Genomic DNA, 230686 nt, shown 5'->3' with positions numbered 1-230686 from the left:
GTGGCCGCGGTGTACCGCGCACCAGGAACGGCTCCGGCGGCGTCACCGCAATCTGCCGGCGGCGCAAGGCACGCACCAGGCTGTCCACTTCCCAGCGCTCGGGAATGTTCAGCCACGCCCCCAGGGCATGGGCGTGCTGACCACGCACATAATCCCCCAGGTACTCACGCAACAACGCCTGACGCTCGCCCAGCAAGGTGCGCTGCAGCGCCACCAGCTGCGCCGCGCGCCCGTCGTTGATCCAGCGCGATGCAATCTCCGCCACCAGGGGCGTGGCCATCCAGCTGTTGACCCGCAAGATGCTCTCGGTGCGCAGCGCCAGCCGCTTGGGCATGGCAAGATAGCCCACGCGCAGGCCGGTAAGCACCGACTTGGTCATGCTGGTGCAATAGAACGACAGTTCCGGCGCATAGGAACTGAGCGGCCTGGCATGGCTGCCACCCAGTAGCGGCCCATAAACGTCATCTTCGATGATATGCACGCCAAAGCGCCGGGCAATTTCGGCAATCTCCTGGCGCCGGCTGTCGGGCATCAGGCTGACGGTCGGGTTGTTGAGGTTGGGTGTGCACACCAACGCGGTCACCCGCTCGTTGCTGCAGATGTCCTCGAAATGTTCCGGGTTGATGCCCTCACGGTCCATCTCCAGGCCTTTGAGGGTGAAACCGAGCACCTGTGAATTGCCGATCACGCCATGGTCGGTCAACCCCTCGCACAGCACCACATCATCCGGCCCGGCCAGCGAGGCCAGGGCCAGGAAGATGGCGTGGGCGGCGCCGTTGGTTACCAGCACATCGTCACGCTCGACCTGCATGCCCAGGCCGGCAAGCCAGCGCACCGCGGCCTCGCGGTGGCTCTCGAAACCGGCGATGGGCCGGTAGGCATGGATCCACGGCTGGTCCTCTTCCACGGCCAGCTCGGCGCAAGTGTCGCGCCAGATGCGCTCATGCACCTGGGTGTGCAGGATGCGGGTGATGGAGAAGTCGACCAGGGTACGCTCGGGCAGGTCGATGATGTCATCCGACACACGGTCGCTCATGCGCCGGCTGACGAAACTGCCACGGCCGATCTCGCAACGTACCAGGCCTTGGCGCTCGAGTTCCTTGTAGGCATTGGTCACGGTCTGCACGCTGATGCCCAAGGCATCGGCTACCTGTCGCTGCGGTGGCAGGCGCTGGTCATGTACCAATACGCCGCGCTCGATCTCGCCGGTGACGGCCTGGACCAGGATCTTGTATTTGGACTCGCCGATGCGGGCCGCGTCCAGGGCTGCCTTCCAACTGTTCATCATGATGTTCGCTTCGCTTGCCGGGGCCAGGGTCACAGCATCCCCCGTACAAGTGCTTCGGGCAATTGTCCTAGTGCAATGCCATCGCCGTTTCAGCTTTTGTATGCTCGCCCCAAGGTCGAACTCCCGCTGCCTGGCAGCCTCGAACAAAAGACCGACCTGCTATCGCTGTTTTGCTCCACTGCCTCCTAACACAGAGCCGTCGACGACGGTTTTTATAACAAACAGGAGCTTCATTGATGAGCCAGCCTTTCAACGTTCCACGCCCCTTCCAGCGCCTGCTGATGGCCTGTGCCGCCGTCGGTGTGCTCGCCAGCGCCCAGGCCGCCAGCCTGGACGAGATCAAGGAAACCAGCCGCATCCGCATCGGCTACGCCAACGAAACCCCGTTCGCCTTCACCGAAACCGATGGCCGTGTAACCGGTGAGTCACCGGAAATCGCCAAGATCATCTTCGAGAAAATGGGCATCAAGCAGGTCGATGGCGTGCTCACCGAGTGGGGTTCGTTGATCCCGGGCTTGCGCGCCGGGCGCTTCGATGTGATTGCAGCAGGCATGTACATCACCCCCGCACGCTGCAAGCAGGTGATCTTCACCGACCCGCAGTACGCCCTGCCCGACACCCTGCTGGTGGCACAGGGCAATCCGAAGAACCTGCACAGCTACGCCGACATCGCCAGGAACCCGGACGTGAAGCTGGCGATCATGGCCGGCACGGTCAACCTCGCCTATGCCCGCGACTCCGGCATCACGGATGCGCAGATCCTTCAGGTGCCGGACACCACCGCCCAGTTGCAGGCCGTGCGCGCCGGCCGCGCCGATGCTGCCGTGGGCACCCAGCTGACCATGAAGGGCCTGGCGAAAAAGGGTGGCGACAAGGTCGAGGCGATCAGCGACTTCACGGACGACCCGGCCCACACCGGCTACGGTGCCCTGGCCTTCCGCCCCGAGGACAAAGCCCTGCGCGACGCGGTCAACGCCGAGATGAAGAAGTGGCTGGGCAGCGAGGAGCATCTGAAGACCGTCGCGCCGTTCGGCTTCGACCGCAGCAACGTGACTGACAAGACCGCCGCCGAGCTCTGTGCCCAGCAGTGAATCGAGGTGGCATGGCGCTTGCCGTGCCATTCCCTGTGTAATCCGATTATTCAGGTCGAACCATGGGTGAATTGATACCGTTGTTACTGCAAGGCGCCTGGATCACCATCCAGGTCACCTTCTTCGGCTCGCTGCTGGCCATCGTCGCCGCGATCCTCGCCGCCCTCGGCCGGCGTTCGTCATGGCGGCCATTGAGCTGGCTGTGCGTGGCCTACATCGAGCTGTTCCGTGGCACCTCGCTGCTGGTGCAGTTGTTCTGGCTGTTCTTCGTATTGCCGCTGCCACCGTTCAACGTCGAACTCAGCGCCTACACCGTGGCCATCGTCGGCCTCGGGCTGCACATCGGTGCCTACGGTGCCGAAGTGATGCGCGGGGCGATCAGCTCGGTGGCCAAGGGGCAGTACGAAGCCTGCACCGCGCTGAACATGCCCGCCACCACCCGCTTCCGGCGGATCATCCTGCCGCAGGCATTGCTGGCGGCCATCGCACCTGGCACCAACCTGCTGATCGAACTGCTGAAGAACACCTCGCTGGTGTCGCTGATCACCCTGTCGGACCTTAGCTTCCGCGCCCGTCAGCTGGACCAGGCGACCTTCCAGACCCTGGAAATCTTCAGCCTCACCCTGCTGCTCTACTTCGTCCTGGCACAGGTCATCAACTTCCTCATGCGTCGGGTCGAACGGCGCCTGAGCCGTGGTCGCCTGCGGGGGAGCCTGTCATGAATTTCTGGGACTGGAACTACGTCGCGCAAATCCTGCCCGACTTGCTGCAGGCGTCGCTGAAAACCCTGGGCATCACCTTGGTTGGCTTCCTGATCGCAGTGGTGCTGGGCCTGTTCCTGGCCATCGCCCGACGCAGCCGCCAGGCCTGGCTGTCGTGGCCGGTGGCATTGCTGATCGAGTTCATCCGCAGTACGCCGCTGCTGATCCAGGTGTATTTCCTCTACTACGTGCTGCCCAACTACGGGGTGAACATGACGGCCATGCAGGCCGGCATCATCGGTATCGGCGTGCACTACGCCTGTTACCTGGCCGAGGTTTACCGCGGCGGCCTCGACTCGGTGGCGCGCAGCCAGTGGGAAGCGGTGGTCGCCCTCAACTTCGCGCCGTGGACCGCCTACCGGGCGGTCATCCTGCCCCAGGCGATTCGCCCGATCCTGCCGCCGTTGGGCAACTACCTGATCGCCATGCTCAAGGACACCCCGGTGCTGTCGGCCATCACCGTGGTGGAAATCATGCAGCAGGCCAAGAACGTCGGCTCCGAAAGCTTCCGCTACCTCGAGCCGATCACTCTGGTCGGTCTGTTCTTCCTGGCCTTGAGCGTCGCTCTGGCCTACCTCGTTCGGCGCCTTGAAGTGCGCCTGGAGCTCCGCTGATGATCGCCCCTGTGACTCACTTCGCCACTGCCACCGTCACCCAGCCGCTGGACACCCACATGCCCACACCGGCCATTGCCCAACCGATCGTCAGCTTCAAGGACGTGACCAAACGCTACGGCAGCTTCACCGTGCTCGACGGCCTCAACCTCGATGTCGCCCCCGGCGAAAAGGTGGCGATCATCGGCCCCAGCGGTTCGGGCAAATCGACGTTGCTGCGGGTACTGATGACGCTTGAAGGCATCGACCAGGGCATGATCGAAGTCGATGGCGAATCGCTCACCCACATGCCCGGGCGCAACGGCCAGCAGCTCATCGCCAACGAGCGCCACGTACGCAAAGTGCGCGCGAAGATCGGCATGGTGTTCCAGAGTTTCAACCTGTTCCCGCACATGAGTGCCTTGCAGAACGTGATCGAGGCCCCGGTCCAGGTGTTGGGCGTGAAGCCGGCCGAGGCGCGCGAACGGGCTGCGGAGCTGCTGGAGATGGTTGGCCTGGGCAACAAGTTCGAGCATTACCCGTCGCAGTTGTCCGGTGGCCAGCAACAGCGCGTGGCGATTGCCCGGGCGCTGGCGATGCGGCCCAAGGTGATGCTGTTCGACGAAGTGACCTCGGCGCTGGACCCGGAACTGTGTGGCGAGGTGCTGAACGTGATCCGCCGGTTGGGCAGCGAGCACAACCTGACCATGCTGATGGTGACGCATCAGATGGGCTTTGCCAGGGAGTTCGCGGATCGGGTGTGCTTCTTCTACAAGGGGCAGATCCACGAACAGGGGACGCCGGCGCAGATCTTCGAAAACCCGCAACAGGAGCGGACCCGGGCGTTCCTGAGTGCAGTGCGAGAGGCGAACTGACCGGCGATCGTCGCGTCAGTACTCGCGCCGCTTGCGAAACGCCCAGCGCCCCACCAGCACGGTGAAGGTCGCCACCAGGGCCACCAGCACCCAGAAACCATGGGGGTTTTCCGCCAACGGCACACCCCCGACGTTCATGCCGAAGAAGCCGGCGATGATGTTGATGGGCAGCGCCAGCACGGTCACCACGGTCAGGGTGAACAGGGTGCGGTTGGTCTGTTCGTTGAGCTTGGCGGCGATTTCTTCCTGCAGCAGCTTGATCCGCTCACCGAGGGCGGTGAGGTCGCTGATCACCAGGGTGAATCTTCTGTGGCCGCGCGCAGCTGACGTATGTCCTGTTCCTGCAGCCAGTCGGGCGGCCGGTTGAGCAGGCGCAGCAGCGCCCCCGGCTCTAGCGCCAGCAGGCGCTGCAAGCGCACCAGCACCCGGCGCATGCTGCCCAGTTCGGCGCGGTTGTCGCTCAGGCGCTGGGACAGCAACTGGTCTTCGATGCGGTCGACGCTGGTGGTGGTTTCACGCACGATCTGGGTCAGCACATCGCCCTGGTCGCGCAACAGATGGACCAGCAACTCGATGGACGAATGAAAGCGCTCGCCATGCTTGACCGACGAGCGCAGCTTGTCCACCGAATGCAGCGGCTGCAACCGCGCGCTTACCAGCAACTGGCTGCTGGCGCAGGCCCACAGCGTGGAGATGTCCGAGGACACCAGGCCGAAGTTGAACACCACATCGTTGACCACCGCCAGCAGCGCCGAGTCGGCGTGTTCGATACGGGTCGAGCGCGAACCTTCGCGCAGGGTTTCGAAGAAGGCTTCGGGCAACTGCAGGTGGGTGCGCAACCAGCGTTCGCAGGCAGCGTGGGCCAGGTTCAGGTGCACCCAGAGAAACTCGCCAGGTTCGAGCGGCTGGCCGAGCGTGCGCAACAACTGCGCCGAATCGATTTCGCGCCCCGGCTGGCCAGGGCGGAAGGCGAAGGCGTAGAGCAGGCCGAACAGGTCGTGGTCCTGTGGCAGATGCAGCGCGGGATGGCCCATTCGAACTCGCAATGAGGCACGGGGAGATGGCAGAAAGGTTGCTGAATATTCGTTGCAGTCAGATGACAGCAGACTCCGCAAGCACTGTCAGCACAATCCCTGTGGAGCACAGTCCCTGTGGGAGCGGGCGTGCCCGCGAACACCGGCGAAGCCGGTGCCATGCACCGCGTTGCATGCTTCGCGGGCACGCCCGCTCCACAGGATGCGCGGCGCGAAACCTACCTTGCAACCCGCCGATACTGCTGTTTGGGGCTCCGTGGTGATTCGGGATCGGTCATTTCGATCAACCCGGCAGCGAGTGCCGGGTACAAGTAACTCTTGCGGAATGTGGCACGGTGCGAGAGGCCCAGCTGGTGCATCAATTCGCTGCTCTTCAAAGCAACGCCTGCAGGCAGCACATTCAACAGACTCGCTACTTGGTCGGTTACTTGGTCGGTTACTTGGTCGGTTACTTGGTCGGTTACTTGGCCACTGTCTTCTGCTTCGATAAGCGCCCGCAACAAGGCGTCGAGCATTTACCCGGCGCAGCCATCACTTCACAAATTCCTGAACTGATTATTTGCCCGCAGCGATTTTTCCCCTCGCCAACCGCCACCAGAATCGCTTCACCACAATCACAAGAACCGTGAGGCCACTCCCGTGGACCAGACACTCCAGGTACGGCAAGCCGCCGCCGACCTCGTTGCGGCGTTCGCCAGCAACGACACCGCTCGCTATTTCGCCTGCTTCAGCGAAGACGCCACCTTCCTTTTCCACACCCTGCCGCAACCGCTGCAGTCGCGCCATGCCTACGAGCAACTCTGGGCCCAATGGCAGGCCGACGGGTTTGCCGTGCTCGCCTGCGAATCGGGCAATGCCCAGGTGAGCCTGCAAGGTGACATGGCGATCTTCATGCATGATGTGGCCACGCACATCCGCATCGCCGGCGAAGAACACCAGTTGAGCGAGCGCGAAACCATTGTCTTCCGCCGCCACGGCGAACGGTGGCTGGCCTGCCACGAGCACCTGTCGGTCGTATCGCCGGCCTGATCCCCTTTACGCGGCCCTGCCGCCCTGCCATCGCACCCACAAGAAGGCCCGCGCACTGCGCCGGCCCACAACAACCGCGCTGGAGCATCACCATGAGCCACTCGACCGGTATCGAGACCAACGGCGTCGAACAGATCCCCGACGATCAACGCGACGCCTCCCCGCTGGACCTGTTCCGCCTGATCTTCGGCGGCGCCAATACCTTCGCCACGGCCGTGCTGGGCAGCTTCCCGGTGCTGTTCGGGCTGTCGTTCCAGGCCGGCGTGTGGGCGATCCTGCTCGGCGTCGGCGTAGGCGCGCTGATCCTCGCGCCCATGGGCCTGTTCGGCGCGCTCAACGGCACCAACAACGCTGTGTCGTCTGGGGCGCACTTTGGCGTGCACGGGCGCATCGTCGGTTCGTTCCTGTCGCTGCTCACCGCGGTGGCGTTCTTTTCGCTGTCGGTGTGGAGCTCGGGCGACGCCCTGGTCGGCGGCGCCAAGCGCCTGGCCGGCCTGCCGGAAACCGACCTGACCCTGGGCCTGGCCTACGGCCTGTTCGCGGTACTGGTGCTGGTGGTGTGTATCTTTGGCTTTCGCTTCATGCTGTGGGTCAACAAGATCGCCGTGTGGGCCTCGAGCCTGCTGTTCCTGCTGGGCATCGTTGCCTTTGCCGGGCCGTTCGACGCCGGTTATGCGGGTAGCGTAAACCTCGGCCAGGCGGGCTTCTGGGCGGCATTCGTCGGTGCGGCGATCCTGGCCATGAGCAACCCGGTGTCGTTCGGTGCGTTCCTCGGCGACTGGTCGCGCTACATCCCGCGTGAAACGCCCAAGGCGCGCATCATGCTGGCGGTGATCGCGGCCCAGGGCGCGACACTGATCCCGTTCCTGTTCGGCCTGTGCACCGCCACCCTGGTGGCCACCCAGGCGCCGGACTACATCGCCGCCAACAACTACGTCGGTGGCCTGCTGGCGGTGGCGCCAAGCTGGTTCTTCCTGCCGGTGTGCCTGATTGCGGTGATCGGCGGCATGTCCACCGGCACCACCGCGCTGTACGGTACTGGCCTGGACATGTCCAGTGTGTTCCCACGCCTGCTCAGCCGTGCCGGCGCCACCCTGCTGATTGGCGTGCTGGCGATCGGTTTCATCTTCATCGGCCGCTTCACCTTCAACCTGGTGCAGAGCGTGTCGACCTTCGCTGTGCTGATCATCACCTGCACCAGCCCGTGGATGGTGATCATGATCCTCGGCCTGATCACCCGCCGCGGCTTCTACCATGCCGACGACCTGCAGGTGTTCACCCGCGGCCAGCGTGGCGGCCACTACTGGTTCCTGCATGGCTGGAACTGGCGCGGCATGGGGGCGTGGATCCCCAGCGCGGCGGTGGGCCTGTGCTTCGTCAACCTGCCAGGGCAGTTCGTCGGCCCACTGGGCGACCTGGCCGGCGGCATCGACCTGAGCCTGCCGGTCACCCTGGGGCTGGCCGGTGTGCTGTACCTGCTGCTGCTCAACCTGTTCCCCGAACCTGCCGGCGTGTATGGCCCCCAGGGCCCGCGTTGGGTGCGTTGCAAAAGCACCGCGCACTCGCCGGTAACCACCGCCGAAACGGCCTGACTGGAAACCGACCATGACCACTTCCCACTACATCGCCGGCCGCTGGGTCGAAGGCCAGGGCAGCGACTGCATCAGCGTCAATGACCCGGCCCTTGGGCAACCGTTTGCCGAACTGATGGCCGCCAGCGTCGCCCAGGTAGACCAGGCAGTGACCGCTGCCCGCGGCGCCCTGCCCGCCTGGAAAAACACCAGCGCCAGCGAACGCGCCGCCTACCTGCGCGGCTTCGCCGAACAGCTCGGGCAGCGCCGTGAAGCGTTGATCACCTTGCAGATGCGCAACAACGGCAAGCCACGTCACGAGGCGGAAATCGACCTGGACGACGCCATCGCCACCTTCGGCTACTACGCCGAACTGGCCGAGCAACTGCCATCGAAGAACCGCGATGTGCCGTTGGCTGCGCCGGGCTTCAGCGCTCGCACCCGCCTGGAACCGGTGGGCGTGGTCGGCCTGATCGTGCCGTGGAATTTCCCGCTGGTGACCAGCGCCTGGAAGCTCGCCCCGGCCCTGGCCGCTGGTTGCACCGTGGTGCTCAAGCCATCGGAAGTCACCCCGCTGATCGAACAGGCCTACGGCCAGATCGCCGATGCCCTGGGGCTGCCGGCCGGGGTGTTGAACATCGTCAACGGCAAGGCCGAGACCGGCGCTGCACTGAGCAACCACAATGGCCTGGACAAGCTGTCGTTCACCGGCAGCAACAGTGTCGGCAGCCAGGTAATGCGCAGCGCTTCGGCGCAGTGCCGGCCGGTGACGCTGGAGCTGGGCGGCAAGTCGGCGATCGTGGTGTTCGATGATTGCGACGTGGGCCAGGCGGTGGAATGGATCGTCGCCGGCATTACCTGGAACGCCGGGCAGATGTGCTCGGCCACTTCGCGGCTGCTGGTGCAGGACGGCATTGCCGATGCATTGCTGCCGCGTTTGCAGGCCGCACTGGAGCAGCTACGGGTCGGTAATCCATTGACCGAAGAGGTCGACATGGGGCCGCTGACCAGCCAGGCGCAGTGGCTGAAGGTGGCCGGCTACTTTGCCACGGCGCGGGAAGAAGGCCTGCAGCGCCTGGCCGGTGGCAAGGCGCTGGACCGGGATGGCTGGTTCGTCAGCCCGACGCTGTATGCCGATGTGCCGAAAGACAGCCGCCTGTGGACGGAAGAAATCTTTGGCCCTGTGCTGTGCGCGCGTCGCTTTGCGACCGAGGAACAGGCGATTGCCGAGGCCAACGATAGCCGCTTCGGGCTGGTGGCTACGGTGTGCTCCGCCGACCCGGAACGCGCCGAGCGGGTGGCCGATGCGCTGGAGGTTGGCCATGTGTGGATCAACTCGGTGCAGGCGGTGTTCGTCGAGACCTCGTGGGGTGGCACCAAGGGTAGCGGGATCGGGCGTGAGCTGGGGCCTTGGGGGTTGTCGGCCTACCAGTCGGTCAAGCATGTGACGCGCTGTCTGGGTTGAGATTTCCGGGGCCGCTTTGCGGCCCTTTCGCCGGCAAGCCATGTGCCATCCCTGTGGGAGCGGGCTTGCCCGCGAAGAGGCCGGCACAGGCGACACAAAACTCTGCGTCCGCGTGACTTTGCCCGCCCACCGCAAAGTCCCACTTCCTGGTACCCCCACAATCACAACACCAGGCCGGACCACCCATGCACCCTCAACGCACCGCCTTGCACAACGAACTGCACGCCCGCCCGTCGCTGTATTTCGACGGCCCGGCGCATGTCTTCCACCTGGCCTTGCTTGGCGGCGATGCTGCCTGTGCGGCACTGCTGCAACGATGCTGCCCGGATGCCCTGGACACCGCAGCCGCCCAAGGCATCACCCGCCTGGATGGTCATCCGTTCAAGTGGGAACGGCACACCGAGTTCTTCACCCTGACCCTGGTGGTGCCCTGCACTCCCGCCGACACCGAGTGGCAAACGCTGCCGCCGGTGCTGGCCGAGGCTATCGCCCCGCAAGCGGCGCAAGTGATCAATGCGGTGCAGGTGCTGGTCCGTGACGAACACGAACTGGACCTGCCCCACTACGGTTTCAAGGACCCGTGCGGCTCCTGCGTCGGCGGTGGCGATGCGGTGGTGTGGAGCGATTTTCGCCTGACCGAGGACGGCACCAACCGCTTCCTGTTCATAAACCGTCGCCTCAATGCCTACCGACAGGGCCGCATGATCCGCCGTCTGCTGGAGATCGAGACCTACCGCATGATGGCCTCGCTGACCCTGACCACGGCCAAGGACCTGAGCCAGGAACTGGATGCCTTCGACAAGACCCTGGTCAGCCTCTCGGAGCGCAGTGCCGGTGTCGATGACCATGATTCCAAAGGGTTGCTGGAAGCCATTGCCCACCTGTCACGCCAGGTGGTCAGCCGTACGGTGAAAACCCGCCACCGCTTCGGCGCCACGCAAGCCTATGCGCAACTGGTGTTCGAACGCCTGGGCGAGCTGCGGGAAAGCCATGTGGGCGACTGCCAGCGCCTGGGGGTTTTCATCGAACGCCGGTTCAAGCCAACCGTGCGCTACTGCGCGGCCACCGAGCAGCGCCTGGAGCAGCTGGCAAAGAATGTGGCCAACCTGGGCGACCTGTTGCAGGCGCGGGTACAGGTGGAAATGGAAGAGCAGAACGCCGAGATCCTGCGCAGCCTCAATGCCCGGGCTGATGCCCAGGTGAAGATTCAACGGGCGGTGGAGGGGCTTTCGATCATTGCCATCACCTACTACCTGCTGAACTTGTTCAAGCTGCTGTATGGCGGGCTGAATGTGCTGGGGTTGGGGCTGACGGCGCGGGATGGGCTTTTGGCCATGGCGCCGCCTGTGCTGTTGGTGTTGTTGGTGATTTTGCTGAGGATCAGGCAGGCCAAGCAGCATTGAGGGTTGGGGGCGCCTTGCGCCCCTATCGCGACACTAGGCCGCTCCTACAGGGACTGCACATTTCCTGTAGGAGCGGCCTTGTGTCGCGATGGGCTGCAACGCAGCCCCCGATGCTCACACCGGCTCGTCAGCCGGCCGTGCATTCTCTTGCACCAACACCATGCTCTGCGGCGACGACAGGGCAATACCTTCATCACGCAGGCGCCCAAGGATGGTGAACAACAGGTCACTGCGCGTACCGGACACCTGCCGCGGCCCCGCCACGTAACCACTCACACCTATCACCATGCCGCTGCTGGTCAGGTCCTTGAAGGTGACCGAGGTAGCCGGCGCATCCAGAATCGCCTCGTGCTCCTGGTAAGCCGCCAGCAGCAGTTCACGCACGCGGTTGGCATCGGTCTCCAGCGGCATGGTCAGGGTAATGCCGACCACGCCCAGGGCGTTGCCCATGGTCACGTTGCGCACGTTCTGCGAGATGAACTGCGAGTTGGGCACGATAACCGTCGAGCGGTCGGACATCTGGATCTCGGTGGCGCGCACGTTGATACGGCGAATGTCGCCCTCGACACCCGCCAGGCTGACCCAGTCGCCCACCTTGACCGGGCGCTCGGTCAGCAGGATCAGGCCGGAAATGAAGTTCTGCACGATCTGCTGCAAGCCGAAACCGATACCCACCGACAGGGCACTGACCACCCAGGTCAGGCTGGTCAGGTTGATGCGCAGGGTCGACATCACCAGCATGGCCAGGAAGATGAAGCCCAGGTAACCCACCAGAGTCACCAGCGAGGCACGCATGCCGGCGTCCATGTCGGTTTCCGGCAGCAGGCGATCGCTCAGCCAGCGCTTGACCACGCGGATGGCGAACAGGCCGCCGAGGAACATCACCACTGCCAACAGAATGTCCTGGGGGACAATGTTCATGTTGCCCAGCAGCTTGCCGCCGGTCTCGTCCCAATCACCCAGGCTCAACAGCAGTTCGCTGGGGCTGGTGCCCGACGGCATCAGTGCCAGCAACAACGCCAGGAACAGCACCACGGTGCGGCCGATACCGGCCAGGATGGTGCTGGCCTGGGCCTGGTGACGTGGCGCCAGGCCCAGGGTCGAGGCCAGCGCCAGGCCGCCGGGCTGGCGGGGCGACAGCAGGGTTTCGCAGAGGTCGCCAAAGAACGTGGTCAGCAGGTAGGCACAGGTAATCACCAGGCTGACCCACAGCAGCTTGGCGGTGAGGAAGTAGGCGAGTGTCAGGTAACCGGCGAGCAAGGCCAGCAGGATCAACGTAAGCCAGATCACCATCACGAACGGGATCAGCCCGGCCAGGCCTGTGGGGCGCTCCAGGTCATGCTTGCGCAGGGTGCGGCGGTAACGCAGCAGCGCACCGGCGAAGGTGAACGCCACTACCAGCGCGGTCAGGCCGTTGACCGCCACGGTCAGCGCCAGGCTGGCACCGATCACGCTGTTGATGCGTTCCATGGTCATCATGACCATCAGCGCCAACGCCAGCACCTTGGGGAACCAGCCCAGGGCGCTGGCCACTTCATCGTGAATAGGCGGCAGGCGCCAGGACGGACGCTGCAGCATCAGCATGGCGCGGCCCAGGCCGGTGATGAAGGCACTGAACACCACCAGGGCAAGTACATGATTGGCCAGGCTGGCGATATCGGCGCCCAACTCGGCGCTGCTCTCCAGCCCCCAACGCAGCAGCGAGACCGAGCCGGCGATGGTGCCCAAGGTTGCCAGGCTGACACCCAGCGCCAGCGCACTGCGGCGCAGGCGGCCTTCGGGCAGCCAGCTGACCATGGCGCCGGCGAGAAGGCGCTCGAGCACGCGGCGCACCAAGGTCCAGACCAGGATTGCCGCTACCAGGCTGGTAATGAACAGCCAGCGATTTTCAGCGCTGAAGGCACTGCCGATGGCATCAGCCGTCTCACCACGCAGGTCACGCAGGCGTGCCACATCGTCCTGGGTGGGGCGAATGATGCTCTGCCAGAATGCCGGGGTCAGCGGTGAGGCCGCGCGGCTGGTGATCTGCGAGTTGAACTGGCTGCGGCGCAGGTTGACGATTTGCGTGGACAAGTCGCGCGCCGACTGGGTCAGCTTGGAGGCCTGGTCCTGCTGCGCCACCAAGGCCTTCTTCTCGGCCTCCAGCGCTTTACGCTGCTGGGTCAGGGTAGCCGCCTCGTCCGGCTGGACCGGGCCGATGACCTTGAGCTTGTCGTCGACTTTTTCAACATCAGTGGTGCGCAGGGCAGTCAACGCGTCGGCCTGACGCTGCACCTGCATTGCGCCCAGGCGCAACTGCGAAAGCAGATCGTCATTGGCGTCGCTGGTAACGCCCTGGCGTATCTGGTCCAGCCGCTCGCTCAACTGCTCAATGCTGGCGTTTTCATCCAGCACGTCCGCTTCGGCAACCGCCAGATTGGACAATGGCGTGGCCGGGGCCGACCAGGCCGGGCTGGCAAAGGCAAGCATCAGGGCCATGAAAACCATCAGGCCTGGACAATAACGGGCAAGGCTGACACGCCTCATCGAATATTCCTCTTTACAATTCGATTTGGCGGGGGATTCTACGCGGCTTCACGCGATCAGGAGAGTGCCGTTTCTCGTTTGAGCAACTGCTGTTTGCGCTCGATGCCCCAGCGGTAGCCACTGATGTCGCCGTCGCGGCGGACCACCCGATGACAGGGGATGGCCACGGCGATGTGGTTGGCCGCGCAGGCCATGGCCACCGCACGCACCGCCTTGGGCGCGCCGATGCGCTCGGCGATGTCGGTGTAGCTGACCCGGCTGCCGGCCGGCACCTCGCGCAGGGCTTGCCACACCCGCTCCTGGAACGCAGTGCCTTGCACATCCAGTGGCAGGGCCAGGCCCAGCGCGGGTGCTTCGACGAATCCCACCACCTCGGCGACCAACCGTTCGTAAGCACTGTCGCCGCCGACCAGGTGGGCCTTGGGGAACTGGTCCTGCAGATCGTGCAGCAGGGCCTCGGGATCGTCGCCCAGCAGGATCGCGCAAATGCCTTTCTCGCTCTGGGCCACCAGGATGGCACCCAAGGAGCATTGGCCAAGGGCGAAGTGGATGGTTGCCCCGGCGCCACCGGCGCGGTATTGCCGCGGACGCATGCCCAGGCGCTGGTCGGCGCTTTCGTAGAAGCGGCTGTTGGAGTTGTAGCCGGCGTCATAGATGGCATCGGTGACAGAGCGCTGGCCATCTTCCAGGTGAGCGCGCAGGCGCCGGGCACGGAAAGCGGTGGCATAGGCCTTGGGGGTCAGGCCGGTTTCGGCCTTGAACAGGCGATGCAGGTGAAAAGGGCTGACGGCCAGTTGGGCGCTGAGTTGGTCGAGGCTGGGTGCCGGGTCGGTGGCTTCGATCAGGCGGCAGGCGCGGGTGACCAGCTGGCTATGGCGGGTGGCGCTGGTGGTGGCGGTGCAACGTTTGCAGGCGCGGTAGCCGGCGGTTTCGGCGGCAGCTGGGGTGTCGTAGAACTCGACATTGGTTCGCTTGGCAAGACGCGATTTGCAGCCGGGGTGGCAGTAGATGCCGGTGGTGCGCACGGCGTAGACGAAGTGGCCGGTGGCGGCGGTTTCGCGGGATTCTACGGCTTGCCAGCGTTGGTCGGGGGTGGTGTAGGGGTTCATTGGTAATGTCCAGATAGGTTGTTGCCTGTGCCGGCCCTTTCGCGGGTAAACCCGCTCCCACAGGTACTGCATAGCCTTTCAAGGCTGTGGATATCCCTGTGGGAGCGGGTTTACCCGCGAAGAGGCCGGCACAGGCAGTGCAAAACCTCAAGCCCGCCACAGGTACCAGGCCGCCACGGTACGGTATGGGCGCCAGCCGCCACCCAGCGAACGCATTTGCGCTGGCGTCGGCGCCTTGTCCAGCCCCTTCAGCCGCCGATACCCCTCGCGTACGCCAAAATCGTCGACCGGTAGAACGTCCGAACGCGCCAGGCTGTAGATCAGCAACATCTCCACCGTCCACCGCCCTACCCCGCGCAATGCCACCAGCCGTTCGATCAACGCCTCGTCAGCCATGGCCAGCGCCTCTTCCCGGCTCGGCACCAGGCCATCCAGCCGGCCTTGGGCAATACCCTGGATCGTCGCCATCTTGCTCGCGGAAAAACCACAGGCGCGCATGGTTTCCGGTGTAACCGCCAACAACTGCTCCGGCCCTGGGAACGCAGCCTCCGGGAACAACGCCAGCAAGCGCCCAAGAATTGCCTCGGCAGCACGGGCATGCAGTTGCTGGTAGGCAATCGCTCGCACCAGCACTTCGTAAGGTTCACGCCCCGGCGTGGCCTGGTGCAGGCAAGGCCCGGTCGCCGCGATATGCCGCGACCAGTCCGGGTCGAGCGCCGCAAGGTATTCAGTGGCCTCACGGTAGGCTTCAGGCGATAGGTCGGACAGGATCATGGCACCTCCAACGGGTCGATTGCAGGCCCAGCTTAACGCAGCCGTTCATCGGACAAACGCCGATTCTTGCGCGGCTAATTCCTGGCAGGGTATTGCTCGGCACCATCGCCCCGCAACCGCACCGTGCGCCGGTACGACTGCCGGGCAAAGCACACGAACAACCCAGCCATCAGCGCCAGCGCGATGGGCAGACCATGCGGCGCCACATCCATTGCCGCACCGCTCACCAAGGGCCCGACCAGGCTACCCACACCCCACAGCAAACCCACGCTGGCATTGGCGGTAACCAGGTCCTGCCCCTTGAAGCGCTGCCCGATCAGTACCAGCGCCAGGGTATAGATGCCGCCTGCCACGGCGCCCAGCAGCACCAGCAGCGGCCATAGCAACCAGGTCAGGTTCAGCAGCCAGGGCAGGCCGATACCGATCGCCATCGCCAGCAGCCCGCATACCAGGTGCAGCCCGGTGCGCTCCACCCGGTCGGCCAACCAGCCAAGCGGCAACTGGAACAACATGTCACCGGCAAACACGACGGTCACCATCAGCGCCGCCACGCCCACGGCAAAGCCATGGCTGGTGGCATACACCGGCAGCAGCGACAGCACCACGGCATCGAAGAACGAGAAGAACAGTACCGCCACGCACAACGCCGGCGCCACACGGAAGAAACCGGCCAGGCCGAAGCTCTTTTCACCTTCTTCATGTTCCACATGGTCGTTGGGTACGGTCAGCACGATGCACAGCAGCGCCAGGCCATAGCAGGCGGTGACCACACCGGTGATCCACGGGCTGTCGGCGCCCAGCACCGCCAGCATTGCCGGGCCGAGCACCTGGAAGCCGGTGAAGCTGGTGGCGTAGAGGGCCATGATCTTGCCACGGTTGTGCTCCGGGCACAGTTCGTTGACCCACGACTCGCCGAGGATGATGGCGATACCCATGCCCAGCCCCAGGCCCAGGCGCAACAGCGCCAGCTGCCACAGCGAGCCGAACGCCGACTCGAGCAAGGCAATGCTGAGCGTGCACAGGCTGAAGCACAGCAGGTAGATGGTGCGCCGGGTCAGGTGGCGACAGCAGGCGTCGACCAGGAACGCCGAGAGCATCATGCCCGCAGCGGGGATGGCCGAGATGATGCCGATTTCCAGGGTGCTCGCACCGGCTTCATGCAGGCGCAACGACACCAGCGGCAGGCTGGCCCCCAAACTGAAACCCACGACCGAAACGGCGAACAACAGGCCCGCCAGCAAACGCATGTTCATGTACCACTCCTTGCAAACCGAAAAGACGTGCAGACACAGGCGCGCACGCCAGGGCGGCGAGCGACGCGAAAGCGCAGATCAGTTCAGGCGAGGTGTGGCGAGAAGGTGAAGGCAAACAGCACGCTGCGGCGACGCTTGAGCACCGTGTCGCTCGGCCACGCACGACGCAGGGCCTGGAAGGCAGGCTGGCGGGCGTTTGGCAGGAGCTGGGTACGGCACATTGCTTTGACTACTACGCAGGTGGTTGAAGAAAGGGCGGACTCTAGGCCAAGGGTGGTCACGTCGTCAAATTTCACGGAACAACCGCCTTGCATGGCCTCCAGACTTGCGCGGGCCCTTGTAGGAGCAGCCTTGTGCTGCGAAGAGGCCGGCAAGACAACCAATTATCTTCGGCAGTAATGGCCTCTTCGCAGCACAAGGCTGCTCCTACAGGTTCTATGCATGCTTTCAGCGCTTGCCGGTACTTGGCAAGAACACCGCCAGCAACCCGAACAAAGGCAGGAACGAACACACCTCGTACACGTACTCGATGCCACGCAGGTCCGCCACATACCCCAGCAAGGCCGCACCGATGCCACCAAAGCCGAACATCAGCCCGAAGAAGATCCCGGCAATCATGCCCACGCTGCCCGGTACCAGCTCCTGCGCATACACCACGATCGCGGAAAACGCCGAAGCCAGGATAAAGCCGATCACCACGCTCAACACGGTGGTCCAGAACAGATCGGCATACGGCAGCACCAGGGTGAACGGCGCCACGCCAAGGATCGAAAACCAGATCACGGCCTTGCGCCCGATGCGGTCACCGATCGGCCCGCCAAAGAAGGTACCCGCCGCCACCGCACCAAGGAACAGGAACAGGTGCAGCTGCGAGCTGGCCACCGACACATCGAACTTCTCGATCAGGTAGAAGGTGAAATAGCTGGTAAAGCTGGCCATGTAGAAGTACTTGGAGAACACCAGCAGGCCCAGCACGATCAGCGCCGCCACCACCCGCCCGCGGGAAATGCCGTGGGTCGCCTGCACAGCCTTGCGCGCCTTGGCCTGGTTGAGGTGCTCCTTGTACCAGCCACGCAGCATCAGGGTGACGCCGAGAAAGAACAGCGCAGCCAGGCCGAACCAGGCCACGTGGCTCTGGCCGAACGGAATGACAATGGCTGCCGCCAGCAGCGGCCCCAAAGCCGACCCGGTGTTGCCACCGACCTGGAAGGTCGACTGGGCCAGGCCGAAGCGCCCGCCCGATGCCAGGCGCGCAATACGCGAGGTTTCCGGGTGGAAGGTCGACGAGCCGATACCCACCAGGGCCGAGGCCAGCAGAATCATCGGGAAGCTGCCGACGAAGGCCAGCATCACGATACCCACCAGGGTACACAGGGTGCCCAGTGGCAGCAGGTTCGGTGCCGGTCGGCGATCGGTAAAGAAGCCGACCCAAGGCTGCAGCAGCGAGGCGGTGATCTGGAACGTCAGGGTGATCATGCCGATCTGGGCGAAACTCAGGTCGTAGTTGGCCTTGAGCATCGGGTAGATCGCCGGCAGCACAGACTGGATCAGGTCATTGATCAGGTGCGCCAGGGCGCAGAAACCGATTATGCGCATCACCAGCGGCGTGGCTTGGCTCGCCGCCGCACTGGTGGGCGCCGTGGAGGCGCTACTGATAGCCATGTGCCTGAATCTCCGTCCGTAGTTTGGGATCCGATTATCGGAAAACAAATAGATACATAGCTACCTTTTATTTCCTTTGTCCGCGACACACTTGAAAATGGTTCTCAATATAATTAGCATCCTCGGCCAAAACACCCGTCATCGTTGGGCGAAACGGCCCTAATCGCGAGCACACCAACCCCATGAGCCCAATGCCCGTTCGCGTCCGTCCACGGCAGATCAACGCGCACCGCAGCCATCTGGGCAAATGGCTGGCGCTATTGTTCCTCCTGGGGCTGGCCGCTACCGCCTACCTGTACTGGCCGCTGATACAGCGCCTGGGCAGCGAATTGCATACCGATGCAGGTGAACGCCGCAGCATCCGCCTGGCCGATGGCACCACCCTGCACCTGGGCAGCGCCAGTGCGATGAACGCCGACCTACGTGGCCGCACGCGCCAACTGCACCTGGTGCAGGGCCGGGTATACCTGGAAGTGATGCTCGACGGCAGGGCCATGGAGATAGCAGTGGGCGACGCGCGCATCCAGGTGTTCGGTACCCGCCTGCAGGTCGCCCGCCATGCAGGCCATGACGAACTGGTGGTGCTCAGTGGCAAGGCCATGGTTATCCAAGGCAGCGAACAGCGCATGGTATCGATGGGTGAGCGGGTAACCTTCGATGGCGCGCATATCGGCCCGGTACGGAAAGCCGACCTCAAGGCCGCCGATGGCTGGCGCAGCGGGCAGTTGAAAGCCGGCGACATGCCGTTGGGCAAGGCAGAACCCGGGCCTGGCCGCTAAGTTTTTGAAAGCGTGCAAATTTTTTTTGAAATGAGTGTTGACAGGGGGGGCCGTTCAAGAGAATAATGCGCGCCATCGGCTACATAGCTCAGTTGGTTAGAGCATAGCATTCATAATGCTGGGGTCCGGGGTTCAAGTCCCTGTGTAGCCACCAAACAAGACGAAGGGCTTACCGCAAGGTAAGCCCTTTTTCTTTGCCTGCGGAAAATTACCACAGGCCTGCACCCTTCCCGTACAGGGCATGCAATTGCCACCTCAACGCATTCCGGTCACCGCCACGGCCAGGCCCAACCCGATCAGCGCCAGGCCGATTACCCGGTCCACCAGCCTTTGCCGCTCGATCATCGCCTTGCGCAATGCCGTACTGGAGAAAAATACCGCCACCAGGCTGAACCACACCCAGTGAGCAATCGACATGAAAGCGCCGTAGGCAAAATCCAGCGCCAACGAGCTGCCCGGTTGCACTACCTGGGTGAAGGCACTGATCACGAACAGCATGGTCTTGGGGTTGAGGGCGTTGGTCAGAAAGCCCGTGCGCAGGGCCTGCGTTACGCTGGCGGCTGATGCGGCAACCCCGTCGAGGCTGATACGCCGGGTGTTGGTCAGCGACTGGAAACCCAGGTAGACCAGGTAACCCGCGCCCAGCACTTTCATGCCCAGGAACAGGGTCGGGCTCTGGCTGATGATCACCGCGATGCCCAGCACCGTGTACAGGACGTGCACCTGCACTCCCAGGGCAATGCCCACGGCGGCAGCCAGCCCGGCCTTGCGGCCCTGTGCATAACTGCTGCGGGTGACCATGGCGAAGTCGGCACCGGGGCTGATGACGGCAAGCAGGGTGAACAGGGCGACGGCAATGAGTTCGGTCATGCTGGTGGCTCTCGATAGACGATGGAAATGCACAGACCATGTAATTATCGAGAGCTTATAGCCCAGGAAAAATCGATTTATAGTGAGGCAAATCTGATAGCTTTCCTCACAGATATCTAGAGCCTGTGTCGGCCCCTTCGCGGGTAAACCCGCTCCTACAGGGGCGGCGCATCACCTGTGGGAGCGGGTTTACCCGCGAGAGGCCGGCACAGACAAACAGGAATGCCATGAAACTGCCGCCACTCAACGCCTTCCGCTACTTCGACATAGCCGCCCAGACCGAGAGCTTCGTGCGCGCCGCCGAGCACCTGCATGTCACCCATGGCGCAGTCAGCCGCCAGGTGCGTCTGCTTGAAGAAAGCCTTGGTGTGGAGTTGTTCGAGCGCCGCAACCGGGCCATTTTCCTCACCCCTGCCGGCCGTGCCTTGCAGGGCACTACCCAGGCGATCTTCGAGCAGCTCGAAGGCGCCGTGCAGCGTTTGCAACAACAGGCCCGCGACAACGTACTGGTGCTGTCGTGCGAGCCGACCATCGCCATGCGCTGGCTGATCCCGCGCCTGCCCCGCTTCCACGCCGCCCATCCCGACCTGCAGTTGCACCTGGTGGCCGCTGGCGGGCCATTGGACTTCGCACGTAGCGGTGTCGACCTGGCAATTCGCCGCGATGACTTCCACTGGGACAAACAGCTGTACAACCAGAAGATCTGCGACGAATGGATCGGCCCGGTCTGCCACCCCACCGCCCCCCTCCAACTCGAAGGCCAGCGCCTGCTGCACAGCGCCACCCGCCCCGGCGCCTGGCCCAACTGGCTGCGCCTGAGCGGCCAACAGGTCCGGCACACCGAGCGCAGCGACTACCAGCACTTCTACCTGTCGATTCAGGCCGCCAGCGCCGGCCTGGGCCTGGCCATGGCCTCAGCCCTCATGGTGCGCGACGAACTCGACAATGGGCAGTTGCAGGCACCGTTCGGCTTCGTGCGTGACGGCTCGGCCTACCACCTGCTCAGCCCCTTGCCGCTGGAAGACGACGGCAAGCGCCAGCGCTTCGCCACGTGGGTGATGGGCGAATGCAGGAGCTGCCTGGCTCATCTGGGCTTGATACAGAACGACGAACCCGCACGGCCGTCACCACCCCAGGTACGGTAACCCGCGGTATCCACATGAATACGCCCGGAGGGGTAGCGCCCCAGGCCCATGTTCCAGGCCTGGCCGTATTGCTGCCAGAACCGGCACAGCGGGTTGGGGTCCGCCCACTCGGGCAGCAGGATATCGACAGCGAACGCCCGGGTATGGGCGCTGTTGGCCGCCCCGCCGGCGCAGGCATTCAGGCGCGGGGCTCGATAGGCTGAAACCACCTCGAACTGACGCAGGATGCCCTGGTCGTGAAGCGTCTTTATCAGCGAGAGCGTCGAGCGCACTGCCGACCAGTTGCTGGCGGGCGGCACGGCGAAGGGGGACGCGTGGCACAGCTTCCAGTCCGAAGCCGAACGCAGCAGCTGATGGATCGGCACCACGCCATAAAGACGGGCATCCACAAGCATCTCGCGAAATGGCCGTGTTTGATGGTCCCCGGCCCATTGCGCGAACAACCAGATATCACGCTCATCGGCCTGCGCTCCTGCACCCAACATGCCCAGCACCAGCGGCAGCCATCCAGCCCTTTTCATCCCTGCTCCCCTTGCCACAGTATGTGCCACGCTGCCGAATACGGCTGCGCCCAACAAGGAGTTAAGCATGCACAAGATGGCATTACCGAGCCTTGCCGCCCTGGCCTTCAGCGGCCTTGCCGCCGCCGATGCGCGAATCGACCTGGGCGACGCCCAGCGCGTCACCCGCCTGTTCGCCTTCCCCAACAACTGTCACGTGATCTGTTATCGCGACTGGACCCTGGAGCAAACCGTAGAACACTATCTGACTCAGAGCGTACGCCGCGACGGCCATGCCGCGGCCCAGGTGCATGTAAGCCGCGACAACGATCGCCTGCACGCAACCATCAGTGGCGTACCCGCCAACTATGCAAAACCCCTGCGCAAGCTGCTCGACAGCGGTGAACTGGCCTATCAGGCGGCCACCCGGCTGAACGAGGACGGCAAATGGTCCTACGACTGGTATCTGTTCCTGCCGCTGGGCATGGCCCTGCAGAACCGCCGCAGCATCGAACTGCTGCACTTCCCGCCGGACTACTCGCTGACCCAGGCCCAGGACTACCTGCGCTCCAACACCACCGACCGCTGGGCCGAGCTGTTGACATTCAATGGCGTCGACGCCAGCCAGACCCCGGCCTACCAGACCATCATCGATATCGCCCCCATCGCCGCACCCGCCAGCGCGGGTGAAACGCTGAAGGAAACCTACAGCTACTTCAAGGACTACCAGGTGCGCATGGTCAGCGAGATGACTCTGCAAAACCCCGCCAGGCCTCTGCCGATGGTGGCATTCGGCGCGCCGGTACGCAGCTGGATCCAGCAGCAGTACGGGCTGCAGGTGAATGTGCTGGGCCTGGTCAGCATCAGCCCGCAGGCAGGTGCCAAGGTACCGGTACTGGGTGCCAACCACCCTAGTGCCATCTGGTATGCGGCAAACAAGGACAGCCACGGCGGCGACCAGGATGCAGCTGATGCTGCCGGCTTGAAAATGATGGGGCAGGACCTGACGGCAGCCTGCTGGCAGGCAGGGATGGGGCGCAATCAACGGGCCGATGCCAAGCTGACGCTGGATGCCTGCTCGACCAAGTGGCAGGTTACACAGAAGAAACAGACCTGCGAGCTGTTCTTCCGCACCATTCGCAAGTACACGCCGGAGCAGGCGGCGGCAAAATGCAATACCGGCAGCGTGACCAGAAGCCTCCGCGACCTGGCCAAGCCGATGGAGGCTCAGCCACAGGACCTGTGATTGAAGCCCGCCCTGCTCAATCTTCGAGCAGGGTGCAGGCCATCACCAAGGCGTCTTCCCGGCCGCCAGCAACCGGGTAATAGTCGCGGCGGCGGCCGATTTCGTTGAAACCATAGCGTTCGTACAAACGATAGGCCGACTGGTTGCTGGCACGCACTTCCAGGAAGCACTCGCGGCCATTGAGCTGGTAGGCCCGGACCATCAGGTGCTCGAGCAGGCGCAGGCCCAGGCCGCGGCCCTGGTTTTCCGGCTTGACGGTGATGTTGAGCAGGTGGGCCTCGTCGATGATCACGTTGATCACGCCATGGCCCACCTGCTGCTGGCCGTCGAACATCAGCCAGACTTCATACGATTTGAGCGCATCCTGAAAGATCCCTCGAGTCCAGGGATGACTGAACGCGGCATATTCGATCTTAAGTACGGCATCCAGATCCGCCTCGGTCATCCGGCGGAAGCTGATCGAGTCACTCATTCAACGCTCTTCCAGCGCGCCATCAGCTGGCGCATGGCTTTCCAGACGTCCGCCTTGCGCTGCGGCTCGTCCATCAACAGTTCAAGGCCCGGCAAGGCCCAGGCTTCGCCCAGGCCCTCGAGCTTCAGGGTTTGGTAATAGGCTTCGCCGTCAACATTGGCGGCAAAGCGCAGCGCCGGCAGGCCGACCAGCCACAGGCAGGTGCACGGGGCGTCCTCCAGGCGCGCCTGGACAAAGCCCTGGACAAAATCGCGCGCCGCCTCCGGGCCCTGGTCCATGTTGCCGCGCACCAGCAGCGGCCAGCGCACCGGCTCGCCGATGATCTGCGGTGCGTCGGGCAGGCCGGCGGCGCGCAGCATGTCCTTGAGCAGCAGGTACGACGGGTCGCGGCTCTGGAACGGCTGGCCGGTGGCCAACTCCACCAGCAGCAGGCAGCTGCCGGCTCGCAGCAGCTGCAGCGAGAAGCGCGGGGGTGGCACCATGGCCGGGCGCGGTGGCGTGGCTTGCTCCTCGGCCTCGACAGGCTTGGTGGCCGGCTTGGGCGCACTGCCCGGGCGCGGAATCTCGATTTTCGGCCGCTCGCCGGAGCGGGCCTGTGGGGTGACTGGCGCCTCGTTGGCAGCCGGTGGCGGCCTGACGTCGAAGTCGAGGTCCTCGACCGGTGCCACCGGCAGCAGCAGCTCGGGCCGCGACGGTGCGGCGAACGGCAGTTCGGCGCGCGGCAGCCAGTGCACCACTTGCATGGCGGAAAGGTAGGCGCGGCGACGGGGTTCGGTGAGCAAGGGACGGGGTTCCGAGGGGTGAAGACAAAGGGCCATTCTAACGCCGTTGGCATTCGAGTGCCGCAACTGGTCGGCGGATTTTTATTGCCCGTACCGGCCCTTTCGCGGGCCCGCCCGCTCCCACAGGGCCTTGCGCAGTACCTGTGGGAGCGGGCGGGCCCGCGAAAGGGCCAGTGAAACCCTCATCAAAGCAAGGGTGATCCCCCATTACAGACCAAGGGGTGAAAACCTCCCCCCCGGATGCAGTACAATCGCCCCCTTTTTCTTGGCAACGAGTCGAAGCCAATGATCGAACCCAAGCGCGTCCTGCGCGCCCTAGCCGAACACTGGGCCCTGATCGAGCCGCTGTGCGAGCGTTTCGACCAGGGCACCCTGAGCCTGGTCGAATTGCGTCAGCATGTGGCCCGCCAGCAGGTCGAGAGCACCCCGCAGGACATCACCCAGCTGCTCGACGTGTGGATCCGCCTGGATATCCTGGTCCCGGTGGCCAAGAGCCCGAACCGTTTCGAGCTCAACGCGCAGATCCACGACTTCCTCGCCTACCTGCGCCGCGAACACCGGCTGGGCCTGTGCCTGGAGATCGAAGCCTACCTGCGCCACCTGGAGCGCCTGGCCGGGCATATCCAGGACGCCTTCGACAACCGCGACAGCGACGACCTGGCGCGCCAGCTGCGCCTGCTCGACATGCGCGTGCGCGATGTACTGAAGAAGCTCGACAACGACGAACAGGCACTGGTGGCCGTGGCCGAGCGGGCCAAGACCAGCAACCGCCAGATCCCGCTGCGCCAGCGCTATGCCGAAGTACTGGCGACCTGGGACGAGTATGTCGAGCCGATGATCCAGCTGGTCAACGCCGACGGCGCCTTCGAACAGGGCGTGCGCAAGGTCGAGACCGTGCTGCTGAAGCTGCTGGGCGAACAGGCGCGCCTGGGCCACCTGGTCGACGACGACATGCTGCTGCGCACCCATGCGCGCATCCTGGAAATGCAGACCAGCGCCCAGCTGACCCTGCGCCACGCCCGCGAACTGCTGCTGCCGCTGCGTGAAGAAGCCCGCCGGCACAACGCGGTGACCCGTGGCGCCGCACTGGCCCTGTCGGTGATCCGGCGCAAGGGCATCGACGCCGTACCGCAAGCGGCCATGCCGATGTTCACCCGCCCGCAAAGCACTTTCCTCGGCAGCGCCAGCCAGGTCGAGGCCTATGTCTACGCCCTGGCCCGCTTCGAGCCCAAGCCGGCACGCTTCCCCAAGGCCCACAAGACCCAGTCCGGCGCCCTGCCCCGTGCACCGCGCACGGTCAAGGAAATGGCCGAACGCTGCGAACAGGCCCTGCCGCTGCCCGACCTGATGGTCTGGCTGCTGGAGCAGGAACCCGAAGGCGCCACCGACGAGCTGCTGTACTGGTTCTCGCGCCTGTCGCGGGAAAAGCGCTTCAAGCGCGAACGCCTCGACCGCCGCGAGTACATCACCCAGGAACACCTGGTCAGCCTGCGCTCGTTCGCCCTGACCTCCAGCCGCGAAGACGCCGCCAGCGCGCCTACCGAATCCAACGCGAGCCCAGCCCATGCATCTTGATCTTTCCGAACTGTCCCAGCTCGCGCCGATCTTCCGCGAGCTGTTCAAAGGCTTCCACGTCAGCCGCCGCGACCCCGAGCTGTACGCCCAGCTGTCAAACTTCCAGGACCAGTACCGCACCCTGTTCAAGGCCCTGGGCTTCGAACTGGTGTGCGACACCCGTGGCTTCTACTACTTCGTGCCGGACATGACCGCCGCGCAGGTCAACAAGACCGCGCAGCGCCTGTCGCTGTTCACCTTCATCCTGGTCGAACACCTGGCCGACCAGGGCCGCGACCCGATGGCCGTGCTCGATGGCGGCAGCATCGGCCGTGACGAACTGCCCTCGCTGCTGGACAAGTACCGCGACCTGTTCCTGCAGGCCGAAGTGCAGACCGTGGACGAGCTGGAAGAAAAAATCCTGCGCCGCATGACCCAGCTCGGCTTCGCTTTCGAGGAAGGCGGCATCTACCGCTTCCTGCCGCCGATGCATCGCTTCCTCGACGTGTGCCTGGCCGTGCAGCAGGACCGCGACCTGGCGGCCACCCTGCACAGCGACCTGCCGCTGCCGACCCCGGTACTGGTCGAGGAAGAAAGCCCCGAAGAACTCAACCGCACCGACGACCCGCTCGACCTCAGCCCCTTCGAGGGCGAGGAAAGCGAAGAGGAAGCCCTGGCCCGGGCCATCCGCGAAGAGCAACAGGAGATTGACGCATGAGCCAGGAACGCTACGGCATCCGCCGCTTCGCACTGCTCAACACCGCCGGCTACAGCCTTGGCCTGTTCCCGCTGGAGCACCCACTGTCGGTATACGGTGCCAACAACCTGGGTAAATCGGCGTCGATCAACGCCCTGCAGTTCCCGATCCTGGCGCGCATGTCGGACATGAGCTTCGGCAAGTACAGCCTCGAGCAGTCGCGCCGCTTCTACTTCGCCAGCGACACCTCGTACATTCTCTGCGAACTGAGCCTGCCCCACGGCCCGCACGTCATCGGCGTTGTCGGCCGCGGCCCGGGCGGCGGTTTCGGTCACCAGTTCTTTGCCTACAAGGGCGAACTGGACCTGGCTCACTACCAGAAGAACGACACCTGCCTGCGCCAGAAAGAGCTGTTCACCAACCTCGAGCGCCTGGGGATCAAGGCCTACGAGCTGAAGCCGGACGAACTGCGTCGTCTGCTGGTCGGTGGCCACACCTCGGTGCCGCTGGACCTGACCATGATCCCGCTGCGCTCGACCAGCGAGCAAAGCCTGAAAACCTTCCGCGCGCTGTTCATCAACCTGCTGCACATGCGCGAAATCACCGCCGCCAAGCTCAAGCAACTGTTCCTCGACGCCTTCGAGCACAGCCTGCGCTCTGGTAGCGTCGACTATATCGCCGCGTGCGAGGAAGCCTTCCGCGACGTGCGCCGCATGGAACAGGACTACAACGCCCTGGTCGCCGCCGGCCCGCTGGTAGAGGCCCTGGCCGGTGGCGTGGCCCAGCGCGACATCCTGCGCGGCAAGCTGCACCGCATTTCACCAGTGCTCGACACCCTGCTGGGCACCTGGCAGGAATACGCCATGGCGCGCAAGGAAGAGCTGGTGATCCAGGCCGAGCACTACCGTGGCGAGCAGGACCGCCTGCAGAACGACCAGCGCGGTGGCACTCAGGAGCTGATGCGCCTGGAGCGTGAAATCACCGGTATCCAGCGCTGGCTGGGCGAGCTGTCGGTGCTCAAGCACCGCTTCGCCCTGGTCGATGACGTCAAGGTGCTGGAGCAGCAACTGCTGGCGGCCAAGGACGCCCACGACGAACTGGCCGGCGCCCTGGCCCAGTCGCGGCAGTTCAGCGCCGAAGACCTGGACGAACGCGTCCGCGACCTGGAAAAGCGCCTGAAGCAGGTCAAGCAACAGCTCGACCACGCCGACAACAACAGCCACGCCCGCCTGCGCGAAGAGTTCTCGCAGCAGGACGTCGACCGCCTGATGCGCCTGTTCAATGGCGCGCTGTTCAGCCTGCCGCTGGGTGACCGCGGTATCGAACTGGACGACAGCGACCTGTGGGTAAAATCGCTGGAAGCGGTGCTCGACGGCTTCAAGGGCGAACGCTTCGAAGCCCCGGGCCTGTCCATCGACCTGTCGCACATCGACCCACCGGCACTGCAGGCCCTGGCCGACCGTGCCGCCCTGCGTGACCAGAAAGAGCGCCTGGAAAAAGAGCTGAAGCAGCTCAAGACCCAGCAAGCCGTGGCCGCCGACCGCTCCGCCTCCAAGGCGCAGACCGAGGCCCTGTACCAGGAGGTACTGGACGCGCAGAAAGCGCTGGAAGACTTCCGCCGCAGCGAAACCCTGGCCGCCGAAGAGCCCGAGAAGCTGGAGCAGCTGTCGCAGCTCGAAGCCGCCCAGGACGAACTCAAACGCTCCAGCGACGCCTTCACTGAACGTGTCCAGCAGCTGTCGGCCAAGCTGCAGCTGGTCGGCCGGCAGATCGGCGACCTCGAGGCCAAACAGCGCACCCTGGAAGACGCCCTGCGCCGTCGCCAGCTGCTGCCGGCCGACCTGCCCTACGGCACGCCGTACATGGAAGCCATCGACGACTCGATGGACAACCTGCTGCCACTGCTCAACGACTACCAGGACAGCTGGCAGAGCCTGCAGCGGGTGGACAACCAGATCGAGGCGCTGTACGCCCAGGTGCGCCTGAAAGGCGTGGCCAAGTTCGACAGCGAAGACGACATGGAGCGCCGCCTGCAGCTGCTGGTAAATGCCTACGCGCACCGCACCGACGAAGCCCTGACCTTGGCCAAGGCCCGCCGCGCCGCGGTCACCGACATCGCCCGAACCCTGCGCAACATCCGCAGCGACTACGACAGCCTCGAGCACCAGCTGGCCCTGTTCAACCGCGAGATCAACAAGCGCCAGGTATCCAACCTGGAGAGCTTCCGCGTGGTGCTGGCGCCGAACAAGGAAGCGCTCAAGCACATTGACCAGATCATCCACAGCGCTGGTCAGTACGAAGAAGGCGAAACCCTGTCGGTATTCGACCTGACCCAGAGCGCCGAGCAGGACAACAAGAACGAAGAGGCCAAGGAATACCTGGCACGGCTGGTGGCGGCCAACCACAACCAGCTGGGCCTGAAGGACCTGTTCGAGCTGGCGTTCGAGATCACCAAGGTCAACGGCCAGCCGGTGATCCATGCCGACATCGACGGCGCGGCATCCAACGGCACCACCATGACCATCAAGGCGCTGACCAACATGTACCTGTTGCTGCACCTGATGGACCGCGACCTGGCCGGGCGTATCCGCCTGCCGTACTACCTGGACGAAGCGGCGGACATCGACGAACGCAACCAGGCTGCACTGCTGGAGACCAGCCTGCAGCTGGGCTTCGTACCGATCCTGGCGAGCGTGAAGCCGCAGGTGTCTGCGCGCGTGGCGATCGACCTGGAAGGTGGCAGTGGGCCGAATGGCATCTACATCGACGAGGCGGACTGGAAGTTCATCAGCCGTCGGGATGAGGTGAAGGCGGTTGTGCGTGAGGATCATCAGGCCGAGGAATTGGCCTGATATCGGAGCAGTGGGGCCGCTTTGCGGCCCTTTCGCAGCACAAGGCTGCTCCTACAAGGTATGCATACGCCGATCAATGTAGGAGCAGCCTTGTGCTGCGAATGGAGGCCAAAGGCCTCCCAAAAAATCTACCAAGCTATCAATGAGCCCAAGGCAGAATCGGAATCGCGGTCACCGCATTCTGCGGGCTGCCTTCGATCATGCGGTCGCTGTACACCAGGTACACCAGCGTATTGCGCTTCTTGTCGAGGAAGCGCACCACCTGCATGGTCTTGAACACCAGCGAGGTGCGCTCCTTGAACACTTCCTCGCCATCCTTCAGCTCACCCTTGAAGTTGATCGGCCCGACCTGGCGACAGGCAATCGATGCCTCCGCCCGGTCCTCCGCCAGCCCCAGCCCACCCTTCACGCCGCCGGTCTTGGCCCGCGACAGGTAGCAGGTCACGCCCTCGACCTTGGGGTCGTCGAACGCCTCGACCACAATACGATCATTCGGCCCGAGGAACTTGAACACGGTGGACACCTGGCCGATTTCCTCGGCCCCGGCCAGCATTGGCAGCACCAATGCCGCCACGCCGATTACCCGCTTCAGCACGCTCATACCAGCACCAGGTTGTCGCGGTGCACCAACTCCGGCTCTGCGCTGTAGCCCAGCAGGCTTTCGATGGCATCGGATGGCTGGCCGATGATCTTCTGCGCCTCAAGGGCGCTGTAGTTGGCCAGCCCACGGGCTACTTCCAGGCCGTCCGGGCCGACGCACACCACCATCTCGCCACGACGGAAGCTGCCCTGCACGGTCTTCACGCCAACCGGCAGCAGGCTCTTGTTGGCCTGGCGCAGCGCCTGCACGGCACCGGCATCCAGCACCAGGGTGCCACGGGTCTGCAGGTGGCCGGCCAGCCACTGCTTGCGCGCGGCAAGCATGCCGCGCTCGGGCGACAGCAAGGTACCCAGGCGTTCGCCAGCCTTGAGGCGATCCAGCACGCGCTCGATGCGGCCACCGATGATGATGGTGTGGGCACCGGAACGGGCAGCCAGGCGCGCGGCGCGCAGCTTGGTCTGCATGCCGCCACGACCCAGCGCGCCACCGGTACCGCCGGCCACGGCATCCAGTGCCGGGTCGTCGGCGCGAGCCTCGTAGATCAGCTGGGCTTCGGGGTTGTTGCGCGGGTCGGCGTCGAACATGCCATCGCGGTCGGTGAGGATCACCAGCAGGTCAGCCTCGACCAGGTTGGCCACCAGCGCCGCCAGGGTGTCGTTGTCGCCGAAGCGGATCTCGTCGGTGACCACGGTATCGTTTTCGTTGATCACCGGCACCACGCCCAGGTCGACCAGCGTGCGCAGGGTGCTGCGGGCGTTCAGGTAGCGCTTGCGGTCGGACAGGTCGTCATGGGTCAGCAGGATTTGCGCGGTGTGCTTGCCGTGCTCTCCGAAGCTCGACTCCCAGGCCTGCACCAGGCGCATCTGACCGATCGAGGCAGCCGCCTGCAACTCGTTCATCGCACTCGGTCGCGACGTCCAGCCCAGCTGGCTCATGCCGGCAGCCACGGCCCCGGAGGAGACCAGTACCAACTCCACGCCTGCCTCACGCAGCGCGACCATCTGCTCGACCCAAACGGCCATGGCACCGCGATCGAGGCCTTTGCCATCGGCGGTCAGCAGAGCACTGCCAATCTTCACGACCCAGCGCTTGGCGCCCGTCACCTTGCTTCGCATCTTCTTCCAACCTATGTCGAATCTGTAGATACCGTGGATACAAAAACGCCGCTCCAAAGAGCGGCGTTTAGTGTACTGCAACCGGTCAGTCGCGCACGTAAATGATTTCCGGGCCGTCTTCGTCGTCCTCGAAATCATCGTCCCAACCGTCATCGTCGCCGATGTCGTGCACGCTCTTGACACCAGTACGGCGCAGGGTACGGGCGTCGTCCAGGGCCTGCAGCTGGGCACGGGCTTCGTCTTCGATGCGCTGGTCGAGGTCGGCCAGCTCTTCGGCGTAGGCCGGGTCGTTGGCCAGGCGGTCGGCGCGGTCTTCGAGGTAGCGCATCAGGTCGTGGCTGAGCTTTTCGGTGCCCTGCTTGGAGATGGCCGAAATCACGTAGACCGGGCCCTCCCACTGCAGGCGCTCGACCACTTCCTTGACCCGCTCGTCGCGCTCGTCATCCATGACCATGTCGGCCTTGTTCAGCACCAGCCAGCGCTCACGCTCGGCCAGCGACGGGCTGAAGCGGGTCAGCTCGTTGACGATGACTTCGGCGGCATCGGCTGGGCTGCTTCCGTCCAGCGGCGCCATGTCCACCAGGTGCAGCAGTACGCGGGTACGCGCCAGGTGCTTGAGGAAGCGGATACCCAGGCCGGCGCCCTCGGAAGCACCTTCGATCAGGCCAGGAATGTCGGCGATGACGAAGCTCTTCCAGCGGTCGACGCTGACCACACCCAGGTTCGGCACCAGGGTGGTGAACGGGTAGTCGGCCACTTTCGGCTTGGCGGCCGAAACCGAGCGAATGAAGGTGCTCTTGCCGGCATTCGGCAGGCCCAGCAGGCCGACGTCAGCCAGCACCTTCATTTCCATCTTCAGGTCACGCTGGTCACCTGGCTTGCCCGGGGTGGTCTGGCGCGGTGCACGGTTGGTGCTGGACTTGAAGCGGGTGTTGCCCAAACCGTGCCAGCCGCCCTGGGCGACCATCAGTTTCTGGCCCGGGGTGACCAGGTCACCGATCACTTCCTGGGTGGAGGCGTCGATCACGGTAGTGCCGACCGGCACGCGCAGGTACAGGTCGTCGCCTTTCTTGCCGGTGCAGTCGGTGCTGCCGCCGTTGGCGCCACGCTGGGCCTCGTGGTGACGGGTGTAGCGATAGTCGACCAGGGTGTTGAGGTTTTCGTCGGCGATCATGTACACCGAACCACCGTCGCCACCGTCACCACCGTTGGGGCCACCGTTCTCGATGAATTTCTCGCGACGGAAGCTCATGCAACCGTTGCCACCGTCACCGGCTTTGACCCGAATGGATACTTCGTCAACAAACTTCATTCAAAACCGCCTCTCGCCTACTGGCGAGTTGAATACCTGAAAAACCTGAGGCTCTTGCAAAAATGAGCGCGGCGGCCCCGTACGACCGTAGAAACCCACGCCGGCAGCCCATACAAACAGCTTTGCAAGAGGCTCACCACAAACGAAAAAGCCCCGTCGCATGACGGGGCTTCTGGAGCGACGTCGCGATTAAGCGGCGACGATGCTCACGTAACGGCGCATGAACTCGCCTTTTTTCTCGAACTTGATCACGCCTTCGATCTTGGCGAACAAGGTGTGATCCTTGCCCATGCCAACACCGTAGCCAGCGTGGAATTCGGTGCCGCGCTGACGGACGATGATGTTGCCTGGCTTGATAACCTGGCCGCCATACATCTTCACGCCAAGGCGTTTCGATTCTGAGTCGCGACCGTTACGAGTACTACCACCAGCCTTCTTGTGAGCCATGGTTCAATTCTCCAAATAAATTCAGGGGATCTAGGGGATTAAGCCTGGATACCGGTGATTTTGATCTCGGTGAACCACTGGCGGTGGCCCATACGCTTCATGTGGTGCTTACGACGACGGAACTTGATGATGCGAACCTTGTCGTGGCGGCCTTGCGAAACGACTTCGGCCACTACTTTAGCGCCAGCAACAACTGGAGCACCGATGGTGACTTCTTCACCGTTGGCGACCAGCAGGACGCGATCGAAGGTCACGGATTCGCCAGTGGCGACTTCCAGTTTTTCGATCTTGAGGAATTCACCTTCAGCGACTTTGTACTGCTTGCCGCCGGTAACGATTACTGCGTAAGACATGGTATTTCTCCGATAATCCTGCTCACCCAGCGCTTTATATGATGAGTATTGGCTGGCATGGCTGCACAGGGCTGGAACGGCCCGGCGCAATTGCGTAAGGCAGGTGCTGCCCAGGAAGTTAGGGTGCGCGATTGTACGCAACCGCGGTTTTGCTTGCAAGTGCCGCCCCCGGGGCGCTGGCACCGCGCCTTGACACACCGGGACCCGCGACCTAGCATGCCGCGCAACCTCACTGGAGCAGCCGATGCAACCCCAATCCTTCTACCGCGCGGTGGCTGATGATTTCAGCGCCGTCGACGAGATCATCAAGAAGCAGCTGACCTCGCGCGTGCCGCTGGTATCGAAGATCGGCGACTATATCACGTCCGCCGGTGGCAAGCGCCTGCGCCCCCTGCTGGTGCTGCTGTGTGGCAAGGCCCTGGGCCGCGAAGGCGACGACCTGCGCCTGCTGGCTGCCACCATCGAATTCTTGCACACCGCTACCCTGCTGCACGACGACGTGGTCGACATGTCCGGCATGCGCCGTGGCCGCTCCACCGCCAATGCCCTGTGGGGCAACGCGCCGAGCGTGCTGGTGGGCGACTTCCTCTATTCGCGCTCGTTCGAGATGATGGTCGAACTGGGCTCGATGCCGGTCATGCAGATCCTGTCCAAGGCCACCCGCGTGATTGCCGAGGGTGAAGTGCTGCAGCTGTCGCGGGTACGCGACGCCAGCACCACCGAGGAAGTCTACATGGAGGTCATCCGCGGCAAGACCGCGATGCTGTTCGAGGCTTCGACCCACAGCGCCGCCGCGCTGGCCGAAGCAACCGACGAACAGCGCGAGGCCCTGCGTACCTTCGGTGACCATCTGGGCGTGGCGTTCCAGCTGGTCGACGACCTGCTGGACTACAAGGGCGACTCGCAGACCCTGGGCAAGAACGTCGGTGACGACCTGGCCGAAGGCAAGCCTACCCTGCCGCTGATCTACACCATGCGCGAAGGCACCGCCGAACAGGCTGCGCTGGTGCGCCAGGCGATCCAGAAGGGTGGCCTGGAAGACCTGGAGCAGATTCGCGTGGCAGTCGAGGAGTCGGGTGCTCTGAAGTACACGGCGGAGCTTGCGCGTGACTATGTGAAGCGTGCCATCCAGTGCCTGGAAGTGCTGCCGGCCAGCGAATATCGTGATGCGCTGGTCGAGTTGAGCGAGTTTGCTGTCGCGCGTACTCACTGATAGACCGAGTCGTCTTCATTCGCGGGCAAGCCCGCTCCTACAGGATTGCGTCGCCTGTATGAGCTTGCTTGCCCGCTATGTTTTTGTCCGGACATAATCACTTCTGAAAAAATACCTTATACAATTCGGGTTTTTAACCGCCCGTCTGTTTGTTTGAGGAACCGAAGTGAGCACTCTGCCACCCTGCCCGAAATGCAACTCCGAATACACCTATGAGGATGGCACTCAGCTGATCTGCCCTGAATGCGCCCACGAGTGGTCGGCCAGCGGCGACGCCGAAGCGGCCAGCGACGAGGTGGTGAAGAAGGACTCGGTCGGCAACATCCTGCAGGATGGCGACACCGTCACCGTGATCAAGGACCTCAAGGTCAAGGGCTCGTCCCTGGTGGTCAAGGTCGGCACCAAGGTCAAGAACATCCGCCTGTGCGACGGCGACCACGACATCGACTGCAAGATCGACGGTATCGGCGCCATGAAGCTGAAGTCCGAGTTCGTACGCAAGGTCTGATTTTCCAAAAAACCGCCAATTGGCGCTTGCTATTCAGATAATAAGAATTATTCTCATTGGGACTGCTATCCAAGGAGAATAGCCATGACTTATCTGATCGACGCCTGGCTGGACCGCCCTCACCCCTACCTGCGCATTCTTCATCGGGAAACCGGCGAAGTGTGCGCGGTGCTTGAAGAAGAAGCGCTCGACGAGCTGCGCGACCAGGGCGACCTGGACATGAGCGGGCTGAACTCGAGTGAACCGGGGGTGCTCAAGGAGCTGGTGCGGAATCTGTTTCTGTTCTGCTATGCGCGGGCGTTGCGCCCCGGAGGGATAGACTGGCACTGACGGACCTGGCGAGGGCTTCGCCCACGATCACGACACAAGGCCGCTCCTACAGGTGTATGCGTTCCCCTGTAGGAGCGGCCTTGTGTCGCGAATGGGCCGCAAAGCGGCCCCGAGGGCATTACAGAACGTCGAGCAGCTCGACGTCGAACACCAGCACGCTGTGCGGCGGGATGCTGCCAACGCCTTGGGCGCCGTAGGCCAGCTCGCTCGGCACGTACAGGCGCCATTTGCTGCCAGCGTTCATCAGCTGCAGGGCTTCGGTCCAGCCAGCGATCACACCACCTACCGGGAATTCAGCCGGCTGACCACGGTCGTAGGAGCTGTCGAACACAGTGCCGTCGATCAGGGTGCCGTGGTAGTGGGTGCGCACATTGTCTTCGCGGGTCGGCTTGGCGCCTTCACCTGCGGTCAGTACTTCGAACTGCAGGCCCGAAGCCAGGGTGGTGATGCCGTCACGCTTGGCGTTCTCGACCAGGAATGCCTTGCCAGCGGCAGCAGCGGCTTCAGCCTTGGCAGCTGCTTCGGCTTGCATCACTTCGCGGATCACCTTGAAGCTGGCCGACAGGTCGGCTTCGCTGACGCGGCTGTCGGCGCCGTTGAAGGCATCGGTCAGGCCAGCCAGGATGGCTTCCAGGCTGACGCCCGGTGGCGGGTTGTCGCGCAGCTGGCCGCCCAGCTGACGGCCGATGCCGTAGCTGACGCGCGTTTCGTCGGTGGACAGGTTGAGTTCGGACATTGTCGTGCTCCACTGCAGGGCGCAGTGAAGCCGCGCCCTTGATGAAAAGGGCGAGCAGCCTAGCACACTGGGGCGCTGCGAGCAGCTACCAGGCCGAGCGCTGGGAAATCGGCACCTTCAAGTCTTCTTCCGGGTGCGTGCCCATGCCGCACATTTCGTCCTGCACCGACCAGTGCACCAGGTTCATCGAGACCATGGGGATGGTTTGCAGCAACTTGCGTGCATCCTCCACCGAATGCACGCGCAAGCGTTCACCACGTGTGTCGGAGAGAGGATGGGGGTGGCCTTTGATCCGCGCTTCGAGAAGGTAGTCACCGCCTTCGATGGCGATCAGGTTCAGTTCGTCGACATGGCCAGCCCTGGCCTCGGTGTTGAGCTGATGCAGGTTCATGAGAGCACCTCGCGATGGGAACCACGCATGAGAGCTCATTTTTTGTACAGAAAGGGCGAATGCACAAGGCATGACTGACGCCGCTCGTCAGTTGGACCGTGCCGGCCTCTTCGCGGGCTTGCCCGCTCCCACAGGGATTGCGAAGAGGCCTGAAAGGTTCAGTGCTTGGTCAGCTTGTCCAGGTAACCCATGCAGAATGCCGAGACCACGAAGGTCATGTGGATGATCACGTACCACATCAGGTAATCGGTGGAGATGTTCTGTGCGTCCATGAACACCCGCAGCAGGTGGATGGACGAAATGGCCACAATCGATGCGGCAACCTTCATCTTCAGCGACGAAGAGTCCATCTTGCCCAGCCAGTTGAGCTTTTCCTTGCTCTCGTCGATGTCCAGTTGCGAGACGAAGTTCTCGTAGCCGGAGATCATCACCATCACCAGCAGGCCGCCCACCAGCGACATGTCGATCAGCGACAGGATCACCAGGATCAGGTCGGCTTCGCTGAGGGCGAAGACGTTGGGCAGGACGTGGACCACTTCCTGGAAGAATTTCAGCGCCAGGGCCAGCAGGCCGAGGGACAGGCCGAAGTAGATGGGGGCGAGCAGCCAGCGCGAGGCATACATCGCATTTTCGAGGATACGTTCCATGGAGTGTCGGGACTCATCAGGTGACTAAAAAAGCGACGGCGAGTATAGCCAGCCACCTGTTACAGCAAAAGCCCGGGGCTGCCATGCAGCCCATTCGCTTGTAGGAGCAGCCTTGTGCTGCGAATGGGCCGCAAAGCGGCCCCCTGCATCAATCAGGTCTCAGGATGAAACTGGTAATCCCCAAGATTCCGACACCGCTCACCGTTGATCCGCCGCAACTGCGCCTGCAAATGCAAACACCAGATCTGCGGATCCTCGGCCACCTGGTACCCATGCAAGGTCAAGCTGTCGACAATGGCATTGAGCACAGATTCGGCCACCAGCGGCCCATGGAACGGCCCTTGGGCCTTGATCGCGGACGGTTGTTCACCGGCCATGCCGGCGGCGAACAGCAGCGTCCACATGCCGTTATCCCCGGCCAGCGGACGGATGCTGCATTCGATGCGGGTCACCAGGCCCAGGCACTGGCGTGTGAGGCTGAGATTGCGCATGGCCGCGCCCCCTCCAATAAGCCTTGTTCAGCCTGAACCTCAGGCTGTTTCCATCCTGAACGCTGTTACCGTCCTTAAGTTCCAGCATAGAAGAACGGTACAGAAAGATGGAAAACCGGCGCTGAACGGTAGCACATCGCCGCCAGCGCCGGTTTCTTGACTCAGGCCGGCTTGGCCTGGGCAATCACCTCTTCCAGGCGCTCTTTCTCCGCCTTCTCGATTTCTTCCTCGCTGATCATCTCGGCAATCTCACGCAGGCGCTCCACCACCCGCGCGTTGACGCTGCCTTCGGTGAACTGGCCCTTGTCATCCAGCACACCGGCCTCCTCGCCCACCAGCAGGCTCAACGCCTCGTCGGCCTGGCTGACCGCGTACACGTGGAACATGCCGTTCTCCACTGCCTGCAGCACACGCTCGTCGAGCATCAGCGTGGCGACGTTGGCACGCGGGATGATCACTCCCTGCTCGCCGGTCAGGCCACGCGCCTCGCACAGGCGGAAGAAGCCTTCGATCTTCTCGTTGACCCCACCCACCGCCTGAACTTCACCAAACTGGTTGATCGAGCCGGTAATAGCGAAGCACTGCTTGAGCGGCGTGCGCGACAAGGCCGAGATCAGCGTGCAGGCTTCGCCCAGCGAGGCGCTGTCACCGTCCACATAGCCGTAGGACTGTTCCAGGGCGATGCTCGCCGAGATCGCCAGCGGGAACTCCTGGGCATAGCGGCTGCCCAGGTAGCCGGTGAGGATCATCACACCCTTGGAGTGGATCGGCTGCCCGAGGTTGACCTCACGCTCGATGTCGACGATACCGCTGCCGCCCGGGTACACGGTGGCGGAGATACGCGCCGGCATACCGAACGCCGAATCACCCACTTCCAGCACGGTCAGGCCGTTGCACTTGCCGATGGCCGCGCCTTCGGTGTCGATCAGGATGATGCCGGCGAGCATGTCGTCCAGCACCCGCTGCGAAACACGCCCGGTGCGGGTGGCCTTGGCCTTGAGCGCACGCTCGATGTGCCCGGCGTCGGTCATTTCGTCACTGGCCAGCTGGCGGATGAAATCAGCTTCGCTGACCAGCTGGAACAGGTCGCCGATACGTGCCGACAGGCGCGACTGGTTTTCTGCCAGGCGGGCGCTGTAGGTGGCCAGACGCGCCACCGCGTCACTGGTCAGTGGCGCCATGCCCTCTTCGTTGGTGCGGGTGCGCAACAGCTGGGCGAACTGCTCCAGGTTCTCATCGACCATGGGCATGTCTTCGTCGAAGTCCACCAGCACCCGGAACATTTCCTGGAAGTCCGGGTCGTGGTCCTGCAGCGCGTAGTAAAGCTGGCGCGAACCGATGATGACCAGCTTGATGTTCAGCGGGATCATCTGCGGCGTCAGGCTGACGGTAGCCACCCGCCCCAGCTCGCCCAGTGGCGACTCCATCTTCAACTTGCGCGACTGCAGCGCACGCTTGAGCGCGTCCCAGACGAACGGCTCGCCCAACATCTTCTCGGCTTCCAGAATCAGGAAGCCGCCGTTGGCGCGGTGTAGCGCGCCTGGGCGCAGCTGACGGTAAGAGGTGTACAGCGCACCCTGGTCGGTGCTGTATTCGATACGGCCAAACAGGTTGTCGTAGGTCGGGTGCGGCTCGAACACCACCGGCGCACCGCCGTCGGCGTGGTGGCCGACCACCAGGCTTGGCGCGTACTGCTCTTCCAGCAGCTTGCGCGCAGCCGCGTCGGTCTTGCTGTCATCGACCAGTTGCTCGACCACGGTACGCAGCAGGTTCAGCTGCACCGACTGCAGGTAGGCGCAGACCGCAGCGTTCTCGGCGTACTTCTCCGACAGCGGCGCCAGCAACGGCTGCAGGGCCAGGGTGATGGTTTCCTCGTTGAGCTGGCGCAGCTGGTTGTTCGACTCGCGTTTCCATTGCGGCAGGCTGGCCAGCTCTTCGTTCAGGCGTTCCTCGAGCAGGGCGATATCCTCGTGGAACTGCTCGCGCACCTCTTCCGGCAACTGGGCGAATTCGGCTTCATCCAGCGCCTTGCCGTCGGCCATCGGGGTGAAGGCGACGTTGCTGGCGTCGCGGTACAGGGCCACGTCCTTTTCCAGCGAGGCGCGCTCGATCACATCCAGGGCGCGGTCGTAACGCTGGTTGAAGGCGCGGTCGATGGCGCCTTTCTTCTGCTGGTACGACGGGTGCTCGAATACCGCAGGGAAGGTCGACAACAGGTTGTCGATCAGCCCGTTCATGTCGGCGATGAACGCCCCGGCGGTGCCGGACGGCAATTCCAGTGCGCGGGGTTCGCGCGTGTCATCGAAGTGGTTGACGTAAACCCAGTCGGCCGGGGTCTGCTGACGCTTGCCCTCGGCCTTGAGGTAGCGCTTGACGAACGAGAAGCGGCCGGTGCCGGGCTCGCCCATCACGTACACGTTGTAACCAGGGCGCGGCATGGCCACGCCAAACTGCAGGGCCTCGACAGCACGCTCCTGGCCCAGGACTCCGCGAAACGGCTCCAGATCGTCGGTATTGGTAAAGGCAAACTGCTCGGGGGAGAAACGCCGGGTCAGGGCTTCAGGCGCGAGACGCAGGCGCGCAGCGACAGGATCGGGCATTGGGTTTCCTTACTTCGGCGGGGCAGATACGCAGCATTCTGGCGCTGCCCGCGCGCGCCTTGCAAGGCTCCGCGGGACTTTATGTCGCAGCCGGTGCGGGTCATGCAACAGCAAATTTTTCGCAATCAACAACGCAACTCTTAGATCGTGCCTAAACTCCAAGCTGCGCGGGTGGGTGAAAAGCTTTCCCGACCTGGCAACCGAGTTGCCAGAAACCCTGACCCTTGGTTAAGTCAAATAGAGAACAAATGCTATGAAACGGATTCTTCTGGGTACTCTGTTCACCGTGGTCTCGATCAATGCCATGGCCGAAGCGCCAGGCGGCCCGAACTGCGGCTGGGGCAACATGCTGTTCGAAGGCCAGCGCGGCACTCCGGCACACTTCCTGGCTTCCACCACCAACGGCACCTCCGGTAACGCCACCTTCGGCATGACCTCCGGCACCAACGGCTGCTCGACCAAAGCGTCGCTGACCTACGGCGGCAAGTCCTGGTTCGCCATGAACGGCATGATGAATGAGCTTTCCGAAGACATGGCCATGGGCCAAGGCGAAGCACTGACCACCTATGCCGTGGTTCTCGGCGTGGCGCCGGAAGACCGTGGCTACTTCGCATCGGTCACCCATCAGCACTTCAACCAGATCTTCAGCAGCGCCGACGTCACTGCCGAAACCGTCCATAGCAACACCCTGGCTGTTCTGAAGAACGACCCACGCCTGGCCAAATACGCAACCGAGGCCTGAGTGCAGCTCCTCCCGCCCCGGCCCCGGGGCGGGTTTCGCCTTTTTTCGGCATCGTTAAGAAGTAGTTGCCCGACATGCTCAAACGCTTCGTATCCCTGGCGCTGTGTGCCTGCGCCCCTGTTCATGCCGCGCCCGTGCTGGACCAAGGCCGTGTCCAGCAACTGGCCAACACCCCTTACTGGATTGCCCTGGGCCATTACGAAACCGCCAAGCTGGGTGGTTGGCGCAGCTACGTGGATGATGATGCGTTCTTCCTTGCCGAGGACGGCGCGCACCACCCCGACCAAGAGCTGCAAGCCACGATCGAAGCGCTGTACGCCCCGGCCAGCCTCGGTGACAAACATGCCCAGTGCGTATTCCCGGCGCGCACCCGCTGGCTGCGCGAACAGCTCGACCTGCAAGACTTGCCGCAACCTGACTGCCAGGAGTTCACCACCTGGTACCAGTCGATCGACCCACACAGTGCGGCGCTGATCTTCCCGGCGGCCTACCTGAACAGCCCGTCATCGATGTTCGGCCACACCTTGCTGCGCATCGACCAGTCCAACACCCGCAGCGACGACACCACGCTGCTGAGCTACGCAATCAACTTCGGCGCCTACATCGAAGGCAGCGACAACAGTATCCTGTATGCCTGGAAGGGCCTGATGGGTGGCTACCCGGGCCTGTTCGCGCTGATGCCCTACCAGGAGAAACTGTCCGAATACCGCAGCCTGGAAAACCGCGACCTGTGGGAGTACCAACTGGACCTGACCCCGGAAGAAACCGGGCGCATGGTCGAACATGTGTGGGAGCTGAAGCAGATCCAGTTCGACTACTTCTTCTTCGATGAGAACTGCTCGTACCGCCTGCTGGAGCTGCTGCAGGTGGCCCGGCCGGGCCTTGACCTGACCTCGCAGTTCCCGCTGACCGCCATCCCGACCGACACGGTGAAAGCCGTGAAGCAGTCCGGCATGGTCGCCAGCGAGACGTACCGCCCCTCTCGCGAACGTGAACTGCTGGCCCGGGCCGAGCCGCTCGATCACGACGAAAAGCGCCAGGTGCTGGCTGTAAGTGCCGACACCGGGCAACTGCAGAGCCCCGAATTCAAGGCCCTCCCCCGCCAGCGCCAGGCGCTGGTGCAGGACGCCGCGTACCGTCTGGAGCGTTACCGTGCCAATGGCCAGGAGCGTGACCCTGGGCAGGCGAAACGCAGCTTCGAACTGCTGCGGGCAATCAACAGCAACCCGCCCCCGCCCCTGCACATCGAGCGCCCAGGCCTGCCCGAGGACGGCCATGACTCGCGCACCTGGCAGCTGGGCGTAGGCACCCGCGAAGACCGCGCCTACGCCGAGTACGGCCTGCGCATGGCCTACCACGACCTGAATGACAACGCCTATGGCTTCCCGCTGGGGGCGCAGATCGAGATCCTGCAGCTGAAGCTGCGCCAGTACGAAGGCAATGACTGGCAGGTGCAGCGCCTGGACCTGGCCACCATCCGCTCGCTGACACCGCGCAACGAGCTGCTCAAGCCCTGGTCGTGGCAGGTGGCCGGCGGGCTGGAGCGCGTGCCGGGCAAGCATGATGACGAAGTGCTGGTAAGCCATGTGAACGGCGGGGCCGGCGGCACCTGGCAACTGGCCGACGGGTTGCTGGGCTTTGCCCTGGGCACGGTGCGGGTCGAGCACCACAATGATTTTGCCCAGTTCATCGCCCCGGCGGCGGGCTTCAATGGCGGGCTGCTGTGGCGCAACGGGCTGGGCAACATGACGCTGGAGGCCAAGGGCGATTATTTCACCAATGGCGAAGTACGGCGCAGTATGAGCCTGAACCAGCAATGGGAGATCAGCCAGAACCTGGGCCTGCGGTTGAGTGCTTCGCGAGAGTTCAGCCACCTGGCTACGGCGCAGAACGAGGTGATGCTGGAGTTGAAGTGGTATCACTACTGAGGCCGCTTTGCGGCCTTTCGCGGGCATGCCCGCTCCCACAGGTACTGCACTGGCCTCGAATCCTGGGGTGATCCTGTGGGAGCGGGCGTGCCCGCGAATGGGCCAGTGAGGTCAGCAGAGCAGTGTGAACCAACCGACTCTTTGACACTGTTTTAACGGCTCCCCGACAAATCGCCACCTAGACTTTCCAGTATCAACCGGAGGGTTTTGTGGTTATGTCGCGGTACTGGTTCGGCGTGTGCATGGCGTTGTTGCTGTCTGGTTGCGAAACCACCCACGAGCAGATGGTCCACCAGGGTTATCCCCCCGCCTATGCCGATGGCTTCCAGGACGGCTGCAGCAGCGGCCGACAGGCGGCAGGGCTGATGGTCGGCGCTTTTCGCAAGGACGTGCCGCGCTACCTGCACGAGCGCCAGTACGAAAGCGGCTGGGACGACGGCTTTCGCCAGTGCCACGCCATGCAGAACAGCGAAGAACAGCGCCAGTACCACGAGCGCTTCTGGGACCAGCGCGAGCGCGACTGGGAGCAGGAAAAGGACCGCGACGCCGCACGCGCCTATCGCCACAACTGAGTCGCAAACGGACATCCCTTGAAACCGGCGGCCTGCGATGATGGTCTCCTGCAAAAGGAGGCCACGCATGAGCCGAGCATTCGTCAACGAAGACCAGGCCGCCGCCCAGGCTGATCAGCCGGTCGAGCGACGGGTCAGCGAACAACCCAACTACGTGACCGCCAGTGGCCTGCGCCAGCTGCAGGAGCGCGTGACCGAGCTGAATGCCCTGCGCAGCGAACTGCAGGCACAAGGTGAACGTGGCGACAAGCAGCGGCTGGCGGATACCGAACGGGACCTGCGCTACTTCAGCGCGCGATTGCAAAGCGCCCAGGTTGTGCCGGCGGCGACGTCGCGCAGCAAGGTGCAGATTGGCAGCCGGGTGCGGTATGTCGATGCGCAGGACCAGGAACAAGTAGTAAGGCTGGTGGGCGAGGATGAGGCGGATGCCGGGCGGGGGTTGATAAACTGGGGTTCGCCGTTGGGGCGGGCTTTGCTCGGGGCGGGGCCAGGGGATGAAGTGGTCTGGCGGCGGCCGGTGGGGGAGCAGGTGATCGAAGTGGTTGAGGTTTTTGGTGAAGATTGAGGACCTGGGGGCTGCTTTGCAGCCCATCGCGACACAAGGCCGCTCCTACAAGGACCGCGTCATTTCTGAACATGCGCGATACCTGTAGGAGCGGCCTTGTGTCGCGAAAGGGCCGCAAAGCGGCCCCAACGGCCTCAGATCAAACCACGCCCTGCGCCAACATCGCATCAGCCACTTTCACGAAGCCCGCGATGTTCGCACCTTTGACGTAGTTGATGCTGCCATCCGCCTCTTCACCGTAATGCACGCAAGCATGGTGAATCGACTGCATGATGTTGTGCAGCTTGCTGTCCACCTCACCGGCAGTCCACAGCAGGCGCATGGCGTTCTGCGACATCTCCAGGCCCGACACGGCCACGCCGCCGGCGTTGGAGGCCTTGCCCGGGGCGTACAGGATGCCGGCCTCCAGGAAGATATCCACAGCCTCGAGGGTGGTCGGCATGTTGGCGCCTTCGGCCACGCAGATGCAGCCATTGCGCAGCAAGGTGCGGGCGTCTTCGGCGTCCAGTTCGTTCTGCGTGGCACACGGCAGGGCGATGTCGCACGGCAGGCTCCACGGGGTCTGGCCCTTGCGGAACTCCAGGCCGAACTGCGCGGCCAGTTCGCTGATGCGGCCACGCTTGACGTTCTTCAGCTCCATCACCGCATCCCACTGGGCATCGGTCAGGCCAGCTTCGGCGTACAGGGTGCCTTCGGAGTCGGACAGCGAAATCACCTTGCCGCCCAGGTCCATGACCTTGCGCGCAGCATACTGGGCCACGTTACCCGAACCGGAAATCGCCACGCGGCAGCCATCGATACGCTTGTCCTGACGCTTGAGCATTTCCTCGGCGAAGTACACGCAGCCGTAGCCGGTGGCTTCCGGGCGGATCAGGCTGCCGCCGTAGGTCATGCCCTTGCCGGTCAGCACCGAAGTGAACTGGTTGGCCAGGCGCTTGTACTGGCCGAACATGAAGCCGATTTCGCGGGCACCCACGCCGATGTCACCGGCCGGGACGTCCAGGTCAGCGCCAATGTGGCGGTACAGCTCGCTCATGAACGCCTGGCAGAAACGCATGACTTCGGCGTCGCTCTTGCCTTTGGGGTCGAAGTCCGAGCCGCCTTTGCCGCCGCCCATGGGCAGCGAGGTGAGAGAGTTCTTGAACACCTGCTCGAAGGCCAGGAACTTCAGCACGCCTAGGTTGACCGACGGGTGGAAGCGCAGGCCGCCCTTGTACGGGCCGATGGCGCTGCTCATCTGGATGCGGTAGCCGCGGTTGACCTGCACCTTGCCCTGGTCATCGACCCAGGACACACGGAACAGTACGGCGCGCTCGGGCTCGACCATGCGCTCCAGAATGCCGGCCTGCAGGTAATGCGGGTTGGCCTCGAGGAATGGCCAAAGGCTGCGCAGCACTTCTTCCACAGCCTGGTGGAATTCAGGTTGGGCCGGATCGCGTTGCTTCAGGCGCGCGAGGAAATTGTCGACAGATTCGATCATGGTAGACATCTCACCAAGAGGATTGGACTTATTGGTTTTTTTCAGGAATGTACCAAGAAGCAATCGCACCGGAATAGGGCGAGATGTCGTTTTTTTGAAATTATTTGGTGCGCTTTCTATAAGTGTATACAAATTCGCTATGAGCGTTGGCCTCTTCGCGGGTAAACCCGCTCCCACAGAGGAGCTGCGCAAGCCCGAGAGCTATGGGCATCCCTGTTGGAGCGGGTTTACCCGCGAAGAAGCCAGCACCACTTTCCAGCCAGGCACAAAAATGGGGCCACAAAGGGCCCCATTCTTGTGCATCAGAACACCGGCTTACTGGGCCAGCTTCTTGTGCCGTACACGGTGCGGCTGGGCAGCAGCATCGCCCAGGCGCTTCTTGCGGTCGGCTTCGTACTCGGTGTAGTTACCCTCGAAGAACACCACGTTCGAGTCGTCTTCGTACGCCAGGATGTGGGTAGCCACACGGTCCAGGAACCAACGGTCGTGGGAGATCACGATCGCCGCGCCCGGGAAGTCCAGCAGGGCTTCTTCCAGCGAACGCAGGGTTTCGACGTCGAGGTCGTTGGACGGTTCGTCGAGCAGCAGGACGTTACCGCCCTCCTTCAAGGTCAGGGCCAGGTGCAGGCGGCCACGCTCACCACCGGACAGGTCCTTGACGAACTTCTGCTGGTCGCCACCCTTGAAGTTGAAGCGGCCCACATAGGTACGCGACGGGATCTCGTAGTTGCCGATGCGGATCATGTCAGAGCCGTCGGAAACCTGCTGGAACACGGTCTTGCCGCCGTCCAGGTCTTCGCGGCTCTGGTCGACGCAGGCCAGCTGCACGGTTTCACCGATCTCGATGCTGCCCGAGTCCGGCTGTTCCTTGCCCATCAGCATGCGGAACAGGGTCGACTTACCGGCACCGTTACCACCGATCACACCGACGATGGCGCCTTTAGGCATGGAGAACGACAGGTTGTCGATCAGCACGCGGTCGCCGTAGCCCTTGGTGACGTTCTTGAACTCGATGACCTTGTCGCCCAGGCGCGGACCGGCCGGGATGTAGATCTCGTTGGTTTCGCTGCGCTTCTGGAATTCCTGCGACTGCATTTCTTCAAAGCGCTGCAGACGTGCCTTGGACTTGGACTGGCGGGCCTTGGCGCCTTTGCGCACCCATTCCAGTTCCTCTTTCATGGCCTTTTCGTGGGCGCTCTGCTGCTTGGATTCCTGCGCCAGACGCTCGGACTTGGCTTCCAGCCAGCCCGAGTAGTTGCCTTCGTACGGGATACCGGCGCCGCGGTCCAGTTCCAGGATCCAGCCAGCGACGTTGTCGAGGAAGTAACGGTCGTGGGTAATGGCTACCACGGTGCCCGGGAAGTCGTGCAGGAAGCGCTCCAGCCAGGCCACCGAGTCGGCGTCCAGGTGGTTGGTCGGTTCGTCGAGCAGCAGCATGTCGGGGGCCGACAGCAGCAGGCGGCACAGGGCCACGCGGCGCTTCTCACCACCGGACAGGTGCTCGATGCGTGCATCCCAGGCCGGCAGACGCAGGGCGTCGGCGGCAACGTCCAGCTGGCGCTCCAGGTTGTGGCCGTCAGCGGCCTGCAGGATGGCTTCCAGCTTGGCCTGCTCGGCGGCCAGCTTGTCGAAGTCGGCATCCGGCTCGGCGTAGGCAGCATAGACCTCGTCCAGGCGCGCCTGGGCGTCCTTGATCACGCTGACCGCTTCCTCGACCACTTCGCGCACCGACTTGTTCGGGTCCAGTTGCGGTTCCTGTGGCAGGTAGCCAACGTTGATGTCGGGCATCGGACGGGCTTCGCCGTCGAATTCCTTGTCGACGCCCGCCATGATCCGCAGCAGGGTCGATTTACCCGCGCCGTTCAGGCCGAGCACGCCGATCTTGGCGCCCGGGAAGAACGACAGGGAAATGTTCTTGAGAATTTCCCGCTTCGGCGGCACGACCTTGCTCAGCCGATGCATGGTGTAGACGTATTGAGCCAAAACCAAGCCCTCTAATCAGATAGGTAAAGACATCGACGATCGCCCCGGCGCGCTGGCCAGGGGGATGTATTTACGGGGTGTCATTGAACAAAGTCGCCCATTCTACGCCAACGCGCGGCGTTGCATAGGAGGGGCGGATGGTGGGGGGGGTAGGACCGGGGAGAATCTATTGCCTGTGCTGGCCTCTTCGCGGCTAAAGCCGCTCCCACAGGTACTGCACAGTTCTCGAAGGCAGTGATAATCCCTGTGGGAGCGGCTTTAGCCGCGAAAGGGCCGGTACAGCTGCAGATGACTCAGACGTGACGCTGCTTGGCCTTGCCCCGCGGCAAGCGGCAACGGTCGCCCTGCTCGGCCAGGCGCGCGGCCCAGGCGGACTTCACGCTGAAGCCACCGCTACGAGCCGGCTGCTGCTCGGCAGCTTTGGCCGGTTTGGCGGCCGCAGGCACGCTGACAACCTTGGCCGCCGGCTTGACCTCGGCCACGGTAACAGCCGGCTCAACTGCCGCCTTGGCGGTCTTGCGCAGTTCGGCCAGCGATGGGCTCTTGCTCTTGGCGACAGCTGCCGCCTCGGGTTTGCTCAGCGAACGCTGGCAAGACTTGCAGGATACGTCCTCGGTCACGGCAGTGCTGACAAGGGTCTGACTGCTGCGCCCGCAGGCGGAATCGAGGCCATTGGAGGAAAAGTGAGTAACCAAAACCGAACATCTCCGATGCGTTGTCATTTGAAGCGGGCGCTATTCTCGCACAGGTTGCAGGGGCTTGCCGAACCACCGGGCAGGCACCACCGGTCACATCGGCTGGCACTTTGCCATAATCCTAGGCATGCTAGCCCGTTTCGGGTGTCCGGCCTTATAGTGCGCCACCGCGGTCTGGCAACCAGACACCGGCACACACCGTGCATGATCCATCCCTGCCATCGCCAGCCCAATCGCAGGATCAACGCTTGACCAATCTTACTCATCCGTCGACATTGCGTTCCGCGCCACAGGCGCCCGTGGCCTCGCTGCGCGGGTCGATCAAGGGTGCGCTGGCGCTGCTGGCCCTGATCCTGCTGGGCCTGCTGCTATGGCAGCTGTTCGCCCAGTTCAACCATACCCAGGCTGACCTGCGCAAACAGAGCCTGGATGCCACCGCCGAACTGGCCGACCACCTGAGCCTGAACATGGCCCTCAAGGCGCAACAGGCCGTGAATGTGGTGCAGCCCTACGTCAAGGCGCCGACGCCCTCGGCCCTGCCCAGCCTGCTGGGCACCCTTCGCGAGCGCCTGCCGGCCCTGCAGAGCATGGCCTGGCTGGACGCTACCGGGCAGGTGCAGGCCGACAGCCTGGCCGGCAGCCCCGACCGCCATTTGCTTGACGAGCTGCTGAGGCTGAACCAGGGCAGCCCGTACTTCTTCACCAATTCGGGCGACAACCGCACCGTCTACCTGCTGCTTCGCCAGGCCACCGAACAAGGCCGCGGCTACTGGCTGCTGCGCCTGTCACCGGACTACTACCGCACCCTCACCCTCCACCTGGATGGTGCCGGCCACCCGCTGTGGCTGCTGGAAAACAGCCGCAACGGCGAGGTACTGCAAAGCCATGCGCCGGCCGTTACCAGCAACGAACCGCTGCAAAGCGTGATGCTGGCTTTTATCGACAACAGTACCTGGCAGTTGCGCGGCCTGTTCGACGCCAAGCTGGCCCAACAGAAGCTGCTGCCGGCGCTGCTCGGCAAATGCCTGCTGGTGCTGTTCTGCGCCCTGCTGCCGATGCTGGCCCTGGTCAACATGCGCCGCCGCCAACGGGCGCTGCAGGACGACCGCCGGCGCTATCAGGAAATCTTCGAAGGCACCGGCGTGGCCTTGTGTGTGCTCGACCTGTCCAGCCTGCCCGGCCAACTCGACCGTTACCACCTGCGCAACCGTGCCGCGCTCAAACACAGCCTGGCCCTGGACCCCAACCTGCGCCGCTCGCTGCTGCTGGAGCTGAAGATCACCGAGATCAACCAAGTGGCCCGCCAACTGTTGAACATCGACAGCCACGAAGGTGCCTGGCAGCGCCTGATCGATGGCACTGGCGATGGCCGCGACAGCATCGGCATGCAACTGATCGACGCGCTGATCGAGCAGCGCCCGCTGCTGGAGCTGGAGGTGCGCCTGCCGGCGCCGCTGGGTGGCGAGCTGCACCTGTGGCTGATGGCCCGCCTGCCGCAGCAGCGCCGCGACTACCAGGCGGTCATCCTCAGCATCAGCGACATCACCAGCCGCAAGCAGGTGGAGCTGTCGCTGCTGGAGCGCGAGAGCTTCTGGTCGGACGTGGTGCGCACCGTGCCCGACCAGTTGTATGTGCAGGACGTGCTCAGCCAGCGCATGATCTTCAGCAACCGCCACCTCGGCCAGACCCTGGGCTACGACCGTACCGAGCTGGCGCAGATGGGCGAGCGCTTCTGGGAGCTGCTGCTGCACCCCGAGGATGCCACGCACTACCAGGCGCTGCGCCAGCAACAGCGGGACAGCGGCCATGACCAGCCGCTGCACTGCCAGCTGCGTTTCCGCCACCGCGATGGCGGCTGGCGCTGCTACGACATCCGCGAACAAGTGCTGACCCGTGACGCCGACGGCCTGGTGACACGCATCATCGGCGTGGGTAAGGACGTGACGGTGCAGATCGAGGCCAGCCAGTCGCTGCGCGACAGCGAGCAGCGCTACCGCATGCTCGCCGAAAGCATCAGCGACGTGATCTTCTCCACCGACAACCTGCTCCAGCTCAACTACGTAAGCCCCTCGGTGCAAAGCGTGCTGGGCTACCAGGCCGACTGGATCTTCGCCAACGGCTGGCAGTCGATCATCGCCAACCCGTCCCAGCTCACCGGCATCTATAGCCTGATGGAGCGCGTCAGCAAGGCCATGGGCGACCCGGCCCAGCTGGCCCAGCTACGCAACCAACTGCCCACCCAGCTGTTCCTTTTCGACTGCCTGCGCGCCGATGGCCGCAAGATCCCCATCGAACTGCGCCTGGTGCTGGTGTGGGACGATGAAGAGCGCTTCGAAGGCGTGCTCGGGGTTGGCCGCGACATCAGCCAGCAACGCCGTGCCGAGAAAGACCTGCGCATGGCCGCGACGGTATTCGAGCACTCCACCTCGGCCATCCTCATCACCGACCCGGCGGGCTATATCGTCCAGGCCAACGAAGCGTTCAGCCGCGTCAGTGGCTACGCCGTCAGCGAGGTGCTCGACCAGTTGCCGGGCATGCTTACCGTCGACGAGCAGCAGGAAGGCCACCTGCGCTACGTGGTGAAGCAGCTTTATCAGCGCGGCAGCTGGGAGGGCGAAATGTGGCTCAAGCGCCGCGACGGCGACCACTACCCGGCCTGGGTCGGCATTACCGCAGTGCTTGACGACGAAGGCGACCTGGCCAGCTACGTGTGTTTCTTCACCGACATCAGCGAGCGCAAGGCCAGCGAACAGCGCATCCACCGCCTGGCCTACTACGACGCCCTCACCCACCTGCCCAACCGCACGTTGTTCCAGGACCGTCTGTACAACGCACTGCAGCAGGCCGAGCGGCAAAAGGCCTGGGTGGTGCTGATGTTCCTCGACCTGGACCGCTTCAAGCCGATCAACGACTCCCTCGGCCACGCTGCCGGCGACCGCATGCTCAAGGACATGGCCCAGCGCCTGCTGGCCTGTGTGGACAACGACGACACCGTGGCGCGCATGGGCGGCGACGAGTTCACCCTGCTGCTGCAACCGCGCGCGACCCGCGAGATGGCACTCAACCGCGCCATCCACGTGGCCGAGAACATCCTCGGCAGCCTGGTGCGGCCGTTCGTGCTGGAAAACCGCGAGTTCTTCGTTACCGCAAGTATCGGCATCGCCCTCAGCCCGCAGGACGGCAGCGAGCTGAGCCAGCTGATGAAAAACGCCGACACCGCCATGTACCACGCCAAGGAGCGCGGCAAGAACAACTTCCAGTTCTACCAGGCGGAGATGAACGCCAGCGCCCTGGAACGCCTGGAGCTGGAGAGCGACCTGCGCCATGCCATGGAGCAGAACGAATTCATCCTCTACTACCAGCCGCAGTTCAGTGGCGACGGCAAGCGCCTGACCGGCGCCGAAGCCCTGCTGCGCTGGCGCCACCCGACCCGCGGCCTGGTCCCGCCGGGCGACTTCATCCCGGTGATCGAAGAACTGGGGCTGGTGGTGGACGTGGGCGACTGGGTGCTGCGCGAGGCCAGCCGCCAGCTCAAGGCCTGGCACAAGGCCAAGGTGCGCGTGCCCAAGGTGTCGGTGAACATCTCGGCGCGGCAGTTCTCCGACGGCCAGCTGGGCACGCGCATCGCCACCATTCTGGAAGAAACCGGCCTGCCACCGGCGTGCCTGGAGCTGGAGCTGACCGAAAGCATCCTGATGCGCGAAGTGAACGAAGCCATGCAGATTCTCGCCAGCCTGAAAAACCTCGGCCTGAGCATCGCGGTGGACGACTTCGGCACCGGTTATTCGTCGCTGAACTACCTCAAGCAGTTCCCGATCGACGTGTTGAAGATCGACCGCACCTTCGTCGACGGCCTGCCCGAAGGCGAACAGGATGCGCAGATTGCCCGGGCGATCATCGCCATGGCCCACAGCCTCAACCTGGCGGTGATCGCCGAAGGGGTGGAGACCCACGAGCAGCTGGAGTTCCTGCGCGAGCATGGTTGCGACGAGGTGCAGGGCTACCTGTTCGGGCGGCCGATGCCGGCGCATCAGTTCGAGGCGCAGTTCGCCAACGAGAAGCTCTTCATGTTCCATTGAGCAGTTGCCTGCACTGGCCCTATCGCCGGCAAGCCAGCTCCCACCTCGACCGCACAGACCTCAAGCACTGTGCAGTACCTGTGGGAGATTACCCAGCCCTTTTGGGCTGCGCTGTCGCGCAGAGAACAAATATCGCTCGTCTGACGCGGCCTTTGTAGGAGCAGCCTTGTGCTGCGAAGAGGCCGGTACAAGCAACAGACAGGCTTTGTCAGTACCGGCCTCTTCGCAGCACAAGGCTGCTCCTACAGAACCTCGCCGAACCAATGAGTCATGTGTTGTTCTATGAGAGCTGGCTTGCCGGCGATGAGGCCCGTGCAGGCAGCACATGATCATGGCCCCCTGAATTTATTTTTACGCAGTCACGCTACCCCGCCCGTCTCGTTATAGCCAATGCAACTGATTCTCGTTTGAAAACGAGCACAGCCATCACCTATAACAGTCCGCGCGTCAGGGAGCGCTTCCGATGTCCACAGGTCCTACCCGCCCCTCCACCCTTCCTCGCCATGGAGGGCAACTGTCCCTCCTGAGCCTTTCCCTACTGAACCTCGCCCTGCTCGCCAGCGGCGCCATGAGCCTGCCGGCGCTGGCCGCCGAGACGGCACAGGCCAGCAGCCCGCGCATGGGCGACTACCGCTTCAGCATCGGCCAGCAGCCGCTGGTTTCGGCCATCAATGCTTTCAGCCAGGTCACCGGCTGGCAGGTCGGCTTCAGCGCAGAACTGGCCAACGGCGTGGCATCACCAGGGGTGCAGGGTTCGCTACCGCCGGAAGCCGCGCTCAAGCGCCTGCTGCACGGCACCGGCCTGGGCTTTCGCAAGATCAGCAACGGCAATGTGGTGCTCGAACGCCAGGCCAGCGCCAATGTGATTGCCCTGCAGCAGGTGACCGTCAGCGCCACCCGCAGCGCCCAGGACGTCAGCCAGGTGCCGAGCACCGTCAGCGTGCAGACCCGCGAGCAACTGGACCGGCAGAACGTGAACAACATCCAGGACCTTGTGCGCTACGAACCAGGAGTGTCGGTAGCCGGCACCGGCCAGCGCAGCGGCCTGAACGGCTACAACATCCGTGGTATCGATGGCGAGCGCATCCTCACCCAGGTGGACGGCGTGTCGATCCCCGACAGCTTCTTCTTCGGCCCCTACGCCCAGACCCAGCGCAACTACGTTGACCCGGAGATCGTCAAGCGTGTGGAAATCCTCCGCGGCCCGGCCTCGGTGCTGTATGGCAGCAACGCCATCGGCGGGGCGGTGAGCTACTTCACCCTCGACCCGGACGACATCATCAAGCCTGGCAAGGACGCCGGTGCCCGCCTGAAAACCGGCTACAGCTCGGCCGACGAAAGCTGGCTGACCTCGGCCACCGTCGCCGGCCGCCAGGGCGACTTCGACGGCCTGTTGCACCTGAGCCAGCGCAACGGTCACGAAACCGAGACCCACGGCGACCACAGCGGTGACGGCCTGGCGCGTACCGAAGCCAACCCGATGGACGTGCGCACCACAAACGTGCTGGCCAAGCTGGGCTGGAACTACGCCGACGAAGCGCGCCTGGGCTTCACCTACGAGCGCTACAAGGATGACCGCGACCAGAACATCCTCAGTGCGGTGGGCGGGCCTTTCATTCCTGGCTTTGGTGCCCCAGGTTACTACAAGGCGCGTAACGGCAACGACACCGTCACCCGCGAACGCCTTGGCATCAACCATGAGTTCGGCCTGGATTCGCTGGTCGCCGACCATGTGAAGTGGAGCCTGAACTACCAGATCGCCAAGACCGACCAGCACACCGAGGAAGTCTACGCACCGCCTGGCCGTCAGGTACTGCGTACCCGAGACACCCTGTACAAGGACCGCCAGTGGCTATTCGACGCCCAGCTGGACAAGGCCTTCAGCCTCGGCGCCACCGACCACCTGTTGACGTACGGCACCACCCTCAAGCACGAGAAGGTCACCGGTTCCCGCAGCGGCACCGGTACCTGCCTGGCCGTTGGTTCAGGCTGTTCTGCCGCTGGCGCCGAGCGTCCGGCAGACGGCCAGGCCCTGGTCAGCGACTTCCCGGACCCGACCGTGAACACCTACAGCCTGTTCGTGCAGGATGAAATCCGCTGGAACAACTGGACCTTCATGCCTGGTGCTCGTTACGACTACACGCGCATGGAGCCCAGGTTCACCGAGGAATTCCTGCGTGGCCTGGAGTCCAGCGGTACCGCACCAACCTCCCAGGACGACTCGGACAAGAAGTGGCACCGCGTCTCGCCCAAATTCGGCCTGACCTACGCCTTCAACGACAACTACACCTGGTATGGCCAGTACGCCGAAGGTTTCCGCACCCCGACTGCCAAATCCATGTACGGGAAGTTTCAGAACATCGAGCAAGGCTACCGCGTCGAAGGCAACCCGGGTCTCGAACCCGAAAAGAGCAAAAGCTATGAGACCGGCCTGCGTGGCAACTTCGACGCCGGTAATTTCGACGTGGCGGTGTTCTACAACAAGTACCGCGACTTCATCGACGAAGATGCCGTACAAAGCGCCAACCTGGAGCAGACCTTCAAGGCCAACAACATCAAGCACGCCACCATCAAGGGTACCGAGGTCAAGGGCCGCCTGAACCTCGACTACTTCGGTGCGCCGCAGGGCCTGTATACCCAGGGCTCGATCGCCTACACCTATGGCCGCAACGATGACACCGGCGAGCCACTGAACAGCGTCAACCCGCTCAAGGGCGTGTTCGGCCTGGGTTACGAACAACAACACTACGGCGGCCTGCTGAGCTGGACATTGGTCAAGCGCAAGACCCGCGTCGACGACAGCACCTTCTACTCGCCCGACGGTTCGAGCTCCAAGTTCCGCACCCCGGGCTACGGGGTGCTGGACCTGACCGGTTACTACAAGGTCACCGACGACGTGACCATCAACGCCGGCCTGTACAACCTCACCGACAAGAAGTACTGGCAGTGGGATTCGGTACGCAGCTACGACGGTCAGGGTGAAGCGGCCGTGACTCAGCCGGCCAACATCGACCGCCTGACCATGCCGGGGCGCAACTTCGGCATCAATGTGGTTTGGGATATCTGACCTGGATTATCGCTGACAGGTTTGTTTCGTCAGTGCCGGCCTCTTCGCGGGTAAACCCGCTCCCACAGGTATCGCGCAGACCTCGGGCCTGTGATGTCCCTGTGGGAGCGGGTTTACCCGCGAAGAGGCCAGCACTACCAGCACAAATACCCGCTTTTTTTACTGTCCCACCCCCGCTATTTCGTCTTGTCTCTAGACGCCCCTTTTCCAAGGACTGCCCCATGACCGAACGCCCAGCCCTGCGCTCCCAGCGCCTCAACCAGATCACCCACGCCCCCCACGCCGAACTTGATGCCCTGGTCAAAGCCCACGCGCCCTTCGACAGCCGCGAAAGCTTCGCCCGCTTCGTGGTCGCCCAGTACCTGTTCCAGGCCGAGCTGCAGGCCCTGTACAACGACCCGCAACTGATCGCCATCATCCCCGACCTGGCCGAGCGCTGCCGTGCCGAACAGGCCCGCCTGGACCTCGCCGACCTCGACACCGAAGTACCACCAGCCGTGCCGGGCACCCTGCGCAACCCGAGCCTGGGTGAGGCAATGGGCTGGATCTTCGTCTCCGAAGGCTCCAAACTGGGCGCTGCGTTTCTGATCAAGCGTGCCGTGGCCCTGGAACTGTCCGACAGCTTCGGTGCCCGACACCTGGGCGAACCGGCCGGTGGCCGTGCCGAAGGCTGGAAACAGTTCACCCGCATTCTTGATGGCCTGGCCCTGTCGGCCGAAGAGGAAGCCGCTGCCGAACGCGGCGCAGTTGCTGCCTTCGAGCGCTTCACCAAGCTGCTCAAGCATGCCTATGCTGCAGATGCCGCGCTGGTTTGACACGCCATACCCCGGCCACCCTACCGGTGGCCGAACCGCTTCCATGCAGTGAGACCATGACCCGACCCGCCCGTTCGAAACTCGCCCGCCTGCTGTATGCGACCTTGGCTTACGTGAGCCTGGGCGTGGGCCTGGTCGCGATCGTCATTCCCGGCCTGCCGACCACCGAATTCATCCTGCTGGCTGCCTGGGCGGCCACACGCAGTTCGCCGCGCCTGTCTGCCTGGCTGGAGAACCATCGGCTCTTCGGGCCGATATTGCACAACTGGCGCAATGGCAAGGTGATCCAGCGCCGGGCCAAGGTCAGCGCGACCCTCAGCATGCTGCTGTGCGCGGGCCTGATGCTGACGTTCCTGGAACACCGCTGGCCGGTGTTCCTGGCCATTGCCGGCATGACCCTGGGCAACCTGTGGATCTGGTCCCGCCCCGAGCACGCCCCCTGCCCTGCCCCGTCACAAGCTCAGCAGCCCTGAGTACAGGGCATAGGCCGCCAGCGCGGCACCTGCCAGCACAGCAGCGAAAATCAGCTTTTCCCAAGTGGTGAACAAGGTTTTACCCTGCTCATGCTTGGCCCTGGCGAACAGGATCACGCCCGGGGCGTACAGCAGCGCCGACAGCAGCAGGTACTTCAGCCCGCCGGCGTACAACAGCCACACGGCATATACCAGGGCAACCAGCGCCACCAGCAGGTCCTTGCGGCGCAGGGCCGGCTGCTCGTCGTAGGTTTCTGCACGTACCGCCAACAGCACGGCGTAGGCCGCCGACCACAGGTAGGGCACAAGAATCATCGACGAGGCCAGGTAGATCAGGCTGGTATAGGTACCGGCGGAAAACAGCGTGATCAGCAGGAAGCCCTGGATCATGCAGTTGGTCAGCCACAGGGCGTTGGCCGGTACATGGTTGGCGTTTTCCTTGGCCAGGAAACGCGGCATGGTCTTGTCCCGCGCCGTGGCGTAGAGGATCTCGGCACACAGCAACGCCCACGACAGCAGCGCGCCAAGCAGCGAAACCGCCAGGCCGATACTGATCAACAAGGCGCCCCATGGCCCGACGATATGCTCCAGCACCGAAGCCAGTGACGGGTTCTGCAGCCCGGCCAGTTGCGGCTGGGTCATCACCCCCAGCGACAGCACGTTGACCAGCACCAGCAGCGCCAGCACTCCCAGAAAACCGATCACCGTAGCCTTGCCCACATCCGAGCGGCGCTGGGCGCGCCCGGAATACACACTGGCGCCCTCGATGCCGATGAACACGAACACGGTGACCAGCATCATGTTGCGCACCTGCTCCAGCACGCTGCCGAACTGCGGGTTGCTCAGGCCCCAGATGTCACGTGTGAAGATATCGGCGCGGAAGGCGAACGCGGCGATCACCACGAAAACCAGCAACGGTACCACCTTGGCTACGGTGGTCACCTGGTTGATGAACGCCGCTTCCTTGATGCCGCGCAGCACCAGGAAATGCACCGCCCAGAGCAGCAGCGAGGCGCAGCCGATGGCAATTGGCGTGTTGCCCTCGCCGAACACCGGGAAGTAGAAGCCCAGGGTACTGAACAGCAGCACGAAGTAACCGACGTTGCCCAGCCAGGCACTGATCCAGTAGCCCCAGGCCGAGGAAAAACCCATGTATTCGCCAAAGCCGGCCTTGGCGTAGGCGTACACTCCCGAGTCCAGCTCCGGCTTGCGGTTGGCCAGGGTCTGGAATACGAAAGCCAGGGCCAACATGCCGACTGCGGTGATACCCCAACCGATCAGCACAGCCCCCACATCGGCACGCGCCGCCATGTTCTGCGGCAACGAGAAGATCCCGCCTCCAATCATCGAGCCGACCACCAACGCGATCAGCGCGCCCAGGCGCAGCTTCTGTCCCGGTTCGCTCATGAGCCTTCCTTTTTTTTGCGCACTGTCACGGGCTTGAAACAGCCATGCGGTCCATATAAGTGTTGCTACTTATAATGATCCTGACCAATGAAGCTATAGCACTAATAACTGCTTTGTCTATGCCAGCTTTTGCGTAAAAACTAGCAGCTCCGGAGCAACTAGAAAAGAATCCGATAAAACTCGAAATTCTTGTGAAAAATTTGCGAAAGCGGCAAAAACGGCTAGCGTCAAGCATCGCAGGCTGAACAGAGCGTTTGCTCTAGATGGACATGGAGGTGCCAGCATGCAAGGCCTGCGGCATAAGTTGTCGGCACTCTCCAGGAGCTTCGTGAAGGAATTTTCCTACTTCACGTCGCCATGAACTGACCCAAGTCAGCGAATGGCAGCGGCGTCGGATTTACTCTGTCGTCAACTTTCTCCTGGCAGGAGTTGTTAAATGTCTGATTCATCCGGAAAACTAAAGCTCGGCGCGTTAGTTGCACTTGTCGTCGGTTCGATGATTGGTGGCGGTATCTTCTCGCTGCCGCAAAACATGGCTGCCAGCGCAGGGGTTGGCGCTGTACTGATCGGCTGGGCGATCACCGCGGTCGGCATGCTGACCCTGGCGTTCGTGTTCCAGACCCTGGCCAACCGCAAGCCTGACCTGGATGGCGGGGTGTATGCCTACGCCAAGGCTGGCTTTGGCGACTACATGGGCTTCTCCTCGGCCTGGGGCTACTGGATCAGTGCCTGGCTGGGCAACGTCGGCTACTTCGTGCTGCTGTTCAGTACCCTGGGCTACTTCTTCCCGATCTTCGGCGAAGGCAACACCCCGGCCGCCATCATCGGCGCATCAGTGCTGCTGTGGGCCGTGCATTTCCTGGTGCTGCGCGGCATCAAGGAAGCAGCATTCATCAACCTGATCACCACCGTGGCCAAGGTGGTGCCGCTGCTGCTGTTCGCCCTGATCTGCCTGTTCGCCTTCAAGCTCGACATCTTCACCGCCGACATCTGGGCGGTAGGTACGCCAGAGCTGGGCAGCGTGATGAACCAGGTGCGCAACATGATGCTGGTCACCGTGTGGGTGTTCATCGGCATCGAGGGTGCGAGCATCTTCTCGTCGCGGGCGGAAAAACGCTCTGACGTGGGCAAGGCCACGGTCATCGGCTTCGTCACCGTGCTGCTGTTCCTGGTGCTGGTCAACGTGCTGTCGCTGGGCATCATGACCCAACCAGAACTGGCCAAGCTGCAGAACCCGTCGATGGCTGCCGTACTGGAGCATGTGGTCGGCCACTGGGGCGCGGTACTGATCAGCGTCGGCCTGATCATCTCGCTGCTCGGGGCCCTGCTGTCGTGGGTGCTGCTGTGCGCCGAGATCATGTTCGCCGCCGCCAAGGACCATACCATGCCGGAGTTCCTGCGCCGCGAGAACGCCAACCAGGTACCGGCCAACGCCCTGTGGCTGACCAACGCCATGGTGCAGATCTTCCTGGTGATCACGCTGTTTTCCAGCAGTACCTACCTGTCGCTGATCTACCTGGCCACCTCGATGATCCTGGTGCCCTACCTGTGGTCGGCCGCCTATGCCTTCCTGCTGGCTCTGCGTAGCGAAACCTACGAGCAGGCCCTGGCCGAACGGCAGAAGGACCTGGTGATCGGTGGTATCGCCCTGTTGTACGCCGTCTGGCTGCTGTACGCCGGTGGCGTGAAATACCTGCTGCTCTCGGCCCTGCTCTACGCACCTGGCGCAATCCTGTTCGCCAAGGCCAAGCGTGAGGTTGGCCAACCTGTCTTCACCAACGTGGAAAAACTGATCTTCGCAGCCGTGGTCATCGGTGCCCTGGTGGCAGCCTTTGGCCTGTACGACGGCTTCCTGACCCTTTGACCCACGTCTTCGTTCAACTGGAGGAATGAAATCATGTCCGCTGAAAAACAGAAGTACGGTGTCCACTCCGAAGCCGGCAAACTGCGCAAAGTGATGGTTTGCTCGCCGGGCCTGGCGCACAAGCGCCTGACGCCGAGCAACTGTGACGAGCTGCTGTTCGACGACGTGATCTGGGTCGACCAGGCCAAGCGTGACCATTTCGACTTTGTCACCAAGATGCGCGAGCGTGGCGTGGATGTGCTGGAGATGCACAACCTGCTGACCGACATCGTCCAGCAACCCGAAGCACTGAAGTGGATCCTCGATCGCAAGATCACCTCCGACACCGTCGGTGTCGGCCTGACCAATGAAGTGCGAAGCTGGCTCGAAGGCCTCGAGCCACGCCATCTGGCCGAGTTCCTGATCGGCGGCGTGGCAGGCCAGGACTTGCCGGAAAGCGAAGGCGCCAGCGTGGTCAAGATGTACAACGACTACCTGGGCCACTCCAGCTTCATCCTTCCACCGTTGCCCAACACCCAGTTCACCCGCGACACCACCTGCTGGATCTATGGCGGCGTCACGCTCAACCCGATGTACTGGCCGGCGCGCCGCCAGGAAACCCTGTTGACCACCGCCATCTACAAGTTCCACAAGGAGTTCACCGGCGCCGACTTCCAGGTGTGGTACGGCGACCCGGACAAGGACCACGGCAACGCCACCCTTGAGGGTGGTGACGTGATGCCGATCGGCAAAGGCATCGTGCTGATCGGCATGGGCGAGCGCACCTCGCGTCAGGCCATCGGCCAGTTGGCGCAAAACCTGTTCGCCAAGGGCGCGGTGGAAAAAGTCATCGTCGCCGGCCTGCCGAAATCCCGTGCTGCCATGCACCTGGACACCGTGTTCAGCTTCTGCGACCGCGACCTGGTCACGGTCTTCCCGGAAGTGGTGAAAGAGATCGTGCCGTTCATCATCCGCCCGGACGAAAGCAAGCCTTACGGCATGGACGTGCGCCGCGAGAACAAGTCGTTCATCGAGGTGGTGGGCGAGCAGCTTGGGGTCAAGCTGCGCGTGGTCGAAACCGGTGGCAACAGCTTTGCCGCCGAGCGCGAACAGTGGGATGACGGCAACAACGTGGTGGCCATGGAACCGGGCGTGGTCATTGGCTACGACCGCAACACCTACACCAATACCCTGCTACGCAAAGCCGGGATCGAGGTCATCACCATCAGTGCCGGCGAACTGGGCCGGGGCCGGGGCGGCGGCCACTGCATGACCTGCCCGATCGTGCGCGACCCGATCGACTACTAACGACCATTACCCCCGGCCGCCCTCATAAAGCGGCGGCTGGTGCGTTCACCAAACTCAAGGAGAAAAGTCATGGCGTTCAATATTCACAACCGCAACCTGCTCAGCCTGGAACACCACACCACCCGTGAGCTGCGCTACCTGCTGGACCTGTCCCGCGACCTCAAGCGCGCCAAGTACACCGGCACCGAGCAGCAGCACCTGAAAGGCAACAACATCGCGCTGATCTTCGAAAAAACCTCTACCCGTACCCGCTGCGCCTTCGAAGTGGCCGCCTATGACCAGGGCGCCAATGTCACCTACATCGACCCGACCTCGTCGCAGATCGGCCACAAGGAAAGCATGAAGGACACTGCCCGCGTGCTCGGGCGCATGTACGACGCCATCGAGTACCGGGGCTTCAAGCAGGAAATCGTCGAAGAGCTGGCCAAGTTCGCCGGCGTTCCGGTGTTCAACGGCCTGACCGACGAATACCACCCAACCCAGATGATCGCCGACGTGCTGACCATGCGCGAGCACAGCGACAAGCCGCTGCACGACATCAGCTACGCCTACCTGGGCGACGCCCGTAACAACATGGGCAACTCGCTGCTGCTGATCGGCGCCAAGCTTGGCATGGACGTACGCATCGCCGCGCCCAAGGCGCTGTGGCCGCATGACGACCTGGTCGAACGTTGCCACAAGTACGCCGAGGAAAGCGGCGCACGCATCACCCTCACCGAAGACCCGGTTGCCGCGGTCAAGGGTGTGGACTTCGTGCACACCGACGTGTGGGTATCGATGGGTGAGCCGATCGAAGCCTGGGGTGAGCGTATCAAGCTGCTCAAGCCGTATCAGGTGAATGCACAGCTGATGAAGTCCACCGGCAACCCGCGGACCAAGTTCATGCACTGCCTGCCGGCGTTCCACAACTCCGAAACCAAGGTAGGCAAACAGATCGCCGAACAGTACCCGGACCTGGCCAACGGTATCGAAGTGACCGACGACGTCTTCGAGTCGCCGGCCTGCATCGCCTTCGAGCAGGCGGAAAACCGCATGCACACGATCAAGGCGATCCTGGTGTCGACACTGGCTGACCTCTGACAACCACCTCGATCCTGTGGGAGCTGGCTTGCCGGCGATACAGGCAACTCGGTGCATGGCACCGGCTTCGCCGGTGATCGCCGGCAAGCCAGCTCCCACAATGGATCGAGGCGCTCACCCCATATCCGCAAAGGACATTCCCATGCGTATCGTTGTTGCATTGGGCGGCAACGCCCTGCTGCGTCGCGGCGAGCCCATGACCGCTGACAACCAGCGGGCCAATATCCGCACCGCCACCGAACAGATCGCCAAGATCCACCCAGGCAACGAACTGGTCATCGCCCACGGCAACGGCCCGCAAGTTGGCCTGCTATCGCTGCAGGGCCTGTCCTACAAGCCCGACGAGGCCTACCCGCTGGACGTGCTGGGGGCCGAGACCGAGGGCATGATCGGCTACATGATCGAACAGGAACTGGGCAACTTGCTGGCCTTCGAAGTGCCGTTCGCCACCCTGCTGACCCAGGTCGAAGTGGACGCCAACGACCCCGCCTTCAAGGACCCGACCAAGTTCATCGGCCCGGTCTATGGCAAGGAAGAGGCCGAGCGCCTGGCCAAGGAAAAGGGTTGGGTGGTCAAGGCCGACGGCGACAAGTACCGCCGAGTGGTGGCCAGCCCGAAACCCAAACGCATCTTCGAAATCCGCCCGATCAAGTGGCTGCTGGAAAAGAGCAGCATCGTGATTTGCGCCGGCGGCGGCGGCATCCCCACCATGTACGATGAGAACCGCAAGCTCAAGGGCATCGAGGCGGTGATCGACAAGGACCTGTGCTCGGCCCTGCTGGCAGAGCAGCTGGACGCCGACCTACTGATCATTGCCACCGACGTCGATGCGGCCTATGTTGACTGGGGCAAGCCCACACAAAAGGCCATTGCCCAGGCCCACCCCGACGAACTCGAACGCCTTGGCTTCGCCGCCGGCTCCATGGGGCCGAAGGTGCAGGCCGCCTGCGACTTTGCCCGCAACACCGGCAAAGTGGCAGTGATCAGTTCGCTGGAGAACATCGAAGACATCGTCAAAGGCACCGCCGGCACGCGCGTTTCCACCGCGAAGCCGGGGATCAGCTACCGTTGAATGCAGTAGGCGGGCGCCAGCGTCCGCCATTTTCGACCTTCCAAAGGAGCTTGCCATGGCCCAGTACCAACCCGGTCATGTACACATCGAGCGCACCGCGCTGAACCAGAATGACCACAGCTATGACCTGAACATCGAATACGAGGCAGTGTCGGACCCCAAGGAAGGTAGAGGCATCCAGTTCAAGATGCATGGCAGCATCGAAGGCAAGCCAGTGGAAGAAAAGTTCTTCCTGGCCAAGGACCAGGTATTGCCCAGCTTCCTCATGCAACTGAGCCGAAGGGCGCAGTCGTACCTGAAGCCACCGAAGAAATTCGAGAGCCTGAGCTCGCCGCACAAGCTTTATGACCATATGTTCGCGGACATTCGCGAAAAGCTGGATGTGAAATCGGGCGACCCGATCAAGCCTGAACATCTGGAGTGATTTCAAGAACCGGGGCCGCAAAGCGGCCCCGACAATGTTGAGGCATACTACCGCCCTCCCCCAGCCACAACCGCCCCCTCCCCATGCGCATCCACGTCAGCTTCATCGACCGCGTCGGCATCACCCAGGAAGTCCTCGCCCTGCTCGGTGCCCGCAACCTCAACCTGGACGCCGTGGAGATGGTCCCGCCGAACGTCTACATCGACGCCCCTACCCTCAGCCCCGCCGTGCTCGAAGAACTGCACGACGCGCTGTTCGAGGTACATGGCGTGCAATCGGTGGACGTGGTCGACATCCTCCCTGGCCAACGCCGGCACCTGCAGCTCGATGCCCTGCTGGCGGCGATGAGCGACCCGGTGCTGGCCGTGGACAGTGCCGGCAAGGTGCTGCTGGCCAACCCGGCGCTGATCGAACTGTGCGGCCGCGAATCGGCCGGGCGCTCGGTGGGTGAGCTGTTCGGCGACCCGGCGCTGCTGCAGGCCCTGCTGGACAACAACTTCCACCTGCCCATGCGCGAGATGCAGCTCAACGGCCAGAGCCTGTTGCTGGACGCCATGCCGATCACCAACGCCGGTGGCCTGCTGACACTGTATCCGCCTACGCGCATGGGCGAACGCCTGTCGGCCCTGCACCACGACCATGCCGAAGGCTTCGATGCCTTGCTCGGCGAGTCACCGGCCATCCGCACCCTCAAGGCCCGCGCCCTGCGCGTGGCGGCGCTCGATGCACCGCTGCTGGTGCATGGCGAAACCGGCACCGGCAAAGAACTGGTAGCCCGCGCCTGCCACGCCATCAGCAGCCGCCACGCGGCACCATTCCTGGCCCTGAACTGTGCTGCGCTGCCCGAGAGCCTGGCCGAGAGCGAACTGTTCGGCTACGCCCCCGGGGCCTTCACCGGCGCACAACGGGGCGGCAAGCCCGGGCTGATGGAGCTGGCCAACCAGGGCACGGTATTCCTCGATGAAATCGGCGAGATGTCGCCATACCTGCAGGCCAAGCTGCTGCGCTTTCTCAGCGATGGCAGCTTCCGCCGGGTGGGTGGCGACCGCGAAGTGAAGGTGGATGTACGCATCATCAGCGCCACCCACCGCGACCTGGAGCGCATGGTCGCCGAAGGCAGCTTCCGCGAAGACCTGTTCTACCGCCTGAACGTGCTCAATCTGCAAGTGCCACCGCTGCGCGACCGTGGCCAGGACATCCTGATGCTGGCGCATTTCTTCATGCAGCAGGCCTGCACGCAGATCCAGCGTCCACCCTGCAGGCTGACCCCGGCTACCCATTCGGCACTGCTGGCCAACCCTTGGCCGGGCAATGTGCGCCAGCTGCAGAACGTGATATTCCGCGCCGCAGCCATCTGCGAGGGCAACCTGGTGGATATTGGTGACCTGGACATCGCCGGCACCTCGGTGGCCCGTGGTCAGGACGGCGAAGTGGCCAGCCTGGAACAGGCCGTGAGTGATTTCGAGCGCGAACTGCTGCAACGCCTGTACGCCAGCTACCCGTCCACGCGGCAACTGGCCGGGCGCTTGCAAACTTCACATACCGCCATTGCGCAGCGCCTGCGCAAATATGGAATACCGGGCAAAGCCTGATACCTGTCAGATAGCGTCAACGGGGCTGCTACGCAGCCCGTCGCAGGCAAGCCAGCTCCCACAGGTATCGCGCACATCCTGAATTCTGCGCGATACCTGTGGGAGATTGCCCAGCCCTTTTGGGCTGCGCTGTCGCGCAGAGAACAAATATCGCTCGTCTGACGCGTCCTTTGTAGGAGCAGCCTTGTGCTGCGAAGAGGCCGGTACTGACAAAGCCTGTCTGTTGCTAGTACCGGCCTCTTCGCAGCACAAGGCTGCTCCTACAGAACCTCGCTGAACCAATGAGTCATGTGTTGTGCCATGTGAGAGCTGGCTTGCCTGCGATGGGCCGCAAAGCGGCCCCTGATAGTTATTGCAATAATCCGGTTGTTATTCAGGCTTTTCCTACGCCAGTGAAAGATACTCTCCCACGTATGCCTCGTAGAATGGTGACAGTGTATTCCCACCTGTCACCCCACTTCTCCGCCCCATAGCGGGAAGTGGTCCGCTACTGGATATAACGAGAGCACCTGATGTTTGAACTCGATTTTTACGGGACGCTTGTAGCCGCCTCTTTGGTACTGTTATTGGGGCGCGGCCTGGTCGCGCGTATTGGTTTCCTGCGCACTTACAATATTCCGGAACCTGTCGCTGGCGGCCTGGTAGTGGCCTTGGCGTTCCTGGCGTTGCGCAGTTTCGATATCCACGTGCAATTCGATACTTCACTGCAAACTCCTCTGATGCTGGCATTCTTCGCCACCATCGGTTTGAGTGCAGACTTCGCCAGCCTGAAAAAAGGTGGCCGCGTGGTTACCGTGTTCCTGCTGGTGGTAACCGGCTTGCTGCTGGTCCAGAACGCCATGGGTATCGGCCTGGCAACGGCACTTGGCCTCGACCCGCTGATGGGCCTGCTGGCCGGCTCTATTACCTTGTCCGGCGGTCACGGTACAGGCGCCGCGTGGGGGGCCACTTTCACCGAAAAGTTCGGTCTGGCGTCGGCCTCCGAACTGGCAATGGCATCAGCTACCTTCGGCCTGGTACTGGGTGGCCTTATTGGTGGCCCGGTCGCCCGGTTGCTGATCAGACGGGTAACGACACCTGGTATCGAAGAACCAGCACCACAACTGCCCAAGGGTTTCGAACAACCAGACAAAGAGCGCCTGATTACACCGTTTTCATTTATCGAAACACTGGCGCTGATCGCTGTCAGTTTGCTCGCTGGCTCGTTACTTAACGGTTTGCTGAAAGGCACTGCGTTTGAACTGCCAACGTTCGTTTGCGTGTTGTTTGTGGGCGTGGTGTTGCGAAACGGCCTTTCGGCGCTCGGCTTTTATCAAGTCTTCGAGCGGGAAATCTCGGTATTGGGCAATGTGAGTTTGTCGTTATTCCTGGCCATTGCCTTGATGTCGCTCAAGTTGTGGGACCTTTCAGCGCTGGCATTACCATTCTTTGCATTGCTCGCCGCACAGACATTGGTCATGGCACTGTTCGCGATATTCGTCACGTTCCGGGTCATGGGCCGCAACTATGATGCAGCGGTACTGGCTGCCGGGCACTGTGGTTTCGGCCTGGGTGCAACGCCAACGGCAATCGCCAACATGCAAGCGGTGACCCAGCGCTACGGAGCCTCGCGCATTGCCTTCCTGGTGGTGCCGATGGTGGGGGCGTTCTTCATCGACATCATCAATGTCATCGTCATCAAGCTGTATCTGGCGTTGCCCTGGATTGCCTAGATCGAGGTCAGGCCATGCTCCAGGGCGTATTTCACGAGTGCCGCAGGGGTATCGATATTGAGCTTGCGCCTGATGCTCAGCCGATAGGTTTCCACTGTACGGACACTGATATCCAGCTCTTGGGCCATTTTCTTGTTGTTGTGCCCCTTGGCGATCATTGACAGCACTTGCAACTCACGGGGCGTCAGCTCGTGCTCGTCCCGGTTGCTCACGGCGAGCTTGCGAGTGATTTCCGAGCTGTAGAAGCTTCCTCCCGCAGCGATGGCCTCGATGGCCGCGATGAGCTCTGCGGAAGGCGCATTCTTCAGCACATAACCTAGCGCTCCGGAACTGATGGAGGTGCGGACGTACTCCTGGTTGTCGTACATGCTCAGCATGAGGATCCTGATATCCGGGTAGCGTTCGCGCAGCTTGCGCGTGAGCTCCAACCCGTTCATGTCCTGAAGCCCTACGTCGACCAGGAGAATGTCCAGTTCAGTAGTCGCTACCAACTCGATTGCCTGGGCTCCTGACTCGGCCTGGCCGACAACCTCGAAGTGCGGGATCGCGCACAGCAGCGCCTTTACGCCGTCACGCACAAGGACGTGGTCGTCGACCAGGGCGATTCTGACCGGATGGGTTACGCTCATGGAGTCCTCGAGGGTTGGCGTGGCAAGGCTGCTCAGCTGATCGTAACCGGTATCTGCACCTGTAGCTCGGTACGGCCGTAAGAGGATGCGATGTTGACGCTACCCGAGTGGTGGTCCACTCGTTCGCGAATGTTCCTCAGGCCGATACCGTGGCACTCGTCTGCTGCGCGGGTGTCGAACCCTACCCCGTTGTCCTCCACACGCAATACGATCATGCCCTGCTGTTGCGTGACGGAAACGATCGCGGCAGTGGCTTTGGCATGACGCTCCACGTTCGCGAGGGCCTCTTGAATGATGCGGAACAGCGTCAACCTGAGGCTGGTATCGATGTCCGCCGCATCCATTCCACATTCGTACTGGGTGTGAATCGAGGTACGTTGCTCGAACTCACGGACATGTTGCTCGATGGCAGGCGACAACCCCAACGTGTCCAGAAGCGAGGGGCGCAGATCATGGGAAATGCGGCGTATCTCACCGATCGCCGCGCCAAGTCTGCAAGTACCTTTGCGCAGGTTTTCCAGGCCCTCGCTCCGGCCGTTGGCCAGTTCGATGGCGGCCAGCTCATACTGGAACTTGATCGACACTAGCTCCTGACTGATCCCGTCATGCAGTTCACGCGAAACCCGCGAGCGCTCCTCCTCCTGCAGGTTCACGATCCGCTGGTTGAGCGTGGAAAGCTTACGGTCCGCCAGGCGATGCTCACTGACGTTCAGCATCAGGCCACCGGTAAAAATCACCAGTACGGCAATCAACGAGAACGAGGCGATCGCCAGAACCGTGGTCAGTACCCCGGTAGCGACCTCTTGCCGGGACTTGCGGGTCGCCACCTCCACATCGTCGATGTATATGCCTGTGCCAAGCATCCAGCCCCAACGGTCCAGCATCACGACATATGACAGTTTCCCGGTAATCTGCCCGGAAGAAGGCTTCTGCCAGTCGTACAACTGGAATCCATCGCCCTCCCTGGCGCTCTTGAGTAGCGCCTGGATGACCGGTAGCCCGTTCTTGTCGGTCAGCGTAATGAGTTGCTTGCCAACCAGCTCGGACTGCCTCGGGTGCATCAGGTTCTTGCCCTGCTGGTCATACACGAAGAAGTAGCCGTCGAGGCCGAAGTTGGCTTGGGACAGGATCTCCAGTGCACGCTGCCGAGTTGCTTCATCATCGGTGCTGCCTTCATACAACGGCGCGATGAGGCTCATCGCCAGGCTTAGGTAGTTTTTCAACTCGGCCTTCTTTGCTGCCATGATGCTGCTTTCAACCAGGCGTGCCTGTTCCTCCTCCAGCTTGCGACTCTGGGCAAACACGAGGACACAGATGAACAGGACCGAAAGGACGAGTGGAAGCACACTGAGAGTGACGATCTTGTGCTTGAGTTGCATGGTCATTTCCAATGCAGGAGCGGGCCGGCAACAGCACTATGCCTGCTGCCGGCCTTCCAAAGCGAGAGCACCATGATGAACGTTGCGCCTGCCTGGGCTAGTCAGCGCTCAGCAACAACGAACTGGGCGTCCCTTCCCGCCACCGTAACGTGCCTCCTGGCGCTCCCGGAAAAACGCCTCGTAGGACATCAGCGGTTTTTCCGGGTGCTTGAGCTGCATGTGCTCCACATAGGCGTCGTAGTCTGGCATGCCGACCAGCATCCGGGCGGCTTGCCCCAGGTACTTACCCATCTTGCTCAGGTCATTGAACATTCCGGGCGCCCCCTCAGACGTCCGGCTGTGGCTGGAACGGTGATTCCTTGTCGGTGCGCTCGGGCATGACCCAGGCACGGCGCCCCACCTTCACGGCAAAGCAAAGAATGCTAAGGACCACCAACAGGAACAATGCTGTCAGCGTCGCGTTGGTATAGGCATTGAACACAACGTGCTGCATTTGCATCAGATCCTTCGCAGGCGCCAGCACCTGGCCTGCAGCGGCAGCATCACTGTACTTCTTGGCAAGCGCCAGGAAGCCCATCGAGGGGTCCTTGTCCAGCAGCTTGATAAGACCGGCCGTAGTGGTGCAGATCAGCAGCCAGACGGCTGGAATCAAGGTAACCCAGACGTATCGCTGACGCTTCATGCGGATAAGCACCACACAGCCGAGCATGAGCGCGATCCCGGCCAGCATCTGGTTGGAGATGCCGAACAGCGGCCACAGGGTGTTGATGCCACCCAGCGGGTCGATCACCCCTTGGTACAGCAGCCAGCCCCACATGGCCACGCAACCTGCGGTAGCGATCAGGTTCGCCGTCCAGGAGTCGGTCTTCTTCAGTGCAGGCACGAAATTGCCGAGCAGATCCTGCAGCATGAAGCGCCCTGCACGGGTGCCGGCATCGACGGCGGTGAGGATGAACAGTGCCTCGAAGAGAATTGCAAAGTGGTACCAGAACGCCATGGTGTTCTCGCCTGGCAGCGCCTGGTGGAGGATCTGGGCAATCCCCACGGCCAAGGTCGGCGCTCCGCCGGCGCGAGCCAGGATGGTGTGCTCGCCAATGTCGGCGGCAGTCTGTTGCAGGATTTCCGGTGTTATGGTGAAACCCCAGCTGCTCACGGTAGCCGCCACGGTCGCGACATCGCCACCCACCACAGCGGCCGGGCTGTTCATGGCGAAGTAGATCCCAGGTTCGATGACCGATGCCGCGACAATGGCCATGATCGCGACGAAGGACTCCATCAGCATCGCGCCGTAGCCGATGTAACGGGCATGACTTTCATTGGCCAACAGCTTGGGTGTGGTACCCGAACTGATCAACGCGTGGAAGCCAGACACCGCGCCGCATGCCACGGTGATGAACAGGAAGGGGAACAGGGCGCCCTTCCAGACCGGGCCCGTACCATCGATGAAGTGGGTAACGGCTGGCATTTTCAGGTCGGGGGCGATGACCAGGATGCCGATTGCCAGGGCGACGATAGTCCCGATCTTGAGGAAGGTCGAAAGGTAGTCCCGTGGCGCCAAGATCAGCCAGACGGGCAGTACCGCGGCAACGAAGCCATAGCCGATGAGCATCCAGGTAATCTGCAACCCGGTGAAGGTGAACGCAGGCCCCCAGACTGGGTCGGCGGCGACCAGTCCACCGCACCAGATGGACGCCAGCAGCAGGACCACGCCGATCACAGAGATCTCACCGATACGCCCTGGGCGCAGGTAGCGCATGTAGACGCCCATGAACACTGCAATCGGCAACGTGGCCATTACCGTGAACATGCCCCAGGGGCTCTCCGCCAGCGCCTTGACCACGATCAGAGACAACACCGCGAGGATGATGATCATGATCAGGAAGGCACCGAACAAGGCAATGGTACCGGGAATGGAACCCATTTCTTCGCGTACCAGTTCGCCCAGGGAGCGACCATTGCGACGGGTGGAGATGAACAGCACCATGAAGTCCTGGACAGCGCCCGCCAGGACCACACCGGCGATCAGCCAGAGTGTTCCGGGCAGGTAGCCCATTTGCGCGGCAAGCACCGGGCCAACCAGAGGGCCCGCGCCGGCAATGGCAGCAAAGTGGTGCCCGAAGAGAATGTGCTTGTTGGTCGGTACGTAGTCCAGGCCGTCGTTGTTGAGTACGGCGGGCGTGGCGCGTGTGGCGTCCAGTTGCATCACCTTGTTGGCGATGAACAGGCTGTAGTAACGGTAGGCAATGAGGTAGATGGCGACTGCTGCAGTCACGATCCAGAGGGCGTTGATGGCTTCGCCTCTGCGTAGTGCAAGGGTGCCCAGCGCGAACGCACCAAGCAAGGCAACGGCAAACCAGGCAATTCGGGTAGCCAGTGTGGTCATCGAATTTTCTCCTGTCGCGGGTGGTAAACCTGCGACGGCTTTTGTTGTTGTATGTGTCCGGATAAGGACGGCGACACTTTCGCCATGCCGGGTCCACAAGAAAATTCGCAGTAATACGGGCGCGATCTACGTAGAACTACGTAGAACGGGCATCGCAAGAAGGGCCGCCTGAAGAACTGACGGCTGAAACTCGCGCCCTGCAGGCAGGATTGTATTGATTTCAGTACATCGTATTGAAATCAATACACACCCATTCAGATACGGCAGTGCAAGGGTTTGATCCCCAAACCCTTTTTCATCCCCCTCCCGCTGTAGCGTTTTCATTCCACAAGTATGACAAACTGAATACGTAAAATAATTAACATATTGATTTATAACGTTTTTCAACGATTGGCCGCATTTTTGCTAAGGGAATCCCAACCCCAAGAGCGCGGAGCCACCGCGCCTAACGCCCTGCTTCCCGAGGATTCCCCATGAGCGAGTTGCGTTTCACTGAAGATCACGAATGGCTGCGCGTCGAAGCCGATGGCAGCGTTACCGTGGGCATCACCGCCTACGCCCAGAACGCCCTTGGCGATGTGGTCTACGTGCAACTGCCAGAGCTGCAGCAGTACGACAAAGGCGCCGAAGCCTCCACCGTGGAATCGGTGAAAGCCGCCAGCGGCGTGTACATGCCCCTGGCCGGTGAAGTGGTCGCCGTCAACGAAGCCCTCAACGACAGCCCCGAGCTGGTCAACGAAGACCCGCTGGGAGACGGCTGGTTCTTCCGCTTCAACCCGGCCGACATGAGCGAAGTCACCGCCCTGCTCGACCAAGACGCCTACGACCGCCTGATCAAAGCCAACGACGACGCCTGAGGAACCCCGCCATGACCATCAACCTCGGCACCGCCAACGAATTCATCGCCCGCCACATCGGCCCGCGCGCCGCTGACGAGCAGGCCATGCTGGCCGCCCTCGGCTTCGACTCGCTGGAAGCCATGACCGCAGCGGTCATCCCTGACAGCATCAAGGGCACCAGCGTGCTCGGCTCGCACGACGGCCAGAGCGAAGCCGACGCGCTTGCCGCGCTCAAGGCCATCGCCGGCAAGAACCAGCTGTTCAAGAGCTACATCGGCCAGGGCTACTACAACACCCACACCCCGGCGCCGATCCTGCGCAACCTGCTGGAAAACCCGGCCTGGTACACCGCCTATACCCCGTACCAGCCAGAAATTTCCCAGGGCCGCCTGGAGGCTCTGCTGAACTTCCAGACCCTGATCAGCGACCTGACCGGCCTGCCGATCGCCAACGCCTCCCTGCTCGACGAAGCCACCGCTGCGGCCGAGGCCATGACCTTCTGCAAGCGCCTGTCGAAGAACAAGGCCAGCCACGCCTTCTTCGCCTCCGTGCACTGCCACCCGCAAACCCTCGACGTGCTGCGCACCCGTGCCGAGCCGCTGGGTATCGAGATCGTGGTCGGCGACGAACGCGAGCTGGGCGATGTCAGCGCCTTCTTCGGCGCCCTGCTGCAGTACCCGGCCAGCAACGGTGAAGTCTTCGACTACCGCGAAGTGGTCGAGCGCTTCCACGCAGCCAATGCCCTGGTCGCCGTGGCCGCCGACCTGCTGGCCCTGACCCTGCTGACCCCGCCGGGCGAGTTCGGTGCCGACGTGGCCATCGGCAGCGCCCAGCGCTTCGGTGTGCCGCTGGGCTTTGGTGGCCCGCACGCGGCCTACTTCTCTACCCGTGACGCATTCAAGCGCGACATGCCAGGCCGCCTGGTCGGCGTGTCGATCGACCGCTTCGGCAAGACCGCCCTGCGCCTGGCCATGCAGACCCGCGAACAGCACATCCGCCGCGAAAAGGCCACCAGCAACATCTGCACCGCCCAGGTGCTGCTGGCCAACATCGCCAGCATGTTCGCCGTGTACCACGGCCCGGCCGGCCTCAAGCGCATCGCCGAACGTACCCATGCCCTGACCGCGATCCTGGCCGCCGGCCTGAAGACGCTGGGCGTGCAGGTAGTGGGCGCCAGCGCCTTCGACACCCTGACCCTGGCCACCGGCAGCGCCACTGCCAGCCTGCATGACAAGGCCCGCGCCCAGGGCATCAACCTGCGCCAGATCGACGCCGCCCACGTGGGCCTGTCGCTGGACGAAACCACTAGCCAGGCCGATGTCGAGACCCTGTGGCAACTGATCGGTGGCGACCAGGCCCAGCCGGACTTCAACGCGCTGGCCGCCAGCACCGGCTCGCTGCTGCCTGCCGCCCTGCTGCGCCAGTCGGCCATCCTCTCGCACCCGGTATTCAACCGCTACCACAGCGAAACCGAGCTGATGCGCTACCTGCGCCGCCTTGCCGACAAGGACCTGGCGCTGGATCGCAGCATGATCCCGCTGGGCTCGTGCACCATGAAGCTGAACGCCGCCAGCGAAATGATCCCGGTCACCTGGGCCGAGTTCGGCAACCTGCACCCGTTCGCCCCCGCAGAGCAGAGCCAGGGCTACCTGCAGATGACCACCGAGCTGGAAGCCATGCTCTGCGCCGCCACCGGCTACGACGCCGTGTCGCTGCAGCCCAATGCCGGTTCCCAGGGCGAGTATGCAGGCCTGCTGGCCATCCGCGCCTACCACCGCAGCCGTGGCGAAGGCCACCGCGACATCTGCCTGATCCCGTCGTCGGCCCACGGCACCAACCCGGCAACCGCGCACATGGCCGGCATGCGCGTGGTGGTCACCGCCTGTGATGCCCGCGGCAACGTCGATGTCGAGGACCTGCGCGCCAAGGCCATCGAACACCGCGAGCGCCTGGCCGCGATCATGATCACCTACCCGTCGACCCACGGCGTGTTCGAGGAAGCGATCGGCGAAATCTGCGCGATCATCCACGACAACGGTGGCCAGGTGTACATCGACGGCGCCAACATGAACGCCATGGTCGGCCTGTGCGCCCCGGGCAAGTTCGGCGGCGACGTATCCCACCTGAACCTGCACAAGACCTTCTGCATCCCGCACGGCGGTGGCGGCCCGGGCGTCGGCCCGATCGGTGTCAAGTCGCACCTGGCGCCGTTCCTGCCCGGCCACGCGCAGCTGGAAAACACCGAGGGCGCGGTTTGTGCCGCGCCGTTCGGCAGCGCCAGCATCCTGCCGATCACCTGGATGTACATCCGCATGATGGGTGGTGCCGGCCTCAAGCGTGCCTCGCAGATGGCAATCCTCAACGCCAACTACATCGCCCGTCGCCTGGAAGAGCACTATCCTGTTCTGTATACCGGCGGCAACGGCCTGGTGGCCCACGAGTGCATCCTCGACCTGCGCCCGCTGAAGGACACCAGCGGTATCAGCGTCGACGACGTGGCCAAGCGCCTGATCGACTTTGGCTTCCACGCCCCGACCATGTCCTTCCCGGTGGCGGGCACGCTGATGATCGAGCCGACCGAAAGCGAGTCCAAGGAAGAACTGGACCGCTTCTGCGACGCGATGATCCAGATCCGCGAAGAAATTCGCGCGGTCGAGAACGGTAGCCTGGACAAGGACGACAACCCGCTGAAGAACGCCCCGCACACTGCGGCCGAGCTGGTTGGCGAATGGGCCCATGGCTACAGCCGCGAACAGGCGGTGTACCCGCTGCCAAGCCTGGTGGAAGGCAAGTACTGGCCGCCGGTCGGCCGGGTCGACAACGTGTTCGGCGACCGCAACCTGGTGTGCGCCTGCCCGTCGATCGAGAGCTATCAGGACGCCTGATAGCCCTCGGGCCCGCCACCTGACTCAAGGTGTGGTCCGCTGTGGGAGCGGGCGTGCCCGCGAATGCGATGTTGGCTTCAACCACGCATTCGCGGGCACGCCCGCTCCCACAGAGTTCACCGTTTGCCCAATATCCTGGCTGGAGGTCCACCATGTCTTTGAGCGTCTTCGACCTGTTCAAGATCGGCATCGGCCCCTCCAGCTCGCACACGGTCGGCCCGATGCGCGCCGCCGCGCGCTTCGCCGAAGGGCTGCGTCGTGATGGCCTGCTTGCCGGCACGGTCAGCGTCAAGGCCGAGCTGTACGGCTCGCTCGGCGCCACCGGCAAGGGCCACGGCAGCGACAAGGCCGTGCTGCTGGGCCTTGAAGGCGAACACCCCGATGTCATCGACACCGACACCATCCCTGCCCGCCTGCAGGCCATCCGCGACAGCGGTCGGCTGAACCTGCTCGGCGAGCACAGCATCGCGTTCATCGAAAAGCAGCACCTGGCGATGATCCGCAAGCCGCTGGACTACCACCCCAACGGCATGATCTTCCGCGCCTTCGACGAGGCCGGCCTGCAAATCCGCAGCCGCGAGTACTACTCGGTGGGCGGCGGTTTCGTGGTCGACCAGGACGCTGCCGGCCACGACCGCATCGTCGAGGACAGCACACCGCTGACCTACCCGTTCAAGACCGCCAAGGAGCTGCTCGGTCATTGCACCGGGCAAAACCTGTCGATCAGCCAGGTAATGCTGGCCAACGAGGCGGCTTGGCGCCCCGAGGCGGAAACCCGTGCCGGGCTGTTGCGCATCTGGCAGGTGATGCAGGACTGTGTCGAAGCCGGTTGCCGGCATGAAGGCATCCTGCCGGGTGGGCTGAAGGTAAAGCGCCGAGCGCCGGCGTTGTACCGCCAACTGAGCCGCAATCCCGAGGCCAGCCTGCGCGATGCCCTGTCGGTGCTCGACTGGGTCAACCTCTATGCACTGGCAGTGAACGAGGAGAACGCCTACGGCGGGCGCGTGGTCACCGCGCCGACCAACGGCGCGGCGGGCATTGTCCCGGCGGTGCTGCATTACTACATGCGCTTCGTACCGGGAGCCAACGAGGACGGGGTGGTGCGGTTTCTGCTCACCGCCGCGGCCATCGGCATCCTGTACAAGGAAAACGCCTCCATCTCCGGTGCCGAAGTAGGCTGCCAGGGCGAGGTCGGCGTGGCCTGTTCGATGGCCGCCGGGGCGCTGTGCGAGGTGATGGGTGGCAGCGTGCAACAGGTGGAAAACGCTGCCGAAATCGGCATGGAACACAACCTGGGCCTGACCTGCGACCCGATTGGCGGGCTGGTCCAGGTGCCTTGCATCGAGCGCAACGCCATGGGCTCGGTGAAGGCGATCAACGCGGTGCGCATGGCCTTGCGCGGCGACGGGCAGCACTACGTGTCGCTCGACAAGGTCATCCGCACCATGCGCCAGACCGGCGCCGACATGAAAAGCAAATACAAAGAGACCGCCCGTGGCGGCCTGGCCGTCAACATCATCGAATGTTGACCCGACAACAACAGCAAGGAGTCACCGATGTCCGAAACACTGCTCAAGACCCCACTGCACGCCCTGCACCTGGAACTGGGTGCGCGCATGGTGCCGTTCGCCGGCTATGACATGCCGGTGCAGTACCCGTTGGGCGTGCTCAAGGAACACCTGCACACACGCGAGCAGGCCGGCCTGTTCGATGTCTCGCACATGGGCCAGATCACCCTGCGCGGCAGCGATGCCGCCAAGGCCCTGGAAAGCCTGGTGCCGGTGGATATCATCGACCTGCCGGTGGGCATGCAGCGCTATGCCATGTTCACCAATGAGCAAGGCGGCATCCTCGATGACTTGATGGTTGCCAACCTGGGCGACGACACGCTGTTCCTTGTGGTCAACGCCGCCTGCAAGGATCAGGACCTGGCCCACCTGCAAGCGCACATCGGCAGCCGTTGCGAGGTACAGCCACTGTTCGAGCAGCGCGCCCTGCTGGCCTTGCAAGGCCCGGCGGCAGTCAAGGTGCTGGAACGCCTGGCCCCGGAAGTGGCCGGCATGACCTTCATGCAGTTCCGCCCGGTGAAACTGCTGGGTGAAGACTGCTTTGTCAGCCGCTCAGGCTACACCGGCGAAGACGGCTACGAAATCTCGGTACCGGCACTTGCCGCCGAAGCCCTGGCCCGCCGCCTGCTGGCAGAGCCCGAAGTACAACCGATCGGCCTGGGTGCGCGTGACTCGCTGCGCCTGGAAGCCGGCCTGTGCCTGTATGGTCACGACATGAACACCGAGACCACGCCGGTGGAAGCCAGCCTGCTGTGGGCCATTTCCAAGGTTCGCCGTGCCGATGGCGCGCGTGCCGCCGGCTTCCCGGGTGCCGAAGCCATCTTCGCCCATCAGCGTGATGGTGTGGCGCGCAAACGTGTGGGCCTGTTGCCGCAGGAGCGTACCCCAGTACGTGAAGGCGCGGATATTGTCGATGCAAACGATGAACCTGTAGGCAAAGTGTGCAGCGGCGGCTTTGGCCCGACACTCGGTGCACCTGTAGCAATGGGTTATATCGATAGTGAACATACCGCTATCGACACCCCACTGTTTGCCGTGGTGCGTGGCAAGAAGGTTGCCTTGAAAGTCAGCAAAATGCCTTTTGTGGCACAACGTTACTACCGGGGCTGAAGCCGTTTTGTGAAGGTTGCGGGCAGGTTCGACATATTCGTTTTCGAACCTGTCCAATAACTTTTGAACATGGCGCCAGGCCAGGCGCCATGCCGTTTCCGACAAATCGGTCGGTTATCGGCAAACGGCCGATTTTCCATACGACCAAGGGCTTGTTTTTCGCTCGGGAGTTGGCGTAGAGTCACTGCACTGTGTTTGCATGGGTCGCAACAGTTCGTGACCTGGGCCAGTAGCCGCAATCTGCTACAACCCGTTCGACGTCTCTTACTTTCCTGCAACCCAGCCCAGTAATCTTTTGCTTCCTTTATTGCAAAAGAAACTGTCATCAAAATTCAAGCTTCATAGGAAATAAGACAATGGCTGAGCGTCAGAACGGTACCGTCAAGTGGTTCAATGACGAAAAAGGTTACGGCTTCATCACCCCAGAAAGCGGTCCGGATCTGTTCGTGCACTTCCGCGCTATCGAAGGTAACGGCTTCAAGAGCCTGAAAGAAGGCCAGAAGGTCACCTTCGAAGCAGTCCAGGGCCAGAAAGGCATGCAGGCTGACAAAGTTCAGGTCGCCGGCTAAGCCGAACCCGACTTCGAGAAAAGCCCCTGCCAAGTGCAGGGGCTTTTTTTTGCCCGTAGAATAGCGGCTTCGTCTTCTGGAGCCGTTTTGCATGTCCAAGCCTCTGCTCACACCCCAGGGTGATTTTCCTCCGGTCGGCCTGGGCCGACGCCTGGCGGCGATGTTCTACGACTTCCTGCTGTGCACGGCGTTGCTGATCGTGACCGCCGGCGCCTACAAGATGATCCAGATGGCGATCATCGGCGAAGCCCGCATGCGTGAATTGACCGAGGCTGGCGCACTGGACGGCGACCCTCTGCTGTCGACGGTGCTGCTGTTCGTCCTGTTCGGTTTCTTTGCCAAGTTCTGGACCCATGGCGGGCAGACCCTGGGCATGCAGGTGTGGGGCGTGCGGGTACAGAACGCCGATGGCACGGCCATCAGCCTGTGGCAGGCGCTGCTGCGCTTCGTGGTGTCGATTGCCTCGTGGCTGTGCCTGGGGCTGGGTTTTTTCTGGGCGTTGATCGACAAGCGCCAGAGGGGCTGGCATGACATCTATTCGGAAAGCCAGCTGGTGCGGGTGCCTAAGCAGAAGAGATAAGTACAAGCTTCAGGGCAACCAATGTACCTGTAGGAGCAGCCTTGTGCTGCGAAGAGGCCATCACTGGCAACGAGAGTGTTTTGCCAGACCGGCCCTTTCGCAGCACAAGGCTGCTCCTACAAGTTCGCCGCTAGTCTACAGCTATTGGTCAAGCAGCAAAAAGCCGACCCCGAGGTCGGCTTTTTTTGTACAGCTCAGGCCATCAACCTGCCCGGCGCAACAACCACACACCGGCCAGCGCACAGATGCCTGCCGGGATCACCACCGCCAGCAGCGGCGGGAAGCCGAACACCTGGCTCGAGGGCCCCAGCAGGTCCTGGGCGATGCGGAACACGAAGCCTACCAGTACACCGGTGAACACGCGCTGCCCAAGGGTTACCGAACGCAGCGGGCCGAAGATGAAGGAAATGGCCATCAGCACCAGCGCCGCGGTCACCATCGGCTGCAATACCTTGGTCCAGAACGCCAGCCAGTAACGGGCATTGTTCAGGCCCTGGTCGGACAGGTAGTGGATGTAGTCCCACAGCCCGGTGATGGACAGCGACTCCGGCGCGAGGATCACAGTATTGAGCAGTTGCGGCGTGAGCGAAACGTCCCAGCGCTCCTGCGGCGCGGTCACCACTTCGGTGTGGTCGCCACGGAAGAAGGTGGTGCGCACGTCGCTGAGCATCCAGTGGTCGTCCTGGTACTGTGCACGGCGGGCGAAGCTCGAGGTGACAATCTTGCGCTCGCTGTCGAAGCGGTAACGGGTCACACCCAGCAGCAGGCCGTTAGGCTGCACGGCGTTGATGTGCACGTACTCCTCGCCCTGGCGGTGCCACATGCCGCGCTTGGAGCTTTGCGCCTCACCCCCCCCCTGGGCCAGGGAACGGTCGGCCTGGGCCTTGTTCTCGGTCACCGGCGCCACGTACTCGCCGATCAGCAGACCGACCAGCATCAGTACCAGCATCGGCTTCATCACCGCCCAGACGATGCGCCCGATGGAAACCCCTGCAGCACGCATGATGGTCAGTTCGCTGCTGCTGGCCAGGCTACCCAGGCCGATCAGGCAGCCGATCAAGGCGGCCATCGGCAGCATTTCGTACAGCCGCCGCGGTGCGGTCAGCAGGACGAAGTTGCCCGCCTCCATCACCGTGTAGGTGTCACTCAGGTCGCTCATCTCGTCGATGAAGGCAAACAGCGAAGCCAGGCCGAGGATGATCCCCAGCACGGCGAGTATGGCCAGCAGCACGCTCTGGCCGATGTAGCGGTCGAGCTTACCCATGGGCCACCTCCGCACGACGGGCGGCGCGCTTGAGGCGCAGCGGCTCCCAGTACATCAGGCCCAGGCCGATCAGCAGGAACAGGCCGTGGACCCACCACATGCCCAGGGCGATCGGCAGTTTGCCCTTCTCGAGGGCGCCGCGTACGGAAATCAGCATTGTCAGGTAGGCCATGTACAGAAGAATTGCCGGCAGCAGCTTGAGGAAGCGGCCCTGGCGCGGGTTGACCCGGGACAGCGGCACCGCCAGCATGGTGACGATGAACACCAGGATCGGCAGCGACAGCCGCCATTGCAGCTCGGCGCGCTCACGCAGGCCCTTCTTGCCGATCAGCTCGGAAGTGGGGATGGCTTCGCGATCGGTCACTTCCTCGGCGACTTCCGGCTTGGGCAGCAGCACTCCGTAGGTGTCGTACTTGATTGCACGGTAATCGGCCTGGCCCGGGTTGCCGTCGTAACGGTAGCCGTTTTCCAGCACCAGGTAGCGGTTGCCGTCGGCCTGGATTTCCTGGTGGCCTTTTTCGGCAACCAGCACCGACGGGGCGCGGTCCTTGGTCTTGTCCTGGTTGAAGCGCTTCTCGGAAATGAACACCCCGGCCAGGTTGATGCGGTCGTCCGACAGCTCTTCGGTGTAAGTCACCCGCGAGCCGTCGCGCAGGGTCTGGAAGCGGCCCGGCACCAGGGTGTCGAACTCGGTCAGGGCATCCTGCTGGGCGATGATCTGCTGCACCTGGGCCACGCCCAGCGGTGCCAGGCTCAGGCTAAGCCAGGCCACCAGCAGGGCGACCAGGGCGGCCGGCGCCATGGTCAGGCCCAGCAGGCGCTGCTGGCTCATGCCGGTGGCCGACAGCACGGTCATCTCGCTTTCTAGGTACAGGCGTCCGTACGCCAGGAGAATGCCGAGGAACAGCCCCAAAGGCAGGATCAGCTGCAGGAAGCCCGGCAGACGGAAGCCCATGATCAGGAACAGCACGCTCGGGTCGAGCACACCCTGGGCAGCCTGGGCCAGGTACTTGATGAAGCGCCCGCTCATGATGATCACCAGCAGCACGGCGCTGACGGCGCTCAAGGTCACCAGGACCTCGCGGGACAGATAACGAAAGACGATCAAACCAGACACTCCTGGGTTGTCAGGGCGGACTGCCAATCAATGGCGCCAGACAATGACTTAGTACAGCCAAGACCAATGCCGGTTCGCCAAAGGCGAACCTCCATGTAAAGTGCGCGCATTATCCTGTGATTGACCGCCCCTGTCACTTCGCCGCGCATGAAGGCGCATAACGGGGTTGTCAGCACGCTTGCCGCAGGCTCAAACTGGCAGCTTTTCCGCTGGCGCGCGACGACGCGGCCAGGCCCGTCCAGAGCGCTGGAATACACAGCGCCGACTGTATCGATCATTCGGGGATCCTGACATGGAACTGGTTGTAAAAAGCGTAGCTGCTGCATCCGTAAAAACCGCCACCCTGGTCCTCCCGGTAGGTGAAAACCGCAAGCTCGGCGCCGTGGCCAAGGCCGTCGACCAGGCCAGCGAAGGCGCCATCAGTGCCGTGCTCAAACGTGGCGACCTGGCCGGCAAGCCGGGCCAGACCCTGCTCCTGCAGAACCTCGCGGGCCTGAAGGCCGAGCGCGTGCTGCTGGTGGGCAGCGGCAAGGACGAAGCCCTGGGCGACCGCGCCTGGCGCAAACTGGTCGCCAGCGTCGCCGGCGTGCTCAAGGGTCTGAACGGCGCTGACGCCGTGCTGGCCCTGGACGACATTGCGGTCAGCAACCGTGACGCGCACTACGGCAAGTACCGCCTGCTGGCCGAAACCCTGCTCGACGGCGAGTACGTGTTCGATCGCTTCAAGAGCCAGAAGGCAGAGCCGCGCGCCCTGAAGAAGGTCACCCTGCTGACCGACAAGGCCGGCCAGGCCGAGGTCGAACGTGCCGTCAAGCATGCCAGTGCCATCGCTACCGGCATGGCCTTCACGCGCGACCTGGGCAACCTGCCGCCCAACCTGTGCCACCCAAGCTTCCTGGCCGAACAGGCCAAGGACCTGGGCAAGGCGCACAAGGCGCTGAAAGTCGAAGTGCTGGACGAGAAGAAGATCAAGGACCTCGGCATGGGCGCGTTCTACGCCGTCGGCCAGGGCAGCGACCAGCCGCCACGCCTGATCGTGCTCAACTACCAGGGCGGCAAGAAGGCGGACAAGCCGTTCGTGCTGGTGGGCAAGGGCATTACCTTCGACACCGGCGGCATCAGCCTGAAGCCTGGCGCCGGCATGGACGAAATGAAGTACGACATGTGCGGTGCCGCCAGCGTGCTCGGCACCCTGCGTGCGGTGCTCGAGCTGCAGCTGCCGGTCAACCTGGTGTGCCTGCTGGCCTGCGCCGAGAACATGCCGAGCGGCGGCGCCACCCGTCCGGGTGACATCGTCACCACCATGAGCGGGCAGACCGTGGAAATCCTCAACACCGACGCCGAAGGCCGCCTGGTGCTGTGCGACACCCTGACCTACGCCGAGCGCTTCAAGCCGCAGGCAGTCATCGACATCGCTACCCTGACCGGTGCCTGCATCGTCGCCCTGGGCAGCCACACCACTGGCCTGATGGGCAACAACGACGACCTGGTCGGCCAGTTGCTCGACGCCGGCAAGCGCGCCGACGACCGTGCCTGGCAGCTGCCGCTGTTCGATGAGTACCAGGAGCAGCTGGACAGCCCGTTCGCCGACATGGGCAACATCGGCGGGCCGAAGGCCGGCACCATCACCGCCGGCTGCTTCCTGTCGCGCTTTGCCAAGGCCTACGACTGGGCGCACATGGACATCGCCGGCACTGCCTGGGTCAGCGGCGGCAAGGACAAGGGCGCCACTGGCCGCCCTGTACCCCTGCTGACCCAGTACCTGCTGGACCGCGCCGGCGCCTGACGCCATTGAGCCGGTGGCGCCGCGCGCGCCACCGGCCGGCGATACCACCATGAGCAAAGTCGATTTCTACATCCTGCCCACCGACTCGCTGTCGGCGCGGCTCGATTTCGCCTGCAAGCTATGCGAAAAGGCCTGGCGCCTCGGCCACCGGGTCTACCTGCATTGCCAGGACGCCGAGCAGCGCAACGAGCTGGACCAACGCCTGTGGCGCTTCAAGGGCGAGGCCTTCGTGCCCCACGACCTCGCGGAGGTGCATGCCGATGCCAGCGTGGCATTGGGCCTGGCCGCCGACAGTGCGGGCGACCACCACGACCTGTTGATCAACCTGGGCGCCGGCGTACCGGCCTTCGTCGGCCAGTTCGAGCGGGTGGCCGAAATCGTCGTTGAAGAGCCTGGCATCCGCCAATCGGCCCGTGAACGATTCCGTTTCTACCGTGAACAGGGCTATGCTCTGCAAGACCACCGCTTACAGCGACTTTGACGACGATGGACAAGCCCTCCCCCCTGCCCGATTCCGCCCATCTGCTCGATGACCTCGAGTCGATACGCCAGCTGCTTGGCGACGCCGACCTGCAACCACCGCTGCTGACCGAGACGGTGGAGCAGATCCCGTTGCTGCTGGAAGAAGCGCCCGGCAATCATGTGCCTGCGGCCGAACCGGTAGCTGCCGAACCCGAAGATGACCCGCAGACTCGTCGCCAGGACACCCTGCTGCACCTGGAAAGCGAACTGCGTGCGGCGGCGCAGATGATCATGCAGGACGTGATCAACGACTTTACCCCGCACATCGAGAACGAGATCAAGCGCCGGCTGGATGCGCGGATTGAGCGGTTGATCAAGCGTTCCGAGTAGAACCGAAATTCGGCGATGCCTTCTTCGCGGGTAAACCCGCTCCCACAGGACCGGCGCAAGTCTTAAAGCTTGCGCAGCTCCTGTGGGAGCGGGTTTACCCGCGAATAGGCCGTCCCTGCCTGCCAGATAGCAGCAGCTTGTCGCCTGCGGCCCCCAGCTTGGTTATACTTCCCGGCTTTCCCGAATAAATGCACAGGGTCCCGCCGCGCATGGATAAGACCTACCAGCCGCACGCCATCGAAACTTCCTGGTACAACACCTGGGAGTCCGAGAACTATTTCGCTCCACAAGGTGCAGGCGAGTCCTACACCATCATGATCCCGCCGCCGAACGTGACCGGCAGCCTGCACATGGGCCACGGGTTCAACAACGCGATCATGGACGCCCTGATCCGTTTCCGCCGCATGCAAGGCCGCGACACCCTGTGGCAGCCAGGCACCGACCACGCCGGTATCGCCACCCAGATGCTGGTCGAGCGCCAGCTAGAGGCCAAGGGCCAGAACCGTCATGACCTGGGCCGCGAAAAGTTCCTGGAAAAGGTCTGGGAATGGAAGGACCAGTCCGGCGGCAACATCAGCCGTCAGATCCGCCGTCTGGGCTCGTCGGTCGACTGGAGCCGCGAGCGTTTCACCATGGACGACGGCCTGTCCGAAGCGGTCAAGGAAGCCTTCGTGCGCCTGCATGAAGACGGCCTGATCTACCGCGGCAAGCGCCTGGTCAACTGGGACACCAAGCTGCACACGGCCATCTCCGACCTCGAAGTGGAGAACCACGACGAGAAGGGCCACCTGTGGAACCTGCGCTACCCACTGGCCGATGGCGCCAAGACCGCCGAAGGCAAGGACTACCTGGTCGTCGCCACCACCCGTCCGGAAACCCTGCTGGGTGACGCGGCCGTGGCAGTCAACCCGAACGACGAGCGCTACCAGGCACTGATCGGCAAGTTCGTCGAACTGCCGCTGGTCGGCCGCCGCATCCCGATCATCGCCGACGACTACTGCGACCCCGAGTTCGGTACCGGCTGCGTGAAGATCACCCCGGCCCACGACTTCAACGACTACGAAGTCGGCAAACGCCACAACCTGCCGCTGCTGAACATCTTCGACAAGAATGCCTTCGTGCTGGCCAGCGCGCAGGCCTTCAACCTCGACGGCAGCGTCAACGAGCAGGTGGACACCCGCCTGCCGGCCCAGTACGCCAACCTCGACCGCTTCGTCGCACGCAAGCAGATCGTCGCCGACCTGGATGCCCAGGGCCTGCTGGTCAGCATCGACGACCACGCGCTGAAGGTGCCGAAGGGCGACCGTTCGGGCACCGTCATCGAGCCGTGGCTGACCGACCAGTGGTACGTTTCCACCAAGCCGCTGGCAGAACCTGCCATCGCCGCAGTGGAAGATGGCCGCATCCAGTTCGTGCCCAAGCAGTACGAGAACATGTACTTCTCCTGGATGCGTGACATCCAGGACTGGTGCATCAGCCGCCAGCTGTGGTGGGGCCACCGCATCCCGGCATGGTACGACGAGGCCGGCCAAGTCTATGTCGGCCGCAACGAGGAAGAAGTGCGCGCCAAGCACAACCTGGGCGCCGACGTGGTCCTGCGCCAGGACGACGACGTACTCGACACCTGGTTCAGTTCGGGCCTGTGGACCTTCTCTACCCTGGGCTGGCCGGAACAGACCGAGTTCCTCAAGAAGTTCCACTCCACCGACGTGCTGGTAACCGGCTTCGACATCATCTTCTTCTGGGTTGCGCGCATGATCATGCTGACCATGCACCTGATCAAGAACGAGGATGGCACCCCGCAGGTACCGTTCAAGACCGTGTACGTGCACGGCCTGGTACGTGACGGCCAGGGCCAGAAGATGTCCAAGTCAAAGGGCAACGTGCTGGACCCGCTGGACATCGTCGACGGCATCACCCTCGACGCCCTGCTGGAAAAACGCACCAGCGGCATGATGCAGCCCAAGCTTGCCGAGAAAATCGCCAAGCAGACCAAGGCCGAGTTCCCCGAAGGTATCGCCAGCTACGGCACCGACGCCCTGCGCTTCACCTTCTGCTCGTTGGCCTCCACCGGCCGCGACATCAAGTTCGACATGGGCCGCGTCGAAGGCTACCGCAACTTCTGCAACAAGATCTGGAACGCCGCCCGCTACGTGCTGGACAAGGGCGAGGACTGCGGCCAGAACGGCGAGGCATACGAGCTGTCGCTGGCCGACCGCTGGATCATCTCGCAGCTGCAGCGTACCGAAGCCGAAGTGACCCGCCAGTTGGAGCAGTTCCGCTTCGACCTGGCCAGCCAGGCGCTGTACGAGTTCATCTGGAACCAGTATTGCGACTGGTACCTGGAGCTGTCCAAGCCGGTGCTGTGGGACGAGAACGCCCCGGTCGAGCGCGCCCGTGGCACCCGCCGCACCCTGGTGCGCGTGCTGGAAGTGGCGCTGCGCCTGGCGCACCCGTTCATGCCGTTCATCACCGAAGAAATCTGGCAGCGCATCGCGCCGCTGGCCGGCATCGAAGGCAAGACCATCATGCTGCAGCCATGGCCGGTGGCCAATGAAAGCCGCATCGATGCTGCCGCCGAAGGCGACATCGAGTGGCTCAAGGAGCTGATGGTCGGCCTGCGCAACATCCGCGCCGAAATGAACATCGGCCCGGGCAAGCCGCTGCCGCTGTTCCTTAAGAACGCCAACGCCGACGACCAGCGTCGCCTGCAGGAAAACGAAGCCCTGCTGAAGAAGCTGGCCAAGGTCGAATCGTTCACCGTACTGGGCGATGCCGACGAAGCGCCGCTGTCGGCCACCGCCCTGGTCGGTGACCTGCAAGTGCTGGTGCCAATGGCCGGCCTGATCGACAAGGATGCCGAGCTGGCGCGCCTGAACAAGGAAATCCAGCGCCTGCAGGGTGAAGTGGCACGCGTGGGTGGCAAGCTGTCCAACGCCGCCTTCGTCGACAAGGCACCACCTGCCGTGATCGAGAAGGAACGCGCCAAGCTGGCCGAGTCCGAACAGGCCCTGGCCAACTTCACCGAGCAGCATGCGCGGATTGCAGCGCTGTAACCAAAAGTGAAGCCATAGCGGGCTGCTTCGCAGCCCATCGCCGGCAAGCCGACTCCCACAGGAAAGCGCTGTACCTGTGGGAGCTGGCTTGCCGGCGATGCTTTTCAGGACCCCATCATGACCGAAAAACCCACCCTGCACCCGCGCAACCGCCACCAGGGCCGCTACGACTTCCCCAGCCTGATAAAGGCCCACCCTGACCTGGCGCGCTTCACCATCACCAACCCCCACGGCAAACCCAGCATCGACTTCGCCAACCCCGAGGCCGTAAGGGTGTTCAACCGTGCGCTGCTGAAGGCCCAGTACGGCATCCAGCACTGGGATATCCCCGCCGACTACCTGTGCCCGCCGATTCCCGGCCGCGCCGACTACATTCACGTCGCCGCCGACCTGCTGGCCGATGACAATGCCGGCGAGATCCCCAAGGGCGCCCAGGTGCGTGCGCTGGACATCGGCGTGGGGGCCAACTGCATCTACCCGCTGCTGGGCCACAGCGACTACCGCTGGCGCTTCCTTGGCTCGGACATCGACCCCGTGGCCCTGGCTTCGGCCAAGGCCATCGTCCAGGCCAACGGCCTGGGCAAGGCCATCACCCTGCGCCAACAGGCCAACCGTGCGCACATCCTCAGCGGCCTGCTGCAGGAGGGCGAACGCTTCGACCTGACCCTGTGCAACCCGCCCTTCCATGCCTCACGCGACGAAGCCACCCGTGGTAGCCAGCGCAAGTGGAAGAACCTCGGCAAGCAGGACCCCAAGCGCAAGCTGCCGGTGCTCAACTTCGGTGGCCAGAACAACGAACTGTGGTGCGAAGGCGGCGAGATCCGCTTTGTCAGCCAACTGGTCAGTGAAAGCGTGCAGTACGCCGAACGGGTACTGTGGTTCACCAGCCTGGTGTCCAAGGCCAGCAACTTGCCGGGGATCGAGGCTGCGCTCAGGAAAGCGGGCGCCAAGGCCGTGCGCATTAGTGAAATGGGCCAGGGGCAGAAGCAAAGCCGCATGGTCGCCTGGAGCTTCCACGACGACGAGGCGCGCCAGGCCTGGCACGCCGGGCGTAAAACCCAGGCATGAAAAAACCGCGTCCGGGCAAGCCGGGCGCGGTTTCGTCAAAGCTTCAACAATTACTTGTTGATGGCGTCGGTCAGCACTTTGGCCGGAACGAACTTGACGACTTTCTTGGCAGCGATTTCGATGGCAGCGCCAGTCGAAGGGTTGCGGCCGGTACGGGCAGGACGCTCAGCGACTTTCAGTTTGCCGATGCCTGGCAGAGTGATTTCAGCGCCGTTTTCCAGCTGGTCGGCAACGATCTGGCCCAGTTGCTCCAGAGCGTTCTTGGCGGTGGCTTTTGGCGCGGCGATCGATTCGGCGATGTCGGCAATCAGTTGGTCTTTGGTCAATGCCATGGTGGTGTTCCTTCCCTATCAAATTCGATGGTTATGCAGCGGACTACGACGTTATCGGGCCAGCCCCTGAAAGTGGAGGGCCGCGCCAATCGCGTATGTAGATACGCAAATCGACGTTTGGTTCGACACGACGACAGCACGCTGCCAGCAATGCGCCACACAAGGGGCGCAAGACCGCGCAAAGCTACCACAGGAGCAGATAAATATCCGCTGCACGCTTCGATTTAATGCAGGTTTTTCGGGGGTTTTAGCCCAAAACGCACAAAATTGAACAAAAAACGAACAACCGGCATTTCTGCCAACATCCGGCCACTGCATCACCTGGTGTCTAGGGTAAACTGGACGACTTTTGCAGCTCGCCGAGAATTCCATGCCAATCCGTCATTGCATCGTTCACCTGATCGACAAAAAGCCCGATGGCAGCCCCGCCGTGCTGCATGCCCGCGATTCCGAACTGGCTGCCTCCGACGCCATCGAAAACCTGCTGGCCGACCTCAATGACAGCTACAACGCCAAGCAAGGCAAGGCTTGGGGCTTTTTCCACGGCGAGTCCGGCGCCTACCCGCTGAGCGGCTGGCTGAAGCAGTACCTGGACGAAGAAAAGGACTTTACCTCCTTCAGCCGTGTGGCCGTGGAGCACCTGCAAAAGCTGATGGAAGAATCCAACCTGTCCACCGGCGGCCACATCCTGTTTGCCCACTACCAGCAAGGCATGACCGAATACCTGGCAATCGCCCTTCTGCACCACAGCGAAGGTGTGGCAGTGAACGCCGAGCTTGATGTGACGCCTTCGCGCCACCTCGACCTTGGCCAGTTGCACCTGGCGGCGCGCATCAACCTGTCGGAGTGGAAGAACAACCAGAACTCCAAACAGTACATTTCGTTCATCAAGGGCAAGAATGGCAAGAAGGTCTCGGACTACTTCCGTGACTTCATCGGCTGCCAGGAGGGCGTCGACGGCCCGGGCGAAACCCGCACCCTGCTCAAGGCCTTCAGTGACTTCGTCGAGAGTGAAGACCTGCCGGAAGAGTCTGCCCGCGAAAAAACCCAGACCCTGGTCGAGTACGCCACTACCCAGACCAAGCTCGGCGAGCCGGTCACGCTGGAAGAGCTGTCCAGCCTGATCGACGAGGACCGGCCCAAGGCGTTCTACGATCACATCCGCAACAAGGACTACGGCCTGTCGCCGGAAATCCCCGCAGACAAGCGCACCCTCAACCAGTTCCGCCGCTTCACCGGCCGTGCCGAGGGGTTGTCGATCAGCTTCGAAGCGCATCTGCTGGGGGACAAGGTCGAGTATGACGAAGCGGCAGGGACCTTGATCATCAAGGGCCTTCCGACCACCTTGGTGGATCAGTTGAAGCGGCGCAAGGACTGATGGCCCCGGGGCTGCTGCGCAGCCCATCGCCGGCAAGCCAGCTCCCACAGGTACTGCACAGGCCTGAGGTCTATGCAGCCGAAGTGGGAGCTGGCTTGCCGGCGATGGGGCACGAAGCGGCCCTAATTAGCAGCCACTACTGCGCCATAGGAGGCCACCAACGCCTCCTTCGCCGACTTGCGCAGCCGCTTCACCAGCCGCTCCTGGCGTAACGCCTCGCCCTTGTCCGGCCATTGCTCCACATACACCAGCGCCTGGGCCGGGCTGGTCTTGAAGTAGCGCGCGCCCTGCCCTTTCTGGTGCGCCAGAAAGCGCCGCTGCGGGTCATCGCTGATACCGCAATACAGCGATCCATTGGCAGCCCTTACCAAGTAGACATACCAGGGCTTTACTGCCTGATCCTGCACTTTTTCACTCATGACCCCTGCTCTTTCCATCATTAATTTGGTGAGCCCACTCCCCATAAGGGCTTCATCATGCTCACTTCAGTATCCCGCACCTTGCTTGCCGTCGCCCTATTGGCCGGCGTATCCACCGCCCAGGCCTCTATCGGCGCCCGGACCGCCGAGCAGTTGCAAAAAAACTATGACTCCACGCCCGCGCATTGTCCGGGCAACGCGGTACCTGCCCACGCCTGTTCGGGCGTCTTGCTAAGGTCGACCAAACCTTCACCGCGTTATCATTCCTGGCATCATAGCCAGAACAGCAAGGACAAAGGCGGCGTATCGTTTTCATATCTGCGCAGCGACATTCCCACCACGCAGCTGGCTGCCGACGGCCGTAGTGGCTTTACCCTGTACCCGCTGCTGCAACGCCCAAAAGATAGCTTGCGCTACGAAATGCTATGCGCCTTGCCCACTGACGGTGATACCTGGGAGCGTGACAACCGAGGTTGCGGCGACAATCGGCAGACGGCCGCAACCGAAGCGGCCTGCCATGAACAGGGGATAGTCACTGCCGAGCAATGGATGGAGCGATTCCGGCAAAGCGGCGACTACAAGGCCCAATGCGCATTCGATATCCGCCAGGCGCGGGTTCCTGAACGCGCTGAAGCCTTCAACCAGAGCGTACGTGCCAAACAGTTGTTTGCGCCCGAGCTACCTTTCCCGTGGAACGAAGTGGTGATCGGTGCCTGGGACGAAGAGCAGTCCAGCAGGCTGCCAATCCAGTCGTTCTTCCATATCGAAGGCGCTCACGGCGCATTGCAACAAGCTCAGGCCGATCAGCAGGATTGGCACAGGACCAACGGCACATTCATACCTGTCATTCGTATTCGTCTACCGAACGACCTCGATGAACGCGCCGCCTTCAGCTATCACGAGAGTGATCAGGCGGTAGCGCTGCCTTGAGCATGCTGGTATGCCCGCAGGCCTTTGAAAGCCTGCTGGCGTACCTTGTTCTGCACCAGCGGCGACCAGCCCAGCAGCATGCCAGGCACACCCAGCGCCTGCCGCGACCAGCGCCACAAGTCGAATTGGTCATCGTGCTGGCAGATCAGCCCGTCACGGATCACGAAACGCGCCTGGATATCGTTGACCACGATGCGGCCGGTCTGGCTGAACAGGTAGGTGGCCACCCAATGTGCGGCGCCAGTGTGTTCATCGGCGCGGACGTTGTCGAAGGTCAGGGTGAAGTCCTTGGCCCGGCTGGTGAGCATTCGCCACATGTCGCCTGCATCCTTGCCACGCAAGGTGCCGAAGACCGGGTCGCTGAAGACGATATCGTCGCTGTAGCAGGCGACCATGGCCTCGGCGTCCAGGCGCTGGAAGGCCTGGTAGAAGCGGGTGATCAGGTCGCGGTTGGCGTCGCTCATGGGGGCTGGTCCGTCCTGGGAGTCGAAAGCAGCACGATAATCTTCCCCGGTTGGTTATGCCAGTACCGGCCCTTTCGCGGGTAAACCGCTCCCACAGGTACAACATGACTTCAAGATGTGTGCAATCCCTGTGGGAGCGGGTTTACCCGCGAAGAGGCCGGCAATGCCACATGCCCCTTCAGACTTTCTCGCTGCTCACCTGCACATGCAAAGCCCGCCCGGCCCCCAGGCCGAACACGATGGCCCCCGCCCCCAGCACGGCAAAAATCCACCCCACTGCCACCCAGCCCCCAGTCAGGTCATGTACCAGCCCCACCGCAAACGGCCCCATCGACGCCAGGGTATAACCCACCCCCTGCGCCATGCTCGACAGGTTCGCCGCGACATGGGCATCCTTCGAGCGCAGCACGATCAAGGTCAGCGCCAGGGCAAAGGTACCGCCCTGCCCCAGGCCCAGCACAACCGCCCAGCCCCACAGCCCGGAAAGCGGCGCATACAGGCAACCGAACAGGCCGGCCAGGGTAATCAGCATGACCAGCACGATCGCCAGGCGCTGGTCCTTGCCGCGAGTGGCCAGCCAGGGCGCACTGAGCGAACTGACCAGCTGCACGATCACCGACCCCGACAGCACCAGCCCCGCCTCGGTCGGGCTCAGGCCGCGACCGATCAGGATCGATGGCAACCAGCCAAAGACGATGTAGGCCAGTGACGACTGCAGGCCCATGTACAGGGTCACCTGCCAGGCCAGCGGATCACGCCACAGCCCACGCACGCGATAGGCGACCTTGTGCAGGCCATGACCTTGGCGGGCCTGCGGCAGCCATACCAGCATGGCCAGCAGGGCCGGCAACATCCAGAAGCCAAGCCCCAGCGCCCAGCTGCCGTCGAAATGCTGGGCCAGGGGCACCGTGGCGCCAGCCGCCATGGCGGCGCCCAGGCACAACGCCATGGTGTACACGCCGGTCAGCGTGCCAGCGTGCTGCGGGAAATCGCGCTTGACGATGCCCGGCAACAGCACGCCAATGATGCCGATGCTGGCCCCCGCCATGAGGCTGCCAAGGAACACCCCGGCAGCCCCCAGGCTACTGCGCACGACAATGCCAAGCGCCAGGGTGGCGAGAATGCCGAGGATCACCCGCTCGCTGCCAAAGCGCCGCGCCAGCACCGGCGCCAAAGGGGCGAACAGGCCCAGGCACAGCACTGGCAAGGTGGTCAGCAAACCGGCCTGCGAGGCGTTCAGCCCCAGGCCTTCGGACACCTGGCCCAGCACTGGCGCCATGCTCGACAATGCCGGGCGCAGGTTCAAAGCCACCAGCACCAGGCCGAGCAACAACAGCCAAGGCCGCTGTACCTGTACCGGCTGCTGTTGGACCTGTTCGTCGTCAGCCTCGGCGTCGATCAGCAACTCTTCGAGGTCCCGCTCGCTCGGTGGGGTGTTACGGGTGATGGAATCAGCCATGGCCTTCTCGGAGTCAGGATTCGATAAGGGTACGGCTCAGGCGCTTGGCCTGCTCCGCATCGCGTTGCTCGATGGCGGCAAGGATCTGCCCATGCAGGTCGAACGTGGCCTGGCAGCGCGGCACGGTCGCCATGTTGTGCTGCAGCGCGGCAGCCACCACCCCGGAAAAGTAACGGTACAGCTCACTCAAGGCCGGGTTGTGGGCGGCATCGACCAGCCGCTGGTGAAACACCAGGTCGCAGGCCACATAAGCATCGATATCACCGTGAAAATGCCCGGCACTGTTGGCCAGGGCATCACGCAGCGCCTGCAGGTCGGCGTCGGTTCGGCGCAGTGCGGCCAGGCCGATGGCCTCGGCTTCGAGGATGTGCCGGGTTTCACGGGCCTGCTCGGGCGTGCAGCGTGACATCGCCTGCACCGCCTGCAGCGGGTCCTGGGCCGTGCGCAGGTAGCTGCCGTCGCCCTGGCGGATCTCCACCAGGCCACTGAATGCCAGCACACGCATGGCCTCGCGTACGGTGTTGCGGCTTATGCCCAACTGCAGGGCCAGTTCCGGCTCGGTCGGCAAACGCTGACCAACCTGCCAGTCGCCCAGCACGATGCGTTCGCGCATGCGCTCGACGGCCAGTTCGACCAGGGACCGCTTGGTCAATTCGGTACTCATGCTACTCAACCAATCATCCGATGAATCTGGTCAGCATAATGTATACCGGCAATACAGCAAACACTGATGGTTTCTGGCGATAGTGGAAATCCCTGTGGGAGCGGGCATGCCCGCGAAGAATCCAACGCGATGGATGGCACCGGCGTTGCCGGTGTTCGCGGGCACGCCCGCTCCCACAAGAGCCGCGTCACGGCAGCTTGCAATACCGTCAGTTCAACGCATCGAGCAGCGCCTGGTTCATCTCTGGCGTACCGATGGTGATGCGCAGGAACTGGGCAATGCGCGGCTGCTTGAAGTGGCGCACGATCACGCCCTGCTCGCGCAGGCGTGCAGCCAGCTCACCAGCATCTTGTTGCGGATGGCGGGCGAAGATGAAGTTGGCCGCCGACGGCAGCACTTCGAAGCCCTTGGCCTGCAGCTGCCCGACCAACACCTCGCGGCTGTCGATCACCTTGCGGCAGGTTTCCTCGAAGTACTCGCGGTCCTCGAACGCCACCGCTGCGCCGACGATCGCGGCACGGTCCAGCGGGTAGGAGTTGAAGCTGTTCTTGATCCGCTCCAGCGCCTCGATCAGGTCCGGGTGGCCCACCGCCAGGCCAACCCGCAGCCCGGCCAGCGAACGCGACTTCGACAGGGTCTGGGTGACCAGCAGGTTGTCGTAGCGGTCCACCAGGCTGATCGCCGTTTCGCCACCGAAGTCGATGTAGGCTTCATCGACCACCACCACCGAATCACGGTTGGCCTGCAGCAACTGCTCCACCGCCTGCAGCGGCATCAGGCAACCGGTCGGCGCGTTGGGATTGGGGAAGATGATGCCGGCATTGGGCTTGTTGTAGTCCTCGATGCGGATCTGGAACTGCTCGTCCAGCGCCACCTGCTCGAAGGCGATACCGTACAGGCCGCAGTAGACCGGGTAGAAGCTGTAGCTGATGTCAGGGAACAGCAGCGGTGCGTCGTGCTGGAACAGGCCGTGGAAGATGTGCGCCAGCACCTCGTCCGAGCCGTTGCCGACGAACACTTGTGCCGGCGTCACGCCGTAGTACTCGGCCACCGCCTGCTTCAGCCGGTCACCGTTCGGGTCCGGGTACAGGCGCAGGTTGTCGTTCAGCTCGCCGCGCATGGCCTCCAGCGCCTTGGGCGAAGGGCCGTAGGGGTTTTCGTTGGTGTTCAGCTTGACCAGGCGGGCCAGCTTGGGCTGCTCGCCCGGCACGTAAGGCACCAGGTCCTTGACGAAGGGGCTCCAGAATCGACTCATGCTCAGTTCCCCTTCTCTTGGGTCAGGATGCGGTATTCGGCGCTGCGGGCGTGGGCGGTCAGCGACTCGCCACGGGCCAGGACCGAGGCGGTGTGGCCCAGCTCGGACGCGCCCTGCTCGGAGCAGAAAATGATCGACGAACGCTTCTGGAAGTCATAAACCCCCAGCGGCGACGAGAAACGCGCGGTACCGGAGGTCGGCAGCACGTGGTTGGGCCCTGCGCAGTAGTCGCCCAGCGCTTCGCTGGTGTGGCGGCCCATGAAGATCGCGCCAGCGTGGCGGATGTGCGGCAGCCAGGCCTGCGGGTCGGCGACCGACAGTTCCAGGTGCTCCGGGGCAATGCGGTTGGCCACTTCCATGGCCTGCTGCATGTCACGCACCTGAATCAGCGCACCACGGCCATTGATCGACTTCTCGATGATCTCGGCACGTTCCATGGTCGGCAGCAGCTTGTCGATGCTGGCGGCAACGCGGTCGAGGAAGGCGGCGTCCGGGCTGACCAGGATGGCCTGGGCATCTTCGTCGTGCTCGGCCTGGGAGAACAGGTCCATGGCGATCCAGTCCGGGTCGGTCTGGCCGTCGCACACCACGAGGATTTCCGACGGGCCGGCGATCATGTCGATACCCACCTGGCCGAACACGTGGCGCTTGGCGGTGGCAACGTAGATGTTGCCCGGGCCGACGATCTTGTCCACCTGCGGCACGCTTTCGGTACCGTAGGCCAGGGCGGCGACAGCCTGGGCGCCACCGACGGTGAACACATGGTCGACACCGGCGATGCAGGCAGCCGCCAGCACCAGCTCGTTGACCTCGCCACGCGGGGTCGGCACCACCATCACCACTTCGGCCACACCGGCGACCTTGGCCGGGATGGCGTTCATCAGCACCGACGACGGGTACGACGCCTTGCCACCCGGCACATACAGGCCGGCGCGGTCCAGCGGGGTGACCTTCTGGCCAAGCACGGTGCCGTCGGCCTCGGTGTACTGCCAGGAGTCCTGCTTCTGCCGCTCGTGGTACATGCGCACACGGTTGGCAGCCTTTTCCAGGGCTTCGCGCTGGACCGGGGTGATGCGGGTCAGGGCCAGTTCCAGGCGCTCGCGACCGAGGATCAGGTCATCGATGGACTTGGCATCGACACCATCGAAACGCTGGGTGAATTCCACCAATGCCGCATCGCCACGCTCGCGCACGGCCTTGATGATGTCGAGCACGCGCTGGTTGACCGCGTCATCGGACACACTTTCCCAGCTCAGCAGATGATCCAGATGTCGGGCGAAATCCGGATCAGCAGCGTTGAGACGGGCAATTGCAGTGGACACGGTCATGGCGAGGGCCTCGATTATTGGCGAATGCTCAGGCGCCCTAGGCTACCAGTCCATCCGCGCGGGCACCCGAGAAAAATGGCTATGACGCGGATAGACGGGCGCGGCAGCGAAGGCCGCGCGCAGTCGGTAGAGAGTCAGCCGCGGTGTCGCGATTCGACCGCTCCGCGCAGCGTGTCGATCAGGCTCTGGATACGGGCGTGCTGCATTTTCATGGAGGCCTTGTTGACCACCAGGCGCGAGCTGATCGTGGCGATCAGTTCCTGGGGCTCCAGACCGTTGGCACGCAGGGTGTTGCCGGTGTCGACCACGTCGATGATCTTGTCGGCGAGGTTGATCAGCGGAGCCAGTTCCATCGAGCCGTACAGCTTGATGATGTCGACCTGGCGGCCCTGTTCGGCGTAGTAGCGCTTGGCTACGTTGACGAACTTGGTAGCCACGCGCAGACGGCCCTTGGGCTCGGGTGCGCCGACCACGCCAGCGGTCATCAGCTTGCAACGGGCAATCTGCAGGTCCAGGGGCTCGTAAAGGCCCTGGCCGCCGTACTCCATCAGCACATCCTTGCCGGCCACACCCAGGTCGGCGGCACCATGCTCGACATAGGTCGGCACGTCGGTGGCACGCACGATCAGCAGGCGCACATCGTCCTGCGTGGTGGGGATGATCAGTTTGCGGCTCTTGTCCGGGTTCTCGGTCGGCACGATACCGGCCTCGGCCAGCAACGGCAGGGTATCGTCGAGAATACGGCCTTTGGAAAGCGCGATGGTCAACATTGGAACGTCGGTCCTTAAGCGGCTACTGCCGGCCGGGCGTCGAGCCCGACCGCATTCAATTCGTTAGGCACATCCTGCGAAAGCGGGCAAATCCCACCCCCACAGGATGCACCAGGCAGACGACTAGCCCGGTACGCGACGGATCTTCGCGCCCAGCATCTGCAGTTTTTCTTCGATGCACTCGTAACCACGGTCGATGTGGTAGATGCGATCGATCAGGGTATCGCCTTCGGCTACCAGCGCCGACAGCACCAGGCTGGCGGAAGCACGCAGGTCGGTGGCCATTACCGGGGCACCCTTCAGCGCCTTGACGCCAGTGACGATGGCAGTGTTGCCTTCGACCTGGATCTGCGCGCCCATGCGGTGCATTTCGTAGACGTGCATGAAGCGGTTTTCGAAGATCGTCTCGATCACTGCACCGGTGCCTTCGGCAATGGCGTTGAGCGAAATGAACTGCGCCTGCATGTCGGTCGGGAACGCCGGGTACGGGGCGGTACGCAGGTTGACGGCTTTCGGCCGTTTGCCGTGCATGTCCAGCTCGATCCAGTCTTCGCCAGTGTTGATGTCGGCGCCGGCTTCCTTGAGTTTTTCCAGTACGGCTTCAAGGATGGTCGGATCGGTGTCCTTGACCTTGACGCGGCCGCCGGTCACGGCAGCGGCCACCAGGTAGGTACCGGTTTCGATACGGTCCGGCATCACGCGGTAGTTGGCCGAGTGCAGGCGCTCGACGCCATCGATGACGATGGTGTCGGTACCAGCGCCCTGGACCTTGCCGCCCATGGCGTTGATGAAGTTGGCCAGGTCGACCACTTCCGGCTCGCGCGCGGCGTTCTGCAGCACGCTGCGGCCCTTGGCCAGGGCAGCGGCCATCATGATGTTCTCGGTACCGGTCACGCTGACGGTGTCGAAGAAGAAGTGCGCACCGCGCAGGCCACCCTCAGGTGCCTTGGCCTTGATGTAGCCGCCTTCGACTTCGATCTTCGCGCCCATGGCCTCGAGGCCACGGATGTGCAGGTCGACCGGGCGCGAACCAATGGCGCAACCGCCAGGCAGGGCCACTTCGGCCTCGCCGAAACGGGCAACCATCGGGCCCAGCACCAGAATCGAGGCGCGCATGGTCTTGACCAGCTCGTAAGGTGCAACCAGTGTCTTGATGGTGCGAGGGTCGATCTCGACCGCCAGCTTTTCGTCGATCACCGGCTCGATGCCCATGCGGCCGAAGAGCTCGATCATGGTGGTGATGTCGTGCAGGTGCGGCAGGTTGCCCACGGTGACCGGGCCGTCGGCCAGCAGGGTCGCCGCCAGGATTGGCAAGGCTGCGTTCTTCGCGCCCGAAATGCGGATCTCGCCATCAAGGCAAGCGCCGCCAGTAATAATCAGTTTGTCCATTGGAATCTCGCCGCCACGTTGGCTCAGGTGCGCTCAGCCCAGGCTGCGCTGCTGAAAAATTTCATGGTTACCGCATGGATGCTGCCATTGGCGATCCACGGATTCAGGTGAGCATAGATCGCCTGCTGGCGTTTGACCGGGCTCAGGCCAGCCAACTCGTCGCTGATCACGTTCAACTGGAAGTTGCAGCCTTCGCCTTCAACTTCGACCCGGGAACCCGGCAATTTCTCTTCAAGGAAGCTTTTAACTTCTACGGCCTGCATGCTCAACCTCAATCGGCGCCCGATGCGCACGGGTCGGCCATCATACAAAAAAGCCCCTCGCCTGCGAAGCCCAACGAGGGCTTCGCTGACCGAGGGGCCATCATCCGTGCCGGGCCATCAGGTTGCCAGCACTTCATCGAGGTCATAGACCTCGGCAATTTCCCGCATGTCGTCTGGCATGCTGCGCACCTGGCAACCCTTGCCTGCGGCCTGGGCATCGCGCATGAAGGCCAGCAGCAACGACAGGCCGACACTGGTGGAACGCTGCACTGCCGAACAATCGAGCACCAGCTGCGCCTCGCGGCAGGCCGCAATCAGCGCCTTGCCCTGCTTGCGCAGGACCGGCCCGCTGCGGTAGTCCAGCACGCCGGCCAGGCGCAGCACGCCCGGCTCGGCCATGCTTACACCGGCCTCACTCATTTGACGGTCTTCTCCGGCGAGTTGTCGGCGGCCTGCTTGGCCTTGGCCACTTCGCCGGCCCAGCCGTCGATGGTCTTGTCCAGGTCGTTGCCATTGCGCTGCATGGCGTCGGCGAACTGGTCGCGGAACAGCTTGCCGATGTTGATGCCGTTGACGATCACGTTGCGCACCTTCCACTCGCCACCGATGTTTTCCAGGGTGTACTGCACCGGATACACGGCACCGTTGTTGCCGGTGACTTTCATACCAACGCTGGCGCGCTTGCCGTCATCAGCCTTGGCCGGGTCGACGGTGATGCCCTGATTGTTGTACTCGAGCAGGGCATTGCCATAGAACTGCATCAGGCTGCGCTTGAAGTTTTCCTGGAAGCGCTGCATCTGCTCGGGGGTAGCCTTGCGCGAGTACTTGACGGTCATGATGCTTTTGGAAATACCGTCAGCGTCCACCACCGGGCCGAGGATGCGGTTCAGCGCATCATAGAAGGCATTGGGGTTGGACTTGTACTGTTCCTTGTTGGCCTTGAGGTCGCCCAGCAGTTCAGTGGTGGTGCCCTGAACCACATCGTGTGGCGTCTGCGCAGCCACGGTCAGCAGGGGGAAGGCTGCCAGCAGGACCAGCAGGCCACGTCGCAGGATGGAAATCATGGAAACTCCTTAATTAGCCGGTTGCGCTTCTTTCGGTTCCTTGCCAACGGAGTTGAGCAGGAACTTGCCAATCAGATCTTCCAGCACCAGTGCCGACTGGGTGTCGTGGATGGTCCCGCCGTCCTTGAGCACCTGGTCCTCACCGCCCACGCTGATGCCGATGTACTTCTCGCCAAGCAACCCGGCGGTCAGGATCGAGGCAGTGGAGTCGGTCGGCAGGTTGTCCACCGACTTGTCCAGCTGCAGCGTCACCCGACCGGTGTACGAGTCACGGTCCAGATCGATGGCGGTAACCTTGCCGATGGTCACACCGGCCATGGTCACTTTAGCTCTGACCGTCAAACCGGCGATATTGTCGAAGTAAGCATAAACTTTATAGGTATCGCTGCTCGGGCTGGCCGACAGCCCGCTGACACGCAGGGCGAGCAGCAGCAGCGCCAGGATCCCGGCCAGGAGGAACAGGCCGACACCGATTTCCAGGGTGCGGTTTTGCATCAGAAATCTCCAAACATCAAGGCGGTCAGAATAAAGTCCAGACCCAGCACTGCCAACGAGGCATAGACCACGGTCTTGGTGGTGGCACGGCTGATCCCTTCTGAGGTGGGCTCACAGTCATACCCCTGGAATACGGCGATCCAGGTCGTGACGAAGGCAAATACCAGGCTCTTGATCAGCCCGTTGAGCACGTCGTCGGTGAACGAAACACTGTTCTGCATGTTGGCCCAGAACGAGCCCTCGTAGACGCCCAGCCAGTCCACCGCCACCCACGAGCCGCCCCAGATGCCGACCACGCTAAAAATCAGCGCCAGCAACGGCAGCGAGATGAAACCGGCCCACAGGCGTGGCGCGACGATGTACTTGAGCGGGTCGACGCCGATCATTTCAAGGCTCGACAACTGCTCGGTGGACTTCATGTTGCCGATTTCTGCGGTCAGCGCCGAACCGGCACGGCCGGCAAACAGCAATGCCGTCACCACCGGGCCGAGCTCACGCAGCAGGGTCAGGGCGACCATCTGTCCCACCGCCTGCTCCGAGCCGTACTTGGTCAGGATGCTGAAGCCCTGCAGCGCCAGCACCATGCCGATGAACACGCCGGACACGACGATGATCGCCAGCGACAGCACGCCCACCGAATACAGCTGCTTGACCAGCAGCTGGAAGCCGCCACCGATGCCGCCACGGCCGATCAGCGCATGGAACAGGAACAGGCAGGAGCGCCCCAGCACCGCCAGCACGTCGATGGCCGAGCGCCCCAGCAGGCGGACACGTTCGAGTAAGGATTTTCTGCGCATCAACGCGCTCCCAGCAGGTCGGCGCGGTAGTCAGGCGCAGGAAAATGGAAAGGCACCGGGCCGTCCGGGTCGCCCTTCATGAACTGGCGAATGCGCGGGTTGTCCGAGCCCATCAGCTCGTCAGGCGTCCCCTGGCCCAGCACCTGTCCGTCACCTACCACATAGATGTAGTCGGCGATGCTGGCGGTTTCCGCCAGGTCGTGGGAAACAACGATGCTGGTGATACCCAGGGCGTCGTTGAGCAGGCGGATCAGACGCACCAATACACCCATGGCGATCGGGTCCTGGCCGACGAACGGTTCGTCGTACATGAGGATCTGCGGGTCCAGGGCAATCGCCCGGGCCAACGCCACACGGCGTTTCATGCCACCGGACAGCTCGTCGGGCATCAGGTCGATGGCACCGCGCAGCCCCACGGCCTGCAGCTTCATCAGCACGATATCGCGGATCATCTCGTCCGACAGCTGGGTGTGCACGCGCAGCGGGAACGCGACGTTCTCGAACACATCGAGATCGGTGAACAGCGCGCCGCTCTGGAACAGCACCCCCATCTGCTTGCGGGCGTCGAACAGGTCGCTGCGCGACAGCGTCGGCAGGTTCTGCCCGGCAACCCAGACCTCACCGCTGGAGGGGCGCAACTGCGCGCCCATCAGGCGGAGCAACGTGGTCTTGCCGCAACCCGATGGCCCCATGATACCGGTGACCTTGCCGCGCGGGATGCGAATGTCGACGTTGCTGAAAATGCTGCGCGAACCGCGTTTGAAGGTAACCCCCTTCAACTCGACCGCGTAGGCGCTATCCACACTCATCTAGACTCCTTGCTAGTGCAGCCTCGTCCTAATGGACGTCGGCCTCCATCTGGAAGGCACAAGCGCCCCTGGCAGGCCGAATAGCGGCGAACTATAGCACCGCTGACAGCGCCGCCCCAAGGTCGGCTAACGAGTCGTTCAGCCCTGCGACAGGCTGGCGAGACATTCACCACGGCAATCGAAAGCGTGAGGGTTTCTTTCATTGCAGCTATAATCGCCGCCTTTTCATCAGGCATTGCTTTTTCGACATGAGCCAATCCAGCGAGCTGATCCAATCCGCCCAACGCACCCTGCGCCTGGAACTCGAGGCCGTAGAGGCCCTGCTGGCGCGCATCGACGACAATTTCGTCAAGGCCTGCGAACTGATCCTGGCCAGCAAGGGCCGGGTCGTCGTGGTCGGCATGGGCAAGTCCGGGCACATCGGCAACAAGATCGCCGCCACCCTGGCCAGCACCGGCACGCCAGCGTTTTTCGTGCACCCGGCCGAAGCCAGCCATGGCGACATGGGCATGATCACCCGCGATGATGTCATCCTTGCCCTGTCGAATTCCGGCAGCACCGCCGAAATCGTCACCCTGCTGCCGCTGATCAAGCGCCTGGGCATCAAGCTGATCAGTCTGACCGGCAACCCGGACTCGCCCCTGGCCCAGGCTGCCGAGGTCAACCTCGACGCCCGCGTCGAGCAAGAGGCCTGCCCGCTGAACCTGGCCCCCACCTCCTCCACCACCGCATCGCTGGTGCTGGGCGACGCGCTGGCCATTGCCCTGCTCGAAGCTCGCGGCTTCACCGCCGAGGACTTTGCCTTCTCGCACCCGGGTGGTGCACTGGGCCGCCGCCTGCTGCTCAAGGTGGAAAACGTGATGCACGCCGGCGACGAACTGCCCCAGGTGCCCCGCGGCACCCTGCTCAAGGACGCACTCCTTGAAATGTCCCGCAAAGGCCTGGGCATGACCGTGATCGTCGAAGCCGATGGCAAGCTGGCAGGGATCTTCACCGACGGCGACCTGCGCCGCAGCCTGGACCGCAACATCGACGTCCACACCACCCTGATCGACCAGGTAATGACCGTGCACGGCAAGACGGCCCGCGCCGAAATGCTTGCGGCCGAGGCCCTGAAGATCATGGAAGACCACAAGATCGGCGCCCTGGTGGTGGTGGACCGCGAGGACCGCCCCACCGGCGCCCTGAACATGCACGACCTGCTGCGCGCCGGCGTGATGTAAAGGAGCGATGGAATGAACCAGGACCTCATGCAACGCGGCAAGAACATCAAGCTGGCAGTGTTCGACGTGGACGGCGTGCTCACCGACGGGCGCCTGTACTTCCTCGAGGACGGCAGCGAGTTCAAGACCTTCAACACCCTCGACGGCCAGGGCATCAAGATGCTCATGGCCTCGGGCGTGACCACCGCGATCATCAGCGGGCGCAAGACCCCGGTGGTCGAGCGCCGGGCGAAGAACCTCGGCATCCCGCACCTGTACCAGGGCCGCGAGGACAAACTGGTGGTGCTGGACGGCCTGCTCGCCGAACTGGGCCTGAGCTATGCTCAAGTGGCCTACCTGGGCGACGACCTGCCCGACCTGCCGGTAATCCGCCGGGTCGCACTGGGCATGGCGGTGGCCAACGCCGCGCCGTTCGTTCGCCAGCACGCCCATGGCGTGACCCAGGCACGTGGCGGCGAAGGCGCGGCCCGTGAATTCTGCGAACTGATCATGCAGGCCCAGGGCACCCTGGACGCTGCCAACGCCAACTACCTGTAAGGCTGCCCATGTTCAGCAAGAAAGCCCGCAACATTGCGCTGCTCGCGGTGATCGCCGCCCTGCTGGTGGCGATCGGCTACTGGAATGTCAGCCCGGAAAGCTTCCTCGACAAGCCTGTGGCCCAGGTCGACGAAAGCGCCATCGACTACTACGCAGTCAACGCCCACAGCGTGCAGTTCCTGCCCGACGGCAAGCTGCAGTACGAAATGACCGCTGACAAGGTCGAACACCTGAAAGCCAGCGAAATCACCCTGCTGACCACGCCGGACCTGCACCTGTACCGCGGTACCGAATACCCGTGGCACGTACAGAGCACCCGCGCCGAGGTCAACCCGGACGGCAGCGAAGTCGAACTGATCGACAACGTACGGGTCGCCCGCACCGACGAAAAGCAGCGTGAAATGATCATTACCAGCTCACGCATGACCGTGTTCCCGCAGAAGCAATATGCGCAGACCGAGCAAGCCGTTAGAATCGACGGCGCCGGTGGCACAACTACGGGCAAAGGAATGAAAGCGTATTTGAAAGAAGGCAAGATGGACTTGCTCTCTAACGTAAGAGGACAGTATGAGGCTCGTTAAAACCCTCCCCCTTTTGCTCAGCCTGAGCGCAGCACTGGGAAGCGCGAGCGCCCTCGCCCTGCCGAATGACCGTGACCAGCCTATCCGCATCCAGGCCGATAACGCCCACCTGGACGACAAGCAGGGCGTGGCCACCTACACCGGCGACGTGATCATCACCCAGGGTTCGATGATGATCAAAGGCAACACCGTGACCATCACCCGTTCCGCCTCCGGCGACATCGACGTGGTGACCTCGGTGGGCAACCTGGCCTACTTCGAGCAGCAGCAGAGCGCAGCCAAGCCGGACAAGATGAAAGGCTGGGCGGTGACCATCCAGTACCAGTCGCAGAAGGACATGGTGATCCTCACCGACCGCGCCAAGGTCGAGAACGAAGGCAACACCACCGAAGGCGAGAAGATCGTCTACAACACCCAGACCCAGGTGGCGACCGCCGGTCGTGGTGGCAACGTGACCTCGCCGCGTCAGCGTATCGACATGGTGATCCAGCCCAAGAAGAAGGCCGAGTAAATGGCAACCCTCAAAGCCCAGCACCTGGCCAAGAGCTACAAGGGGCGGCAAGTCGTACGCGACGTCAGCCTGTCTATCGACAGCGGCCAGATTGTCGGCCTGCTCGGCCCCAACGGCGCCGGCAAGACCACCTGCTTCTACATGATCGTCGGCCTGGTCCAGGCCGATCAGGGGCGCGTGCTGATCGACAACCTCGATGTCAGCCACCAGCCCATGCACGGTCGCGCCCGCGCGGGCATCGGCTATCTGCCGCAGGAAGCCTCGATCTTCCGCAAGCTGTCGGTGGCCGACAACATCATGGCCATCCTCGAGACCCGCAAGGACCTCGACCGCGACGGCCGGCGCAAAGAGCTGGAAAGCCTGCTGCAGGAATTCCACATCAGCCACATTCGCGACAACCTCGGCATGAGCCTGTCCGGTGGTGAGCGCCGCCGCGTGGAAATTGCCCGCGCGCTGGCGACCGCACCCAAGTTCATCCTGCTGGACGAACCGTTTGCCGGTGTCGACCCGATTTCGGTCGGCGACATCAAGCAGATCATCCATCACCTCAAGGCCAAGGGCATCGGTGTACTGATCACCGACCACAACGTGCGTGAGACCCTGGATATCTGCGAAACCGCCTATATCGTCAATGATGGCCGGCTGATCGCCGAAGGCGACGCCGAAACCATCCTGGCCAACGACCTGGTCAAAGAAGTTTACCTGGGCCACGAGTTCCGGCTCTGAGCCCGGCACGCGCCTGGAGTACTGGCAAATAGCCCTGGAACCTGGGGTAAAGTGTTACGGTACTCTAGGCAAACGCTACAATTTAAGGCATAAAACTTGCTTGATCTGGCGCCCCGGCGCCCTCGTGTAGTGGATGGCGCATGCGCGCCGGCGAACAAGGTATTAAGCCCCAGCCATGAAACCATCGCTCGTCCTAAAAATGGGCCAGCAACTGACGATGACACCGCAGTTGCAACAGGCCATCCGCCTGCTCCAGCTCTCCACCCTGGACCTCCAACAGGAAATCCAGGAAGCGCTGGAGTCGAACCCGATGCTCGAACGTCAGGAAGACGGCGACGACTTCGACAACAGCGACCCGATGGCGGACAACGCCGAGAACAAGCCGGCCGCTGAAGTCCAGGACAACAGCTTCCAGGAAAGCACCACCAGTGCCGACACCCTGGAAGACGGTGAATGGAGCGAGCGCATCCCCAACGAACTGCCGGTCGACACCGCCTGGGAAGACATCTACCAGACCAGTGCCAGCAGCTTGCCGAGCAACGACGACGACGAGTGGGACTTCACCACCCGCACATCGGCCGGCGAAAGCCTGCAAAGCCACCTGCTGTGGCAACTGAACCTGGCTCCGATGTCCGACACCGACCGCCTGATCGCCGTCACCCTGATCGACAGCATCAACGGCCAGGGCTACCTGGAAGACACCCTCGAGGAGATCTGCGCCGGTTTCGATCCGGAGCTGGATATCGAGCTGGACGAGGTCGAAGCGGTACTGCACCGCATCCAGCAGTTCGAGCCAGCAGGCGTTGCCGCCCGCACCCTTGGCGAATGCCTATTGCTGCAATTGCGCCAGCTGCCCGCCAGCACCCCGTGGATGGCGGAAGCCAAGCGCCTGGTCACCGACTTCATCGACCTGCTCGGCAGCCGCGACTACAGCCAGCTGATGCGTCGCATGAAAATCAAGGAAGACGAGCTGCGCCAGGTCATCGAGCTGGTACAAAGCCTCAACCCGCGCCCCGGCTCGCAGATCGAGTCCAGCGAGCCTGAGTACGTGGTGCCCGACGTCATCGTACGCAAGGACAGCGACCGCTGGCTGGTGGAGCTGAACCAGGAGGCCATTCCGCGGCTGCGCGTAAACCCGCAGTACGCTGGCTTTGTGCGCCGAGCCGACACCAGTGCCGACAACACCTTCATGCGCAACCAGCTGCAGGAAGCGCGCTGGTTCATCAAGAGCCTGCAAAGCCGCAACGAAACCCTGATGAAGGTGGCCACGCAGATCGTCGAGCACCAGCGCGGCTTCCTCGACCACGGCGACGAAGCGATGAAGCCCTTGGTACTGCATGACATTGCCGAAGCGGTGGGCATGCACGAGTCGACCATTTCGCGGGTAACCACGCAGAAATACATGCACACCCCGCGTGGCATCTACGAACTGAAATACTTTTTCTCCAGCCACGTCAGCACCTCCGAAGGCGGAGAATGCTCGTCTACGGCGATCCGCGCGATCATCAAGAAACTGGTTGCGGCGGAAAATCAGAAAAAGCCATTGAGTGACAGCAAGATCGCTGGTTTACTGGAGGCACAAGGCATCCAGGTAGCCCGTCGCACCGTCGCCAAGTACCGCGAGTCTCTCGGCATCGCACCGTCGAGCGAGCGCAAGCGACTGATGTAGCCCCTGAGATGTGCCACAGCGTTTGTGGGGCAGGTGCAAGACCTGCCTCTTTATGCACGGGCAACAAAGGAGAAGCTGTATGCAAGTCAATATCAGTGGACAGCATGTAGAAGTCACCCAGCCACTGCGCGATTATGTGCTTGAAAAGCTCGCTCGCGTGGAAAGTCACTTCGACAAGATCACCAACGTGCAGGTCATCATGAAAGTCGAGAAGCTGCAGCAGAAGGTCGAGGCGACCTTGCAGATTCCCGGCGGCGAAGTGGTTGCCAACGCCGAACACGAAGACATGTATGCAGCGATCGACGCCTTGGCCGACAAGCTCGACCGCCAACTGAAAAAACACAAGGAAAAACAGCAAAGCCTGCTGCAAGGTGCAGCTGCCCGCTGATCCCCCTCATCCATGATCCGACTTGAAACCATCCTGACCCCCGGCCGTTCCCTCGTGAACGTGCCGGGCGGCAGCAAGAAGCGCGCCCTGGAAAAGGTCGCCACCGTCATCGCCGAACAAGTGCCCGAACTGGAGATGCAAGACGTCTTCGAAAAACTGGTCGCCCGGGAAAAACTCGGTTCGACCGGTTTCGGCAACGGCATCGCCATCCCGCACTGCCGGCTTGAAGGATGTTCCGCTCCGGTCAGCGCCCTGCTGCACCTGGAAGCGCCTATCGACTACGACGCCATCGATGGCGCGCCGGTGGACCTGCTGTTCGTCCTGCTGGTGCCAGAAGCCGCCACCGATGCCCATCTGGAATTGCTGCGCCAGATTGCCAGCATGCTCGATCGCAAGGAGGTCCGTGATCGCCTGCGTGCGGCCACCAGCAGCGAGGCCCTGTTCCAGGTTGTCCTGGACGTACAGAACGAGCACTGAACATGCGCCTGATCATCGTCAGCGGCCGGTCCGGCTCCGGCAAGAGCACCGCCCTCGATGTCCTGGAAGACAACGGTTTCTACTGCATTGACAACCTGCCCGCCGGGCTGCTGCCGCAACTGGCGGAAAATGCGCTGATCAACACCGAGTTGCAGCAACCCAAGGTCGCCGTGTCGATCGACGCGCGCAACTTGCCCAGCCACCTGACGCGTTTCCCCGAGTTGCTCGAAGAAGCCCGCGCCCGGCATATCCAGTGCGACGTGCTGTACCTGGATGCCGACGAAGACGTACTGCTCAAGCGTTTCTCGGAAACCCGCCGACGCCACCCGCTGACCAACGCCAACCGCTCGCTCGCGGAAGCGATCCGGGTAGAAAGCGAATTGCTGGGGCCGATTGCAGACCTGGCCGACCTGAAGATCGACACCACCAGCCTGAACCTGTATCAGCTGCGTGATTCGATCAAGCTGCGCCTGCTCAACCAGCCCGAGCCTGGCACCGCGTTCCTGGTCGAGTCGTTCGGTTTCAAGCGCGGAATGCCGGTCGATGCCGACCTGGTGTTCGATGTGCGCTGCCTGCCCAACCCTTACTGGAAGCCCGAGCTGCGTGAGCACTCCGGCCTCGACCAACCGGTGATCGACTACCTGGCCGCACAGCCGGATGTCGAAGAGATGTTCAACGACATTTCCAGCTACCTGCTCAAGTGGCTGCCCCGCTTCGCTGCCAGCAACCGTGCCTACGTCACCATTGCCATTGGCTGCACCGGCGGCCACCACCGCTCGGTGTACATCACCGAACGCCTTGGCCAGTTGTTGCAGCAATCCCTGAAAAACGTCCAGGTCCGCCACCGCGACCTCTAGCCCAAGGATCCGCCCCACGATGCCCGCCCGTGAAATCACCATCATCAACAAGCTGGGTCTGCATGCCCGGGCGGCAGCCAAGTTCGTCGGCGTTGCCGGCCGCTTCCCCTGCCAGGTCAGGGTTGGCCGTGCGCCGGACAAGCTGGTGGATGGCAAGAGCATCATGGCGGTGATGATGCTGGCGGCCGGCAAAGGCACCCAGGTGCACCTGCATACCGAAGGCGAGCAGGACGACGATGCCATGGCAGCGCTGGTCGAACTGATCAACAACTTCTTCGACGAAGGCGAATGAATGGCAAGCGGTACGCTTACCCTGTGGGAGCGGCTTTAGCCGCGAAGAATCCAACGCGGTGCATGGCACCGGCTGCGCCGGTGTTCGCGGCTAAAGCCGCTCCCACAGAGTCCCCGCTAATTCAATGAGTTATGTGCCGCTCCCACAGCGAAACCGGTGAACACCCCATCATCCGGCGCAAACCGATGCACAGCCCCAAGCGGGCCAGGCCAGGTCCAACCAGGCGAAGCCGCGTGCCAATAGCAGCGCAGTGCCTGCCAGCAACAGCAAAGTCCCAAGCGTCATGCGAAACAGGCGAAACAGGCGCACACGGCTGACGGACATCATTTGGGAGCGCATACCGGGGAGACTCACTTCAGGGTTTCGAGGTAGCGGCGCTCCACTTCCGCCCAGTCAATGACGTTGTAAAAGGCACCGATGTATTCCGGACGACGGTTCTGGTACTTCAGGTAATAGGCATGCTCCCACACGTCCAGGCCGAGGATTGGCGTGTTGCCGTGCATCAGCGGGCTGTCCTGGTTGCCGCTGCTTTCCACTACCAGCGTTTTCTGCGGGGTCACGCTGAGCCAGGCCCAGCCACTGCCGAAGCGGGTCAGCGCAGCCTTGGTGAAGGCCTCCTTGAAGGCATCGAAGCCGCCCAGTTGGGCGTCGATGGCCTGCGCCAGAGCACCCTGCGGCTCTCCCCCGCCCTGCGGCGACATCACGGTCCAGAACAGGCTGTGGTTGGCGTGCCCGCCGCCATGGTTGGTCACCGCACCACGCAGGTTTTCCGGCAGTTGCCCGACCGCGCCGAGCAGTTTTTCCACCGGCCCCTCAGCCCACTCGGTGCCTTCGATGGCGGCGTTGAGGCCATTGACGTAGGTCTGGTGGTGCTTGGTGTGGTGGATTTCCATGGTCTGCGCGTCGATGTGCGGTTCCAGCGCAGCGTAAGCGTAAGGCAGTGCAGGCAAGGTATGGGGCATATCAGTGAATTCCGTAGGCATGGGTTGGGCGATGACCAACGCGGCCACCGCTGGCGCTTGGGCCGTGACTCAGTGTCAGATACCACCGGCGGTGAGCTTCTCCGGGTCCAGCAGCGCTTCCAGCTGGTCACGCGACAGGTCGGTGTGCTCCAGCGCCACATCGATGATCGGACGGCCCTGCTTGTAGGCGGTCTTGGCGATTTCAGCGGCCTTGAGGTAGCCGATGATCGGGTTCAGCGCCGTGACCAGAATCGGGTTGCGTGCCAGGGCTTCCTTGAGCTTGCTTTCGTTGACCTTGAAGCTCGCGATGGCCTTGTCGGCCAGCAGGCGGCTAACGTTGGCCATCAGCTCGATGCTCTCCAGCAGGTTGCGGGCGATCACCGGCAGCATCACGTTCAGCTCGAAGTTGCCGGACTGGCCAGCGATGGCAATGGTGGCGTCATTGCCGATCACTTGGGCGGCGACCATGGCGGTGGCCTCTGGAATCACCGGGTTGACCTTGCCAGGCATGATAGAAGAGCCCGGCTGCAGGCCTTGCAGCTCGATTTCGCCCAGCCCGGCCAACGGGCCAGAGTTCATCCAGCGCAGGTCGTTGGCAATCTTCATCAACGCCACGGCGGCAGTCTTGAACTGGCCGGACAGGGCCACTGCGGTGTCCTGCGAGCCGATCAGGGCGAACAGGTTTCGCCCGGGGGTGAACTCGACCTGGGTCAGGCCGCTGAGCTGGCGGGCGAAACCAGCAGCGAATTGCGGGTGGGCGTTGATGCCGGTACCCACGGCCGTGCCACCCTGGGCCAGCGCCTGCAGGCTAGGCAGGGTCGCTTCGATGTGTGCCTTGGCGCCATTGATCTGTGCCGCCCAGCCATCCAGCACCTGGCTCATGCGCACCGGCATGGCGTCCATCAGGTGGGTGCGGCCGGTCTTCACGTACTGATGCACCTGTGCCGACTTGGCCTCGATCACCTGTACCAGGTGCGCCAGGGCGGGCAGTAGCTGCTCGTGCAAGGCCAGGGCGGCGCTGACGTGAATGGTGGTCGGGATGATGTCGTTGCTGCTCTGGCCGCAGTTGACGTGGTCGTTGGCGTTGACGGCTTCACCCAGCACGCGGCTGGCCAGTGTGGCGATCACCTCGTTGGCGTTCATGTTCGAGCTGGTGCCGGAGCCTGTCTGGAACACATCCACCGGGAAATGCTGGATGAAGTCACCCGCCAGGAGTTGCTCGACTGCCGTTACGATGGCCTGGCCTTGCGCGGTCGACAACTGTTCCAGTTCGACGTTGGCCTTGGCCGCGGCAGCCTTGGCCAGCAGTAGTGCACGAATGAACTGGGCCGGCATGCGCTGGCCGCTGATCGGGAAATTGTCGACCGCGCGTTGGGTCTGGGCACCGTACAGGGCCTGGGCCGGCACCTGCAGTTCGCCCATGCTGTCACGCTCGATACGGGTATCACTCATCATCAGATCCTTGCATCAGTTCATCGGGAGAAATCGACGGCAGCAGGCGGCAATTGGCCAACTGCAGGGCGTAGGGCTGCCAGCGCTGGTTCTGTGCCTCGCGGTCGAGGTTGCGCAGGTCCAGCAATGGGCGCCAGGCCTGGTCCAGGCACAGGCAGCGCCAATGCCAGGGCAGCATGCGGTCGCAGGCGGTATCCAGCAGCAGGCGGAAAGAGGTCAGCGCCACCGTCCATGGCGAGGTCTCGGTGCAGCACACCAGGTAACGGCCTTCAGCCAGGTAATGCTCGATCAGGCGCGGTTCGTCGGGCTCGAGTGCACAGCGGATGCGTCGGCTGAGCCAGCGCCAGTTTTCCAGGTAGGGCAGTTCGCGGAGGACGGGTTTCATGAACATCATCGCCGGGTTACTGGATAATGATATTAATTATTAAATGATAAATAGAATCACTTCAATAGGAAGCTGATGGAACAAAAAACCCGGCGCGGGGGCCGGGTCTTTGGTTTCATTGAAAATTCTGTAGTGCCTGCACCGGCCTCTTCGCGGGTAAAACCGCTCCCACAGGAATCGCATAAGGCTCAGTCTTGTGCAGTACCTGTAGGAGCGGGTTTACCCGCGAAGAGGGCGGTAAAGGCTGTGGATCAGCTACCCGCCACAGTCATCCGCTCGATCAGCACCGAACCGGTGTGAATGTTGCTGCGGGTCTCAAGATCGCTGCCGATCGCGACAATCTGCTGGAACATGTCTTTCATGTTCCCGGCAATGGTCACTTCCTGCACCGCGTGCTGAATCTCGCCATTCTCGACCCAGAAGCCCGCCGCGCCACGGGAATAATCACCCGTCACCATGTTCAGGCCATGCCCCATCAACTCGGTCACCAGCAGCCCTCGGCCCATGCGCCGGATCAGCGCCGCCTGGTCTTCGACCCCATGGCTGACGAACAGGTTGTGCACGCCGCCGGCATTGGCCGTGCTTGGCAAACCCAGCTTGCGCCCGGAATAGGTACCCAGCAGGTACGACACCAGCTCACCCTTGTCGACGAACGGCTTGGCATAGGTAGCCAGGCCATCGCCGTCGAATGCGGCACTGCCCAGTGCCCGCGGAATGTGCGGGCGCTCGTCGAGGGTCAGCCAGGTGGGGAACAGGCGCTGGCCGATGGTCCCCTCCAGGAACGACGACTTGCGGTACAGGTTGCCGCCGGAGATGGCCGACAGGAAGCTGCCGAACAAGCCACCTGCCAGCTCGGCCGAGAACAGCACCGGCACCTCGCAGGTCGGCACCGGACGCGCACCCAGGCGGCTGGCGGCACGCTGGGCAGCGCGCACGCCGATGCTACGCGGGTCGGCCAGCAGGTTGCCCTGGCGGTTCACGTCGTACCAGTAGTCACGCTGCATCTGACCGTCGCCTTCGGCGATCATCACGCAGCTCAGGCTGTGCCGGGTCGAGGCGTAGCCACCGATGAAACCATTGCTGTTGCCATACACGCGGCAACCCTGGTGGGTATTGAGGGTGGTGCCGTCGGCATTGAGGATGCGCGGGTCGGCGTCGAACGCCGCCGCTTCGCAGGCCAGGGCTATCTCGATGGCCTTCTCTGGCTCGAGGTTCCAGTCGTGGTACAGGTCCAGGTCCGGGATCTCGCGGGCCATCAACGCTACGTCGGCCAGGCCGGAACATTCGTCCTCGGAGGTATGCCTGGCAATCGCCAAGGCCGCGGCGACGGTTTCGCGGATCGCTTCCGGGCCACTGGCCGAGGTGCTCGCCGAGCCTTTGCGCTGGCCCACATAGAGGGTGATACCAAAGCCCTGGTCGCGATTGAATTCGACCGTCTCGACCTCTCGCTGACGTACCGTGGTGGACAGGCCCTGCTCCAGCGACACCGCCACTTCGCAGGCGCTGGCCCCCTGGCGGCGCGCCTCGGCGATGATCGCCTCGACCTGCTCCTGCAATGCTGGCAGGTCCTTCGGACCTACGCTCTGGACTGCACTCATGGTTCTCTCCACTCAAATTCTGCGTTCGGCGAGGGTCATTCTACGACCGGGCCGGACAAGCGGCCCCCGACTGGTTATCATGGCGGCGATTTCTAGCGGACTGCCACCATGGTTGATTCAAACGACGACGCCTTCGACGGCGAAAAAAGCAAAACCCAGATCAAGCGCGAGCTGCATGCGCTGGTCGAACTCGGCGAGCGCCTTACCACGCTCAAGGCCGATACCCTGGCTCGCCTGCCGTTGACCGACGAGCTGCGCAAGGCCCTGGCCGAAGCCAGCAAGCACACCGCTCACGGTGCCCGCAAACGCCACATGTCGTTTGTCGGCAAACTGATGCGCGTGCAGGATCTGGATGCCATCCACGCCCTGCTCGAACAGATGGACAGCTCGACCCGCCAGTACAACGAGCGCTTCCACAGCCTGGAGCGCTGGCGCGACCGGTTGATCGACGGTAATGACGAAGACCTCGAACGCTTCGTCAACGAATACCCCGACACCGACCGCCAGCAGCTGCGTTCGCTGGTACGCCATGCCCAGCACGAGAAGGCCCGGAACAAGCCGCCTGCCGCCGCGCGCAAGGTGTTCAAGTACATCCGCGATCTCGACGAGCTGCAGCGCGGATTGCGCTGATCGCCCTGGGGCCGCTTTGCGGCCCATTCGCAGCACAAGGCTGCTCCTACAGAAATACGCGATCCCTGTAGGAGCAGCCTTGTGCTGCGAATGGACCGCAAAGCGGTCCCTGAAGCCATCACGCCCCTGTACCGCCCACGGTAATCGCATCCAGCTTCAAGGTCGGCTGCCCGACCCCCACCGGCACCGACTGCCCGTCCTTGCCGCAAGTCCCTACCCCGCTGTCCAGCGCCAGGTCGTTACCGACCATCGACACCCGGCTCATCGCCTCCGGGCCGTTGCCGATCAGGGTCGCCCCCTTCACCGGCGCGGTAATCTTGCCGTCTTCGATCAGGTAGGCCTCACTGGTCGAGAACACGAACTTGCCGCTGGTAATGTCCACTTGGCCACCGCCGAGGTTGGCGCAGTAGATACCCTTCTTCACCGAAGCGATGATTTCCTGCGGGTCGCTTTCGCCCGCACGCATGTAGGTGTTGGTCATGCGCGGCATCGGCAGGTGCGCGTAGGATTCGCGGCGGCCGTTGCCGGTCACTGCCATGCCCATCAGGCGCGCGTTCAGCTTGTCCTGCATGTAGCCCTTGAGCACACCGTTCTCGATCAATGTGGTGCACTCGGTCGGGGTGCCTTCGTCATCCACGCTCAGCGAGCCACGGCGGCCTTCGAGGGTGCCGTCGTCGACAATGGTGCACAGGCTCGACGCCACTTTCTCGCCAATGCGGCCGCTGAACGCCGAACTGCCCTTGCGGTTGAAGTCACCTTCCAGGCCATGGCCGACAGCCTCGTGCAGCAGCACGCCCGACCAGCCCGAACCCAGCACCACCGGCAGGGTACCAGCCGGTGCCGGGATCGCCTCCAGGTTCACCAGGGCCTGGCGCAGCGCTTCGCGGGCATAGCCCATGACCCGCTCTTCGGTGAAGAAGCGGTAGTCGGTACGCCCGCCACCGCCCTGCCCGCCACGCTCGCGGCGGCCATTCTGCTCGACGATGACGCTGACGTTGAAGCGCACCAGCGGGCGCACGTCGGCGGCCAGGCTGCCATCGGCCGCAGCGATCAGGATGCGTTCCCATACCCCGGCCATGCTCACACTGACCTGCTGGATACGCGGGTCCAGCGCGCGGGTGGCGGCGTCGACACGCTTGAGCAGCTCGACCTTCTCGGCACGGCTGAGCACATCCAGCGGGTTGTCCGCCGGATAAAGGGCAGTCACGTCCTGGCTGCGGAAGGCCTGCACCTTGCCGTTCTGCCCGGCACGGGAGATCGAACGGGCGGCACGGGCGGCCGAGGTCAGCGCTTCGAGGTTGATTGCGTTGCTGTAGGCAAAGCCGGTCTTTTCACCGGACTGGGCACGCACGCCCACGCCCTGGTCGAGGTTGAAACTGCCCTCTTTGACGATGCCGTCTTCCAGCGCCCAGGTTTCCGAGATCTGGCCCTGGAAATACAGGTCGGCGGCATCGATGCCGGGGCCGGCCAACTCACCCAGCACGCTCTGCAGGCTGTCCAGGGTCAAGCCGCCTGGGGCCAGGAGCTGCTCGCTGACGGTGGATAACATCTGGCTCATAGTCACTCCGAGGTGTGCGCAGGCCGCAACGCGCCCTGCGAGAAAAAGCGCCGGTGCGATACCACCGGCATGCGCGCCCGGATGGACGCTTGTTCGTCAATGTCGCGTTCGGCGAGCAATACTGCTTCACCTTGCGCCTGTTCCGCGACGATGCGCCCCCAGGGGTCGACGATCGCCGCATGGCCATGGGTTTCCCGTGGCCCCGGGTGGGTGCCGCCCTGTGCCGCAGCCAGCAGGTAGCACTGGGTCTCGATGGCCCGGGCGCGCACAAGCACTTCCCAATGTGCCGCGCCCGTTACCGCAGTGAAGGCGGCTGGCGCAGTGATAAGTTCCGCGCCGGCGGCGCGCAGTGCGCTGTACAGTTCGGGGAAGCGCAGGTCGTAGCACACGCTCAGCCCCAGCCGCCCTACTGGCGTATCGGCCACCACTACCTGGGCGCCGTGGGCATAGTCGTCGGACTCGCGGTAACGGCCACGATTGTCGGCAACGTCCACATCGAACAGGTGCAGCTTGTCATAACGTGCCGCCACCTCACCGTGTTCGTCGATCAGCAGCGAGCAGGCATGGGCCTTGGCTTCAGGTTGGCCGACCGGTGGCAATGGCAAGGTACCGGCGACAATCCATAACTTGAGGTCGCGGGCGGTGCGTTTCAACCATGGCAGGATCGGCCCTTCGCCCAACGCTTCGGCGCGGCCGATGGCAGCGGCGTCCTTGCGGCCCATGGCAGCGAAGTTTTCCGGCAGCACCGCCAGCCGTGCGCCGCCAGAGGCGGCCTGCGCCAACAGGGCACCGGCGCGCTGCAGGTTGGCCAGCACATCGTCCTGGCTGACCATCTGGATTACCGCTGCCTTCATGGGCACTCCTAGCGGGATTTCTCGAAAGGTTTCACAAATGTGATTCTAGGCTCTTTCACCGGACCTTCGACACGGTAGTGCACGCTGGCGAAGCGTGACACCCGGTCACCGATCAGCCGGTCCACCAGGAACAGCGCCCCGCCCACGGCTGGCGCGCCGACAATCAGGGCTGCCAGCGGCAGGTTGTTGGTCACTGGCAGACTTACCTGCAGGTTGGCATCGACCCGGTCGCGCACCAGGTCCAGTGTGCCGTCCAGCTCGAAGTTGCTCGACGGGCCGGTCACAGCGATTGGCTCGCGGGTCACATAGACACCGTCACTGGCTACCAGCAAGCCTTTGACACGGTCGTAGGCCAGGCCCTTGTCGAACAGGTCGGAGAAGTCCAGGCGCAAGCGCCGGCCGATGGAGTTGAAGTTCAGCAGGCCGAACACCCGCAGCGCCTGGGCACTGCCCTCGACCTCAACGAACTGGCCGGTGCGCAGGGCTGCGTCCATGCTGCCGGAGAAGCGCTTGAGGCTCACCGAGGCCGGCGAACCCGGCCAGCGGCCATCCACATCCAGGCGGAAGTCGCGGCTGGTCACGGTCGGTGCAAAGCCCCAGGCCTTGAGCACATCCGCCAGGTTCTTGCCGTCCAGGCGCCCTTTGTACCAACTGCCGGTTTTTCCCGGTTCGCCTTCCCAGCCACCGCCACCATCGATACGCAGGCCTTTGAAGTCGAGGTCTATATCGCTGGCGGTCACGCCACGCGCGGTCGGCCGCAGCTTGAGCGACGCACTGCCGTACAGGTCGTCACCGCGATAGAGCTTGTCAATGCTCAGGTCCAGCGCCGGAACCTTGCGCGGGTCGAACGAAGCCAGCGGGTCCGGGCCCTCCTCGGCCTGTGCCTCTGCCTGCTTTTCCGCCGCGCTGGCGGCGGGCAGGCGCAAGGTCTGCATGCGCACCACCATTGGCGCACCCTTGGCATCCGGCACCCGGGCGTTGCCGATGACTTCCTTGCTATCGAGGCGCAAATCCCAGGCGGGGCCGCCACGGGCCAGGCGCACCACGGCCTGGTTCAGGTCCAGGCCAAAGGCTTTCAGCTGGCCGATGCTCAGGTCTACGCCTTGCAGGTTCTGCCTCGCGCTACCGCCCGGGTCATCGCCGGCCAGGCGCGCCGCCTGTTCCTGCCAGGGCCCCAGGTCCAGCGTCTCCAGGTGCCCGCGCACTCGCAGGCCCTGGCCGGCAGGTACCTGGGCGTCACCGGTGCCCAGCAGCAACTCGCCACGGCCCTGCCCCAGCTTCTCGGCCGGCGCGGCGTAGGCAAAGCGGGCAAGGTCGGTGTAGGCGACATCGAAGCGCCGCTCCGGCCCCTGCAGGGTCATGCTGAAACGGGTGTCACGGGTATCGGACGCTGCCTTGCCAAAGGGTGCTGGCAGGTCGATGGCCAGGCCCTTGAGGCTGGAATTGACGCTCAGGCGGTTGTCTCGGCTACCCAGGCTGACCTGCAACTGGTACGGCAGGTCGCCGGAAGCCGGCAAGGCCTGGTTGAACTGCAGCCAGTCGGTCAGTGCCTTGAGCGACACCTGGCCGCTGGCGTTGACGCGTGTCTGCATCTGCCCGGGCTGGCCTTCGGCGGTGATTTGCGCCGTCACCGGCTTGCCGAAGGCCTGCAGGCTGATGCCCTTGCCGCTCAGGCCCTTGTCCAAATCGAAACTGAAGTCACCCTTCAGGCGGCTCAACTCCAGGCTCGGCGGCGCCACCTTCAGCCGGGCATCGTCGGTGGCAAAGTCCACCTGCACTTTCGGCCGCTGCCCGCGGGCCAGCGGAATGTCGAGCTTGACCTTGCCCTTGAGCGGCCCCTCGCCCTCCCAGCCGGCAAATATCTCGCCAGTGCCGATTGGCGCCTCCTTGAGGATCTTCAGGCCATCGCCCAGGCTCCCGTCGAAGTCACCATCGAGGTACAGGTGGCTGTGCTGGCCCTCGTCGACATGCGGGATATCGACGCTCACATTACTGACCTTGGTGTCGAGGAGTACGCCACGCTGGGCCTTGATGCGCACACCACTGTCCTCGATGAACACATCGCCATCCACGTGCTGCACCTGCGGCCAGCCCGGCTGGAAGTCCAAGGCTGCATCACGCACCTTGAAGAACAGGCTGATGCTGCGGGCTTCCGGCGCGACACCATGGTTCAGCGAGCCTTGGTACTGGAAGTAGCCTTCGTCCACCGTGCCTTTGACGATCGCACTGCGCAGCCATTCGTCGAGTGCCGGGCTGAGCACCTCGGGCAGGTACTTGGCGGTGTAGCGGCCATCGCCTTCGGTCAGGCCGACGCGCAGGTCCATGTAGTCTTCACGGCCTTCTTCGAACAACAGGCGAATGAGGAAGTCACCGGCGATCTTGCCCTCCTCGCCCAGTACCTTGAGGTAAGGCGCGACCAGGGTGAAACCCTCCTTGTCCAGGGCCCAGGTCAGGCGCGCATTGGCCTTCTGGTAATGCCAGGGTTTGGCGAAGATCGGGTACAGGTGCAGCATGAACGCATCGGTATCAAGGCGCAGTTCGCCATGACCAAGGTCTCCGCTGATGCTGCCGCTGACGTTACCGGCTGCCGGGGCGTTGTGATAGGCATCGAAACCGACCTTCTCCAGGTTGGCTTCGAACTGCAGGCGCTGGTCACCCTCAGCCTTGGGCCGGGCTACCAGACGCACATTGCGCAACGCGCCGGTCACATTCAGGCCATCGACCACGGCCATGACCTTGTCCGGCAGTGGCGCCAGGGCATCGACGAGCGGTGTCAACGGCGTGAGGTCGAGGCGGTCGGCCTGCACGTTCCAGCTTTCCGCGGCAGCGTCCTCGCCTGGACGCTGCTGCATTTGCAGGTGCGACTCCCAACGTGTCTTGCCGACGTCCATGGCCAGGGAGTCGACTACCACATCGAAGCCTTGTTCCTGGCGCTGGAACCAGGCACCCAGGGCCAGGTTGTTCAGCCTGGCCGCCTTGCGCCCGGCATAGGCACCGTGCAGCTCCGGTGCATTGAGGCGTACAACGGCCTGCTGCAACTGCCCCTTGCTCCAGTCGACCCAGAACTCGCCGCCCGCCCGCAGGGCGTCGGCATGCCACTGGCCCAGCAGGCGTGGCGGCAGCCAACGCGCCCAGTCACTCTGTGGCAGGCTCAGGTAGGCTTCAACCTGGCCGTCGCGCCAGGCGCTGGGCGTGGCACGACTGCGCAGGTTCAGCGAAAGCGGTTGGCCATCGGGCAGGGTCGCGCGCAGGTCCAGGGCATGGCGCGAAGCTCCAGCCTGCAGGCCAACGCTCACATAAGTGAGGGTCAACGGGTCGCGCTGCCAGGGGTGCAGGGTGACCTGACTGTCGAACACATCGATCCGGCCCAACTGGCGCAGGCGCTGCAACAACTCGGCAGGGTCAAGCGGCGCATCGTCCTTCTTCGGCAGGCCTTCGAGGCTCCAGGCGCCCTGCTCGTTCTCGCGCAGGATCAGTTGCAGGCCGCCCAACTGAATGCGTGCCAGGCGTACCTCGCGGGCGGCGAGGCTGGCCCAGACATCGGGTACCACCTTGACGTCGTCCAGGCGCAGAGCCGTGGCCCCCTCGCCCAGTTGCAGGTCGCGCACCCGCAGCACCGGTGCCAGGCCGCTCCAGCGGCCTTCCAGGGCACCAACGTGCACGGGCAGGCCCAAAGCCTGCTCGGCCTTGCTTTCCACATCGGCGCGATACTCGGCCACCAACGGCACCAGTTCGCGGCCGAGGCTGACATACAGCGCCACCAGTACCGCCAGCAGGGCACAAACGCCCAGCGCCCAGCGGGTCAAGGCGACAAGAACGCGGGTCAGACGTCCCATGGCCATTGCCCTCCAGGTCGTTTATCCATGATGGCCCGTAGCCCCGGATTTTCCAGCCCGGGCCACCTGCGGCGCGTTTCAGAAGGCCTCAGAGCAGCACCACATCGTATTGTTCCTGCGAATACATCGACTCCACCTGGAAACGAATGGTTCGGCCGATAAAGGCCTCCAGCTCCGCGACGTTACCGGATTCTTCATCCAGCAACCGATCGACCACCTTCTGGTTGGCCAGCACGCGGTAGCCTTCGGCCTGATATGCACGGGCCTCGCGCAGGATCTCGCGGAAGATTTCGTAACAGATGGTCTCGGGGGTTTTCAGCTTGCCACGGCCCTGACAGGCCAGGCAGGGCTCGCACAGCACCTGTTCCAGGCTTTCGCGTGTGCGCTTGCGGGTCATCTGCACCAGGCCCAGCTCGGTGATGCCGATGATGTTGGTCTTGGCGTGATCGCGCTCCAGCTGCTTTTCCAGCGTGCGCAGCACCTGGCGCTGGTGCTCCTCGTCTTCCATGTCGATGAAGTCGATGATGATGATGCCGCCGATATTGCGCAGGCGCAGTTGCCGGGCGATGGCGGTGGCGGCCTCGAGGTTGGTCTTGAAGATGGTCTCTTCAAGGTTGCGATGGCCGACGAAGGCGCCGGTGTTCACATCGATCGTGGTCATCGCTTCAGCCGGGTCGACCACCAGGTAGCCACCGGACTTCAGCGGCACCTTGCGCTCCAGTGCACGCTGGATCTCGTCCTCGACGCCATACAGGTCGAAAATCGGCCGTTCGCCCGGGTAGTGTTCGAGGCGGTCGGCGATTTCCGGCATAAGTTCGCCAACGAACTGCGTGGTCTTCTGGAAGGTTTCCCGCGAGTCGATGCGGATCTTCTCGATCTTCGGGTTGACCAGGTCACGCAAGGTACGCAGGGCCAGGCCCAGGTCCTCGTAGATGACCGTGGGCGCACCGCAGGTCTTGATCTGGGTGCCGATCTGCTCCCACAGGCGGCGCAGGTAGCGAATGTCCTGCAGGATCTCTTCAGCGCGTGCGCCTTCGGCGGCGGTACGCAGGATGAAGCCACCGGCGTCCTTGATGTTCTCGCTTTCCATGCAGTCGCTGACTACCTGCTTGAGGCGCTCGCGCTCGGCTTCGTCTTCGATCTTCAGGGAAATGCCGACATGGCTGCTGCGCGGCATGTATACCAGGTAGCGCGACGGGATCGACAGCTGGGTGGTCAGGCGCGCGCCCTTGGTGCCGATCGGGTCCTTGGTCACCTGCACCACCAGGGCCTGTCCCTCGTGCACCAGAGCGGTGATGTTCTCTACCGCCGAGCCTTCGCGCTGGGATATTTCCGAGGCATGGATGAATGCCGCGCGCTCCAGGCCGATGTCGACGAAGGCCGCCTGCATGCCCGGCAGCACACGCACCACCTTGCCTTTGTAGATATTGCCGACGATGCCCCGGCGCTGGGTGCGCTCGACATGCACTTCCTGCAGCACCCCGTTTTCCACCACCGCCACGCGCGACTCCATCGGGGTGATGTTGATCAGGATCTCTTCACTCATGGCAGGCTCTCGTCAAAGGTCTTGGATAATGATGGATGGCGTATGCAGTGCTGGCTACCGCTGGTTTGTTACCTCTGGCGTATGCGCGGGCGATTGCCAGCAGGCAATGCCGAATTGGCCAAGCAGTTCGGCCGTTTCACTGAGGGGCAAGCCGACCACCGCCGAGTAGCTGCCGGAAAGGCCGGTGACGAACACCGCGCCCAAGCCCTGGATGGCATAGCCGCCGGCCTTGTCCGCGGGCTCACCGCTGGCCCAGTAGCGTTGCGCTTCCTCGGCGCTGATCGCACGGAAGCGCACCTTGCTGGTGACGCACAGGCTGTGCACGCGCTGGCCATCGCTCAGGGCGACCGCGGTCAATACCTGGTGCTCGCGGCCCGAAAGGTCGGCCAGCATGGCCAGGGCATCTTCGCGGTTTTCCGGTTTGCCGAGAATACGACCATCGAGCACCACGGCAGTGTCTGCGCCCAGCACCACAGCCGGACCTTCAAGGCAGGCCAGGCCGGCGGCAGCCTTGGCCCGGGCCAGGCGCTCGACGTAGGCCGGGGCGCTTTCATCGGGCAGTGGGGTTTCATCGATGGGGGCACTGACGACACTGAACGGCACACCGATCTGGGCCAGCAGTTCACGACGACGGGGCGAGCCGGAGGCCAGGTATAGCGGGTTCATGCAGACATCTCCCTGTCAGTCGCGGCGGCGCCGTCAGTTGATATGCAAGCGTCGGCGCAGGTCGCGCAGGGCGAAACTGATCCACGGCCAGAGCAAGGCACTGATTACCGCTGACCAGACCAGCGCCAGGGTGGGCAGCCGGTTGCCGGTCAGCGCGCTGAGCCACAGCTGGATCAGCTGGGCAATGCCGAAGATCACCAGAATCACCAGGCTCTGCTGCCACATGGGGAACATGCGCAGGCGCTGCTGCAAGGACAGCACCAGGAAGGTGATGAGGGTGAGGATCAGCGCGTTCTGCCCCAGCAAGGTGCCATACAGCACATCCTCGGCCAGGCCCAGCACGAACGCGGTGGTCATGCCGACCTTGTTCGGTACGGCGAGGGTCCAGAACGACACCAGCAAGGCCAGCCACATGGGCCGGAACACTTCCATGAACTGCGGCATGGGCGAGACGCTGAGCAGCAGGCCGATGGCGAAAGTCAGCCAGATGACCCAGCCGTTGTTGCGGCGTGATGCAGCCATCATTGCCTCCGGGTGTGAGCGGGTGCGGCAGGCGCTGCAGCCGGCGTGGCAGGTGCGGCCACCGGAGCTGCAGGCTGCGCAGCCGGGGCTGTCGGGGCCGCTGGTGTGGCCGGCGTGGCAGGGGCACTGCCAGCTGGTGCGCCCTGCTCGCCCGTCGTGGCCGGCTGGCCTGGGGCCGAGGTGCCCTTGCGGTCAGCCTCCTCCTGGGCAATGGCGGCATCGGTGGCGCGCTGTTCCGGGCTGCGCCGGTCGCTGAACACCAGCAGCATGTAGCGGCTGCGGTTGAGCGCGGCGGTTGGGATGGCACGAACGATGGCGAACGGCTGGCCGGAATCGTGGATCACTTCGTTGACCGTAGCCACCGGGTAACCGGCCGGGAACCGTTGCCCCATGCCGGAACTGACCAGCAGGTCGCCTTCCTTGATGTCGGCGGTATCGGCCACATGGCGCAGCTCCAGGCGCTCCGGGTTGCCGGTGCCGCTGGCGATGGCGCGCAGGCCGTTGCGGTTGACCTGCACCGGGATGCTGTGGGTGGTATCGGTCAGCAACAGTACCCGCGAGGTGTACGGCATCAGCTCGACCACCTGGCCCATGAGGCCACGGGCATCGAGCACCGGCTGGCCAAGGAACACGCCATCACGCTCGCCCTTGTTGATCAGGATGCGGTGAGTGAACGGGTTGGGGTCGACACCGATCAGCTCGGCCACTTCGACCTTTTCGTTGACCAGCGCCGAGGAGTTGAGCAGTTCGCGCAGGCGCACGTTCTGCTCGGTCAGGGCCGCCAGCTTCTGCAGGCGCCCCTGCAGCAGCAGGGCTTCGGTCTTGAGCTTTTCGTTCTCGGCGATCAGTTCCGTACGGCTGCCGAACTGGCCGGCCACACCTTGCCACGCACGCTGCGGCAGGTCGGTGATCCAGTACGACTCCATGAGTACCAGGCCCATCTGGCTGCGCACTGGTTTGAGCACGTCGAAGCGCGCGTCGACAACCATCAACGCGACCGACATCACCACCAGGACGAGCAGGCGAACGCCCAGCGAAGGGCCCTTGGAGAAAAGCGGTTTAATGGGCCGTTCCTCGTGGACGACTCAGGAGGTCATTGGACATGGGAAACGCACCAGCCTGGTTGCGGGTTGACGGATACGGCGCCCCGAACGGGCGCCAGCCCAGCACATACAGGTAGCACTGTGCGTACTACCTGTAAACCGGGCGCTCGTGAACAGCGAGCGGAATCACTCGCTGGAGAGCAGGTCCATCGCGTGCTTGTCCATCATCTCCAGGGCGCGACCGCCGCCACGGGCGACACAGGTCAGCGGGTCTTCGGCGACGATCACCGGCAGGCCGGTTTCCTGGGCCAGCAGCTTGTCCAGGTCACGCAGCAGTGCGCCACCACCGGTCAGCACCAGGCCACGCTCGGCGATGTCCGAAGCCAGCTCGGGCGGCGATTGCTCCAAGGCACTCTTGACTGCCTGGACGATGGTCGCCAGGGACTCCTGCAGCGCTTCGAGCACTTCGTTGGAGTTCAGGGTGAAGGCACGCGGTACGCCCTCGGCCAGGTTGCGGCCGCGCACGTCGACTTCACGTACTTCGCCGCCCGGGTAGGCAGTACCGATTTCCTGCTTGATGCGCTCGGCGGTGGACTCGCCGATCAGGCTGCCGTAGTTGCGGCGCACGTAGGTGACGATGGCTTCGTCGAAGCGGTCACCGCCAACGCGGACGGATTCGGCATAGACCACGCCGTTCAGGGAGATCAGCGCGATTTCAGTGGTACCACCACCGATATCGACGACCATCGAACCGCGGGCTTCTTCGACCGGCAGGCCGGCACCGATGGCCGCGGCCATCGGCTCTTCGATCAGGAACACTTCACGGGCACCGGCACCCAGCGCCGATTCGCGAATGGCGCGGCGCTCTACCTGGGTCGACTTGCACGGCACGCAGATCAGCACGCGCGGGCTCGGCTGCAGGAAGCTGTTTTCGTGAACCTTGTTGATAAAATATTGCAACATTTTTTCGCAGACGCTGAAGTCGGCGATGACGCCGTCCTTCATCGGACGAATGGCAGCAATGTTGCCAGGCGTACGGCCCAGCATGCGCTTGGCTTCGGTACCGACGGCGACGACGCTTTTCTGGTTGCCATGGGTACGGATGGCAACAACCGAGGGCTCATTCAGGACGATACCGCGCTCACGCACGTAAATAAGGGTGTTGGCAGTACCCAGGTCGATGGACAGATCGCTGGAAAACATGCCACGCAGTTTCTTGAACATGGGAAAGTGACCCTGGGGAAAGCGTGGGTAAAAAAGTGCGGCAAACTCTAACAATGGCAGGGATTTTGGGCAAGGAGCCAATATGTTAAATTGGCTGTTTTTCCGAGCACGCCAGCAGAATTTCGCGGCCGTTAGACCGCCAGAAAGCTGACATGTTCCTCACTGCGGACCCGAATTCCGGTCTTTGTTTCCCCTGGAGATCCCCATGGCGCTTGAACGCTGCGACGTGGAAAAGATCGCCCATCTGGCCCGTCTGGGCCTGAATGATGGCGAACTGCCACGCATTACTGACGCACTGAACAGCATTCTCGGGCTGGTCGACCAGATGCAAGCGGTCGACACTACTGGCATCGAGCCACTGGCCCACCCCCTGGAGGCCAGCCAGCGCCTGCGTCCCGACCAGGTCACCGAGAGCAACCAGCGCGACGCCTACCAGGCCATCGCGCCGTCGACCGAAAGCGGTCTGTACCTGGTTCCCAAAGTCATCGAGTAAGGGATAGTGCCTGCCATGCATCAATTGACCCTGGCCGAGATCGCCCGCGGACTCGCCGACAAGTCGTTTTCCTCCGAAGAGCTGACCGGCGCCCTGCTGGCGCGAATCAAGCAGCTCGACCCGCAGATCAACAGCTTCATCAGCGTCACCGAAGACCTGGCCCTGGGCCAGGCGCGTGCCGCCGACGCCCGTCGCGCCGCTGGCGAAACCGGCGCGCTGCTGGGTGCCCCGATCGCCCACAAGGACCTGTTCTGCACCAACGGCGTACGCACCAGCTGCGGCTCGAAGATGCTCGACAACTTCAAGGCGCCGTATGACGCCACCGTGGTTGCCAAGCTGGCCGAAGCCGGCATGGTCACCCTGGGCAAGACCAACATGGACGAATTCGCCATGGGTTCGGCCAACGAATCCAGCCACTACGGCGCGGTGAAGAACCCATGGAACCTTGAGCACGTCCCGGGCGGCTCGTCGGGCGGTTCGGCCGCGGCAGTGGCTGCACGCCTGCTGCCAGCCACCACCGGCACCGACACCGGCGGCTCCATCCGCCAACCGGCGGCACTGACCAACCTCACCGGCCTCAAGCCAACCTACGGCCGCGTGTCGCGCTGGGGCATGATCGCCTACGCCTCCAGCCTCGACCAGGGTGGCCCGCTGGCCCGTACCGCCGAAGACTGCGCCCTGTTGCTGCAAGGCATGGCCGGTTTCGACGCCAAGGACTCCACCAGCATCGAAGAGCCGGTGCCGGACTACAGCGCCAACCTGAATGCTTCGCTGCAAGGCCTGCGCATCGGCCTGCCGAAGGAGTACTTCGGTGCCGGCCTCGACCCACGCATCGCCGACCTGGTCCAGGCCAGCGTCAAGGAGCTGGAAAAGCTCGGCGCGGTGGTCAAGGAAATCAGCCTGCCGAACATGCAGCACGCCATCCCGGCCTACTACGTGATCGCCCCCGCTGAAGCCTCGTCCAACCTGTCGCGTTTCGATGGCGTGCGCTTCGGCTACCGCTGCGAGAACCCGAAAGACCTCACCGACCTGTACAAGCGTTCGCGTGGCGAAGGCTTCGGTGTCGAAGTGCAGCGCCGCATCATGGTCGGCACCTACGCCCTGTCGGCCGGCTACTACGACGCCTACTACGTGAAGGCGCAGCAGATCCGCCGCCTGATCAAGAACGACTTCATGGCCGCCTTCAACGACGTCGACCTGATCCTCGGCCCGACCACGCCAAACCCGGCCTGGAAGCTCGGCGCCAAGAGCAGCGACCCGGTCGCCGCCTACCTGGAAGACGTCTACACCATCACCGCCAACCTGGCGGGCCTGCCGGGCCTGTCGATGCCGGCCGGCTTCGTCGATGGCCTGCCGGTCGGCGTGCAGCTGCTGGCGCCATACTTCCAGGAAGGCCGCCTGCTCAACGTCGCGCACCGCTACCAGCAAGTGACCGACTGGCACACCCGCGCCCCCAACGGCTTCTGAGGAATTCACACATGCAATGGGAAGTTGTGATCGGGCTGGAAATCCACACTCAGCTCGCCACCCAGTCGAAGATCTTCTCCGGCAGCGCCACCACCTTCGGTTCCGAGCCGAACACCCAGGCCAGCCTGGTTGACCTGGGCATGCCTGGCGTACTGCCAGTACTGAACCAGGAAGCCGTGCGCATGGCGTGCATGTTCGGCCTGGCCATCGATGCCGAGATCGGCAAGCGCAACGTGTTCGCGCGCAAGAACTACTTCTACCCGGACCTGCCCAAGGGCTACCAGATCAGCCAGATGGACCTGCCGATCGTCGGCAAGGGCCACCTGGACATCGCCCTGGAAGACGGCACCATCAAGCGCATCGGGGTAACCCGCGCGCACCTGGAAGAAGATGCCGGCAAGAGCCTGCACGAAGACTTCAGCGGCTCCACCGGCATCGACCTGAACCGTGCCGGCACCCCGCTGCTGGAAATCGTCTCCGAGCCCGACATGCGCAGCGCCAAGGAAGCCGTGGCCTACGTCAAGGCAATCCACGCGCTGGTGCGTTACCTGGGCATCTGCGACGGCAACATGGCCGAAGGCTCGCTGCGTTGCGACTGCAACGTGTCGATCCGCCCGAAAGGCCAGGCCGAGTTCGGCACCCGCTGCGAGATCAAGAACGTCAACTCGTTCCGCTTCATCGAGCGCGCGATCAACAGCGAGATCCAGCGCCAGATCGACCTGATCGAGGACGGCGGCAAGGTGGTACAGGAAACCCGCCTGTATGACCCGAACAAGGACGAGACCCGCTCCATGCGCAGCAAGGAGGAAGCCAACGACTACCGTTACTTCCCCGACCCGGACCTGCTGCCGGTGGTGATCGAGGACAGCTTCCTCGAAACCGTCCGCGCCGGCTTGCCGGAACTGCCGACGCAGAAGGTCGAGCGCTTCCAGAACCAGTACGGCCTGTCGGCCTACGACGCCAACGTGCTGGCTTCCAGCCGCGAGCAGGCGGACTACTTCGAGGAAGTGGTGAAGATCGGTGGCGATGCCAAGCTGGCTGCCAACTGGGTCATGGTCGAACTGGGCAGCCTGCTGAACAAGCTGGGCATCGAGATCGACCAGGCGCCGGTCAGCGCCGCACAGCTGGGCGGCATGCTGCTGCGTATCCGTGACAACACCATCAGCGGCAAGATCGCCAAGACCGTGTTCGAGGCCATGGCCGCCGGTGAAGGCGATGCCGACAGCATCATCGAAAGCAAGGGCCTGAAGCAGGTCACCGATACCGGTGCGATCGACAAGATGCTCGACGAGGTGCTGGCGGCAAACGCCGAGCAGGTCGAACAGTACCGCGCGGCCGACGAGGCCAAGCGTGGCAAGATGTTCGGCTTCTTTGTCGGCCAGGCGATGAAAGCCTCCAAAGGCAAAGCCAACCCGGGGCAAGTGAACCAATTGCTCAAGGCCAAGCTCGAAGGGTGACTGTTTTTCCCCTGTAGTCCTGCGAGGGCTTCGCCCTCGTTCGCGGCTAAAGCCGCTCCCACAGGTACAGCGCCGCTCGCCAGTGCAGCGCCGTACCTGTGGGAGCGGCTTTAGCCGCGAATGGCCGCACCGGAGCATTCGAATTGCTAAAACGATCCCTGAGCACCCTCGCCCTCTTCTCCCTGCTGGCCGGCTGCGCCAGCCAGGACATCGACCCCGACGGTTACGACAAGACCGGCACCGCCTCCTATTACGGCTCTCGCCACCACGGCAAACGCACCGCCAGCGGCGAACCGTTCAACCAGCGCGGCCTCACCGCCGCCCACCGCAGCCTGCCCTTCGGCACCCGGGTACGGGTGACCAACCTGGCCAACCAGCGCAGCGTCGTGGTGCGCATCAACGACCGTGGCCCACACACCCGCGGCCGCCTGATCGATCTTTCACGTGCCGCCGCAGAAAAAATCGGCATGATCCGTAGCGGAACCGCGCGCGTGCGAGTACAAGGGCTTAGCGACTGACGCGACAGGAGTCCGACCATTTTCGACCTGGCTACCCTACCTACCTCCAGCCTCCTGCAACTGGGCATCGCCCTGCTGTTGCTGATCGGCGGTGCCGAACTGCTGGTTCGCGCAGCCCTGCGCCTGGCCCAGCGCCTGCACGTACGCCCGCTGATCATCGGCCTTAGCCTGGTGGCCTTCGGCAGCACTGCCCCGCAAATGACCGTGAGCCTGCAGGCCGCCTACCAGGGCGCGCCGGACGTGGCGGTGGGCAGCGTTATCGGCAGCAACATATTCAACGTATTGGTCATTCTCGGCCTGGCCGCACTGATCATCCCGCTGCGCGTGTCGCGGCAACTGGTGCGTCTGGACATTCCACTGATGATCGTCGCCAGCGGCCTGGTCTACGCGTTATCCGCCAACGGCCACCTGGGCCGGGCCGAAGGGGTGTTGCTGCTGACCGGACTGGTCGGCTACCTGGCAATGCTTTGGCACCAGTCGCGCCACTACGCCCGCACCTACCCCGCACCGACCACCATCACCAGCAGCGCCGGGCGCTTCTGGTCGGGCACGCTGTTGCAGGTGCTGGCCGGCCTGGGCCTGCTGAGCCTGGCGGGTCACTTGTTGCTGGAAGCCGCCGTGGAGGTGGCCACCGACCTGGGCCTGTCCGAGCGCATCATCGGCCTGACCGTCGTTGCCATTTGCACCTCCCTGCCGGAACTGGCCGCTGCGCTGATCGCCGCCCTGCGCGGTGAGCGGGAAATCGCCGTGGGCACAGTGATCGGCAGCAACCTGTTCAACCTGCTGGCCGTGCTGGGCCTGACCGCGCTGGTCACTCCCGAGCCGCTGTCGATCTCGCCCAACGCCTTGGCCTTCGATCTGCCGGTAATGCTGGGTGTTGCTGCGCTGAGCCTGCCGGTGTTCTATTCCGGCTACCGCATCACTCGCGCCGAAGGCCTGGTGTTCCTCTGCCTGTACCTGGCCTATGGGCTGCACGTGGCGGCATTTACCATGGGCATGCCACTGGCCGGCCGCCTGGAGCGGTTGATGCTGTTCTACGTACTGCCGGTGCTCGCCATGGTGTTGCTGTACACCACCGCACGAGCCTGGCGCCGCCAACACTAAGGAAAACAACATGGCTGATAGCAAGAAAACCGGCGAACAGATTCGGCGGCAGGTGATGGGCGATGCGTTCGTCGACCGCGCCCTGGGCAATGCCACCGACTTTACCCAGCCGCTGCAGGACTTCGTCAACGAACATGCCTGGGGCAGCGTGTGGGCCCGCGATGGGCTGCCGTTGAAAACCCGCAGCCTGATTACCCTGGCCACGCTGACCGCACTCAAGTGCCCGCAGGAGCTCAAGGGGCATGTGCGCGGGGCGCTGAACAATGGCTGTACGGTGGAGGAAGTTCGCGAAGCGCTGCTGCATTGCGCGGTGTATGCAGGGGTGCCGGCGGCGATTGATGCGTTCCGTGCGGCACAGGAAGTGATCGACAGCTATCAAGGCTGACCCAGCCTTTTTCAGGCCCGGCCTCTTCGCGGGTAAACCCGCTCCCACAGGTACTGCACAGGTCTTAGAGCCTGTGGAATCCCTGTGGGAGCGGGCGTGCCCGCGAAGAGGCCGGTACTGTGTTACCTACCTGGTCTGGCGAGCCTTCTTCATCTTGAAGGCCACCCACAGCACCAGGATCCACCCCGGAATCAGCATCACCGAGATGCGAATCGGCGGGGTCAGGTACATCACCACCAGGATCAGCACGATGAACGCCAGGCACAGGTAGTTGGTTATCGGGTGCCCCCAGCTCTTGTAGAACGGGGTAATCCCGGCCGCCAGCTTGGCCTTGCGGAACTTCAGGTGGGTGATGCTGATGCTCGCCCAGTTGATCACCAGCGCCGACACCGCCAGGGCCATCAGCAAACCAAAGGCTTCACCCGGCATCAGGTAGTTGATCAGTACGCATAGCCCGGTGGCAAAAGCCGACACACCCAGCGCGGTCAGCGGCACGCCGCTACGGCTTACCTTCAGCAACTGACGCGGTGCATCGCCCTGGCTGGCCAGGCCGAACAGCATGCGGCTGTTGGCGTACACGCAGCTGTTGTACACCGACAGCGCCGCCGTCAGCACCACGATATTGAGGATGGTCGCCACCAGGTCACTGTCCAGTTCATGGAAGATCATCACGAACGGGCTGCCACCCTGCACCACCTTCTGCCATGGGTACAGCGACAGCAGCACCGCCAGGGCACCGATATAGAAAATGAGGATACGGTACACCACCTGGTTGGTGGCCTTTGGGATGCTCTGACGCGGGTTGTCGGCCTCGGCGGCGGTGATGCCCACCAGCTCCAGGCCACCAAACGAGAACATGATCACTGCCAGTGCCATCACCAGGCCGGTGACGCCGTTGGGGAAGAAACCGCCGTACTGCCAGAGGTTGGCCACGCTGGCGTCCGGGCCGCCATGGCCGCTGGTCAGCAGCCAGGCGCCGAAGCCGATCATGCTGACGATGGCCACCACCTTGACCAGGGCGAACCAGAACTCCATCTCGCCGTAGACCTTAACCTGGGTGAGGTTGATCAGGTTGATCACCACGAAGAAGATCGCCGCCGTGGCCCAGGTCGGGAAGCCGGGCCACCAGTACTGCACGTAGATGCCCACCGCGGTAAGCTCGGCCATGCCGACCAGTACGTACACCACCCAGTAGTTCCAGCCCGAAACAAACCCGGCAAATTCGCTCCAGTACTGGTGGGCGAAGTGGCTGAAGCTTCCGGCCACGGGCTCTTCAACAACCATTTCACCGAGCTGGCGCATGATCAGGAAGGCCATCAGGCCGGCAATGGCGTAGCCCAGCAGGACGGAGGGGCCCGCCAACTGGATGGTCTGGGCAATGCCCAGGAACAACCCGGTACCGATGGCCCCGCCCAGCGCGATCAGCTGGATATGGCGATTCTTCAGCCCGCGCTGTAACCGCTCGGGCGTGCTCTGGTCTTGCATGAAGTGTCCTTTAGCTCAGTGAGGCTGTGTTTTTGTGTTGTTTGCAGTCAAGGATCTAGATCCATCCGCCCCACTGCAAGATGAAAATACCAATGTTGGTGGTGATCGCCGCCATTAGCGTGGTAATCACGATGATCGATGCAGCCAGCTCATGGTTGCCATTCGCCGCCCGCGCCATGACGTAGCTGGCAGCTGCAGTCGGGCTGCCGATGTACAGGAACAGGATGCCCAGCTCGGCGCCGCGGAAGCCGCATAGCCAGGCACCGAGGGTACCCAGCAGCGGTAGCCAGACCATCTTCACCAGGCTGGCGTCGATGGCCAGCCTGCCACTGTCGCGCAGTGCCGCCATCGACAGCGTGCCACCGATGCAGATCAGCGCCAGCGGCAGGGTCATCTGCGCCAGGTAATCGCCCGAGGTCAGCAGCCAGTTGGGCAGCGGCACCTGGCCGTAGGCCATGGGCGCGGCCACCAGCACACTGATGATCAGCGGGTTGCTGAAGATGCTCTTGCAGATGCTCCACGGGTCGGACTTCAGGTCCGGGCTGTAAACCGCCAGCACCACTGCCGACAACGAGTTGTACATGAGGATGACCAGGCCGGCGAGTACCGCCCCCAGGGAGATGCCGTAGTCGCCGTAGAGACTGGCGGCCAGGGCCAGGCCGATCACGCCGTTGTTCCCACGGAATGCGCCCTGGGTATAGATGCCCCGGTCGGCCAGCGGGCTGCGCCAGATGGCCATGCCCCAGGCAATGGCGAAGCCGGCCAGGGTGGCGACGATGAAATAGAGAAGGACGCCGGGTTTGACCGCCGTGGCCAGGTCGGCGTGGTAGATGCCGAGGAACAGCAACGCCGGCATGCACACGTTGAACACCAGTTGCGAGGCTACGCGGTTGAAATTGTCGTCGATCAGGCGGATACGTTTGAGCAGCACGCCCATGAACAGCATGGCGAAGACCGGGGCCGTGATGTTCAACGTCTGGATAAGAAGGGCGAGCATGCGCAAGCGATCCTGGAAGGGTTGCCGTTAGGGGGCTAATGATACGCCAACGGCCGGGACTTGCGGGGATCGCGGGGTGATAAAGAGAAGTTTCTGGCAGTTACGGCCCTTTCGCGGGTAAACCCGCTCCTACAGGTACTGCACAGGTCTGGAGGCCTGTGAACACCTGTAGGAGCGGGTTTACCCGCGAAGAGGCCGGCACTGCCAGTACTGAATCAGCGCCGAACCGGGCGCTTCTGCAGTTTGCGCTGCAAGGTCCGACGGTGCATGCCCAGCGCCCGCGCGGTGGCCGAGATATTGCCCTCGTGCTCGTTCAGCACGCGCTGGATATGCTCCCACTGCAGGCGGTCGACCGACATCGGGTTTTCCGGCACCAGGCTGTCCAGGTCGGTGTGCTCTGACAGCAACGCAGCCAGCACATCATCGGCATCGGCCGGCTTGCACAGGTAGTTGCAGGCACCGCGCTTGACCGCTTCCACCGCAGTGGCAATGCTCGAGTAACCGGTCAGGATCACCACGCGCATTTCCGGGTCCAGCTCCAGCAGCTTGGGCAGCAGCACCAGGCCGGAGTCGCCTTCCATCTTCAGGTCCAGCGTGGCGTAGTCCGGCAGGTCCTGCTGGGCCAGGATCAACCCTTCTTCGGCAGAGCTGGCGGTACTGACGCGGAAACCGCGGCGGCTCATGGCCCGGGCCATGACCCGGGTGAAGGTGGCATCGTCATCCACCAGCAGCAGGTGCGGCAGCTCTTCGCCTTCGACCTGGTTTTCTTCGCTCATCATTCATCTCCTCGCTTGCCATAGGGCAGGCGCAGTTCGGTCAGGGTGCCACCCTGTTCATGACTATAGAGTTTCACCGAACCGCCCGCACGGGTCACGCTGGCCTTGCTCAAGAACAGGCCCAGGCCGAAGCCTTTGCCCTTGGTGGTAATGAAGGGTTTGCCGATGGCCTCGGCGATCGCCGGCGGTACGCCAGGGCCGTGGTCACGGATGCTGATGACGATGTCATGGGTGTCCCAGTCCAGGCGCACTTCAAGGTCGTCGGGGCAGGCATCGGCGGCATTGTTCAACAGGTTCAACAACGCTTGGGTCAGGTCCGGCGGCGGGGTCAGGCGCGGCACCTGGCCGTCGCGCAAGCGCTGGAAGCGGTAGCTGGCTTCCGGGCGCATCAGGTGCCAACGGTTGAGCGCTTCGTCCAGCCAGGCCGTGACATCCTGCTCCACCACGGCCAGGCGGCGGTTGGCTTCGGCGGCGCGTACCAGCTGTTGCAGGGTTTCCTTGCACAGCTTCACCTGGTCCTGAAGGATCTGCAGGTCTTCCTGCAGCAAGGGGTCGGCGTGGTCCTGGCGCATTTCGTTCAGCAGCACGCTCATGGTCGCCAACGGTGTGCCCAGCTCATGGGCGGCACCGGCGGCCTGGGTGGCCACGGCCAGCAGCTGCTCGTCGCGCAGGCTTTCTTCACGCCGCTCGGAACGCAGTTGCTCCTGGCGGCGCAGCTCTTCGGCCATGCGTGCGGCAAAGAAGGTGATCACCGCCGCGGCCAGGGCAATACTCAGCCACATGCCATACACCTGCATCTTGTCCCGCGCCATCGGCAGGCCTTCGAGCGGGTAGAACTGCACCAGCAGCAGGCTGTAGGCGGTCAGGGCAATGCCGGACAGGATCAGCGAATACAGCCACGGCAAGGTAACTGCGGCAATCGCCAGCGGCACCAGGTAATACGAAACGAACGGGTTGGTCGAACCGCCGGAGTAGTACAGCAAGGCACTGTGGATCAGCAGGTCGCAGGCCAGTTGCAGGGCATATTCCAGCTCGGTGACTGGCAGCGACAGGCGCAGGCGCAGAGCCGTGAAGGCGCACAGCAGCGAAGACAAGGCCAAGGTGCCGGCCAGCGACAGCCAGGGCAAAGGCAGCAGTTCGGTCCAGTAGGCGACGCCCACGGAGCCGGCCTGGGCAGCCAGGACCAGGACCCGAATGACGGTCAGGCGCCAGAGGTTCTGGCGAGTAGCAGACAGCGGTTGTACGGCGGCGAGCATGAGCTCTCCTGATGAGTGCTCCAGAAAAATCGGCTGGAGTATACCGAAGCCAGGCGCCTCGCTGCAGCGATGCGGCAAAGCGCCACACTTTGTCACAGGTTCATGATGGCACTTTTGAACCCACTACACTGTTGCCGGTCTGATGGGCCATGCGTGGAATGGATGGCCACAACCCACGCCTTATATTGCCAAGGAGTACCACATGCAAATCCCACGTCGCGGCACCGCCCTGATCCTGTCCTGCGGCCTGCTCGCCAGCCTGCCGGCGCTGGCTGCCGATGAGCCGCGCTACAATCAGGTCTCGCTGCGTGCCGAGGTCAGCAAGGAAGTGGCGCGCGACCTGATGGTCGTTACCCTGTACAGCGAAGCGCAGAACACCGACCCGGGCAAGCTCGCCAAGCAGATCACCGAGACCATGAACAAGGCCGTACAGCAGTCGCGCCAGGTCAAGGACGTGAAGATCAGCCAGGGTAGCCGCAACAGCTACCCGGTATATGACAGCAAGGGCCAGAAGATCACCGGCTGGCGCGAGCGCGCCGAGTTGCGCCTGGAAAGCGCCAACTTCCCTGCCCTGTCGCAACTGACCGCCGACTTGCTGCAAGAGCTGAAGATGGGGGGCATGGACTTCTCCATCGCCCCGGCCACGCGCAAGGCCAGCGAGGATGCACTGCTCAAGGATGCGGTGGATGCCTTCAAGGCACGCGCGCAACTGGCTACCGAGGCACTGGGTGGCAAGGGCTACAAGGTGGTCAGCCTGAACCTCAACAGCAGCGGTTACCCGCGCCCTTACCTGCGCAGTGCGCCGATGGCGATGAAGGCCATGGGGGCTGATGAGTCGGCACCGGCGCCGGATATCGAGGCAGGGACCAGTGAAGTGAGCATGAATGCCGATGGCCTGATCGAAGTGCAGATGCCTTGAGTTCGCCGGGGGCGCATTGCGCCCCTATCGCCGGCAAGCCAGCTCCCACAGATACACCACAGGTTTCAGCCCTTGTGTTGTACCTGTGGGGCTGGCTTGCCGGCGATGAGGTCAGTCGAAAAAGCGCAGATTCAGACATTTCCTACGCACCAATAAGGTGCTTCCTACGCCAACCCCGCCTCGAAATATCCCGCAAAAAGCCATCATTTTGCCTACGCAAACGTTTAACTTCTTCGAAAGTTATATCAATGCGACATCCATGTACGCCCGTACCACTTTTCTGGCGCCAACTATCCCTCCGCATATTGCATTGGGAACACCCCCTGCATAAGTATCCGCAGGTCGGCTCACGAGGCCACCTCAATCGAAAAATGACAACAATGAGGCCACCATGCTCAAACACGCAGTCATTCCGTTCCTGCTAGGCGCAGGCTTGCTCTCCGGCGCACCGTCGGCCCTCGCAGCGTCCAACCTGGTGTTCTGCTCCGAAGGCAGCCCGGCCGGCTTCGACCCGGGCCAATACACCACAGGGACTGACTTTGACGCCTCGGCCGAGACCGTGTTCAACCGCTTGACCCAGTTCGAACGTGGCGGCACGGCAGTCATCCCGGGTCTGGCAACCAAGTGGGAAGTCTCCGACGACGGAAAGACCTACACCTTCCACCTGCGCGAAGGGGTCAAGTTCCACACCACCGACTACTTCAAGCCCACCCGCAACTTCAACGCCGATGACGTGCTGTTCACCTTCAACCGCATGCTCGACAAGGACCACCCGTTCCGCAAGGCCTACCCCACCGAGTTCCCATACTTCACCGACATGGGCATGGACAAGAACATCGCCAAGCTGGAAAAGCTCGACGAACATACCGTCAGGTTCACCCTCAACGAAGTCGACGCCGCATTCATTCAGAACCTGGCCATGAGCTTCGCCTCGATCCAGTCCGCCGAATACGCCGACCAGTTGCTCAAGGACGGCAAGGCCGCCGACATCAACCAGAAGCCGATCGGCACTGGCCCGTTCGTATTCAGCAAGTACCAGAAGGACGCGCAGATCCGCTTCAAGGGCAACAAGGACTACTGGCAACCTGATGACGTGAAGATCGACAACCTGATCTTCGCCATCACCACCGACGCCTCTGTGCGCATGCAGAAGCTGAAGAAGAACGAGTGCCAGGTCACCCTGTTCCCGCGCCCTGCCGACATCCAGCCGCTGAAACAGGACCCCAAGCTGCAGATGCCGCAGCAAGCCGGTTTCAACCTCGGCTACATCGCCTACAACGTGATGGACAAGGTCAAGGGCAGCAACGAGCCCAACCCGCTGGCCCAGCTGAAAGTCCGCGAGGCGCTGGACATGGGCGTGGACAAGAAAAAGATCATCGAGTCGGTCTACCAGGGCGCCGGCCAACTGGCGGTCAACGCCATGCCCCCGACCCAGTGGTCCTATGACGACAGCATCAAGGACGCGCCATTCGACCCTGAAAAAGCCAAGCAACTGCTCAAGGAAGCCGGCATCAAGGAAGGCACCGAAATCACCCTGTGGGCGATGCCCGTGCAACGCCCGTACAACCCCAATGCCAAGCTGATGGCCGAGATGCTGCAATCCGACTGGGCCAAGGTCGGCATCAAGGCCAAGATCGTCAGCTATGAATGGGGCGAGTACATCAAGCGCTCCAAAGGCGGCGAACAGGGCGCCATGCTGATCGGCTGGAGCGGTGACAACGGTGACCCGGACAACTGGCTGGGCACCCTGTACGGATGCGACGCCATGAACGGCAACAACTTCTCCAAATGGTGCTACAAGCCCTACGACGACCTGATCAAGCAGGCCAAGGCCACTTCCGACCAGGCCAAGCGCACCGAGTTGTATCAGCAGGCACAGCACATCCTCAAGGAGCAGGTGCCGATCACCCCGATCGCCCACTCCACCGTGTACCAGCCCATGAGCGCCAAGGTGAAGGACTTCAAGATCAGCCCGTTCGCGCTGAACTCCTTCTACGGCGTCAGCGTGGACAAATAGGCTAGCCAAGGCACCCGCCGAGCGGCGGGTGCCCCGCCAACCTCGTCCCCCTCCATGTCGTCCCGCCGCCATCCGCAGCGGGGTCGGCGACCTGTTGCCGCCATTCTTACCCCGAGGCGGCGCAAACAGACGTAAAAGGACTTGCCATGCGCCATACCACCCGAGTTTCCGCCCTGCTGGCCCTGGGCCTGATCAGCCAATCGCCGGCCCTGCTGGCCAACAATCTGGTGTTCTGCTCCGAAGGTAGCCCCGCCGGCTTCGACACCGCCCAGTACACCAGCGCCACCGACAATGACGCCGCCGAACCGATCTACAACCGCCTGGTCGAGTTCGAACGCGGCGGCACTGCCGTGCACCCTGCCCTGGCGACCCGCTGGGAGGTGTCCGAAGATGGCCTGCGCTACACCTTCCACCTGCGCGAAGGGGTGAAGTTCCACAGCAACAAGGCCTTTGCACCGAGCCGCGACTTCAACGCCGACGACGTGCTGTTCACCTTCAACCGCATGCTCGACAAGAACCACCCGTTCCGCCAGGCCTACCCGACCGAGTTCCCCTATTTCATCAGCATGGGCCTGGACAAGAACATCGCCCGTGTCGAAAAGACCGGTCCACTGACCGTGGTGTTCACCCTGAACAAGGTCGATGCCGCGTTCATCCAGAACCTGGCCATGAGCTTCGCCTCGATCCTCTCTGCCGAATACGCCGAACAGTTGATGACCAGCGGGCGCCCCAGCGACATCAACCAGCAACCGATCGGCACCGGCCCGTTCGTGTTCCAGCGTTATCAGAAGGATTCGCAGATCCGCTACAAGGGCAACAAGGCCTATTGGTCACCGCAGGACGTGAAGATCGACAACCTGGTGTTCTCGATCAACATCGACCCTTCGGTGCGCATCCAGAAGCTGCGCCGCAACGAATGCCAGGTCACCCTGAACCCGCGCCCCGCAGACCTCCCGGCGCTCAAGACCGACAGCAAACTGCAGGTGCTGCAACAGCCTGGCTTCAACCTCGGCTATATCGCCTACAACACTCAACACCCACCGTTCGACCGGTTGGAAGTGCGCCAGGCAATGGATATGGCAGTGAACAAGCAGGCGATCATCCAGGCTGTGTATCAGGATTCCGGCCAGCTGGCAGTCAACGCCATGCCGCCAACCCAGTGGTCCTATGACGACAGCATCAACGACGCCCCCTTCGATCCGGAAAAGGCCAAACAGCTACTGCAGCAGGCCGGAGTCAAGCCGGGCACCGAGATCACCCTGTGGGCCATGCCGGTGCAGCGCCCGTACAACCCAAACGCCAAGCTGATGGCGGAAATGCTCCAGGCCGACTGGAGCAAGCTCGGCTTCAAGGTGCGCATTGTCAGCTATGAATGGGGCGAGTACCTCAAGCGCATGAAAAGCGGCGAGCACGATATTGCCCTGATCGGCTGGACCGGGGACAACGGCGACCCGGACAACTGGCTGGGCACCCTCTACAACTGCGATGCCATCGGCAGCAACAACTACTCGCTGTGGTGCGATCCGCAGTACGACAGCCTGGTCAAGCAGGCCAAGCAGGTCACCGACCGCGCGCAGCGCACCGCCCTGTACCAGCAGGCCCAGCAGCGGCTCAAGCAACAGGTGCCGATTACCCCGGTGGCACATTCAACGGTCAACCAACCGCTGAGCATCAAGGTTTCCGAATTCAAGGTCAGCCCTTTCGGGCGCAACGATTTTTCCGGTGTGAGTGTTGATTGATCTTTAACCCTCAAGGGCCTCTTCGCGGGTAAACCCGCTCCCACAGGTACGGCGCACATGCCGAAACCTGTGGTGCCCCTGTGGGAGCGGGTTTACCCGCGAAAGGGCCGGCACAGCCAACACAACGCCCCGATTCTGCCCGGTGACCCCGGGCAACCCTGGCAACACCGCAGCAAGAAGCCCGGCCCACAAGGTCAGGCAATAACTAGAAGAACAGAAAGGGAGCTTTAACCTTGAGACTATTCACCTTGACCGCACTGGCGTTATCCATCAGTGCCTTATCCACCGTGACCCAGGCCGACCCGCAAAGCCAGGAATACGTGCCCATCACACTAAAAGGCAGCAGCGAGCAGGAGCAGGCCAGCGGCTTCGTCGACGGCCAGAGCCTGTCCGGCAGCACCCGCAACTGGTACGCCCGCGAGCGCGCCACACGCGCCCCGCTGTGGAAGTACTACAAGAGCGACGGCACCCGCCACGACACCCACAGCCGCGAGAACTGGGTGCAGGGCACCATCCTCAACTACAGTTCCGGTTTCACCCAGGGTACCGTCGGCTTCGCCGTCGAAGCCGCCGGTTACAATGCCATCGCCCTGCTGCAGAACCGCGAGGACGTCGCCGGCCCCAACAACCGCACCCTGACCCACAGCGACGGCGACCCGGTCGGCCAGTGGAGCAAGATGGGCCTGGCCAACGTCAAGGCGCGGGTGTCCAACACCACGCTCACCGTCGGCCGCCAATCGGTGGACACGCCGATGATCGCCTACATCGGCAACCGCGCTCTGCCCTCGAGCTTCCAGGGCGCGTTCCTGCACAGCGCCGAATTCGACAACCTGAGCTTCGACCTGGGCACCTTCGACCGCGTCTCGCCACGTACCGAACAGAGCCTCAGCAAGTTCCGCACCGAGTACAGCGCCACTGGCGTGGAGACCGACCGCGCCAGCACCGCCGGCATCAACTATCAGCCGTTCAAGAGCCTGAGCACCAGCCTGTACGCCACCAAGGTCGACGACTTCTGGAACCAGTACTACTTCGGCGCCAACCATGTGCTCGGTGATAGTGCGGTGCTAAGCCTGAGCACCGGCCTGAACTACTACAAGACCGTCGACGCAGGCAGCAAGAAGATGGGCGAGATCGACAACGACACCTACAGCCTGTCGTTCGGCCTGACCCACCAGGCCCACACCCTCAGCGCCTCCTGGCAGCAGGTCAACGGCAACGAGTACTTCGACTACCTGCACGAAACCAACGGCATCTACCTGGCCAACTCGCTGCTGTCGGACTTCAACGGCCCCAACGAGAAATCGCTGCAGATTTCCTACGTGCTGAACATGGCGCCGTACGGCGTGCCGGGCCTGAAGTTCAACCTGTACAACGCCCGCGGCTGGGGCATCGATGGTACCCATTACCGCGGTACCGCCTACGACGTGAACGGCCTGGATGGCGAAACCCACTACGAGTGGGGCTTCGGCACCAGCTACGCGGTACAGAGCGGGCCATTGAAAGACACCAGCATCCGTGCCACCTACACCGCGCACCGCGCCAGCAAGGCCCAGGGCGATGGCAGCCTGGATGAGTTCCGGGTGGTTACCACCATTCCATTCAACATTCTCTGACCGCCGGCGCCACGGCCTGCTTCGCTGCGGGCCGTGGCGGCTACGCTGGAATCAATGCAAGCAGGGAGTCCACCCATGCAGAGAGCTTTCATGAAATCGCTACCGCTACGCCTCGCCCTGGCAGCGCTGGTACTGGGCAGCGCCACGCAGCTGGCGGCCAAGCCGCTGGTAGTGTGCACCGAGGCCAGCCCGGAAGGGTTCGACGTTGTCCAGTACACTACGGGGGTCACCTTCGATGCCACCTCCGAAGCGCTGTTCAACCGCCTGGTCGACTTCAAGCCTGGCACCACCGACGTCCAGCCGGCCCTGGCCGAACGCTGGGACATCGCACCGGACGGCCTGACCTACACCTTCCACCTGCGCCAAGGGGTGAAGTTCCACAAGACCGACTACTTCACGCCCACTCGCGAATTCAATGCCGATGACGTGCTGTGGAGCCTGCGCCGTCAGCTCGACCCGGCGCACCCGTGGCACGACAAGACCAGCGTCGGCTACCCGTACTTCGAAAGCATGTCCTTCAAAAGCCTGCTCAAGTCGGTGGACAAGACCGATGACCACACCGTGGTGATCACCCTCACTCGCCCGGAAGCACCGTTCCTGCGGGACATGGCCATGGGCTTCACCTCGATCTACTCCGCCGAATACGGCGACCAGTTGCTCAAGGCCGGCAAGACCGCCGAGCTGAACAGCAAGCCGATCGGCACCGGCCCGTTCATCTTCCAGCGTTACAACAAGGACGCCCAGGTCCGCTTCAAACCCAACCCGGACTACTTCCGCGGCAAGCCCCCGGCCGACGCCCTGATATTCGCCATCGCCACCGACAGCAACGTGCGCCTGCAAAAGCTGCGCGCCAACGAATGCCAGGTGGCGCTATACCCCAAACCGGAGGACGTGCCGACGATCAAGGCCGACCCCAAGCTCAAGGTCGCCGAGACCGAAGCGCTGGTTACCGGCTATATCGCCATGAACACCCAGCACAAGTACCTCAGCGATGTGCGCGTGCGCAAAGCCATCAACATGGCCTTTGACCGCCAGACACACGTCGACCAGCTGTTTGGCAAGGACAACGCGCTGGTGGGCGTGAACCCATACCCGCCGACCATGCTCGGTTACAACACCACCAACCAGAACCCGCCTCGGGACCTGGCCAAGGCCCGCGCCCTGCTCAAGGAAGCTGGCGTACCGGAAGGTACCGTGATCACCCTGTTCACCCGCAACGGCGGCGGCATGACCAACCCCAACCCACGCCTGTCCGCCGAGATGCTGCAGGCCGACCTGAAACAGGTCGGCCTGCAGCTGGATATCCGCGTGATGGAGTGGGCCGAAATGCTGCGTCGTGCCAAGAACGGCGAAGCCGACCTGGTCTCCACCGGCTGGGCAGGCGACAACGGTGACCCGGACAACTTCCTCACCCCGCTGCTGAGCTGCGAGGCCGCCAAGAACGGCGAGAACTACGCCCGCTGGTGCAATCAGCAGTTCCAGGAACTCATCACGCGTGCACGGCAGATGACGGATGACAATGAGCGCCGATGGGTCTATGCCGAGGCTTTAAGGGTGTACGATGACGACCAACCCTGGATCAGCATGGCCCACCCCAAGGTGTTCGCCGCCATGCGTGACAACGTGGAGGGCTACGTGATCAGCCCTCTGGCCAACAACAACTTCGCCACCACCAAGGTGAAGTAGAACAACAACGACCGCCGGCAACCCACACGGGGACCGGCGGCACCCCGTAGCGTGCTGCTAGCCGCACGGCCTGATGAGGTAACCCAGACAATGTTGAGCTTTATTGCCCGGCGCCTTGGCCTGCTGATACCGACCTTTTTCGGTATCACCTTGCTGACCTTCGCGCTCATACGCCTGATCCCCGGCGACCCGGTGGAAGTGATGATGGGCGAGCGCAGGGTCGACCCTGAAATGCATGCCCAGGCCATGGAGCGCCTGGGCCTGAACAAGCCGCTGCCGGTCCAGTACCTGGACTACGTCGGCAAGCTGGCCCAGGGTGACCTCGGTGAATCGCTGCGCACCCGCGAGAGCGTGTGGAGCGAGTTCCTCACCCTGTTCCCGGCCACCCTGGAACTGGCCTTTGCCGCCCTGTTGTTCGCAGGCATCGTCGGCCTGCTGGCAGGGGTGATCGCTGCGCTCAAGCGCGGATCGCTGTTCGACCACGGGGTAATGGGCATTTCCCTGGCCGGTTACTCGATGCCGATCTTCTGGTGGGGCCTGATCCTGATCATGTTCTTCTCGGTAAGCCTGGGCTGGACCCCGGTGTCCGGGCGCATCGACCTGCTCTACGACATCGAGCCGAAGACCGGCTTCATGCTCATCGACACCCTGCTAAGCGACGAGGAAGGCGCGTTCAAGGACGCGGTGATGCACCTGATCCTGCCGGCCATCGTGCTCGGCACCATCCCGCTGGCGGTGATTGCCCGCATGACCCGCTCGTCGATGCTCGAAGTGCTGCGCGAGGACTACATCCGCACCGCCCGCGCCAAAGGCCTGTCGCCGGCCCGCGTGGTGTTCGTGCACGGCCTGCGCAACGCGCTGATCCCGGTACTGACCGTATTCGGCCTGCAGGTCGGCACATTGCTGGCCGGTGCGGTGCTGACCGAAACCATCTTTTCCTGGCCGGGCATCGGCAAGTGGCTGATCGAAGCCATCGGTGCCCGTGACTACCCCGTGGTCCAGAACGGCATCCTGTTGATCGCCTGCCTGGTGATCCTGGTCAACTTCGTCGTGGATATCCTCTACGGCCTGGCCAACCCACGCATCCGTCATCAGCGCTGAGGCCTTCGCCATGACTAGCCCGATTCCGAAATCCGTCACACCGGTCAGCCCGGTGGACCAGAGCCTGCTCTACCCCTCGCCATACAAAGAATTCTGGCAAGCCTTCGCTCGCAACAAAGGTGCGGTGATGGGCCTGGCCTTCATGTGCCTGGTGGTGTTCTGCGCGCTGTTCGCGCCATGGGTCGCCCCGCACGACCCGAGCGAGCAGTACCGCGAATTCCTGCTGACCCCACCGGTGTGGCTCGAAGGTGGCAGCTGGCAGTTCATCCTCGGCACCGACGAGCTGGGCCGCGACCTGCTTTCGCGGCTGATCCAGGGCGCGCGGCTTTCGCTGCTGATCGGCCTGTCGTCGGTGGTGATGTCGCTGATCCCTGGCATCCTGCTGGGCCTGCTGGCCGGTTTCTTCCCGCAACTGCTCGGCCCGTCGATCATGCGCCTGATGGACGTGATGCTCGCCCTGCCCTCGCTGCTGCTGGCGGTGGCCATCGTCGCCATCCTCGGCCCAGGCCTGATCAACACCGTGATCGCCATCGCCATCGTGTCGTTGCCATCCTACGTGCGCCTGACCCGCGCCGCCGTGATGGGCGAGCTGAACCGCGACTACGTCACCGCCGCACGCCTGGCTGGTGCCGGGCTGCCACGGCTGATGTTCGTCACCGTGCTGCCCAACTGCATGGCACCGCTGATCGTGCAGGCCACCCTCAGCTTCTCCTCGGCCATCCTCGACGCCGCCGCCCTGGGCTTCCTTGGCCTTGGCGTACAGCCGCCGACCCCGGAGTGGGGCACCATGCTGGCTTCGGCCCGTGACTACATCGAGCGCGCCTGGTGGGTGGTGAGCCTGCCCGGCCTGACCATTCTGCTCAGTGTGCTGGCAATCAACCTGATGGGCGACGGCCTGCGCGATGCGCTGGACCCGAAACTCAAGAACGCCGCCTGAGGAGAACGCCATGTCACTGTTGCAGATCAACAACCTGAACGTGCGCTTCGGCGACACCAATGCGGTACCGGTGGTCGATGGCCTGGACCTGACGGTGGAAGCCGGCGAGATCCTGGCCATCGTCGGCGAATCCGGCTCGGGCAAGTCCGTGACCATGATGGCCCTGATGGGCCTGATCGACGCGCCCGGGCGCATCACCGCCGACTCGCTCACCTTCGACGGCACCGACATGCTCAAGCTCAGCGGTCGCCAGCGACGCAAAGTGGTGGGCAAGGACATCGCCATGGTTTTCCAGGACCCGATGACCGCGCTCAACCCCAGCTACACCGTGGGCTACCAGATCGAGGAAGTGCTGCGCCAGCATCTGGGCCTGAAGGGCAAGGCCGCGCGCCAGCGTGCCCTGGAGCTGCTGAAGAAGGTCGAGATCCCGGCTGCGGAAAGCCGCCTGGACGCCTACCCGCACCAGCTGTCCGGCGGCATGAGCCAGCGCGTGGCGATTGCCATGGCGATTGCTGGCGAACCCAAGCTGCTGATTGCCGACGAACCCACCACTGCGCTGGACGTGACCATCCAGGCGCAGATCATGGAGCTGCTGGTCAACCTGCAGAAGGAGCGCAACATGGCGCTCATCCTGATCACCCACGACCTCGCCGTGGTCGCCGAAACGGCCAGGCGGGTGTGCGTGATGTACGCCGGCCAGGCCGTGGAAGTGGGCCAGGTGCCGGAGCTGTTCGACGTGCCCGCCCACCCCTACAGCGAAGCGTTGCTGGCGGCGATCCCCGAGCACAGCATTGGTGCCGAACGCCTGGCCACCCTGCCCGGCATCGTCCCCGGCCGCTACGACCGCCCCGTGGGTTGCCTGCTGTCACCGCGCTGCCCGTACGTGCAGGACAACTGCCGGCGCCAGCGCCCGCCCCTCGATCCCCAGGCCCATGGCCTGGTGCGTTGCTTCTACCCGCTGAACCAGGAGGTGGCGTGATGGCCGTCGTTCTATCCGCCCGGGAGCTGACCCGGCATTACGAAGTCTCCCGCGGGCTGTTCAAGGGCCACGCCCTGGTCCGCGCGCTGAATGGCGTGTCGTTCGAACTGGAGGCCGGCAAGACCCTGGCCGTGGTCGGCGAGTCCGGCTGCGGCAAGTCGACCCTGGCCCGCGCCCTGACTCTGATCGAAGAGCCGTCGTCCGGCTCGCTGCAAATTGCCGGCACCGAAGTGAAAGGCGCCAGCAAGAGCGAGCGCAAGCAACTGCGCCGCGACGTGCAGATGGTGTTCCAGAGCCCCTACGCCTCGCTCAACCCACGGCAGAAGATTGGTGACCAGCTGGCCGAGCCGCTGCTGATCAACACCTCGCTGAGCAAGGCCGAGCGGCGAGAAAAGGTGCAGAAGATGATGGAACAGGTCGGGCTGCGCCCCGAGCATTACCAGCGTTACCCGCACATGTTCTCCGGTGGCCAGCGCCAACGTATTGCCCTGGCACGGGCAATGATGCTGCAGCCCAAGGTGCTGGTGGCGGACGAGCCGACCTCGGCGCTGGACGTATCGATCCAGGCCCAGGTGCTGAACCTGTTCATGGATTTGCAGAAGGAGTTCAACACTGCCTACGTGTTCATCTCGCACAACCTGGCGGTGGTGCGGCATGTGGCCGATCAGGTGCTGGTGATGTACCTCGGCCGACCGGCGGAGATGGGGCCCAAAGAAGATATCTACGAAAGGCCGTTGCACCCGTATACCCAGGCGCTGCTGTCGGCGACGCCGGCGATTCACCCGGACCCTTTGAAGCCGAAGATCCGCATTGCCGGGGAGTTGCCCAACCCGCTGAACCCGCCGGATGGGTGTGCGTTTCACAAGCGCTGCCCGTATGCGACCGAGCGGTGTGCCAAGGAGGTGCCAGCGTTGCGGCAGGTGAGTACCCGGCAGGTGGCTTGTCACTATGCCGAGCAATTTCTCTAATCTTGTGAGGTGATACGCGAAGGGGACGAGAAAGCCGATGAGGCTGCCGGGGTGGTGTTGAACTGCTACGGGCTTCGGTCCCCTTCATCGAAACGCTGATAAGGAATGATGCGTTACTGAGCGGTGTGCAACTGCTCCAGCAGCTACGACTTTTCTGACAGACGCCTCTGAAGTTCAAGAAAATACAGACTTCGGGCATAAAGCCCCTCCCCGCCCTACAGCCCGGAACACTCCTGAGGCATGGCTTTATGACACTACGCCAAACCGGGCATAGCCCTTGTCGTACTTGGCTTTCGCATCGTTGACAGAGCGGCGCACGGGTCTATTTACTTGGCACCTTTCACGGAAGATTACACGGCAACTGGATTGAATATTTACCGTGCATTTCAGGGAGCTGCCCATGATCATGGATCCGCTCGGCCGGGTCGCACGTTGTCCCGTATTTGGCGAACAGGAGTAACCTCTCATGTTCGAAGCGGCCAGGTTCGGCGACGAAATATCACATACCGGCGCATTGGGCGGCTTCCTGCTGGGCGCTGCCCTGGGTATCGCACTGGTGGCCACGGTGGCCATCGCCACCTTCACCTGCGGGTTAGGCGTGGCTTTGCTGGCCGGCATCGCGGCAGGTCTCGGGGGCAGCTTGCTGACCGCTGCCGGCGAGGCACTGGGCAGTCTGTTCTCATCCCCCTCAGGGACGATAACGACTGCCTCACCCAACGTGTTCATCAACAGCCGCAAGGCCGCCCGCGTCGAAAAAAGCATCGGCGCCTGCGACAAGCACCCGGGCCCGGTGCAGATCGCCGAAGGCTCGACCAATGTCTTCATCAATGGCGTCGCGGCGGCGCGCAAGGGCGACAAGCTGACCTGCGGCGCGACCATTTCCGGGGGTTCGAACAACGTCTTCATCGGCGGTGGCACTTACCGCTACCTGCCCGTGGATGACGAAGTCCCGGAGTGGCTGCGCACCACCGTGGATGTGCTGATGGCGATTGCTGGCGCAGCCAGTGGCCTTGCGAATGTGCTCAAGATGGGTACCCAGGCCGGTATGAAGGCCGCCCTACCTTGTGCCCTGAAATTCACGGCCGGCTTCATTGCTGGCGAAGTGGCCGCCCGCTACATGGTCGAGCCTGTGGCACGCAGGGTGTTGGGTGGACTGGTTGGCAACCCGGTCGACCTCACCACCGGTCGCAAACTGATCCCCGATGAAATTGACTTCAGCCTCCCGGGCTTGATGCCGATCGAGTGGTCACGTTTCTACGCCAGCGACCTTACCGTCGACAGCGTGCTCGGGCGCGGCTGGGTGCTGCCCTGGGAGCAAAGCCTGCGTCGGCGGGGCTCATTCATTTACCTCACCGACAACCAAGGCCGCAAAGTTCCGTTCGTGACCCTGCAACCGGGCGAACGGATCTACAACCCGCACGAGCAGGTGTACCTGGTATGCACCGAGGGCGGCCACTACATCCTGCAAACGCGGGACAACCTGTTCTTCTACTTCGGCGAAGTGCCAGACACCAACACCGAAGTGCCGCTGCAGCGCATCGAGAACGTTCTCGGTCACTTCCTGCATTTCACCCGCACGCCTGACGGTACGCTGACCGACATCAGCGCCACCGGCGGTACCCGCGTGCACCTGCACTACGACCACCCGCTGGGCCGCCTGACCGACATCAAACGCGTGGTGAACGACCAGGCGGTCGAAACGCTCACCCAGTACCGCTACGATGAACACGGCCAGCTGAGCGCGGTGATCAACCGCAACGGCCACACCGTGCGCAGTTTCAGCTACGCCGAAGGCCTGATGGTGACCCACAGCAACGCGCTGGGCCTGGGCTGCCATTACCGCTGGGAAACCCTCGGCGGCCAGCCGCGGGTGGTCGAGCACTGGACCACCGATGGCGAACGCTTCCACTTCCGCTACGACCTCGATGCCCGCACCAGCTGGGCCACCGACGTGCTCGGCCGCGAGCTGGAAGTGCAGTACAACCCCGACCACCGGGTGATCGCCAGCCGCGACTACGGCGGCGAACGCTACGCCACCGAGCTGGACGACAATGGCAACATGGTCGACCTGACCTTGGCGGACGGTAACCGCCTGCAATTCAAGTACGACGAATTCTCCCGTCTGCTCGAAGAAACCGACCCGCAGGGCCGCAAGACCACCTACGAATATCACCACCTGACCACGCTGGTGACCCAGGTCAGTTACCCGGATGGCAGCACCTGGCGTGCGCGCTACGACGCCAAGGGCAACCTGCTCGCCGAATTCGATGCCCTGGGTCAAATGACCGAATACCTGAACAGCGACGACGGCCTGCCGCACACCATCATCGACGCGACCTACAAGTCCAAGTACCTGTGGTGGAACACCTTGGCCCAGGTCGAGCGTTACCAGGATTGTTCGGGCAAGAACACCTGGTACCGCTACGACGAACGCCAGCACCTCGTCGCGGTAACCGATGCGCTGAACCAGACCACCACGCTGGAGCGCAAGCCCGACGGTGAGGTGCTGCGCATCAGCCATCCCGACGGCACGGCGGAAACTTTCACCTACAACGACCTTGGTCAGGTGCTCGACCACACCGATGGCAAAGGCCAGATCACCCGCCTGCTACGCACTTCCCGTGGTTTGCCGAGTAACCGCCGGGACCCGAAAGGAGGTGTGGTTCGTTACGAGTACGACAAGGCTTGGCGCCTGACCGGGTTGGTGAACGAGAACAACGCCACGTACCGCTTTGCCTACGACGCCTCGGATCGGCTGATTGAAGAGGTGCGGATCGATAACCTGACCCGGCGTTTCAGCTACAACCTCGGCGGCCATCTGACCCGGCTGGATGAGATTGGCTATGGCGAAAATGCCGAGCGGCCGGAGCGTCATACGCTGTTCGAGCGTGACACCATGGCCGGTTGGTCGCCAAGATCAACCGTGATGCGCGCCAGACATTCGTGTACGACGACGGCGACCGGTTGCTGAGCATCGAGCGGCAACCGACCGGGATCGGCAAGCAGCTTGGGATCAGCGAAGAAAAGCTGGAGTACACCTACGATCTGCTGGGGCGGCTGACCAAAGAAATCACCCCCGACGGCACGCTCGGCTACGAGTACGATCCGCTCGGCAACCTGACCACGCTGACCCTGCCGGATGGTCGCAAGGTCAACCACCTGTACTACGGCAGCGGGCACCTGCACCAGCTGAACCTGGACGGTCAGGTGATCAGCGATATGGAGCGCGACGACCTGCACCGCGAGGTGTACCGGACCCAGGGCAAGCTCACCAGCTGCTTCGGTTATGACGCGATGGGGCGCAAGGCCTGGCAGTTTGCCTCGACTTTGCCGGCCGACAAGCTCTCGCAGGTGCACAACACCGGGATCAATACCTCGTTGCTGGTGGAGCATGCGTATAACCCGATCCACCGTCGCTATCAGTACGACCCGGCGGGTGAACTGGTGCGCACGCTGGACAAGCTGCGTGGCGAGATCAAGTACGAATACGAAGCTAACGGGCAGTTGCGCCGCCGTGATACCGGCTCGCTCGTGGGCAGCGAGGAGTTCCGCTACGACGCGGCGGCCAACCGGCTGGACTTCAATGCGCGGCAGTTCGACAAGGTCAAGGACAACCGGATCAAACAGTGGCGGGATCAGGAGTACCGCTACGATCCGTGGGGCAATCTGATCGAAAAATGCTCGGAATATGGCAACCGGTTGCAGCGCTTCGGTTATGACGGTGAAAACCGGCTGGTGCGGGCGGAGACATGGGTCAATGGCAAGCTGGAGAGTGCCGGGCACTACCGTTATGACAGCCTGGGGCGGCGGGTGGCCAAGCTGGCTGAGATCAATGGGCAGGTCGAGCAGAAGCGCTTCCTCTGGCAAGGGCTGAGAATGCTGCGGGAGGAGACGCCGGGGCAGAGCATCCTGTACCTGTATGAGCCGGGCAGCTATGCGCCGTTGGCGCGGGTCGATCAGGCGGAAGGGGAAGAGCAGAAGGTCTATTACTTCCATACTGACCAGATTGGTACGCCGCTTGAGGTCACGGACAGTGACGGTAAGATCGTCTGGCAGGCGACGTATCGCTCGTGGGGTGCAATAGAGAGTCTGCCCATCAATGAGATCGAGCAGAGTCTGCGTTTCCAAGGTCAGTACTTTGATAGCGAAACGGGACTGCACTACAACACGTTCCGCTACTATGATTCGGAGGTCGGTAAATATATATCGCATGACCCAATAGGCTTGTTAGGCGGAATAAACTTATATCAATATGCGCCGAACCCTGTTAGCTGGCTGGATCCTTTGGGATGGATTACTTATAACACGATGCCTGCGATAGATGGTTTCCAGAAGCATCATATTATCCCGCAGCAGCTATCTAATCATGCGGCCATGCAGGCGGGTGAGGTGAATATTCATAAGCTGCCCAATATTATTTATCTGCCTAAGTATGAGGAGAACCATCCGGTGCGAACGGTGCATCGTGGCTCTCACGCGCAATATAATTCGGCCGTAGAGAAGAAACTGGATATTATTCACGAATACGGCAAGAAAAATGGCTGGACCAAAGCGGACTACCAGAAGGCTATTCACGGAGTCATGCTTGATGAGAGAAAAGGTCTGCGTGCAGGTAAAACGATGCTGAATAAAAACTCTGTTCGGGGAGCGACTTGTGGCTAAAAATTTTATACTTTCTATTTCAGATGACTATCCTGAAAGTTATTGGCTGAAGACAAAGATGTTGTCTGGTGAGGATTCTGGGATTTTCAAAGAGTGCGTGGTTGTAAGCAAGGATATAAAAGTCTGTTTCGAGGGATCGAAAAGGGTCAGTACTTCCAAGCTCCTTAGCTATGATTTTTTTTTCAGTGACGGGCCCAATTTGATTTCGCCGCGACTCTACGAACTAATGAGGAAAGAAAGTATTTCTGGTGTTCAGTTTGTGGATGCGGATCTACTGATAGGTGAGGCTTCCTATACTGGTTACAAGATATTCAATATTATAGGTAAATCACCATCCTTTAACTTGAAAGAATCTGTTAGTGAGCCGTTACTTAGCTATATGCCATATGGTCCGAGGTGGTTCAGCAAGATAGTTTTGGATAATGAGGCGGTGCTTTCTAGTGATGTCGTTAGGGCTGAAGAGGACAGCCCTACGATTGTGGTGACTGCTCGCGTCAAGTCTGTTTTTGAGAATGGCTTGGTCCGCGGGGTGCAGTTTAAGGATTAGATGCCTGTGCCGTCGAGTTTTCCCGAGAGTTATTTTCTGCGTAAATTTTTTGTTGTACGACTTTGATGGCGTAATCTTTAACAGTTAAAATGGACTGGCTCTGCCAAAGTGCTGGCGGAGCCAAATATTTTTAGGGCAAATACGGCCAGCGCAACCCGCACGAGCAGGTGTATCTGGTGTGCACCGAGGGCGGCCACTACATCCTGCAAACGCGGGACAACCTGTTCTTCTACTTCGGCGAAGTGCCAGACACCAACACCGAAGTGCCGCTGCAACGCATCGAGAACGTTCTCGGTCACTTCCTGCATTTCACCCGCACGCCTGACGGTACGCTGACCGACATCAGCGCCACCGGCGGTACCCGCGTGCACCTGCACTACGACCACCCGCTGGGCCGCCTGACCGACATCAAGCGCGTGGTGAACGACCAAGGGACCGCAATCTTCTGTAGGAGCGGCCTGGTGTCGCGATGGGCCGCAAAGCGGCCCCACAATTTCAATGCATGAAGAACCAGATCAGGATAATCACCGGAATCGGCACCCCAATCATCCAGAGCAGTATCGAGCGCATGGCCTTTCTCCTTGTTCGATGTTGAACAGACCGGTGCACTCGCCATGCCATCCCTTTCAAAAAATCAGTCTCAACAAAATCAACGACTTACGCCCCAGACCGCTTGGCAGAACCGTGCAATATGCCGGATCCGCCCCCTTGCAGCTGGGTGTTCTGCAATGCACTATCAGGCTCATGACCGCCACCACCCTCCGCGACAGCCCCGAGCAGACCCCGCTCACCGCCGACACCGTGCTGCGCTACCACCTGTGCTGGAAGCACCGCGACCTCGACGGCATCATGGCGCTCTACCACCCCGACATTCAGTACCACGACTTCTTCCAGAACCGCGTGCTCGGCTACCAGGAACTGCGCGACTACGTGCGCGCCTGCCTGCCCCATGAAGCTGGCGAAGATATCGTGCACAGCGACCGCATCCGCGTCGATGGCTGTACCGCGTTCATCCAGTACCAGGTCACGGTGCAGGGCGGCGATGGCCTGGTGGCGTTCCAGTCCAGCGAGGCGATTACCGTCAAGGACGGCCTGATCTGGCAGGTCAACGAATATGCCACGCTGGTCCGCCGCAACGGCAGCGGCCACGCCAGCAGTGGCCCACGCCCGGCCACCAGCCGCCTGGGCCTGTCGCCGAGGCAGTTGTCGACCATGGCCCAGGACCTGGAACACTACTTCCAGCGCCAGCGCCCCTACCTGGACCCGGAACTGGACCTGCAGCAGGTGGCCGACGCCAGCGGCTACAGCCGCAACCAGATCTCCTACCTGCTCAACCAGGTGCTCGGGCAAAGCTTCTACCGCTACGTCAACCAGGCCCGCCTGCAGCACCTGATGGCCAGCCTCGACGACGACAGCATCGAGGCCACGATCGACGAACTGGCGTTCAATGCCGGTTTCAACTCGTTGTCGGCGTTCTACAAGTGTTTCCGCGAACACACCGGGCTTACGCCCAAGGCGTACCTGAAGCAAATTTCCCTGCGTGCACGCACGTAGGACAGCCGCCCGCCGACACCACTAGGATCGCCCACAGACCTTGACGGATGTGGAGCCGAACCCGATGCAACCCTTGCGCACGCTCAGCCTGTGGATGGACCAGCTCGACGAGCCGTTGTGCGCCCGCCCGGCCCTGCGCGAGGACCTGGACGCGGATGTATGCATCATCGGCGCAGGCTACACCGGCCTGTGGACCGCCTACTACCTCAAGCGCCAGGCGCCACAGTTGAACATCGCGGTAATCGACGCCAACATCGCTGGCTTCGGCGCCTCGGGGCGCAACGGCGGCTGGCTGATGGGCAACCTGCTCGGCGAAGACCGGCTGCTGGCCACCCTGTCACCGCAACAGCGCCGCGCCAGCATCGACCTGCTGCATGGCATTCCCGATGAAGTACACCGCGTACTGCATCGCGAGAGCATCGACTGCGACTACCGCAAAGGCGGCGTGCTGTACTGCGCCGCGCGCTACCCGGAACAGGAGCGCAGCCTGCGCGCCTACCTCGACGACCTTTATCGCCAAGGCATGACCGAGGACGACTACCGCTGGCTGCGCCCCGAACAGCTTGACGCCCAGTTGCGGGTCAGCAACGCCTATGGCGCCATCTACAGCCCGCACACCGCAACCATCCAGCCCGCCAAGCTGGCGCGTGGCCTGGCCCGGGCGGTAGAAGCGCTTGGCGTGACAATCTACGAAAACACACCCGCCCTCGACTGGCACCCCGGTGAGGTGAGTACCCCGTTGGCGCGCATCCGTTGCCAATGGACGGTACCCGCCGTGGAGGGCTACGCCGTCAGCCTGCCGCCGCTGGGCAGACATCAGTTGCCGGTACAGAGCCTGCTGGTGGCCACCGAACCACTACCGGAGGCCACCTGGGAACAGATCGGCCTGAACCAGGGCCAGGCCTTCAGCGAGAGCAGCCGGCAGGTCACTTACGGCCAGCGTACCGCCGACGACCGCCTGGTATTCGGCGCCCGTGGCGGCTACCGCTTCGGTGGCCGCCTGCGCGAAAACTTCAACCTCGACGAACAGGAAATCGAGCTGCGCCGCTACCTGTTCAGCGAGTTGTTCCCACAGTTGAAGCACGCACGCATCACCCATTCCTGGGGCGGCAACCTGGGCATGGCGCGGCGCTTCCGCCCGCACATGCTCTGCGACCGTCAACGCGGCATCGCCCTGGCGGGCGGCTACGGCGGCGAAGGCGTCGGCGCCACCAACCTGGGCGGGCGCACCCTGGCTGCGCTGATCCTCAACCAGCACAACGAACTGACCGCGCAACCCTGGGTGCTCGACAACCGCCCGCTTTCAAGCCTGGCCAGCTGGCCACCCGAGCCCTGCCGATGGCTGGGCTACAACGCGATCATCCAGAGCTTCGTCCACGAGGACCGGACCCTCGCCAACCCCGCCAGTGCGCCCTGGAGGCGGCGCCTTGCCAGCAATCTTGCGGACTTCATGGAAGGCTTCATGCGCTGATTTTTCCCCCTCACTGACACAGGATTTACCGGTCATGAGCATCACCCATTTCAAGAACACCGACAGCGCCGTGCTCGACAGCTCCAACCCGGTCGCGGTGCCGCTTGGCGACCCCGTTGCAGTGACTTCGGTCACCTGCGTGGAACGCAGCGACGGCGTCGAAACCGGCATCTGGGAGTGCACCCCCGGGCGCTGGCGGCGGCAGATCGTGCAGCAGGAGTTCTGCCATTTCATCAAGGGCCGCTGCACCTTCACTCCCGACGGTGGCGAGCCCCTGCTCATAGAAGCCGGAGACGCACTGATGCTACCGGCCAACAGCACGGGCACCTGGGACATCCAGGAGACCGTGCGCAAGACCTACGTTCTTGTCTTCTGATCCGCTGATCGCCTGCCTTCGATAACAACACACAAAGCAAGGTAACCCCGACATGCGCACGCTCCTTCTCGCCCCCCTGATGCTGGCCGCCAGCGTGGCCGGCGCCGCCGAAACGGTGAAGATCTACAACTGGTCCAGCTACGTTGCCCCCGACACACTGAAGAACTTCCAGCAAGCCAGCGGTATCGTGCCCACCTACGACGTTTACGACAGCAACGAAACCCTCGACGGCAAGCTGATGACCGGCAACTCCGGCTACGACGTGGTGTTTCCGTCCAACCATTTCATGGCCCGGCAAATCCAGGGCAAGGCCCTCAAGCGCCTGGACAAGTCGCAATTGCCCAACTGGCACAACCTCAACCCGGTGCTGCTCAAGGCGCTCGAAGTGAACGACCCGGGTAACCAGTACGGTTTCCCATACCTGTGGGGCAGCACCGGCATCGGCTACAACATCGACAAGGTCAAGGCAGTGCTGGGCGACAATGCCCCGGTGGACTCCTGGGACCTGATCTTCAAGCCCGAGTACATGAGCAAGCTGAAAAGCTGCGGCGTCGCGGTGTTGGACAACGGCCCTGAACTGTTACCGATCGCCCTGCACTACCTGGGCCTGCCGCACCACAGCCAGGACCCGGCGGACTATGACAAGGCCAAGGCGCTGCTGATGCAGGTGCGACCGTATATCAGCTACTTCCACTCCTCGAAGTACACCGGCGACCTGGCCAATGGCGACATCTGCGTGGTGGTGGGCTTCTCGGGGGATGTACTGCAAGCGAAGAACCGCGCCGAGGAGGCGAAGAACGGGGTGAAGGTGGGCTACTCGATCCCCAGGGAAGGCGCGCCGATGTGGTTCGACATGGTTGCCATACCGGCCGATGCACCGGATGAGAAGGCCGGGTATGCCTACATGAACTACCTGCTGCAGCCGGAGGTGATGGCCAACATCAGCAACCATGTGCAGTACGCCAACGGCAACCTCAAGGCGGACGGGCTGGTGGATCCGGCGATGAAGGGTAATACGATGATTTACCCGAGCGAGGAAGTAATGGGCAAGCTGTATGCGCTGGAGGCGATGCCGGCCAAGATCGACCGTATTCGAACGCGGATCTGGACCAGTATCAAGGCCGGGAATTGATTTCGGCCTTAACACGGTCCCTGTGGGAGCGGGTTCACCCGCGAATGCGATGTTGAGTTTACCGACGCATTCGCGGGTAAACCCGCTCCCACAAGGGTCAGGAGCAGGCCCTGAAAATCAGGAGCAAGCTCTCGAAATCAGTGATGCTCGCGGGTAGCGCGGAACTTGATGTCCGGCCACCGTTCTTCCATCAGCGACAGGTTGACCCGGGTCGGCGCCAGGTAGGTCAGGTGCCCGCCACCGTCGATGGCAAGGTTCTCCATGGCCTTGTTCTGGAATTCCTCGAGCTTCTTCTTGTCGTCACAGCCGATCCAGCGGGCCGACCACACGGTGATCGGCTCGTAGGCGCACTCAACCTTGTACTCTTCCTTCAGGCGGCTGGCGACCACGTCGAACTGCAGCACACCGACCGCACCGAGGATGATGTCGTTGCTGCGCTCGGGGAAGAACACCTGGGTAGCACCTTCTTCGGCCAGCTGTTGCAGGCCTTGGCGCAGCTGCTTGGATTTCAGCGGGTCCTTCAGGCGCACGCGGCGGAACAGCTCCGGGGCGAAGTGCGGGATACCGGTGAAGCCCAGTGCCTCGCCTTCGGTGAAGGTGTCGCCGATCTGGATGGTGCCGTGGTTGTGCAGGCCGATGATGTCGCCGGCATAGGCCTCTTCCAGCTGCTCACGCTCGGAGGAGAAGAAGGTCAGCGCATCGCCGATACGCAGGTCCTTGTTGATGCGCACGTGGCGCATCTTCATGCCCTTCTCGTACTTGCCCGAGCAGATACGCATGAAGGCGATGCGGTCGCGGTGTTTCGGGTCCATGTTCGCCTGGATCTTGAACACGAAACCGGTGAACTTCTCTTCCACAGGCTCCACGGTGCGCTCGTGGGCAACACGGCCCAGCGGGCGCGGCGCCCAGTCGACGACGGCGTCAAGCACATGGTCGACACCGAAGTTGCCCAGCGCGGTACCGAAGAACACCGGGGTCAGCTGGCCGTTGATGAACTCTTCCTGGTTGAACTCGTGGCAGGCGCCCTGCACCAGCTCCAGCTGTTCGACGAACGAATCGTACTGGTCGCCCAGGTGGGCACGGGCTTCGTCCGAGTCCAGCTTCTGGATGATCTTGGCTTCGGTGCGCTCGTGGCCGTGGCCCGGAGTGTAGACCACGATGTAGTCACCGGTCAGGTGGTACACGCCCTTGAAGTCGCGGTAGCAACCGATCGGCCAGGTGATCGGCGCGGCCTTGATCTTCAGCACGGCTTCGATCTCGTCCAGCAGCTCGATCGGGTCGCGGATGTCGCGGTCGAGTTTGTTGATGAAGCTGACGATCGGCGTGTCGCGCAGGCGGCACACGTCCATCAGGGCGATGGTACGTGGCTCTACACCTTTACCGCCGTCGAGCACCATCAGCGCCGAGTCCACCGCGGTCAGGGTGCGGTAGGTGTCTTCCGAGAAGTCTTCGTGGCCGGGGGTGTCGAGCAGGTTGATCATGTGCTCGCGGTACGGGAACTGCATCACCGAGGTGGTGATGGAGATGCCGCGCTGCTTCTCCATTTCCATCCAGTCGGAGGTGGCGTGGCGGTCGGACTTGCGCGACTTCACGGTACCGGCGACGGCAATGGCCTTGCCCATCAGCAGCAGCTTCTCGGTGATGGTGGTCTTACCGGCGTCGGGGTGGGAAATGATTGCGAAAGTGCGGCGCTTCGCGACTTCGGCGGCCTGGTTGGTCATGGGAAATCGCCTGACTGGGGGATTAAAAAGGGGCGATATCATACCTGAAGTTGGGCCGGGACCAAAATTTGCTGAACCGGCGGTGCCTGTTCCGGCCTCTTCGCGGGTAAACCCGCCCCCACAGGTATCACACCGCCTTTGAAACCTGTGCAGGACCTGTGGGAGCGGGTTTACCCGCGAAAGCGCCCGCCCAGAGGCCACAAATTCGCCAGGCAATCGCTTTATCACGACAAATGGCCCAAGAGCAGTTATTTCAACGCCTACAGAGCACTAACCCGCTGCTTTTTCTCGTCAATTTTCCAACCAACCAGTGATTAACGCTGGCCAAATGCCGCCCCAGATGGGAACCTTTACGCCCACGGAGACGTCCACTCCCCTGCAACCCGCTTCGGTTGGGGAGTTGTTTTCATCAGCATTTTCGGGCCCGACGGGGTTCGGCTCATGGCCTGATCGCAGCCTTCGGCGTGCGTCACGCTGCTACTCGCGAACACACCACCCGCCGCCAGGACTGGCCGGCAACCAAGAAGTGTGCTCGCCGACTACACAAGGAGTCCGCCTGTGGCTAAACGCTACGGAAAAGGGCTGTTGGGATGGGCCGCCGTGCTCGTCATCCTGGCCCTGCTGGTCCACTGGATCGGCATCGACACGATCGCGCGGTATCGCGACGATCTTGGGTTCTACCTGCAAGCGCACCTGGTACTGGTGCTGGCTTCGATGGCGGCGGCGCTGGCCGTGGGCATCCCCGCCGGCATTGCGTTAAGTCGACCGCACCGGGTCGACAAAGCCGAGCGCTTCATGCAGTTCTTCAACGTTGGTAACACCATCCCTCCCCTGGCCGTTCTGGCCATTGCCCTGAGTATCCTGGGCATCGGCGCCGGGCCCGCGATCTTCGCGCTGTTCCTCGCCTCTCTCCTGCCCATCGTGCGCAATACCTACGAGGGCCTGAAAAACGTCCCCGCCTCGCTCAAGGAAGCCGCCACCGGCATCGGCATGACTCCGCGCCAGCAACTCTGGCAGGTGGAGCTGCCCAACGCCGTGCCGATCATCGTTGGCGGTGTGCGCGTGGCCCTGGCGCTGAACGTCGGCACCGCACCGCTGGCGTTCCTGATTGGCGCCAACAGCCTCGGCAGCCTGATCTTCCCCGGCATCGCCCTGAACAACCAGCCACAACTGCTGCTGGGGGCTGCCTGCACCGCACTGCTGGCGCTGGCGCTGGATGCAGCGGTGAGTTTCTCCAGCAAGCGCTGGCTGGAACGTGGCCTGGCTGGATAACGAGAGGGAACATATGAACAAGAGAATCGCTTTATTGTTGGGCGCGGCCCTGCTGTTTGCAGGATTTGCCCAGGCAGCGGAAAAACCACTTGTCCGTATCGGCGCGCGGGTGTTCACCGAACAGACCGTACTCGCCGAAATCACCGCGCAATACCTGCGCGCCAACGGTTTTGATGTGCGCGTCACCAGCGGCCTTGGCAGCAACATCGCACGCCAGGCCCAGGAAACCGGCCAGCTCGACCTGATGTGGGAATACACCGGCGTGTCACTGGTGTCGTACAACCATATCGACGAGCGCATGCCCAGTGCCGAGGCCACCTACGCCAAGGTCAAGGCACTGGACGCGAAGAAGGACCTGATCTGGCTGACCCCGTCGAAGTTCAGCAACACCTATGCGCTGGGCCTGCCCAAGCAGGTCGCCGAGGCCTATCCGCAGATCAATTCGATCAGCGACCTCAACCAGGTACTGCGTGACGAAAGCCACCGCAACCACCTGGTGGCGCTGGACACCGAGTTCGCCAACCGCCCGGATGGCCTGGTAGGCCTGAAAACGATGTACGACCTGCAAGTGGGCCGCGCCAACATCCGCCAGATGGATGCCGGCCTGGTCTACACCGCCATGCACAACAACCAGGTGTTCGCCGGCCTTGTGTACACCACCGATGGTCGCCTGAACGCGTTCAACCTCAAGCTGCTGGAAGACGACAAACACTACTTCCCCGACTACACCGCCGCCCCGGTGGTGCGCAAACAGGTGCTCGACGCCAACCCGCAACTGGCCGGCCTGCTCAAGCCTCTGGCCGAGCAACTGGATGACGAAACCATGCGCCAGCTCAATGCCAAGGTCGACGTCGAACACCAGAACCCGACCACGGTGGCCGCCACCTTCCTGCGTGACCACCCAATGCCTGGCGAGGTACAACCATGAGCCTGCTCGACACGTTCGCCCACCTCGACTGGGCCCAGGTACTGCAGCTGACCTGGCAACACATCATGCTGGTCGGCGTCGCCGTGGGCCTGGCGATCATCGTCGGCGTACCGCTGGGCATCCTGATGACCCGCTTCCCGGCCGTCGCCGGCCCTTTGCAGGCCAGTGCCACAGTGTTGCTGACCATCCCCTCGATCGCCCTGTTCGGCCTGCTGCTGCCGTTCTACTCCAAGTTCGGCCAGGGCCTGGGGCCGCTGCCGGCGATCACTGCGGTGTTCCTCTACTCACTGCTGCCGATCATGCGCAACACCTACCTGGCTTTGACCAACGTCGAGCCCGGCATCCGTGAAGCCGCACGCGGCATCGGCATGACCTTCGGCCAGCGCCTGCGCATGGTCGAACTGCCCATCGCCGTGCCGGTGATCCTCGCCGGCGTGCGCACCGCCGTGGTGATGAACATCGGCGTGATGACCATCGCCGCCACCATCGGCGCCGGTGGCCTTGGCGTACTCATCCTCACCTCCATCAGCCGCAGCGACATGTCGATGCTGCTGGTCGGCGCCGTGCTGGTCAGCCTGCTGGCGATCATCGCCGACCTGCTCCTGCAAACCCTGCAACGTGCCCTGACTCCAGAAGGACTGCGCTCATGATCGAACTGAAGAACCTCAGCAAAACCTTCAACGTCAACGGCAAGGACGTCAAAGCCGTCGACTCGGTAAGCCTCACCGTCAACGAAGGGGAAATCTGCGTGTTCCTCGGCCCCTCGGGCTGCGGCAAGAGCACTACCCTGAAAATGATCAACCGCCTGATCACGCCCACTTCCGGCCAGGTGTTCATCAATGGCGAAGACACCACCGGGCTGGACGAGGTCACCCTGCGCCGGCACATCGGCTATGTCATCCAGCAGATCGGCCTGTTCCCCAACATGACCATCGAGGAGAACATCACCGTGGTGCCGCGCCTGCTCGGCTGGGGCAAACAGAAGTGCCATGAACGCGCCCGCGAGCTGATGCACATGATCAAGCTGGAGCCCAAGCAGTACCTGCAGCGCTACCCGCGCGAGCTGTCCGGCGGGCAGCAGCAGCGTATCGGCGTGATCCGTGCCTTGGCGGCGGAAGCGCCGGTGCTGCTGATGGACGAGCCGTTCGGCGCGGTCGACCCGATCAACCGCGAGATGATCCAGAACGAGTTCTTCGAGATGCAGCGGGCGTTGAACAAGACCGTGATCATGGTCAGCCACGACATCGACGAAGCGATCAAGCTGGGCGACAAGATCGCCATCTTCCGCGCCGGCAAGCTGTTGCAGCTGGACCACCCGGACACCCTGCTGGCGCACCCGGCGGATGATTTCGTCAGCAACTTCGTCGGCCAGGACAGCACCCTCAAGCGCCTGCTGCTGGTGCGTGCGGAGGATGCGGCAGACAACGCGCCATCGGTGAGCCCGCAGACGCCGGTGAGCGATGCGCTGGAGCTGCTGGACGAGCACGACCGCCGCTACGTGGTGGTGACCGATGCGCAGAACAAGGCGCTGGGCTACGTGCGCCGGCGTGACATGCATCGCCAGCAAGGGACTTGTGGCGACTTTCTGCGGCCGTTCAATGCCACGGCGTCGCATGATGAGCATTTGCGCATCCTGCTGTCGCGGATGTACGAGTTCAACCGGGCGTGGCTGCCGGTGCTGGATGCCGAACAGGTGTTCTTGGGCGAGGTGACGCAGGAGTCGATTGCGGCGTACCTGAGTTCGGGGCGCTCGCGGGGGGCCAAGACCAGCATTGTCTCGCCGGCCGAGGCGGTGGTTTCGTAATCGCCGGGGGCGCACTGCGTCCCCGGCAATCTCGGCTCAGAACCCAAGTAATGGATTGCCTGTGCCGGCCTCTTCGCGGGTAAACCCGCTCCCACAGGGTCGGTGCAAGGCTAAAGACCTGCGCGGTACCTGTGGGAGCGGGTTCACCCGCGAAGCAGGCGACGCGATGTCAGAACCCTACACTGGCCTGCACATAGAAGGTCCGCGGCTCACCCACATAGATGCCGGCATTGTTGTCGCTGGAGCGGGTGAAGTACTGCTTGTCGAACAGGTTCTTCACCCCCGCCGCCAGCTTCAGGTTGGACATCTGGGGCCCGAACTCATACCCGCCACGGGCATGCCAGGTCACATAACCCGGAATATCGCCAAACTGCCCGTCCGCACTCGGCTCGGTGATGTAGTCGCCGTTGAAGCTGCCATCGGCATTGATCCCGGTACCCGGCGCGCGCTGCTTGGATTGGGCGTAGGCATCCAGGTTCCAGGTCCAGTGATTGACCGCGTAACGCACGCCGGCAGTGGCCACCTGGCGTGAATAGAACGGCAGGTCACGGCCCTCGAAGCCAGGAATGTCCCCTTCATAAGTAGCGCGGGTATAGGTATAGCCACCGTTCACCGACAGCCCTTCCAGGCGCGGGTCCAGCCCGTCCAGGTCATAGCGCACCGAGGCCTCGATACCCTGGTGCTTGGTCGCACCGAGGTTGGTCCAGCCCACATCGTTGCTGATGTACTGCAGTTCGTCATCGAAGTCGATGTAGAAAGCCGTCAGCTCACCAGCAAAGCCGCCATTGTCATAGCGGGTACCGATTTCGTAGGTCTTGGCCTTTTCCGGCTCCAGGCCATTGGCCGTACTGTTGCCCGTACCACCCTGGCCCAGCTGGAAGTACTGCAGGCTGCCGAACGAGGTCTCGTAGTTGGCGAACACCTTCCACGCATCGGAGATGTGGTACATCACGCTCAGCGCCGGCAGCGGCTCGTTGCTGGTGATGCTGCGTTTCTTCTCCGGCACCGGCTGGCCGTTGGCACCGAGCACCGGGCGGTCGCGCCAGTCGGTGTTGATATGCTCGAAGCGGATACCTGGGGTGATGGTCCAGTTACCCACGTCGATCTTGTCGTCGATGTAGTAGGCACTGGCCTCGGTACCACCGCTGCGGTCCTGGAACACATGGCCGTCGGAGCCCGGGGCGGGCGTCGGCACGTTGTCGATCAGCGCCAGGCGGGTCGACTGCTCACGCATCGCTTCCTTCAGGTAGCGGTAGCCCACGCTGACTTCCTGGGTGGTCGGGCCGGCGAAGAAGATCCGCGACAGCCGTGGTTCGATGGCAAAGGTATGGTAGTTGCGCGGGTACGACGACAGGGTCTTCATGTCGCGCGAGGCAATGGAGCTGCCGCGGAAGCTGTCGGTGTAGTAGGTCAGCACTTCGAACTGGGTGGCGTCGTCGAGCTGCCGCTGCCACTTGAACGACACGTCCTTGCGCCGGCCGGCGAAGTAGTCGTAGTCGCGCAGCGACTGGTACGGGTTGCTGTCGTACTGCGCCTGGGTCAGGCCACCAGGCATGTCGGCACGGCCGTCGTAGTAGTGGAAGTTGAGCCAGAACTCGTCAACGTCGGTCGGTGCCCAGTGGGTCTTGAGGATGACGTCGTCGATGTCGTTGCCATTGTTGCTTTCACGGTAGCCGTTGCCATTCACCCCGGTGTACAGCAGCGCCACGCCCATGCCGTTGTCCGCCGTACCGCCGACGAAGGCCGACTCGGTGTGCTTCCAGCCGCCATGCTGGGAGGTTTCCAGGGTGGTGGACAGCTCGGCCGAGGGCTTCTCTGGGATTGCCCGGGTAACGAAGTTGATCACCCCACCGACGTTCTGCGGGCCATAACGCACGGAACCGGCGCCACGCACCACGTCGATGCTGTCGAGGTTGCCCGAGGAAATCGGCGCCATCGACAGCTGCGGCTGGCCATAGGGCGCGAAAGCGGCCGGAATGCCGTCGATCAGCACCGTGGAGCGTGGCGACAGGCGCGAAGTCAGGCCGCGAACACCCACGTTCAGCGACAGGTCGCTGCCGCCGGTACCGTTGGAGTCCTGCACCTGAACGCCGGGGATGCCGCGCAGCACGTCACGCACGTTCATTGCGCCCTTTTCCACCATCGCCTCGCGGCGCACCACGGTGCGCGCGCCGGGGTGGTTCTGCACCACGCTCTGCTGGGCATCGCCCAGCCAGTCACCCACCACCTTGACGTCGGTGGGTGCCAGCTCCAGGCTACCGGTGGTGAGGGTGCCATCGGCCTGGGCCGGCTTGACCACCACGGTGCCCTGGGACATCTCGTAGGTCAGGCCGCTGCCTTGCAACAACTGCTGCAGCGCCTGCTCGGGCGCCAGCTGGCCGGACACCGCCGGGGCCTGCTTGCCAGCCACCAGCTCGGGGCTGAAGAACAACTGCAGGTTGGTCTGCTGGCCCAGCTGGTTCAGCGCCGAAGCCAAGGGTTGGGCCTGGATCTGGATGGTGCTGCCGGACTCTGCGGCCTGGCTGTTGACCGCCACGGCACTGACCGCCAGGGCCAGCGCCAGGGCGCGGAAGCGTGGGAAGGGCTTGTTGTTGTTCACGTCGTCGAAACTTCCTGGAATACGGAATAAACGCCAACCGCATGCAAATGGAAATGCTTGGCAGTTGCAGCTGGCGGGGAAGACGAACGAGCGGAAAAAAACCTGAATCTATTTCGCGATTATTTCGCGCGAGCCATCTTCATGGGCCTTGATGGCCACCGGCAGGATGCTCGGCAAGGCACGCAGCAGCGCGTCGGTGTCGTCGGTGCTGAAGGTGCTGGACAGCCGCAGCTGGGCGACTTTACCGGGGGCGACCCGCAGCGGCTGGCTGCGGTAACGCGAGGCCTCGGCCACCACCTCGGCCAGGGTGGCGTTGTCGAACACCAGCCTGCCTTGGCGCCAGGCAGTCAGGGCGCCGGTATTCACCGCATAGGGCGCCGCCACCTGGCCTTGTGCATCTATATGCGAGCCCTGGCCCGCCGTGAGCTGCGCCAGCGAGGCGCCCTTGCCCTGCACACGCACCGAGCCCTGCTCCACCGCCACGCGGGTGCTGGCCGGGTCCAGGCGGACGTCGAAACGGGTACCGGTGACGGTCACGCTGCCCTGGGCGGTGTCGACCACGAACGGCCTGCCACTGTCGTGGGCGACGGTGAACATCACCTCACCCGCCATCAGCCGGACATGCCGCTGGCCGGCGCTGAAAGCGACCTGCACTTGCGTGCTGCCGTTGAGTTCAAGGTGCGAACCATCCGGCAGTTCGACCTGGCGGCGTTCGTTGAAGGCGGTCTGCAAGCTGCCCTGGTGATTCAGTTGCTGGTAGTGCCAGCCGCCCCAGCCCAGGCCCAACGCCAGTGCGGCCACGCTGGCGGCCAAGGCCTGGCGCACGAAGCGCCGACGTGGCAACTGGCGTACCGGTGCCGGCTGGCACAGCGCTTCCAGGCGCTGGCGCGGGATGAAGTCGGTGGCCTGCCACAGGCGGGCGAGCTGCTGGTACTCATCACGGTGCCGTGCATCGCCTTCCAGCCAGGCGTGCAGCTGCGCCTGCAGCCCGGCATCGCGAGGCGCATCCTGCACCCGGGCGAACCACGCGGCCGCCTGCTCGCGGACGGTATCGGTACCGTGCTGTTTCATCGAAAAGGTCTCCTGACTCATCATGCCGACACATCCAGGTGCTCGCGCAGATGCCGGAGCGTGCGGATCATATACTTTTCGACCATGTTCTTGCTCAACCCCATGCGCTCGGCGATCTCGGCCTGGGTCAGGCCTTCGAGCTTCTGCCAGATGAACACCTGTCGGCAATTGAGCGGCAGTTCGGCCAACGCCCGCTCGACACTGTCGGCCAGCTCCAGCGCATGCACGTAGGCCTCGGGGTCGCCACCGCCGCCCATGCTTTCGTCGAAGGCTTCCAGCTCCAGTGCCTGGCGGCGGTCCTCGCGACGGAAACCATCCACGGCAATATTGCGCGCGGTCTGGTGCAGGTAGGCGCGTGGCTGCTCGACCTGCTCGCGCGGGTTTTCCAGTACCCGGACAAAGGCATCGTGGGTGAGGTCCTCGGCCTGCTGTCGACTGCGCAACTTGCGCGTCCAGGTGCCGATCAGCTCATGGTAGTGGTCGAGGAAGCCTTTGGGTCCGGACACGGTCGGGGTCATCAGGGAGGCAGACAAGGGTGCGAATAGTAATGTTTCTCATCAAGGACGGCAATTCCGCCAGTCGGTAACAAAAAATTTATCGTCTTTTTCATGCACGGCAGTGCCAGGGAAATGTGGCCATAAATATGAACACCTGAGGCCCCTTCGCGGGCACGCCCGCTCCCACAGAAACCGCGAGATGCCTGTGGGAACGGGCGTACCCGCGAAGGAGCCAACGCGTTCCATTCCACTATTTTTTACGCTTGAAACACTCCGGGGAACATCAGCCGGTCACATGGGTCGGTTATTCAAATGGCAGGTCGTCGATCCGCGTCGATCACGCCCGGATTGCCTGTTGATTCTGCATTCTTCACGCCCTAAAGTGCGCGCCGAACGTCCATGCTGGAAACGATCCATCCGGCTCAAGTACTGAGTAGGCGAACCAAAGTGGGGATACGGAGGACGTTCAGTTTGCAGCCACTTAAATTTTCAGTTTGCCCATGGAGTCCCTGAGCATGTCGATCCAGGTCGAAGACTATTTCGCGCGTGACACCTTCCAGAAAATGAAGGCGTTTGCCGACAAGCAGGAAACCCCGTTCGTACTCATCGATACCCAGATGATCAGCCAGGCCTACGACGACCTGCGCGCTGGTTTCGAATTCGCCAAGGTGTACTACGCGGTCAAGGCCAACCCGGCCGTGGAAATCATCGACCTGCTCAAAGAGAAAGGCTCGAGCTTCGACATCGCCTCGATCTACGAGCTGGACAAGGTGCTGGGTCGCGGCGTCAGCGCCGACCGTATCAGCTACGGCAACACCATCAAGAAGTCCAAGGACATCCGCTACTTCTACGAGAAGGGCGTGCGCCTGTATGCCACCGACTCGGAAGCCGACCTGCGCAACATCGCCAAGGCCGCACCGGGTTCGAAGGTGTACGTGCGTATCCTCACCGAAGGCTCGACCACTGCCGACTGGCCGCTGTCGCGTAAATTCGGCTGCCAGACCGACATGGCCATGGACCTGCTGATTCTCGCCCGCGACCTGGGCCTGGTGCCTTATGGCATTTCCTTCCATGTCGGCTCGCAACAGCGCGACATCAGCGTGTGGGACGCCGCCATCGCCAAGGTCAAGGTGATCTTCGAGCGCCTGAAGGAAGAAGACGGCATCGAGCTGAAGCTGATCAACATGGGTGGCGGCTTCCCGGCCAACTACATCACCCGGACCAACAGCCTGGAAACCTACGCCGAAGAGATCATCCGCTTCCTGAAGGAAGACTTCGGTGACGACCTGCCGGAAATCATCCTCGAGCCGGGCCGTTCGCTGATTGCCAACGCCGGTATCCTGGTCAGCGAAGTGGTACTGGTTGCACGCAAGTCGCGTACTGCCGTCGAGCGCTGGATCTACACCGACGTGGGCAAGTTCTCCGGCCTGATCGAAACCATGGACGAGTCCATCAAGTTCCCGATCTGGACCGAGAAGAAAGGCGAGACCGAAGAAGTGGTCATCGCCGGCCCGACCTGCGACAGCGCCGACATCATGTACGAGCACTACAAGTACGGCTTGCCGCTGAACCTGGCCATCGGTGACCGCCTGTACTGGCTGTCGACCGGTGCCTACACCACCAGCTACAGCGCAGTGGAATTCAATGGCTTCCCGCCGCTGAAGGCTTACTACCTGTAACGCAAAACGGGGCCGAAAGGCCCCGTTTTCATTTGTGCTTTCCGCCCTCAGGCCTGTGCAACTACCTGTAGGAGCAGCCTTGTGCTGCGAAGAGGCCATAACTGCCAAAGGCCCTCTTTTGTCATGCCGGCCTCTTCGCAGCACAAGGCTGCTCCTACAGGCCTTGAGGGAGCCTCAAGCTTCGCGCCGTTCGATCTCCTCGGCATACCGCGCCGCAAAGGCCATCAACACCGGCCCCGCCCCCTGCAAGGTCACCAGCGCGCTGCGCAGGAAATTCATGTTCCCCTCGACCCGCGCCCGCTCCAGCCAGGGCCCGGCTTCCGCCACCTGCCCCCGCTCGACAAGCACCAGCGCCAGGCTGAACATGCCACGAAAGTCCCCCGCCTCGGCCGAGCGCCGATACCAGCGCACCGCCCGTGTCGGATTGGGCGCCGTGGCGATGCCTTGTTCCAGGTAACGCCCGTACAGGTTCATCGACTTGGCATGCCCCATGTGCGCGGCCTTCTCGTAGCACATCAGCGCCTGTGCCTGGTTGGCCGGTATGCCGCGCCCGGTGGCCAGCAAGTTGCCCAGGTTGTACAGCCCCCAGTCCAGCCCGGCATCGGCCGCACGCGCATAGTGAATGGCCGCCTGCGTCTGGCTTGGCTCACCGCCCCAGCCATGCTCCAGGCAACGGCCCAGCATGTTGTGCGCCATGGCACTGCCACCCTGCGCGGCGATGCCGAACCAGCGCCTGGCGACGGCGGCATCCGCCTGAATGCCGCGCCCGTCGAGCAGGATCTGCCCTAGCAGCAACTGTGCCTCGACCGCGCCCTGCCCTGCCGCCGCCAGGATCGCCTGGGCGGCCTTGCCAGGGCTTTCTTCCAGCATGGCCCGCAAACCGGCCACATCCACCACTTCCTCACGCCGCAACTGATAGGACACGGCTCAGACCTCGGCCCAGCGACGCAGCAGATTGTGGTAGGTGCCGGTCAACTGCAGCAGTGACGGATGGTCCGGCACATCGGCAGTCAGTTGCTGGATGGCATTGTCCATCTCGAAGAGCAACGCCCGCTGGCTGTCCTCGCGTACCAGGCTCTGGGTCCAGAAGAACGCGGCGTAACGCTGGCCACGGGTCACCGGGTTGACCTTGTGCAGGCTGGTGCCGGGGTACAGCACCAGGTCACCGGCAGCCAGCTTGACCTGCTGCTCGCCGTAGGTGTCCTGAATCACCAGCTCGCCGCCGTCGTAGCTGTCCGGATCGCTGAGGAACAGTGTGGAAGACAGGTCGGTACGCACCCGCTCCGGGCTGCCCTTGGGCTGGCGCAGGGCGTTGTCGATGTGGAAGCCGAAACTGCCGCCTTCGCGGTAGCAGTTGATCAGCGGCGGGAACACCTTGTGCGGCAAGGCTGCAGACATGAAGCGCGGGTTCTGCCACAGGCGGTCGATCAGCGCGCTGCCGATTTCCTTGGCCAGCGGGTGGCCTTCCGGCAGTTGCAGGTTGTGCTTGGCCTTGGCCGACTGGTAGCCGGCCGTGATCTTGCCGTCGGCCCAGTCGGCCTGCTCCAGCGCCTCGCGGATACGGGCCAGTTCATCGGCGTGAAACAGGCCGGGGATGTGAAGCAGCATGGCGACAGCACCGTCGGAAAATGTAAGGCGACAATGATATTGATTCCCTTTTGCGCTTCACAAGCCCCAATTGCCGCTTAAGACGTTTCAGCTTGATGAAACCGTAAAGGCAAATTGTAAAGATTGTAAATTCTTCACGAATGGTAACGACTCTCAATTGTGAGTCACAATTGCTTACATTAAGATCCGCGGCCTTACCACCTTGGGGAAGGTCCTTAGCAATGCGCCAGTACGTACCATCTGCAGTGAGTTCACCACGCCTGATCGTGTCTGCCATCGGCGTAGCCCTCAGCGCTTCGTCGGTCTACGCCGCCGACCCGGTCGCCAGTAGTGCTATCACCCTCGACGCCACCAGCGTCAACGGCAAGGCTGAACAGGCCAGCACCGATTACAAGGTCGACCAGGCATCCTCGCAGAAGTACACCGCGCCGCTGGTGGATACCCCGCGCTCGATAACCGTGATCCCGCAGCAAGTGATCAAGGACACCAACGCCCTGACCCTGCAGGATGCACTGCGCACTGTGCCGGGCATCACCTTTGGTGCCGGCGAAGGCGGCAACCCGCAAGGCGACCGCCCGTTCATCCGCGGCTTCGACGCCCAAGGTGACACCTACCTGGACGGCGTGCGTGACACTGGCGCTCAAACCCGCGAAATCTTTGCCATCGAATCGGTGGAAGTGGCCAAGGGCCCGAACTCGGCCATCGGCGGCCGTGGTGCCGCCGGCGGCACCATCAACCTGGTGAGCAAACGTGCACACATGGGCAACTCGCTCGACGGCGCCTGGACCTGGGGCAGCGACCAGACCCAGCGCTACACCTTCGATGGTAACTACCAGTTCAGCGATACCGCTGCCGGCCGCTTGAACCTGATGACCCACGAAAGCAACGTCGCCGGCCGCGACAAGGTCAACTACGACCGTTGGGGTATCGCCCCATCGCTGGCCTTCGGCCTGGGTACTCCGACCCGCGTGAACCTCGACTACTACCATCTGGAAAGCGACGACCTGCCGGATTCGGGCATTCCGTACACCATCCCGACCGGCGGCAACACCGCACGCACCTCGGCGCACCCGAGCAAGCCGACTGACGGCGGCGACAGCGACAACTTCTATGGCCTGACCGGCCGCGATTTCCGCAAGACCCGCGTTGACATCGCAACCATTGGCATCGAGCACGACCTCACGGACTCGCTGACCATCAAAAACACCCTGCGTCACGGCAACAGCATGCAGGACTATATCCTGACCCAGCCTGACGACAGTGTTGGCAACGTCAACAACAACGGGGTCTGGCGTCGCGCCAACACCCGTGTTGGCAACACCGCCACCACAACCAACCAGACCGACCTGTTCGGTGAGTTCTTCGTCGGCGGCTTCAAGAACAATTTCTCCACCGGTATCGAGTTCACCAAGGAAGAGTCCGACCGCCAGAGTTACACAGTCACGCCAAACAGCAAACTCAGCTGCACTGGGCCTGGCAACGGCGGTAGCTGCACCTCGCTGAGCGACCCGAACCCGGATGACGCTTGGGACGGCACGGTCTCGCGCAACTACGCCGGTACCAAAACCAGCGGCAAGACACGTGCGATCTATGCTTTCGATACACTGGAGCTCACGCCCCAGTGGCTGCTGAACATGGGCCTGCGTTACGACCATTTCGATACCAAGTTCCGTACCTACGACGCCAGCGGCGCAACCGTCGTGAACAAGAACGGCGTACCTACCAAAGGTCGCGACAAGAGTGAATTCTTCACAGGCCAGTTGGGTCTGGTCTGGAAGCCTGCCGAGAACGGCAGCATCTATGTTTCCTACGCCACGTCCGCGACCCCGCCAGGCGCCATGCTCGGTGAAGGTACCGAAACCAACACTCTGCCAGGCACCACTGACCGCAGCGGCAATATCTTGGGCAGTGACCTGGAGCCGGAAGAAACCACCAACTACGAAGTAGGTACCAAGTGGGACTTGCTGGACGAACGCCTGTCGCTGGCAGCAGCGATCTTCCGCACAGAGAAGGAAAACGCCCGCGTTCAGGTGGACACCACCACCTACGAGAACGTCGGCGAAACTCGTGTACAGGGCATCGAGCTGTCGGCCAGCGGCAAACTCACCGACAAGTGGCAGGTATTCGCTGGCTACACCTACCTCCAGGCGCGTCAGATCGACGGAGGCCCGCTGAACAAGGCTAACGACGGCAACCAGCTGCCAAACACGCCGAACAACAGCGCCAGCCTGTGGACCACCTACTCCATTACGCCGAAGCTGACCATCGGTGGCGGTGCGTTCTACGTCGATGACGTGTATGGCAACGTAGCCAATACCACAATGGTGGACAGCTACGTGCGCTACGACGCCATGGCCGCCTACAAGCTGACCAAGAACATCGACCTGCAACTGAACGTGCAGAACCTGACCAACGAGGTGTACTACGACAAGGCCTTCTCTACCCACTTCGCCAACCAGGCGGCGGGGCGGACGGCTCTGTTGACCACCAGCGTCCACTTCTGATGCCGGGATCGGGTTGATCTGTTGAATGGGCTGCGCCTGTGCCGGCCCTTTCGCGGGTGAACCCGCTCCCACAGAAATATCACTGGACCTGAGGTCAGTGCAGTACCTGTGGGAGCGGGTTCACCCGCGAAGAGGCCGGTACAGACAACACAAGCCTGACTGACTAGCCCACCCTGCCCCGTTCATTCCCGTGAGCGGGGCTTTTGCGTATCAAGGCATAATGCACGCCGCGCAGTGTGCGGCAGAAACACAAGGTGATCATGTGGTGAAGAAGACGCTGTTCCAATTGCACTGGTTCTTTGGCATCACCGCTGGCCTGGTGCTGGCCTTGATGGGTATCACCGGGGCCTTGTACTCGTTTCAGGAAGAACTGCTGCGCGCGCTGAACGCCGATGTCCTGAAGGTCGAGGTGCGCCCGGAGGGCGTGCTGCCCCCGGCCGAACTGGTCCAGCGGGTCGAGGCCCAGCAGCACGACAAGGTGGCAATGCTGTGGGTCGATGTACGCGAAGGCAACGCCGCACGCGTCTTCTTCACCCCACCACCAGGCGAGCGCCGCGGCCAGCTGCGCTATGCCGACCCGTACACCGGCGAACTCAAGGGAGAAGTGGCCGGGCAAGGCTTCTTCAACCTCATGCTCAACCTGCACCGTTTCCTGGCCACGGGCGACAGCGGCCGGCAGATCACCGGTGCCTGCACCCTGATGCTGGTGTTCTTCTGCCTCTCCGGCCTGTACCTGCGCTGGCCGCGCAAGGCGCTGGACTGGCGCACCTGGCTGACCTTCGACTGGGCCAAGAAAGGCCGCGCCTTCAACTGGGACCTGCACGCGGTGGCCGGCACCTGGTGCCTGCTGTTCTACCTGCTGTTCGCTCTGACCGGGCTGTTCTGGTCCTACGAGTGGTACCGCGAGGGCCTGAACAAGCTGCTGGCCGACGCGCCGATCGCCGGCCAGCAGCAAAAGCGCGGCGAAGGCCGTGGCCGCCACGGGCCGCAGAAAATCGACAAGAACGCCCCGCCGCTGGTGGTCGACTACGACGCAATCTGGGCCAACCTCAAGGACGCTGCAGGCCCGGGCCTGGCCATGTACAACCTGCGCCTGCCGCCGGTAGGCGGCCAGCCGGCCAACCTGTTCTACCTGCTGGATAACGCCGGCCACCCACGTGCCTTCAACACCCTGGTACTGGACCCGGCCAGCGGCCAGGTGAAAAGACATGACCGCTACACCGACAAGTCCTTCAAGGCCCAGCTGCTCCAGAGCGTCTACGCCCTGCACGTGGGCGAATACTTCGGCCTGCCGGGGCGCATCATCGTCACCATCGCCAGCCTGACCATGCCGCTGTTCTTCGTCACCGGCTGGCTGCTGTACCTCGACCGCCGTCGCAAGAAGCGCCAGGTACGTGCCGCCCGTGGCAACGTCACCAGCAACACTGCCAGCGGCGATAGCTGGCTGATCGGTTTTGCCAGCCAGAGCGGGCTTGCCGAACAACTGGCCTGGCAGAGCGCCGGGCAGCTTCAGGCCGCCGGCCTGCCAGTGCAGGTACGCGCCCTGGCAGAACTGGGTGAAAGCGACCTGCGCCAGGCCCGCCGTGCGCTGTTCGTGGTCAGCACCTTCGGCGACGGCGAAGCCCCCGACAGCGCTCGCGCCTTCGAGCGCAAGGTGCTAGGCCAGCCTTGGCCGCTCGACAACCTCAGCTACGCCCTGCTCGCCCTCGGTGACCGCCAGTATCCGCACTTTTGCGGCTTCGCCCGCCGCCTGCAGGCATGGCTGGGTGAGCGCGGGGCCAGCAGCGCATTCAGCCCGGTGGAAGTGGACAACGCCGACCAGGCCGCGCTGCAGCAGTGGCAGCAGGAACTGGCGCAACTGACCGGCGCCCAGCCAGTGGCCGCCTGGCAGCCGCCGAGTTTCGGCAACTGGTCGCTGGTGCGCCGCGAACTGCTCAACCCGGGCAGCCAGGGCCAGCCGGTGTACCTGCTGGGCCTGCGACCGGAGCAGCCCGCCAGCTGGGAAGCCGGCGACCTGGTGGAGATCCTGCCGCTCAACGGCCAGCCGAGGATCGACGCCTTCCTCGATGGCATGGCGCTGGACGCCGGGGCCAAGGTGCAAGTGAATGGCTTGGCCGAAACCCTCGCCCAGGCCCTGGCCGGCCGCCAGTTGCCGACCCGTCGCGATCACCTGGTCGGTTTGCAGCCGCAGGCGCTGGTCGACGCACTGGTGCCGATCGGCAGCCGCGAATACTCGATTGCCTCGATCGCCAGCGATGGCGTGCTGGAGCTGATCGTGCGCCAGGAACGCCATACCGATGGCAACCTGGGCCTGGGTTCCGGCTGGCTGACCGAATACCTGCCGCTTGACGGTACGCTAAGCCTGCGTTTGCGGCGCAACAGCAGCTTCCACCTGCCGGAAACGGCTGCACCGCTGGTGTTGATTGGCAACGGCACCGGCCTGGCCGGCCTGCGCAGCCTGCTCCGCGCGCGGGTGAATGCTGGCGAGCAGCGCAACTGGCTGCTGTTCGGCGAGCGTAACCGGGCGCATGACCTGCTGTGCGGCAACGAGCTGCAAGGCTGGCTGGACAACGGCGACCTGGCACGCCTGGACCTCGCATTTTCGCGGGACCAGGCCGAGAAGGTGTATGTGCAGGATGTGTTGCTGCAGCAGGCTGAAGAGTTCAAACGCTGGGTCGCGGATGGCGCCTGTGTGTATGTCTGCGGCAGCCTGCAAGGCATGGCTGCCGGTGTGGATGCGGCGCTCAACGGCATCCTCGGGGAAGCGGTTGTGCAACAGCTGATCGAGGATGGGCGGTATCGGCGGGATGTGTACTGATCGGAAACTGATGTAACCAGCACAGACTTCTTCGCGGGTAAACCCGCTCCTACAGGTACTGCACAGAATTCAAAAACTGTGGGGGGACCTGTGGGAGCGGGTTTACCCGCGAAGAGGCCGATACAAGCTGTCAGTGAAGCTCGAAGGTGTCGGCATCCAGGTTGGCCGGGAACTTGGTCCGGTAGGCCGCCAGCTCCGCCGCGCTCAACACCACGGTGAACACCCCGTCGGCCTCCCCGGCACTGAGCAGGCTCTCGCCCTGGAAGTCCAGCACCTGGCTGTCGCCAGAATAGGCAAAGCCCTTGCCGTCGGTGCCCACGCGGTTCACCGCCGCCACATAGCACAGGTTCTCGATACCCCGCGCCGGCAACAGGCGGTTCCAGTGCTGGCGGCGCGCAGCCGGCCAGTTGGCTGTGTACAGCAACAGGTCGGTGTCCTGGGCATCGCGGCTCCACACCGGGAAGCGCAGGTCGTAGCAGATCAGCGGGCGAATCCGCCAGCCCTTGAGCTCGAACTGCACCTGGCGCTCACCCGGGGTGTAATGCTTGTGCTCACCGGCCATGCGGAACAGGTGACGCTTGTCGTAGTGCAGGATCTCGCCATCAGGCCGAGCCCACAGCAGGCGGTTGCGGTGGCTGCCATCGGCGGCCTGGATGATCACGCTGCCGGTAATCACCGTGTTGTACTTCTTCGCCTGGGCCTTCAGCCATTTGTAGGTCGGGCCGTTTTCCGGCTCGCACAGGCTTTCCGATTGCATGGAAAAACCGGTAGTGAACATTTCCGGCAGGATCACCAGGTCCACTTCGCCTACCTGCTCCAGCAGCACTTCGAAGTGCGCATAGTTGGCCTCGCGGTCGTGCCAGGCCAGAGTGGTCTGCACCAGGGCGACTTTCAGATTCGGCAGTGTACTCAGATCGCGCATAGTTTTTCCGCTGCCTGACGCAGCGTCTCCTCTCGTTTGGCAAAGCACAGGCGGACCAGGCGTTGCTCGGGGATGGGTTGCTGGTAGAACACCGACACCGGGATGGTCGCCACGCCGTGCTCACGGGTCAGCCACAGCGACATGTCGACATCGTTCAGGTCCGGGCGGATCTGCGAATAGTCCACCAGCTGGAAATAGGTACCCGCCGTGCGGGTGAAACGGAACCGCGAGCCCTCCAGCAAGCCGCAGAACAGGTCTCGCTTGGCCTGGTAGAAGGCCGGCAGTTCATCGATATGCTCGGGGTGCTCGGCCATGAAATCGGCCAAGGCGCACTGCAGCGGGGTCACACCGCAGAAGTTGACGTACTGGTGCACCTTGCGCAGCTCGGCACTCAGCGCCGGCAGGGCGACCACGTAGCCGGTCTTCCAGCCGGTGACGTGATAAGTCTTGCCGAACGAGCTGACCACGAAGGCGCGCTGGTACAGTTGCTCGTGGGCCAACACGCTGGCATGGCGTACACCGTCATAGACCAGGTGCTCGTAGACCTCGTCGCTGACCAGGTAGATATCGCGGTCAGCGATAAGCCGGGCCAGTTGGTCCAGGTCTTCTTGGGTAATCAGCGCACCGCTGGGGTTGTGCGGCGAATTGAGAATGACCATGCGCGTGCGCGGGCTGAGGGCATCGCTGAACTTCTGCCAGTCGATGCGGAAATCGCCATCGCTCAGCTGTACATGCACGCAGCGCCCACCAGCCAGTTCCACGGACGGCTCGTAGCTGTCGTAGCAAGGGTCGAAGACGATTACCTCGTCACCGGCATGCACCACAGCCTGGATGGCGCAGAAGATCGCCTCGGTGGCGCCAGGGGTGATGGTCACTTCCTGGTCGGCATCCACCTGCGCGCCATACAGCCGCGCGACCTTGGCCGCCACCTGCTGGCGCAGGGCCGGCAGGCCGGTCATCGGCGAATACTGGTTATGCCCGGCGGCCACATGCCGGCCGACTGCATCGAGCAGCGCCTGCGGGCCATTGAAGTCGGGGAAGCCTTGCGACAGGTTGAGCGCGCCCGTCTGCACGGCGAGCTGGGACATGGTGGTGAAGATGGTCGTGCCGACATTCGGCAGTTTGCTGCGGATCATGGAGCCCTCTTTCCTGGGGTGTATCCGGCACGGGGTGGAGTCCGAGCATAGCGGATCGAGCGGTCAGGAAAAAGGTTGAAACAATAGGGGGATTTGCGCTGGATCAAAGGGCCTCTTCGCGGGTAAACCCGCTCCCACAGGTCCTGCACAGATTTCGAAAACTGTGGGTCCTGTAGGAGCGGGTTTACCCGCGAAGAAGTCGACGCGGAATCAGCGCTTGTCGCGGCGCTTCTTCTCGGCCTTCTTGTGGTGCGACATCAGGCGGCGCTTCTTGTTGACCTGGCGGTCGGTGAGGGTGTTCTTCTTGCCCTCGTACGGGTTCTCACCGCCCTTGTACTCGATGCGGATCGGCGTACCGACCAGCTTCAGCACACGCCGGTAGGTGTTCTCCAGGTAACGCGAGTACGACTTCGGAATCTTGTCGGTCTGGTTGCCGTGGATCACGATCAGCGGCGGGTTGGCACCACCAAGGTGGGCATAGCGCAGCTTGATGCGGCGGCCGTTGACCAGCGGCGGCTGGTGCTCGCTCACGGCATCTTCGAGGATCTGCGTCAGGCGGCTGGTCGGCCAACGGGTTACCGCCGACTTGAACGCGGCCTGCACCGACTTGTACAGGTGGCCCACGCCGGTGCCGTGCAGGGCGGAGATGAAGTGGATGTCGGCGAAATCGACGAAGAACAGCCGGCGCTCCAGCTCGGTCTTCACGTAGTCACGCTCGCCCGGCTCCATGCCATCCCACTTGTTCAGGGCGATGACGATGGCGCGGCCAGCTTCCAGGGCGAAGCCCAGCAGGTTCAGGTCGTGATCCACCACGCCTTCGCGGGCGTCCATGACGAAAATCACCACGTTGGCGTCCTTGATCGCCTGCAGCGTCTTCACCACCGAGAACTTCTCGACTTCCTCGTGGATCTTGCCGCGCTTGCGCACGCCGGCCGTGTCGATGAAGGTGTACTTCTCATCATCGCGCTCGAACGGGATGTAGATACTGTCGCGGGTGGTGCCCGGCTGGTCGTACACCACCACGCGCTCTTCGCCGAGCATGCGGTTGACCAGCGTCGACTTGCCGACGTTGGGGCGGCCGATGATGGCGATCTTGATGCCATCCTTTTCGCTCGGGCCCGGGATGCGCACCGCTTCCTCGCCTTCGGCGACTTCGGCGTCCAACGCTTCCTCGACCTGGTCGCGTGGCAGGTGGCCGAGCACGGCCTCCATCAGCGCATTGATGCCGCGGCCTTGGGAGCCGGCCACCGGGATGGCGTTGCCCATGCCCAGCGGCGAGAACTCGGCGCGAGCCACATCGGCGTCGATGTTGTCGATCTTGTTGGCAACCAGGATCGCTTCCTTGTTCCGCTTGCGCAGGTGCTCGGCGATCATCTGGTCGGCAGCGGTCATGCCGGCACGGGCATCGACCAGGAACAGCACATAGTCAGCTTCTTCGATGGCCATGAGCGACTGCTCGGCCATTTTCTCATCCATGCCCACTTCGTCACCGGTGATACCGCCGGTGTCGATCAGGATGAAGGAACGACCCTGCCAGGTGGCATCACCATACTGGCGGTCACGGGTCAGGCCCGACAGGTCACCGACGATGGCATCGCGGGTCTTGGTCAGGCGGTTGAACATGGTGGATTTGCCGACGTTCGGGCGGCCCACCAGGGCGATTACGGGAACCATTCGGCTCTCCACTCTTGAATTCTTGAAAATGCAAAGGCCGCTGCAAGGCAGCGGCCGGAGTTCGGGCGGCGTGTCCTACGCCGCGGCTTGAAGCCCGCCAAGGCTTCAAGCATAGCTTCAGCGGATGGTCAGTGCCTCGAGCTTGCCGCTGTTGCCGAAGACGTAGATGGTGTCGCCGACCACAAGTGGGCGGGCGCGCAGGCCATCACTGTCGATACGCTCACGGCCGACGAAGCGGCCATCGACCTGGCTCAGCAGGTGCAGGTAACCCTCGAAGTCGCCCACCGCCACGTAGCTGGAGAACACTTCAGGCGCGGTCAGCTGGCGGCGAGCCATGGTGTCGTTGGTCCACAGGGCGCTGGACGAGCGCTCGTCGACGCTTTCGACAGTACCGGAAGCTTCGCTGACATAGACGTTACCGTAGCCCTGGGCGACACCCACGTAGCTGGAGGCATCACGCTGCCACAGCACGCGGCCGCTTTCCAGGTCCAGGCCCGCGACGCGGCCCTGGTAGGTGCTGACGTACAGGGTACCACCCGACAGCAGCAAGCCGCCGTCGATATCGACCACGCGGTCCAGCTCGGAACGACCCTGCGGGATTGCCACACGGCTTTCCCACACCGGCACGCCGTTGTTGATGTCCACCGCCACCACCTTGCCGGTGGACAGGCCGGCGACGGCCAGGCGATTGGTGGCGATCGGTGCGCCGGTGCCACGCAGGGTCAGCACGGCCGGGGTGTTTTCGTAGATCCAGCGGCGGTCGCCAGTGGCGGCATCCAGGCCGATCAGGCGATCGTCCTGGGTCTGCACCACCACCACGTCACCGTTGTTGGCAGGTGGGGCCAGTACTTCGCTGGTCACGCGGGAGCGCCAGCGCTCCTCACCGGTGCTGGAGTCCAGGGCGATGACTTCACCCTTGAGGGTACCGATCATGACCAGGCCGTAGCCCACACCGACAGCGCCGGAAACCGGCAGCTCGAGGTCCTTCTTCCACACCACGTCGCCGGTGATGCGGTCGAGGGCGAAGACTTCGCCGTTGACGTCGGAGGCGTAGATACGGTCGTTCTCGATAGCAGGTACGAGGGTATTGTAGGTCTCGCCCTGGCCGTCACCGATCGAACGGCTCCACTGCTTTTTCAGCACCACTTCCTCGGTGAACTTGGTCAGCTCGGCCGGAGGCAGTTCCTTCTTGCTGTTGCTGCTGCAACCCGCGGCCAGTACGGCCAGGGTCAGCACTGCTGCATGTTTCCAACCGATCACTTACGCGTCCCCTTTGGCCAAGTCATCCAGCTTCAATTGCAGGCCACCGACCGCCGCCTCATCGGACAACGCAGCCTTGGCTTTCTCGTAAGCGCTGTGCGCGTCGTCGGCGCGACCCAGTTGCACCAGCAGGTCACCTTTCAACTCTTCGCGGCTGGCCAGGAAGGCTTTGTCGGCGTCGCCGTCGAGCAGCTTGAGGGCATCCTCGGCCTTGTTCTGGGCGGCCAGCACACGAGCCAGGCGCTGACGCGAAATCTCGCCCAGAGTGGCATCGGCCGGCTTGTCCAGCACGCTCTTCAACTCGGCAGCAGCGTCGTCGAGCTTGCCGCTCTCGACCGCGACCTTGGCAACGAACAGGCTGCCGTACTGGGCGTAGGCGGTACCGCCGAACTCGCTCTTGAGCTTGCCGGCCAGTTCCGCGACCTTGGTCGCGTCAGGCTGGCCAGTCGGCGTCAGGCTGGTCTCCAGCAAGGCCTGGTACAGCTGCGAGGCACCTTGCGACTGATTGTTCTGGTACTTGTGCCAGGTATTCCAGCCCAACACCACCACGCCAGCCAGCAGGGCACCGGTCAACAGCGGCTTGCCGTTGCGGTTCCACCAGTCCTTGACCCCTGCCAGTTCATCATCGGTACTCGACACCCCAATACTCCTTTTCGCCTATTCGCTTGTTGAACCGCGTTACGCCTGCGCGATCGCGGTTTCCAGGTGCTCAGCCAGAGCATCCCAGGCAATGTTCTGTTGTTCGCCCTGACCACGCAGGGGCTTGAAGCCGATCTCTTGCTTGGCCAGTTCGTCGTCACCGAGGATCAGGGCGAACAGCGCGCCGCTCTTGTCGGCTTTCTTGAACTGGCTCTTGAAGCTGCCACCGCCGGCGTTGACTGCCAGGCGCAGGCCCGGCAAGCGGTCGCGCAAGTTTTCGGACAGGCGCAGGCCGGCCAGCTCCGCCTGTTCGCCAAAGGCGCACAGGTAGACGTCGATCTGGCGGCTGATGGACTCGGGCACCTTGCCAAGGGTTTCCAGCAGCAGGATCAGGCGCTCGATGCCCATGGCGAAACCGACGCCCGGGGTCGGCTTGCCGCCCATCTGTTCGACCAGGCCGTCATAACGGCCGCCGGCGCAGACAGTGCCCTGGGCGCCGAGCTTGTCGGTGACCCACTCGAACACGGTCTTGCTGTAGTAGTCCAGGCCACGCACCAGCTTGGTGTTGATCACGAACGGGATGCCAGCAGCGTCCAGGCGAGCCTTGAGGCCCTCGAAGTGCATGCGCGACTCTTCGTCCAGGTAGTCTTCCAGCTTCGGCGCGCCGACCAGCACCGCCTGGGTGTTCTGGTCCTTGCTGTCGAGAATGCGCAGCGGGTTGCTCTTCAGGCGGCGCTGGCTGTCTTCGTCCAGTTGCTCCAGGCGCGCCGAGAGGAACTCGACCAGCGCATCACGGTAGCGTGCACGGGCTTCGCTGGTGCCCAGGCTGTTGAGCTCCAGCTTGACCGCGTCCTGGATGCCCAGCAGGCCCCACAAGCGCCAGGTCAGCATGATCAGCTCGGCGTCGATGTCCGGGCCATCCAGGTTGAACACTTCCACGCCAATCTGGTGGAACTGGCGGTAGCGGCCCTTCTGCGGGCGCTCGTGGCGGAACATCTGGCCGATGTACCACAGTTTCTGCACCTGGCCGTTGCCGGTGATGCCATGTTCGAGCACGGCACGCACGCAGGCCGCGGTGCCTTCGGGGCGCAGGGTCAGCGAATCGCCGTTGCGGTCCTCGAAGGTGTACATCTCTTTTTCGACGATGTCGGTCACTTCACCGATGGAGCGCTTGAAAAGCTCGGTGAACTCGACGATCGGCGTGCGGATCTGGCTGTACCCGTAGGTGTCCAGCAGGCCGGCCACGGTGCCTTCGAAGTAGCGCCACAGCGGCGACTGTTCTGGCAGGATGTCGTTCATGCCACGGATGGCTTGCAGCGATTTGCTCACGAAAAGTCCTTACGAATTCTGTGTGTCAGCCACGGACGATCAGCGCCGCGTCGGCTTCGGCCTTTTCGGCCGCTTTCTGGCGGATGAGCTTTTCCAGTTCATCGACCAGGTTGTCGTTGGTCAGCTTCTGCGCCGGCTTGCCGTCGATGTAGATCAGGTTCGGCGTGCCGCCGGTCAGCCCCACATGGGCCTCCTTGGCTTCGCCCGGGCCGTTGACCACGCAACCGATCACCGCCACGTCCAGCGGCACCAGCAGGTCTTCCAGGCGCCCTTCCAGCTCGTTCATGGTCTTGACCACATCGAAGTTCTGCCGCGAGCAGCTCGGGCAGGCGATGAAGTTGATGCCACGCGAGCGCAGGTGCAGCGACTTGAGGATGTCGTAGCCGACTTTCACTTCTTCGACCGGGTCGGCCGCCAGCGAGATACGGATGGTATCGCCAATGCCTTCGGCCAGCAGCATACCGAGGCCGACAGCGGATTTCACCGTCCCCGAACGCAGGCCACCGGCTTCGGTGATGCCCAGGTGCAGCGGCTGCACGATCTGCTTGGCCAGCAGGCGGTAGGCTTCGACGGCCATGAACACATCGGATGCCTTGACGCTGACCTTGAAGTCCTGGAAGTCCAGGCGGTCGAGGTGCTCGACATGGCGCAGGGCCGACTCGACCAGCGCCGCCGGGGTCGGTTCGCCATACTTCTTCTGCAGGTCCTTTTCCAGGGAGCCGGCGTTGACGCCGATACGGATCGGGATGCCCCGGTCGCGGGCGGCATCGACCACCGCGCGTACACGGTCTTCACGGCCGATGTTGCCCGGGTTGATGCGCAGGCAGTCGACGCCCAGTTCGGCCACGCGCAGGGCGATCTTGTAGTCGAAGTGGATGTCGGCAACCAGCGGCACGCTGACCTGCTGCTTGATACGGCCGAACGCCTCTGCAGCGTCCATGTCCGGCACCGAGACGCGCACGATGTCCACGCCGGCATCGACCAGGCGCTGGATTTGCGCCACGGTGGCGGCCACATCGTTGGTGTCGGTGTTGGTCATGCTCTGCACCGCGATGGGGGCATCACCACCCACCGGTACATTGCCGACCCAGATTTTGCGGGATTCGCGACGTTTGATCGGAGATTCGCCGTGCATGATTACTGTCCCAACTTCAGGCGAGCGGTCTCGCCACTGGTGAACGGGGCAACATCGACGGCCTGGCCGTTGTAGCTGACCTGGGCGCCACGGGCAAAGCCCAGGCGTACCGAGAACGGCGGCTTGCCGGTCAGCTCGAGGTTGTCCCCCTTGCGCTTGATGGCGCTGAACAGCACCTTGCCGTTGCCGTCGGTGACCTGGGTCCAGCAATCGGCGACGAACTGGATGGCGACCTTGGCGCTGCCAGCCGGCACTGCGGCGGCGGCAGGCTCGGCAGCGGCCACGGCCGCTACAGGTGTAGCAGGTGCAACAGCCGCCGGGGCCGGGGCAACCGGTGCTACCGGCGCAGGCGCGGCAGCAGGTGCGCTGGCGATCGCTGGCGCAGGCGCCTGCTGGGCCGGTGTCGGTACTACGGCAGCGGTATCGGCAGGTGCCGGGCTTGCCGGTGCCGGTACGGCGGCGGCAGGCTGCTCGGCTGCGCCCTGCTCAAGCGGCAGCGGCGCACTCTCCGGCTGCTGGTCAGCGGAAACAGCCTGGTCTTCAGGCTCATCGAGCGGGTGAATCTGGGTGGTGCCGTCGGCGCTTTCGACTTCGACGTGCTCCAGGGCAATCTTGGCCAGCTCCTTGCCACGCAGGCTGCCCTGGTCCTGCCACCAGACGAAGCCGCCGCCGACCACTGCCACCAGCAGCAGCAGGCTGACGCCACGCAGAATGTTGTGCGACAGGCGCACGGGCTCTTCGATACGGCCCAGCGAGTGCACATCGCTGCCTTTGGCGTGGGTGCCGGTGTAACGGTCGAAGGCGTCCACCAGGGCAGCCTGGTCCAGGTCCATCAGCTTGGCATAGGCGCGGATATAACCACGGGCGAAGGTATGCCCCGGCAGCTTGTCGAAGGCGCCGGTTTCCACGTGGTTCAACGAACTGACAGTGAGGTTGAGCTTGCGGGCCACCTCGGCTTGTGACCAGTCCCGGTTCTCACGGGCCTGACGCAAAAGCTCACCGGGGTTCTGGCCAGGCGCTACTGCTACTTCGGGATGCGCGGCTTTCATCGTTGCTCCGACAGGTATTGCTGATATTCCGGCGTACCGGGATAAAGTCGTTGTAATTGCTGGCCCAGCTCGGCCAGTGTGCCTTGCTCGTCGAATACCCTGGCAAGGCGGCTGCCCAGCAGCAGGCTACGGGCATCGTGGTCGCTCAACTGGCTGAAACGATCGTAGTAGTCCCGGGCCGGCACATAATGCCTGTTTTCGTAGGACAACTCAGCCATTTCCAGCAAGGCTTTCGGCTGCCGCTGGTTGAGTTGCAGAGCTTTCAGCAGATACGCATGCGCCTGGTCGCGGCGCTCGAGCTTCAGGGCGGTCAGGCCCAGGTTCTCGTAAACGCGTGAGCGCTCAGGATACAGGGTATCGGCGCTGGCAAGGCGAAACATCTGCTCGGCCTCGGCAAATCGGCCCTGAGCATAAAGGAAACTGCCGTAATTGTTGCGAATTCGCGTGTCGCCGGTGCGTGCCTTCAGCGCCTTGCGGAAGTGCGTTTCGGCCAGCGCGGGCTCGCCTTCGGCCTGAAAGACCAGCGCCAGGGCGGCGTGCGCATCGGCATCACCACCATCCAGGGCCAGGGCCTTGCCCAGCGGCGCCTTGGCCTGCTCGGTCAAACCCTGTTGCAAATAACCCAGCCCAAGCTGCACATAGGCCCGCCCCGCCTCTGCCCTGCCCTGACGGCTGGCCAGGGGGTCGCCCGCGCCGCCCGACACGCAGCCGGCCAGCAGCGAAAGCGCAAGGATCGACAGCGCGGCGCGCAGGCTCATGGGCAAGGTCCCGGTCAGTGGCTGGCGGGGCTGTCTTGCAGCTCGGCGTCCGCGGACAGCTGGCGCACAGCGATGTAGCGCTCGCTGCGGCGGGTGCGGTCGTTGACCTGGCCGACCAGCTGACCACAGGCAGCGTCGATGTCATCACCACGGGTGGTGCGGGTGGTGACGTTGAAGCCACCATGGTGCAACAGATCCTGGAAGCGGCGAATGGCGTTGTTGCTCGGCCGCTCGTAGCCCGAGTGCGGGAACGGGTTGAACGGGATCAGGTTGATCTTGCAGGGTACGTCGCGCAGCAGCTCGATCATTTGCGCAGCATGCTCAGGCTGGTCGTTGACGTCCTTGAGCAGGGTGTACTCGATGGTCAGCACGCGCTTGCCACCCAGGGTGGACATGTAGCCCATGCACGATTCCAGCAGCATCTTCAGCGGGTACTTCTTGTTGATCGGCACCAGCTTGTTGCGCAGTTCGTCGTTCGGTGCGTGCAGCGACAGGGCCAGCGACACGTCGATGTGCTTGGCCAGCTCGTCGATCATCGGCACCACGCCCGAGGTGGACAGGGTGACGCGACGCTTGGAAATGCCATAGCCCAGATCTTCCATCATGATCTTCATGGCGGCGATGACATTGTCGAAATTCAGCAGGGGTTCGCCCATGCCCATCATGACCACGTTGGTAATGGCGCGGTCGATCTTGGCCGGAACGGTCCCGAAGGATTTGTTGGCAAGCCACACCTGGCCGATCACTTCGGCGGCGGTGAGGTTGCTGTTGAAGCCTTGCTTGCCGGTGGAGCAGAAGCTGCAGTCCAGGGCACAGCCGGCTTGCGACGACACGCACAGGGTGCCGCGATCGTCGGTGGGGATGTAGACGGTCTCGACGCAGCTGCCGGAGGCAACGCGGACCACCCACTTGCGGGTACCATCGGCGGAAATGTCTTCACTGACCACTTCCGGGCCCCGAATCTCGGCAACGGCCTCGAGCTTTTCGCGCAAGGCCTTGCCGACATTGGTCATGGCGGCGAAATCGTCGACGCCATAGTGGTGAATCCATTTCATGACCTGACCGGCACGAAAACGCTTCTCTCCGATCGACTCGAAGAATTTTTCCATTTCCTGCAGGGTCAGGCCCAACAGGTTGATCTTGCCAGTCATGTCACTCATGGAATCACCCAAGACCTGCTTCGCTTAGCGAATGCGGTCGCACAGCTCGGTAGCGGAGAAGAAGTAAGCGATTTCGCGGGCAGCCGAAGCTTCCGAGTCGGAACCGTGAACAGCGTTTTCGTCGATGGAAACGGCGAAGTCAGCACGGATGGTGCCGGCAGCAGCTTCTTTCGGGTTGGTGGCGCCCATCAGCTCGCGGTTGGCCAGAACGGCGTTTTCGCCTTCCAGAACCTGAACGATGACCGGGCCGGAAGTCATGAAGGCAACCAGATCACCGAAGAAGCCGCGCTCTTTGTGTTCGGCGTAGAAGCCTTCGGCTTCGGCCTTGGACAGTTGCTTCATTTTCGAAGCGACGACGCGCAGGCCGGCTTTCTCGAAACGAGTGGTGATCTCGCCGATGACGTTCTTGGCAACGGCGTCAGGCTTGATAATGGAGAAAGTACGTTGAACAGCCATGGAAAACTCCAGAAAAATGAGTGTTGCGAAAAATTAAACCCGCGAATTATACGCGGGTTCCAGGGGATTGCCTAACCTGCAGGACGCGTTCAGTCGGCTTCTTCGATCCAGGCCGCCTGGATGGCCTCGAGCACTTTCTCACCGCCGCGTGACGGATCGTCGCTGAATTCTGGCAAGGCCAGCACCCAGCGGTGCAGATCGACGAAATTCACATAACGAGGATCGACTTCCGGCTTGCTTTCTGCAAGCTGGATGGCGATCTCAAGTACATCAATCCATTTCAGGCTCATGGGGTAAACCTCAGTGCGGCGCTTCGGCGGCGTGGTTGAGCGAATACTTGGGGATCTCGATGACCAGGTCCTGGTCAGCGACAACCACCTGGCAGCCGAGGCGCGATTGAGCCTCCAGGCCCCAGGCCTTGTCCAGCATGTCCTCTTCCAGTTCGTCGGCTTCTTCGAGCGAGTCGAAGCCCTTGCGCACGATGCAGTGGCAAGTGGTGCAGGCCTTGACGCCGCCGCAGGCGCTTTCCATCTCGATGTGATGGTCGTGGGCCAGCTCCAGGATGTTGGTCCCGGGCTCGACTTCCACGGTCAGCCCTTCGGGGCAGAACTTCTCGTGCGGCAGGAATGTCACCAGCGGCATCGGTTACTCCTCGATCTCATTCAGGTTGCGCCCGGCCAGTGCGGCTTTGACCGTCGAATCAAGGCGACGGGCGGCAAATGCGTCGGTCACCTGCGACAGACGCTTGGTCTGTTGCTCGATGGCTGCGCCATCGGTGCCGGCCAGCAAATCACGTAGTTCTTGCATCTGGAATTCGATGGCGTCGCGCTCGTCACTGCTGAGCAGGCGCTCGCCGTCGGCGTCCAGGGCGCCCTGTACCGCTTCGAGCAGGCGCTCGCCGTCAACCTGGTGCTCACGCAGCTGGCGGGCCTGCTTGTCGGAACCTGCGTGTTCGAAGGAGTCCTTGAGCATGCGGGCGATTTCGCCGTCGGTCAGGCCATAGGACGGCTTGACCTGGATGCTGGCTTCCACGCCCGAGCCCAGCTCGCGTGCGGCGACGCTGAGCAGGCCATCGGCGTCGACCTGGAAGGTGACGCGGATCTTTGCCGCACCGGCGACCATGGCCGGGATGCCACGCAACTCGAAGCGCGCCAGCGAGCGGCAATCGCTGATCAGCTCACGTTCGCCCTGCAGCACGTGGATCATCATGGCCGACTGGCCATCTTTATAGGTGGTGAACTCCTGGGCACGCGCCACCGGGATGGTGGTGTTGCGCGGGATCACCTTCTCCATCAGCCCGCCCATGGTCTCAAGGCCAAGCGACAGCGGGATGACATCCAACAGCAGCAGTTCGCCACCTTCGCGGCGGTTGCCGGCCAAGGTATCGGCCTGGATGGCGGCACCGATGGCCACCACCTGGTCGGGGTCGATCGAGGTCAGCGGGGTGCGACCGAACAGTGCTCCGACGGCTTCACGCACACGCGGTACGCGGGTCGAACCACCGACCATGACCACGGCGCTGACTTCTTCCAGCTCGATACCACTGTCACGCACGGCGCGACGGCAGGCCTTGAGGCTGCGGGCGACCATGGGCTCGATCATGGCTTCGAAGCCAGCGCGGCTCAGCTCGCCCTGCCAAGTGCCATGGCTGACGCTGACCACGTCGGCGTCGGTCAGGGCTTCCTTCGCGGCGCAGGCGGTCTGCAACAGTGCGCGCTGGGTGGCCGGGTCCAGGTCGGATGACAGCCCGGCCTGCTCGATGATCCAGCCAGCGATGGCGTGGTCGAAGTCGTCACCGCCCAAGGCGGTATCGCCACCGGTGGCCAGCACTTCGAATACGCCGGCAGTCAGGCGCAAAATGGAAATGTCGAAGGTACCGCCGCCCAGGTCATAGATGGCCACCACGCCTTCGGCGTTCTGGTCCAGGCCATAGGCCACGGCAGCGGCGGTCGGCTCGTTGAGCAGGCGCAGCACGTTCAGGCCGGCCAGGCGCGCAGCGTCCTTGGTGGCCTGGCGCTGGGCATCGTCGAAATAGGCCGGCACGGTGATAACCGCACCCACCAGCTCACCACCAAGGGTGGCTTCGGCACGCTCGCGCAGCACCTTGAGGATATCGGCGGACACTTCCACCGGGCTTTTCGGCCCCTGCACGGTGTCGATGAACGGCATGTGCGACTCACCGCCAACGAAGCGGTACGGCAGCTGCTCGCCCAGTTGCTTGACGTCGGCCAGGCCGCGCCCCATCAGGCGCTTGACCGACAGCACGGTGTTCAGCGGGTCGCTGGAAGCGGCATCGCGTGCAGCCTGCCCCACTTCGTTGCGCCCTTCGAGGTAGCGCACCGCGGACGGCAGAATGACATTGCCCTGCGCGTCGGGCAGGGGCTCGCTACGGCCGCTGCGCAGTGCGGCGACCAGGGAGTTGGTGGTACCCAGGTCGATCCCCACCGCCAGGCGGCGCTGATGCGGCTGAGGGCTTTGACCGGGTTCGGCAATCTGCAGTAGGGCCATGCTTATCTGAATACCTTAGGTGCTATCACGGGCAGCACCGGGTTAATCGTCGAGGCGCTCTTCCAGTTGGCGCACTTCTTGGGCGAGCTTGTCGAGGAACTGCATGCGGCGCATCAGGCGTTCGGCCTTGTCGCGCTCGCCTGGGGCGTCCCAGCAGGCGGCAAAGTCCTCGTTCAGCGTGTCCTGGGCGACCTTCAGGCGCTTCTTGAACACGGCCACGCCATCGAGGTCGGCTTCGTCCTGCAGTTCTTCGAGCTCTTCACGCCACTGCATCTGCTGCAACAGGAAGTCAGGGTCGTGGACCGTGACCTCCTGAGGCACTTCGTGGCCGCCGATGGCCAGCAGGTAGCGGGCGCGACGCGGCGCACTGCGCAGTGTCTGGTAGGCGTCGTTGAGGGCCGCGGACTTTTCCAGCGCCACGCGCTGCTCGCGCTCGGAGGCGTCGGCAAAGCGGTCGGGATGGACTTCGCGGGCCAGCTCGCGATAACGAGTGGCCAGCTTGTCGAGATCCAGGCGGAAGCTTGGCTGGAGGTCAAACAATGCGAAATGACAAGGAGTACCCACAGCCAGCCTCAAACGTTGAAGCTTTCGCCGCAGCCACACTCACCGCGCACGTTGGGGTTGTTGAACTTGAAGCCTTCGTTCAACCCTTCCTTGACGAAGTCCAGCTCGGTGCCATCGAGGTAGACCAGGCTCTTGGGATCGATGATCACCTTGACGCCATGGTTCTCGAACACCTGGTCCTCGTCCGCCAGCTCGTCGACGAACTCCAGCACGTAGGCCAGGCCCGAGCAACCGGTGGTGCGCACGCCCAGGCGAATGCCTTCGCCCTTGCCGCGCCCTTCCAGGGAACGCCGCACGTGGTTGGCGGCGGCTTCTGTCATGCTGATAGCCATCAGGACTCCTTACCTCGCAACAGGCGACTTAGATCAAGCCTTTCTTCTGCTTGTAATCGCGAACGGCTGCCTTGATGGCATCTTCGGCGAGTACCGAGCAGTGGATCTTGACCGGCGGCAACGCCAGTTCTTCGGCCAGCTGGGTGTTCTTGATGGTTTCGGCTTCGTCCAGGGTCTTGCCCTTCATCCACTCGGTGGCGAGGGAGCTGGAAGCGATGGCCGAACCGCAGCCATAGGTCTTGAACTTGGCGTCTTCGATCACGCCCTGCTCGTTGACCTTGATCTGCAGGCGCATCACGTCACCGCAGGCCGGGGCGCCGACCATGCCGGTACCGACGTCCGGGTCTTCGGCGTTCATCTTGCCGACGTTGCGCGGGTTTTCGTAGTGGTCGATGACCTTTTCACTGTATGCCATGGTGCAATTCCTTCCTCATCAGGGAGCCGCTCTTGCTGGCGACTGCTTAGTGGGCGGCCCACTCGATCTTGGAGATGTCAACGCCGTCTTTGTACATGTCCCACAGCGGCGACAGCTCACGCAGTTTGTTCACGGCCTCGCAGACTTTCTGCGCGGCGTAGTCGACTTCTTCTTCGGTGGTGAAGCGGCCGAAGGAGAAGCGGATCGAGCTGTGCGCCAGCTCGTCATTGCGGCCCAGGGCGCGCAATACGTAGGACGGCTCGAGCGACGCGGAGGTGCAGGCCGAACCGGACGATACGGCGATATCCTTCAGCGACATCAGCAGCGATTCGCCTTCGACGTAGTTGAAGCTCAGGTTCAGGTTGTGCGGTACGCGGGCAGTCTTGCTGCCGTTGACGTACAGCTCTTCGAGGTCCGAGACCTGCTTGAAGAAGCGGTCGCTCAGGGCCTTGATGCGTACGTTTTCCGCGGCCATTTCCTGTTTGGCGATGGCGAAGGCTTCGCCCATGCCGACGATCTGGTGGGTCGGCAGGGTGCCCGAACGCATGCCGCGCTCATGGCCACCGCCGTGAATGATGGCTTCCAGGCGTACACGAGGCTTGCGGCTGACGTACAGCGCGCCGATGCCTTTCGGGCCGTAGACCTTGTGCGCCGAGAACGACATCAGGTCGACCTTCAGCTTTTGCAGGTCGATTTCGACCTTGCCGGCCGATTGCGCGGCGTCAACGTGGAACAGCACGCCGCGCGAGCGGGTCAGTTCACCGATGGCGGCGATATCGTTGATCGAGCCAACTTCGTTGTTCACGTGCATCAGCGAAACCAGGATGGTGTCGTCGCGCAGCGCCGCCTCGACCATGGCCGGGGTGACGATGCCATCTTCGCCTGGCTCGAGGTAGGTGACTTCGAAACCTTCACGCTCCAGCTGGCGAGCGGTATCCAGGACCGCCTTGTGCTCGATCTTGGAGGTGATGATGTGCTTGCCCTTGGTCTGATAGAAGTGCGCGACGCCCTTGAGTGCGAGGTTGTCGGACTCGGTGGCACCGCTGGTCCAGACGATTTCGCGCGGATCGGCGTTGATCAGTTCGGCAACCTGGCGGCGACCGTTCTCGACCGCTTCCTCGGCTTTCCAGCCAAAGACGTGGGAGCGCGAAGCCGGGTTACCGAAGTTCCCGTCGACCAGCAGGCAGTCGGCCATCTTCTGGGCCACGCGTGGGTCGACCGGGGTGGTCGCGGAGTAATCGAGGTAGATCGGCAACTTCATTTGTCTCTCCTATCAGGCGGTGGCGTCGCTCGTCGTCCCGGAGGGATCAATCGACGGCGGACGTCTCAATCTTGTCCAGCTGGGCGGTTCGGCCTGCGACACGACGCAGGTCCTGGCGCTGGGCGACTTCCTGCACCTCACGGCGCATGACGAGGTCGGCCAGGCTTATACCGCTGAGGAATTCATGGATCTGCTGGCTGAGGTCGCACCACAGGTGGTGGGTCAGGCAGGTATCACCGGCATGGCAGTCCCCGAGGCCCTGACAACGGGTGGCATCGACCGATTCGTTGACCGCATCGATGACCTGGGCCACCTGGATGGTTTCCATGCCCCGCGACAGCTGGTAGCCACCGCCTGGACCACGCACGCTGGAGACCAGGCTGCTGCGGCGCAGCTTGGCGAACAGCTGTTCCAGATAAGAGAGGGAAATGCCCTGGCGCTCGGAAATGTCGGCCAAAGACACCGGCCCACGCTGCGCGTGCAACGCCAGGTCGAGCATGGCGGTCACGGCGTATCGGCCTTTGGTAGTCAGTCGCATGGCTATTGGGTACCACGGGAGTTACAGGATGTGAGCGAGTATGCGATTCCCGAGCATTTAAGTCAACTATTAGACCTAGTGCTTTAGTCGGGTTTGCATCGGGGAGGCGGGCGCGATTGTAGCAGACAGGGGGCGTGAGCACACGCCCCGTATGTCACCATGATTTCAGCGCGGCGCAATCAATGTGACTGAGTGTCGCGCTGAGCCACCTGGGCAACTTCCTTGAAGTCATCTTCCGGCAGGGCTGGCAGTTCCTTGGCGCAGTAATCACTGCCCATCTTGGTCAGAGCGCCGCACATGCCCTCCAGCCGTTCGTCGACTGCCTGCAGGTGGTCGAGCATCTGGCCGATGGCACGGGCCACCGGGTCGGGCATGTCGCCACTGACGCCATAGGCATCGAAGCCGATCTTCTCAGCCATGGCCTTACGCTTGGCCTCGACCTCGTTGTCTTCGCTCTTGACGATGATTCGCCCGGGGATACCAACCGCCGTAGCCCCTGCCGGCACGGCTTTGGTCACCACCGCATTGGAACCGATCTTGGCCCCGGCGCCGACGGTGAACGGGCCCAGCACCTTGGCCCCCGCCCCTACCACCACACCGTTTTCCAGGGTGGGGTGGCGCTTGCCCTTGTTCCAGCTGGTGCCGCCCAGGGTCACGCCCTGGTAAAGGGTGACATCGTCGCCGATCTCGGCGGTCTCGCCGATGACGATGCCCATGCCGTGGTCGATGAAGAAGCGCCGTCCGATGGTGGCGCCGGGGTGGATCTCGATGCCGGTCAGCCAGCGGCCGAAGTTCGACACCAGGCGGGCCAGCCACTTGAAATCACGCTTCCACAGGGCATTGCCCAGGCGGTGCAGCCAGATGGCGTGCATGCCTGGGTAGCAGGTCAGCACCTCAAAGGCGTTGCGTGCAGCCGGGTCACGGTGGAATACGCTTTGAATATCTTCACGCAGGCGTTCGAACATCTGTCAGTCCTTCCGTTTATGCGGCTCGCCCCGGACCACTTTCTGGGTCTCGGTGAGGATGCCGCGCAAAATGCTCATTTCCGAACGTTCGACCGCCACCCGCCCATACAGCCGGCGCAGGCGCGGCATCAGGTGCTTGGGCTTTTCGGGGTCGAGAAAGCCGATACCGACCAGGGTCTTTTCCAGGTGGTCGTAGAACAGCTCCATTTCGTCCATCGTCGCCAGCTCGCTGGCGTCAACCTTCTCGACTTTGCCCGGCGCTGCACCGGCGGCAAGCCAGGCCATGCGCACCTCGTAGGAGAGCACCTGGACAGCGGCGGCCAGGTTCAGCGAGCTGAAGTCGGGGTTGGAGGGAATGTGCACGTGGAAGTGACATCGCTGCAGTTCTTCGTTGGTCAGGCCGGCGTGTTCACGCCCGAACACCAGGGCGATTTCCTCGCCACCGTTGGCATGCTCCACCGCCTTGGCCCCGCACTCGCGCGGGCCGATCAGCGGCCAGGGGATGCTCCGCTCGCGGGCGCTGGTGCCCATCACCAGGTTGCAGCCGACCAACGCCTGCTCGAGGCTGTCGACCACTTGGGCGTTGTCCAGCACATCGTCGGCACCCGAGGCTCGGGCACTGGCATCCACGGCGGGGAACTCTTTCGGCTGCACCAGCACCAGACGCGACAAGCCCATGTTTTTCATGGCACGTGCAGCGCCGCCGATGTTGCCGGGGTGGCTGGTATTGACCAGAACAACACGAATATTTTGCAGCAAGGTGTTGTGCTCACAGATGCAGGAATCAGGGCCTTCGATCTTACAGAACCGACAGACGTAACGCCATGAAAGCAAATGTGACACTTCTGCCGCCAAAGTTTTCTGCTAGAATGATCGGCTTTCTTCTTTAACATCTCCAGGTGACCCGCCCATGCAGCCTATGCTGAATATCGCCCTGCGCGCCGCTCGCAGCGCCAGTGAACTGATTTTCCGCTCCATCGAACGCCTGGATAGCATCAAGGTCGATGAGAAAGAGGCCAAGGACTACGTCTCCGAAGTCGATCGCGCCGCCGAGCAGAGCATCGTCAACGCCCTGCGCAAGGCCTACCCGAACCACTCCATCCAGGGCGAGGAAACCGGCCTGCACGCGGGTAGCGGCGAAGAAGGCAAGGATTACCTGTGGATCATCGACCCGCTGGACGGCACCACCAACTTCCTGCGTGGCATCCCGCACTTCGCCGTCAGCATCGCCTGCAAATACCGTGGCCGCCTTGAGCACGCCGTGATCGTCGACCCGGTTCGCCAGGAAGAATTCACTGCCAGCCGCGGCCGTGGCGCCCAGCTCAATGGTCGCCGCCTGCGTGTCAGCTCGCGCACCAGCCTGGAAGGCGCCCTGCTGGGCACCGGCTTCCCGTTCCGTGACAGCCAGATGGCCGACCTGGACAACTACCTGGGCATGTTCCGCGCCCTGACTGGCCAGACCGCCGGCATTCGCCGCGCCGGCTCCGCCAGCCTGGACCTGGCCTACGTGGCCGCCGGCCGTTTCGACGCTTTCTGGGAGTCGGGCCTGTCCGAATGGGACATGGCGGCCGGCGTGCTGCTGATCCAGGAAGCGGGCGGCCTGGTGAGCGACTTCAACGGCGGCCATGACTTCCTCGAGAAGGGCCATATCGTTGCGGGCAACATCAAGTGCTTCAAGGCCGTGCTGACCGCTATCCAGCCGCACCTGCCAGAGAACATGAAGCGCTAAGCGCGGATTGCCGGCAAACAAAAAAGCACCCCTCGGGGTGCTTTTTTTATGCCTGTCGAAGCCATGCGGCCTTACTGGCCGGCTTCACTCAGGATCAGCTTGCCATTCTTGTCCAGTGGAATGGTCGAACCGGGCTCGTGATCCATCTTCACCTGCCCGACCTTGTCGCCGATGGTGTACTTCACGTTGTAGCCCACCACCTTCTCACTGATATCGTTGACCGTATTGCAGCGGGTTTGCGTGGTGGTGTAGGTGTCACGCTCCTGCATGCCCTCCTGCACCTTGTTACCGGCATAACCACCACCGACCGCACCGGCAACAGTGGCGATCTTCTTGCCGCTACCACCACCGATCTGGTTACCCAGCAGGCCACCGGCAATGGCGCCCACCACGGTACCGGCGATCTGGTGCTGGTCCTTGACCGGCGCCTGACGCGTCACGGCGACGTCCTTGCAGACCTCACGGGGGGTTTTTACCTGTTGTTTGATCGGTTGCACGTCGGTGACCTGTGCATATTCAGGCCCCTTGTTGACCAAGCTGTAGGTAGCGACAGCACCTCCGGCAGTCACACCGACAGCACCCAGTACCGCACCCACAAGCATTGATTTGTTCACATGAACCTCCTGATCATCACCCGCGGGTCCGACCCGCCTTCTCCCAGCCTTGGAGTAAAAAAAAAGGCGCGAGTTCAACACTCGCGCCTTTTTGGCCGCCAAACGGCGTGAAGCACACCTTATGGACGGTCGTCCACACCGTCGGTCTTGGCCGGCGGGATCAGGTCTTCACTGCTCAGGTTCAGCCAGATCAGTACCACGTTGGCGATATAGATCGACGAATAGGTACCGGCCATGACGCCGATGAACAGGGCCAGCGAGAAGCCGAACAGGTTGTCGCCACCGAAGAACAGCAGCGCGGCAATGGCCAGCAAGGTCGAAACCGAGGTGGCGATGGTCCGCAGCAGGGTCTGGGTGGTGGAAACGTTGATGTTCTCGATGAGAGAGGCCTTGCGCATGACGCGGAAGTTCTCGCGCACCCGGTCGAACACGACGATGGTGTCGTTCAGCGAGTAGCCGATGATCGCCAGTACCGCCGCCAGCACCGTCAGGTCGAAGGTGATCTGGAAGAACGACAGGATACCCAGGGTCACCACCACGTCGTGGATCAGCGAGACGATCGCGCCCACGGCGAACTTCCACTGGAAGCGGAAGGCCAGGTAGATAAGGATGCCGCCCAGTGCCAGGAGCATGCCCATGCCACCCTGGTCGCGCAGCTCCTCACCCACCTGCGGGCCTACGAACTCGACACGCTTGACCTTGGCCGGGTTGTCGCCACCGGCCTTCTGCAGGGCTTCAGCAACCTTGTTGCCCAGCTGTGGGTCATCACCCGGCATGCGCACCAGCAGGTCGGTGGTGGCGCCGAAGCTCTGCACCACCGCCTCGTGAAAGCCGGAATTGACCAGCTCGGCACGCACCGCCTTGAGGTCGGCCGGGCGCTCGTAGGTCAGCTCGATCAGCGTACCGCCGGTGAAGTCCAGGCCGAAGTTCAGGCCCTTCTGCCACCAGCTGAACAGCGCCAGCACGGTGAGGAGCACGGTAACGGCGAACGCGACATTGCGCACGCCCATGAAGTTGATGGTTTTCATCGCAGCTCCCTCAAACCCACAGCTTCTTGATGTCACGCCCGCCGCAGGTCAGGTTGACCATTGCACGGGTCACCATGACGGCGGTGAACATCGAGGTGAAAATCCCGAGGGACATGGTGACCGCAAAGCCCTTGACCGGGCCGGTACCCATGGCGAACAGGATGCCGCCGACCAGCAGGCTGGTCAGGTTGGCGTCGATGATCGCGGTGTAGGCGCGGTTGAAGCCTTCATGAATGGCGCGTTGCACCGACATGCCGGCGTTCAGCTCTTCGCGAATACGCGAGAAGATCAGCACGTTGGCGTCCACCGCCATACCCATGGTCAACACGATACCGGCAATACCCGGCAGGGTTAGGGTGGCGCCCAACAGCGACATCAGTGCCAGCAGCAGGACCATGTTGCCTGCCAGGGCGATGGTGGCGATCACACCGAAGGCGCGGTAGATGGCGATGATGAACAGCGAGACGAACAGCATGCCCCACAGCGACGCATCGATACCCTTGGTGATGTTGTCGGCACCCAGGCTTGGGCCGATGGTACGCTCTTCTGCAAAGTACATCGGCGCAGCCAGGCCACCGGCACGCAGCAGCAGGGCCAGTTCGGACGATTCGCCCTGGCCGTTCAGGCCGGTGATGCGGAACTGGCTGCCCAGCGGCGACTGGATGGTCGCCAGGCTGATGATCTTCTTCTCTTCCTGGAAGCTCTGTACGGCAACGTCCTTCTCGACGCCGTCGACGGTCTGCTTGACGTAGCGGGTGACCGGCTTCTGCTCGATGAAGATCACCGCCATGCTGCGGCCGACGTTGCTGCGGGTAGCGCGGGTCATCAGCTCGCCACCGTGGCCATCCAGGCGGATGTTCACCTGCGGGCGACCTTGTTCGTCGAAGCTGGCCTGGGCGTCGGTTACCTGGTCACCAGTGATGATCAGGCCGCGCTCGACCGCGGCGGAACGGCCGCCTTCACGGAACTCGAACACCTCGGTGGTGGCCTTGGATGCGCCTGGCTCGGCACCGAAGCGGAACTCCAGGTTGGCGGTTTTACCCAGGATACGCTTGGCTTCGGCAGTGTCCTGCACGCCTGGCAGCTCGACCACGATGCGGTTGGCGCCCTGGCGCTGTACCAGCGGCTCGGCCACACCCAGCTCGTTGACCCGGTTGCGGACGGTGGTGAGGTTCTGCTTGATCGAGTATTCGCGGATCTCGGCGACTTTCGCCTGGGTCAGCGCCAGACGCAGCACGGCGAGCTCGTTGCGCTCGGTGGTGGTCAGGTCGAAGTCATTGAAATTCTTGCGGATCAGGACACGAGCCTGTTCGCGGGTAGCATCGTCAGCGAAGCCCAGCATGATGCCGCCATCCTGTTGAGGCAGGCTGCGATAGCGGACGCGCTCTTTGCGCAGCAAGGACTTGACCTCGCCTTCGTAGACTTTCATGCGGGCGTTCATGGCCTTGTCCATGTCCACTTCCAGCAGGAAGTGCACACCACCGGACAGGTCCAGGCCCAGCTTCATCGGGCTTGCGCCCAGGTTGCGCAGCCATTGCGGGGTAGTCTGGGCCAGGTTCAGGGCCACGACGTAATCATCGCCCAGTGCCTTGCGCACTACATCCTTGGCTGGTAGCTGGTCTTCCTGATTGGTCAGGCGGATCAGCCCGCTGCCCTTCTCACCCAGGCTCACGCCCTTGACGGCGATCTTGGCATCGCCCAGCGCCTTGCTGACGCGGTCGAGGTCGGCCTGGTTCACCTGCAGCGCCGAGCTGGCACCACTGATCTGTACCGCCGGATCATCCGGGTAGAGGTTGGGAGCGGAATAAATAAAACCGATCGCCAGTACCAGCACGATCAGTGCGTATTTCCACAGAGGGTATTTGTTCAGCATCACGCCGCCCGTTCAAGACGCGGGGCGCTTTGCGCGCCCCGACTGGAAAAATGAAACCGGTAACTCAGATAGCCTTGAGCGTACCTTTTGGCAGGGTGGCCGCGATGGCACCCTTCTGGAACTTCAGCTCGACGTTGTCGGAAACTTCCAGGACCACGAAATCATCGGAAACCTTGACGATCTTGCCAGCGATGCCGCCGTTGGTGACAACTTCGTCACCCTTCTGCAAGTTGCTCAGCAGGTTCTTCTGCTCTTTTGCACGCTTGGCCTGCGGGCGCCAGATCATCAGGTAGAAGATGACCAGGAAACCGACCAGGAAAATCCATTCGAAGCCGGTACCGGCTGGGCCGGCGGCAGGTGCAGCGGCGTCCGCGTAAGCGGCGGGGATCAAGAAGCTCATTGGGCACTCCTAATGTAATTTTCTAATAATGGATGCAGACAGTCAGTCCAAAGGCGGCACAGGAAGCCCGCGCTTGGCGTAGAAGGCGTCGACAAAGGCGGCCAATTTACCTTGTTGAATAGCCTCGCGTAAACCGGCCATCAAGCGCTGGTAATGGCGCAAGTTGTGGATGGTATTCAGCATGCTGCTCAGCATTTCGCCGCACTTGTCCAGGTGATGGAGATAGGCGCGGGAGAAGTTGGTGCAGGTGTAGCAGTCACAGGTCGGATCCAGCGGCGAATCATCGTGGCGATGGAACGCATTGCGAATCTTGATCACCCCTGTATCGACGAACAGATGACCGTTGCGCGCGTTACGCGTCGGCATCACGCAGTCGAACATGTCGACGCCGCGGCGCACACCCTCAACGAGATCTTCCGGTTTGCCTACCCCCATAAGGTAACGAGGTTTGTCAGCAGGCATCTGGCCCGGCAGGTAATCCAGCACCTTGATCATTTCGTGCTTGGGCTCGCCCACCGACAGGCCACCGATGGCCAGGCCGTCGAAGCCGATGTTTTCCAGGCCTTCCAGCGAGCGCATGCGCAGGTCCTGGTACATGCCGCCCTGGACGATACCGAACAGCGCCGCAGTGTTGTCGGCGTGGGCGTTCTTCGAGCGCTGGGCCCAGCGCAGCGACAGCTCCATGGACGCGCGCGCCACATCGTGCTCGGCCGGGTACGGGGTGCACTCGTCGAAGATCATCACCACGTCCGAGCCCAGGTCACGCTGCACCTGCATCGACTCTTCCGGGCCCATGAACACCTTGGCGCCATCGACCGGCGAGGCGAAGGTCACGCCCTCTTCCTTGATCTTGCGCATGGCGCCCAGGCTGAACACCTGGAAGCCACCGGAGTCGGTGAGGATCGGGCCTTTCCACTGCATGAAGTCGTGCAGGCCGTTGTGCTTCTTGATCACCTCGGTGCCCGGGCGCAGCCACAGGTGGAAGGTGTTGCCCAGAATCATCTCGGCGCCGATGGCTTCGATGTCGCGTGGCAGCATGCCCTTGACCGTGCCATAGGTGCCCACCGGCATGAATGCCGGGGTCTCCACGGTGCCACGTGGGAAAGTGATGCGGCCACGACGGGCCTTGCCGTCGGTGGCCAGCAGTTCGAAGGACATTCGACAGGTGCGACTCATGCTTGATCCTCGGGCCCGCGTGGCGCCGGATTGCGGGTGATGAACATGGCATCACCGTAACTGAAGAAGCGGTACCCCTGCTCGACCGCTGCCGCGTAGGCGGCCATGGTCTCGGGGTAGCCGGCGAAGGCCGAGACCAGCATCAGCAGCGTGGACTCCGGCAGGTGGAAGTTGGTGACCAGGGCGTCGACCACATGGAACGGCCGGCCCGGGTAGATGAAGATGTCGGTATCGCCGCTGAAGGATTTGAGCACGCCATCGCGCGCTGCGCTCTCCAGCGAACGCACGCTGGTGGTGCCGACTGCGATTACCCGGCCGCCACGGGCGCGGCAAGCCTCGATGGCATCGACCACCTCCTGGCTCACTTCAAGCCACTCTTTATGCATGTGGTGGTCTTCGATCTTGTCGACCCGCACCGGCTGGAAGGTGCCCGCGCCCACGTGCAAGGTGACGAAGGCACGCTCTACACCCTTGGCGGCAATCTTCTCCAGCAACGCCTCATCGAAGTGCAAGCCTGCGGTCGGTGCGGCGACTGCACCGGCTCGTTCGGCGTACACAGTCTGGTAGCGCTCACGGTCGGCGCCCTCGTCGGGGCGGTCGATGTACGGCGGCAGCGGCATGTGGCCGACACGGTCGAGCAGCGGCAGCACCTCTTCGGTGAAGCGCAGCTCGAACAGCGTGTCATGGCGTGCGACCATTTCGGCCTCGCCGCCGCCATCGATGAGGATGACCGCGCCTACCTTGGGCGCCTTGCTGGCGCGCACATGGGCCAGCACCCGATGGCTGTCGAGCACGCGCTCGACCAGCACTTCCAGCTTGCCGCCGGAAGCTTTCTGGCCGAACAAACGCGCCGGGATCACCCGGGTGTTGTTGAACACCATCAGGTCGCCGGGGCGCAGATACTCGAGCAGATCGGGGAATTGCCGGTGCGCCAGCGCGCCGGTTGGCCCATCGAGCACCAGCAGACGGCTGCCATGGCGCTCGGCCAACGGGTGGCGGGCGATCAGGGAATCGGGGAGTTCGAAGGAAAAATCGGCGACGCGCATGATGATGTTCGGTTCGGCAGGGCCGGGAAGTTTAGCCCAATGTGTGAAAATTGACCATGAAAGCCGATTGACCGACCAGCGGTGGCTCTCTATACTGCGCGCCACAAGCCCTGATGGCGGAATTGGTAGACGCGGCGGATTCAAAATCCGTTTTCGAAAGGAGTGGGAGTTCGAGTCTCCCTCGGGGCACCAAGATCCGGAAAAAACCGACCTTATGGTCGGTTTTTTTTTGCCCGTCCGGTCAGCGCCAGCGATCCAGCTGCCCCTGGGCACGGCTGCTGAAAATCGTCAGCAGCTCGCTCAATGTATGCGGTGACGGTTCGGCAGTGCGGGTGACCGCATACAAGGTAATCGGCAGCGCCGGGGCCAGCGGCCTGATCGCGGTCGCCCCAGGCGCCGCGCCAAGTGCGGTGAAGGGATCGATCACCGCCAGCCCAGCACCGGATTCGACCATCGCCCTGGCCAGTGAATAGGTTTGCACCGCGATGCTCACCCGTGGCGGCGGCTCCACCGCCTTGAGGTAGCTTTCGAGGCGCACCGACAGCGGGTCGGCGCTGGACAGCCCGATCATGGGCGCACCGGCCAGTGCCGCCAACGGCAGCGGCTTGCCTTCATCTTCCAGCGGCCAGTAACCTGCCGGTGCCAATGCCACCAAAACCCCGCTGGCCAGCGCCTGAGCCTTGAGCGCAGGGTGATCTGGCTGTTGCAAGGTCAGGGCGACATCGATCTCCCGCATCAACAGGTTCTGCACCAGTTCGCGACTGTGGGCGCTGGACAACTCGCAGGCGATATCCGGATAACGCTGGGTCCATTCATGAATGGCCGGCGGCAGCAGCGACAGGGCCAGTGCCGGGGTCGCACCGATCCGCAGGCTGTGGCCTGGCGCGCGACGCAGGCTTTGCGCCAGGCGTCGCACCCCTTGCAGGCTCTCCGTGACCTTGTCGACCTCACGCTCCAGCTCAAGCGCTTCGGGCGTGGGCTGCAGCTTGCCGCGCACCCGCAGGAACAACGGGAAGCCCAGTTGCTGCTCGGCGTGCTGCAGAACCTTGGTCACGGCAGGTTGGGAAACGTGCAGCAACTGTGCGGCACCGCTGACCGAGCCGGTCTGGCGGATGGCCTGGAAAATCTCGATATGGCGAAGGCGCATGGCAAGTCCATAACCTTTGTTTATGGCTCAGCGATCTTTATTCATTTTTCGCCACCTGTCACCTGGCCCTAACCTCAGCCTCGTTCCAACCACGACCAAGGACTGACATGGCTCAGCATGTATGCATCATCGGCGGTGGCGTCATTGGCCTGTCAACCGCTTACGCACTGGTACGCGACGGCTTTGACGTGACGCTGATCGAGGCTCGCGATTCGTTGGGCAGTGAAACCAGCTTCGCCAACGGCGGCCAGCTGTCCTATCGGTACGTGGCGCCCCTGGCCGACGCAGGTGTGCCATTGCAGGCCCTTGGCTGGATGCTGCGAGGTGAATCGCCGCTGCGATTGCGCCCGCGCTTCGATCGTGCCCAATGGCGCTGGATGGCAGCATTCCTTGGTGCTTGCCGCTCCTCGGTCAACCGCGCCAACGCAGGCCACCTGTTGCGCCTCGCGCTGTTGAGCCAATCGACCTTGCAAACCTGGCGAGAAGAGGATGGCCTGGACGGTTTCAACTGGCGGCGCAACGGCAAGCTGGTCACCTTCCGCCAGGCCAGCAGCTTCGAACATGCGCGCAAGAACCTTGCCGCGCCCCAGCAACAACTGGTGCTGTCGCACGCCGACTGCACCCGTCTGGACCCGGCACTGGCAGAGGCGCCCTTTGTCGGCGCCATCTATACCCCGGATGAAGAAGTCGGCGATTGCCACAGCTTTTGCCAGCAACTGGCGGCGCGCCTGCAGGCGTCGGGACGCTGCAAGTTCCGCCTGGGCCAGGCGGTGTCCGCAATTCGCCATGCGCATGGCGTGGTGAATGCGATTGAACTGGACGACGAAGTGCTGCCGGTGGAGCACCTGGTGGTTGCGGCCGGCCATCGCAGTGCGTTGCTGGCACTGCCGGGCATCGACCTGCCGCTGTATCCACTCAAGGGCTATAGCCTGACATTACCGATCGGCGCACAGCACAAGGCGCCGGACCTGAGCATCACCGACTACGATCGCAAGATCGTCTACGCCCGGATTGGCGAACAGCTGCGGGTGGCGGCGATGGTTGACATTGTCGGTTTCGATCCGTCGCTGGACCCCAAGCGCCTGGCCCTGCTAAAACGCCAGGCCCGCGAAACCTTCGCCAATGCTGGTGACTACGACTACGCCATCGAATGGGCCGGCATGCGGCCGGCGACCCCCAGCGGCGTACCGCTGCTGGGCGCAACGGCGTATCGCAATCTGTGGCTGAACCTCGGCCATGGTGCACTGGGCTTCACCCTGGCCTGCGCCAGTGCACGATTGCTCAGTGAACTGATCGGCCAGCGCCGCCCCTCCATCGACCTGCAGGGTTTTACGCCCCGCGCAGCTTGAACGCTAACTCCTTAGAAGGACCACCCGATGACCATTAACCGTATCCAGCCCAATCCACGCTTGTCCGGCGCCGTGACCTTCGGCGACCTGGTGTTTCTCTCTGGCCAGGTGCCGGACGACGCCACCGATGCCGGCGGCCAGACTCGCCAAGTGCTGGAAAAGATCGACGCATTATTGGCCGAGGCGGGCAGCGACAAGGATCACTTGCTCAGCGCGACCATCTACCTGAAGGACATCGGTAAAGATTTCGCTGCGATGAATGAAGTGTGGTCCGCCTGGTTGTCGCCCGGCCAGGCACCAAGTCGCACCACCTTGCAGGCCGAACTGGCGCGTCCGCAGGTATTGGTGGAAATAACCGTTATTGCAGCACGTCGCTAACCCCTCACCTACAACGGAGAATAACAATGCGAAAAATCACGTTGATCGGCTGCACCCTTGGCCTGTTGCTAGGCACCCAGGCCCATGCTGACGAAGCAGCGCTGGGGCCTACCCTGAGCAAGATTGCCAGAGCCAACAGCATTACCCTGGGCTATCGCGATGCTTCGGTGCCGTTCTCCTACGTGGGAGACCATTCGGGACAACCCATGGGCTACTCAGTAGACCTGGCGAAAAAGATCGTCGAGCGGGTACAGCAAAAGCTGGCGTTGCCCCAGCTCAAGGTGAAGTACAACCTGGTGACATCGCAAACCCGCATTCCGCTGGTACAGAACGGTACCGTTGACCTGGAGTGCGGCTCGACCGGCGTCACCGCAGAGCGCCAGAAGCAGGTGGCGTTTTCCTATGGGTTCATCTATGTCAAAGGTCAATTACTGACGGCCAAAGACAGCGGGATCAAGAGTTTCGCCGACCTGCGCGGCAAGAATGTGGTAACCACTGCAGGCACCACGAACGAACGCTATCTGAAAAGCTACAACGTTGATAACAAGATGGACATGTACGTGATCAGCGCCAAGGACCATGGTGAAGCCTTCCAGATGTTGCAGTCCGGCCGGGCGGCGGCGTTCTACATGGACGATGCGCTGCTCTACGGCGAACGCGCCAAGGCTCGCGATCCGCACAACTGGGTGGTGGTCGGGAAAGAGCAGTCGCGGGAAATCTACAGCTGCATGGTGCGCAAGGATGACCCGCAGTTCCTCGCGCTGGTGAACGCGTCGCTGGGCGAGCTGTACAGCTCAGGGGAAATCAACGGGATCTACCAGCGCTGGTTCGAACAGCCGATTCCGCCTAAAGGCTTGAACCTGGAGTTCCCGATGACCAGCGAACTCAAGGCCATCTTTGCCAAGCCGGTGAGTGACCCGGTGGAGTAGCATCCAGACGACCAGCCCCTCTGGCTCACGGCCTCGCCAAGTAGTGGAGGCAATGGCCTCGGCCGCTCCGACCGCGCCCCGTTGCCAGCGCAGGAATGACCTGCGATGAAGCTGACCAACCGCCCCGTTCAGCCCTCCGAAATCCCTGTTCTGCTAGCGGGGAACTACATGGGGCTGAACGAGGAGGTCGACCCCCAAGGCACGAATGACTTTCAGCACAGTGTCAAAGCGTGGTTTTGCGCCTGGACTGAGTGCCTTGTACAGACTTTCCCTTCCCAACCCACTCTCGGTGGCGATCTGCGTCATTCCCCGTGCGCGAGCGATATGGCCAAGTGCCCGAATTATTTCCTCGGTATCGCCATCTGCGAGGACCTGACTAAGGTACTCAGTGATGGCCTCATCACTACTCAACAAGGCCGCCATATCAAACGGGATCAACTTTTCGCTCATTTCATCTCCTTCAGCAGTTTTCTGGCTTTGAGGATATCGGTGGCCTGGGTGGACTTGTCTCCGCCGACCAACAGCAGAACCAGCCTCTGGCCCTTTTGCGCAAAATAGACACGATATCCAGCAGCTACATCGATGCGAAGCTCACCGATACCGCCTCCAAGCCATTTGACATCTCCAAGATTCCCCATTGCTGCTCGCTCCAATCTACGACCTATCGCAAGCTGGGCCCTCAAATCTCTCAAGCTGGATAGCCAAACGGCAAAGCTCTCCGTCTGTTCAACGAGATACATCAAGTGGTCACCCAATCGTATCCGTACGGATACACCCATTCAAGTGTTGAAGCGGCCCACTCTGTCGCCTTACCCCTTATATGGGAACTCAGGCATTTCCCATAACGGGGTCAGACTTTTCTCTTCACGGTCATAAAAAACCTTGCAACATTCAACACCCGAACCTTCGCCGCGCCTCGACGTCCGATCCTGCATCACCCGTGTTTCGAGGTACCCCCGCGTGAAAGACATCATTTTCCGCAAGTACCGCCTGGCGGTGAAGACCATCGGCTATATCGGCTGGTCGCTGTTCTGGCTGCTGATCTGGGATGTGCTGGTCACCATCGATTTCATGCTGTTCTTCAACAGCAAGTTCACCCTGCCGTTGATCCCGCTGACCTTGCTTGGCTCGGCGCTGGTGGTGCTGGTGAGCTTTCGCAACAGCAGCGCCTACAACCGCTGGTGGGAAGCTCGCACATTGTGGGGGGCGTTGGTGAACAGTTCACGCAGTTTCGCGCGGCAGGCGCTGACGCTGATCGATGACCCGGATGATGGCCTGAACCCGGTCAAGGCTACCCTGCTGCGTCGGCATATCGCCTATGTGAACTGCCTGGCGGCGCACCTGAAGGGCGAGCGCTGCCCGGATGAACTGATGGCGTTCATTCCGCCAGCGGAATTCGAGCGGCGCAACCGCTCGAACAATTTCGCCAACGACATTCTGAGTGGTTCGGCGGCGTTGCTGGCGCGGGAGTACCAGGCCGGGCGGCTGGACAGCATTCGCCTGGCAAGGCTGGAATCGACGCTGGTGGACCTGTCCAATGCCCAAGGTGGCATGGAACGGATCGCCAATACGCCGCTGCCCTACCCTTACGTGTACTTTCCGCGGCTGTTCATCACCCTGTTCTGCCTGATCGTGCCGGTGGGGCTGGTGGAGTCGCTGGGCTGGTTCACGCCGCTGGCATCGACGGTGGTGGGCTTCATGCTGCTGGCCATCGAGCGGATCGGGACGGATTTGCAGAGCCCGTTCAGGTTCAGTGAGCACCAGATCCAGATGGACAGCATTTGCGAGACGATCGAGCGGAATCTGGAGTCGATGCAGCGGGAGGCGCAGTGTGGGGAGTTGGCTTAGTGCCAGACCTCAACTGCCCTATCGCAAGCCAGCTCCCACAGGGGCCGTGAAATCCTGTGACCTTGCACCGTACCTGTGGGAGCTGGCTTGCCGGCGATAGGGCCGCAACGCGGCCCCGACTATCTGTCAGGCCCGCACATAGCGCTGGCGCAACACATCACTCAACGCATCCACCAGCAACACCAGCACCAGCATCCCCATGATCACCGTGCTGGCCTGGGCCTCCTGGAACAAACTCAAGGTTGTGTACAGCATCTGCCCCAACCCGCCAGCCCCGACAAATCCCAGCACGCTCGCCATGCGGATGTTGTTTTCCCACCGATACAAGCTATAAGCCAGCAACTGCGGCCACAGATTGGGCAAGGTGCCAAAGCAGAATGCCGCCACCTGGCTACCGCCCTGCAAGCGGATGGCAGCTGCGGGCTCCGGCGGTGCGTTCTCCAGCGCCTCGGCAAACAGCCGCCCCAGCACGCCAGCGGTATGCAGCGCCAAGGCCAGGGTACCAGCATTCGGCCCAAGCCCGGCCGCCAGTACCGTCAGCGCCGCCCACACAAGTTCCGGGATGGCCCGCAGGGCATTCAGCAACAACCGCGCACAGGCCTGCAGCGGCCAACCGAACCGGCCAGCGGCCGGCAGCGCCAACAGCATGCCCAGCAGCATGGCCAACAAGGTGCCCAGGCCGGACATGGCCAAGGTTTCCAGCGCCCCATGCGCTACTGCGCGCAGGTGCCCGGCAGACAGGTCCGGGTGCAGGAAACGCCCGGCGTATTCGCCCATCTGCCCCAGCCCACCGTTGCCGACCAGCGCCTGCAAGTCCAGCTCCAGGTAGGCGAACGAGGCCATCACTGCAGCCACGATGGCGCCGAGCACCAGCCAGTTGATGCCCCGGTTCATGCAAGCCTCCAGCGCAGGAAGCGGCTGAGCAGGTCGGCCAGCATCACCAGGACCAGGAAGGTCAGCAGCATGCTTGCCACTTCCGCTCCCGCAAACATGCGCATCGACAGGTCGATCTGCTGCCCCAGCCCGCCAGCACCGACAAAGCCCATCACCACTGAGGCGCGTACCGCGCACTCCCAGCGGTACACGGTATAGGACACCACTTCGGACACCGCACTGGGCAGGATGCCGTAGAAAAACGCAGCCAGGCGGCCACTACCCGCCTGCAGCAAGGCATGGGCCGGGCGCTGGTCGACCGATTCGAAGATCTCGGCATACACCTTGCCGAGCATACCGCTGTAGGTAATGGCGATTGCCAGCACGCCCGCCGTCGGCCCCAGCCCGACGGCCCGCACGAACAGCAACGCCCAGACGATCTCCGGCACACTGCGCAGGAAAATCAGCAACCAGCGCACTGGCAGGCGCAGCAGACGCGACCACAATCCGGCGCGCCCGCCACGTGAGGCGGCACGCAGCGACAAGGCACGGCTGGCCAGCAACCCGGCAGGGACCGCCAGTAGCAACGCCAACGCCATGCCGGCCGTGGCCACGGCCAGGGTCTGCAAGGTGGCCTCATAAAGCAGGGAAAGGAAGTCGGCATCGTGTGCTGGTGGCCAGAAGGCACTGGTGAAACTGGCGATCTGCTGGCGATTCTCCGCTTGCAGCAGGACCGCCGGGTTCAATTCGCTCAGCTGCACGCCAGGCCACAGCACCGCCACAGCCAGCAGCGTCAGCAGCAACCGATGAAACAGCGCCGGGTCGCGGGCATCAAGTTTCAGCATCGCGGTATCTGCACGGTCAGGGTCGGCCCCTGGCTCGGTGGTGAAGCCAGTTGTTCATTCGCATACAACGCATCCAGCAACTGCTCGGTCACCGCTTGCGCCGGGCAGTCGAACACCACCTGCCCTTCGCGGATACCAATCACCCGCGGGAAGTGCGCCAGCGCCAGGTCCACGGCATGCAGGCTCGCCACCAGGGTGACGCCATTGGCCTGGGCGTGGCGGTTGAGCAAGGCCAGGCTGTGGTCGGCCAGCACCGGGTCCATGGCCGACACCGGCTCATCGGTCAGCAACACCTGCGGCCGCTGGTACAGCGCCCGGGCAATACCCACCCGCTGCAACTGGCCACCGGACAATTGCCCGCACTGCACGAACAGTTTGTCGGCCAGGCCCAGCTCGGCCAGGGCTTGGCGCGCTCCCGGCACATCACTGGGGTACAGCAGGTTGAACAGGCCACGCAGCATGCCCCACTGCCCCAGGCGGCCGGCCAGCACTGCCGTCACCACCCGCTGGCGCGGTGGCAAGGGCGGCGCCTGGTGCACCAGGCCTACCCGCGCACGCAGGCGCTGCCGGGCCTTGGCGGACAGCGCCCAGGGCTGTTGGCCGAGCAACTCCAGGCGCCCGCTGCTGGGCTGGACGGCGGTCGCCATCAGGTGCAGCAAGCTGGACTTGCCCGCGCCCGAAGGCCCGATGATGGCGACGCGCTCGCCCTGGCCGATGCTCAGGCTCACGGCATCAAGCGCACGCACCTGGCCATGGCGCAGCCCGGCCCCGTGCAGATGAATAGCCACGTTGGAAGCCACTGTCGATATCACTTGAGCAGGCCGGCCTCGCGCGCAGCCTGCTCGGTGCCCACGTAGTTCTCAGGTTTGGTCTCGATGAAGCGGCTGGCCGCCTGCAGGTCGAGGATCGCCTTGTGCTCCGGGTTGGCCGGGTCGAGGTCGAGGAAGGCTTTCTTGATCTTCTCTTTCAGCGCCGGGTCCATGTTGCCGCGCACGGTCCAGTTGTAGTCGAAGTAGGTCGGGGTGGTGGCGAACACCTTTACCTTGGCGGTATCGACCTTGCCGGCATCCACCAGCTTCTGCCACACGCTGGCGTTGAGCACGCCGCCATCGACCTTGCCGGCCTGCACCCAGGCCACAGTGGCATCGTGGGCGCCGGAGTAGGCAACGCGACCGAAGTAGTCTTCAGGCTTGATGTTGTCCTGCTTGAGCATGAAGTAACGCGGCATCAGGCTGCCCGAAGTGGAGGAGATGGAACCGAAGGCAAACGACTTGCCCTTGAGGTCGGCCAGGCTCTTCACATCAGGGTTGGCGGTGATGAATTTGGAAGTGAACTGCGCATCCTGTTCACGCTGCACCAGCGGCGTGGCGGCAGGGTCCTTCAAATGCACCTGTACGAAGGTGAAGCCCCCCAGCCAGGCCAGGTCCAGGCGGCCGGAGGCCAGCGATTCGACTACCGCGGGGTAATCGGCCACAGGCACGAACTTCACCTCCATGCCCAACTGCTTGGCCAGGTACTCGCCCAACGGTTTGAACTTGCGCTGCAGTTCGGTCGGTGCTTCGTCAGGGATGGCGCTGACCCGCAGAGTGTCGGCGGCCTGGGCGACAACGGCACAGCAAGACAGCACGAGGCCGGCGGCGAGCGCCAGAGGGCGTTTGAGCATGGGGTGTTCTCCGGTTCAATAGCGGGGAAATGTCGGCCTATACGCCGACGACGGGAATTATAAGAGGCGCAGGCGCAAAGGCCAGCTTTGCTACAATCGCGCATCAAATTGACCTCCTGAGGTGCACATGAGCGAGCCGATTCGCCTGACCCAGTACAGCCATGGTGCCGGCTGTGGCTGCAAGATCTCCCCCAAGGTGCTGGATGTGATCCTCGCAGAAAGCGGCGCCCAGGCCCTGGACCCGAAACTGTGGGTGGGCAACGCCTCGCGCGACGATGCGGCCGTGTACGCGCTGGATGACGAGCGCGGCGTGGTTTCGACCACCGACTTCTTCATGCCGATCGTCGATGACCCGTACGACTTCGGCCGTATCGCCGCCACCAACGCCATCAGCGACATCTACGCCATGGGCGGCGACCCGCTGATGGCCATTGCCATTCTCGGCTGGCCAGTCAACGTGCTGCCACCGGAAGTGGCCCGCGAGGTGATCCGCGGCGGCCGTGCGGTATGCGCCGAAGCCGGTATCCCGCTGGCCGGCGGCCACTCCATCGACGCCCCCGAGCCGATCTTCGGCCTGGCCGTCACCGGCGTGGTCAGCAAGCGTCACCTCAAGCGCAACGACACCGCCAGCGCAGGCTGCCGCCTGTACCTGACCAAGCCACTGGGTATCGGCATCCTCACCACCGCCGAGAAAAAGGCCAAGCTGCGCACCCAGGACCAGGGCCTTGCCCGCGACTGGATGTGCACCCTCAACACGCCCGGCAGCCGCTTCGGCAAGCTTGACGGGGTCAAGGCCATGACCGACGTCACCGGTTTCGGCCTGCTCGGCCACCTGGTGGAACTGGCCGAGGGCAGTGGCCTTACCGCTCATTTGGACTATGCCGCCGTCCCGCGCCTGCCCAGCGTCGACCACTACCTGGCCGAGGGCTGCATCCCCGGCGGCACCCTGCGCAACTTCGACAGCTACGGCCACAAGATCGGCGCCCTGAGCGACGACCAGAAGCATCTGCTGTGCGACCCGCAGACCAGCGGTGGCCTGCTGGTGGCGGTTACCCCGGAGGGTGAAGCCGAGTTCCTCGCGGTGGCCGCCGAACTGGGCCTGCAACTGGCGCCGATCGGCAAGCTGGTCGAGCGACAGAGCCACGCGGTCGAGGTGATCTGATGCGCCCCGACTGCACCGACTTCCGCCAGTTGTTCCTCGACGACGTGCCGATGATGGACATGCGTGCACCTGTCGAATTTGCCAAGGGCGCCTTCCCCGGTGCCGTAAACCTGCCACTGATGAATGACCAGGAGCGGCAAAAGGTCGGCACCTGCTACAAGCAGAAGGGCCAGGCTGAAGCCATCGTTCTGGGCCACAAGCTGGTCAGCGGCGAGATCAAGCAGGCACGTCTGGAGGCCTGGGCAAAGTTCGCCGAGGATCACCCGGAAGGCTACCTGTACTGCTTCCGGGGCGGCCTGCGCTCGCATCTTGTGCAGAAAGTGCTGCGCGATGAGAAGGGCATCGACTACCCCCTCGTCGAGGGCGGCTACAAGGCCATGCGCCACTTCCTGCTGGAGACTACCCAACAGGCGGTCGCGCAATGTGATTTCGTGCTAGTGGGTGGCCTGACCGGTACCGGCAAGACCGACGTGCTGCACTTGCTGGACAACGAGCTTGACCTGGAGGGCTACGCCAACCATCGAGGTTCCAGCTTTGGCAAGCGCGCCACTGCACAGCCAGCGCAGATCGACTTCGAGAACAGGCTGGCCATAGACGTGTTGAAAAAACGCGCCCGGGGTATCGAGCAGTTCGTGCTGGAAGACGAAGGCCGAATCGTGGGCAGCTGCACCGTACCGCTGGAGTTGTACCAGGGCATGCAGCAATACCCGCTGGTGTGGCTGGAAGACAGTTTGGCCAACCGCGTGGAGCGTATCCTGCGCGACTACGTGATCGACCTGAGCGCCGAGTTCGTCAGCCTGCATGGTGAAGAAGATGGCCGGCGGCTATTTGCCGAGACACTTCTGCAGAGCATGGGCAGGATTCAAAAGCGCCTCGGCGGCGAGCGCCATCAGCGGCTGTCGGAAATCCTGCGCCAGGCGCTGGACGAGCAGCAGCGCAGTGGTTCGGTGGAGTTGCACCGGGTCTTCATCGAAAGCTTGCTGAGCGAGTATTACGACCCGATGTATGCCTACCAGCGTGCAGCGAAAGCAGAGCGTATCGAGTTTGCCGGGGATGCGGTGGAAGTGCGCGAGTATCTCAAGGCCCGGGCGCTGCGCGAACCACGCAAGTAAAAACGGGGCCGCTTCGCGCCCCATCGCCGGCAAGCCAGCTCCCACAGGTATTGCACTGCCTGACAGGGTATGCGCTCCCTGTGGGAGCTGGCTTGCCGGCGATAGGGCCAGTACTGGCAGTACTCACTGCCCAGGGCTGAGCACGCGCTCCAGCTCCGCCGCCCGGTCGCGGGTCATGTCCATCACACAGGACCCACCTTCCAGCTGTGCCATGGTCCCGCCACTGGCCTGCACATGGAACCCGCAATTGCCATCGCGGTAGGCAAGCCACTTGCGCTGCACATCACGCAGGCTCTTCTGCTGCCCGGCATCCAGCTTGCCCATCAATTGCTTGTACACCCGGTTCAAACGCTGGTCCTGCAACTGCGTCTCGGCCCGAATGCACTCGCTCATGGCCACGGTACTGGACGCCTTGTCCATGCACTGCCCGTATCCCGGCGTGTAGTCATCCGCCTGGGCCAGCGGCAGCACACAGGCCAATGCCAGGCCCGTCAGGTAATGCTTGGTCATAAACTCTCCTTGTGGGCATCACAGCGTCTGCGGCTGTTCCGGCGGCATCAGCACCTTGCCCGGCTCGAAGCGCAGCGACGGCATCTGCGTTGCCGCATAAAACATCACGCCAAGCGCCGCGATCAACACCACATCCAGCCAGCTCCAGCCCGGCATGTCGTCGGCGCTGCGTGCCCTCCAGCAATGCCAGGCCTGGCCCATGCAAAACACCACCATTGCCGCCAGCCACAGGTAGAAACCGGCACCAAAACCGGTCAGGTCATGGAACTCATAGCTCTGATTGTCCGGCAGGCGGTCAATTCCAAAGCTGCTGGCCGCCAGATACACAGCCACCAGCCCGACCAGCAAGGCCAGACGACGAAAGCGCCGATGGGCAAGGATTGCCAGGGCCAGCAGCGGGTTGGCAAACCACTGGTACAACCCGAAGGGCATGCCCCAAGGCCCGTACAACAGCATCTGCAGGGCCGGCATGTGGCGGTCACCACTCATCAGCGCGCCGTCGAAGAACAGTGCGAGCAGGTAAAGCAGCAGGCTGGCGCTCAGGTAGAAAACTGGCAAGAGATTTACTTCCTATGCAACCGGGGGCTCTAGCAGAAGGCCATAAATACCCGAATCGGACAACTCGCCGGCAACGCACCAACGCGCACGCAATGTGCCTTCCAGCACAAAGCCCTGGCGCTCCAGAGTGCGTGCCGAACCTTGGTTGCGCGGGTCGATCTCGCCTTCCAGGCGGCGCATGTGCAGGGTGTGGGCGAGGTAATCGATGAAGCAGGTCAGTGCTTCGTCCATGTAACCCCTGCCCTGCACCGCGCTGGCCAGGCAGTAGCCGATTTCACCACGGCGGGATACATCGTCGATGTTGAACAGCTGGACCATACCGATCAGTTCGCCGTTGTCACGGCGGTACATGCCAAGCTTGAGCTGGTCACCATTGGCATAGGCTTCGCGGTCGGCGGCCAGGGCGCTTTCGGCTTCGGCCAGGTCTTGCCAAGGTGCATGGTGCCAATAGCGCATGACCTCGGGGTCGGCCATGATCGCCAGCCATTGCGCGGCATCGGCATGGCGCATGGGGCGCAATTGCAGACGCGGGCTGTCGAGGCAGAGGTCACTGGGGAAACTGCGGGGTGGGGTCACGCCGGATCTCCTGTCCATTGCTGGGGAGATGACAGTTTAACGTCAAGCGATCGGTTCAAGCATCCCGGGGCTGCTGCGCAGCCCATCGCCGGCAAGCCAGGCTCCCACAGGTGCACCACAGGCCCGGAGCCTTGCACTATACCTGTGGGAGCCTGGCTTGTCGTGGCGACGAACCGCGTCGATGGGCCGCAAAGCGGCCCCAAAAATCGTTCAGGCGCCCCGATTCAAGCCCATTTCCATGTCATTGATCAGCGCCTTGGCCATGGCACTGAGTATGCGCGCCGCGCTGCCGGCGATCTTGTCGCCCTCCATCTCGGCCTCTTCGTTCAAATGCTTGATACAGCCGATCAGCACCGACAATTCATCGAATGCCAGATCAAGCGGTACACCCGGCTCTACCCGGTACAGCTCAAGGAATTTCTCCGCACCTACGGTGGTGCGGGATTTGAGGTGGTCGCTCATGCCTGGGCCTCCTGCGCCTTTATGTGGGCTAACAAGGCGTGCAGCAGGGCAGTTTGCGTCGACATGTTTTCGAGAAAGGTGGAACGCAGGTCCGGGGCTTCTGCGTCGAGGTATTGGAGGATGGTGTTGGAGAGAATGTCCATGACCTGGGTAGCCTGGGACTTCGCGGCTTGGTAAGTAAGGTCTGTAACGGGTGGATCAGGTACAAGTTTTTTCATAGTCATCTCGGAAATATTTTCAGAGGCAACCACTCGCATCCTTCTCACAGATAAGGTGGCAGCCGTACGCGAGGTGAGAAGACCAGTGTCCGAGGCACCGGCCAGACTGAAGCCTGCACGCGCACGGCTGCCATAACTGGCAAGCCATCTCGAAACACCGGGCTTCTCACACCCGATCGCCAATTGTGACGACGCCGAAACGTTATCTCTGAGGTAGCTACTTGCCTATCAGACGGCATCCGACTGAGGCCGTAGGATAATTCCTAATCCCTGGCAACCTGAAGCATTTGGTTGCAGGCTCAGAATCTTCTTACAGCTGATGGCCCTTTCGCGGGTAAACCCGCTCCTACAGGGTACGGTGATACCTGTAGGAGCGGGTTTACCCGCGAAAGGGCCGGTACAGGCTAACGAAATACGATCAGGCCACCTCAGCCCCATCATCCGGCCAATGCGGCTCGTTGGCCCCGGGCGGGGTCAGCGGTGGCAGGCCATACGCTGCCCGCGCATCGTCGCAGCTGGGGTTATGCACCCCACCCTCCCACGACGCCTCGAACTCGCGGCAGGGGCTGGAACGGTTGGCGTAGATGGTGCAAGCCACTTCCTGGCCGATCTCGCCCTGCAGGCTGATGCAGCGGCAGGGTTTGGCATCGGTGCCGATCATGGCAACACGGGTGGGGTTGATCTGTACCACCAGGTCGTCCGGCACAAGGCCCCCGGCGGACTGGCATTCGCCCCAGAAAAAGGACACACGGAAGTACCCGCAGCAGGCGCCGCAGTCAAGGCAAGGGTTGTATTCGGACATGATGGCACGGAGGGAAGGTTGTTGTTATCGGGGCTGGCCCGCAGCGCCATTTTCAATCCAAGCCGGGGCGGCTGGATAGAGGGGAATGCAAAAAATATTTGCCGCTGATCCGGCAATTGAACACGGGCGACCAATGACTTCCCCGGCCGCCCATTCAAGTCAGCGTAATGCCTTGTAGGTGGTGACATCCCAGCGCTGCAGGCCAAGGCCCTCGGTCGGCTCATAGCCATCACCACACACTTTGCTGAAGTGAATGCAGGTCTCGCCGCAATACACCAAGCGGTCGTCATCTTCGCCCTCGGTAAGTACGGTATACGACTCGCTACGCATGGCCTTGTAATGCCCTTCGGCAGCGGCCATGACCATGTGATATCGCATCAAGTGCTCGTCGCTCAGGAACAGGCGCCTGTCCAGTTGCACACCCCAGCGGGTCAGGCAGACCTCGGCAAAATGACGAACGATCAATCCCGGCTCCGCCAGTACCTTGCCATCACTCGCACCGTCGATGGAGGCGTTGCCCACCAGTGTGGCGTGGCGGCCTGGTATCGGGTAGATGCATATCCGTGTACTCGGTTCGACCGAAGGGATCACGCAGGCAAAGCCTTTGGATCGCTCGTCCCGCGAATAGAAACCCACATACTCGCGGACATTGCCCGCCAAGGTTACCCGCTGGCTTTGCAGGTTACCGATGCCCGGCACCGGGTCGATGGCGAAGATATTCACAGGTATGTCCCGCAATACAGGGTCCTGCGCCATGGCGTTGGCCAGCATGTGACAACTGATCCCTCCCCTGCTCCAACCCACCAGGTTCACCCGGGTCGGCAAGCGCGGCTTGCGGAACAGGTTGATGATGCGCTCTTGCAGCTCCTGTGGCGTCGGGTGGCGTTCGCCGTAGTCATAGGTGCGCCAGAACCAGGAAGCTGTAGAGGTTGCATCCGGGATCGGAACACCGGCCTGCTTCAGCCGCTCGTATTCTTCCTCGCTCAGCTTGGTGCGCTGCCAACTGCTTTCGCCTTTAATCACCTTCAGCACATGGTTGACGTTCTCTTCCCAGCCACTGCCGAACAACTGGCCGCTCCAGTTGAAATAACCACCGGGCTCGACGAACAGATTGTCATCCTGCAGGTTGCCGCTGCCGGGGCCGTCAACGGCAATCCAGTGAGCGAACTCGCGGCCCTGGTCATTGCTGGCCAGGGTCGAGACCAGCTCACCATTCCAGAAGTTGGGGTTGGCATCGTCGAAGCGGTGGGAGCCGGTGCCGCAGAAATAGGCGGTGAAGACACTCATCTTTCGGGTCTCTGAAGTGAGAAATGAGTGCAGAAAAATATTTATCTGGGTAGCTGTAGAGCAGTAGGAAAGCTGCTCCTACAGGTACGGCGCAGGCCGTGCGGCATGTGCCGTACCTGTAGACATGGGGCTTACTTACGAGTCAGGCCATCAGCCCGGAACATCTGCCGGATCCCGCGGATCGCCTGGCGAATACGATCCTGGTTCTCGATCAGGGCAAAACGCACATGGTCATCACCATAATCACCAAAACCGATCCCCGGCGACACACAAACCTTGGCTTCGGCCAGCAGTTTCTTGGAAAACTCCAGCGAGCCCAGGTGCGCATATTCCGGCGGAATCTTCGCCCATACGTACATCGAGGCCTTGGGGTTCTCGACCATCCAGCCCAGCTCGTGCAGCCCCTTCACCAGCAGGTTGCGGCGCTGGCGGTATTGCTCGGCAATGTCTCGTACGCACTGCTGGTCGCCTTCCAGTGCTGCAATGGCAGCCACCTGCAGCGGGGTGAAGGTGCCGTAGTCGTGGTAGCTCTTGATCCGCGCCAAGGCACTGACCAACTCGGGGTTGCCGACCATGAAGCCGATCCGCCAGCCAGCCATGTTGTAGCTCTTGGACAGGGTGAAGAACTCCACCGCGATGTCCTTGGCCCCCGGCACCTGCATGATCGATGGGGCTTTCCAGCCGTCGTAGACGATGTCGGCATAGGCCAGGTCATGGACCACCAGCACTCCATACTGCTTGGCCAGGGCCACCACGCGCTCGAAGAAGTCCAGCTCCACGCACTGAGCGGTGGGGTTGGACGGGAAGCCGAGGATCATCATCTTCGGCTTGGGGATCGACTCGCGGATGGCCCGCTCGAGTTCGTTGAAAAAGTCCACGCCCGGCACCAGCGGTACCGAACGCACCTGGGCACCGGCGATCACCGCCCCGTAGATATGGATCGGGTAGCTGGGGTTGGGCACCAGCACCGTGTCGCCCTGGTCGAGGGTAGCCAGCATCAGGTGCGCCAGGCCTTCCTTCGAGCCGATGGTGACGATGGCTTCGCTTTCAGGGTCGATGTCGACCTCGTAGCGTTCCTTGTACCAGTTGGAGATGGCCCGACGCAGGCGCGGGATGCCGCGAGAGGTGGAGTAGCCGTGGGTATCTTCACGCTGGGCGACCTGCACCAGCTTCTCGACGATGTGCGGCGGGGTGGCGCCATCGGGGTTGCCCATGCTCAGGTCGATGATGTCCTCGCCACGGCGGCGGGCGGCCATCTTGAGCTCGGCAGTGATGTTGAAGACGTAAGGGGGCAGACGATCGATGCGCGCAAAGCGGCGCGGCGAACCTGGGTTGGCCATGGCTTCCTCTGAGTACGTAAGCGCCCGGAACCGTCCGAGCGACGCTGGCCGATATGGCGGCCTGGATCAGAAGATAATGCCGATACAGGATGCCTGTAAAGGACAATTTCCTGTTTTCATAGATCTTTTCAGATGTATTTTTTGAAAATAAGAAATTTATATTCTGTTGTGCCGGCCTCTTCGCGGGCGAGCCCGCGAACGAGGCCGGCACAGAAAAACGCCCATAAAAAAACCCGGCACAGTGGCCGGGCTTTTTCGTGAAACAGGCAGCAGTATCAGCGTGCGTATGTCATCAGCACGTCCGCAGCGGTCTGGCTGTCCACACCCATCATCACGCTCAGGGCAGTGACGGTGAGGATGGAGAAGCCGAACACCTTGCGCGCCCACTTGCTGTCGTCCTCGGCCTTGTAGCCAGCCCAGGCCATGTACAGCCAGTACAGGCCCATGGCTGCTGCCACGGCCAGATAGCCGAGGCCGGCGTAACCGCCGAGGGTAAGCATCAGGGTTGCGAGCACGAAAGCCAGCACGTACAGCACGATCTGCTTCTTCGCCGCGAGGATGCCACGTGCCACCGGCAGGACCGGAATGTTGGCAGCGCTGTAATCCTTGAAGCGGAAGATCGCGATGGCGAAGCTGTGCGGCATCTGCCACAGGCTGAACATCACCAGCAGGGTAAACGCAGCCAGGTCGAAGCTGTTGCTCACGGCGCAATAGCCGATCACCGGAGGCATGGCACCAGACAGGCTACCGACCAAGGTGCCGTGCACCGATTTACGCTTCAGCCACAGGCTGTAGAAACCGACGTAGACGATGAAGCCGATCAGCGCACAGAACGCCGACAGCGGGTTGGCCTGGACATACAGCAGGCTGAAACCCGCCACCCCGAGCAGGGTGGCGTAGATCAGCGCGAGGGGCAGCGACATGCCGCCCTGGACCATGACGCGGTTCTTGGTGCGCTCCATCTTGTGGTCGATGTCACGGTCGATGCAGTTGTTGAACACGCATCCGGACGCAACCACCAGCGAAGTACCGATCACCACCGCCAGGAACAGGGCGAAATCCACATGGCCCTTCGAGGCAAGGAAGAAACCGCCTGCCACGGAAAGCACGTTACCGAAAATGATCCCCGGTTTGGTGATTTGGATAAAGTGCTTAACGGACATGCAGTCTTACCTCACTTGGCCAACATTTCGAAGTGGATGCTGAACATGATCCACAGCGACAGGCCGACAAGCAGAGCGATCACCAGGGTGGTGAACAGGAACGTCGAAACGTTGTTGCGCTGCTCTTTCGAGCGGTCCATGTGCAGGAAGTACACGAGGTGCACTACTACCTGGATCACGGCCATGGCAACAATGATCAGAACGGTCAGGTTCTTCGGCAGGCTTGGCGACATGGCCAGGCCGAACGGGATCGCAGTCAGGATGATCGACAGGATGAAGCCGATCATGTACGACTTGACGCTGCCGTGGTTACCTTCGTGATGAGTGTCGTGTGCGTTAGCCATTACAGAACTCCCAGCAGGTAGACGACGGTGAATACGCAGATCCAGACCACGTCCAGGAAGTGCCAGAACAGGCTCAGGCAGCTCATGCGGGTCTTGGCGGTCGGCGTGATGCCGTGCTTGTTGATCTGGTACATCATGATTGCCATCCAGATCAGGCCGGCGGTCACGTGCAGACCGTGGGTACCTACCAGGGCGAAGAAGCCCGACAGGAAACCACTGCGGTTCGGGCCGTAGCCCTCGGCGATCAGGTGATGGAATTCGTAGATTTCCATCGCGATGAAGCCTGCACCGAACAGGAAGGTCACAGCCAACCAGCCCAGTACGCCAGCTTTCTTGCCGTCGAACATCTTCAGCATGGCGAAGCCGAAGGTGATCGAGGACAGCAGCAGGAACAGCGTTTCAACAGCTACGAAATCGAGCTGGAAGATGTCATGACCCGACGGGCCGCCGGCAAAACTGCCGGACAGCACCGCGTAGGTAGCGAAGAGCGACGCAAACAGGATGCAGTCGGTCATCAGGTACAGCCAGAAACCGAGTACGGTCATCTGGCCCGAGTCGTGGTGGTGGTCGTCATGCCCATGGTCGTGACCATGAGCAGCACCGTGCATTACTTGACTGGACATTGATTACACCCGCTCAAACGATTCGACACGTGCGCCGGCAGGCAGAGCACCTGCTTTGGCCAGCGCTTTCATGCGCTCGCCTTCGATGCGCGCCACTTCTTCGGCCGGAACCATGTAGCCCTGGTCGTCACGCGCAGCGTGGCGAACGAAGACAGCGATGGTTGCAACCAGGCTCGCGCCAACCAGCCACCAGATGTGCCAGATGAAGGCGAAGCCGAAGACGGTCAGGAACAGGCCCATGAACAAACCGGTGGAGGTGTTGCTCGGCATGTGGATCGCTTCGTACTTGGCCGCAGGCTTGTAGGCAACACCGGCTTCCTTGGCTTCGTGCCAGGCGTCCAGGCCAACCTTCTCAGGCATGTGGGCGAAGTTGTAGAACGGAGGTGGCGACGAAGTCGACCATTCCAGGGTACGGCCGCCCCATGGGTCGCCGGTCACGTCCAGGTTCTGGTTGCGGTCGCGAACCGATACGTACAGCTGGATCAGCTGGCAGGCGATACCGAACAGGATCAGCACGGCGCCGACAACGGCTACGTACAGGTAGGGTTCCCACAGTGGGTTGTCGGAGTGGTTCAGACGACGAGTCATGCCCATGAAGCCCAGGGCGTACAGCGGCATGAACGCTACGTAGAAGCCCGAGATCCAGAACCAGAAGGCAGCCTTGCCCCACTTCTCGTTCAGGGTGAAACCAAAGGCTTTCGGGAACCAGTAGGCGAAGCCGGCGATGTAGCCGAATACCGCACCACCGATGATCACGTTGTGGAAGTGAGCAATTACGAACAGGCTGTTGTGCAGCACGAAGTCAGCACCTGGAACAGCCAGCAGAACACCAGTCATGCCACCGATGGAGAAGGTGATCATGAAGCCCAGGGTCCACATGATCGGCGCGGTGAAGCGCAGACGGCCCTGGTAGATGGTGAACAGCCAGTTGAACAGCTTCACACCGGTCGGAATGGAGATCAGCATCGTCGCCAGGCCGAAGAAGGTGTTGACGCTGGCGCCGGCACCCATGGTGAAGAAGTGGTGCAGCCATACAGCGAAGCCCAGCACGGCGATGGCGCCCGATGCGTAGATCATCGAGTGGTGGCCGAACAGACGCTTGCCTGCGAAGGTGGAGGTAACTTCCGAGAACACACCGAAGGCCGGCAGGATCAGGATGTAAACCTCAGGGTGACCCCACGCCCAGAACAGATTGACGTACATCATCGGGTTCCCACCAAGCTCGTTGGTGAAGATGTGGAAGTCCAGATAACGGTCAACAGTCAGCAGAGCGAGTGCAGCGGTCAGGATCGGGAAGGAAGCCACGATCAGCACGTTGGCCCAGGTGCAGGTCCAGGTGAAGATCGGCATGTCCATCAGTTTCATGCCAGGTGCGCGCATCTTCATCACGGTGACGAGGAAGTTCACGCCGGTAAGCGTCGTACCCAGGCCTGAGAGCTGTAGCGCCCAGATGTAGTAGTCGACACCCACCCCAGGGCTGTACTGAATGCCCGCGAGCGGCGGATAGGCAACCCAGCCGGTCTTGGCGAATTCACCAACGCCCAGCGAGATGTTGACCAGCAGCACGCCTGCCAGCAGCAGGTAGAAGCTCAGGGAGTTCAGGAACGGGAAGGCAACGTCACGTGCACCGATCTGCAGAGGAACCGCCAGGTTCATCAGGCCGGTGAAGAACGGCATCGCCATGAAGATGATCATGATCACACCGTGAGCGGTGAAGATCTGGTCATAGTGTTCAGGCGGCAGGTAGCCTTCGGAGCCACCGGTAGCGGCAGCCAGCTGGGTACGCATCATGATGGCGTCGGCAAAGCCGCGCAACAGCATGACCATCGCGACGATGATGTACATCACCCCGATTTTCTTGTGGTCGACAGTCGTCAACCACTCGCTCCACAAGTAGGTCCACTTGCGGAAGTAGGTGATAGCACCGACGACAGCGATACCACCGAGCGCGATCATGGCAAGCGTCACCATGACTATCGGCTCGTGATAGGGTATCGCCTCCAGGCTTAGTTTACCGAACATCTCTTACTCCTCTGCACCGGCAGCTGGTTGCATACTCGATTCCACACCCTTGGTAGTGGCCAGATCTTTGCTGCCTGCTTCTTCGTGGCTCGGACGACCGCGGTTCATGCCTTCGTACTTGTCGACGATCAGCTGGAACTGGTCAGGCGAAGCCTCGCTATACAGCGCGACCGGGTTGTTTTCGCTTGGTTTGGCCAAGGCGTCGTATTCGGCCTTGTCCAGCTTCTTCGGCGACTGCTTGACCTCGGCGACCCACTTGTCGAAGTCTTCCTGAGAGGTGGCAGTAGCCTTGAATTTCATGCCGGTGAAGCCAGCACCGCTGTAGTTGGCGCTGATACCGTCGAACTCGCCGTTTTCGTTGGCGATCAGGTGCAGCTTGGTGGTCATGCCGGCCATGGCGTAGATCTGGCCGCCCAGGCCCGGGATGAAGAACGAGTTCATCACGGCGTCGGAAGTGACGCGGAAGTTGACCGGGGTGTTAGCCGGGAAGACGATCTTGTTGACCGTGGCAATGCCCTGCTCCGGGTAGATGAACAGCCACTTCCAGTCCAGTGCGACCACGTCGATCTGCACCGGCTTCACATCGGAATCCAGCGGACGGTACGGGTCCAGCTTGTGGGTGGAGTGGTAGGTGAAGTAGCCCAGGGCGATGATGATCAGGATCGGGATGATCCACACCGCGGCTTCGATCTTGGTCGAGTGCGACCAGTCGGGGGTGTAGGTGGCAGCCTTGTTGGAAGCACGGTACTTCCAGGCGAAAACCACGGTCATGATAATGACAGGAATCACCACCAGCAGCATCAGGCCGGTAGCGATCAGGATCAGGTTCTTTTGCTCAATGCCGACCTGACCTTTCGGGTCGAGCAGGGTCCAGTTGCACCCACTGAGTAAAAGCATGCCTAAAAAGGGCAATATGCCAAACAGTCTGGGGTAACGCTTTTTACTCATCTCACGACCTCTAGATCAGCTTGCTTCAATGCAATTTGTGTTTTGGTAGCCAGCACTTCGTCCTGCCAAGTGAGGCATTTCGCGCCCGTACTCGCTCCTGCCCGGGGTCCGACTGCAGGACCTTGGCGTCAAGCGGGTTAGCGGTGCTTATGGTTTCGTAGGCAACAGGCCTGTACTTCAGACCAAGTCCATTTGGTGCGGGAAAACGCGGAGGGGGATCCGCCCGGTCTCGCCGTTGGGCGAAACTTGACGAAGTCAGCAAAAAGGAGCGCTGAGGCTTCCTTCAATCCTGCGACTCGCAAGCAGTGCCGAACGGAAATTGGGGGCGATTGTAGATAGGTCGCCAACCCTTGACTATGACTTATTGAGCAACAGTCCTTTACAGAATCTGCAACAATACCGCTCAAAAATTCAACTTCGCGACAGTTTGTCGCACCCCGCTTGATAGGCCCCAAAGCCGCATTCTGCAAGGCCTCCGGGTTGATCTGGATCAAGCGGTGAGCGAATTTTCCCTCTTCTCATGCGGCGTAAAAGACCACATGCCACTCGGTACTTTTGTCTAAGCCTGGCGTCGGTTGCGATAGATCCCGAGCGGAACCAGTACAGCCGTAAGGACGAACGCCACCAGTGCCCATTGCGCCAGCGACAGACCGAGGATCGGCGGGTACGGCGTGCTGCAGAAGCCGTCGACCTGGAACACCAGCGGCCAGAGCTTGGCCAGCGGCAGGTCGTCCACGATCGGCTGCAAGGTGTCGATGCCGCAACTGACCATGGGGTTGGCGAGTATATACACATGGTTGCCGGCCGCAACGATTCCGCCGATGGCGCTGAGCACCACCAGTGCCTCGAAGAAGGTGAGGCTACGGCGCCCGGGCATGGCCGCGGCGATGAAGGCAAACACGGCGATGAACAACAGCGCATAACGTTGCAGGATGCACAGCGGGCACGGTGCCTCGCCCAGGACTATCTGCATGTAGAGGGCGCCACCGATCAGCGAAATGCAGATCAGGCCCAACAGTACCAGAAAGCGCCGTTCCCGATTCAGGCGCGATGTTTGTTCGTTCATTGCCGGTTCCTTCGATGGATAGTGGCAGCGTGATCCGCCTGCCTGGCGCAAGTCTACACGCTGTGCAGGGCCTTTGAGCGTGCCGAGGAAGCGGCGTGATAGCGCTGCGCAGGGCTATCCGGTGTGGCTGAGACCGGCCGCAACGACGTCGGTTCAACGCCGGGCGGCAAAAAAGCGGCTGCCCGGGTGCCGCGCAGGGGCAAGCCCCTCGACACCCGGGAGTGAAGGATACCGTGATTAAAGGAGGATTAAAGATGAAAGCTGCACAGCCGCTTTCATCTCTCCTTTATATATAGGCAGGAAGGTGAGGTGCGGCCCAGCCGCTGGCAAGCCAGCCCCCAGGCGACGAATGCGATCGACCGTTTCGTTCTCGATTACCCACGGGCGGGAGCAATGCTGCAAGGGAGCTGGCTTGCCAGCGGCTGGGATGAATACTCTGTGAGCCTGTACCGGCCTCTTCGCGGGTAAACCCGCTCCCACAGGGATCGCGCAGGCATTGAAATCTGCGCGATCCCTGTGGGGGCTGGTTTGTTGAAAACCACTAAATTTCCCACAGATCCCCACAAGGTTTGAAACCTGTGCGGTCCCTGTGGGAGCGGGTTTACCCGCGAAGAGGCCAGTGCAGGCGCTACATCACTCCAGCGCAGCCGCCGGCCCGAAGAACTCGTAGCGGCTCTGCTGCTCTGGCACACCCAGGCCCTTCAACTGGCGCTTGACCGCCGCCATGAAGCCCTTGGGCCCGAGGAAGTAGGCATCCACGTCTCGCTCTTGCGGCAGCCACTCGGCCAGCAGGTCTTCGCTCAGCAGGCCCACGGCATCAGCCGCGCCGCCACCCTGCGGTTCTGCATAGCAGTAGAAGCGCTTGAGCTGCGGGTGACGCTCGGCCAGCTCGTCGACCCAGGCGCGGAACGCATGCACGGCGCCGTTACGGGCGCAGTGAATGAAATGCACCTCACGCTGGGTTTGCAGTGCCGCCTGCAGCATTGGCAGGGTCGGGGTAATACCCACGCCACCGCTGATCAGCACCAGCGGCTTGTCGCTCGCTGCCAGGGTGAAATCGCCAGCCGGCGGGAACAGCTGCAGGGTATCGCCCACCGCCAGCACATCGTGCAGGTAGTTGGAGACCTTGCCACCCGCCTCGCGCTTGACGCTGATGCGGTATTCCTTGCCGTCGCACAGTGCCGACAGGGAGTAGTTGCGGCGCTGCTCGGCGCCGTCGATGTCCAGCTTCAGGCCGATGTACTGGCCAGGCTCGGCCTTGAGCACCGGTTTGCCATCCACCGGCGCAAAGTAGAACGAAACGATTTCGCTGCTTTCCTGCTCACGGCGCACCAGGCGGAATTCGCGGGTGCCGCGCCAGCCGCCTTCGGCTTCTTCCTTCTGTTTATAGAGGTTCTCTTCCGCGCCGATCAGGATGTCGGCCAACTGGCCATAGGCCGCGCCCCAGGCGTCGATCACGGCGGGGGTGGCGATTTCCTTGCCCAGCACTTCTTCGATGGCGCGCAGCAGGCAGCTGCCGACGATGGGGTAGTGCTCCGGCAGAATCTGCAAGGCAACGTGCTTGTTGATGATCTGGCCGACCAGGCCGCCAAGCTGCTCCAGCTGGTCGATGTGGCGGGCATACATCAGCACGCCGTTGGCCAGGGCGCGCGGTTGGTCACCGCTGGCCTGGTGGGCCTGGTTGAACAGCGGGCGCACTTGCGGGTACTCGCTGAGCATCATCTTGTAGAAGTGGGTGGTCAGTGCTTCGCCGCCGCTTTCCAGCAGGGGGACAGTGGCCTTGATGATTGCACGTTGTTCGGCATTGAGCATTGCAAGAACTCCTGAGCCTGTGGCTTCAAATGACTGCCCGAGCTGTTACATCAATCATGCCAACTTTTATCTCCAGCAAAATCAGGGGTTTGACGCAGGTCATGTCAAAACGACCCACCTCGACGTATAGTCATATAGACCCACAGGAGTCCATATGACCACGAAGCCCCTGCTCACCACCCTGCTGCCCCTGGTCAGCGACCTTTCCCGCGACCTGCCCGACCAGGAACGCTATCGCCGCCTGCTGCAGGCCATGCGGGGGTTGCTGCCCTGCGATGCCGCCGCGCTGCTGCGCCTGGACGGCGAGTGGCTGGTGCCGCTGGCAGTGGACGGCCTGAGCCCCGATACCTTGGGCCGGCGCTTCCGAGTCAGCGAGCATCCACGCTTCCAGATCCTGCTCAGCAGCCGGGAACCCACCCGCTTCGCCAGCGACTCCGAGCTACCCGACCCTTACGACGGCCTGGTCAACGCCCCTGATGCCAACCTGGAAGTACATGACTGCATGGGTTGCCCGTTGATGGTCGACGAGCGCCCTTGGGGCCTGGTTACCCTCGATGCCCTGACCCCTGGGCAGTTCCAGAGCCTGGAGCTGGGCGCTCTGCAGGCCTTCGCCAGCCTTGCCGCCGCCACGGTCACCGTGGCCGAGCGCATCGAGCACCTGGCCCTGCGCGCGGAAGACGAACACCATCGCGCGGAGATCTACCGCCAGGCCAGCGGCCAGGACAAAGAGCTGATTGGCCAGAGCCCCGCGCACAAGCGCCTGGTCGAGGAAATCCGCCTGGTCGGTGGCAGTGACCTGACCGTACTGATCACCGGTGAGACCGGCGTCGGCAAGGAGTTGGTGGCCCAGGCCCTGCACCAGGCCAGCAACCGCGCCGACAAGCCGTTGGTCAGCCTCAACTGCGCCGCCCTGCCTGACACCCTGGTGGAAAGCGAACTGTTCGGCCATGTACGCGGAGCCTTCACCGGCGCCCATGGCGAGCGCCGCGGCAAGTTCGAGCTCGCCAATGGCGGCACATTGTTCCTCGACGAAGTCGGTGAACTGCCACTGACGGTGCAGGCCAAATTGTTGCGCGTACTGCAGAGCGGCCAGTTGCAACGCCTGGGCTCGGATCGCGAACACCGGGTGGATGTGCGCCTGATCGCAGCCACCAACCGCGACCTGGCAGCAGAGGTGCGTATTGGCAACTTCCGCGCCGACTTCTACCACCGCCTCAGCGTATACCCGCTGCACGTTCCGCCGTTGCGCGAACGTGGGCGTGATGTGCTGCTATTGGCTGGCTACTTCCTCGAACAGAACCGTTCGCGCCTGGGCCTGAACAGCCTGCGCCTGAGCAGCGAAGCCCAGGCCGCGCTGCTGGCCTACGACTGGCCAGGCAACGTACGTGAACTGGAACATCTGATCGGCCGCTCGGCGCTCAAGGCGCTGGGCCAACATTCCGACAGGCCACGCATCCTCACCCTGGAAGCCATCGACCTGGACCTGCGCGCAACCGCAACGCCCGACACCCCGCCCTCCCCTGCCGCGCCCTTGCCGGCGGCACCGCTAGCCGAAGGGGGCCTGCGCGAAGCCGTCGACGACTACCAGCGCCAGCTGATCGAGGCTTGCCTGCAGCGGCACCAGGAAAACTGGGCAGCGGCTGCCCGGGAACTCGGCCTGGACCGCGCCAACCTTAGCCGCCTGGCCCGTCGGCTGGGGCTGCGCTAATTGAACCAGCGCGGTACCTGTGGGAGCGGCTTTAGCCGCGAAGAATCCAACGCGGTGCATGGCACCGGCCGCGCCGGTGTTCGCGGCTAAAGCCGCTCCCACAGGGTCCCGAGCATTCCTTGGCTCGGTGCAAAATGACTAAAGCCAAGCCCGAACAGGCCGATAACCGGTTATCCCCTGTTCCCCACGAAGGTCACCATGGCCACGCAAAATGCCCGCGCGGACTCGCTGTCCCTGCTGCTGTTCACCCTGCGCAGCGGCAAGTTGATGGCAATCAACCTGCTCAAGGTCAGCGAGATAATCCCCTGCCCGCCGCTGACCAAGCTGCCCGAATCGCACCCCCACGTGAAAGGCGTGGCAACCCTGCGCGGCAATTCGCTGTCGGTCATCGACCTGTCCCGCGCCATTGGCGAACGGCCGCTGGCCGACCCGGACGGCGGCTGCCTGATCGTCACCGAGATCAGCCGCTCGCGCCAGGGCCTGCATGTGCAGGCGGTCAGCCGCATCGTGCATTGCCTGAGCACCGACATCAAACCACCTCCCTATGGCTCGGGCAGCCGCTCGTTCATCACCGGCGTGACCCGGGTCGACAACACTCTGGTGCAGGTGCTGGACATCGAAAAAGTCATCCACGCCATCGCCCCGCCGGTGCCCGAACCGCATCACGCCACCCTGAGCGAGGAAGACGCCAGCCTGCTGGCCGCCGCCAATATCCTGGTGGTGGATGACAGCCAGGTAGCCCTGCAACAGTCGGTGCACACCCTGCGCAACCTCGGCGTCGAATGCCATACCGCGCGCAGCGCCAAGGACGCCATCAACGTGTTGCTGGAGCTGCAGGGCACCGCGCAGGAAATCAACGTGATCGTCTCCGACATCGAAATGAGCGAAATGGACGGCTACGCTTTCACACGCACCCTGCGCGAAACCCCCGACTTCCAGCACCTGTACATACTGCTGCACACCTCGCTGGACAGCGCGATGAGCAGTGAAAAGGCGACCCAGGCCGGGGCCAATGCCATCCTCACCAAGTTTTCCTCGCCAGAGCTGACCGATTGTCTGGTGGTGGCGGCGCGCGCCGTGGTGTTCGCCGAGCGCTGATATATTCGGAGACAAACTCCCCGGCTTGCCGTCGGGGTCGAGTCGGGCATAATTCGCCCCCCTCGCAAGTAACTTGCCGGAATCCGTATGAAGTTTTTCAGCTCTATCCTGATCAGTTTCGCCCTCTTCAGCGGTATCGCCCAGGCCTCCAGCAGCCAGGCCTGGAACGAGCAGCGCCAGCAGATGCTCAAGGCTTGCCTGGCCGCCAGCCAGTTCAAGGATGCTCACGCCCGCAGCAAGCCGGCCGAGTTCGATGACCAGGTCGGCATGAGTGCCCTGCTGATCGAAGGCGTCTACCCCCAGAAGCACATGCAGCAGCGCACCGGCACCGAGCTTTGCTTGTACGACCGCCAGCACCAGCGCGCCTTCGTCAGCGAGTGGAGCCCGGAAGCCAAGTGACCGACAGCCTGCGTTTCGCCTGTACCGGCTGCGGCAAGTGCTGTACCGGCCACCACGTGCCCTTGACCCTGGAGGAAGCGCGCCGCTGGGCGGACGACGGTGGCCAGGTGGTGGTGCTGATCGAAGCCTTCGTGGCAGACGGCCCTGGCATGCCGGTAGAACAGCGTGATCATGTGCTGCGTCGGTCCCATCCCGTGCCCTGTGGCGACGGCGAGGCACGAGTATCGGTGACCTTTGCCGCCTTCAACCCCGGGCGCTGCCGCAACCTCGACGACAACGACCTGTGCACCATCTATGACCAGCGGCCGCTGGTCTGTCGCATCTACCCGGTGGAAATCAACCCGCATATCCCGCTGCGACCAGGCAGCAAGGACTGCCCGCCGGAAGCCTGGCAACAGGGGCCGGAGCTGATTCACGGCAGGCAACTGGTCGATGCCGGGCTGGAGGCGCTGGTGCAGGCCTCGCGCCAGGCCGACCGCGATGACATCGCCGCCAAGGTGGCGGTGTGCCAGGCGCTGGGCATGACCACCAGCGCGCTCAAGGGCAACGGGTTTACTGCCTACTTGCCTGACATGGGCGCGTTCAGCGCGGCCCTGGCCCAGGTACCGGAGGTTGGCCGGGCACAGTGGACCCTGCATGTGGAGGACGCGGCGCTGGTGGCGAGCTTGCAGGAACATGGTTTGCGCACCACCAGCGAGCCCCCGGTGTATTACGCCTTCATCAGCTTCTAGCTATGCCTTGGCGGGGCAACTGTCCTGTTCCAGATCTATGAACCGGCGCCATCCCTGTGGGAGCGGCTTTAGCCGCGAACACCGGCGGAGCCGGTGCCATGTACCGCGCTGGATTCTTCGCGGGTAAACCCGCTCTCATCAAACAAAATGCAACCCGCTGTTTTTTAAGCACCTTAGGCTGCCACCAATTGATATCCCAGCTTTCGGGCTTTGCGAAGCAAAGCCCGAAGCTGTCGGTCTTGGCTTTTGGCTTCGA

212 protein-coding genes, 2 tRNA genes and 4 pseudogenes (1 of these 218 cut by a window edge) are annotated in these 230686 nt (G+C 62.9%); 98 read left to right on the top strand and 120 right to left on the bottom strand.

The window, feature by feature from the left end; all coding sequences use genetic code 11:
• A protein-coding gene (locus WM94_RS20260; protein ID WP_061552025.1) for a PLP-dependent aminotransferase family protein crosses the window boundary here: on the bottom strand, positions 1-1285 show its 5' portion. Its footprint begins 110 nt before the window's first position; the window shows 1285 of its 1395 coding nt (coding positions 1-1285); its start codon is at positions 1283-1285; its stop codon lies beyond the left edge, outside the window.
• A 239-nt stretch (positions 1286-1524) separates the two neighbouring features.
• Here WM94_RS20260 and ehuB point away from each other — a divergent pair, with 239 nt between their 5' ends.
• The 4 genes from ehuB (at position 1525) to ehuA (ending at position 4608) form a co-directional block, all read left to right on the top strand.
• Positions 1525-2379 (top strand): ectoine/hydroxyectoine ABC transporter substrate-binding protein EhuB, encoded by an 855-nt coding sequence (gene ehuB, locus WM94_RS20255; RefSeq protein WP_024086249.1) that lies wholly within the window; start codon positions 1525-1527, stop codon positions 2377-2379.
• A 62-nt stretch (positions 2380-2441) separates the two neighbouring features.
• On the top strand, positions 2442-3101 hold the full coding sequence (gene ehuC, locus WM94_RS20250; RefSeq protein WP_013970844.1) for an ectoine/hydroxyectoine ABC transporter permease subunit EhuC: 660 nt from the start codon (positions 2442-2444) through the stop codon (positions 3099-3101).
• Positions 3098-3754: an ectoine/hydroxyectoine ABC transporter permease subunit EhuD gene (gene ehuD / locus WM94_RS20245; RefSeq protein WP_003256382.1), complete on the top strand. Its 657-nt coding sequence runs from the start codon at positions 3098-3100 to the stop codon at positions 3752-3754. Before ehuC ends, ehuD begins: the two co-directional genes overlap by 4 nt.
• 59 nt (positions 3755-3813) lie before the next feature.
• Positions 3814-4608 (top strand): ectoine/hydroxyectoine ABC transporter ATP-binding protein EhuA, encoded by a 795-nt coding sequence (gene ehuA, locus WM94_RS20240; protein ID WP_256207031.1) that lies wholly within the window; start codon positions 3814-3816, stop codon positions 4606-4608.
• Positions 4609-4623: 15 nt separating this feature from the next.
• Here ehuA and WM94_RS20235 read toward each other — a convergent pair.
• Positions 4624-5642: pseudogene (locus tag WM94_RS20235) on the bottom strand (transporter).
• A 218-nt stretch (positions 5643-5860) separates the two neighbouring features.
• Positions 5861-6157 carry a Fic family protein gene (locus WM94_RS20230; protein WP_061551983.1) on the bottom strand — a complete coding sequence of 99 codons (297 nt, stop codon included), beginning with the start codon at positions 6155-6157 and terminating at the stop codon, positions 5861-5863.
• A 124-nt stretch (positions 6158-6281) separates the two neighbouring features.
• Between WM94_RS20230 and WM94_RS20225 the strand changes: the two genes are divergently transcribed.
• The 4 genes from WM94_RS20225 to WM94_RS20210 all read left to right on the top strand — a co-directional run bounded on the left by WM94_RS20225 (position 6282) and on the right by WM94_RS20210 (position 11110).
• The gene (locus WM94_RS20225) at positions 6282-6671 is read left to right on the top strand and encodes a nuclear transport factor 2 family protein (RefSeq protein WP_061551982.1); all 390 of its coding nucleotides are present in this window, start codon (positions 6282-6284) and stop codon (positions 6669-6671) included.
• Between the two features lie 92 nt (positions 6672-6763).
• Complete coding sequence (locus tag WM94_RS20220) at positions 6764-8263, top strand: cytosine permease (protein ID WP_013970840.1); 1500 nt, start codon at positions 6764-6766, stop codon at positions 8261-8263.
• A gap of 13 nt (positions 8264-8276) precedes the next feature.
• A complete protein-coding gene (locus tag WM94_RS20215; RefSeq protein ID WP_061551981.1) occupies positions 8277-9707 on the top strand; it encodes an aldehyde dehydrogenase family protein in 1431 nt (476 codons plus the stop codon).
• Positions 9708-9892: 185 nt separating this feature from the next.
• Positions 9893-11110, top strand: a complete 1218-nt coding sequence (locus tag WM94_RS20210; RefSeq protein WP_061551980.1) for a DUF3422 domain-containing protein — start codon at positions 9893-9895, stop codon at positions 11108-11110.
• 114 nt (positions 11111-11224) lie between these two features.
• Here the strand turns inward: WM94_RS20210 and WM94_RS20205 are convergent, their stop codons facing one another.
• The 6 genes from WM94_RS20205 to WM94_RS20185 all read right to left on the bottom strand — a co-directional run bounded on the left by WM94_RS20205 (position 11225) and on the right by WM94_RS20185 (position 18434).
• Entirely contained in the window at positions 11225-13636 is a 2412-nt protein-coding gene (locus tag WM94_RS20205; protein ID WP_061551979.1) for a DUF3772 domain-containing protein, read from the bottom strand.
• A 56-nt stretch (positions 13637-13692) separates the two neighbouring features.
• Positions 13693-14745: a bifunctional DNA-binding transcriptional regulator/O6-methylguanine-DNA methyltransferase Ada gene (gene ada, locus WM94_RS20200; RefSeq protein ID WP_061551978.1), complete on the bottom strand. Its 1053-nt coding sequence runs from the start codon at positions 14743-14745 to the stop codon at positions 13693-13695.
• A gap of 147 nt (positions 14746-14892) precedes the next feature.
• Positions 14893-15519, bottom strand: coding sequence for a DNA-3-methyladenine glycosylase (locus WM94_RS20195; protein WP_061551977.1), 627 nt, complete (start codon positions 15517-15519; stop codon positions 14893-14895).
• A 74-nt stretch (positions 15520-15593) separates the two neighbouring features.
• Complete coding sequence (locus WM94_RS20190) at positions 15594-16772, bottom strand: MFS transporter (RefSeq protein WP_023661336.1); 1179 nt, start codon at positions 16770-16772, stop codon at positions 15594-15596.
• Positions 16773-16855: 83 nt separating this feature from the next.
• On the bottom strand, positions 16856-17068 hold the full coding sequence (locus WM94_RS30225; RefSeq protein WP_156485986.1) for a hypothetical protein: 213 nt from the start codon (positions 17066-17068) through the stop codon (positions 16856-16858).
• Positions 17069-17219: 151 nt separating this feature from the next.
• Positions 17220-18434, bottom strand: coding sequence for an MFS transporter (locus WM94_RS20185; protein WP_023661338.1), 1215 nt, complete (start codon positions 18432-18434; stop codon positions 17220-17222).
• Between the two features lie 182 nt (positions 18435-18616).
• On the opposite strand from WM94_RS20185, the pseudogene WM94_RS20180 reads away from it, so the two are divergent.
• Positions 18617-19189: pseudogene (locus WM94_RS20180) on the top strand (FecR family protein); the annotation flags it as partial.
• 101 nt (positions 19190-19290) lie between these two features.
• Positions 19291-19367 (top strand) — tRNA-Met (locus WM94_RS20175).
• Positions 19368-19468: 101 nt separating this feature from the next.
• Here WM94_RS20175 and WM94_RS20170 read toward each other — a convergent pair.
• Positions 19469-20083, bottom strand: a complete 615-nt coding sequence (locus WM94_RS20170) for a LysE family translocator (protein ID WP_061551976.1) — start codon at positions 20081-20083, stop codon at positions 19469-19471.
• A 227-nt stretch (positions 20084-20310) separates the two neighbouring features.
• Here WM94_RS20170 and WM94_RS20165 point away from each other — a divergent pair, with 227 nt between their 5' ends.
• A complete protein-coding gene (locus tag WM94_RS20165; RefSeq protein ID WP_061303392.1) occupies positions 20311-21228 on the top strand; it encodes a LysR substrate-binding domain-containing protein in 918 nt (305 codons plus the stop codon).
• On the opposite strand, the gene WM94_RS20160 is transcribed toward WM94_RS20165, so the two are convergent.
• The gene (locus WM94_RS20160; protein ID WP_061551975.1) at positions 21168-21749 is read right to left on the bottom strand and encodes a D-Ala-D-Ala carboxypeptidase family metallohydrolase; all 582 of its coding nucleotides are present in this window, start codon (positions 21747-21749) and stop codon (positions 21168-21170) included. The genes WM94_RS20165 and WM94_RS20160 overlap by 61 nt on opposite strands.
• 67 nt (positions 21750-21816) lie before the next feature.
• On the opposite strand from WM94_RS20160, the gene WM94_RS20155 reads away from it, so the two are divergent.
• Positions 21817-22974: a hypothetical protein gene (locus tag WM94_RS20155; RefSeq protein WP_061551974.1), complete on the top strand. Its 1158-nt coding sequence runs from the start codon at positions 21817-21819 to the stop codon at positions 22972-22974.
• 16 nt (positions 22975-22990) lie between these two features.
• On the opposite strand, the gene rimI is transcribed toward WM94_RS20155, so the two are convergent.
• Both rimI and WM94_RS20145 read right to left on the bottom strand, forming a co-directional pair.
• On the bottom strand, positions 22991-23446 hold the full coding sequence (gene rimI, locus WM94_RS20150) for a ribosomal protein S18-alanine N-acetyltransferase (RefSeq protein WP_061551973.1): 456 nt from the start codon (positions 23444-23446) through the stop codon (positions 22991-22993).
• On the bottom strand, positions 23443-24228 hold the full coding sequence (locus WM94_RS20145; RefSeq protein WP_061551972.1) for a hypothetical protein: 786 nt from the start codon (positions 24226-24228) through the stop codon (positions 23443-23445). Before WM94_RS20145 ends, rimI begins: the two co-directional genes overlap by 4 nt.
• A gap of 285 nt (positions 24229-24513) precedes the next feature.
• On the opposite strand from WM94_RS20145, the gene mksB reads away from it, so the two are divergent.
• Genes mksB through mksF form a run of 3 tightly spaced genes read left to right on the top strand, consistent with a single transcriptional unit; the run spans position 24514 to position 29331 of the window.
• Complete coding sequence (mksB, locus tag WM94_RS20140) at positions 24514-25803, top strand: Mks condensin complex protein MksB (protein WP_024086237.1); 1290 nt, start codon at positions 24514-24516, stop codon at positions 25801-25803.
• Positions 25793-26500 (top strand): Mks condensin complex protein MksE, encoded by a 708-nt coding sequence (mksE, locus tag WM94_RS20135; protein WP_013970824.1) that lies wholly within the window; start codon positions 25793-25795, stop codon positions 26498-26500. The genes mksB and mksE overlap by 11 nt, the downstream gene beginning before the upstream one ends.
• Positions 26497-29331, top strand: a complete 2835-nt coding sequence (gene mksF, locus WM94_RS20130; protein ID WP_061551971.1) for an Mks condensin complex protein MksF — start codon at positions 26497-26499, stop codon at positions 29329-29331. Before mksE ends, mksF begins: the two co-directional genes overlap by 4 nt.
• A 139-nt stretch (positions 29332-29470) precedes the next feature.
• On the opposite strand, the gene WM94_RS20125 is transcribed toward mksF, so the two are convergent.
• From WM94_RS20125 to rplU, 5 genes are all read right to left on the bottom strand, one after another.
• Positions 29471-29932, bottom strand: a complete 462-nt coding sequence (locus WM94_RS20125; protein ID WP_003256322.1) for a CreA family protein — start codon at positions 29930-29932, stop codon at positions 29471-29473.
• Positions 29929-31047 carry a glutamate 5-kinase gene (gene proB / locus WM94_RS20120; protein ID WP_015268899.1) on the bottom strand — a complete coding sequence of 373 codons (1119 nt, stop codon included), beginning with the start codon at positions 31045-31047 and terminating at the stop codon, positions 29929-29931. Before proB ends, WM94_RS20125 begins: the two co-directional genes overlap by 4 nt.
• An 85-nt stretch (positions 31048-31132) precedes the next feature.
• Complete coding sequence (gene cgtA, locus WM94_RS20115; RefSeq protein ID WP_013970821.1) at positions 31133-32359, bottom strand: Obg family GTPase CgtA; 1227 nt, start codon at positions 32357-32359, stop codon at positions 31133-31135.
• A gap of 189 nt (positions 32360-32548) precedes the next feature.
• Positions 32549-32806: a 50S ribosomal protein L27 gene (gene rpmA / locus WM94_RS20110; RefSeq protein WP_003247464.1), complete on the bottom strand. Its 258-nt coding sequence runs from the start codon at positions 32804-32806 to the stop codon at positions 32549-32551.
• Positions 32807-32844: 38 nt separating this feature from the next.
• Positions 32845-33159, bottom strand: a complete 315-nt coding sequence (rplU, locus tag WM94_RS20105) for a 50S ribosomal protein L21 (protein WP_003247466.1) — start codon at positions 33157-33159, stop codon at positions 32845-32847.
• A gap of 244 nt (positions 33160-33403) precedes the next feature.
• Here rplU and WM94_RS20100 point away from each other — a divergent pair, with 244 nt between their 5' ends.
• The 3 genes from WM94_RS20100 to WM94_RS20090 all read left to right on the top strand — a co-directional run bounded on the left by WM94_RS20100 (position 33404) and on the right by WM94_RS20090 (position 35210).
• The gene (locus WM94_RS20100) at positions 33404-34372 is read left to right on the top strand and encodes a polyprenyl synthetase family protein (protein WP_003256318.1); all 969 of its coding nucleotides are present in this window, start codon (positions 33404-33406) and stop codon (positions 34370-34372) included.
• 166 nt (positions 34373-34538) lie between these two features.
• The gene (locus tag WM94_RS20095) at positions 34539-34880 is read left to right on the top strand and encodes a zinc ribbon domain-containing protein YjdM (protein WP_009686103.1); all 342 of its coding nucleotides are present in this window, start codon (positions 34539-34541) and stop codon (positions 34878-34880) included.
• Between the two features lie 84 nt (positions 34881-34964).
• Complete coding sequence (locus tag WM94_RS20090; protein ID WP_061551970.1) at positions 34965-35210, top strand: hypothetical protein; 246 nt, start codon at positions 34965-34967, stop codon at positions 35208-35210.
• A gap of 118 nt (positions 35211-35328) precedes the next feature.
• Here WM94_RS20090 and WM94_RS20085 read toward each other — a convergent pair whose 3' ends face one another.
• From WM94_RS20085 to WM94_RS20065, 5 genes are all read right to left on the bottom strand, one after another.
• Positions 35329-35946: an FKBP-type peptidyl-prolyl cis-trans isomerase gene (locus WM94_RS20085; RefSeq protein WP_003256315.1), complete on the bottom strand. Its 618-nt coding sequence runs from the start codon at positions 35944-35946 to the stop codon at positions 35329-35331.
• An 85-nt stretch (positions 35947-36031) separates the two neighbouring features.
• Positions 36032-36337, bottom strand: coding sequence for a DUF6482 family protein (locus WM94_RS20080; protein WP_013970818.1), 306 nt, complete (start codon positions 36335-36337; stop codon positions 36032-36034).
• A gap of 158 nt (positions 36338-36495) precedes the next feature.
• Positions 36496-36984 carry a TIGR00645 family protein gene (locus WM94_RS20075; RefSeq protein ID WP_003247486.1) on the bottom strand — a complete coding sequence of 163 codons (489 nt, stop codon included), beginning with the start codon at positions 36982-36984 and terminating at the stop codon, positions 36496-36498.
• 152 nt (positions 36985-37136) lie between these two features.
• Entirely contained in the window at positions 37137-37475 is a 339-nt protein-coding gene (locus WM94_RS20070) for a hypothetical protein (RefSeq protein WP_003247487.1), read from the bottom strand.
• A 161-nt stretch (positions 37476-37636) separates the two neighbouring features.
• Entirely contained in the window at positions 37637-40075 is a 2439-nt protein-coding gene (locus WM94_RS20065) for a Lon protease family protein (RefSeq protein ID WP_013970817.1), read from the bottom strand.
• A gap of 253 nt (positions 40076-40328) precedes the next feature.
• Here WM94_RS20065 and WM94_RS20060 point away from each other — a divergent pair, with 253 nt between their 5' ends.
• The 4 genes from WM94_RS20060 to WM94_RS20045 all read left to right on the top strand — a co-directional run bounded on the left by WM94_RS20060 (position 40329) and on the right by WM94_RS20045 (position 43882).
• Positions 40329-40817: a DUF3015 domain-containing protein gene (locus WM94_RS20060; RefSeq protein WP_003256313.1), complete on the top strand. Its 489-nt coding sequence runs from the start codon at positions 40329-40331 to the stop codon at positions 40815-40817.
• A 74-nt stretch (positions 40818-40891) separates the two neighbouring features.
• The gene (locus WM94_RS20055; RefSeq protein WP_061551969.1) at positions 40892-42745 is read left to right on the top strand and encodes a DUF4105 domain-containing protein; all 1854 of its coding nucleotides are present in this window, start codon (positions 40892-40894) and stop codon (positions 42743-42745) included.
• A gap of 215 nt (positions 42746-42960) precedes the next feature.
• Positions 42961-43317, top strand: coding sequence for a hypothetical protein (locus WM94_RS20050; RefSeq protein ID WP_013970815.1), 357 nt, complete (start codon positions 42961-42963; stop codon positions 43315-43317).
• A 67-nt stretch (positions 43318-43384) separates the two neighbouring features.
• Positions 43385-43882 carry a GreA/GreB family elongation factor gene (locus tag WM94_RS20045; RefSeq protein WP_061551968.1) on the top strand — a complete coding sequence of 166 codons (498 nt, stop codon included), beginning with the start codon at positions 43385-43387 and terminating at the stop codon, positions 43880-43882.
• A gap of 139 nt (positions 43883-44021) precedes the next feature.
• Here the strand turns inward: WM94_RS20045 and gdhA are convergent, their stop codons facing one another.
• The 3 genes from gdhA to WM94_RS20030 form a co-directional block, all read right to left on the bottom strand.
• A complete protein-coding gene (gene gdhA / locus WM94_RS20040; RefSeq protein WP_015268894.1) occupies positions 44022-45362 on the bottom strand; it encodes an NADP-specific glutamate dehydrogenase in 1341 nt (446 codons plus the stop codon).
• A gap of 315 nt (positions 45363-45677) precedes the next feature.
• Entirely contained in the window at positions 45678-47345 is a 1668-nt protein-coding gene (gene ettA, locus WM94_RS20035; protein WP_015268893.1) for an energy-dependent translational throttle protein EttA, read from the bottom strand.
• Between the two features lie 293 nt (positions 47346-47638).
• Complete coding sequence (locus WM94_RS20030) at positions 47639-48040, bottom strand: hypothetical protein (RefSeq protein WP_024086234.1); 402 nt, start codon at positions 48038-48040, stop codon at positions 47639-47641.
• 248 nt (positions 48041-48288) lie between these two features.
• Here WM94_RS20030 and WM94_RS20025 point away from each other — a divergent pair, with 248 nt between their 5' ends.
• From WM94_RS20025 to WM94_RS20010, 4 genes are all read left to right on the top strand, one after another.
• Positions 48289-52119, top strand: a complete 3831-nt coding sequence (locus WM94_RS20025; protein ID WP_061551967.1) for a bifunctional diguanylate cyclase/phosphodiesterase — start codon at positions 48289-48291, stop codon at positions 52117-52119.
• 463 nt (positions 52120-52582) lie between these two features.
• The gene (locus tag WM94_RS20020) at positions 52583-55186 is read left to right on the top strand and encodes a TonB-dependent receptor (protein WP_061551966.1); all 2604 of its coding nucleotides are present in this window, start codon (positions 52583-52585) and stop codon (positions 55184-55186) included.
• A 221-nt stretch (positions 55187-55407) separates the two neighbouring features.
• On the top strand, positions 55408-56001 hold the full coding sequence (locus WM94_RS20015) for a biliverdin-producing heme oxygenase (RefSeq protein ID WP_061551965.1): 594 nt from the start codon (positions 55408-55410) through the stop codon (positions 55999-56001).
• Positions 56002-56057: 56 nt separating this feature from the next.
• A complete protein-coding gene (locus WM94_RS20010) occupies positions 56058-56474 on the top strand; it encodes a YbaN family protein (protein ID WP_013971115.1) in 417 nt (138 codons plus the stop codon).
• Here WM94_RS20010 and arcD (WM94_RS20005) read toward each other — a convergent pair.
• Complete coding sequence (gene arcD / locus WM94_RS20005) at positions 56454-57881, bottom strand: arginine-ornithine antiporter (RefSeq protein ID WP_061551964.1); 1428 nt, start codon at positions 57879-57881, stop codon at positions 56454-56456. The genes WM94_RS20010 and arcD (WM94_RS20005) overlap by 21 nt on opposite strands.
• 436 nt (positions 57882-58317) lie before the next feature.
• On the opposite strand from arcD (WM94_RS20005), the gene arcD (WM94_RS20000) reads away from it, so the two are divergent.
• The 7 genes from arcD (WM94_RS20000) to gltS all read left to right on the top strand — a co-directional run bounded on the left by arcD (WM94_RS20000) (position 58318) and on the right by gltS (position 66912).
• A complete protein-coding gene (arcD, locus tag WM94_RS20000) occupies positions 58318-59745 on the top strand; it encodes an arginine-ornithine antiporter (RefSeq protein WP_015269087.1) in 1428 nt (475 codons plus the stop codon).
• Between the two features lie 33 nt (positions 59746-59778).
• Positions 59779-61032, top strand: a complete 1254-nt coding sequence (gene arcA, locus WM94_RS19995) for an arginine deiminase (protein ID WP_003257954.1) — start codon at positions 59779-59781, stop codon at positions 61030-61032.
• 69 nt (positions 61033-61101) lie between these two features.
• Positions 61102-62112 carry an ornithine carbamoyltransferase gene (locus WM94_RS19990; protein ID WP_013971112.1) on the top strand — a complete coding sequence of 337 codons (1011 nt, stop codon included), beginning with the start codon at positions 61102-61104 and terminating at the stop codon, positions 62110-62112.
• 142 nt (positions 62113-62254) lie between these two features.
• Positions 62255-63184, top strand: coding sequence for a carbamate kinase (gene arcC, locus WM94_RS19985; RefSeq protein WP_003257953.1), 930 nt, complete (start codon positions 62255-62257; stop codon positions 63182-63184).
• Positions 63185-63239: 55 nt separating this feature from the next.
• Positions 63240-63608 carry a DUF5064 family protein gene (locus WM94_RS19980; protein WP_013971111.1) on the top strand — a complete coding sequence of 123 codons (369 nt, stop codon included), beginning with the start codon at positions 63240-63242 and terminating at the stop codon, positions 63606-63608.
• Positions 63609-63691: 83 nt separating this feature from the next.
• Entirely contained in the window at positions 63692-65200 is a 1509-nt protein-coding gene (locus tag WM94_RS19975) for a sigma-54-dependent transcriptional regulator (RefSeq protein WP_061551963.1), read from the top strand.
• 512 nt (positions 65201-65712) lie between these two features.
• Positions 65713-66912 carry a sodium/glutamate symporter gene (gene gltS / locus WM94_RS19970; RefSeq protein WP_061551962.1) on the top strand — a complete coding sequence of 400 codons (1200 nt, stop codon included), beginning with the start codon at positions 65713-65715 and terminating at the stop codon, positions 66910-66912.
• Here the strand turns inward: gltS and WM94_RS19965 are convergent.
• The 4 genes from WM94_RS19965 to WM94_RS19950 form a co-directional block, all read right to left on the bottom strand.
• Complete coding sequence (locus WM94_RS19965) at positions 66909-67541, bottom strand: response regulator transcription factor (protein ID WP_024086354.1); 633 nt, start codon at positions 67539-67541, stop codon at positions 66909-66911. The genes gltS and WM94_RS19965 overlap by 4 nt on opposite strands.
• A gap of 32 nt (positions 67542-67573) precedes the next feature.
• Positions 67574-68920, bottom strand: coding sequence for a cache domain-containing protein (locus tag WM94_RS19960; RefSeq protein WP_039612817.1), 1347 nt, complete (start codon positions 68918-68920; stop codon positions 67574-67576).
• Positions 68921-69028: 108 nt separating this feature from the next.
• Positions 69029-69232, bottom strand: coding sequence for a YbdD/YjiX family protein (locus WM94_RS19955; RefSeq protein WP_003257949.1), 204 nt, complete (start codon positions 69230-69232; stop codon positions 69029-69031).
• Positions 69233-69245: 13 nt separating this feature from the next.
• On the bottom strand, positions 69246-71303 hold the full coding sequence (locus WM94_RS19950) for a carbon starvation CstA family protein (protein WP_039612755.1): 2058 nt from the start codon (positions 71301-71303) through the stop codon (positions 69246-69248).
• Positions 71304-71776: 473 nt separating this feature from the next.
• Here WM94_RS19950 and gcvH point away from each other — a divergent pair, with 473 nt between their 5' ends.
• The 6 genes from gcvH (at position 71777) to WM94_RS19920 (ending at position 78854) form a co-directional block, all read left to right on the top strand.
• A complete protein-coding gene (gcvH, locus tag WM94_RS19945) occupies positions 71777-72160 on the top strand; it encodes a glycine cleavage system protein GcvH (protein ID WP_015269081.1) in 384 nt (127 codons plus the stop codon).
• Between the two features lie 11 nt (positions 72161-72171).
• Positions 72172-75027 carry an aminomethyl-transferring glycine dehydrogenase gene (gene gcvP, locus WM94_RS19940; RefSeq protein WP_015269080.1) on the top strand — a complete coding sequence of 952 codons (2856 nt, stop codon included), beginning with the start codon at positions 72172-72174 and terminating at the stop codon, positions 75025-75027.
• A 152-nt stretch (positions 75028-75179) separates the two neighbouring features.
• Positions 75180-76556 carry an L-serine ammonia-lyase gene (locus WM94_RS19935; protein ID WP_061551961.1) on the top strand — a complete coding sequence of 459 codons (1377 nt, stop codon included), beginning with the start codon at positions 75180-75182 and terminating at the stop codon, positions 76554-76556.
• A gap of 27 nt (positions 76557-76583) precedes the next feature.
• Positions 76584-77705 carry a glycine cleavage system aminomethyltransferase GcvT gene (gcvT, locus tag WM94_RS19930; protein WP_061551960.1) on the top strand — a complete coding sequence of 374 codons (1122 nt, stop codon included), beginning with the start codon at positions 76584-76586 and terminating at the stop codon, positions 77703-77705.
• 356 nt (positions 77706-78061) lie between these two features.
• Positions 78062-78274: a cold-shock protein gene (locus tag WM94_RS19925; RefSeq protein ID WP_003257941.1), complete on the top strand. Its 213-nt coding sequence runs from the start codon at positions 78062-78064 to the stop codon at positions 78272-78274.
• A 91-nt stretch (positions 78275-78365) separates the two neighbouring features.
• Positions 78366-78854: an RDD family protein gene (locus tag WM94_RS19920; RefSeq protein WP_015269077.1), complete on the top strand. Its 489-nt coding sequence runs from the start codon at positions 78366-78368 to the stop codon at positions 78852-78854.
• Positions 78855-79056: 202 nt separating this feature from the next.
• On the opposite strand, the gene lptG is transcribed toward WM94_RS19920, so the two are convergent.
• Genes lptG through WM94_RS19905 form a run of 3 tightly spaced genes read right to left on the bottom strand, consistent with a single transcriptional unit; the run spans position 79057 to position 81513 of the window.
• Positions 79057-80118 (bottom strand): LPS export ABC transporter permease LptG, encoded by a 1062-nt coding sequence (gene lptG, locus WM94_RS19915; protein ID WP_015269076.1) that lies wholly within the window; start codon positions 80116-80118, stop codon positions 79057-79059.
• On the bottom strand, positions 80111-81226 hold the full coding sequence (gene lptF / locus WM94_RS19910) for an LPS export ABC transporter permease LptF (protein WP_015269075.1): 1116 nt from the start codon (positions 81224-81226) through the stop codon (positions 80111-80113). Before lptF ends, lptG begins: the two co-directional genes overlap by 8 nt.
• On the bottom strand, positions 81223-81513 hold the full coding sequence (locus tag WM94_RS19905) for a hypothetical protein (protein ID WP_003257935.1): 291 nt from the start codon (positions 81511-81513) through the stop codon (positions 81223-81225). The genes lptF and WM94_RS19905 overlap by 4 nt, the downstream gene beginning before the upstream one ends.
• A 14-nt stretch (positions 81514-81527) precedes the next feature.
• Between WM94_RS19905 and WM94_RS19900 the strand changes: the two genes are divergently transcribed.
• From WM94_RS19900 to rlmF, 5 genes are all read left to right on the top strand, one after another.
• Positions 81528-83021 carry a leucyl aminopeptidase gene (locus WM94_RS19900; RefSeq protein WP_003257933.1) on the top strand — a complete coding sequence of 498 codons (1494 nt, stop codon included), beginning with the start codon at positions 81528-81530 and terminating at the stop codon, positions 83019-83021.
• A 49-nt stretch (positions 83022-83070) separates the two neighbouring features.
• A complete protein-coding gene (locus WM94_RS19895) occupies positions 83071-83502 on the top strand; it encodes a DNA polymerase III subunit chi (RefSeq protein WP_003257931.1) in 432 nt (143 codons plus the stop codon).
• A gap of 5 nt (positions 83503-83507) precedes the next feature.
• A complete protein-coding gene (locus tag WM94_RS19890; protein WP_013971096.1) occupies positions 83508-83873 on the top strand; it encodes a hypothetical protein in 366 nt (121 codons plus the stop codon).
• A 209-nt stretch (positions 83874-84082) separates the two neighbouring features.
• Positions 84083-86929: a valine--tRNA ligase gene (locus tag WM94_RS19885; protein ID WP_013971095.1), complete on the top strand. Its 2847-nt coding sequence runs from the start codon at positions 84083-84085 to the stop codon at positions 86927-86929.
• Between the two features lie 117 nt (positions 86930-87046).
• Positions 87047-87997 carry a 23S rRNA (adenine(1618)-N(6))-methyltransferase RlmF gene (gene rlmF / locus WM94_RS19880; protein ID WP_061551959.1) on the top strand — a complete coding sequence of 317 codons (951 nt, stop codon included), beginning with the start codon at positions 87047-87049 and terminating at the stop codon, positions 87995-87997.
• A gap of 50 nt (positions 87998-88047) precedes the next feature.
• Here the strand turns inward: rlmF and WM94_RS19875 are convergent, their stop codons facing one another.
• Positions 88048-88329: an HU family DNA-binding protein gene (locus tag WM94_RS19875; protein WP_003257928.1), complete on the bottom strand. Its 282-nt coding sequence runs from the start codon at positions 88327-88329 to the stop codon at positions 88048-88050.
• A 370-nt stretch (positions 88330-88699) separates the two neighbouring features.
• Between WM94_RS19875 and yejK the strand changes: the two genes are divergently transcribed.
• Entirely contained in the window at positions 88700-89707 is a 1008-nt protein-coding gene (gene yejK / locus WM94_RS19870; protein ID WP_013971093.1) for a nucleoid-associated protein YejK, read from the top strand.
• A 122-nt stretch (positions 89708-89829) separates the two neighbouring features.
• Here yejK and WM94_RS19865 read toward each other — a convergent pair whose 3' ends face one another.
• A complete protein-coding gene (locus WM94_RS19865) occupies positions 89830-90126 on the bottom strand; it encodes a GIY-YIG nuclease family protein (protein WP_039612750.1) in 297 nt (98 codons plus the stop codon).
• 57 nt (positions 90127-90183) lie between these two features.
• On the opposite strand from WM94_RS19865, the gene WM94_RS19860 reads away from it, so the two are divergent.
• The gene (locus WM94_RS19860; RefSeq protein WP_039612749.1) at positions 90184-91056 is read left to right on the top strand and encodes a hypothetical protein; all 873 of its coding nucleotides are present in this window, start codon (positions 90184-90186) and stop codon (positions 91054-91056) included.
• On the opposite strand, the gene WM94_RS19855 is transcribed toward WM94_RS19860, so the two are convergent.
• The 13 genes from WM94_RS19855 to WM94_RS19795 all read right to left on the bottom strand — a co-directional run bounded on the left by WM94_RS19855 (position 91035) and on the right by WM94_RS19795 (position 101813).
• Complete coding sequence (locus WM94_RS19855) at positions 91035-91520, bottom strand: nuclear transport factor 2 family protein (protein WP_061551958.1); 486 nt, start codon at positions 91518-91520, stop codon at positions 91035-91037. The genes WM94_RS19860 and WM94_RS19855 overlap by 22 nt on opposite strands.
• Positions 91521-91698: 178 nt before the next feature.
• The gene (locus tag WM94_RS19850; RefSeq protein WP_061551957.1) at positions 91699-92979 is read right to left on the bottom strand and encodes an MFS transporter; all 1281 of its coding nucleotides are present in this window, start codon (positions 92977-92979) and stop codon (positions 91699-91701) included.
• Positions 92980-92992: 13 nt separating this feature from the next.
• Entirely contained in the window at positions 92993-93643 is a 651-nt protein-coding gene (locus WM94_RS19845) for a FadR/GntR family transcriptional regulator (RefSeq protein WP_025337831.1), read from the bottom strand.
• Positions 93644-93851: 208 nt separating this feature from the next.
• Positions 93852-94898: a histidinol-phosphate transaminase gene (hisC, locus tag WM94_RS19840; RefSeq protein ID WP_051096612.1), complete on the bottom strand. Its 1047-nt coding sequence runs from the start codon at positions 94896-94898 to the stop codon at positions 93852-93854.
• A gap of 2 nt (positions 94899-94900) precedes the next feature.
• On the bottom strand, positions 94901-96226 hold the full coding sequence (gene hisD / locus WM94_RS19835; protein WP_061551956.1) for a histidinol dehydrogenase: 1326 nt from the start codon (positions 96224-96226) through the stop codon (positions 94901-94903).
• 134 nt (positions 96227-96360) lie between these two features.
• Positions 96361-96996 (bottom strand): ATP phosphoribosyltransferase, encoded by a 636-nt coding sequence (hisG, locus tag WM94_RS19830; protein WP_003257924.1) that lies wholly within the window; start codon positions 96994-96996, stop codon positions 96361-96363.
• Between the two features lie 123 nt (positions 96997-97119).
• Positions 97120-98385: a UDP-N-acetylglucosamine 1-carboxyvinyltransferase gene (gene murA / locus WM94_RS19825; protein ID WP_013971085.1), complete on the bottom strand. Its 1266-nt coding sequence runs from the start codon at positions 98383-98385 to the stop codon at positions 97120-97122.
• A 23-nt stretch (positions 98386-98408) separates the two neighbouring features.
• Complete coding sequence (locus tag WM94_RS19820; RefSeq protein ID WP_003255121.1) at positions 98409-98648, bottom strand: BolA family protein; 240 nt, start codon at positions 98646-98648, stop codon at positions 98409-98411.
• A gap of 117 nt (positions 98649-98765) precedes the next feature.
• The gene (locus WM94_RS19815) at positions 98766-99068 is read right to left on the bottom strand and encodes a lipid asymmetry maintenance protein MlaB (RefSeq protein ID WP_015269065.1); all 303 of its coding nucleotides are present in this window, start codon (positions 99066-99068) and stop codon (positions 98766-98768) included.
• Positions 99065-99712 carry a phospholipid-binding protein MlaC gene (locus WM94_RS19810; RefSeq protein WP_003257922.1) on the bottom strand — a complete coding sequence of 216 codons (648 nt, stop codon included), beginning with the start codon at positions 99710-99712 and terminating at the stop codon, positions 99065-99067. Before WM94_RS19810 ends, WM94_RS19815 begins: the two co-directional genes overlap by 4 nt.
• A 9-nt stretch (positions 99713-99721) precedes the next feature.
• Positions 99722-100207, bottom strand: coding sequence for an outer membrane lipid asymmetry maintenance protein MlaD (mlaD, locus tag WM94_RS19805; protein WP_003257921.1), 486 nt, complete (start codon positions 100205-100207; stop codon positions 99722-99724).
• Positions 100207-101004, bottom strand: coding sequence for a lipid asymmetry maintenance ABC transporter permease subunit MlaE (mlaE, locus tag WM94_RS19800; RefSeq protein WP_025337825.1), 798 nt, complete (start codon positions 101002-101004; stop codon positions 100207-100209). Before mlaE ends, mlaD begins: the two co-directional genes overlap by 1 nt.
• The gene (locus tag WM94_RS19795; protein WP_012270662.1) at positions 101004-101813 is read right to left on the bottom strand and encodes an ATP-binding cassette domain-containing protein; all 810 of its coding nucleotides are present in this window, start codon (positions 101811-101813) and stop codon (positions 101004-101006) included. Before WM94_RS19795 ends, mlaE begins: the two co-directional genes overlap by 1 nt.
• A 248-nt stretch (positions 101814-102061) precedes the next feature.
• Between WM94_RS19795 and WM94_RS19790 the strand changes: the two genes are divergently transcribed.
• The 10 genes from WM94_RS19790 to WM94_RS19745 all read left to right on the top strand — a co-directional run bounded on the left by WM94_RS19790 (position 102062) and on the right by WM94_RS19745 (position 109074).
• A complete protein-coding gene (locus WM94_RS19790) occupies positions 102062-103036 on the top strand; it encodes an SIS domain-containing protein (protein WP_003257920.1) in 975 nt (324 codons plus the stop codon).
• A gap of 12 nt (positions 103037-103048) precedes the next feature.
• A complete protein-coding gene (locus WM94_RS19785; RefSeq protein ID WP_024086339.1) occupies positions 103049-103573 on the top strand; it encodes an HAD family hydrolase in 525 nt (174 codons plus the stop codon).
• A gap of 8 nt (positions 103574-103581) precedes the next feature.
• Positions 103582-104154: an LPS export ABC transporter periplasmic protein LptC gene (gene lptC / locus WM94_RS19780; protein ID WP_003257918.1), complete on the top strand. Its 573-nt coding sequence runs from the start codon at positions 103582-103584 to the stop codon at positions 104152-104154.
• Positions 104141-104665, top strand: coding sequence for a lipopolysaccharide transport periplasmic protein LptA (gene lptA / locus WM94_RS19775; protein WP_015269063.1), 525 nt, complete (start codon positions 104141-104143; stop codon positions 104663-104665). Before lptC ends, lptA begins: the two co-directional genes overlap by 14 nt.
• Positions 104666-105391: an LPS export ABC transporter ATP-binding protein gene (gene lptB, locus WM94_RS19770; RefSeq protein WP_003257916.1), complete on the top strand. Its 726-nt coding sequence runs from the start codon at positions 104666-104668 to the stop codon at positions 105389-105391.
• Between the two features lie 175 nt (positions 105392-105566).
• Positions 105567-107060, top strand: coding sequence for an RNA polymerase factor sigma-54 (locus WM94_RS19765; RefSeq protein ID WP_015269061.1), 1494 nt, complete (start codon positions 105567-105569; stop codon positions 107058-107060).
• A 79-nt stretch (positions 107061-107139) separates the two neighbouring features.
• A complete protein-coding gene (gene hpf, locus WM94_RS19760; RefSeq protein WP_003255135.1) occupies positions 107140-107448 on the top strand; it encodes a ribosome hibernation-promoting factor, HPF/YfiA family in 309 nt (102 codons plus the stop codon).
• 12 nt (positions 107449-107460) lie between these two features.
• Entirely contained in the window at positions 107461-107925 is a 465-nt protein-coding gene (gene ptsN / locus WM94_RS19755) for a PTS IIA-like nitrogen regulatory protein PtsN (protein WP_015269060.1), read from the top strand.
• Between the two features lie 2 nt (positions 107926-107927).
• A complete protein-coding gene (gene rapZ, locus WM94_RS19750) occupies positions 107928-108782 on the top strand; it encodes an RNase adapter RapZ (RefSeq protein ID WP_013971076.1) in 855 nt (284 codons plus the stop codon).
• A 19-nt stretch (positions 108783-108801) separates the two neighbouring features.
• The gene (locus WM94_RS19745; protein ID WP_039612745.1) at positions 108802-109074 is read left to right on the top strand and encodes an HPr family phosphocarrier protein; all 273 of its coding nucleotides are present in this window, start codon (positions 108802-108804) and stop codon (positions 109072-109074) included.
• Between the two features lie 350 nt (positions 109075-109424).
• On the opposite strand, the gene WM94_RS19740 is transcribed toward WM94_RS19745, so the two are convergent.
• From WM94_RS19740 to pmbA, 4 genes are all read right to left on the bottom strand, one after another.
• On the bottom strand, positions 109425-110036 hold the full coding sequence (locus WM94_RS19740) for a superoxide dismutase (RefSeq protein WP_061551955.1): 612 nt from the start codon (positions 110034-110036) through the stop codon (positions 109425-109427).
• Between the two features lie 75 nt (positions 110037-110111).
• Entirely contained in the window at positions 110112-111488 is a 1377-nt protein-coding gene (locus WM94_RS19735) for a lyase family protein (protein WP_061551954.1), read from the bottom strand.
• On the bottom strand, positions 111481-111882 hold the full coding sequence (locus WM94_RS19730) for a FagA protein (RefSeq protein ID WP_082810603.1): 402 nt from the start codon (positions 111880-111882) through the stop codon (positions 111481-111483). The genes WM94_RS19735 and WM94_RS19730 overlap by 8 nt, the downstream gene beginning before the upstream one ends.
• Positions 111883-112124: 242 nt before the next feature.
• The gene (gene pmbA, locus WM94_RS19725; RefSeq protein ID WP_061551953.1) at positions 112125-113471 is read right to left on the bottom strand and encodes a metalloprotease PmbA; all 1347 of its coding nucleotides are present in this window, start codon (positions 113469-113471) and stop codon (positions 112125-112127) included.
• 108 nt (positions 113472-113579) lie between these two features.
• On the opposite strand from pmbA, the gene yjgA reads away from it, so the two are divergent.
• Positions 113580-114101 carry a ribosome biogenesis factor YjgA gene (gene yjgA / locus WM94_RS19720; RefSeq protein ID WP_003255152.1) on the top strand — a complete coding sequence of 174 codons (522 nt, stop codon included), beginning with the start codon at positions 113580-113582 and terminating at the stop codon, positions 114099-114101.
• Positions 114102-114219: 118 nt separating this feature from the next.
• On the opposite strand, the gene tldD is transcribed toward yjgA, so the two are convergent.
• The 8 genes from tldD to mreB form a co-directional block, all read right to left on the bottom strand.
• Complete coding sequence (gene tldD / locus WM94_RS19715) at positions 114220-115659, bottom strand: metalloprotease TldD (protein WP_024086333.1); 1440 nt, start codon at positions 115657-115659, stop codon at positions 114220-114222.
• Between the two features lie 2 nt (positions 115660-115661).
• Positions 115662-116513, bottom strand: coding sequence for a carbon-nitrogen hydrolase family protein (locus tag WM94_RS19710; protein WP_061551952.1), 852 nt, complete (start codon positions 116511-116513; stop codon positions 115662-115664).
• An 8-nt stretch (positions 116514-116521) separates the two neighbouring features.
• Positions 116522-120355 carry a YhdP family protein gene (locus tag WM94_RS19705; RefSeq protein WP_061551951.1) on the bottom strand — a complete coding sequence of 1278 codons (3834 nt, stop codon included), beginning with the start codon at positions 120353-120355 and terminating at the stop codon, positions 116522-116524.
• A gap of 82 nt (positions 120356-120437) precedes the next feature.
• Positions 120438-121895: a ribonuclease G gene (rng, locus tag WM94_RS19700; protein WP_013971067.1), complete on the bottom strand. Its 1458-nt coding sequence runs from the start codon at positions 121893-121895 to the stop codon at positions 120438-120440.
• 54 nt (positions 121896-121949) lie between these two features.
• Entirely contained in the window at positions 121950-122561 is a 612-nt protein-coding gene (locus WM94_RS19695; RefSeq protein ID WP_061551950.1) for a nucleoside triphosphate pyrophosphatase, read from the bottom strand.
• 33 nt (positions 122562-122594) lie between these two features.
• Positions 122595-123083 carry a rod shape-determining protein MreD gene (gene mreD / locus WM94_RS19690; RefSeq protein ID WP_015269051.1) on the bottom strand — a complete coding sequence of 163 codons (489 nt, stop codon included), beginning with the start codon at positions 123081-123083 and terminating at the stop codon, positions 122595-122597.
• Positions 123083-124117, bottom strand: a complete 1035-nt coding sequence (gene mreC, locus WM94_RS19685; RefSeq protein ID WP_220467601.1) for a rod shape-determining protein MreC — start codon at positions 124115-124117, stop codon at positions 123083-123085. Before mreC ends, mreD begins: the two co-directional genes overlap by 1 nt.
• Before the next feature lie 195 nt (positions 124118-124312).
• Positions 124313-125350: a rod shape-determining protein MreB gene (gene mreB, locus WM94_RS19680; RefSeq protein WP_003255163.1), complete on the bottom strand. Its 1038-nt coding sequence runs from the start codon at positions 125348-125350 to the stop codon at positions 124313-124315.
• Between the two features lie 205 nt (positions 125351-125555).
• On the opposite strand from mreB, the gene gatC reads away from it, so the two are divergent.
• From gatC to WM94_RS19650, 6 genes are all read left to right on the top strand, one after another.
• Positions 125556-125843 carry an Asp-tRNA(Asn)/Glu-tRNA(Gln) amidotransferase subunit GatC gene (gatC, locus tag WM94_RS19675; RefSeq protein ID WP_003255165.1) on the top strand — a complete coding sequence of 96 codons (288 nt, stop codon included), beginning with the start codon at positions 125556-125558 and terminating at the stop codon, positions 125841-125843.
• A gap of 15 nt (positions 125844-125858) precedes the next feature.
• Positions 125859-127310, top strand: coding sequence for an Asp-tRNA(Asn)/Glu-tRNA(Gln) amidotransferase subunit GatA (gene gatA / locus WM94_RS19670; RefSeq protein WP_024086328.1), 1452 nt, complete (start codon positions 125859-125861; stop codon positions 127308-127310).
• 11 nt (positions 127311-127321) lie between these two features.
• Positions 127322-128767: an Asp-tRNA(Asn)/Glu-tRNA(Gln) amidotransferase subunit GatB gene (gene gatB / locus WM94_RS19665; protein WP_013971062.1), complete on the top strand. Its 1446-nt coding sequence runs from the start codon at positions 127322-127324 to the stop codon at positions 128765-128767.
• Positions 128768-128910: 143 nt separating this feature from the next.
• A complete protein-coding gene (locus WM94_RS19660) occupies positions 128911-129285 on the top strand; it encodes a septal ring lytic transglycosylase RlpA family protein (protein WP_061551949.1) in 375 nt (124 codons plus the stop codon).
• Positions 129286-129345: 60 nt separating this feature from the next.
• Positions 129346-130389 carry a calcium/sodium antiporter gene (locus tag WM94_RS19655; RefSeq protein WP_061551948.1) on the top strand — a complete coding sequence of 348 codons (1044 nt, stop codon included), beginning with the start codon at positions 129346-129348 and terminating at the stop codon, positions 130387-130389.
• 10 nt (positions 130390-130399) lie between these two features.
• Positions 130400-130774 carry a carboxymuconolactone decarboxylase family protein gene (locus WM94_RS19650; RefSeq protein ID WP_061551947.1) on the top strand — a complete coding sequence of 125 codons (375 nt, stop codon included), beginning with the start codon at positions 130400-130402 and terminating at the stop codon, positions 130772-130774.
• 126 nt (positions 130775-130900) lie between these two features.
• Here WM94_RS19650 and WM94_RS19645 read toward each other — a convergent pair whose 3' ends face one another.
• The 4 genes from WM94_RS19645 to WM94_RS19630 form a co-directional block, all read right to left on the bottom strand.
• Positions 130901-132259, bottom strand: coding sequence for an amino acid permease (locus WM94_RS19645; protein WP_061551946.1), 1359 nt, complete (start codon positions 132257-132259; stop codon positions 130901-130903).
• A gap of 55 nt (positions 132260-132314) precedes the next feature.
• Positions 132315-133256, bottom strand: a complete 942-nt coding sequence (locus WM94_RS19640) for an AEC family transporter (RefSeq protein WP_061551945.1) — start codon at positions 133254-133256, stop codon at positions 132315-132317.
• A gap of 215 nt (positions 133257-133471) precedes the next feature.
• A complete protein-coding gene (locus WM94_RS19635; protein ID WP_015269045.1) occupies positions 133472-134032 on the bottom strand; it encodes a response regulator transcription factor in 561 nt (186 codons plus the stop codon).
• Positions 134032-135288, bottom strand: a complete 1257-nt coding sequence (locus WM94_RS19630) for an ATP-binding protein (RefSeq protein WP_003257889.1) — start codon at positions 135286-135288, stop codon at positions 134032-134034. The genes WM94_RS19635 and WM94_RS19630 overlap by 1 nt, the downstream gene beginning before the upstream one ends.
• A 202-nt stretch (positions 135289-135490) precedes the next feature.
• Between WM94_RS19630 and WM94_RS19625 the strand changes: the two genes are divergently transcribed.
• The 16 genes and pseudogenes from WM94_RS19625 to WM94_RS19550 all read left to right on the top strand — a co-directional run bounded on the left by WM94_RS19625 (position 135491) and on the right by WM94_RS19550 (position 156989).
• Entirely contained in the window at positions 135491-136207 is a 717-nt protein-coding gene (locus WM94_RS19625; RefSeq protein WP_015269044.1) for an SIMPL domain-containing protein, read from the top strand.
• 391 nt (positions 136208-136598) lie between these two features.
• Complete coding sequence (locus WM94_RS19620) at positions 136599-138224, top strand: ABC transporter substrate-binding protein (RefSeq protein ID WP_061551944.1); 1626 nt, start codon at positions 136599-136601, stop codon at positions 138222-138224.
• Positions 138225-138370: 146 nt separating this feature from the next.
• On the top strand, positions 138371-139963 hold the full coding sequence (locus WM94_RS19615; RefSeq protein WP_061551943.1) for an ABC transporter substrate-binding protein: 1593 nt from the start codon (positions 138371-138373) through the stop codon (positions 139961-139963).
• Positions 139964-140196: 233 nt separating this feature from the next.
• Positions 140197-141576 (top strand): OprD family porin, encoded by a 1380-nt coding sequence (locus WM94_RS19610; protein WP_061551942.1) that lies wholly within the window; start codon positions 140197-140199, stop codon positions 141574-141576.
• A gap of 75 nt (positions 141577-141651) precedes the next feature.
• Positions 141652-143262, top strand: a complete 1611-nt coding sequence (locus WM94_RS19605) for an ABC transporter substrate-binding protein (RefSeq protein ID WP_177342418.1) — start codon at positions 141652-141654, stop codon at positions 143260-143262.
• 90 nt (positions 143263-143352) lie between these two features.
• Positions 143353-144363, top strand: coding sequence for an ABC transporter permease subunit (locus WM94_RS19600; RefSeq protein WP_012316108.1), 1011 nt, complete (start codon positions 143353-143355; stop codon positions 144361-144363).
• A 10-nt stretch (positions 144364-144373) separates the two neighbouring features.
• On the top strand, positions 144374-145300 hold the full coding sequence (locus tag WM94_RS19595; RefSeq protein WP_025337799.1) for an ABC transporter permease subunit: 927 nt from the start codon (positions 144374-144376) through the stop codon (positions 145298-145300).
• A 10-nt stretch (positions 145301-145310) separates the two neighbouring features.
• Positions 145311-146279, top strand: coding sequence for an ABC transporter ATP-binding protein (locus WM94_RS19590; protein ID WP_054573153.1), 969 nt, complete (start codon positions 145311-145313; stop codon positions 146277-146279).
• Positions 146279-147247: a peptide ABC transporter ATP-binding protein gene (locus tag WM94_RS19585; protein ID WP_024086321.1), complete on the top strand. Its 969-nt coding sequence runs from the start codon at positions 146279-146281 to the stop codon at positions 147245-147247. The genes WM94_RS19590 and WM94_RS19585 overlap by 1 nt, the downstream gene beginning before the upstream one ends.
• Before the next feature lie 466 nt (positions 147248-147713).
• Positions 147714-151909: pseudogene (locus WM94_RS30505) on the top strand (RHS repeat-associated core domain-containing protein).
• Complete coding sequence (locus tag WM94_RS19575) at positions 151902-152456, top strand: hypothetical protein (protein WP_256207028.1); 555 nt, start codon at positions 151902-151904, stop codon at positions 152454-152456. The pseudogene WM94_RS30505 and the gene WM94_RS19575 overlap by 8 nt, the downstream one beginning before the upstream one ends.
• A 143-nt stretch (positions 152457-152599) precedes the next feature.
• Positions 152600-152887 (top strand): annotated as a pseudogene (locus WM94_RS19570) (hypothetical protein); the annotation flags it as partial.
• 313 nt (positions 152888-153200) lie between these two features.
• Positions 153201-154010, top strand: a complete 810-nt coding sequence (locus WM94_RS19565; protein ID WP_061551938.1) for a nuclear transport factor 2 family protein — start codon at positions 153201-153203, stop codon at positions 154008-154010.
• Positions 154011-154074: 64 nt separating this feature from the next.
• A complete protein-coding gene (locus WM94_RS19560; RefSeq protein ID WP_061551937.1) occupies positions 154075-155481 on the top strand; it encodes an FAD-binding oxidoreductase in 1407 nt (468 codons plus the stop codon).
• Between the two features lie 34 nt (positions 155482-155515).
• Positions 155516-155857 (top strand): cupin domain-containing protein, encoded by a 342-nt coding sequence (locus tag WM94_RS19555; protein WP_061551936.1) that lies wholly within the window; start codon positions 155516-155518, stop codon positions 155855-155857.
• A gap of 52 nt (positions 155858-155909) precedes the next feature.
• Complete coding sequence (locus tag WM94_RS19550; RefSeq protein WP_061551935.1) at positions 155910-156989, top strand: polyamine ABC transporter substrate-binding protein; 1080 nt, start codon at positions 155910-155912, stop codon at positions 156987-156989.
• Positions 156990-157126: 137 nt separating this feature from the next.
• On the opposite strand, the gene WM94_RS19545 is transcribed toward WM94_RS19550, so the two are convergent.
• Positions 157127-158710, bottom strand: a complete 1584-nt coding sequence (locus WM94_RS19545; RefSeq protein ID WP_003257876.1) for a peptide chain release factor 3 — start codon at positions 158708-158710, stop codon at positions 157127-157129.
• Between the two features lie 558 nt (positions 158711-159268).
• Between WM94_RS19545 and WM94_RS19540 the strand changes: the two genes are divergently transcribed.
• The 4 genes from WM94_RS19540 to WM94_RS19525 are packed head-to-tail and all read left to right on the top strand — an operon-like array spanning position 159269 to position 162714.
• Positions 159269-159982 carry an ABC transporter permease gene (locus tag WM94_RS19540; protein ID WP_023660682.1) on the top strand — a complete coding sequence of 238 codons (714 nt, stop codon included), beginning with the start codon at positions 159269-159271 and terminating at the stop codon, positions 159980-159982.
• A gap of 13 nt (positions 159983-159995) precedes the next feature.
• On the top strand, positions 159996-160910 hold the full coding sequence (locus WM94_RS19535; protein WP_061551934.1) for a glycine betaine ABC transporter substrate-binding protein: 915 nt from the start codon (positions 159996-159998) through the stop codon (positions 160908-160910).
• Positions 160907-161560 carry an ABC transporter permease gene (locus tag WM94_RS19530; protein WP_003257874.1) on the top strand — a complete coding sequence of 218 codons (654 nt, stop codon included), beginning with the start codon at positions 160907-160909 and terminating at the stop codon, positions 161558-161560. The genes WM94_RS19535 and WM94_RS19530 overlap by 4 nt, the downstream gene beginning before the upstream one ends.
• On the top strand, positions 161557-162714 hold the full coding sequence (locus tag WM94_RS19525) for a betaine/proline/choline family ABC transporter ATP-binding protein (protein ID WP_024086314.1): 1158 nt from the start codon (positions 161557-161559) through the stop codon (positions 162712-162714). The genes WM94_RS19530 and WM94_RS19525 overlap by 4 nt, the downstream gene beginning before the upstream one ends.
• A gap of 169 nt (positions 162715-162883) precedes the next feature.
• Here WM94_RS19525 and WM94_RS19520 read toward each other — a convergent pair whose 3' ends face one another.
• From WM94_RS19520 to WM94_RS19510, 3 genes are all read right to left on the bottom strand, one after another.
• The gene (locus tag WM94_RS19520) at positions 162884-165313 is read right to left on the bottom strand and encodes a TonB-dependent receptor (RefSeq protein ID WP_061551933.1); all 2430 of its coding nucleotides are present in this window, start codon (positions 165311-165313) and stop codon (positions 162884-162886) included.
• Positions 165314-165421: 108 nt separating this feature from the next.
• Positions 165422-166384 carry a FecR family protein gene (locus WM94_RS19515; protein ID WP_061551932.1) on the bottom strand — a complete coding sequence of 321 codons (963 nt, stop codon included), beginning with the start codon at positions 166382-166384 and terminating at the stop codon, positions 165422-165424.
• Positions 166385-166404: 20 nt separating this feature from the next.
• Positions 166405-166902 carry a sigma-70 family RNA polymerase sigma factor gene (locus tag WM94_RS19510; RefSeq protein WP_061551931.1) on the bottom strand — a complete coding sequence of 166 codons (498 nt, stop codon included), beginning with the start codon at positions 166900-166902 and terminating at the stop codon, positions 166405-166407.
• Positions 166903-167396: 494 nt separating this feature from the next.
• Between WM94_RS19510 and WM94_RS19505 the strand changes: the two genes are divergently transcribed.
• Positions 167397-168560 (top strand): type III PLP-dependent enzyme, encoded by a 1164-nt coding sequence (locus WM94_RS19505; RefSeq protein ID WP_015269027.1) that lies wholly within the window; start codon positions 167397-167399, stop codon positions 168558-168560.
• A 174-nt stretch (positions 168561-168734) separates the two neighbouring features.
• Here WM94_RS19505 and WM94_RS19500 read toward each other — a convergent pair whose 3' ends face one another.
• Positions 168735-169484 carry a tetratricopeptide repeat protein gene (locus tag WM94_RS19500; protein WP_061551930.1) on the bottom strand — a complete coding sequence of 250 codons (750 nt, stop codon included), beginning with the start codon at positions 169482-169484 and terminating at the stop codon, positions 168735-168737.
• A gap of 3 nt (positions 169485-169487) precedes the next feature.
• The gene (locus WM94_RS19495) at positions 169488-170168 is read right to left on the bottom strand and encodes a Fe2+-dependent dioxygenase (protein WP_039613847.1); all 681 of its coding nucleotides are present in this window, start codon (positions 170166-170168) and stop codon (positions 169488-169490) included.
• Positions 170169-170389: 221 nt separating this feature from the next.
• Here WM94_RS19495 and WM94_RS19490 point away from each other — a divergent pair, with 221 nt between their 5' ends.
• Positions 170390-172672, top strand: coding sequence for a TonB-dependent siderophore receptor (locus WM94_RS19490; protein ID WP_061551929.1), 2283 nt, complete (start codon positions 170390-170392; stop codon positions 172670-172672).
• 262 nt (positions 172673-172934) lie between these two features.
• The gene (locus tag WM94_RS19485; protein WP_061551928.1) at positions 172935-175490 is read left to right on the top strand and encodes a sulfite reductase flavoprotein subunit alpha; all 2556 of its coding nucleotides are present in this window, start codon (positions 172935-172937) and stop codon (positions 175488-175490) included.
• A 130-nt stretch (positions 175491-175620) separates the two neighbouring features.
• On the opposite strand, the gene WM94_RS19480 is transcribed toward WM94_RS19485, so the two are convergent.
• From WM94_RS19480 to trmJ, 21 genes are all read right to left on the bottom strand, one after another.
• Positions 175621-176412 (bottom strand): amidohydrolase, encoded by a 792-nt coding sequence (locus WM94_RS19480; protein ID WP_061551927.1) that lies wholly within the window; start codon positions 176410-176412, stop codon positions 175621-175623.
• Positions 176400-177548, bottom strand: a complete 1149-nt coding sequence (locus WM94_RS19475) for a pyridoxal phosphate-dependent aminotransferase (protein ID WP_061551926.1) — start codon at positions 177546-177548, stop codon at positions 176400-176402. The genes WM94_RS19480 and WM94_RS19475 overlap by 13 nt, the downstream gene beginning before the upstream one ends.
• A gap of 210 nt (positions 177549-177758) precedes the next feature.
• Positions 177759-179222, bottom strand: a complete 1464-nt coding sequence (gene der / locus WM94_RS19470; protein WP_013971029.1) for a ribosome biogenesis GTPase Der — start codon at positions 179220-179222, stop codon at positions 177759-177761.
• A 117-nt stretch (positions 179223-179339) separates the two neighbouring features.
• Positions 179340-180482: an outer membrane protein assembly factor BamB gene (bamB, locus tag WM94_RS19465; protein ID WP_013971028.1), complete on the bottom strand. Its 1143-nt coding sequence runs from the start codon at positions 180480-180482 to the stop codon at positions 179340-179342.
• Positions 180483-181121: a tetratricopeptide repeat protein gene (locus tag WM94_RS19460; protein ID WP_013971027.1), complete on the bottom strand. Its 639-nt coding sequence runs from the start codon at positions 181119-181121 to the stop codon at positions 180483-180485. It abuts the gene before it with no gap.
• Between the two features lie 39 nt (positions 181122-181160).
• Complete coding sequence (gene hisS / locus WM94_RS19455; protein WP_061551925.1) at positions 181161-182450, bottom strand: histidine--tRNA ligase; 1290 nt, start codon at positions 182448-182450, stop codon at positions 181161-181163.
• A 25-nt stretch (positions 182451-182475) separates the two neighbouring features.
• A complete protein-coding gene (gene ispG, locus WM94_RS19450) occupies positions 182476-183585 on the bottom strand; it encodes a flavodoxin-dependent (E)-4-hydroxy-3-methylbut-2-enyl-diphosphate synthase (protein ID WP_003257869.1) in 1110 nt (369 codons plus the stop codon).
• A gap of 2 nt (positions 183586-183587) precedes the next feature.
• Positions 183588-184634, bottom strand: coding sequence for a RodZ domain-containing protein (locus WM94_RS19445; RefSeq protein WP_061551924.1), 1047 nt, complete (start codon positions 184632-184634; stop codon positions 183588-183590).
• Complete coding sequence (pilW, locus tag WM94_RS19440; protein ID WP_013971023.1) at positions 184631-185392, bottom strand: type IV pilus biogenesis/stability protein PilW; 762 nt, start codon at positions 185390-185392, stop codon at positions 184631-184633. Before pilW ends, WM94_RS19445 begins: the two co-directional genes overlap by 4 nt.
• 14 nt (positions 185393-185406) lie before the next feature.
• On the bottom strand, positions 185407-186552 hold the full coding sequence (rlmN, locus tag WM94_RS19435) for a 23S rRNA (adenine(2503)-C(2))-methyltransferase RlmN (protein ID WP_013971022.1): 1146 nt from the start codon (positions 186550-186552) through the stop codon (positions 185407-185409).
• A gap of 24 nt (positions 186553-186576) precedes the next feature.
• On the bottom strand, positions 186577-187008 hold the full coding sequence (ndk, locus tag WM94_RS19430; protein ID WP_013971021.1) for a nucleoside-diphosphate kinase: 432 nt from the start codon (positions 187006-187008) through the stop codon (positions 186577-186579).
• A gap of 89 nt (positions 187009-187097) precedes the next feature.
• Positions 187098-187298, bottom strand: a complete 201-nt coding sequence (gene iscX, locus WM94_RS19425; protein ID WP_003257859.1) for a Fe-S cluster assembly protein IscX — start codon at positions 187296-187298, stop codon at positions 187098-187100.
• 10 nt (positions 187299-187308) lie between these two features.
• Positions 187309-187650, bottom strand: coding sequence for an ISC system 2Fe-2S type ferredoxin (gene fdx / locus WM94_RS19420; RefSeq protein WP_025337773.1), 342 nt, complete (start codon positions 187648-187650; stop codon positions 187309-187311).
• 3 nt (positions 187651-187653) lie between these two features.
• A complete protein-coding gene (gene hscA / locus WM94_RS19415) occupies positions 187654-189516 on the bottom strand; it encodes a Fe-S protein assembly chaperone HscA (RefSeq protein WP_015269013.1) in 1863 nt (620 codons plus the stop codon).
• 42 nt (positions 189517-189558) lie between these two features.
• Positions 189559-190080 carry a co-chaperone HscB gene (gene hscB, locus WM94_RS19410; RefSeq protein WP_015269012.1) on the bottom strand — a complete coding sequence of 174 codons (522 nt, stop codon included), beginning with the start codon at positions 190078-190080 and terminating at the stop codon, positions 189559-189561.
• Between the two features lie 8 nt (positions 190081-190088).
• On the bottom strand, positions 190089-190412 hold the full coding sequence (iscA, locus tag WM94_RS19405; protein WP_003257854.1) for an iron-sulfur cluster assembly protein IscA: 324 nt from the start codon (positions 190410-190412) through the stop codon (positions 190089-190091).
• Positions 190413-190440: 28 nt separating this feature from the next.
• Positions 190441-190827, bottom strand: a complete 387-nt coding sequence (iscU, locus tag WM94_RS19400; protein ID WP_003248539.1) for a Fe-S cluster assembly scaffold IscU — start codon at positions 190825-190827, stop codon at positions 190441-190443.
• Positions 190828-190873: 46 nt separating this feature from the next.
• The gene (locus tag WM94_RS19395; RefSeq protein WP_013971017.1) at positions 190874-192088 is read right to left on the bottom strand and encodes an IscS subfamily cysteine desulfurase; all 1215 of its coding nucleotides are present in this window, start codon (positions 192086-192088) and stop codon (positions 190874-190876) included.
• A gap of 46 nt (positions 192089-192134) precedes the next feature.
• Complete coding sequence (gene iscR / locus WM94_RS19390; protein ID WP_061551923.1) at positions 192135-192626, bottom strand: Fe-S cluster assembly transcriptional regulator IscR; 492 nt, start codon at positions 192624-192626, stop codon at positions 192135-192137.
• Between the two features lie 179 nt (positions 192627-192805).
• Positions 192806-193591 carry a serine O-acetyltransferase gene (cysE, locus tag WM94_RS19385; RefSeq protein WP_013971015.1) on the bottom strand — a complete coding sequence of 262 codons (786 nt, stop codon included), beginning with the start codon at positions 193589-193591 and terminating at the stop codon, positions 192806-192808.
• 3 nt (positions 193592-193594) lie between these two features.
• Entirely contained in the window at positions 193595-194350 is a 756-nt protein-coding gene (gene trmJ, locus WM94_RS19380) for a tRNA (cytosine(32)/uridine(32)-2'-O)-methyltransferase TrmJ (RefSeq protein ID WP_031325634.1), read from the bottom strand.
• A 151-nt stretch (positions 194351-194501) separates the two neighbouring features.
• Here trmJ and suhB point away from each other — a divergent pair, with 151 nt between their 5' ends.
• Positions 194502-195320 (top strand): inositol-phosphate phosphatase, encoded by an 819-nt coding sequence (gene suhB, locus WM94_RS19375; protein WP_003257850.1) that lies wholly within the window; start codon positions 194502-194504, stop codon positions 195318-195320.
• A 71-nt stretch (positions 195321-195391) separates the two neighbouring features.
• On the opposite strand, the gene WM94_RS19370 is transcribed toward suhB, so the two are convergent.
• The 6 genes from WM94_RS19370 to queA form a co-directional block, all read right to left on the bottom strand.
• The gene (locus tag WM94_RS19370; RefSeq protein WP_013971012.1) at positions 195392-195934 is read right to left on the bottom strand and encodes a glycine zipper 2TM domain-containing protein; all 543 of its coding nucleotides are present in this window, start codon (positions 195932-195934) and stop codon (positions 195392-195394) included.
• A 119-nt stretch (positions 195935-196053) separates the two neighbouring features.
• Positions 196054-196962, bottom strand: coding sequence for a protein translocase subunit SecF (gene secF, locus WM94_RS19365; RefSeq protein WP_013971011.1), 909 nt, complete (start codon positions 196960-196962; stop codon positions 196054-196056).
• A gap of 10 nt (positions 196963-196972) precedes the next feature.
• Positions 196973-198835 carry a protein translocase subunit SecD gene (gene secD / locus WM94_RS19360; RefSeq protein WP_061551922.1) on the bottom strand — a complete coding sequence of 621 codons (1863 nt, stop codon included), beginning with the start codon at positions 198833-198835 and terminating at the stop codon, positions 196973-196975.
• A gap of 64 nt (positions 198836-198899) precedes the next feature.
• Positions 198900-199235, bottom strand: a complete 336-nt coding sequence (gene yajC, locus WM94_RS19355; RefSeq protein WP_003259111.1) for a preprotein translocase subunit YajC — start codon at positions 199233-199235, stop codon at positions 198900-198902.
• Positions 199236-199277: 42 nt separating this feature from the next.
• Positions 199278-200393 carry a tRNA guanosine(34) transglycosylase Tgt gene (tgt, locus tag WM94_RS19350; protein WP_013971009.1) on the bottom strand — a complete coding sequence of 372 codons (1116 nt, stop codon included), beginning with the start codon at positions 200391-200393 and terminating at the stop codon, positions 199278-199280.
• Between the two features lie 14 nt (positions 200394-200407).
• Positions 200408-201457, bottom strand: a complete 1050-nt coding sequence (gene queA, locus WM94_RS19345; protein ID WP_061551921.1) for a tRNA preQ1(34) S-adenosylmethionine ribosyltransferase-isomerase QueA — start codon at positions 201455-201457, stop codon at positions 200408-200410.
• Positions 201458-201564: 107 nt separating this feature from the next.
• Here queA and WM94_RS19340 point away from each other — a divergent pair.
• A tRNA-Leu gene (locus tag WM94_RS19340) sits at positions 201565-201649 on the top strand.
• 49 nt (positions 201650-201698) lie between these two features.
• Here WM94_RS19340 and WM94_RS19335 read toward each other — a convergent pair.
• Positions 201699-202604, bottom strand: coding sequence for a LysR family transcriptional regulator (locus WM94_RS19335; RefSeq protein ID WP_013971007.1), 906 nt, complete (start codon positions 202602-202604; stop codon positions 201699-201701).
• Between the two features lie 107 nt (positions 202605-202711).
• Here WM94_RS19335 and WM94_RS19330 point away from each other — a divergent pair, with 107 nt between their 5' ends.
• From WM94_RS19330 to WM94_RS19320, 3 genes are read left to right on the top strand one after another with little or no spacing between them, the layout of a single operon-like run.
• A complete protein-coding gene (locus tag WM94_RS19330) occupies positions 202712-203953 on the top strand; it encodes a D-amino acid dehydrogenase (RefSeq protein ID WP_061551920.1) in 1242 nt (413 codons plus the stop codon).
• 27 nt (positions 203954-203980) lie between these two features.
• On the top strand, positions 203981-204331 hold the full coding sequence (locus tag WM94_RS19325) for a RidA family protein (RefSeq protein ID WP_013971005.1): 351 nt from the start codon (positions 203981-203983) through the stop codon (positions 204329-204331).
• Positions 204332-204357: 26 nt separating this feature from the next.
• Complete coding sequence (locus tag WM94_RS19320) at positions 204358-205260, top strand: transporter substrate-binding domain-containing protein (protein WP_061551919.1); 903 nt, start codon at positions 204358-204360, stop codon at positions 205258-205260.
• Between the two features lie 153 nt (positions 205261-205413).
• On the opposite strand, the gene WM94_RS19315 is transcribed toward WM94_RS19320, so the two are convergent.
• Complete coding sequence (locus tag WM94_RS19315) at positions 205414-205710, bottom strand: addiction module antidote protein (protein ID WP_039613839.1); 297 nt, start codon at positions 205708-205710, stop codon at positions 205414-205416.
• Positions 205707-206000, bottom strand: a complete 294-nt coding sequence (locus tag WM94_RS19310; RefSeq protein ID WP_080604915.1) for a type II toxin-antitoxin system RelE/ParE family toxin — start codon at positions 205998-206000, stop codon at positions 205707-205709. The genes WM94_RS19315 and WM94_RS19310 overlap by 4 nt, the downstream gene beginning before the upstream one ends.
• A gap of 220 nt (positions 206001-206220) precedes the next feature.
• On the opposite strand from WM94_RS19310, the gene WM94_RS19305 reads away from it, so the two are divergent.
• Positions 206221-207108 carry a bestrophin family protein gene (locus tag WM94_RS19305; protein WP_061551918.1) on the top strand — a complete coding sequence of 296 codons (888 nt, stop codon included), beginning with the start codon at positions 206221-206223 and terminating at the stop codon, positions 207106-207108.
• A gap of 126 nt (positions 207109-207234) precedes the next feature.
• Here the strand turns inward: WM94_RS19305 and phnE are convergent, their stop codons facing one another.
• The 4 genes from phnE to WM94_RS19285 are packed head-to-tail and all read right to left on the bottom strand — an operon-like array spanning position 207235 to position 210489.
• Positions 207235-208002 carry a phosphonate ABC transporter, permease protein PhnE gene (phnE, locus tag WM94_RS19300; RefSeq protein WP_061551917.1) on the bottom strand — a complete coding sequence of 256 codons (768 nt, stop codon included), beginning with the start codon at positions 208000-208002 and terminating at the stop codon, positions 207235-207237.
• Positions 207999-208826 carry an ABC transporter permease gene (locus WM94_RS19295; RefSeq protein WP_061551916.1) on the bottom strand — a complete coding sequence of 276 codons (828 nt, stop codon included), beginning with the start codon at positions 208824-208826 and terminating at the stop codon, positions 207999-208001. The genes phnE and WM94_RS19295 overlap by 4 nt, the downstream gene beginning before the upstream one ends.
• Positions 208820-209614, bottom strand: coding sequence for a phosphonate ABC transporter ATP-binding protein (locus WM94_RS19290; protein WP_061552022.1), 795 nt, complete (start codon positions 209612-209614; stop codon positions 208820-208822). Before WM94_RS19290 ends, WM94_RS19295 begins: the two co-directional genes overlap by 7 nt.
• 20 nt (positions 209615-209634) lie before the next feature.
• Positions 209635-210489, bottom strand: a complete 855-nt coding sequence (locus WM94_RS19285; RefSeq protein ID WP_061551915.1) for a putative selenate ABC transporter substrate-binding protein — start codon at positions 210487-210489, stop codon at positions 209635-209637.
• A gap of 127 nt (positions 210490-210616) precedes the next feature.
• Between WM94_RS19285 and selD the strand changes: the two genes are divergently transcribed.
• Together selD and mnmH are read left to right on the top strand one after the other, a co-directional pair.
• Positions 210617-211651 (top strand): selenide, water dikinase SelD, encoded by a 1035-nt coding sequence (gene selD / locus WM94_RS19280; RefSeq protein ID WP_061551914.1) that lies wholly within the window; start codon positions 210617-210619, stop codon positions 211649-211651.
• Positions 211651-212763 (top strand): tRNA 2-selenouridine(34) synthase MnmH, encoded by a 1113-nt coding sequence (gene mnmH / locus WM94_RS19275; protein WP_061551913.1) that lies wholly within the window; start codon positions 211651-211653, stop codon positions 212761-212763. Before selD ends, mnmH begins: the two co-directional genes overlap by 1 nt.
• A 123-nt stretch (positions 212764-212886) precedes the next feature.
• Here the strand turns inward: mnmH and WM94_RS19270 are convergent, their stop codons facing one another.
• From WM94_RS19270 to hmpA, 15 genes are all read right to left on the bottom strand, one after another.
• Positions 212887-213273 carry a lysozyme inhibitor LprI family protein gene (locus WM94_RS19270; RefSeq protein WP_023661248.1) on the bottom strand — a complete coding sequence of 129 codons (387 nt, stop codon included), beginning with the start codon at positions 213271-213273 and terminating at the stop codon, positions 212887-212889.
• 18 nt (positions 213274-213291) lie between these two features.
• Complete coding sequence (locus WM94_RS19265; RefSeq protein WP_039613833.1) at positions 213292-213831, bottom strand: hypothetical protein; 540 nt, start codon at positions 213829-213831, stop codon at positions 213292-213294.
• 12 nt (positions 213832-213843) lie between these two features.
• Complete coding sequence (locus WM94_RS19260) at positions 213844-214407, bottom strand: GNAT family N-acetyltransferase (protein WP_012270565.1); 564 nt, start codon at positions 214405-214407, stop codon at positions 213844-213846.
• A 210-nt stretch (positions 214408-214617) separates the two neighbouring features.
• On the bottom strand, positions 214618-214869 hold the full coding sequence (locus WM94_RS19255; protein ID WP_013970986.1) for a DUF3077 domain-containing protein: 252 nt from the start codon (positions 214867-214869) through the stop codon (positions 214618-214620).
• A complete protein-coding gene (locus tag WM94_RS30495; RefSeq protein WP_177342414.1) occupies positions 214866-215012 on the bottom strand; it encodes a hypothetical protein in 147 nt (48 codons plus the stop codon). The genes WM94_RS19255 and WM94_RS30495 overlap by 4 nt, the downstream gene beginning before the upstream one ends.
• Before the next feature lie 493 nt (positions 215013-215505).
• On the bottom strand, positions 215506-215889 hold the full coding sequence (locus tag WM94_RS19245) for a YkgJ family cysteine cluster protein (protein WP_003259127.1): 384 nt from the start codon (positions 215887-215889) through the stop codon (positions 215506-215508).
• A gap of 159 nt (positions 215890-216048) precedes the next feature.
• Positions 216049-217176: a hypothetical protein gene (locus tag WM94_RS19240; protein WP_061551911.1), complete on the bottom strand. Its 1128-nt coding sequence runs from the start codon at positions 217174-217176 to the stop codon at positions 216049-216051.
• A gap of 131 nt (positions 217177-217307) precedes the next feature.
• Positions 217308-218516, bottom strand: a complete 1209-nt coding sequence (gene alaC / locus WM94_RS19235) for an alanine transaminase (protein WP_013970982.1) — start codon at positions 218514-218516, stop codon at positions 217308-217310.
• 275 nt (positions 218517-218791) lie between these two features.
• Complete coding sequence (gene cyoE, locus WM94_RS19230; protein WP_013970981.1) at positions 218792-219679, bottom strand: heme o synthase; 888 nt, start codon at positions 219677-219679, stop codon at positions 218792-218794.
• An 11-nt stretch (positions 219680-219690) separates the two neighbouring features.
• A complete protein-coding gene (cyoD, locus tag WM94_RS19225) occupies positions 219691-220023 on the bottom strand; it encodes a cytochrome o ubiquinol oxidase subunit IV (RefSeq protein WP_003259128.1) in 333 nt (110 codons plus the stop codon).
• Entirely contained in the window at positions 220023-220646 is a 624-nt protein-coding gene (gene cyoC / locus WM94_RS19220) for a cytochrome o ubiquinol oxidase subunit III (RefSeq protein WP_023661242.1), read from the bottom strand. Before cyoC ends, cyoD begins: the two co-directional genes overlap by 1 nt.
• 3 nt (positions 220647-220649) lie before the next feature.
• Entirely contained in the window at positions 220650-222668 is a 2019-nt protein-coding gene (gene cyoB / locus WM94_RS19215; protein WP_013970980.1) for a cytochrome o ubiquinol oxidase subunit I, read from the bottom strand.
• A 3-nt stretch (positions 222669-222671) separates the two neighbouring features.
• A complete protein-coding gene (gene cyoA / locus WM94_RS19210; RefSeq protein WP_015268993.1) occupies positions 222672-223616 on the bottom strand; it encodes a ubiquinol oxidase subunit II in 945 nt (314 codons plus the stop codon).
• Positions 223617-224175: 559 nt separating this feature from the next.
• Entirely contained in the window at positions 224176-224682 is a 507-nt protein-coding gene (locus WM94_RS19205) for a disulfide bond formation protein B (protein WP_039613829.1), read from the bottom strand.
• 633 nt (positions 224683-225315) lie between these two features.
• On the bottom strand, positions 225316-226494 hold the full coding sequence (hmpA, locus tag WM94_RS19200) for an NO-inducible flavohemoprotein (RefSeq protein ID WP_061551910.1): 1179 nt from the start codon (positions 226492-226494) through the stop codon (positions 225316-225318).
• Between the two features lie 154 nt (positions 226495-226648).
• Between hmpA and norR the strand changes: the two genes are divergently transcribed.
• The 4 genes from norR (at position 226649) to WM94_RS19180 (ending at position 230430) form a co-directional block, all read left to right on the top strand.
• The gene (norR, locus tag WM94_RS19195; protein WP_061551909.1) at positions 226649-228202 is read left to right on the top strand and encodes a nitric oxide reductase transcriptional regulator NorR; all 1554 of its coding nucleotides are present in this window, start codon (positions 226649-226651) and stop codon (positions 228200-228202) included.
• A 198-nt stretch (positions 228203-228400) separates the two neighbouring features.
• Entirely contained in the window at positions 228401-229300 is a 900-nt protein-coding gene (locus tag WM94_RS19190) for a chemotaxis protein (protein ID WP_015268990.1), read from the top strand.
• Positions 229301-229387: 87 nt separating this feature from the next.
• Complete coding sequence (locus WM94_RS19185; RefSeq protein ID WP_013970974.1) at positions 229388-229699, top strand: hypothetical protein; 312 nt, start codon at positions 229388-229390, stop codon at positions 229697-229699.
• Entirely contained in the window at positions 229696-230430 is a 735-nt protein-coding gene (locus WM94_RS19180; protein WP_061551908.1) for a YkgJ family cysteine cluster protein, read from the top strand. The genes WM94_RS19185 and WM94_RS19180 overlap by 4 nt, the downstream gene beginning before the upstream one ends.
• Positions 230431-230686 lie beyond the last annotated feature (256 nt).

The sequence above is a fragment of the Pseudomonas sp. ABFPK genome, assembly GCF_001586765.1.
GTDB lineage: Bacteria > Pseudomonadota > Gammaproteobacteria > Pseudomonadales > Pseudomonadaceae > Aquipseudomonas > Aquipseudomonas asiatica.
The sequence above is the reverse complement of the archived record's forward strand: the minus strand, read 5'-3'. Positions and strand labels throughout refer to the sequence as shown.

Excerpts from the sequence above, each read along its gene's own strand:
- ehuB (WP_024086249.1), top strand. The coding sequence starts at position 1,525 with ATGAGCCAGCCTTTCAACGTTCCACGCCCCTTCCAGCGCCTGCTGATG.
- ehuC (WP_013970844.1), top strand. The coding sequence starts at position 2,442 with ATGGGTGAATTGATACCGTTGTTACTGCAAGGCGCCTGGATCACCATC.
- ehuD (WP_003256382.1), top strand. The coding sequence starts at position 3,098 with ATGAATTTCTGGGACTGGAACTACGTCGCGCAAATCCTGCCCGACTTG.
- ehuA (WP_256207031.1), top strand. The coding sequence starts at position 3,814 with ATGCCCACACCGGCCATTGCCCAACCGATCGTCAGCTTCAAGGACGTG.
- WM94_RS20230 (WP_061551983.1), bottom strand. The coding sequence starts at position 6,157 with ATGCTCGACGCCTTGTTGCGGGCGCTTATCGAAGCAGAAGACAGTGGC.
- WM94_RS20220 (WP_013970840.1), top strand. The coding sequence starts at position 6,764 with ATGAGCCACTCGACCGGTATCGAGACCAACGGCGTCGAACAGATCCCC.
- WM94_RS20215 (WP_061551981.1), top strand. The coding sequence starts at position 8,277 with ATGACCACTTCCCACTACATCGCCGGCCGCTGGGTCGAAGGCCAGGGC.
- WM94_RS20210 (WP_061551980.1), top strand. The coding sequence starts at position 9,893 with ATGCACCCTCAACGCACCGCCTTGCACAACGAACTGCACGCCCGCCCG.
- WM94_RS20205 (WP_061551979.1), bottom strand. The coding sequence starts at position 13,636 with ATGAGGCGTGTCAGCCTTGCCCGTTATTGTCCAGGCCTGATGGTTTTC.
- ada (WP_061551978.1), bottom strand. The coding sequence starts at position 14,745 with ATGAACCCCTACACCACCCCCGACCAACGCTGGCAAGCCGTAGAATCC.
- WM94_RS20195 (WP_061551977.1), bottom strand. The coding sequence starts at position 15,519 with ATGATCCTGTCCGACCTATCGCCTGAAGCCTACCGTGAGGCCACTGAA.
- WM94_RS20190 (WP_023661336.1), bottom strand. The coding sequence starts at position 16,772 with ATGAACATGCGTTTGCTGGCGGGCCTGTTGTTCGCCGTTTCGGTCGTG.
- WM94_RS20185 (WP_023661338.1), bottom strand. The coding sequence starts at position 18,434 with ATGGCTATCAGTAGCGCCTCCACGGCGCCCACCAGTGCGGCGGCGAGC.
- WM94_RS20170 (WP_061551976.1), bottom strand. The coding sequence starts at position 20,083 with ATGACCGAACTCATTGCCGTCGCCCTGTTCACCCTGCTTGCCGTCATC.
- WM94_RS20165 (WP_061303392.1), top strand. The coding sequence starts at position 20,311 with ATGAAACTGCCGCCACTCAACGCCTTCCGCTACTTCGACATAGCCGCC.
- WM94_RS20160 (WP_061551975.1), bottom strand. The coding sequence starts at position 21,749 with ATGAAAAGGGCTGGATGGCTGCCGCTGGTGCTGGGCATGTTGGGTGCA.
- WM94_RS20155 (WP_061551974.1), top strand. The coding sequence starts at position 21,817 with ATGCACAAGATGGCATTACCGAGCCTTGCCGCCCTGGCCTTCAGCGGC.
- rimI (WP_061551973.1), bottom strand. The coding sequence starts at position 23,446 with ATGAGTGACTCGATCAGCTTCCGCCGGATGACCGAGGCGGATCTGGAT.
- mksB (WP_024086237.1), top strand. The coding sequence starts at position 24,514 with ATGATCGAACCCAAGCGCGTCCTGCGCGCCCTAGCCGAACACTGGGCC.
- mksE (WP_013970824.1), top strand. The coding sequence starts at position 25,793 with ATGCATCTTGATCTTTCCGAACTGTCCCAGCTCGCGCCGATCTTCCGC.
- mksF (WP_061551971.1), top strand. The coding sequence starts at position 26,497 with ATGAGCCAGGAACGCTACGGCATCCGCCGCTTCGCACTGCTCAACACC.
- WM94_RS20125 (WP_003256322.1), bottom strand. The coding sequence starts at position 29,932 with ATGAGCGTGCTGAAGCGGGTAATCGGCGTGGCGGCATTGGTGCTGCCA.
- proB (WP_015268899.1), bottom strand. The coding sequence starts at position 31,047 with ATGCGAAGCAAGGTGACGGGCGCCAAGCGCTGGGTCGTGAAGATTGGC.
- cgtA (WP_013970821.1), bottom strand. The coding sequence starts at position 32,359 with ATGAAGTTTGTTGACGAAGTATCCATTCGGGTCAAAGCCGGTGACGGT.
- rpmA (WP_003247464.1), bottom strand. The coding sequence starts at position 32,806 with ATGGCTCACAAGAAGGCTGGTGGTAGTACTCGTAACGGTCGCGACTCA.
- rplU (WP_003247466.1), bottom strand. The coding sequence starts at position 33,159 with ATGTCTTACGCAGTAATCGTTACCGGCGGCAAGCAGTACAAAGTCGCT.
- WM94_RS20100 (WP_003256318.1), top strand. The coding sequence starts at position 33,404 with ATGCAACCCCAATCCTTCTACCGCGCGGTGGCTGATGATTTCAGCGCC.
- WM94_RS20090 (WP_061551970.1), top strand. The coding sequence starts at position 34,965 with ATGACTTATCTGATCGACGCCTGGCTGGACCGCCCTCACCCCTACCTG.
- WM94_RS20085 (WP_003256315.1), bottom strand. The coding sequence starts at position 35,946 with ATGTCCGAACTCAACCTGTCCACCGACGAAACGCGCGTCAGCTACGGC.
- WM94_RS20080 (WP_013970818.1), bottom strand. The coding sequence starts at position 36,337 with ATGAACCTGCATCAGCTCAACACCGAGGCCAGGGCTGGCCATGTCGAC.
- WM94_RS20075 (WP_003247486.1), bottom strand. The coding sequence starts at position 36,984 with ATGGAACGTATCCTCGAAAATGCGATGTATGCCTCGCGCTGGCTGCTC.
- WM94_RS20070 (WP_003247487.1), bottom strand. The coding sequence starts at position 37,475 with ATGCGCAATCTCAGCCTCACACGCCAGTGCCTGGGCCTGGTGACCCGC.
- WM94_RS20065 (WP_013970817.1), bottom strand. The coding sequence starts at position 40,075 with ATGCCCGATCCTGTCGCTGCGCGCCTGCGTCTCGCGCCTGAAGCCCTG.
- WM94_RS20060 (WP_003256313.1), top strand. The coding sequence starts at position 40,329 with ATGAAACGGATTCTTCTGGGTACTCTGTTCACCGTGGTCTCGATCAAT.
- WM94_RS20055 (WP_061551969.1), top strand. The coding sequence starts at position 40,892 with ATGCTCAAACGCTTCGTATCCCTGGCGCTGTGTGCCTGCGCCCCTGTT.
- WM94_RS20050 (WP_013970815.1), top strand. The coding sequence starts at position 42,961 with ATGTCGCGGTACTGGTTCGGCGTGTGCATGGCGTTGTTGCTGTCTGGT.
- WM94_RS20045 (WP_061551968.1), top strand. The coding sequence starts at position 43,385 with ATGAGCCGAGCATTCGTCAACGAAGACCAGGCCGCCGCCCAGGCTGAT.
- gdhA (WP_015268894.1), bottom strand. The coding sequence starts at position 45,362 with ATGATCGAATCTGTCGACAATTTCCTCGCGCGCCTGAAGCAACGCGAT.
- WM94_RS20020 (WP_061551966.1), top strand. The coding sequence starts at position 52,583 with ATGTCCACAGGTCCTACCCGCCCCTCCACCCTTCCTCGCCATGGAGGG.
- WM94_RS20015 (WP_061551965.1), top strand. The coding sequence starts at position 55,408 with ATGACCGAACGCCCAGCCCTGCGCTCCCAGCGCCTCAACCAGATCACC.
- WM94_RS20010 (WP_013971115.1), top strand. The coding sequence starts at position 56,058 with ATGACCCGACCCGCCCGTTCGAAACTCGCCCGCCTGCTGTATGCGACC.
- arcD (WP_061551964.1), bottom strand. The coding sequence starts at position 57,881 with ATGAGCGAACCGGGACAGAAGCTGCGCCTGGGCGCGCTGATCGCGTTG.
- arcD (WP_015269087.1), top strand. The coding sequence starts at position 58,318 with ATGTCTGATTCATCCGGAAAACTAAAGCTCGGCGCGTTAGTTGCACTT.
- arcA (WP_003257954.1), top strand. The coding sequence starts at position 59,779 with ATGTCCGCTGAAAAACAGAAGTACGGTGTCCACTCCGAAGCCGGCAAA.
- WM94_RS19990 (WP_013971112.1), top strand. The coding sequence starts at position 61,102 with ATGGCGTTCAATATTCACAACCGCAACCTGCTCAGCCTGGAACACCAC.
- arcC (WP_003257953.1), top strand. The coding sequence starts at position 62,255 with ATGCGTATCGTTGTTGCATTGGGCGGCAACGCCCTGCTGCGTCGCGGC.
- WM94_RS19980 (WP_013971111.1), top strand. The coding sequence starts at position 63,240 with ATGGCCCAGTACCAACCCGGTCATGTACACATCGAGCGCACCGCGCTG.
- WM94_RS19975 (WP_061551963.1), top strand. The coding sequence starts at position 63,692 with ATGCGCATCCACGTCAGCTTCATCGACCGCGTCGGCATCACCCAGGAA.
- gltS (WP_061551962.1), top strand. The coding sequence starts at position 65,713 with ATGTTTGAACTCGATTTTTACGGGACGCTTGTAGCCGCCTCTTTGGTA.
- WM94_RS19965 (WP_024086354.1), bottom strand. The coding sequence starts at position 67,541 with ATGAGCGTAACCCATCCGGTCAGAATCGCCCTGGTCGACGACCACGTC.
- WM94_RS19960 (WP_039612817.1), bottom strand. The coding sequence starts at position 68,920 with ATGCAACTCAAGCACAAGATCGTCACTCTCAGTGTGCTTCCACTCGTC.
- WM94_RS19955 (WP_003257949.1), bottom strand. The coding sequence starts at position 69,232 with ATGTTCAATGACCTGAGCAAGATGGGTAAGTACCTGGGGCAAGCCGCC.
- WM94_RS19950 (WP_039612755.1), bottom strand. The coding sequence starts at position 71,303 with ATGACCACACTGGCTACCCGAATTGCCTGGTTTGCCGTTGCCTTGCTT.
- gcvH (WP_015269081.1), top strand. The coding sequence starts at position 71,777 with ATGAGCGAGTTGCGTTTCACTGAAGATCACGAATGGCTGCGCGTCGAA.
- gcvP (WP_015269080.1), top strand. The coding sequence starts at position 72,172 with ATGACCATCAACCTCGGCACCGCCAACGAATTCATCGCCCGCCACATC.
- WM94_RS19935 (WP_061551961.1), top strand. The coding sequence starts at position 75,180 with ATGTCTTTGAGCGTCTTCGACCTGTTCAAGATCGGCATCGGCCCCTCC.
- gcvT (WP_061551960.1), top strand. The coding sequence starts at position 76,584 with ATGTCCGAAACACTGCTCAAGACCCCACTGCACGCCCTGCACCTGGAA.
- WM94_RS19925 (WP_003257941.1), top strand. The coding sequence starts at position 78,062 with ATGGCTGAGCGTCAGAACGGTACCGTCAAGTGGTTCAATGACGAAAAA.
- WM94_RS19920 (WP_015269077.1), top strand. The coding sequence starts at position 78,366 with ATGTCCAAGCCTCTGCTCACACCCCAGGGTGATTTTCCTCCGGTCGGC.
- lptG (WP_015269076.1), bottom strand. The coding sequence starts at position 80,118 with ATGGGTAAGCTCGACCGCTACATCGGCCAGAGCGTGCTGCTGGCCATA.
- WM94_RS19905 (WP_003257935.1), bottom strand. The coding sequence starts at position 81,513 with ATGATCGATACAGTCGGCGCTGTGTATTCCAGCGCTCTGGACGGGCCT.
- WM94_RS19900 (WP_003257933.1), top strand. The coding sequence starts at position 81,528 with ATGGAACTGGTTGTAAAAAGCGTAGCTGCTGCATCCGTAAAAACCGCC.
- WM94_RS19895 (WP_003257931.1), top strand. The coding sequence starts at position 83,071 with ATGAGCAAAGTCGATTTCTACATCCTGCCCACCGACTCGCTGTCGGCG.
- WM94_RS19890 (WP_013971096.1), top strand. The coding sequence starts at position 83,508 with ATGGACAAGCCCTCCCCCCTGCCCGATTCCGCCCATCTGCTCGATGAC.
- WM94_RS19885 (WP_013971095.1), top strand. The coding sequence starts at position 84,083 with ATGGATAAGACCTACCAGCCGCACGCCATCGAAACTTCCTGGTACAAC.
- rlmF (WP_061551959.1), top strand. The coding sequence starts at position 87,047 with ATGACCGAAAAACCCACCCTGCACCCGCGCAACCGCCACCAGGGCCGC.
- WM94_RS19875 (WP_003257928.1), bottom strand. The coding sequence starts at position 88,329 with ATGGCATTGACCAAAGACCAACTGATTGCCGACATCGCCGAATCGATC.
- yejK (WP_013971093.1), top strand. The coding sequence starts at position 88,700 with ATGCCAATCCGTCATTGCATCGTTCACCTGATCGACAAAAAGCCCGAT.
- WM94_RS19865 (WP_039612750.1), bottom strand. The coding sequence starts at position 90,126 with ATGAGTGAAAAAGTGCAGGATCAGGCAGTAAAGCCCTGGTATGTCTAC.
- WM94_RS19860 (WP_039612749.1), top strand. The coding sequence starts at position 90,184 with ATGCTCACTTCAGTATCCCGCACCTTGCTTGCCGTCGCCCTATTGGCC.
- WM94_RS19855 (WP_061551958.1), bottom strand. The coding sequence starts at position 91,520 with ATGAGCGACGCCAACCGCGACCTGATCACCCGCTTCTACCAGGCCTTC.
- WM94_RS19850 (WP_061551957.1), bottom strand. The coding sequence starts at position 92,979 with ATGGCTGATTCCATCACCCGTAACACCCCACCGAGCGAGCGGGACCTC.
- WM94_RS19845 (WP_025337831.1), bottom strand. The coding sequence starts at position 93,643 with ATGAGTACCGAATTGACCAAGCGGTCCCTGGTCGAACTGGCCGTCGAG.
- hisC (WP_051096612.1), bottom strand. The coding sequence starts at position 94,898 with ATGAGTCGATTCTGGAGCCCCTTCGTCAAGGACCTGGTGCCTTACGTG.
- hisD (WP_061551956.1), bottom strand. The coding sequence starts at position 96,226 with ATGACCGTGTCCACTGCAATTGCCCGTCTCAACGCTGCTGATCCGGAT.
- hisG (WP_003257924.1), bottom strand. The coding sequence starts at position 96,996 with ATGTTGACCATCGCGCTTTCCAAAGGCCGTATTCTCGACGATACCCTG.
- murA (WP_013971085.1), bottom strand. The coding sequence starts at position 98,385 with ATGGACAAACTGATTATTACTGGCGGCGCTTGCCTTGATGGCGAGATC.
- WM94_RS19820 (WP_003255121.1), bottom strand. The coding sequence starts at position 98,648 with ATGCAGGCCGTAGAAGTTAAAAGCTTCCTTGAAGAGAAATTGCCGGGT.
- WM94_RS19815 (WP_015269065.1), bottom strand. The coding sequence starts at position 99,068 with ATGAGTGAGGCCGGTGTAAGCATGGCCGAGCCGGGCGTGCTGCGCCTG.
- WM94_RS19810 (WP_003257922.1), bottom strand. The coding sequence starts at position 99,712 with ATGATTTCCATCCTGCGACGTGGCCTGCTGGTCCTGCTGGCAGCCTTC.
- mlaD (WP_003257921.1), bottom strand. The coding sequence starts at position 100,207 with ATGCAAAACCGCACCCTGGAAATCGGTGTCGGCCTGTTCCTCCTGGCC.
- mlaE (WP_025337825.1), bottom strand. The coding sequence starts at position 101,004 with ATGCGCAGAAAATCCTTACTCGAACGTGTCCGCCTGCTGGGGCGCTCG.
- WM94_RS19795 (WP_012270662.1), bottom strand. The coding sequence starts at position 101,813 with ATGAGTGTGGATAGCGCCTACGCGGTCGAGTTGAAGGGGGTTACCTTC.
- WM94_RS19790 (WP_003257920.1), top strand. The coding sequence starts at position 102,062 with ATGAGCCAATCCAGCGAGCTGATCCAATCCGCCCAACGCACCCTGCGC.
- WM94_RS19785 (WP_024086339.1), top strand. The coding sequence starts at position 103,049 with ATGAACCAGGACCTCATGCAACGCGGCAAGAACATCAAGCTGGCAGTG.
- lptC (WP_003257918.1), top strand. The coding sequence starts at position 103,582 with ATGTTCAGCAAGAAAGCCCGCAACATTGCGCTGCTCGCGGTGATCGCC.
- lptA (WP_015269063.1), top strand. The coding sequence starts at position 104,141 with ATGAGGCTCGTTAAAACCCTCCCCCTTTTGCTCAGCCTGAGCGCAGCA.
- lptB (WP_003257916.1), top strand. The coding sequence starts at position 104,666 with ATGGCAACCCTCAAAGCCCAGCACCTGGCCAAGAGCTACAAGGGGCGG.
- WM94_RS19765 (WP_015269061.1), top strand. The coding sequence starts at position 105,567 with ATGAAACCATCGCTCGTCCTAAAAATGGGCCAGCAACTGACGATGACA.
- hpf (WP_003255135.1), top strand. The coding sequence starts at position 107,140 with ATGCAAGTCAATATCAGTGGACAGCATGTAGAAGTCACCCAGCCACTG.
- ptsN (WP_015269060.1), top strand. The coding sequence starts at position 107,461 with ATGATCCGACTTGAAACCATCCTGACCCCCGGCCGTTCCCTCGTGAAC.
- rapZ (WP_013971076.1), top strand. The coding sequence starts at position 107,928 with ATGCGCCTGATCATCGTCAGCGGCCGGTCCGGCTCCGGCAAGAGCACC.
- WM94_RS19745 (WP_039612745.1), top strand. The coding sequence starts at position 108,802 with ATGCCCGCCCGTGAAATCACCATCATCAACAAGCTGGGTCTGCATGCC.
- WM94_RS19740 (WP_061551955.1), bottom strand. The coding sequence starts at position 110,036 with ATGCCCCATACCTTGCCTGCACTGCCTTACGCTTACGCTGCGCTGGAA.
- WM94_RS19735 (WP_061551954.1), bottom strand. The coding sequence starts at position 111,488 with ATGAGTGATACCCGTATCGAGCGTGACAGCATGGGCGAACTGCAGGTG.
- WM94_RS19730 (WP_082810603.1), bottom strand. The coding sequence starts at position 111,882 with ATGATGTTCATGAAACCCGTCCTCCGCGAACTGCCCTACCTGGAAAAC.
- pmbA (WP_061551953.1), bottom strand. The coding sequence starts at position 113,471 with ATGAGTGCAGTCCAGAGCGTAGGTCCGAAGGACCTGCCAGCATTGCAG.
- yjgA (WP_003255152.1), top strand. The coding sequence starts at position 113,580 with ATGGTTGATTCAAACGACGACGCCTTCGACGGCGAAAAAAGCAAAACC.
- tldD (WP_024086333.1), bottom strand. The coding sequence starts at position 115,659 with ATGAGCCAGATGTTATCCACCGTCAGCGAGCAGCTCCTGGCCCCAGGC.
- WM94_RS19710 (WP_061551952.1), bottom strand. The coding sequence starts at position 116,513 with ATGAAGGCAGCGGTAATCCAGATGGTCAGCCAGGACGATGTGCTGGCC.
- WM94_RS19705 (WP_061551951.1), bottom strand. The coding sequence starts at position 120,355 with ATGGCCATGGGACGTCTGACCCGCGTTCTTGTCGCCTTGACCCGCTGG.
- rng (WP_013971067.1), bottom strand. The coding sequence starts at position 121,895 with ATGAGTGAAGAGATCCTGATCAACATCACCCCGATGGAGTCGCGCGTG.
- WM94_RS19695 (WP_061551950.1), bottom strand. The coding sequence starts at position 122,561 with ATGAACCCGCTATACCTGGCCTCCGGCTCGCCCCGTCGTCGTGAACTG.
- mreD (WP_015269051.1), bottom strand. The coding sequence starts at position 123,083 with ATGGCTGCATCACGCCGCAACAACGGCTGGGTCATCTGGCTGACTTTC.
- mreB (WP_003255163.1), bottom strand. The coding sequence starts at position 125,350 with ATGTTCAAGAAACTGCGTGGCATGTTTTCCAGCGATCTGTCCATCGAC.
- gatC (WP_003255165.1), top strand. The coding sequence starts at position 125,556 with ATGGCGCTTGAACGCTGCGACGTGGAAAAGATCGCCCATCTGGCCCGT.
- gatA (WP_024086328.1), top strand. The coding sequence starts at position 125,859 with ATGCATCAATTGACCCTGGCCGAGATCGCCCGCGGACTCGCCGACAAG.
- gatB (WP_013971062.1), top strand. The coding sequence starts at position 127,322 with ATGCAATGGGAAGTTGTGATCGGGCTGGAAATCCACACTCAGCTCGCC.
- WM94_RS19650 (WP_061551947.1), top strand. The coding sequence starts at position 130,400 with ATGGCTGATAGCAAGAAAACCGGCGAACAGATTCGGCGGCAGGTGATG.
- WM94_RS19645 (WP_061551946.1), bottom strand. The coding sequence starts at position 132,259 with ATGCAAGACCAGAGCACGCCCGAGCGGTTACAGCGCGGGCTGAAGAAT.
- WM94_RS19640 (WP_061551945.1), bottom strand. The coding sequence starts at position 133,256 with ATGCTCGCCCTTCTTATCCAGACGTTGAACATCACGGCCCCGGTCTTC.
- WM94_RS19635 (WP_015269045.1), bottom strand. The coding sequence starts at position 134,032 with ATGAGCGAAGAAAACCAGGTCGAAGGCGAAGAGCTGCCGCACCTGCTG.
- WM94_RS19630 (WP_003257889.1), bottom strand. The coding sequence starts at position 135,288 with ATGCTCGCCGCCGTACAACCGCTGTCTGCTACTCGCCAGAACCTCTGG.
- WM94_RS19625 (WP_015269044.1), top strand. The coding sequence starts at position 135,491 with ATGCAAATCCCACGTCGCGGCACCGCCCTGATCCTGTCCTGCGGCCTG.
- WM94_RS19620 (WP_061551944.1), top strand. The coding sequence starts at position 136,599 with ATGCTCAAACACGCAGTCATTCCGTTCCTGCTAGGCGCAGGCTTGCTC.
- WM94_RS19615 (WP_061551943.1), top strand. The coding sequence starts at position 138,371 with ATGCGCCATACCACCCGAGTTTCCGCCCTGCTGGCCCTGGGCCTGATC.
- WM94_RS19605 (WP_177342418.1), top strand. The coding sequence starts at position 141,652 with ATGCAGAGAGCTTTCATGAAATCGCTACCGCTACGCCTCGCCCTGGCA.
- WM94_RS19600 (WP_012316108.1), top strand. The coding sequence starts at position 143,353 with ATGTTGAGCTTTATTGCCCGGCGCCTTGGCCTGCTGATACCGACCTTT.
- WM94_RS19595 (WP_025337799.1), top strand. The coding sequence starts at position 144,374 with ATGACTAGCCCGATTCCGAAATCCGTCACACCGGTCAGCCCGGTGGAC.
- WM94_RS19590 (WP_054573153.1), top strand. The coding sequence starts at position 145,311 with ATGTCACTGTTGCAGATCAACAACCTGAACGTGCGCTTCGGCGACACC.
- WM94_RS19585 (WP_024086321.1), top strand. The coding sequence starts at position 146,279 with ATGGCCGTCGTTCTATCCGCCCGGGAGCTGACCCGGCATTACGAAGTC.
- WM94_RS19565 (WP_061551938.1), top strand. The coding sequence starts at position 153,201 with ATGACCGCCACCACCCTCCGCGACAGCCCCGAGCAGACCCCGCTCACC.
- WM94_RS19560 (WP_061551937.1), top strand. The coding sequence starts at position 154,075 with ATGCAACCCTTGCGCACGCTCAGCCTGTGGATGGACCAGCTCGACGAG.
- WM94_RS19555 (WP_061551936.1), top strand. The coding sequence starts at position 155,516 with ATGAGCATCACCCATTTCAAGAACACCGACAGCGCCGTGCTCGACAGC.
- WM94_RS19550 (WP_061551935.1), top strand. The coding sequence starts at position 155,910 with ATGCGCACGCTCCTTCTCGCCCCCCTGATGCTGGCCGCCAGCGTGGCC.
- WM94_RS19545 (WP_003257876.1), bottom strand. The coding sequence starts at position 158,710 with ATGACCAACCAGGCCGCCGAAGTCGCGAAGCGCCGCACTTTCGCAATC.
- WM94_RS19535 (WP_061551934.1), top strand. The coding sequence starts at position 159,996 with ATGAACAAGAGAATCGCTTTATTGTTGGGCGCGGCCCTGCTGTTTGCA.
- WM94_RS19530 (WP_003257874.1), top strand. The coding sequence starts at position 160,907 with ATGAGCCTGCTCGACACGTTCGCCCACCTCGACTGGGCCCAGGTACTG.
- WM94_RS19525 (WP_024086314.1), top strand. The coding sequence starts at position 161,557 with ATGATCGAACTGAAGAACCTCAGCAAAACCTTCAACGTCAACGGCAAG.
- WM94_RS19515 (WP_061551932.1), bottom strand. The coding sequence starts at position 166,384 with ATGAAACAGCACGGTACCGATACCGTCCGCGAGCAGGCGGCCGCGTGG.
- WM94_RS19510 (WP_061551931.1), bottom strand. The coding sequence starts at position 166,902 with ATGACCCCGACCGTGTCCGGACCCAAAGGCTTCCTCGACCACTACCAT.
- WM94_RS19505 (WP_015269027.1), top strand. The coding sequence starts at position 167,397 with ATGTCGATCCAGGTCGAAGACTATTTCGCGCGTGACACCTTCCAGAAA.
- WM94_RS19495 (WP_039613847.1), bottom strand. The coding sequence starts at position 170,168 with ATGCTGCTTCACATCCCCGGCCTGTTTCACGCCGATGAACTGGCCCGT.
- WM94_RS19490 (WP_061551929.1), top strand. The coding sequence starts at position 170,390 with ATGCGCCAGTACGTACCATCTGCAGTGAGTTCACCACGCCTGATCGTG.
- WM94_RS19480 (WP_061551927.1), bottom strand. The coding sequence starts at position 176,412 with ATGCGCGATCTGAGTACACTGCCGAATCTGAAAGTCGCCCTGGTGCAG.
- WM94_RS19475 (WP_061551926.1), bottom strand. The coding sequence starts at position 177,548 with ATGATCCGCAGCAAACTGCCGAATGTCGGCACGACCATCTTCACCACC.
- der (WP_013971029.1), bottom strand. The coding sequence starts at position 179,222 with ATGGTTCCCGTAATCGCCCTGGTGGGCCGCCCGAACGTCGGCAAATCC.
- ispG (WP_003257869.1), bottom strand. The coding sequence starts at position 183,585 with ATGCACGGCGAATCTCCGATCAAACGTCGCGAATCCCGCAAAATCTGG.
- WM94_RS19445 (WP_061551924.1), bottom strand. The coding sequence starts at position 184,634 with ATGAAAGCCGCGCATCCCGAAGTAGCAGTAGCGCCTGGCCAGAACCCC.
- pilW (WP_013971023.1), bottom strand. The coding sequence starts at position 185,392 with ATGAGCCTGCGCGCCGCGCTGTCGATCCTTGCGCTTTCGCTGCTGGCC.
- rlmN (WP_013971022.1), bottom strand. The coding sequence starts at position 186,552 with ATGAGTGACATGACTGGCAAGATCAACCTGTTGGGCCTGACCCTGCAG.
- ndk (WP_013971021.1), bottom strand. The coding sequence starts at position 187,008 with ATGGCTGTTCAACGTACTTTCTCCATTATCAAGCCTGACGCCGTTGCC.
- iscX (WP_003257859.1), bottom strand. The coding sequence starts at position 187,298 with ATGAGCCTGAAATGGATTGATGTACTTGAGATCGCCATCCAGCTTGCA.
- fdx (WP_025337773.1), bottom strand. The coding sequence starts at position 187,650 with ATGCCGCTGGTGACATTCCTGCCGCACGAGAAGTTCTGCCCCGAAGGG.
- hscA (WP_015269013.1), bottom strand. The coding sequence starts at position 189,516 with ATGGCCCTACTGCAGATTGCCGAACCCGGTCAAAGCCCTCAGCCGCAT.
- iscA (WP_003257854.1), bottom strand. The coding sequence starts at position 190,412 with ATGGCTATCAGCATGACAGAAGCCGCCGCCAACCACGTGCGGCGTTCC.
- iscU (WP_003248539.1), bottom strand. The coding sequence starts at position 190,827 with ATGGCATACAGTGAAAAGGTCATCGACCACTACGAAAACCCGCGCAAC.
- WM94_RS19395 (WP_013971017.1), bottom strand. The coding sequence starts at position 192,088 with ATGAAGTTGCCGATCTACCTCGATTACTCCGCGACCACCCCGGTCGAC.
- iscR (WP_061551923.1), bottom strand. The coding sequence starts at position 192,626 with ATGCGACTGACTACCAAAGGCCGATACGCCGTGACCGCCATGCTCGAC.
- cysE (WP_013971015.1), bottom strand. The coding sequence starts at position 193,591 with ATGTTCGAACGCCTGCGTGAAGATATTCAAAGCGTATTCCACCGTGAC.
- suhB (WP_003257850.1), top strand. The coding sequence starts at position 194,502 with ATGCAGCCTATGCTGAATATCGCCCTGCGCGCCGCTCGCAGCGCCAGT.
- secF (WP_013971011.1), bottom strand. The coding sequence starts at position 196,962 with ATGAAAACCATCAACTTCATGGGCGTGCGCAATGTCGCGTTCGCCGTT.
- secD (WP_061551922.1), bottom strand. The coding sequence starts at position 198,835 with ATGCTGAACAAATACCCTCTGTGGAAATACGCACTGATCGTGCTGGTA.
- yajC (WP_003259111.1), bottom strand. The coding sequence starts at position 199,235 with ATGAGCTTCTTGATCCCCGCCGCTTACGCGGACGCCGCTGCACCTGCC.
- tgt (WP_013971009.1), bottom strand. The coding sequence starts at position 200,393 with ATGTCCTTCGAACTGCTGGCCACCGACGGCAAGGCCCGTCGTGGCCGC.
- queA (WP_061551921.1), bottom strand. The coding sequence starts at position 201,457 with ATGCGCGTCGCCGATTTTTCCTTCGAACTCCCCGATTCCCTGATCGCC.
- WM94_RS19335 (WP_013971007.1), bottom strand. The coding sequence starts at position 202,604 with ATGCGCCTTCGCCATATCGAGATTTTCCAGGCCATCCGCCAGACCGGC.
- WM94_RS19330 (WP_061551920.1), top strand. The coding sequence starts at position 202,712 with ATGGCTCAGCATGTATGCATCATCGGCGGTGGCGTCATTGGCCTGTCA.
- WM94_RS19325 (WP_013971005.1), top strand. The coding sequence starts at position 203,981 with ATGACCATTAACCGTATCCAGCCCAATCCACGCTTGTCCGGCGCCGTG.
- WM94_RS19320 (WP_061551919.1), top strand. The coding sequence starts at position 204,358 with ATGCGAAAAATCACGTTGATCGGCTGCACCCTTGGCCTGTTGCTAGGC.
- WM94_RS19315 (WP_039613839.1), bottom strand. The coding sequence starts at position 205,710 with ATGAGCGAAAAGTTGATCCCGTTTGATATGGCGGCCTTGTTGAGTAGT.
- WM94_RS19310 (WP_080604915.1), bottom strand. The coding sequence starts at position 206,000 with ATGTATCTCGTTGAACAGACGGAGAGCTTTGCCGTTTGGCTATCCAGC.
- phnE (WP_061551917.1), bottom strand. The coding sequence starts at position 208,002 with ATGAACCGGGGCATCAACTGGCTGGTGCTCGGCGCCATCGTGGCTGCA.
- WM94_RS19295 (WP_061551916.1), bottom strand. The coding sequence starts at position 208,826 with ATGCTGAAACTTGATGCCCGCGACCCGGCGCTGTTTCATCGGTTGCTG.
- WM94_RS19285 (WP_061551915.1), bottom strand. The coding sequence starts at position 210,489 with ATGCTCAAACGCCCTCTGGCGCTCGCCGCCGGCCTCGTGCTGTCTTGC.
- selD (WP_061551914.1), top strand. The coding sequence starts at position 210,617 with ATGAGCGAGCCGATTCGCCTGACCCAGTACAGCCATGGTGCCGGCTGT.
- mnmH (WP_061551913.1), top strand. The coding sequence starts at position 211,651 with ATGCGCCCCGACTGCACCGACTTCCGCCAGTTGTTCCTCGACGACGTG.
- WM94_RS19270 (WP_023661248.1), bottom strand. The coding sequence starts at position 213,273 with ATGACCAAGCATTACCTGACGGGCCTGGCATTGGCCTGTGTGCTGCCG.
- WM94_RS19255 (WP_013970986.1), bottom strand. The coding sequence starts at position 214,869 with ATGAGCGACCACCTCAAATCCCGCACCACCGTAGGTGCGGAGAAATTC.
- WM94_RS30495 (WP_177342414.1), bottom strand. The coding sequence starts at position 215,012 with ATGGACATTCTCTCCAACACCATCCTCCAATACCTCGACGCAGAAGCC.
- WM94_RS19245 (WP_003259127.1), bottom strand. The coding sequence starts at position 215,889 with ATGTCCGAATACAACCCTTGCCTTGACTGCGGCGCCTGCTGCGGGTAC.
- WM94_RS19240 (WP_061551911.1), bottom strand. The coding sequence starts at position 217,176 with ATGAGTGTCTTCACCGCCTATTTCTGCGGCACCGGCTCCCACCGCTTC.
- alaC (WP_013970982.1), bottom strand. The coding sequence starts at position 218,516 with ATGGCCAACCCAGGTTCGCCGCGCCGCTTTGCGCGCATCGATCGTCTG.
- cyoE (WP_013970981.1), bottom strand. The coding sequence starts at position 219,679 with ATGTCCGTTAAGCACTTTATCCAAATCACCAAACCGGGGATCATTTTC.
- cyoD (WP_003259128.1), bottom strand. The coding sequence starts at position 220,023 with ATGGCTAACGCACACGACACTCATCACGAAGGTAACCACGGCAGCGTC.
- cyoC (WP_023661242.1), bottom strand. The coding sequence starts at position 220,646 with ATGTCCAGTCAAGTAATGCACGGTGCTGCTCATGGTCACGACCATGGG.
- cyoB (WP_013970980.1), bottom strand. The coding sequence starts at position 222,668 with ATGTTCGGTAAACTAAGCCTGGAGGCGATACCCTATCACGAGCCGATA.
- cyoA (WP_015268993.1), bottom strand. The coding sequence starts at position 223,616 with ATGAGTAAAAAGCGTTACCCCAGACTGTTTGGCATATTGCCCTTTTTA.
- WM94_RS19205 (WP_039613829.1), bottom strand. The coding sequence starts at position 224,682 with ATGAACGAACAAACATCGCGCCTGAATCGGGAACGGCGCTTTCTGGTA.
- hmpA (WP_061551910.1), bottom strand. The coding sequence starts at position 226,494 with ATGCTCAATGCCGAACAACGTGCAATCATCAAGGCCACTGTCCCCCTG.
- norR (WP_061551909.1), top strand. The coding sequence starts at position 226,649 with ATGACCACGAAGCCCCTGCTCACCACCCTGCTGCCCCTGGTCAGCGAC.
- WM94_RS19190 (WP_015268990.1), top strand. The coding sequence starts at position 228,401 with ATGGCCACGCAAAATGCCCGCGCGGACTCGCTGTCCCTGCTGCTGTTC.
- WM94_RS19185 (WP_013970974.1), top strand. The coding sequence starts at position 229,388 with ATGAAGTTTTTCAGCTCTATCCTGATCAGTTTCGCCCTCTTCAGCGGT.